General features: G+C 62.8%; 164 protein-coding genes and 2 pseudogenes. 75 read left to right on the top strand and 91 right to left on the bottom strand.

All coding sequences use genetic code 11. The annotated features are described in order from the left end of the window. Positions 1–210 precede the first annotated feature (210 nt). A complete protein-coding gene (locus CH275_RS17795; RefSeq protein WP_094679652.1) occupies positions 211–834 on the top strand; it encodes a DUF6188 family protein in 624 nt (207 codons plus the stop codon). Here CH275_RS17795 and CH275_RS17790 read toward each other — a convergent pair. Next, on the bottom strand, positions 813–1,562 hold the full coding sequence (locus CH275_RS17790; RefSeq protein ID WP_256991102.1) for a YqjF family protein: 750 nt from the start codon (positions 1,560–1,562) through the stop codon (positions 813–815). The two genes, CH275_RS17795 and CH275_RS17790, sit on opposite strands and share 22 nt — an antisense overlap. A 23-nt stretch (positions 1,563–1,585) precedes the next feature. Continuing rightward, complete coding sequence (locus tag CH275_RS17785; protein WP_094679651.1) at positions 1,586–2,254, bottom strand: SIMPL domain-containing protein; 669 nt, start codon at positions 2,252–2,254, stop codon at positions 1,586–1,588. A gap of 87 nt (positions 2,255–2,341) precedes the next feature. Between CH275_RS17785 and CH275_RS17780 the strand changes: the two genes are divergently transcribed. After that, positions 2,342–3,334, top strand: a complete 993-nt coding sequence (locus CH275_RS17780) for an isopenicillin N synthase family dioxygenase (protein ID WP_094679650.1) — start codon at positions 2,342–2,344, stop codon at positions 3,332–3,334. Here the strand turns inward: CH275_RS17780 and CH275_RS17775 are convergent. Beyond that, on the bottom strand, positions 3,328–3,756 hold the full coding sequence (locus tag CH275_RS17775; RefSeq protein WP_218828804.1) for a DoxX family protein: 429 nt from the start codon (positions 3,754–3,756) through the stop codon (positions 3,328–3,330). The genes CH275_RS17780 and CH275_RS17775 overlap by 7 nt on opposite strands. A gap of 34 nt (positions 3,757–3,790) precedes the next feature. Here CH275_RS17775 and CH275_RS17770 point away from each other — a divergent pair, with 34 nt between their 5' ends. After that, positions 3,791–4,858 (top strand): DNA polymerase IV, encoded by a 1,068-nt coding sequence (locus CH275_RS17770; RefSeq protein ID WP_094679649.1) that lies wholly within the window; start codon positions 3,791–3,793, stop codon positions 4,856–4,858. Here CH275_RS17770 and CH275_RS17765 read toward each other — a convergent pair whose 3' ends face one another. The 3 genes from CH275_RS17765 to CH275_RS17755 form a co-directional block, all read right to left on the bottom strand. Further along, positions 4,859–5,563, bottom strand: a complete 705-nt coding sequence (locus tag CH275_RS17765) for a TerD family protein (protein WP_094679648.1) — start codon at positions 5,561–5,563, stop codon at positions 4,859–4,861. Between the two features lie 267 nt (positions 5,564–5,830). Further along, positions 5,831–7,582 (bottom strand): pyruvate dehydrogenase, encoded by a 1,752-nt coding sequence (locus CH275_RS17760; RefSeq protein ID WP_094679647.1) that lies wholly within the window; start codon positions 7,580–7,582, stop codon positions 5,831–5,833. A 206-nt stretch (positions 7,583–7,788) separates the two neighbouring features. Beyond that, entirely contained in the window at positions 7,789–8,901 is a 1,113-nt protein-coding gene (locus tag CH275_RS17755) for a YbfB/YjiJ family MFS transporter (RefSeq protein ID WP_094679646.1), read from the bottom strand. Between the two features lie 127 nt (positions 8,902–9,028). Here CH275_RS17755 and CH275_RS17750 point away from each other — a divergent pair, with 127 nt between their 5' ends. The 5 genes from CH275_RS17750 to CH275_RS17730 all read left to right on the top strand — a co-directional run bounded on the left by CH275_RS17750 (position 9,029) and on the right by CH275_RS17730 (position 12,745). Then, positions 9,029–9,892 (top strand): hypothetical protein, encoded by an 864-nt coding sequence (locus tag CH275_RS17750; RefSeq protein WP_094679645.1) that lies wholly within the window; start codon positions 9,029–9,031, stop codon positions 9,890–9,892. A 102-nt stretch (positions 9,893–9,994) separates the two neighbouring features. Next, the gene (locus CH275_RS17745; RefSeq protein ID WP_094679644.1) at positions 9,995–10,294 is read left to right on the top strand and encodes a type VII secretion target; all 300 of its coding nucleotides are present in this window, start codon (positions 9,995–9,997) and stop codon (positions 10,292–10,294) included. Further along, positions 10,291–11,274 (top strand): hypothetical protein, encoded by a 984-nt coding sequence (locus tag CH275_RS17740; RefSeq protein ID WP_094679643.1) that lies wholly within the window; start codon positions 10,291–10,293, stop codon positions 11,272–11,274. Before CH275_RS17745 ends, CH275_RS17740 begins: the two co-directional genes overlap by 4 nt. Then, positions 11,271–12,218, top strand: coding sequence for a hypothetical protein (locus CH275_RS17735; RefSeq protein WP_094679642.1), 948 nt, complete (start codon positions 11,271–11,273; stop codon positions 12,216–12,218). The genes CH275_RS17740 and CH275_RS17735 overlap by 4 nt, the downstream gene beginning before the upstream one ends. Further along, positions 12,215–12,745 (top strand): LpqN/LpqT family lipoprotein, encoded by a 531-nt coding sequence (locus CH275_RS17730; RefSeq protein WP_179276209.1) that lies wholly within the window; start codon positions 12,215–12,217, stop codon positions 12,743–12,745. The genes CH275_RS17735 and CH275_RS17730 overlap by 4 nt, the downstream gene beginning before the upstream one ends. Position 12,746: 1 nt before the next feature. Here the strand turns inward: CH275_RS17730 and CH275_RS17725 are convergent, their stop codons facing one another. After that, complete coding sequence (locus tag CH275_RS17725) at positions 12,747–13,670, bottom strand: ABC transporter substrate-binding protein (RefSeq protein WP_094679640.1); 924 nt, start codon at positions 13,668–13,670, stop codon at positions 12,747–12,749. 75 nt (positions 13,671–13,745) lie between these two features. After that, on the bottom strand, positions 13,746–16,049 hold the full coding sequence (locus CH275_RS17720; protein ID WP_094679639.1) for an ATP-binding cassette domain-containing protein: 2,304 nt from the start codon (positions 16,047–16,049) through the stop codon (positions 13,746–13,748). Between the two features lie 173 nt (positions 16,050–16,222). On the opposite strand from CH275_RS17720, the gene CH275_RS30055 reads away from it, so the two are divergent. Next, positions 16,223–16,684 carry a hypothetical protein gene (locus CH275_RS30055; protein ID WP_256991101.1) on the top strand — a complete coding sequence of 154 codons (462 nt, stop codon included), beginning with the start codon at positions 16,223–16,225 and terminating at the stop codon, positions 16,682–16,684. Position 16,685: 1 nt separating this feature from the next. Here CH275_RS30055 and CH275_RS17710 read toward each other — a convergent pair whose 3' ends face one another. Further along, complete coding sequence (locus CH275_RS17710) at positions 16,686–17,222, bottom strand: DUF2231 domain-containing protein (RefSeq protein WP_094679638.1); 537 nt, start codon at positions 17,220–17,222, stop codon at positions 16,686–16,688. Between the two features lie 89 nt (positions 17,223–17,311). On the opposite strand from CH275_RS17710, the gene CH275_RS17705 reads away from it, so the two are divergent. After that, complete coding sequence (locus tag CH275_RS17705; protein ID WP_094679637.1) at positions 17,312–18,811, top strand: fatty acyl-CoA synthetase; 1,500 nt, start codon at positions 17,312–17,314, stop codon at positions 18,809–18,811. Between the two features lie 7 nt (positions 18,812–18,818). On the opposite strand, the gene CH275_RS17700 is transcribed toward CH275_RS17705, so the two are convergent. From CH275_RS17700 to CH275_RS30045, 3 genes and pseudogenes are all read right to left on the bottom strand, one after another. Further along, entirely contained in the window at positions 18,819–20,432 is a 1,614-nt protein-coding gene (locus CH275_RS17700) for an HNH endonuclease signature motif containing protein (protein WP_256991100.1), read from the bottom strand. A gap of 45 nt (positions 20,433–20,477) precedes the next feature. After that, the gene (locus tag CH275_RS30050; protein ID WP_243595553.1) at positions 20,478–20,729 is read right to left on the bottom strand and encodes a DUF3253 domain-containing protein; all 252 of its coding nucleotides are present in this window, start codon (positions 20,727–20,729) and stop codon (positions 20,478–20,480) included. Between the two features lie 15 nt (positions 20,730–20,744). Next, positions 20,745–20,873 (bottom strand): annotated as a pseudogene (locus CH275_RS30045) (DUF2256 domain-containing protein); the annotation flags it as partial. A gap of 22 nt (positions 20,874–20,895) precedes the next feature. Between CH275_RS30045 and CH275_RS17690 the strand changes: the two are divergent. Next, positions 20,896–21,462 (top strand): peptide deformylase, encoded by a 567-nt coding sequence (locus CH275_RS17690; RefSeq protein WP_094679634.1) that lies wholly within the window; start codon positions 20,896–20,898, stop codon positions 21,460–21,462. On the opposite strand, the gene CH275_RS17685 is transcribed toward CH275_RS17690, so the two are convergent. Next, entirely contained in the window at positions 21,463–21,705 is a 243-nt protein-coding gene (locus tag CH275_RS17685; RefSeq protein ID WP_094679633.1) for a hypothetical protein, read from the bottom strand. It abuts the gene before it with no gap. A 106-nt stretch (positions 21,706–21,811) separates the two neighbouring features. Here CH275_RS17685 and CH275_RS17680 point away from each other — a divergent pair, with 106 nt between their 5' ends. Further along, positions 21,812–22,225: a DUF6992 family protein gene (locus tag CH275_RS17680; RefSeq protein ID WP_094679676.1), complete on the top strand. Its 414-nt coding sequence runs from the start codon at positions 21,812–21,814 to the stop codon at positions 22,223–22,225. 142 nt (positions 22,226–22,367) lie between these two features. Then, positions 22,368–23,636 carry a DUF4185 domain-containing protein gene (locus CH275_RS17675; protein WP_094679675.1) on the top strand — a complete coding sequence of 423 codons (1,269 nt, stop codon included), beginning with the start codon at positions 22,368–22,370 and terminating at the stop codon, positions 23,634–23,636. On the opposite strand, the gene CH275_RS17670 is transcribed toward CH275_RS17675, so the two are convergent. Then, entirely contained in the window at positions 23,608–24,231 is a 624-nt protein-coding gene (locus CH275_RS17670; RefSeq protein WP_094679632.1) for a hypothetical protein, read from the bottom strand. The two genes, CH275_RS17675 and CH275_RS17670, sit on opposite strands and share 29 nt — an antisense overlap. Then, positions 24,228–25,184, bottom strand: coding sequence for a hypothetical protein (locus CH275_RS30040; protein ID WP_256991099.1), 957 nt, complete (start codon positions 25,182–25,184; stop codon positions 24,228–24,230). The genes CH275_RS17670 and CH275_RS30040 overlap by 4 nt, the downstream gene beginning before the upstream one ends. Positions 25,185–25,485: 301 nt before the next feature. On the opposite strand from CH275_RS30040, the gene CH275_RS17660 reads away from it, so the two are divergent. From CH275_RS17660 to CH275_RS17650, 3 genes are all read left to right on the top strand, one after another. Beyond that, the gene (locus CH275_RS17660; protein WP_094679631.1) at positions 25,486–26,382 is read left to right on the top strand and encodes an RCC1 domain-containing protein; all 897 of its coding nucleotides are present in this window, start codon (positions 25,486–25,488) and stop codon (positions 26,380–26,382) included. Next, positions 26,379–27,011 (top strand): class I SAM-dependent methyltransferase, encoded by a 633-nt coding sequence (locus tag CH275_RS17655; protein WP_256991098.1) that lies wholly within the window; start codon positions 26,379–26,381, stop codon positions 27,009–27,011. Before CH275_RS17660 ends, CH275_RS17655 begins: the two co-directional genes overlap by 4 nt. Before the next feature lie 81 nt (positions 27,012–27,092). Further along, positions 27,093–28,457, top strand: a complete 1,365-nt coding sequence (locus tag CH275_RS17650) for an acetamidase/formamidase family protein (RefSeq protein WP_094679630.1) — start codon at positions 27,093–27,095, stop codon at positions 28,455–28,457. Positions 28,458–28,530: 73 nt separating this feature from the next. Here the strand turns inward: CH275_RS17650 and CH275_RS17645 are convergent, their stop codons facing one another. Further along, positions 28,531–29,148, bottom strand: a complete 618-nt coding sequence (locus CH275_RS17645; protein ID WP_179276208.1) for a TetR/AcrR family transcriptional regulator — start codon at positions 29,146–29,148, stop codon at positions 28,531–28,533. 85 nt (positions 29,149–29,233) lie between these two features. On the opposite strand from CH275_RS17645, the gene CH275_RS17640 reads away from it, so the two are divergent. Beyond that, entirely contained in the window at positions 29,234–30,586 is a 1,353-nt protein-coding gene (locus tag CH275_RS17640) for a cytochrome P450 (protein ID WP_094679629.1), read from the top strand. 2 nt (positions 30,587–30,588) lie between these two features. On the opposite strand, the gene CH275_RS17635 is transcribed toward CH275_RS17640, so the two are convergent. The 3 genes from CH275_RS17635 to CH275_RS17625 form a co-directional block, all read right to left on the bottom strand. Beyond that, on the bottom strand, positions 30,589–31,452 hold the full coding sequence (locus CH275_RS17635; protein ID WP_256991097.1) for an alpha/beta fold hydrolase: 864 nt from the start codon (positions 31,450–31,452) through the stop codon (positions 30,589–30,591). A gap of 47 nt (positions 31,453–31,499) precedes the next feature. Further along, positions 31,500–31,796, bottom strand: coding sequence for an antibiotic biosynthesis monooxygenase family protein (locus CH275_RS17630; RefSeq protein ID WP_094679627.1), 297 nt, complete (start codon positions 31,794–31,796; stop codon positions 31,500–31,502). Between the two features lie 67 nt (positions 31,797–31,863). After that, positions 31,864–33,240, bottom strand: coding sequence for an NAD-dependent succinate-semialdehyde dehydrogenase (locus CH275_RS17625; protein ID WP_094679626.1), 1,377 nt, complete (start codon positions 33,238–33,240; stop codon positions 31,864–31,866). 239 nt (positions 33,241–33,479) lie between these two features. Here CH275_RS17625 and CH275_RS17620 point away from each other — a divergent pair, with 239 nt between their 5' ends. Next, a complete protein-coding gene (locus CH275_RS17620; protein ID WP_094679625.1) occupies positions 33,480–35,717 on the top strand; it encodes an NADP-dependent isocitrate dehydrogenase in 2,238 nt (745 codons plus the stop codon). Between the two features lie 163 nt (positions 35,718–35,880). On the opposite strand, the gene CH275_RS17615 is transcribed toward CH275_RS17620, so the two are convergent. Then, a complete protein-coding gene (locus tag CH275_RS17615; RefSeq protein WP_094679671.1) occupies positions 35,881–36,774 on the bottom strand; it encodes a LysR family transcriptional regulator in 894 nt (297 codons plus the stop codon). 82 nt (positions 36,775–36,856) lie between these two features. Here CH275_RS17615 and CH275_RS17610 point away from each other — a divergent pair, with 82 nt between their 5' ends. Genes CH275_RS17610 through CH275_RS17600 form a run of 3 tightly spaced genes read left to right on the top strand, consistent with a single transcriptional unit; the run spans position 36,857 to position 39,923 of the window. Then, positions 36,857–38,269 carry a CitMHS family transporter gene (locus tag CH275_RS17610; protein WP_094679624.1) on the top strand — a complete coding sequence of 471 codons (1,413 nt, stop codon included), beginning with the start codon at positions 36,857–36,859 and terminating at the stop codon, positions 38,267–38,269. Continuing rightward, entirely contained in the window at positions 38,266–39,618 is a 1,353-nt protein-coding gene (locus tag CH275_RS17605) for an acyclic terpene utilization AtuA family protein (protein ID WP_256991096.1), read from the top strand. Before CH275_RS17610 ends, CH275_RS17605 begins: the two co-directional genes overlap by 4 nt. After that, on the top strand, positions 39,615–39,923 hold the full coding sequence (locus CH275_RS17600) for an AtuA-related protein (RefSeq protein ID WP_094679623.1): 309 nt from the start codon (positions 39,615–39,617) through the stop codon (positions 39,921–39,923). The genes CH275_RS17605 and CH275_RS17600 overlap by 4 nt, the downstream gene beginning before the upstream one ends. A gap of 2 nt (positions 39,924–39,925) precedes the next feature. On the opposite strand, the gene CH275_RS17595 is transcribed toward CH275_RS17600, so the two are convergent. Both CH275_RS17595 and CH275_RS17590 read right to left on the bottom strand, forming a co-directional pair. Then, positions 39,926–40,759: an adenylate/guanylate cyclase domain-containing protein gene (locus CH275_RS17595; RefSeq protein ID WP_179276207.1), complete on the bottom strand. Its 834-nt coding sequence runs from the start codon at positions 40,757–40,759 to the stop codon at positions 39,926–39,928. Next, a complete protein-coding gene (locus tag CH275_RS17590; protein WP_094679622.1) occupies positions 40,756–41,736 on the bottom strand; it encodes a GlxA family transcriptional regulator in 981 nt (326 codons plus the stop codon). The genes CH275_RS17595 and CH275_RS17590 overlap by 4 nt, the downstream gene beginning before the upstream one ends. A 125-nt stretch (positions 41,737–41,861) precedes the next feature. On the opposite strand from CH275_RS17590, the gene CH275_RS17585 reads away from it, so the two are divergent. Genes CH275_RS17585 through CH275_RS17575 form a run of 3 tightly spaced genes read left to right on the top strand, consistent with a single transcriptional unit; the run spans position 41,862 to position 43,612 of the window. Beyond that, a complete protein-coding gene (locus CH275_RS17585) occupies positions 41,862–42,494 on the top strand; it encodes an isochorismatase family protein (RefSeq protein ID WP_094679621.1) in 633 nt (210 codons plus the stop codon). A gap of 20 nt (positions 42,495–42,514) precedes the next feature. Further along, a complete protein-coding gene (locus tag CH275_RS17580; RefSeq protein ID WP_256991095.1) occupies positions 42,515–42,931 on the top strand; it encodes an EVE domain-containing protein in 417 nt (138 codons plus the stop codon). A 24-nt stretch (positions 42,932–42,955) separates the two neighbouring features. Beyond that, positions 42,956–43,612 (top strand): nitroreductase family protein, encoded by a 657-nt coding sequence (locus CH275_RS17575; protein ID WP_094679620.1) that lies wholly within the window; start codon positions 42,956–42,958, stop codon positions 43,610–43,612. 16 nt (positions 43,613–43,628) lie between these two features. On the opposite strand, the gene CH275_RS17570 is transcribed toward CH275_RS17575, so the two are convergent. Both CH275_RS17570 and CH275_RS17565 read right to left on the bottom strand, forming a co-directional pair. Beyond that, positions 43,629–44,039 (bottom strand): DoxX family protein, encoded by a 411-nt coding sequence (locus CH275_RS17570; RefSeq protein ID WP_094679619.1) that lies wholly within the window; start codon positions 44,037–44,039, stop codon positions 43,629–43,631. 227 nt (positions 44,040–44,266) lie between these two features. After that, complete coding sequence (locus CH275_RS17565; RefSeq protein WP_094679667.1) at positions 44,267–44,557, bottom strand: DUF1330 domain-containing protein; 291 nt, start codon at positions 44,555–44,557, stop codon at positions 44,267–44,269. Positions 44,558–44,626: 69 nt separating this feature from the next. On the opposite strand from CH275_RS17565, the gene CH275_RS17560 reads away from it, so the two are divergent. Next, positions 44,627–45,475, top strand: coding sequence for a PhzF family phenazine biosynthesis protein (locus CH275_RS17560; protein ID WP_094679618.1), 849 nt, complete (start codon positions 44,627–44,629; stop codon positions 45,473–45,475). Here CH275_RS17560 and CH275_RS17555 read toward each other — a convergent pair whose 3' ends face one another. Then, complete coding sequence (locus CH275_RS17555; RefSeq protein ID WP_094679617.1) at positions 45,476–46,120, bottom strand: response regulator; 645 nt, start codon at positions 46,118–46,120, stop codon at positions 45,476–45,478. It lies immediately after the preceding gene. Then, the gene (locus CH275_RS17550; protein WP_256991094.1) at positions 46,111–47,331 is read right to left on the bottom strand and encodes a sensor histidine kinase; all 1,221 of its coding nucleotides are present in this window, start codon (positions 47,329–47,331) and stop codon (positions 46,111–46,113) included. The genes CH275_RS17555 and CH275_RS17550 overlap by 10 nt, the downstream gene beginning before the upstream one ends. A 171-nt stretch (positions 47,332–47,502) precedes the next feature. Here CH275_RS17550 and CH275_RS17545 point away from each other — a divergent pair, with 171 nt between their 5' ends. Further along, on the top strand, positions 47,503–48,159 hold the full coding sequence (locus CH275_RS17545) for a DedA family protein (RefSeq protein ID WP_094679616.1): 657 nt from the start codon (positions 47,503–47,505) through the stop codon (positions 48,157–48,159). Between the two features lie 16 nt (positions 48,160–48,175). On the opposite strand, the gene CH275_RS17540 is transcribed toward CH275_RS17545, so the two are convergent. The 3 genes from CH275_RS17540 to CH275_RS17530 all read right to left on the bottom strand — a co-directional run bounded on the left by CH275_RS17540 (position 48,176) and on the right by CH275_RS17530 (position 51,173). Continuing rightward, complete coding sequence (locus tag CH275_RS17540) at positions 48,176–49,243, bottom strand: ParB/Srx family N-terminal domain-containing protein (protein ID WP_094679615.1); 1,068 nt, start codon at positions 49,241–49,243, stop codon at positions 48,176–48,178. Between the two features lie 139 nt (positions 49,244–49,382). After that, the gene (locus CH275_RS17535; RefSeq protein ID WP_094679614.1) at positions 49,383–50,609 is read right to left on the bottom strand and encodes an MFS transporter; all 1,227 of its coding nucleotides are present in this window, start codon (positions 50,607–50,609) and stop codon (positions 49,383–49,385) included. Positions 50,610–50,642: 33 nt separating this feature from the next. Next, complete coding sequence (locus tag CH275_RS17530) at positions 50,643–51,173, bottom strand: GNAT family N-acetyltransferase (RefSeq protein WP_094679613.1); 531 nt, start codon at positions 51,171–51,173, stop codon at positions 50,643–50,645. 122 nt (positions 51,174–51,295) lie between these two features. Here CH275_RS17530 and CH275_RS17525 point away from each other — a divergent pair, with 122 nt between their 5' ends. Genes CH275_RS17525 through CH275_RS17510 form a run of 4 tightly spaced genes read left to right on the top strand, consistent with a single transcriptional unit; the run spans position 51,296 to position 55,111 of the window. Further along, positions 51,296–52,150: an ABC transporter permease gene (locus tag CH275_RS17525; protein ID WP_094679665.1), complete on the top strand. Its 855-nt coding sequence runs from the start codon at positions 51,296–51,298 to the stop codon at positions 52,148–52,150. Between the two features lie 3 nt (positions 52,151–52,153). Further along, a complete protein-coding gene (locus tag CH275_RS17520) occupies positions 52,154–52,873 on the top strand; it encodes an ABC transporter ATP-binding protein (protein ID WP_094679612.1) in 720 nt (239 codons plus the stop codon). Positions 52,874–52,926: 53 nt separating this feature from the next. Beyond that, the gene (locus tag CH275_RS17515; RefSeq protein ID WP_094679611.1) at positions 52,927–53,973 is read left to right on the top strand and encodes an ABC transporter substrate-binding protein; all 1,047 of its coding nucleotides are present in this window, start codon (positions 52,927–52,929) and stop codon (positions 53,971–53,973) included. Positions 53,974–54,001: 28 nt separating this feature from the next. After that, positions 54,002–55,111: an LLM class flavin-dependent oxidoreductase gene (locus CH275_RS17510; RefSeq protein WP_094679610.1), complete on the top strand. Its 1,110-nt coding sequence runs from the start codon at positions 54,002–54,004 to the stop codon at positions 55,109–55,111. A 3-nt stretch (positions 55,112–55,114) separates the two neighbouring features. On the opposite strand, the gene CH275_RS17505 is transcribed toward CH275_RS17510, so the two are convergent. From CH275_RS17505 to CH275_RS17495, 3 genes are read right to left on the bottom strand one after another with little or no spacing between them, the layout of a single operon-like run. Then, positions 55,115–55,753: a hypothetical protein gene (locus CH275_RS17505; protein ID WP_094679609.1), complete on the bottom strand. Its 639-nt coding sequence runs from the start codon at positions 55,751–55,753 to the stop codon at positions 55,115–55,117. Next, entirely contained in the window at positions 55,753–56,388 is a 636-nt protein-coding gene (locus CH275_RS29535; protein ID WP_179276206.1) for a hypothetical protein, read from the bottom strand. Before CH275_RS29535 ends, CH275_RS17505 begins: the two co-directional genes overlap by 1 nt. Before the next feature lie 14 nt (positions 56,389–56,402). Further along, positions 56,403–57,074, bottom strand: coding sequence for a hypothetical protein (locus tag CH275_RS17495; RefSeq protein ID WP_094679664.1), 672 nt, complete (start codon positions 57,072–57,074; stop codon positions 56,403–56,405). A 264-nt stretch (positions 57,075–57,338) separates the two neighbouring features. Here CH275_RS17495 and CH275_RS17490 point away from each other — a divergent pair, with 264 nt between their 5' ends. After that, the gene (locus tag CH275_RS17490) at positions 57,339–57,866 is read left to right on the top strand and encodes a hypothetical protein (protein ID WP_094679607.1); all 528 of its coding nucleotides are present in this window, start codon (positions 57,339–57,341) and stop codon (positions 57,864–57,866) included. Positions 57,867–57,881: 15 nt separating this feature from the next. Here the strand turns inward: CH275_RS17490 and CH275_RS17485 are convergent, their stop codons facing one another. From CH275_RS17485 to CH275_RS17460, 6 genes are all read right to left on the bottom strand, one after another. Further along, positions 57,882–58,355: an ArsR/SmtB family transcription factor gene (locus CH275_RS17485; RefSeq protein ID WP_094679606.1), complete on the bottom strand. Its 474-nt coding sequence runs from the start codon at positions 58,353–58,355 to the stop codon at positions 57,882–57,884. Further along, positions 58,352–59,458, bottom strand: coding sequence for a serine hydrolase (locus CH275_RS17480; RefSeq protein ID WP_094679605.1), 1,107 nt, complete (start codon positions 59,456–59,458; stop codon positions 58,352–58,354). The genes CH275_RS17485 and CH275_RS17480 overlap by 4 nt, the downstream gene beginning before the upstream one ends. 97 nt (positions 59,459–59,555) lie before the next feature. Further along, entirely contained in the window at positions 59,556–60,011 is a 456-nt protein-coding gene (locus CH275_RS17475) for an 8-oxoguanine DNA glycosylase OGG fold protein (protein ID WP_256991093.1), read from the bottom strand. Between the two features lie 644 nt (positions 60,012–60,655). Then, complete coding sequence (locus tag CH275_RS17470) at positions 60,656–61,690, bottom strand: DUF262 domain-containing protein (protein WP_218828803.1); 1,035 nt, start codon at positions 61,688–61,690, stop codon at positions 60,656–60,658. Between the two features lie 561 nt (positions 61,691–62,251). Continuing rightward, entirely contained in the window at positions 62,252–63,961 is a 1,710-nt protein-coding gene (locus CH275_RS17465) for an AIPR family protein (RefSeq protein WP_143546809.1), read from the bottom strand. A gap of 117 nt (positions 63,962–64,078) precedes the next feature. After that, entirely contained in the window at positions 64,079–64,429 is a 351-nt protein-coding gene (locus CH275_RS17460) for an 8-oxoguanine DNA glycosylase OGG fold protein (RefSeq protein WP_256991092.1), read from the bottom strand. Between the two features lie 42 nt (positions 64,430–64,471). Here CH275_RS17460 and CH275_RS29530 point away from each other — a divergent pair, with 42 nt between their 5' ends. Continuing rightward, positions 64,472–64,702 carry a hypothetical protein gene (locus tag CH275_RS29530; protein ID WP_179276199.1) on the top strand — a complete coding sequence of 77 codons (231 nt, stop codon included), beginning with the start codon at positions 64,472–64,474 and terminating at the stop codon, positions 64,700–64,702. 90 nt (positions 64,703–64,792) lie between these two features. On the opposite strand, the gene CH275_RS17455 is transcribed toward CH275_RS29530, so the two are convergent. Beyond that, positions 64,793–66,499, bottom strand: a complete 1,707-nt coding sequence (locus tag CH275_RS17455) for a DUF262 domain-containing protein (protein WP_094679602.1) — start codon at positions 66,497–66,499, stop codon at positions 64,793–64,795. A 394-nt stretch (positions 66,500–66,893) separates the two neighbouring features. Here CH275_RS17455 and CH275_RS17450 point away from each other — a divergent pair, with 394 nt between their 5' ends. Next, on the top strand, positions 66,894–68,087 hold the full coding sequence (locus tag CH275_RS17450; protein WP_094679601.1) for a hypothetical protein: 1,194 nt from the start codon (positions 66,894–66,896) through the stop codon (positions 68,085–68,087). A 660-nt stretch (positions 68,088–68,747) separates the two neighbouring features. On the opposite strand, the gene CH275_RS17445 is transcribed toward CH275_RS17450, so the two are convergent. The 4 genes from CH275_RS17445 to CH275_RS17430 all read right to left on the bottom strand — a co-directional run bounded on the left by CH275_RS17445 (position 68,748) and on the right by CH275_RS17430 (position 72,709). Next, a complete protein-coding gene (locus CH275_RS17445) occupies positions 68,748–69,518 on the bottom strand; it encodes a hypothetical protein (protein ID WP_143546808.1) in 771 nt (256 codons plus the stop codon). A 3-nt stretch (positions 69,519–69,521) separates the two neighbouring features. Next, a complete protein-coding gene (locus CH275_RS17440; RefSeq protein WP_094679599.1) occupies positions 69,522–70,586 on the bottom strand; it encodes a DNA cytosine methyltransferase in 1,065 nt (354 codons plus the stop codon). A gap of 754 nt (positions 70,587–71,340) precedes the next feature. After that, positions 71,341–71,562 (bottom strand): ABC transporter permease subunit, encoded by a 222-nt coding sequence (locus CH275_RS17435; protein WP_256991091.1) that lies wholly within the window; start codon positions 71,560–71,562, stop codon positions 71,341–71,343. A gap of 31 nt (positions 71,563–71,593) precedes the next feature. Next, positions 71,594–72,709, bottom strand: a complete 1,116-nt coding sequence (locus CH275_RS17430) for an HNH endonuclease (protein ID WP_094679598.1) — start codon at positions 72,707–72,709, stop codon at positions 71,594–71,596. An 18-nt stretch (positions 72,710–72,727) separates the two neighbouring features. On the opposite strand from CH275_RS17430, the gene CH275_RS17425 reads away from it, so the two are divergent. Both CH275_RS17425 and CH275_RS17420 read left to right on the top strand, forming a co-directional pair. Beyond that, entirely contained in the window at positions 72,728–73,027 is a 300-nt protein-coding gene (locus CH275_RS17425) for a nucleoside triphosphate pyrophosphohydrolase (RefSeq protein ID WP_094679597.1), read from the top strand. Between the two features lie 21 nt (positions 73,028–73,048). Continuing rightward, positions 73,049–73,312, top strand: coding sequence for a hypothetical protein (locus CH275_RS17420; RefSeq protein ID WP_094679596.1), 264 nt, complete (start codon positions 73,049–73,051; stop codon positions 73,310–73,312). Between the two features lie 63 nt (positions 73,313–73,375). On the opposite strand, the gene CH275_RS17415 is transcribed toward CH275_RS17420, so the two are convergent. Then, positions 73,376–74,068, bottom strand: a complete 693-nt coding sequence (locus CH275_RS17415; protein ID WP_256991090.1) for an SDR family NAD(P)-dependent oxidoreductase — start codon at positions 74,066–74,068, stop codon at positions 73,376–73,378. Positions 74,069–74,158: 90 nt separating this feature from the next. Here CH275_RS17415 and CH275_RS17410 point away from each other — a divergent pair, with 90 nt between their 5' ends. The 3 genes from CH275_RS17410 (at position 74,159) to CH275_RS17400 (ending at position 76,202) form a co-directional block, all read left to right on the top strand. Further along, a complete protein-coding gene (locus CH275_RS17410; RefSeq protein ID WP_094679595.1) occupies positions 74,159–74,992 on the top strand; it encodes a LysR family transcriptional regulator in 834 nt (277 codons plus the stop codon). A 340-nt stretch (positions 74,993–75,332) separates the two neighbouring features. Beyond that, entirely contained in the window at positions 75,333–75,698 is a 366-nt protein-coding gene (locus tag CH275_RS17405) for a DUF6188 family protein (protein WP_094679594.1), read from the top strand. Between the two features lie 189 nt (positions 75,699–75,887). Beyond that, the gene (locus tag CH275_RS17400) at positions 75,888–76,202 is read left to right on the top strand and encodes a hypothetical protein (protein WP_094679593.1); all 315 of its coding nucleotides are present in this window, start codon (positions 75,888–75,890) and stop codon (positions 76,200–76,202) included. 46 nt (positions 76,203–76,248) lie between these two features. Here the strand turns inward: CH275_RS17400 and CH275_RS17395 are convergent, their stop codons facing one another. Together CH275_RS17395 and CH275_RS17390 are read right to left on the bottom strand one after the other, a co-directional pair. Continuing rightward, the gene (locus CH275_RS17395; RefSeq protein ID WP_094679592.1) at positions 76,249–77,436 is read right to left on the bottom strand and encodes a Fic family protein; all 1,188 of its coding nucleotides are present in this window, start codon (positions 77,434–77,436) and stop codon (positions 76,249–76,251) included. 254 nt (positions 77,437–77,690) lie between these two features. Next, positions 77,691–78,344, bottom strand: a complete 654-nt coding sequence (locus tag CH275_RS17390) for a hypothetical protein (RefSeq protein ID WP_094679591.1) — start codon at positions 78,342–78,344, stop codon at positions 77,691–77,693. Between the two features lie 204 nt (positions 78,345–78,548). On the opposite strand from CH275_RS17390, the gene CH275_RS17385 reads away from it, so the two are divergent. The 3 genes from CH275_RS17385 to CH275_RS17375 all read left to right on the top strand — a co-directional run bounded on the left by CH275_RS17385 (position 78,549) and on the right by CH275_RS17375 (position 79,918). Next, on the top strand, positions 78,549–79,103 hold the full coding sequence (locus CH275_RS17385) for a DUF3558 domain-containing protein (protein WP_256991103.1): 555 nt from the start codon (positions 78,549–78,551) through the stop codon (positions 79,101–79,103). A 46-nt stretch (positions 79,104–79,149) separates the two neighbouring features. Further along, positions 79,150–79,518 (top strand): hypothetical protein, encoded by a 369-nt coding sequence (locus CH275_RS17380; protein WP_256991089.1) that lies wholly within the window; start codon positions 79,150–79,152, stop codon positions 79,516–79,518. A 202-nt stretch (positions 79,519–79,720) separates the two neighbouring features. After that, complete coding sequence (locus CH275_RS17375) at positions 79,721–79,918, top strand: hypothetical protein (protein WP_179276205.1); 198 nt, start codon at positions 79,721–79,723, stop codon at positions 79,916–79,918. Between the two features lie 39 nt (positions 79,919–79,957). Here CH275_RS17375 and CH275_RS17370 read toward each other — a convergent pair whose 3' ends face one another. The 5 genes from CH275_RS17370 to CH275_RS17350 form a co-directional block, all read right to left on the bottom strand. After that, entirely contained in the window at positions 79,958–80,422 is a 465-nt protein-coding gene (locus CH275_RS17370; RefSeq protein ID WP_094679588.1) for a nucleoside deaminase, read from the bottom strand. 136 nt (positions 80,423–80,558) lie between these two features. After that, complete coding sequence (locus CH275_RS17365; RefSeq protein WP_094679587.1) at positions 80,559–80,936, bottom strand: DUF6941 family protein; 378 nt, start codon at positions 80,934–80,936, stop codon at positions 80,559–80,561. Continuing rightward, entirely contained in the window at positions 80,933–81,754 is an 822-nt protein-coding gene (locus tag CH275_RS17360; RefSeq protein WP_143546807.1) for a hypothetical protein, read from the bottom strand. Before CH275_RS17360 ends, CH275_RS17365 begins: the two co-directional genes overlap by 4 nt. A 141-nt stretch (positions 81,755–81,895) precedes the next feature. Further along, complete coding sequence (locus CH275_RS17355; protein ID WP_094679585.1) at positions 81,896–83,119, bottom strand: type II toxin-antitoxin system HipA family toxin; 1,224 nt, start codon at positions 83,117–83,119, stop codon at positions 81,896–81,898. Next, a complete protein-coding gene (locus CH275_RS17350) occupies positions 83,116–83,376 on the bottom strand; it encodes a helix-turn-helix domain-containing protein (protein ID WP_094679584.1) in 261 nt (86 codons plus the stop codon). Before CH275_RS17350 ends, CH275_RS17355 begins: the two co-directional genes overlap by 4 nt. Positions 83,377–83,636: 260 nt before the next feature. Between CH275_RS17350 and CH275_RS17345 the strand changes: the two genes are divergently transcribed. Then, a complete protein-coding gene (locus tag CH275_RS17345) occupies positions 83,637–85,382 on the top strand; it encodes a TerD family protein (protein WP_094679583.1) in 1,746 nt (581 codons plus the stop codon). A 9-nt stretch (positions 85,383–85,391) separates the two neighbouring features. Here the strand turns inward: CH275_RS17345 and CH275_RS17340 are convergent, their stop codons facing one another. Then, positions 85,392–86,282 (bottom strand): TIGR03619 family F420-dependent LLM class oxidoreductase, encoded by an 891-nt coding sequence (locus CH275_RS17340; RefSeq protein ID WP_256991088.1) that lies wholly within the window; start codon positions 86,280–86,282, stop codon positions 85,392–85,394. Further along, entirely contained in the window at positions 86,279–87,178 is a 900-nt protein-coding gene (locus CH275_RS17335) for an NADP-dependent oxidoreductase (RefSeq protein WP_094679582.1), read from the bottom strand. The genes CH275_RS17340 and CH275_RS17335 overlap by 4 nt, the downstream gene beginning before the upstream one ends. Positions 87,179–87,317: 139 nt before the next feature. Between CH275_RS17335 and CH275_RS17330 the strand changes: the two genes are divergently transcribed. Both CH275_RS17330 and CH275_RS29230 read left to right on the top strand, forming a co-directional pair. Continuing rightward, positions 87,318–87,944, top strand: coding sequence for a TetR/AcrR family transcriptional regulator (locus CH275_RS17330; protein WP_094679581.1), 627 nt, complete (start codon positions 87,318–87,320; stop codon positions 87,942–87,944). Positions 87,945–88,075: 131 nt separating this feature from the next. After that, positions 88,076–88,459, top strand: coding sequence for a hypothetical protein (locus CH275_RS29230; protein ID WP_143546806.1), 384 nt, complete (start codon positions 88,076–88,078; stop codon positions 88,457–88,459). Between the two features lie 321 nt (positions 88,460–88,780). On the opposite strand, the gene CH275_RS17325 is transcribed toward CH275_RS29230, so the two are convergent. The 3 genes from CH275_RS17325 to aztA form a co-directional block, all read right to left on the bottom strand. Continuing rightward, the gene (locus CH275_RS17325) at positions 88,781–89,365 is read right to left on the bottom strand and encodes a zeta toxin family protein (RefSeq protein ID WP_256991087.1); all 585 of its coding nucleotides are present in this window, start codon (positions 89,363–89,365) and stop codon (positions 88,781–88,783) included. Between the two features lie 24 nt (positions 89,366–89,389). Beyond that, positions 89,390–89,743 carry a TA system antitoxin ParD family protein gene (locus tag CH275_RS17320; protein WP_094679580.1) on the bottom strand — a complete coding sequence of 118 codons (354 nt, stop codon included), beginning with the start codon at positions 89,741–89,743 and terminating at the stop codon, positions 89,390–89,392. 69 nt (positions 89,744–89,812) lie between these two features. After that, entirely contained in the window at positions 89,813–90,460 is a 648-nt protein-coding gene (gene aztA / locus CH275_RS17315) for a zinc ABC transporter ATP-binding protein AztA (RefSeq protein ID WP_094679579.1), read from the bottom strand. A 20-nt stretch (positions 90,461–90,480) separates the two neighbouring features. Here aztA and aztB point away from each other — a divergent pair, with 20 nt between their 5' ends. The 4 genes from aztB (at position 90,481) to aztD (ending at position 94,803) form a co-directional block, all read left to right on the top strand. Next, the gene (gene aztB / locus CH275_RS17310; protein WP_094679578.1) at positions 90,481–91,305 is read left to right on the top strand and encodes a zinc ABC transporter permease AztB; all 825 of its coding nucleotides are present in this window, start codon (positions 90,481–90,483) and stop codon (positions 91,303–91,305) included. Positions 91,306–91,367: 62 nt separating this feature from the next. Then, positions 91,368–92,591 carry a hypothetical protein gene (locus CH275_RS17305; protein WP_256991086.1) on the top strand — a complete coding sequence of 408 codons (1,224 nt, stop codon included), beginning with the start codon at positions 91,368–91,370 and terminating at the stop codon, positions 92,589–92,591. Beyond that, complete coding sequence (gene aztC / locus CH275_RS17300) at positions 92,588–93,484, top strand: zinc ABC transporter substrate-binding protein AztC (RefSeq protein ID WP_094679577.1); 897 nt, start codon at positions 92,588–92,590, stop codon at positions 93,482–93,484. The genes CH275_RS17305 and aztC overlap by 4 nt, the downstream gene beginning before the upstream one ends. An 83-nt stretch (positions 93,485–93,567) precedes the next feature. After that, positions 93,568–94,803, top strand: a complete 1,236-nt coding sequence (gene aztD, locus CH275_RS17295; protein ID WP_094679576.1) for a zinc metallochaperone AztD — start codon at positions 93,568–93,570, stop codon at positions 94,801–94,803. A 78-nt stretch (positions 94,804–94,881) separates the two neighbouring features. Here the strand turns inward: aztD and CH275_RS17290 are convergent, their stop codons facing one another. The 5 genes from CH275_RS17290 to CH275_RS17270 all read right to left on the bottom strand — a co-directional run bounded on the left by CH275_RS17290 (position 94,882) and on the right by CH275_RS17270 (position 101,068). After that, the gene (locus CH275_RS17290; protein ID WP_094679575.1) at positions 94,882–96,507 is read right to left on the bottom strand and encodes a long-chain fatty acid--CoA ligase; all 1,626 of its coding nucleotides are present in this window, start codon (positions 96,505–96,507) and stop codon (positions 94,882–94,884) included. 68 nt (positions 96,508–96,575) lie between these two features. After that, positions 96,576–97,655, bottom strand: a complete 1,080-nt coding sequence (locus CH275_RS17285; protein ID WP_094679574.1) for an alpha/beta hydrolase — start codon at positions 97,653–97,655, stop codon at positions 96,576–96,578. Positions 97,656–97,742: 87 nt separating this feature from the next. Next, complete coding sequence (locus tag CH275_RS17280) at positions 97,743–98,627, bottom strand: tagatose-bisphosphate aldolase (RefSeq protein ID WP_094679573.1); 885 nt, start codon at positions 98,625–98,627, stop codon at positions 97,743–97,745. 70 nt (positions 98,628–98,697) lie between these two features. Beyond that, the gene (locus CH275_RS17275; RefSeq protein WP_218828802.1) at positions 98,698–100,053 is read right to left on the bottom strand and encodes an FGGY-family carbohydrate kinase; all 1,356 of its coding nucleotides are present in this window, start codon (positions 100,051–100,053) and stop codon (positions 98,698–98,700) included. Positions 100,054–100,063: 10 nt separating this feature from the next. Beyond that, positions 100,064–101,068: a LacI family DNA-binding transcriptional regulator gene (locus CH275_RS17270; protein ID WP_179276204.1), complete on the bottom strand. Its 1,005-nt coding sequence runs from the start codon at positions 101,066–101,068 to the stop codon at positions 100,064–100,066. 102 nt (positions 101,069–101,170) lie between these two features. On the opposite strand from CH275_RS17270, the gene CH275_RS17265 reads away from it, so the two are divergent. Continuing rightward, a complete protein-coding gene (locus tag CH275_RS17265) occupies positions 101,171–101,725 on the top strand; it encodes an AAA family ATPase (protein ID WP_179276203.1) in 555 nt (184 codons plus the stop codon). Here CH275_RS17265 and CH275_RS17260 read toward each other — a convergent pair. Together CH275_RS17260 and CH275_RS17255 are read right to left on the bottom strand one after the other, a co-directional pair. Beyond that, positions 101,710–102,717, bottom strand: coding sequence for a LacI family DNA-binding transcriptional regulator (locus CH275_RS17260; RefSeq protein WP_094679570.1), 1,008 nt, complete (start codon positions 102,715–102,717; stop codon positions 101,710–101,712). The genes CH275_RS17265 and CH275_RS17260 overlap by 16 nt on opposite strands. Positions 102,718–102,748: 31 nt before the next feature. Further along, positions 102,749–103,474, bottom strand: a complete 726-nt coding sequence (locus CH275_RS17255) for an SDR family oxidoreductase (protein WP_094679569.1) — start codon at positions 103,472–103,474, stop codon at positions 102,749–102,751. Positions 103,475–103,879: 405 nt separating this feature from the next. Between CH275_RS17255 and CH275_RS17250 the strand changes: the two genes are divergently transcribed. The 4 genes from CH275_RS17250 to CH275_RS17235 all read left to right on the top strand — a co-directional run bounded on the left by CH275_RS17250 (position 103,880) and on the right by CH275_RS17235 (position 108,361). After that, positions 103,880–104,659 (top strand): ATP-binding cassette domain-containing protein, encoded by a 780-nt coding sequence (locus tag CH275_RS17250; protein WP_094679568.1) that lies wholly within the window; start codon positions 103,880–103,882, stop codon positions 104,657–104,659. Then, positions 104,656–105,753, top strand: coding sequence for an ABC transporter permease (locus CH275_RS17245; RefSeq protein ID WP_094679567.1), 1,098 nt, complete (start codon positions 104,656–104,658; stop codon positions 105,751–105,753). Before CH275_RS17250 ends, CH275_RS17245 begins: the two co-directional genes overlap by 4 nt. Positions 105,754–105,806: 53 nt before the next feature. Next, positions 105,807–106,778, top strand: coding sequence for an ABC transporter substrate-binding protein (locus CH275_RS17240; RefSeq protein ID WP_094679566.1), 972 nt, complete (start codon positions 105,807–105,809; stop codon positions 106,776–106,778). A gap of 107 nt (positions 106,779–106,885) precedes the next feature. Continuing rightward, positions 106,886–108,361: a mannitol dehydrogenase family protein gene (locus tag CH275_RS17235; protein ID WP_094679565.1), complete on the top strand. Its 1,476-nt coding sequence runs from the start codon at positions 106,886–106,888 to the stop codon at positions 108,359–108,361. Here the strand turns inward: CH275_RS17235 and CH275_RS17230 are convergent. After that, positions 108,349–109,140 (bottom strand): acyl-CoA thioesterase, encoded by a 792-nt coding sequence (locus CH275_RS17230; RefSeq protein WP_094679564.1) that lies wholly within the window; start codon positions 109,138–109,140, stop codon positions 108,349–108,351. The genes CH275_RS17235 and CH275_RS17230 overlap by 13 nt on opposite strands. A 79-nt stretch (positions 109,141–109,219) precedes the next feature. Then, entirely contained in the window at positions 109,220–110,269 is a 1,050-nt protein-coding gene (locus CH275_RS17225) for an SDR family oxidoreductase (protein WP_094679563.1), read from the bottom strand. Positions 110,270–110,432: 163 nt separating this feature from the next. On the opposite strand from CH275_RS17225, the gene CH275_RS17220 reads away from it, so the two are divergent. After that, positions 110,433–110,675, top strand: a complete 243-nt coding sequence (locus tag CH275_RS17220; RefSeq protein ID WP_373453721.1) for an ArsR/SmtB family transcription factor — start codon at positions 110,433–110,435, stop codon at positions 110,673–110,675. Here CH275_RS17220 and CH275_RS17215 read toward each other — a convergent pair. Next, positions 110,659–112,182 (bottom strand): SAM-dependent methyltransferase, encoded by a 1,524-nt coding sequence (locus CH275_RS17215; RefSeq protein WP_179276202.1) that lies wholly within the window; start codon positions 112,180–112,182, stop codon positions 110,659–110,661. The genes CH275_RS17220 and CH275_RS17215 overlap by 17 nt on opposite strands. Before the next feature lie 72 nt (positions 112,183–112,254). Between CH275_RS17215 and CH275_RS17210 the strand changes: the two genes are divergently transcribed. Both CH275_RS17210 and CH275_RS17205 read left to right on the top strand, forming a co-directional pair. Then, a complete protein-coding gene (locus CH275_RS17210) occupies positions 112,255–112,758 on the top strand; it encodes a hypothetical protein (RefSeq protein WP_094679561.1) in 504 nt (167 codons plus the stop codon). 15 nt (positions 112,759–112,773) lie between these two features. Continuing rightward, positions 112,774–113,553 carry a hypothetical protein gene (locus CH275_RS17205; protein WP_094679560.1) on the top strand — a complete coding sequence of 260 codons (780 nt, stop codon included), beginning with the start codon at positions 112,774–112,776 and terminating at the stop codon, positions 113,551–113,553. 150 nt (positions 113,554–113,703) lie between these two features. Here CH275_RS17205 and CH275_RS17200 read toward each other — a convergent pair whose 3' ends face one another. Further along, positions 113,704–114,357: a DedA family protein gene (locus CH275_RS17200; protein ID WP_094679559.1), complete on the bottom strand. Its 654-nt coding sequence runs from the start codon at positions 114,355–114,357 to the stop codon at positions 113,704–113,706. A gap of 87 nt (positions 114,358–114,444) precedes the next feature. Between CH275_RS17200 and CH275_RS17195 the strand changes: the two genes are divergently transcribed. After that, positions 114,445–115,464: an SMP-30/gluconolactonase/LRE family protein gene (locus tag CH275_RS17195; protein WP_094679558.1), complete on the top strand. Its 1,020-nt coding sequence runs from the start codon at positions 114,445–114,447 to the stop codon at positions 115,462–115,464. A gap of 61 nt (positions 115,465–115,525) precedes the next feature. Here the strand turns inward: CH275_RS17195 and CH275_RS17190 are convergent, their stop codons facing one another. Genes CH275_RS17190 through CH275_RS17180 form a run of 3 tightly spaced genes read right to left on the bottom strand, consistent with a single transcriptional unit; the run spans position 115,526 to position 117,019 of the window. Then, positions 115,526–115,969 carry an SRPBCC family protein gene (locus CH275_RS17190; protein WP_306436953.1) on the bottom strand — a complete coding sequence of 148 codons (444 nt, stop codon included), beginning with the start codon at positions 115,967–115,969 and terminating at the stop codon, positions 115,526–115,528. A 45-nt stretch (positions 115,970–116,014) separates the two neighbouring features. Beyond that, complete coding sequence (locus CH275_RS17185) at positions 116,015–116,341, bottom strand: ArsR/SmtB family transcription factor (RefSeq protein ID WP_256991085.1); 327 nt, start codon at positions 116,339–116,341, stop codon at positions 116,015–116,017. Positions 116,342–116,389: 48 nt separating this feature from the next. Beyond that, complete coding sequence (locus CH275_RS17180; protein WP_094679555.1) at positions 116,390–117,019, bottom strand: TetR/AcrR family transcriptional regulator; 630 nt, start codon at positions 117,017–117,019, stop codon at positions 116,390–116,392. A 98-nt stretch (positions 117,020–117,117) separates the two neighbouring features. Here CH275_RS17180 and CH275_RS17175 point away from each other — a divergent pair, with 98 nt between their 5' ends. The 4 genes from CH275_RS17175 to CH275_RS17160 all read left to right on the top strand — a co-directional run bounded on the left by CH275_RS17175 (position 117,118) and on the right by CH275_RS17160 (position 120,298). Continuing rightward, a complete protein-coding gene (locus CH275_RS17175; protein ID WP_256991084.1) occupies positions 117,118–118,452 on the top strand; it encodes an alpha/beta hydrolase family protein in 1,335 nt (444 codons plus the stop codon). 110 nt (positions 118,453–118,562) lie between these two features. Next, entirely contained in the window at positions 118,563–119,252 is a 690-nt protein-coding gene (locus CH275_RS17170) for a DUF998 domain-containing protein (protein ID WP_094679658.1), read from the top strand. A gap of 64 nt (positions 119,253–119,316) precedes the next feature. Next, positions 119,317–119,889 (top strand): DUF3558 domain-containing protein, encoded by a 573-nt coding sequence (locus CH275_RS30420; protein WP_094679553.1) that lies wholly within the window; start codon positions 119,317–119,319, stop codon positions 119,887–119,889. Between the two features lie 13 nt (positions 119,890–119,902). Then, complete coding sequence (locus CH275_RS17160; RefSeq protein WP_094679552.1) at positions 119,903–120,298, top strand: hypothetical protein; 396 nt, start codon at positions 119,903–119,905, stop codon at positions 120,296–120,298. Positions 120,299–120,358: 60 nt separating this feature from the next. On the opposite strand, the gene CH275_RS17155 is transcribed toward CH275_RS17160, so the two are convergent. Continuing rightward, entirely contained in the window at positions 120,359–121,729 is a 1,371-nt protein-coding gene (locus CH275_RS17155; protein ID WP_094679551.1) for a dicarboxylate/amino acid:cation symporter, read from the bottom strand. 315 nt (positions 121,730–122,044) lie between these two features. Here CH275_RS17155 and CH275_RS17150 point away from each other — a divergent pair, with 315 nt between their 5' ends. The 3 genes from CH275_RS17150 (at position 122,045) to CH275_RS17140 (ending at position 125,107) form a co-directional block, all read left to right on the top strand. Continuing rightward, positions 122,045–122,722 (top strand): SanA/YdcF family protein, encoded by a 678-nt coding sequence (locus CH275_RS17150; protein ID WP_094679550.1) that lies wholly within the window; start codon positions 122,045–122,047, stop codon positions 122,720–122,722. After that, entirely contained in the window at positions 122,719–123,420 is a 702-nt protein-coding gene (locus CH275_RS17145; protein ID WP_094679549.1) for an aminoglycoside 3'-phosphotransferase, read from the top strand. The genes CH275_RS17150 and CH275_RS17145 overlap by 4 nt, the downstream gene beginning before the upstream one ends. A gap of 91 nt (positions 123,421–123,511) precedes the next feature. Next, positions 123,512–125,107 (top strand): ABC-F family ATP-binding cassette domain-containing protein, encoded by a 1,596-nt coding sequence (locus CH275_RS17140; RefSeq protein WP_179276201.1) that lies wholly within the window; start codon positions 123,512–123,514, stop codon positions 125,105–125,107. A 9-nt stretch (positions 125,108–125,116) separates the two neighbouring features. Here CH275_RS17140 and CH275_RS17135 read toward each other — a convergent pair whose 3' ends face one another. The 8 genes from CH275_RS17135 to CH275_RS17100 form a co-directional block, all read right to left on the bottom strand. Further along, entirely contained in the window at positions 125,117–126,733 is a 1,617-nt protein-coding gene (locus tag CH275_RS17135; protein ID WP_094679548.1) for an AMP-binding protein, read from the bottom strand. Between the two features lie 20 nt (positions 126,734–126,753). Next, positions 126,754–128,055 carry a DUF2786 domain-containing protein gene (locus CH275_RS17130; RefSeq protein ID WP_143546805.1) on the bottom strand — a complete coding sequence of 434 codons (1,302 nt, stop codon included), beginning with the start codon at positions 128,053–128,055 and terminating at the stop codon, positions 126,754–126,756. Positions 128,056–128,144: 89 nt separating this feature from the next. Further along, on the bottom strand, positions 128,145–128,954 hold the full coding sequence (locus CH275_RS17125; RefSeq protein ID WP_094679656.1) for a hypothetical protein: 810 nt from the start codon (positions 128,952–128,954) through the stop codon (positions 128,145–128,147). A 160-nt stretch (positions 128,955–129,114) separates the two neighbouring features. After that, positions 129,115–130,713 carry an FAD-dependent oxidoreductase gene (locus CH275_RS17120; protein ID WP_094679546.1) on the bottom strand — a complete coding sequence of 533 codons (1,599 nt, stop codon included), beginning with the start codon at positions 130,711–130,713 and terminating at the stop codon, positions 129,115–129,117. A 47-nt stretch (positions 130,714–130,760) separates the two neighbouring features. Next, positions 130,761–131,780 (bottom strand): AurF N-oxygenase family protein, encoded by a 1,020-nt coding sequence (locus CH275_RS17115; protein WP_094679545.1) that lies wholly within the window; start codon positions 131,778–131,780, stop codon positions 130,761–130,763. Between the two features lie 92 nt (positions 131,781–131,872). After that, positions 131,873–133,174: a T3SS (YopN, CesT) and YbjN peptide-binding chaperone 1 gene (locus CH275_RS17110; RefSeq protein ID WP_094679544.1), complete on the bottom strand. Its 1,302-nt coding sequence runs from the start codon at positions 133,172–133,174 to the stop codon at positions 131,873–131,875. Positions 133,175–133,265: 91 nt separating this feature from the next. After that, positions 133,266–134,432 (bottom strand): hypothetical protein, encoded by a 1,167-nt coding sequence (locus CH275_RS17105; RefSeq protein WP_094679543.1) that lies wholly within the window; start codon positions 134,430–134,432, stop codon positions 133,266–133,268. A 48-nt stretch (positions 134,433–134,480) separates the two neighbouring features. After that, a complete protein-coding gene (locus CH275_RS17100; RefSeq protein WP_094679655.1) occupies positions 134,481–135,155 on the bottom strand; it encodes an NUDIX hydrolase in 675 nt (224 codons plus the stop codon). A gap of 61 nt (positions 135,156–135,216) precedes the next feature. On the opposite strand from CH275_RS17100, the gene CH275_RS17095 reads away from it, so the two are divergent. Beyond that, the gene (locus tag CH275_RS17095) at positions 135,217–136,143 is read left to right on the top strand and encodes an ADP-ribosylglycohydrolase family protein (RefSeq protein WP_094679542.1); all 927 of its coding nucleotides are present in this window, start codon (positions 135,217–135,219) and stop codon (positions 136,141–136,143) included. Next, complete coding sequence (locus CH275_RS17090; protein ID WP_094679541.1) at positions 136,140–136,649, top strand: O-acetyl-ADP-ribose deacetylase; 510 nt, start codon at positions 136,140–136,142, stop codon at positions 136,647–136,649. Before CH275_RS17095 ends, CH275_RS17090 begins: the two co-directional genes overlap by 4 nt. Before the next feature lie 6 nt (positions 136,650–136,655). Here CH275_RS17090 and CH275_RS17085 read toward each other — a convergent pair whose 3' ends face one another. Then, entirely contained in the window at positions 136,656–137,348 is a 693-nt protein-coding gene (locus CH275_RS17085) for an excalibur calcium-binding domain-containing protein (protein WP_094679540.1), read from the bottom strand. Positions 137,349–137,518: 170 nt separating this feature from the next. Then, positions 137,519–137,869, bottom strand: coding sequence for a VOC family protein (locus CH275_RS17080; RefSeq protein WP_094679539.1), 351 nt, complete (start codon positions 137,867–137,869; stop codon positions 137,519–137,521). 150 nt (positions 137,870–138,019) lie between these two features. Between CH275_RS17080 and recC the strand changes: the two genes are divergently transcribed. The 3 genes from recC to recD are packed head-to-tail and all read left to right on the top strand — an operon-like array spanning position 138,020 to position 146,525. Further along, positions 138,020–141,346, top strand: coding sequence for an exodeoxyribonuclease V subunit gamma (gene recC / locus CH275_RS17075; RefSeq protein ID WP_094679538.1), 3,327 nt, complete (start codon positions 138,020–138,022; stop codon positions 141,344–141,346). Continuing rightward, positions 141,343–144,666: a UvrD-helicase domain-containing protein gene (locus tag CH275_RS17070; protein WP_094679537.1), complete on the top strand. Its 3,324-nt coding sequence runs from the start codon at positions 141,343–141,345 to the stop codon at positions 144,664–144,666. The genes recC and CH275_RS17070 overlap by 4 nt, the downstream gene beginning before the upstream one ends. Then, positions 144,663–146,525 (top strand): exodeoxyribonuclease V subunit alpha, encoded by a 1,863-nt coding sequence (gene recD, locus CH275_RS17065; protein ID WP_094679536.1) that lies wholly within the window; start codon positions 144,663–144,665, stop codon positions 146,523–146,525. The genes CH275_RS17070 and recD overlap by 4 nt, the downstream gene beginning before the upstream one ends. Positions 146,526–146,529: 4 nt before the next feature. Here recD and CH275_RS17060 read toward each other — a convergent pair whose 3' ends face one another. The 4 genes and pseudogenes from CH275_RS17060 to CH275_RS17045 all read right to left on the bottom strand — a co-directional run bounded on the left by CH275_RS17060 (position 146,530) and on the right by CH275_RS17045 (position 151,188). Beyond that, positions 146,530–147,351 (bottom strand): TY-Chap domain-containing protein, encoded by an 822-nt coding sequence (locus CH275_RS17060; RefSeq protein WP_094679535.1) that lies wholly within the window; start codon positions 147,349–147,351, stop codon positions 146,530–146,532. Positions 147,352–147,430: 79 nt separating this feature from the next. Beyond that, positions 147,431–148,606 (bottom strand): annotated as a pseudogene (locus tag CH275_RS17055) (sulfite reductase subunit alpha); the annotation flags it as partial. A 66-nt stretch (positions 148,607–148,672) separates the two neighbouring features. Further along, entirely contained in the window at positions 148,673–150,157 is a 1,485-nt protein-coding gene (locus CH275_RS17050) for a DUF2079 domain-containing protein (protein ID WP_094679533.1), read from the bottom strand. A gap of 50 nt (positions 150,158–150,207) precedes the next feature. Continuing rightward, a complete protein-coding gene (locus CH275_RS17045) occupies positions 150,208–151,188 on the bottom strand; it encodes a GTP pyrophosphokinase (protein WP_094679654.1) in 981 nt (326 codons plus the stop codon). 91 nt (positions 151,189–151,279) lie between these two features. Between CH275_RS17045 and CH275_RS17040 the strand changes: the two genes are divergently transcribed. Next, positions 151,280–152,254 carry a sigma-70 family RNA polymerase sigma factor gene (locus tag CH275_RS17040; protein ID WP_094679653.1) on the top strand — a complete coding sequence of 325 codons (975 nt, stop codon included), beginning with the start codon at positions 151,280–151,282 and terminating at the stop codon, positions 152,252–152,254. Between the two features lie 11 nt (positions 152,255–152,265). Here CH275_RS17040 and CH275_RS17035 read toward each other — a convergent pair whose 3' ends face one another. Next, the gene (locus CH275_RS17035) at positions 152,266–152,673 is read right to left on the bottom strand and encodes a VOC family protein (RefSeq protein ID WP_094679532.1); all 408 of its coding nucleotides are present in this window, start codon (positions 152,671–152,673) and stop codon (positions 152,266–152,268) included. Positions 152,674–152,847: 174 nt separating this feature from the next. Further along, complete coding sequence (locus CH275_RS17030) at positions 152,848–153,117, bottom strand: hypothetical protein (protein WP_094679531.1); 270 nt, start codon at positions 153,115–153,117, stop codon at positions 152,848–152,850. A 267-nt stretch (positions 153,118–153,384) separates the two neighbouring features. Here CH275_RS17030 and CH275_RS17025 point away from each other — a divergent pair, with 267 nt between their 5' ends. Further along, complete coding sequence (locus CH275_RS17025; RefSeq protein WP_094679530.1) at positions 153,385–154,566, top strand: NAD(P)/FAD-dependent oxidoreductase; 1,182 nt, start codon at positions 153,385–153,387, stop codon at positions 154,564–154,566. A 73-nt stretch (positions 154,567–154,639) separates the two neighbouring features. Continuing rightward, positions 154,640–155,749 carry a hypothetical protein gene (locus CH275_RS17020; protein ID WP_094679529.1) on the top strand — a complete coding sequence of 370 codons (1,110 nt, stop codon included), beginning with the start codon at positions 154,640–154,642 and terminating at the stop codon, positions 155,747–155,749. Between the two features lie 58 nt (positions 155,750–155,807). Here CH275_RS17020 and CH275_RS17015 read toward each other — a convergent pair whose 3' ends face one another. The 4 genes from CH275_RS17015 to CH275_RS17000 are packed head-to-tail and all read right to left on the bottom strand — an operon-like array spanning position 155,808 to position 160,790. Continuing rightward, complete coding sequence (locus tag CH275_RS17015) at positions 155,808–157,247, bottom strand: GntP family permease (protein ID WP_094679528.1); 1,440 nt, start codon at positions 157,245–157,247, stop codon at positions 155,808–155,810. Next, complete coding sequence (locus CH275_RS17010; RefSeq protein ID WP_094679527.1) at positions 157,244–157,882, bottom strand: bifunctional 4-hydroxy-2-oxoglutarate aldolase/2-dehydro-3-deoxy-phosphogluconate aldolase; 639 nt, start codon at positions 157,880–157,882, stop codon at positions 157,244–157,246. Before CH275_RS17010 ends, CH275_RS17015 begins: the two co-directional genes overlap by 4 nt. Continuing rightward, the gene (locus tag CH275_RS17005) at positions 157,879–159,492 is read right to left on the bottom strand and encodes an N-acyl-D-amino-acid deacylase family protein (RefSeq protein ID WP_094679526.1); all 1,614 of its coding nucleotides are present in this window, start codon (positions 159,490–159,492) and stop codon (positions 157,879–157,881) included. Before CH275_RS17005 ends, CH275_RS17010 begins: the two co-directional genes overlap by 4 nt. A gap of 14 nt (positions 159,493–159,506) precedes the next feature. Continuing rightward, positions 159,507–160,790, bottom strand: coding sequence for an amino acid deaminase (locus CH275_RS17000; RefSeq protein WP_094679525.1), 1,284 nt, complete (start codon positions 160,788–160,790; stop codon positions 159,507–159,509). Between the two features lie 125 nt (positions 160,791–160,915). On the opposite strand from CH275_RS17000, the gene CH275_RS16995 reads away from it, so the two are divergent. From CH275_RS16995 to CH275_RS16985, 3 genes are read left to right on the top strand one after another with little or no spacing between them, the layout of a single operon-like run. Then, on the top strand, positions 160,916–161,938 hold the full coding sequence (locus CH275_RS16995) for a sugar kinase (RefSeq protein ID WP_256991082.1): 1,023 nt from the start codon (positions 160,916–160,918) through the stop codon (positions 161,936–161,938). Then, on the top strand, positions 161,935–162,732 hold the full coding sequence (locus tag CH275_RS16990; RefSeq protein ID WP_094679523.1) for an IclR family transcriptional regulator: 798 nt from the start codon (positions 161,935–161,937) through the stop codon (positions 162,730–162,732). The genes CH275_RS16995 and CH275_RS16990 overlap by 4 nt, the downstream gene beginning before the upstream one ends. After that, complete coding sequence (locus tag CH275_RS16985; protein ID WP_094679522.1) at positions 162,729–163,130, top strand: RidA family protein; 402 nt, start codon at positions 162,729–162,731, stop codon at positions 163,128–163,130. Before CH275_RS16990 ends, CH275_RS16985 begins: the two co-directional genes overlap by 4 nt. Positions 163,131–163,539 lie beyond the last annotated feature (409 nt).

Here is a 163,539-nt window from a genome sequence, read left to right as displayed (position 1 = left end):
AGCTAAGCCCTCCAGCGCCGATGGTACTGCACTCGACAGGGTGTGGGAGAGTAGGACACCGCCGAACACAACTTCAACCAGACAACCCCCGACCACCACAGTCGGGGGTTGTCTGCATTTCGAAACCATCCACAGTCACAACCACCGAACGCCACGCTCGCCCCGGATGGTTGTGTACCAGGACTGGGTTCTGTGGCACAGTCGACGACGATGAAACTCGCCGTCGAACACCACCGTGTCAGCAGAATTCTGCTCGATTTCGATCTCACCATCGAGTTCGACAACGGCGCCACTATTTCGTTCAGCGAGGTGGAAGTCGGTGATCTCACCGTCGACGAGGACAATCAGTTCGAGGGGCTTCGGTCCTTCGCGGCTCTGAACGGTCTGGTGTGCGAGAAAGCCGATTATGACGAATCCGGTGTTCTCAGAATGCTTTTCGCCGGTGATCGAACGGTGGTTGCCGGTCCCCGTGACGAAGTCGAATCCTGGGAGTACTGCGCCGCGGATGGGTCCACTGTCCTGTGCGGACCGGATGGAGCCGTCGAATCGTGGCCGGCACCCGAGCATCCTCGAGGCGAAGCACCGACCGTGGAAGGTCTGCCGTCCATCGGTGCCACCGTTGTGCGGCTGTCGACGGGAGACGATGCCGCGGTCGAGTTTTCCGATGGCATCAAGTTGCTGTTCGAGCTCCCGCTCGATTCCGGCTATCTCGTGTTGCGGGAGAGCGTCACGTCGAGCTCCGTCTCCGAAGGAGTCGGCGAAACGACCCATGGGGATTGGGTCGTCGAACTGTCCTCGGGACACGTGATCTTCTATCGACCGCGAACTCTGTAGGGCTTGCCGAATTGGGTTTCGACACCCGGTGAATACAGCACCGAGTCCGGCGCACGTGTACTGACGTCGGGCATGCCTGCCGCGGCCACGAGCTCGTCGGAGCAATGAGTGAGTTGCGCGTCGACCAGTTGCCAATGCCTGTGCACGTTCGGCACGTACAGCAGCCGCCCGGCCAGCGAAGTGTGCAATCCCCATCGCGCGGTGAGAAACACTGCGAGTGCGTCCTCGGACATATCGCGTGTTCCCCTGACGACTCCGAAATCCGTAGTAGCGCCGCGATGTGGAGGAGCGAGCCGTGTGCTGCAGTAGCCGATCGTTGTCGTGTCGTCGTCGATGTCGATCGATGCCCATCGATACGGAATGCGAGCGGCGTTGGTGCCCAACACGACTGCCAGCCTGGACGCCTCCAGCGACCGGAATACGACGCCGCGTCTGCCCTCGGCGTCGACGGAGTACAGGCGAACGTTGATTTCGCCGAACGTGCCGAAGTACGGAACGGGGTGTCGGTAACCCAGACCGGCACCGACCATGTGGAAGCCGATCAACCCGACCCAGGACGAACCGTCGAATTCGTCGGGAACACACCCTCGGGGAAGCAACGGAGCGACCACCGAGCTCGGAATCCGCCAGTGCAGAAAGACCAGCCGTTCCCATCGTTGATCCATCAGGATCGGACGAGGCAGCAGTGGTGGCCGCGGCCAGAGGCGTCGGGCATCGTCTCGATTCATGATTCGAGCGTATGCGCGCAGTGTCAGGTAGCGGTGAATCGGGCGTGCACGCTCGCAGCGATCGTGATGTTCTCGGGTTTGAGTGCGAATCCGGCCGGGGCAGACTTCGCGGCGAACATGCGCGGGGAGGCATCGGGGACGCCGTGCTCGGCGATGCCCGGCAGCAGACCTGGATCGGCTATCGCGACAGCATGCACGCTCGTTCGCCCCAGACTCGACGCGTAGGCCTCGGCTTTGGCGACAGCGTCCCGCACGGCGAGTTCTCGAACTGCAAGGGTGTGAGCAGTTCTGCTGGATTCAGTGAGGTCCCAAGCGAAGTGATCGATCGACACCCCCTCGAGGGCCGAGGCGGCATAGACGAACGCGTCGACCAGATCGAGTTGGCTGAACTGCACTTCCACCGAGGCCTCGGCCTGGTAGACGTACGGCAATTGTTCGCCGTCGTGATTGAAGGGGCGGTTCCGGGAGTGTCGAACCTGGTCCACCGACCATCGATCGATGGGGCCACCGTCGCTGTTGTAGAGCGGCTCGACGAGCCGGGTCAGTTCGCGGACGAGCTGCTGGGCGGGCTCTGAGGCGGACTCTGCTGTACGTCCGTCGGCACGCACACTCAGCGACAGGGTGCACTGTTCGGGTGGATACGTGGCTGCGCCGTGACCGACGACGGTGATGTCGAGTGCTTCAGGGCTCATGGTGTCCAGTGTGGCATTCGCACATGGATATTCACGGAACCTCAACAGTGCTGGCCGACGCGTCAGGTGGGGAGGACAATCGCGAGCATGCTTCCTGTTCTCGATCTGGCTTCGGCCGAAAACGACCCCTCCGCGTTCGAGCGGGCACTACGCGAGGCCGCCCATCGGTCGGGCTTCTTCTACCTCGTCGGGCACGGGATCGAGACCGAGCGAATGCACGACGTGCTGCGTCTGGCACGGGAGTTCTTCGCTGTGTCGGACGATGTCAAGGACGAGATCAGTCAGCTGAAAAGCCCTCACTTCCGCGGCTATTCGCGGGTGGGTGGAGAGCTGACCAACGGCCGAGTGGATTGGCGGGAGCAGATCGACATCGGACCCGAACGTCCTGCCATCGAGGGCGCAGAAGGCTACTGGAATCTCCAGGGCCCCAATCTGTGGCCCTCGCAGCCAGCAGGATTCCGGGAGACGTTCGAGCAGTGGGAGCGGACGGTCTCGAGCCTCGGCCTGCGTCTCCTCCGGCATTGGGCGCAGTCGCTCGGCGCATCCCAGAGCGTGTTCGACGAGGCATTCGCCACCGCGCCCGCCACCCTGATGAAGGTCGTGCGCTACCCGGGCACGCCTGACCACTCACAGGGCGTCGGCGCACACAAGGACTCCGGTGTGCTGACCCTGCTTCTCGTCGAACCCGAGTCGGTCGGGCTGCAGGTGGAGACGACTCCCGATACGTGGATCGATGTGCCGCCCTTGGCCGGAGCATTCATCGTCAACATCGGCGAGTTGTTGGAAGTGGCGACCGGCGGCTATCTCCGGGCCACGCGGCACCGGGTGGTCGCGCCGGGGCCCGGCATCGACCGGATATCGGTGCCACACTTCTTGAGCCCGGCGCTCGATGCCGTCGTACCGGTCATCGAACTGCCGCCCGAGTTGGCACTGCACTCACGGGGTGTCGAGAACGACCCCGACAACCCCATCTACAGCACCTACGGCGAGAACGCGTGGAAGTCCCGCACACGAGCGCACCCCGACGTGGCGCAGTTGCACCACGGCATCGTTCCTGCCGGGCAGCGGTCCGCCTACTGACTCCGGCTGCGCCCGTGTCGTGACAGTCGATACTGCGCCCATGCTCCGGTGCACCACAGCGCCCACAGGATCAACAGTGGCTGGAACAGCAATCGGATTCCTCGTGCTGTGTCGGAGTCGAGGCCGAACGCGTCGGTGTGGGTGACGAACTGCGAAATGTTGCCGGGGAAGACCGCTACGAAGAAGGCCGCGACCACCCAACCGACGAGCGGTGCACGAGCAGTCCAGAACAGCAGTGCCAGCCCGAGCACGATCTCGACGACCCCCGACGCCAGTACGACGAAGTCGGCGCTCAGCGGCACCCACCCCGGCACCTGGGCCCCGAAAGTCGTGCGCGCCCAGAACAGGTGGCTCAGACCGGCGAAGACGAGGAACGCCCCGAGTACGATCCGGCCGATGGTGCGAGATATCGATTTCGTCATTGCGTCATGAGACACCACGGGCACACTGGGCATCATGACCGGGAGCACACCGACCGACCCAGGGCGTCGTCGATGGGTTCTGCACGTCGACCTCGACCAGTTCATCGCTGCCGTCGAAGTGCTGCGCAACCCCGATCTGGCGGGTAAACCAGTGGTGGTCGGAGGTAGGGGAGATCCCACCGAGCGTGGTGTGGTCTCGACGGCCTCGTACGAGGCGAGAGCCAAGGGTGTCGGTTCCGGAATGCCGCTACGCATCGCCGCAAAGAAGATCCCCGACGCAGTGTTTCTTCCCGTCGACAAACCCGCATACGACGAGGCGTCGACGATGGTGATGGACACGCTGAGGACGTTGGGCGTCGTGGTCGAGGTGATCGGCTGGGACGAGGCGTTTCTCGGGGTGGAGACCGATGACCCGGAGCGCTTCGCGCGTACGGTGCACGACGCCGTGTTCGACGCGACGGGGCTGCACTGCTCGGTGGGTATCGGGGACAACAAGCTACGAGCCAAGATCGCCACCGACTTCGACAAGCCGCAGGGCATCTATCGCCTGACGCAGGACAATTGGTTCGACGTGATGGGCGATCGCGGTACCGACGCGTTGTGGGGAATCGGCAAGAAGATCTCCAAGAGGCTGACCGCGCTTGGCATCGCGACGGTTCGAGAACTGGCCGACGCCGACGATGCGGACCTCGCTGCGGCTTTCGGGCCGAAGATCGGTCCGTGGCTCGGAACGAAGGGGCGGGGAATCGACCTCGCGCCGGTCACGTCCGAGCCATGGGTTGCGCGTTCGCACAGTCGCGAGGTCACGTTCCAGACCAACGTCGCAGATTGGTCGGTCATTCGAGACGAGGTCGCGGCTCTGACGTCGAAGGTGTTGGCGGACATCGAAGCCGACAACCGGCCGGCCGTCCGGGCGGCATTGAAGATCCGCTATGCGCCGTTCGAGACGCACACAGTCAGCGCGCCGATCGCCGGCTCGCCGACCTTCGATCCGGCAACCCTGACTGCCGCCGCGGTTTCCCTCGTGGATCGTCTCGACCACAGTCGACAAGTCCGCTTGATCGGCGTCCGGCTGGAAATGACTCCGCCGCAACCTCTCTGACTACTTGCGGCCCGCCGCCCAGCGCAGTCCCCAACCGTACTTCTTGTCCAGGTCGGCCTGGCTGCCCTGGATGTACTCCACCTCGCGGGTGACGGTGATCCCCGCAGACGTGTTCTCCAACAACGCGATCGAGCAGATCCGTGCCGAGTTCTCGGCCGAGTCGAGTCGCACCTCCACCTGCGGGCCGCTGGTGGGGTACAGCGTCACCACTCCGTCCACGGCCGCCCAGTTGGGTGCGCCGTCGTAGATCATCGCGAAGATCAGGATTCGTGCGAACTTCTCGGGGTGGGCAAGATTGATGTGCATGTTCTCGCCGCCGCTGACCGAACCGGAACGGTCGTCACCGTCGAGTGCGATGAACGGCGCATCCTGAAGCGAACCGAAGCTGTTGCCGAGTGCCTGGACCACGCCCTTGGAGCCGTCCCGCAGTTCGTAGAGGCACCCGAGGTCGAGATCCACACCGCCGGAGCCGTACGACGCCGCAGCCAACTTGGCCAGGAAGCCCTTCTTCTTCGGCTGCGCTGCGGGTGCGCCGGACGACCAGTTGAGGTTCACCCGCATCGAGCCCTGCTTCTCGCCGGACTTGGTCAGGCTGATGGTCGGCGATGCCTTGGACAGCGTCACCTTGCTCAGACTGATCGGTGCTCCGGGTTGCCCTGCCGAGTTCTGCCCGGTCGAGGGTTTGCGGGTGTAGTCGATGGCCATGGTTGTGCCTTCCGGACGGTCGAGTCCCGGATCGCAATGTCCGGTTTGGGCGGTCCGTCGACAATAACCGCTGTTCCTACGTTCGACACCGGCCGGGAGTGGATTGTGCGCTTCGGCAATGTGAATACCGGTCGCTCGATCACCCCTTCGGCGTGTGCTGGACGCCGAAGATGGTGCGCATCGGTTCGTTGACGCTCGAGGTACCGACCCGAATATCGGCGCGACGGGTGAGTCCCGTCGCGCCGATATTCTTGGCTGCAATCCGACTTACGGACGCGGCACGTTGCGCAGATTCGACTTGGCCATCCGAACCGCTTCGCCGACGCCCCCGTTGAGGACGACCTTGCTCATCGCGAGCGCGAATCCCTTGATCTGCTCCCCGGTGATGGTCGGCGGCACCGACAGCGCGAGCGGATCGGTGATCAGCTGGACCAGTGCCGGGCCGTCGACCGCGAAAGCAGCCTCGAGCGCGCTGCGGATGTCCTCGGGCTTCTCGACGCGTTGCGCGTGAAGGCCCGCTGCGGCTGCGATGCCGGTGTAGTCGACCTGGGGCACGTCCACGCCGAAGTCGGGCAGGCCGTCGACGAGCATCTCGGCCTTGACCATGCCCAGCGTCGAATTGTCGAACAGCACGATCTTGACGGGCAGCTTGTACATCGCGACGGTCAGGAGTTCCGAGAGCAGCATCGAGAAGCCGCCGTCGCCCGAGATCGAGACCACCTGACGGCCGGGGTTGGCGAACTGTGCACCGATGGCGTGCGGCAACGCGTTGGCCATCGAGCCGTGCAGCATCGATGCTACGAAAGCTCTTCTACCGGTGGGGTTGATGTATCGCGCGGTCCACACGTTGCACATGCCGGTGTCCGTGGTGAACACGGCGTCGTCAGCGGCGAGGTCGTCGAGCACCGAGGCAGCGTACTCGGGGTGGATCGGAATGAGCTTCTCGGCGTTGCGGGTGTACGCGCCGACGGTCTTACCCATCAGGTCGTTGTGCTTGTCGACCCACTTCTCCACGTAGCGGCGGTCGATCTTGCGGGTGACCAACGGCTGCAACGCATTCAGGGTTGCCCGAACATCGCCGTGGATGGGGTACTGCACCGAGGTTCGACGCCCCAGCTTCGTGGGATCGATGTCGATCTGCGCGGTCGTGACGTCCTCGGGAAGGAACTGCTGATACGGAAAGTCGGTGCCGAGCAGGATGAGCAGATCCGCGTCGTGGATCCCGGCATGCGCAGCTCCGTAGCCGAGCAGCCCCGTCATGCCGACGTCGTACGGGTTGTCGTACTGGATGAATTCCTTGCCGCGCAACGAATGTCCGACGGGAGCACCGATGGTGTCGGCGAATGCCACCACCTCGTCGTGAGCACCCTTGACTCCGTAGCCGGCGAAGATGGCTACCTTCTCGGCGTTGTTGATGGCGTCGGCCAGTGTCTGGATGTCCGCCGCAGGCGGGGTGACGACCGGTGTCGAGGGAATGGCAATCGGGTCCATCGATCCGGCGGCCGACAATTCGGCGATGTCGCCGGGGAGCGTCAGCACCGACACTCCGCCGCCGGTGATGGCGGCATTGATCGCCGCACGGAACACGCGGGGTGCCTGCTCGGCGGTGGAGACGAATTCGTTGTAGAGCGAGCATTCTCCGAAGAGGCGATCCGGGTGCGTCTCCTGGAAGTAACCCGAGCCGATCTCACTGCTGGGAATGTGCGACGCGATCGCCAGAACCGGTGCGCCGGAACGGTGTGCGTCGAACAGGCCGTTGATCAGATGCAGGTTGCCCGGGCCGCACGAACCCGCACACACGGCCAGCGCGCCGGTGGTCTGCGCGTCGGCGGAAGCAGCGAACGCAGCGGCCTCCTCGTGGCGTACATGAATCCAGTCGATGCCGCCCTTGGCCGATCCGCCGGTGCGACGCACTGCGTCGACCACAGGATTGAGACTGTCGCCGACGATGCCGTAGATGCGTTGTACGCCGGCGTCGACGAGTCCTCGAACGAGCTGATCGGCCACTGTGGTGGGCATGTGCAATTCTCCTCGGATGTAGTGGCGCGTTCGGATCGATGTGCCTCACGTGCGCCAGTTCGACGCCTTCCCTGTGCCGAGGGCGTATCAAACATGAAAGTGCAGCGAGATCGCTATCGCAAGAGGAAAGCCCAGGTAGAGGCCCAGCGCGATCTCCGTCACGTGGCGATATTCCTGCCAGCACCCAACCGGTTTTGCGGGTGGCCCTACGCAGGCGACCGCAACACCCGAAGGGAAGCCGCGGTTCCCAGCACCAGGACTCCGGTCGCGATGGCGAAGGCGATCGAATAGGAGTCGCCGATGGCGGGTGCGACGATCAGCGGGCCGACCACCTGCCCGACGCCGTAGACCGCAGTCAGTGTTGCCGCGGTACGTCCGATGGGCAGTGTCTGGGCGGCGCTCATCGTCAGCATCGTGATGCCCATGAACGTTCCGCCGAACAGCAGAGCCGAGAACACGGCGGCGACGGTGTTCCCGGTCAGGGCGGGGAGTACTGCTGCGATCGACTGTAACGCGAACGCAGCCACCAAGGCGTTGAGCAGGGTGGTTCGGCGGGCGACTGCCTGCCACAACACCGTCGCCGGCACTGCGGCGAACCCGACGACGACCCACACCGCCGGACCCACCGACGTACTGCCGTGGCCACCGACCGCCGCCACGAGAAACGTGCCGACGATGATGTAACCGAGGCCCTCCAAGAAGTACGCGAACAGCAATGTCCGCCATACCGTTCGGGTCGTGCCGTCGATGTCGCCGGGCGCGGTCCGCGTTGCGGGCTCGGCATGCACCCGCAGCGTCCACGCCGGGGCGACGAGGACCACCGTCAGCAGCGCCGAGCACATCCACAGCGCCTCCCAGGACAGGTGCGGTCCGAGAAGCAGCGTCAGAATTCCCGACGCCGCGATGCCTGCGCCGACACCACCGAACGCGATACCGGGTGAGGCACCGTCGGCGCGATGCTTCGTAACGGTGCTCGCGCACGCGATGAAGACCGCGGCGCTCGCCAGGCCCGCCAGGAATCGCAGTGCGGAGAACGCTGCGGTGGAATGGACTGCAGCCATGGCCAACTCGCTGGCGACGAGGACCACTGTCCACAGTCGGAACGATGTCGTCGTGTTGATCGCCGGGCGCACGGACAGCACGATTGCGCCGACGAGATAGCCGGCGTAGTTCGCGGTCGCGATGACGGCACCGCTGCTCGGCGTCACCTCAGCCGCGTCGACCATGATCGGCAGCAGCGGCGTGAACACGAATCGTCCGACGCCCATCGCCGCCGCGAGTCCGGCAGCGGCGGCGAACGACAGTCGACGGCCGTTCATTGCGGTACCCCCTAGGTCGTTAGCCGGGTCAACGGTACGCGTCGTATCTTCGGCTCGCGAAACGGACATGAGGGAACCGGGCGAGCCTCCAGCGCGTCCAACTTCTGATGCCGACAGCGGGGGACACATGAGCGAGACAAAGTACACCGACGCAGAACGACCCATCTGGGTGCCGCACTGGCCGAACACATTGGGTCGACTGTGGCAGGCCATCATTGCCACCATTGCAGTGGTATCGATTTCAGTTTATCGAGGGCAGCTTGCGATCCGCGGTGACGGAGATTGGATCGACATCGGTTCGATGGCTCTGCTGGCCTTTGTGATCTGCACCTGGATCGGTCTCAACGACAACGTGATTCGGTGGGGTATCCCGATCGGATTCGTCCGGCGCGTCGAGGACGACGCGCATGGTAGCGGCGTGTCGATTCCGCCCCGGAGGGCCAAGCTCTGGTTGACCGCGCTCGCGTCGATCGCAGCGATAGGCATCGGCGTCGCTCTGTCCGAGAACGACAAGTTGGCTCCGGTAGGCATCCCGATCGCTGGAATTGCCGCCGTCGTGCTGCTGGTGACGCTCGGGTTTCGCAGCAGCGTCGAACTGCGTTTGTTCGCCGACGGGTTCGTCAGGCGCAGACGGTCGTGGATGTTCTTCTTTCCGCGTACCCGCGATATCCTCGTGCGCTGGAACGACGTGGAACAGTACGAGGCATCGACCTACCGGACCTCCGAGAAACGGGGGAGTGGATTCACCGAACCGGTCCTGTACATCCGAGCCACCGGGCTCGGCGTCGAGCGTCCCCGCGACCGACTCGACGAACCGAACCGGATGGCGATTCGGATTCACATGTTGGCAGCCGAACCGAATGCGATTCTGTCACTGATGAAGTGGTGCACCGACGGCCCGGCCAACCGGATCCGGTTGACCGGCTACGACTCACCCGACCTGCTGGTGCCACCACCGCTGCGTGAGCGACTCGATCGGTCGCGCTCCTAGCTCCGTCACTGGCCGGCATGGAACCGATCACAAGGTCGCTGCGTCAAACCCGATGACGCCGATTCACCGGGCGTCGATACGGTCCGACTCGGGGGGAACGACATGACAGTGAATGTGGATCCAGTGATCCTGCGGCAGTTCTCGAATGTGTTGTCGGGAACGGGGGAGGCGATTGCCGAGTTGGATACCCTCGCCCCGTTCCGGGAATCCGAGAATGCGTTGCAGGGTAGTGACTTTCGTGCAGCGTGTGCGGCGGCGGCAGCGGCAGCGGCCGGAGCAGTTGCAGCTCTCGCCGGGCGGGCCGAGTGCGTCGCAGACATTGCCCGCGGGGTCGCGCAGAACTACGAGATCGCCGACGACGAACTCGCCCGCCGCCTCGCTGCGATGGACCAGCCGAAGTGACCCCGACGGTGCCGCACGTCGCGGGCTGGGAGCCGGAGTCGATGCGCAAGACGATGATCGAACTGGCCGAGATTGTCGAGCGCGTCAACGGCCAGCGCACCGGGGTGTTGGAGGAGCAGGATGTGCTGGCCGAGAGCTGGACCGGCGAAGCAGCCGACGCCGCAGCCGAACGCGTGGTGACCGAATGCTCCCGGATGAGCTCGGTGTGCGGTGAGATCGATTCACTCGGTAAGGCATTCGAGACCGCAGCAGGAATGGTCGAGGCCGCGAAGGCGCACCTGCAGACGCAGGTGTCGGCGGCGACGACGAGCGGGTTCGCCGTACGGGCCGACGGTGTGGTGGACCCCGAGGGAATGATCGCGCTGATACCGGACAGCCTGGGCGAAGAGAAAGTGCGCCAGGCCGACGAACTGCGCTCTGCTGCAGCGCAGTTGACCCAGGACATTCAAGGTGCTCTGAAGCAGGCAGAGCGGGCCGCGCTCGACGCTGCGCAACAGTTGGCCGAGCCCACGAAGCTGTTGACCGAGCTTGGGCTCAGCAGCCCGACCGGAAAATTCGTGGAGAACCCGGACGGCTCGTTCTCGTGGATGCCGGACTGGCCGACGACCGTGGCATCGACGGTGATCGGCGGCATGGCCGCCGTGACGAGGCGGGCGCTGGAATTTCCCGGCGTCGATTCCGTCGACGATGTTGCCAAGAACATCGGCCGTGGGCTCGGGGTCTTCGGAGTCGCTGCGGGCGCGATTCCCGGGATCGCGGGAAAAATCGATGAGGGGATGAACCCGGCCGAAGGGGTCATCGTCGAGGCCACACCGATAGCCGCTGGAGCAGTTGCGACGTGGGCATTCGGTGCCGTGGGTGGCCTGGCGGGTTCTATTGTTCCGGGGCCGGGCACGGTGGCCGGCGCTGCTGCCGGAATCGCTGTGGGCGGATTCGTCAGCTACAGCGTGGACAAGCTGTTCGAGGCGGCAGGGAAATGAGCGAACACAGGGACAACCGGACGCCACATCGCGAGGATGTGCTGAGCAAAAGCGCGGTAGGACAGAAGTACCCACTGTGGGTGAGAACGTGGCGCAGTGTTCACCTGGGTTGGCTCATAGCGCTCGGCGTTCTGTCTGCCGTCCTTGCCGCGACAATCGTGACTGTTGGACTGCAGAGAACAATCGACGCGGACACTCTGCTCTCCATGTCGTGGCTGACGTTGGTGTCTTCCTTGCCGCTCACGCTCGCGGTGTTGTTGTCCGGCATCGGATCTGCGCGGCTTTCACGTTTCGTCCGACCGGTGAACGTCGCCGGATTCAGCCGAGGCGTGGCAGTGCCGGGGCGGGGGAATGTGTTGTACCGCAGCGGAATACTTGTATTCGCGTTGGTGGCCGGTGTGTCTTACGTCCAGTGGGGAGGAGATGAACCAGTAGGTGCCGCGCGCCACCAGCTGACGATCCTGGTCATGTCGCACTTCGGCGCTCCGATACTCCTGCTGTTCTTCGCGCTGAGTGTGCTTGTCGTCAACCGCACCAGAATCTCGCTGCACCCCGATGGCATTGTGGAAGAGATTTATCGTCGCCGCGGGTGGAAGGTCACCACAGCCGTCACGGTCGTGCCGTGGGACGGGATCGTCGAGCTGCAACCGCAGACGCATCCGAATCCGGCCCTGTCACATCCGCACTGGTACCCAACCGTCCGAGTCGCGTACCGCGCAGCCGACAGCGAATCGCATCAGGTGCTGGTACTGATGGCATGCGAGAAGAAGGTCGAACCGAATGCGTTGTATGCCCTGTTGCAGTGGTGTCGCGACAATCCCTGGGCTCGTGAGCAACTAGGCCAGGACGATGCGCGCGAATTGCTCCGTCCGCCCAGTCTGCTCGAGCGTATCCGCGCCGATCGCGCCGCATCGACCTCCGTTGGAAGGAATGCGGTCCAGTGACGGTTCGAGAGGGGGCGATCGAAAGTTTCCTCGAGCAGCAGGGGGTCGAACTCGTTCCCGTGCATCGCAACGAATGCAACAGGTTCGGTCTCGAACTGCCGACAATGCCGGGCTGGGACCTGGTTCCCGAGCACCTGTTCCCGCATGCCACCGCGGTGCTCTGTTCGCCGGCGAATGCCGTCGACGGGTTCGTGCCGAATGCGCTGGCTCTGGTCGGGAAGTTCACGCGATCAGTGGACCCGATATCGCTCCTGGAGTGCGGGTTCGGAGACTCATGGGCGTTGCCCGGTTGGGTCGAGGTCAGTCGCGACTCAGCACCGCTGCGCGGACTGCCGTCCGTCTCGATCGCCGGTCGATACGATTGGGACGGCAGGACGCTGTTCGCCCGGACCCGCTATGTCGTCGTCCACCACATCGTCGATCAGTACCTCGTACAGATGACGGTCACCCTGCCCGACCTGACCAGGGCTCGATTGGGTTGGGCAGCAGACGAGTTCGTGGACGAGGTGCGGATCGGGTACGAGTGACTCACGCCGGAATCTGCTGGACGACGGCGGCGACGGCCTCCACCTGGTCCGCGATGCGAGGTCCCCATCGACTCGAGAGATCCTCGTCCATCGGGAAGATCCGATCGTCCCGGACGGCGGGCATCGATCCCCAGCCCGGCCGAGCTGCGACGGATTCGGCTGTCACTCCGCAGCATTGGGCGTCGGCGAGAAAGATCATGTCGGGGTCCGCGGTGATCACCGTCTCGGCGGACAGCTGCGGGTAATCTCCTGCATCGGAGCCGTCGGCGATGCTCTGCAGACCGAACAGGCCGTAGATCTGGCCGACGAAGCTCTGGCTGGTCACGGTGTACAGCGTGTCGTCGAGTTCGTGGAAATACGTGAGCTGCTCTTCGCGCGTCGGCACGCTCGCGACGGCCGCATCGATCCGGTCACGCATCTGCGCGACCACTGCGTCGCCTTCGGCGTCGTGCCCGGTCGCGCCGGCCACTTGTTCGATCTGCGAGTATGCGTCGTCGAGGCTCGTCGCGGCCGGCAGCAACAACGTCGGGACACCGGCCTCGGCGAGAGTGGACGTCACGATGCCCAGGTCGGTCGAGGTGATCACCAGATCCGGGTCGTAGGCAACGATCGCCTCGAGGCTCGGCGTGAATGCTGACAGGCCGGTCTTGGGCGCGTCGGCCGGATAGTCCGACTGATCGTCGACGGCCGCAACCTGCTCGCCCGCCCCGACGGCGAACAAGGTCTCCGTGGCCGTCGGGCTGAGCGAGACGATCGTGCGGGGCATCGCGTCGATCGTGACGGTCCCGCCGTCCGAGCCCGACGCGATCGTCTTGGGAAACTCCCCGCTCGGTGCAGCGGACGAGGTGGCGGCCGGGGTATCGGTCGTCGCGCTGCCGCACCCGGCTGCAACGAGCGCGACGACCGCGAACCCTGCTGAGATCATTCGTGCCGATCGACGCTGCACTGCCGCTCCTGTGTGTCCGATGCCCGTGGAGCGCCAACACTATCGGGTCTTGGGTCAGCGTCCCAGGCTGCGCGCCAGGTACCGCCCGGTGTGGGTGTCCGAGGTGAGTAGCCCGTCCACCGTTCCGGTGAACGTGACCAGGCCGCCGTTGTGGCCGCCGTCGGGGCCGAGGTCGATGACCCAATCTGCGGCGGCGATGACGTCGAGGTTGTGCTCGATGACGATCACCGACCTGCCCTCGTCGACCATCCCGGACAGCAACGCGATCAGGTTCGACACGTCCGACGGGTGCAGACCGGTCGTCGGCTCGTCGAGTACCAACACCGGTGACGATCCGACCAGCTCGGTGGCGAGCTTGAGGCGTTGGCGCTCGCCACCGGACAACGACGAGAGGTTCTGGCCGAGCGAGAGGTAGCCGAGCCCGACGTCGCGGCATCGCCGCAGGATGTCGCGAATCTTCTTGACGTCGAAGAAGTCCTGCGCGTCCTCCACCGACATCTCGAAGATGTCCGCGATGCTGACGCCGTCGACGGTATGCCGGATGGCACCCGACCGGAACCGCCTGCCCTGGCACGTCTCGCATGTGCTGGTCACCGGGTCGGTGAAACCGAGGTCGGTGAAGATCACGCCACTGCCCTGGCAGTCGGGGCAGGCACCGTCGGAGTTGGGTGAGAACAGCGACGGGGGCCGGCCGGTCTTCTTGGCGAAGTAGGCGCGAATCGGGTCGAGGAGTCCGGTGTACGTCGCGGGAGAGGAGCGGCGCGAACCGCGGATGGGTGCCTGGTCGATGATGACGGCGTCCGGGGCCGCCTCGCGGAGGTGCCCGTGGATGAGAGAAGACTTGCCGGAACCGGCGACCCCGGTGACGGCCGTCAGGACTCCCAGCGGAACGTCGACACTGACGTCGCGCAGATTGTGGGTGGTTGCTCCGGTGATGCTCAGCCAGCCCGAAGGGGCGCGGGGAGTCCGCAATTCGATGTTCTCACGCCGCAGTGCGGCACCCGTCCGGGTGTCCGCGGTGCGCAGCTCGTCGTAGGTTCCCTCGAACACGACTGTGCCGCCGGCCTTTCCGGCCCCGGGTCCGATCTCGACGATGCGGTCGGCGATGGCCATCACCTCGGGGTCGTGCTCCACGACGAGGACGGTGTTGCCCTTGTCGCGCAGGGCGAGCAGCATGTCGTCGAGGCGGTGCACATCGCGGGGGTGCAAACCGGTGGTCGGTTCGTCGAAGACGTAGAGCATGTCGTTGAGGGTGGCTCCGAGATGCCGCACCATCTTGATGCGCTGCGATTCACCACCGGACAGCGATGACGTGGCGCGGTCCAGGCTGAGGTAGCCCAGCCCGAGATCGACGAGTCTGCGTAGTTGCGTAACGATTTCGCTCGTGAAGGTGCCAAGGCCTTTGATGTCCCAGCCGTCGATGCGGTCGGCGAGTTCGGAGACCTGCATCGCGAAGGCGTCGGGCAGGGACAACCCTTCGAGGGTGGCACCTCGGATGGTCTCGTTGTATCGAGAGCCGCCGCAGGCCTCGCAGGTGCCACGGGTCACGATGCGCTCGAACGCGAGCTTGGCTTTGCCCTTGAGCGCATCGGCGTCCTTCGCCAAGTAACTGCGCCGGAACCTGGAGACGATCCCCTCGTAGCTCTTCATCACGGCGTCGGGGTTGGTCACCTCCACTTCTCCGGGTTTGGCGTCGAAGAAGACGTGGCGCTCTCGAGCTGAGTACTGCTCGATCGGGACATCGAGGTCGAACAGGCCCGAGTCGGCGAACACTCGGTACGGCCATTTGCCGACCTCGAAGTCGGGATGCTTGAACGGCCCCTCGCGCAAGGACTTCGACTCGTCTACCAGTTCGCCGAGGTCGACGACCTTCGCTTCACCGAGCCCTTCGCATTCAGGGCACATTCCGGCGGGGTCGTTGAACGAGAAGGCGTTGGCGTACCCGATCGACGGCGTGACGCCGCGAGACCACAGCATGCGCAGCCAGTCCCCGATGTCGGTGATCGTGCCGACGGTCGAACGCGGGCCACCGAACAGTCGCTTCTGATCCACGATGACGACGGCCGAGAGATTGGCGATCAGGTCCGCGTCGGGACGGCCGTAGGACGGAAGGAACGTCTGCGCGAACGCGGTGAACGTGGAGTTGATCTGCCGCTGGGCTTCAGCGGCGATGGTGTCGAAGACGAGCGACGACTTGCCGGATCCGGAGACGCCGGCGAAGACGACGAGCGAACGCTTGGGCAAGTCGAGGTTCACGTCGCGGAGATTGTTCTCGCGTGCTCCGCGAACGATGATGGTGGACAGTTCGTCTGGAGGTGTGGATGGTTCGGTCGAGATCGTCGGCTGGGCTTGAGTCATTGCGTTCGAGTCGCCTTTCGCCGCCCCTGACGCTGGTTCGTCCGGGGCCGACGCAGTCTACCGTACGGCGTACGGAAATGCTCGGAAAGAGCCCGCCGTAACAGACTTACCGGTCTGGCGATCTCTCATGGGCACCGGTTGCATCAGGCCGTCGGTTACGTCGAAAGGTATTCATGACAAGCAATAGTCCCTTCCGCGTGGGATCGGCCATCGTGCTCGCCCTTCCTGTGTTCGTCCTCGCGGGCTGCGGATCTACGGACTCCGCCGAGGCCGAGGTCCGGACCGAAGTGCGGACAGTGACCATGGAGGTGACCACGACCCCAGCCACGACCGCGCCGACGTCGATCGAGAGGATTGTCCTTCCGGACACCACCGCGCCCGAACCGCCCGCCGCGGAGCCGGTCCTCGTGGCCATGCCTCCGGTCGTGTGTATGAATCTGCAGACTGCCCAGAATGCGATTCAGGCTGCAGGTGTCTTCTACTCGCGGAGCGTCGACGCGTCCGGTGCGAGCCGGATGCAGGTCAACGACTCGAACTGGATTGTCGTAGCGCAGGATCCGCCCGCAGGGACTCTCATCGGTGAGGGGGACGCACTGCTGTCCGCGGTGAAGATCGGTGAGCCGAACAACTGTTGATCTACCGGCTGATGCTGTGCTTGCCTGGAGCCGGTTCCTGCTCGGTCGAGCTGTAGGCAAGGTGGCCTCCGATGAGGCCGCCGACGCTCGCTGTTGCCAGACCTGCAGCAGCCAGTGCCTTGGCGATGCCATCGGTCTGCTTCCGACGCCGTAGGTAGGAGCCGAGGAAGAGGAAGACGCCGGTCGCGTTGGAGGCCGCGTGGATCATCCCGACGCGTCGCTGGCGGGTGTTCATCGTCGACCAGTCCGCCCAGCCGGTGGCGATGGCTACCGGTGCGGACGCCAGCCCGACGGAGATCACCAGTTTGCTCGCCCGGGACTGGTGATTCATCAGGTCGAGGACGACTGCGCTCGTCCAGCTGCCGATGGTGACGTTGACCAGCGCTGGGTGGATGGGGTGTCCGATCCACCGGCCGCGGAGTGCGGAACCGACGGCGGTGTCGTCGAGTGCGGGCGCGAGAACCCCGTTGATCGCGTTGCTGGCTCCGTCGAGAAAAGAGGCCGATTCGAGGCTGTCCAGTGCTTGTTTGGCTGTCATACCTTCCCGCATGCCCCACTGGTCCTGCGCGAACCGTAAGGGCAGCCAAACACGGGACGAAATGCTTGGACGTCCTATAAAGTCGAGTGATGAGCAGCAGCGGAACACGAGTGAACACCGTCGACGGCGTCCTGCGACGGTCGGCAGCGAAATTCCCCGACCGTCTCGCCGTGACGTTCGAGGGACGTAGCCACACCTACAGAGAACTCGATACCGCTGTCACCCGCGCTGCTCGACGACTGCGTGCGATGGGGTTGGACAAAGGTGACCGTGTGGCGGCGTACGGCGTCAACTCCGATGCGTATGTCGTCGCGTTCCTCGCTTGTGTGCGAGCCGGGTTGGTACATGTTCCGATCAACTACGCGCTCGTGGGCGAGGAATTGCAGTACTTGCTGGAACAGTCGGGCGCACGCGCGGTGCTGGTCGACCCAACGTTGGTGCCCATCCTCGACTCGGTTCGTGCCACCCTGAGCATCGAGCACGTGGTGTCTCTTCCCGATGTGCTGGGCACGGACGGCGACAGTTCTGACCTCGACCCCGCCGCAGAGTCGACCGACCTCGCTCAGTTGCTCTACACCTCCGGAACGACGTCGAAACCCAAGGGCGCGATGATGTCTCACGGTGCGCTGGTTGCGGAGTACGTCTCGTGTGTCATCGCCCTCGGGTTCACTCAGGACGACGATCCTCTGCTCGTGATGCCGATGTACCACTCGGCGGGGATGCACGTGTTCATGCTGCCGTACCTGTCTGTGGGTGCCACTGTGCGTTTGATGCGTAGGCCCGACGTTCCGGAAATCCTGCGCCGCATCGAAGAAGAGAAGATCAAGTCGCTGTTCCTGGCCCCGACGGTCTGGGTTCCGCTGGCCAATCACCCCGATCTGGAGACGCGCGATCTCTCATCGTTGAAGAAGGCGCAGTACGGGTCGTCGATCATGCCGGTCACAGTGCTCACCCGACTGCGAGAGCGGTATCCGGACATCGAGTTCTACAACTGTTTCGGGCAGTCCGAAATAGGGCCGTTGGCAACGGTATTGCAGCCTGCCGAGCACGAGGCGAGGCCGGCGTCGTGCGGCCGCGCGGTTTTCTTCGTCGAGACCCGCGTCGTCGACGCCGACTGCAACGATGTGCCGGACGGTGAGCCCGGCGAGATCCTTTACCGTTCCCCTCAGTTGTGTGACGGCTACTGGGACAAGCCAGAGGCGACGGCAGATGCGTTCTCGGACGGGTGGTTTCATTCCGGCGACCTGGTGACCCGCAATGCCGAGGGGTTCATCACCGTCGTCGATCGGATCAAGGACGTGATCAATACCGGCGGCATTCTCGTCGCGTCACGCGAAGTGGAGGATGCGCTCTACACCCATTCGGCGGTTGCAGAGGTCGCGGTGATCGGAACGCCTGACGACAAGTGGATCGAGGCGGTGACGGCCGTCGTCGTGCTGAAGGCCGGGCAGGAGTTGTCGGCGGAGGCGCTGATCGACCACGTCAAGGGTCGAATTGCGCCGTTCAAGGTGCCCAAGACAGTGACGTTCGTCGACGAGTTACCGCGCAACCAGAGCGGGAAGCTGCTCAAGCGAGCGTTACGCGGTTGACCTGTCCTCAGGCTGCGCGCCGTTTTCGTCGGTGGTGGCTGGGGATGGGTTGTCTTGTGGGGTCGATGGATTCGGGTGGGATGGCGTAGGGGTGTCCGTCGTCTCCCATGATCAGCTGCCAGTCGCCGTGGTGGACGAGGCGGTGGCATTCTCCGCAGACCAGCGCGAGGTTGTTCAGGTCGGTTCTGCCGCCGTGTTCCCAGAATTTCACGTGGTGGGCTTGGCACCACTGTGCGGGGCGGCCGCACATCACGCAGCAGGTGTCGCGGATGGTCAGGGCGATGCGTTGGTCGTCGGAGGCGAGTCTGGTGGTTCGCCCGAGGGCGAGGGGGACGCCGTGGTGGTCGACGATGACGGGCGTCAGGTCAGCGTCGCAGGTGACGAGCTCGGCGAGGGAACGACTGATCGGGCCGGCCCAGTCGAAGCGGAACGGCCAGTCGGCATCGCCGGGCGCGGGCATAGACCCCTGCACGGCACCATCACCACCGGCTGCTGTGTCGCCGCGAGCAGCATCGTCGCCCGGCGCGGGCGCAGACCTCTGCCCAACACCATTAACACCGGCACCGCTGTTCGGGGAGCCAGTGGCGACCGCACCGGTTCCCGTCGAATCCGTTGCAGTGCTGTCGGATTGCGTTCTACCGCCGTGGGCGAGCAAGTCCCGCAGTGAAACGATCAGGTGCACCGACGCCCGCGACCCGCCCGCCGCCCCGCGGCTGCTGCCGTGCAGGTGTCGGTCGAGGATCTGATCGAGTGCATCGGCCCGCCGCTTCGACGGACCACGCGGATCGCGTTCGCCACCGGGACCCGGCCGCGGCGCCGTCAACGGCGACAGCGCGGTGAGCAGCTTCTCCGCCAGAAGCTGGTCGACGTTGCCGCCGAACTGAAAGCGCCCGTTGGCCAGAGGATGAACATCGAACCGGTTCAGATTCGGATTCTCCGCCACCGGCACCGGCGGCGGCCCCGACGGAACAGGCTCCGGCCCAGCAGGTTCGGGCTCGCCTGCGCCACCCGAATCACCCGCGCCACCCATATCGCCCGAACCATTCGCGTCATCATCCGAACCACTCGCGTCGTCGGTGTCGCTCGACCCGGCATCGGCTCGGCTCGCCTGTTCCCGTTCGCGTCGCTGCTTCTCGGCCTGCTCGTGTCGGGCTCGGGCGTCGTCGGCCGCGGAATGCGCCAATGCCTGAGCGCGGGAGGTGACCTGCCCGGCGGTGCTCCGCAATGCGGTCTCGAGCAGTTCGGCGACCACAGCGTGGCGGCGCTGTGCGTCGAGGGTGGGGTCGGCGATGACGACGGTTGCGTACCCGTCGGCTATCGCCGACGCATGTGAGAGATGGATGTCACCACCGCCGAGGGCGTCGAGCACGCTCGGCCAGTCGGTGAGCCAGTGCCCGAGTTCCATCTGACGGGTTGCGGATCCGTCGGTGATGCGCACCGACCTCGCGTACCAGCGGGTGACGGAGGAATGACCGAGTTTCATCGCCAAACCACGTCGGTCGATCTCGGCGAGCAGCGTCAATCTGGCTGCAGCGAGCGCGTTTTCGTGGGAGGTCACGTCGGCTAGCTCGGAGACCAATTCCTGATCTCCGAGCTCGAACACATCCCCCCATGTCTTCACACCACGAAAGCTATACCCACCCACCGACAACTTCTGCGGCGCAGGTCAGCGCTTCCATCGGATGCGGATGGGCCCTTTGGCGGTCGACGGATCGACGACTGATCCCTTCTGGGTGATCTCGACTTCTCCCGCGTCGACCATGCGTCGAGCCGCGCGGCGGACCGGCTCCATCAAGTCGCGCCATCCGTCGTCGGACAGGGCCCGTGCCACGTCGGAGGGGCAGATCGTGGCGTCGCGGGATCGGGCGTCGAGCAGGGTTCGGATCTTGTCTTCGAGTTCTTTGTCGGTGGTGCTCACCTTGTGCCGCCGGCACGCGTCGCTGCAGTACTTGATGTCATCCCAGTTCTTCTCCCACTTCCTGCGCCATTCGATTCGCCGCCCGCACGATGCGCAGACCTTGTCCGCGGGGTGAGCCGTGGGGGAGCGGCGAGAATGAGCCATGCTTCGACAGTAACCTTCTCGCATGGCGATTCGACCCATCCTCATTGCCGGCGACCCGCGGCTGACAACCTGCGCCACTCCGGTCACAGAGTTCGACGCGGAACTGGCCGCGTTCGTGGACGACCTGTTCGAGACCAACACCGCCGCGCACGGGGCCGGTCTCGCCGCCAACCAGGTAGGCGACTCGCGCGCGATCTTCGTCTACGACCTGCGCGACGGCGGCGTCCGTCACCGCGGGCACGTGGTCAACCCGGTGCTCGAGACGTCGCCGATCCCGGAGACGATGCCCGACCCCGAAGACGGTGAAGGGTGTCTGTCGGTTCCGGGTGAGAGGTACCCCACCGGCCGCGCGAACTGGGCCCGCGTCACCGGTGTCGATGTGGAGAACAACCCGGTGACGGTCGAGGGCGAGGGCTACCTGGCTCGGTGCCTGCAGCACGAGTGCGATCATCTGGCCGGTCATCTGTATCTCGACCGCCTGATCGGCCGCAATCAGCGTGCAGCGAAGAAGATGATCAAAGCCAATGGATGGTTGGGGCCGGGCAACAGCTGGCTGCCCGGATCCGACTCGAATCCGTTCGGGTGGTGATCAGCACGCCCCGGTAAGTGCGCACGCCGTCGAGCGTTCCAGCTTCCACCGGCCGTCCGACACAACGAATTCGATCGTGGTGGGTTGCTCCTGTGACGTTCCCGTCGCCTCGACTCGGCCGGCAGCGATCGCAGTGACTCCGTCGAAGACCACATCCGACACGATTGCGCCGCTACCGGTGAGAGCGACCAGCGTCGTTCCGCCGATTGCCAGGGCGACTCCGGCGACAATCTTCTGCAGCATGGTGGCTCCGTCGTTTCGAGCACGAAAACTCGGTCCTCACTGGATCGATCGCAACCGACCTTGCGTCACGAAACTGCGCGGCCGCCGAACACGGCACACTGGAACCATGACCGCACTCGAAGCTCCCATCGTCGCCGAACGGCTAGGCCGTCGCCTCACGATGTGGGGTGGTGGAAGTGTGCTCGCCGGGACTGCGTTGGCCTGGCAGGGCTCATCGTCTGCTCGTCGCGCGTTCGGTCTGCAGACGGCTGGGTGGGGTGCGATCGATCTGGCGATCGCGGGTGCCGGCGCACTGAGTTCCAAGCCCCCGACGGCTGCGAGCTTGAGCCGGCTGCTCTGGATCAACGCCGGTCTCGACGTCCTCTACATCGCGACCGGTGCGCACATCGCCGTCAGGAAGCCTCGGTTCGGCCGTAGGATCACCGCCGACCAGGCGTTGGGTCACGGAACGGCAGTCGTGGTCCAAGGCCTCGCCCTGCTCGTTCTGGACACGACGCACGCCCGCATGATCAGGCGCTAATCACAACAGTGTCATTCTCGCAGTAGGCGATTTGTCAAGCACCGACACGCCTCATTTGTTGCGCGATGAGTAGATTTGCGTAACACTCGTCCCACTAGTCACATCAGTATCGTGGGTCACACGGGAAACGGTGGGTTCGTTCATGCGTGTACGTAGTCGGCAGATCGCTGTCGGGGCTGTCCTGGCACTGGCAGTGAGCGGGCTCAGCGCTCTGACCGCGCCTACCGTCTCGGCCGAACCCTGTGGTGGCCTGGGTGGGCCGGGTTCGTCGCCGCTGTTCGGTTCCTCGGGCAGCGCGGGCATGTCGGGCAAGAACCCGCAGGGCCCGCAGGGGCCTCTCCCGCGGATCACGGGCAACACTCAGAGCATCGCCTGGGTCACCGGACCTCAGAGCGTGAACGACACCTACAACGATCTGGCGATGTCGGGGACCGATCTGGGCATCACCTGGGACAACGGCTCCGGCCAGATCCTGATGGCGTTCGGTGACACGTTCGGCGATTGCTCGTCCGGCAACGCCCAGTGGCGCAGCAATGCGCTCTTCCGGTCGGACAAGGCGTCGACCGACCTCTCCCAGGGAATCAAGATCGGTCCGGCCGACCCGAACAACACCACCTCGGGCGCTGTTGTCAGAGCTGACAACCCACGCTATGCCGCCGAGATCATCTCGAGCACAAAGCTACCGAGCGTCGAAGACACGACCATCCCGACGGCGGCCATCGCGATCGGCGGCACCCAGTACATCAACTACATGTCGGTGCAGAGCTGGGGTGCACCCGGCCGCTGGGTCACGAACTACTCCGCGACAGCCAAATCGACCGACAACGGCCAGAATTGGACGACGGACCCCAAGACCATCCGCGTCAACAAGGGCGTCACGATCCCCGGCTTCACCAACGTCCACGAAAGCCAGGGCAAGTTTCAGCAGAGCGCGTACGTACTGGGTCGAGACGGCAAGTACCTCTATCAGTTCGGCACTCCCAACGGACGATTCGGCGATGCGTTCGTCGCCCGAGTCGCGCCGGCCGACATCGAGAATCTCGACGCGTACGAGTACTCGACGCAGGATCCTGATCCAGCCAAGCAATGGTCCAAGAACATCGGCGATACCGTCGCCATCGTCAAGGGCCCGGTCAGTGAGATGTCGGTTGCGTGGAACGACTACCTCGGCCGCTACGTGATGATGTACGGGGACGAGAACTCTCGCACGTTGGTCGCACGCACTGCCGACAATCCCGAGGGCCCGTGGAGTGCGCCGAAGACGATCCTCGATTCCAACCAAACAGCCGGCGGAATCTACGCGCCGTTCATTCATCCGATGTCGAGCGGAAAAGACCTGTACTTCACCGCTTCTCGGTGGTCGGACTACAACGTGCTGCTTCTCAAAACGAACCTCGATGCGCTGAAGTGATCTCCGCGGACCGTTGGACGGCTTTGTCGAGGTAGGCGTCGACGTCCAGATCGAACACCCCGGAGGCCAGCCCGCGCCGGATCGTCGCGAGATACCTGCTCGACGGTTCGCCGGGCTCCCGCACGATCGAACTGGTCAGCGTGAACGCGGGCAGTCCGTCGATGTCCGGGAGCCGCAGCAGGGCATCGTATTTTCCGCGGAAGCTCTCGCCTGTGCGATCCACTGCCAGCTGCGACCATTGTCCGATGGCAAGCGTCTCCGTCGCTCCGACATCGATGGATGCAACAACGTTCTCGACCGCGGCCAGATGAGCGAACTGAGCTCGTTCGATCAGATATCCATGCCCTACAGAACGATTCGCGGCATCGACCGTTGTCGAGACGAATGCGGATGCTCCCGTCCAGCGCCGCGAGACTCCTGCGAAATACAGCGCATGATCGACCCACAGCCATGTCTCCTCAGCAGGCAACGCCGGCGTCGGTGCAGTGGGGTGCGCACCGAATTCGGAGCTCTCGTCTGCTCCGGTCAGATAGGTGAAAAACCTCTCCCGCAACAGATTCGACCCGTAGGAGACGTACCAGAGCTGATCGCTCACTCGGTCTCGAACAGCTGTCGGTATGCCTCGGCGAGCAGATCGGCAGCGAGGTCGCGGTTGTGTGCCGCTGCACCCGTGGAGTCTCCGGACCGCATCAGCCGGGCGTTGAGGCCGTAGGCGAGGTCGTCGAAGGTGTCGTCGTCGATCCCCAGGTCGACGTCCACGTCCTCCTCCAGCAGCGCACCGAGGTCGATGGACCACGACCACACGCGTTCGTCCCGGTACGGTCCGCGTCCGGCACTGACAGTCTCGTTGGAGATCTCGAGCTGCTCGTCGGTCCGGTCGCGCGGAACGTTGGTGTTGATGCGCAGGTCCAGCTCGATCGTGTCGTCCTCGTGCATGATCTCGTCGACGCGGAGGGTCTCGAATCTACCGCACGTCAGCGTCACCAACCGCCGAGGGCCGGTTTCGGTGGCTTCGTCCGACAATGCGGCGATCTGCCACAGGTACTTCGCAGTGTTCGCCGGGTCGGGTATCGACGAGTTGATGTAATCGGCCACGATGCTGCGGATAGCGGGGTAGGCGATGTGGTCGGACAGTTCCCAGAATTGCCGACGGGCTTTGCCGACGGCTGCGTCGAGCAGGGTGGCGCGTTTGGCTCGTTCCTTCGGCAGAGCGGCTTTCGCTCCCGGTGTGTCACCCAGTGTGGCCGCCTCCGAAGGGCGTTCGCGTAGACGACTCAGTTGTGAGACGACCGACTTCAGCGGCTCCAACCGGTCTTCGGTACCCGGCGTGAAATCGAGCGCCTCGATGTCTACCCAGATGTCTCTGTCGGCGAGGAATTGAGCTGCGACGGAATCGGAGTAGCCGGCATAGGCTTCGCCGTTGACGAAGTGCAGAACGTAGAGCCCGGACCGGTGGTCCTTGGACGCGAAGATCGTGGCAATGGATCCGGCGTCGGTGACGTCGAACCGCTCGAAGGCGAACCCGTCGGGTGTGGAGGCTGTCGTCATGGTTGTGAATCTACCCAGGTGAGCGGGCAGCGCCTATTTCGAGCCGTGCCCGCATTGTCGGGTATTCGTGTCCTCCGGCAGACGAACAGGGTGAACCCTGGGAGAAGGAACGTCCAAAAACATTCTGCTACAACATCTGCCAATCTTCGAAGTGTCGGCAGCCGGTCTGTCCACGTGAACCGACGACGAATTCTCTTTTGCTGCAATCCATTCAATTTTTCTGTCACTTCGACACTGCCGGCCTTGACGTGGTCGAGGGCTGTTTTGAGATGATCGAGGGATGAGTCAAAAGCGGGAGCTTATGTGGACCCGAGCTCGGATTGCCGCAGGCCGCCGGCATTCGGCTGCTGTATCCGCCGACGGTTCCGTCCTGACCGCAGGCAGACCCAAGTCGGAGGAGCGCGACGTCGACGACTGGACCGATGTCGTGGCTGTAGCGGTCGGGAGCGTACACACCGCCTCGAACACGGGGCGTTCTCACACGGTGGGGCTGCGTACCGACGGCACGGTGCTTGCTACCGGTTGGAACGGCGACGGGCAGTGCGACGTCGAAGATTGGTCGAACGTCGTCGGTATCACCGCTGGTTGGCGGCGCACCCTGGCGGTGCGCGTCGACGGAACAGCTCTTGCGGTCGGTCGTCGTCAGCAAGGAGCCAACGAGGTCCAAGGGTGGGGTGAGCTGGTCTCCATCTCAGTGGGGGACTGGCATACCGTCGGGCTCCGAGCGGACGGTACGGCCGTAGCCGTGGGAAACAACAGGAAGGGGCAGTGCGCGGTAGATGGTTGGCGTGATGTGCGCGCCGTAGCTGCTGGCTATCTACACCCTGTCGGGCTCACCCGAGGCGGTCGTGTCATCGGAACCGGGGATCGGATGGCCGGTGTCGACGAGCTGCCGGATTGGCGAGATGTCGCTGCAGTATCGGCCGGCAGCTATCACACTGTTGCCGTTCTCCACAGTGGGCGCGTGCTTGCGGCCGGCGACAACAGTCGCGGGCAGTGTGGGGTTGCAGCGTGGCGAGACGTGGTGGCCGTGGCCGCCGGTTCTACTCACACGCTCGGGCTCCGAGCCGACGGAACTGTGCTGGCGGTCGGCAACAACGACGACGGCCAGTGCGAAGTCGATAGCTGGCAGCTGACCCCTGCCCGTTGGTGTCGGCTCCCGCTCGAACGTCCGACGGACGGTACCTTCGGTCGGTGACGACCACGACCGCTGCCTACTCTGCCCGTGCAGAGGAGTACACCGACCTCCTCGGCTCCATGTCAGCAGTGCACCCGTCGGACCGCCAGATCGTTCACTCGTGGGCCGAGCGCCTCAGCGGACGGGTTCTGGACGCCGGATGCGGGCCAGGGCACTGGACGAATTACCTGGCAGGGCTTGGACTCGACGTCCGCGGTATCGACCTCGTGCCGTCGTTCATCGCCCACGCCAAGTCCACCTACCCGGACATCCGGTTCGATCTTCAGAGCATCGATGACATCGCCGAGGCCGATGGGTCGCTGGGTGGCGTTCTGTCCTGGTTCTCGACTGTTCACCACGATCCATCGGCAATTGTTGAACCACTCGCTGAGTTCGGACGGGTGCTTCGGCCGGGAGGCCAGCTCGTTCTGGGCTACTTCAGTGGCCGAACAGTCGAGTCGTTCGATCATGCCGTCGTGAGTGCCTACCGGTGGCCGGCCGAGGAATTGCACACCCTGCTGAGTGCGGCAGGGTTCGACGTTCTGGAGACGCACGTGCGGGAAGCTCGAAACGAACGGGCCGTGGGGGCGATCGTGTGCGAACGACGTTGCGCAGAGGCCGGACCGACCCCAGCTGGGCTCTCCTGCTGAGCACTTCGTCCGACGCGCGATCGTAACGGCCGAGAAACACCCCTGATCTACGTTCGAGATTCGGACAATTCAGGAGGCATCATGGCGCGGTCGATGGCGGAGCAGGCAGCGGAGACGATCACCAAGGGAATCGGTCGTCGCGGATTCATCCAGGCGGTGGCTGCTCTGGGAGCGGGCGTCGGAATTGCCGGAACGGCAGCGTGTTCCACTTCGTCGTCGAACACTGCCGCTACGAGTTCATCGGCACCGGCTCCCACCGCTGCCGGCATCCTTCAGCCCGGAGCCGGCGACATCTCCGGCGATCACTACCTGAGCTCGGAGGTCGACAAGGTCCTGTGGGGTTACGTTCCGACGGTCGAGTCCGAATCGGTGCTGCAGATGAAGTCCGGTGAAACGGTGACCATCGACGCGCTCAGCCATGAGGGGATCCTCGAAGATCAGGGCCGCGATCCCGTCGAATTCTTTGGCGGCAAAGGTGTTTCCGAGTCCGACGTTCTTCAGGACGCGATCGACATCGCCGGCGGGTACGACCGGACGGTCCGCAACTTCGACGTCGACGGACCGCATGTGGCGACGGGCCCCGTGTTCGTCGAAGGTGCGCAGCGCGGCGACGTGCTCAAGATCGAGACGCTCGAGGCGATTCCACGCGTTCCGTACGGAGTGGTGTCGAGCAGGCACGGCAAGGGCGCTCTGGCGGTCACTGCGTCCGGTGAGGCACCCGCGGGAATCAGCCTCGACGAGGTCATGCCGCCGATCGGAAGCGACGGCAGGAAGTCGGGTGATCCGACGCAGTACGGCAACGTGTCCACGTTCACTGCAGTCGAGGACGGACAGGGTGTGATGCGGTACGGCGATGCGGCCGTGCGCTTTCCGCTGCGACCGTTCATGGGGATGATGGGCGTCGCGTTCGCCAGCGATCCGGGTCTGACGTCCCCGAACGCGAACTCGATTCCCCCGACCCTGGGCGGCGGCAACATCGACGTCGGTCTTCTCGGCGTCGGTTCGACGTTCTATCTCCCCGTGTTCGCGGAGGGCGCGTTGTTCTACGTCGGTGATCCACACATGGCGATGGGCGACGGCGAAGTGGCGCTCACCGCGATGGAGGGTTCCTTGCGCGGCACGTTCCGCCTGACGGTCTGCAAGGCGGGCAGCGGGGACGCGCCGTCCGTCGCGTATTCGTATCCCTTTGCGGAGAACGAGGATTCATGGATCCCGATCGGCCTGTCCGATCCGGACGGTGCTGTCGGCGGTCAGAGTTCGGACCTGAACGCCGCCATGCGTCGCGCTGTGGTCAATGCTCTCGACTTCTTGGAGACGGATCTCGGCATGGATCGGGCGACGGCGTACGCATACCTCTCCGCGGCCGCGAACTTCACCGTCTCGCAGGTGGTCGACAAGACGGTCGGGGTGCACGGCCAGATCTCGAAGGCGCACTTCGACCGGTAGGTGTGCACCTTCGGCGCAGTGGTGCGTTCGAGTGCCTCAGCGGGCACCTGATCACGCCACTGCCGAAGGCACCTCAGCGGTGCGCAGTCGCGATGAACTGCCGGGTTGCGGCGTCGACGATATCTGCAGGGGTGATGTCTATTTCGTCGTTCAGCCAGGCGATCACGAGTTCGGCGAGTCCGCCGATGAACAGCAGTCCGTTGATCTCGGACTGCGGTTGGGGGAAAGCCTGCTCACCGTAGAGTTCGCGTGATTGTTCGGCGACCAGATGTGCGAACGCGCGCATGGATTGTCGTCGGTATGCCCGGAGCGAGTCGACGGCCAGCGATTCGATCATCGCGACGCGGCCCTTGCGGGGGTCCTCGGTGAGCACGTCGACGAACGCGGCGATGGCGTTGTGTACCTGTTCCTCGACAGTGGGTGCGGGGGAGTGCAGTGCGTCCAGGGCCTTGGCTCGGATCTCGTCGGATATCGAATCCACCACTCGTTCGAGTAGATCGTCTCTGCTGCTGAAGTTTTCGTAGAAATAGCGTTCGGTCAGCTTGGCATGCGCGCAGATGGCGGTCATGGTCGCGCCCTTGGCCCCAGCGGCCGCGAACACCTCGAGCCCGGCATCGAGCAAACGGGCCCGACGGTCGGCAAGGCGATCGTCGGCGCTCATGCCGTTGTAGCGGCGGGTGGTGGAGGCCATGGATAGATCTTGACAGAGGAAGCAACTGTGACGCAGACTACATCTCATCTGACAGGACGCTCTGTCAGATTGATGGAGGTCGACAATGTCCCGTGCTCTCGCAGCTCCACCTGCTGATTCGACGCTACAACCGGTGTTGGGCGACGGCGGTCTGCCCGTCGTCGGCCACACCCTCGAGTACATTCGTGATCCCTTGAAACTGCTCGGGAGTCGGTGGGAGAAGTACGGCGAAGTGTCATGGCTGACGATGGCCGGGCAGAAATGGATTACCGTCCTCGGTCCCGACGCGTGCCAGCAGGTGCTGCAGAACGCGGACAAGGCGTTCGTCAACGGGGATGGGTGGTCGCTGCTGATCGGGCCCTTCTTCCACGGCGGTCTGATGTTGCTCGACTCCGAGGAGCATCTGCGGCATCGCCGAATCATGCAGCAGGCCTTCACCCGGGATCGCCTCACCAAGTCCGTCGACGCGTTGAGCCCGGTCACCGCAACAGGATTGGACGCCTGGCAGGGCGGACACGACTTCCAGGTCTACCCCGCGCTCAAAGCCCTGACGCTGGAGGTTGCGACCAGCATTTTCATGGGTGGTGCCGAGGACAGTACCGACGCCGACATCGCGGAGCTCAACGCCAGTTTCGTGGCGTGCGTTCAAGCCGCGACCTCGATCGTGCGCTTCCGGGTCCCGGGAACGCGGTGGAAGCGGGGGCTCGACGGCCGGGCTGTGCTCGACGACTTCTTCCGCCGCTACCTACCGGCCAGGCGCGCACACGAAACCGACGACCTCTTCTCGGTTCTCTGCCACATCGAAGGGGAGAACGGCGAGCGCTTCTCGGACGACGAAGTGATCGACCACATGATCTTCCTGCTCATGGCTGCGCACGACACGTCGACGATCACGCTGTCGACGATGATGCAGTACCTCGGCCAGCATCCGGAGTGGCAGGACAAGTGTCGTGTCGAGTCCGAGGCCCTCGGCACGGATACACCGACGCTCGCGCAACTCGACGAACTCCCCAGCGTCGATCTGGTCATGAAGGAATGTCTGCGTTTGGTCTCGCCCACGCCGGTGGTCGCTCGCCGTGCAGTCAAGGACACCGAGGTGCAAGGCAAGTTCGTTCCCGCAGGGACGTACGTTTCGGTTGCCCCGCACTTCACGCATCACATGGCGCAGTACTGGCCGAACCCCGAGAAGTTCGACCCCTGCCGATTCGCCGATGATCGCCGTGAGGACAAGGTGCACCGCTACGCGTGGGAGCCGTTCGGCGGCGGTGTGCACAAATGCATCGGCATGTTCTTCGCCGGCGCGGAGATCAAGACGATCATGCATCACCTGCTGCTGCGGTTCGACTGGTCGGTCGATCCTGATTACGTTGCACCGCTCAACTTCACGTCGCTGCCCTTCCCGGAGGACGGGCAGCCCGTGCAGCTGCGAAAGCGGTAGGTCTATCCGGCGCGGTCGGTGAGCCAGCCGATGATGTTCGCGGTGACCTCGTCACGGTTCGTCTCGTTGAGGATCTCGTGGCGGGCACCGGGGTAGAGGGTGACGGTGACATCGCTCATCCCGGCCTCGCGGTATCGGGATGCGAGGGTTTCGATCAACTGTCCGCCGTCTGCGAGCGGGTCGTCGGTTCCCGAGGTGATGAGCAACGGGAGGTCGGTGCGGATCTGCTCGAGGTTGTGTGGGTCGGCGAGCTTGTCTGCCTCACCGAACAAGGCGGGAACCGTCGACTCCGGGAGGTCGAAGCCGCACAGCGGGTCGGCGACGTAGGCGTCCACTTCGGCCTCGTCACGCGAGAGCCATTCGTATCCGGTGCGGTGCTCGAAGGCTGCGTTGAACACGCTCAGGTCGCCGGCGGGGGCGTCGGCCATTCCGGCCGCGAGGATGTCCAGCGTGGTCGTTCCCGACAACACCACACCCTCGTACAGATCCGATCGCTCGATCAGAACATGCTGCGCGGCAAACGAACCCATCGAATGGGCGAACAGGAACAGTGGTAGGTCCGGGTACTCGTTCAGTAGCGATTCACCGAGTTGCTCGATGTCGGCCCACAACCCGGCGAACGCGGCGGCACCGAAATCGCCCGGAGTGTCGACGATCGACTGCCCGTGGCCGCGATGATCGGACGCGACGACGTGGAATCCGGCGTCGTTCAGGGCGGCGGCGAATCGGGCGTAGCGGCTGCCGTGTTCGGCGAGGCCATGCGCGATCTGCACGACGCCGCGAGCCGGGTCGGCCGAGGTGGCCCAGGTGTAGGTGCTGATCTCGATGTCGTCCTGCTTGGATACGAACGACGAAGCGTTGGCCACGAGTGTCTCCTTGAAGCGGCGAGGGGGTCGAGAATCGAACATATCTCCTACGCCCGCAAAACCGGGTCGAAATGCTCGACGACGGGAAACGGCTCGTAGAAGTGATGCAGCAGTGCCTTCCACTCCTGGTACTCGGCGGAGCCACGAAAGCCCTCGGTGTGGTCTTCGAGTCGATCCCACTCCACCAGCAGCAGATACACATCGGGCTGCTCGATGCCGCGCGACAGTGTCAGATTCACGAACCCCGGCATCGAGGCGATGATCGACTTCGCGTCGGCGAAGGCGGTCTCGAATTCCTCGGTTCGTTGGGGAATGACATGCAGCAGGGCGTGTTCGACGATCATCGAAACAGTATGACCGCAGCATCACGAAGCTCCCCGTCAACTGCCCGGGGAGCGTCGTCTGCGGAGCCTACTTCGCGGAGACTCGCACCAGTTTCTTGTTCACGAACTCGTCCATGCCCCACGGTCCCAGCTCACGGCCGACACCGGAGCGCTTGACTCCGCCGAACGGTAGGCCGGGCAACGTGGTGCCGTGTTCGTTGACGAAGGCCATGCCGACTTCGAGTTGCTCGGCGACGTCGCGAGCCTTGTCGAGGTCGGTGCTCCACACGGATCCACTGAGGCCGTATGCCGAGGAGTTCGCCAGTTCGATTGCCTGCTGCGGGCTTTCGATCTTGTAGATCACCGCTGCCGGTCCGAAGAGCTCTTCGCTGTACGCGCGCATGTCCGGTGTGACGTCGGTGAGCAGCGTCGGCTGCACGAATGCACCCGGTCCTTCGATCTTCTTACCGCCGGTCAGCAGTGTTGCGCCCTTGGCGACGGCGTCGTCGATCTGCTCGATCAACGTGTCGGCGGCGGTCTGCGACGACAGCGGGCCGAGGGTGGTCTTCGCGTCCAACGGGTCGCCTGTCTGCACCGCCTCGAACGATGCGGTGAGCTTGGTGACGAAGTCGTCGTAGTACTCCTCGGCGACGAGGATGCGCTTGGCGGCGTTGCAGGCCTGGCCTGCGTTGGACAGCCGAGCCCGGGTCGCGGACTCGACGGTGGCGTCCATGTCGTCGGAATCGAGCATGATGAACACGTCCGAGCCGCCGAGTTCGAGCACGACCTTCTTGAGGTTGCGTCCGGCGGTCTCGGCGACGGAGGTTCCGGCCCGCTCGCTACCGGTGAGTGAGACTCCCTGCACTCGCGGGTCGGCGATCATGTCCGCGATCTGATCGTTGGTCGCGAAGATGTTGATGTACGCGTCCTGCGGTAGTCCGGCCTGCTGGAAGATCTCTTCCATCAGCAGCGCCGATTGCGGGCAATTGGGCGCATGCTTGAGCAGAATTGTGTTGCCCACCATCAGGTTCGGGCCTGCGAACCGGGCCACCTGGTAGTACGGGAAGTTCCACGGCATGACGCCGACGATTGCACCGACCGGCTTGCGCTGCAGCACAGTGTCTTCCGCGCCGGGCACGTCGAGCTTCTCGTCTTCGAGGAGCGCGGGGCCGTTGTCGGCGTAGTAGCGGTAGATGTTCGACGACAGCTCCACCTCGCCTCGGGATTCGGTGAGGGGCTTGCCCATTTCGATCGAGATCGTGCGGGCCAGTTCATCGGAACGCTCGGTGTAGAGATCGGCGACCTTGTGCAGAATTTCGGCGCGGTGCTTCGGTGAGGTCTTGCGCCACGTCTGGAAGCCGGCGTGTGCATCGGCGAGTGCACGCTCGACGCCGGCGCCGTCGAGAGTCTCGAATTCCTTGACAGTTGTGCCGTCGGCAGGATTGACAGTCTTGTAGGTCGTCATACCCCGTTCAACGGACGGGGAGGGTGCCATTGTTCCGATTCGGGCAAATCGGATGCTCCGGCGGTGGTCAGGGGCAACCCGGGGCAAGGCCGCGAAATCCTTTGAGCGCCGTACTGGTCGGTAACTTGGAACCGCTGGTGGAGTGATACCCCACAGGCACGCACAGCCGCGGGTTCGAAGATTAAAGTTGACGACGAACGCATCCAAAAGACGACGTTGAAACTGAGGCAAAGGCGAACATGACAGCGAAGAAGCCGACCATCATCTACACACTGACCGACGAGGCGCCGATGCTGGCGACTCACGCGTTTCTTCCGGTCATACGTTCTTTCGCCAGCGCGGCCGAGATCAACGTCGAGTCGAGTGACATCTCCGTTGCCAACCGCATCCTCGCCGAGTTCCCCGATTACCTGAACGAAGACCAGCGAGTGACGGACAACCTCGCCGAGCTGGGCAAGCTGACGCAGCTGCCCGAGACCAACATCATCAAGCTGCCGAACATCAGCGCTTCGGTGCCGCAGTTGCTCGCTGCCGTCAAGGAACTGCAGGACAAGGGCTACGCAATCCCGGACTTCCCCGGCAACCCGAAGACCGACGAAGAGCGCGAAATCCGCGACCGGTACACCAAGTGCCTGGGCAGCGCGGTCAATCCTGTTCTGCGTGAGGGTAACTCGGACCGCCGTGCACCCAAGGCCGTCAAGGAGTTCGCCCGCAAGCACCCGCACTCCATGACCGAATGGTCGATGGCATCACGTACCCACGTCGCCCACATGCGCGAGGGCGACTTCTACCACGGTGAGAAGTCGACGGTCGTCGACGGTGACCGTGAGATCAAGATGGAGCTGATCCCGGCCGACGGCGAGCCGATCGTGCTCAAAGAGAAGGTCTCGCTCACCGACGGTGACGTCATCGACTCGATGTTCATGAGCAAGAAGGCACTTCTCGATTTCTACGAGGCCGAGATGCAGGACGCCTACGAGACCGGCGTCATGCTCTCGCTACACGTCAAGGCCACGATGATGCGGGTCTCGCACCCGATCGTCTTTGGCCACGCCGTCCGCGTGTTCTACAAGGACGCGTTCGCCAAGCACAACGAGATCTTCGAAGAGCTCGGTGTCAACGTCAACAACGGCCTCTCGGATCTGTACACCAAGATCGAGACGCTCCCGGCGTCCAAGCGGGACGAGATCATCGAAGACCTGCACAAGTGTCACGAGACCCGCCCGGAGCTCGCGATGGTCGACTCCGCTCGCGGCATCTCGAACTTCCACTCACCCAGCGACGTCATCGTCGATGCATCGATGCCCGCGATGATTCGCGCGGGCGGCAAGATGTGGGGAGCGGACGGCCGCCCCAAGGACACCAAGGCCGTGAACCCCGAGTCGACTTTCTCCCGGATTTATCAGGAGATGGTGAACTTCTGCAAGACCAACGGCCAGTTCGATCCGACGACGATGGGCACCGTCCCCAACGTCGGGCTGATGGCGCAGAAGGCCGAGGAGTACGGCTCGCACGACAAGACGTTCGAGGCACCCAAGGCCGGCGTCGCCAACATCACCGATATCGCCACCGGCGAGGTGCTGCTCACGCAGACCGTCGAGGAGGGCGACATCTGGCGTCTGTGCATCGTCAAGGATGCTCCGATCCAGGACTGGGTCGCGCTGGCCGTGCGTCGTGCGCGCGAGTCGGGAATGCCGGTCGTCTTCTGGCTCGACCCGTACCGCCCCCATGAGAACGAGCTCATCGGGAAGGTGCGCAAGTACCTGAAGGACCACGACACCGAGGGCCTCGACATCCAGATCATGTCGCAGGTCCGCGCGATCCGGTACACGATGGAGCGTCTGGTCCGCGGACTCGACACCATCTCCGCGACGGGCAACATTCTGCGCGACTACCTCACCGACCTGTTCCCGATCCTCGAACTCGGCACCAGTGCCAAGATGCTCTCCATCGTTCCTCTGATGGCCGGCGGCGGACTGTACGAGACGGGCGCGGGCGGCTCGGCCCCCAAGCACGTCAAGCAGCTCATCGAGGAGAACCACCTGCGCTGGGATTCGCTCGGTGAATTCCTGGCTCTTGCAGTGAGTCTCGAGGACCTCGGAATCAAGACCGGCGACATCAAGGCGACCATCCTCGCCAAGGCACTCGACTCCGCCACCGGCAAGCTGCTCGAGAACAGCAAGGGCCCGTCGCGTTCGACCGGCGAACTCGACAACCGTGGCAGCCAGTTCTACCTCGCGCTGTACTGGGCGCAGGAGCTCGCCGAGCAGACCGAGGACGCCGAACTGGCCAAGCACTTCGCCGGACTGGCGAAGACGTTGTCCGACAACGAAGAGAAGATCGTCGCCGAGCTCAACGAGGTCCAGGGCAAGGCAGTCGACATCGGCGGCTACTACTACCCCGACCCCGAAGCAACCGCTGCAGTGATGCGTCCGTCCAAGACGTTCAACGAGGCACTGGAGTCGGCGAAGCAGTAGTTCTTTCTGGCTCACCCCAATACGAATGAATGGTCCATTCACGCGCTAAGACGTTGTGAATGGACCATTCATTCGTATTGGGGTGCAACAACATTCGATCCACCACCCACCCCGTTTGGGATCAATGTGACTTTCACGCGCTCAGACGTACTGAATGGACCATTCAATCCAACGGGGGCGGCACCAAGATGTCGAGGAAGGCCGAACAGCTAGCGCTCTGGCGTCGCCCCGGCAATTGGACGACGGAGATGGTCCGGTGGATTGTCGGCTCGATCGGCAGGTAGACGAGGTTGGCGAATGACATCATCGGCACCACCAGTTCCGGGATCACGGTGATGCCCAGTCCAGCGGCGGTCAGGCCCGCCACGGCGGCGACGTTGTGTGCCTGAACCGACGGTCCGACGTCGACTCCCGCGTTCTCGAGAGCCAGTCGTACATGCGACGCGATGCTGGATTCGGGACCGAAGGCGATGAACGGCTCGTCGGCGAGGTCGGTCCACCTCAGGCTCTTGCGCTGCGCCAGAGCGTGATTCGACGGTAGCGCGCAGACGAACGCATCGGCGCTGACCGTCGTACGCATCAGGTCGTTCGCTCGACCCGAAGCTGCCACCACCGCGAAATCCACGGAGCCGTCGCGGACGGAGGCCACCACGTCGTCGCGTAGCCCGTCCTTGATGTGCACCGAGACGTCGGGATGGCTGTTGCGGAAGTCCACGATGTACGGCGGGAGGAACGTCGCCGCGATCGACGGCAAGCACGCGATGGTGACGGTTCCGCGATCGCCGGAAACGAAGCGTCCGATCTGCTCCAAGCCGTCGTCGAATTCGAGCAATACCCGACGGGCATAGGCCGTCACCTCGTGTCCGTCACCGGTGAGGTCGACGCTGCGGGTAGTGCGCACGAAGAGTCGGACGCCCAGGCGACGCTCAGCCTCGGCGACGGTACGACTCAGATTGGGTTGAGAAACCATCAGCGAGGCAGCCGCTGCGGTGAAACTCGCGTGGTCGGCGAGTGCGACGACGGCGCGTAGATGGGCGATGCCCAGGTTTATGCCCACAGTGCATGAATCTATACCCAACTGATGTTGGACTGCGTAAGTGATCTGCACAACACTCGTTGTATTCGATGAAGGAGATCACATGCTGTCATTGCTCGGCTTCGGGACGATTGCCGTCATCCTGCTGCTGTTGTTCACTCAGCGTGTCGCGGCGATCGTGGCGCTCGCGGGTGTTCCGCTCGCCGCGGCGTTCCTGGCCGGCAACTCGCCGTCCGAGGTGGCAGGGTTCGTCAAGGAGGGACTCGGCGGCGTGGTGGGCGTCGCGGCGATGTTCCTGTTCGCGATCGTCTTCTTCGGGATCATGCGCGACGCGGGGCTGTTCGATCCCCTCATCGCGCGCATCGTGAAGTGGGCAGGCAGTGCTCCGCCGACCGTCGCCGTTGCTACGACGGCTCTCGCTCTGGTCGCCCATCTCGACGGCGCAGGCGCGGTGACGTTCCTCATCGCCGTTCCCGCGATGCTCCCGATCTACGAGCGCCTCGGCATGAGTCGGCTGGTGTTGGCCACCTGTGTCGGGCTCGGTGCGGGCGTGATGAACATCGTGCCTTGGGGCGGCCCGACGGCGCGGGCGGCCGCAACATTGGGCGTCGACGCCAACGAGCTCTGGGTGCCGCTGATTCCCGCGCAGATTGCCGGCGTGGTGTTCGCGTTGGCCATCGCGTACTACCTCGGACGCCGTGAGCGGACACGGTTGGCGAAGGTCGCAGCAGGTGATGTCTCGGCCGAGGTGGAGGAGTCGACAGCCCGCGTCGGGCAGCGAATCCCCGTACCCGCTGTCGGAGGAACAGACGCGCCGGCCTCAGCCGGCTCGGGCGGTGACGAGACCCCAGAAGAGCCCGACAAGCCTGACGAGCCCAGCTTGCTACGTCCGAAGCTGTTCTGGGTCAACGCCGTTCTCGTCGTCGCGACACTTGCCGCGCTGATCGCGGCCGTCGCGCCTCCGGAGACCTGCTTCATCATCGCGACCATCGTTGCGCTCCTGATCAATTACCCGGGCATGAAGGCACAGTCCGCGCGTATCGAAGCGCATGCCGTCGGCGCGATGCTGATGGTGGGCACGCTGCTCGCCGCCGGAGTTCTGCTCGGTGTGCTCGATGGCAGTGGCATGATCGAATCGATGGCCGTCAGCGCCGCCAACGTGATTCCGGACTGGATGGCACCCGCACTTCCGCTCATCGTCGGGGTGTTTGCGGTACCGATGAGTCTGATCTTCGGCCCTGACGCGTACTACTTCGGTGTGCTGCCGGTACTCATCGAGGTCGGCGACCAATTCGATATCAGCGCAATCCATCTCGCTCAGGCGTCGATCATCGGCGAGGAGACCGTCGGCTTCCCGATCAGTCCGATGACGGGCGCGTTCTACCTCCTCGTCGGTCTGGCCAAGGTCGATATAGGCAGGCACATCCGGCACACGATCGGGTGGGCGTGGCTGGTCAGCCTCGGCATGCTTGGAGTCGCCTTCGCGACGGGCGTCATCCCGGTGTGGGTATCGTGAGCGCCCGCGGAACCGTGCGATTGGGCGCGGGCGCAGGGTTTGCCGGCGACCGCATCGACCCGGCTCAGATCTTGGCCGAGCGCGGCGAGCTCGACTATCTGATCTTCGAGTGCCTCGGGGAGCGGACAGTTGCGACCGGGCAGGCACGAAAGCTGCTCGATCCCGCTGCGGGTTACGACCCACTGTTGGCCGCGCGGATGCGGGCAGTGCTGGGCGCGACCACGGAGCAGGGCATCACCGTTGTGACGAACTCGGGAGCGGCGAATCCTGTTGCGGCAGCGGCCGTTGCTGCTCGTGTTGCCGAGCGGGTGTGCGCGCGTTCGGTGCGCATCGCGGCCGTCACCGGCGACGACGTGCTCGACGCGGTACGCCGATTCGATCCGTTGGTGTGGGAGACCGGCCGGCCGCTGTCGGAGCATTCCGAGCAACTCGTGTCGGCCAACGCCTATATCGGTGCCGATGCGGTTCTGCCCGCACTCGACCTCGGTGCCGACGTGATCGTCACCGGCCGTCTCGCCGATCCAGCTCTGTATCTCGCGCCGCTGATGCACGAGTTCGGTTGGGCGGGGCAGGATTGGGAGACGCTCGGTGCCGGTACCGCCGTCGGACATCTTCTCGAATGCGCGGGCCAACTGACCGGCGGCTACTTCGCCGATCCGATCACCAAGCCTGTGCAGGGTCTTGCACATCTGGGATTTCCGTTCGGTGATGTACGCGCCGATGGCACAGCAGAATTCGGCAAAGTCGACGGCACCGGCGGGGAGTTGACGCGGCGAACGTGCGCCGAGCAGTTGCTCTACGAGGTCGGCGATCCGGCCCGGTACTTGACGCCGGACGTGACGGCCGATTTCACCGGAGTCTCGTTCGAGACCGTCGGACCCGACCGGGTGGCGGTGTCCGGGGCGACGGGCAGTACCCGGCCTGAGGAGTTGAAGGTGACCCTCGGATTTCGTGGCGGTTGGCTCGGTGAAGGGCAGATCAGCTACGCCGGGCCACGCGCACTGCAACGCGCCGAGCTTGCCGGAGAGATTGTGCGGCAACGACTGTGGGAGGTGCACGGCATTCCGGCAGAGAATGTCGGCGTCGAGTACATCGGGGCGGGTGCGGCATTCCGCGGACTTGCTGCCCCGACCGATGTCGCCGAAGTGCGACTGCGCGTCACGGCAAAGGTGCCCAACGCGGAGACAGCTTCGTTGGTGGGGTGGGAAGTCGAAAGCCTCTACACCAACGGCCCGGCCGGTGGAGGTGGCGCACGCAGCAGCAGCGCCGAGGTGCTCGCGATCAGATCGTGTCTGATTCCACGTGCACAGGTAACGACCGCTGTACACACCACGGAGGTGACGGTATGAGGACTGTCGACGATCTCGCCGACGTGCGAACTGGGGACAAGGGCGACACCCTCATCCTCGCTGTCTTCCCGCGGACCGACGAACACTACGAATTGCTGACCCGAGAACTGACTGTCGATGCCGTAGCCACGCATTTCGCGCCGCTGGTTACCGGGGACGTGCTCCGCACCCGAATGCCCCTGGTTTCCGGGTTGGTGTTCGAGCTACCCGGCGTGCTCGGCGGGGGAGTGACAGGAAGCCCCGTTCTGGACGGACACGGCAAATGTCTGAGCTACCACCTGCTGAGTATGGCTGTGGGCGAGTAGATCTAGTCGAGCTGCTTGGCCTCGGTGTTGGGCAGCACCGGCAGCGTCACCGGATACAACTGGAAACTTCCGCTCATTCCCTTGAGTTCGACGTCGCGAGGCGTTCCGAGACTCAGGTCGTGCGCCGCGCTGATGGCGTTCCGAACCGGTTCGCTGACCAGAATTTCACCGCCGTCGGCCTGTCCCGCGACGCGTGCTGCCATGGCCACGTTGAGGCCGAACAGGTCGTCGCCGCGTCGCACCGAACTGCCCACGTGCACGCCCATGCGGACGCGGATGCGGTCCCACCGATCAGGGTTTTCCAGCAGTGCTTCCTGGACTTTCACCCCGCAACGCACGGCCTGCGCTGCGTCGGAGAAGGCGATCATGTACCCGTCGCCCTGGCTCTTCACCACGTGACCGCCGTGGTCGTCGACGTGTTTGCGGATCAACTTGTTGTGCTTCTCGAGCAGCTTCACCCAGCCCCGATCGCCCAGTTCCTCGTTGCGTGCGGTGGAGCCCTCGATGTCGGAGAACATCACCACGATGTCGCCGTCGGCGGTCATGCGTGCCAGATCAGGGCGTTCCACCTTGGCCCAGCCCGCGAGGTCTTCGACGGAGTTGCGGACCGTTGCGCCGAAGCCTTTGTTGATGAGCAAGTCCGTGGTGTGGAAGGCGGTTCTGATAGCGAAGGGAACCAGGCCGCGTCGCTTCCGGCGTTGCTGCGATTCGAGAGCACGGTCGAGTGCTCGGCGCGTGTGCTTCAACCTTCGGCGCGAGACGATCAAGACCACACCGAGAGCGATGATGGCGGCGAGCTCGACTCCGGCAACTATCCACAGGATCACGTCGCTCATCCTTGCCTGTCGACCGCACCTGTGGGGGAACAACCGACGGCAAATTGCCGTCGATAGGCCGTCGGTGTCACCGCGAATGCCGAGCGGAAGTTCTGACGCAGGGTGACGGCGCTGCCGAATCCGCACAGCGCCGCAATGTTTTCGATGCTGCGATCGGTGGTCTCCAGCAGGCTCCTGGCCTCGTTCAGTCGCTTGTCGAGCACCCAGCGAGCCGGGGTGGAGCCCGTCTCGAGCTGGAACTGACGGATGAAGCTGCGTCGGCTCATGCGCGCGTGTTCGGCCAGTCGCTCGATGGGCAAGGGCTCGTCCAGACGCTCGAGCGCCCAGCTCAAGACGTCGGCGATCGCAGTGTCTCCCGATGCCTCGATGACCGGACGTTCGATGTACTGCGCCTGACCGCCGTCGCGATGCGGTGCGACCACCAGGCTGCGCGCCACCCGCGTCGCGGCAGCCGAACCGAGGTGCTTGCGGACGATGTGCAGGCAGGAATCGATCGACGACGCAGTTCCCGCGGATGTCATCACGTCTCCGTGGTCGATGTAGAGCACCGACTCGTCGACGCCGGCGTGTGCATTTCGTTCCCGCAGCTCGGTCATCTTGGTCCAGTGCGTGACGGCGGGCCGACCCGCGAGCAGCCCGGTGTCTGCGACGGCGAACGAACCGAGGCACAGACCCGCGATCTGTGCGCCTCGCGCATGTGCTCCGCGGAGTGCGTTCGAGAAGTCAGTTCCTGTGTGGGGCAACGACTCCGGCCACGACGTCACAATGACGATATCGGCCCAGTCGACGGTGCTGGGACCAGCGATCTCACCGATCGGAAACCCTTCCTCGGTGCGGATCGCGCCTGGTTGGTCGGACCACACTCGCGTCTCCCAATCCGTGGCGAGGCCGAGTCGAGTCACCTCGCCGAACACCATCAACGGCGCGGCGAGGTGAAACATCGTGATGCCGTCGAACACATAGAGCGCTATCCGCATGGCCGGCTCCGATCTCGAAAGTTGGCGCAAATCAATCGAAAGTATGCATCCGTGCCACTCGTGAACGCAAGATCAGCACCGGAGTATGGGTATCGACCGAGAACGCCACTTGAAGGAGAACGCCCATGACCGCACCGCGCAGAGCCCTCATCGTCATCGATGTCCAGCGGGAGTACTTCGAGGGTGTGCTGAAGATTCAGTACCCGCCCCGTGACGAGTCGCTGGCCAACATCGTTCGTTCCATCGAAGCTGCCGTAGCGCAGGATGTTCCGGTCGCGATCGTGCAGCACGAAATGCCCGAGGGTTCGCCCGCTTTCGTGAAGGGCACTCCGACGTACGAGCTGCACCCCGATATTCAGGCCGTCGTGCAACCCTCGTTCGAGCGGGTGGAGAAGCAGTACAGCAGCGTGTTCGCAGGAACCGGTGTCGCGAAGTGGTTGCAGGGCAACAATATCGACACCGTCACGATCGTCGGATACATGACCAACAACTGCGACCTTGCCTCCAGTGCCGATGCCGAAGCGCTGGATCTGACCGTCGAGATCCTGTCCGACGCCACCGGCGCGATCAACCTCTCCAATGAGGCGGGCACCGTCTCGGCCGAGCAACTGCACAAGGCGCTGATGGTGCTCTACCAGTCGAACTTCGCGGCGGTGGCGACGACGGATCAGTGGATCGACGCCGTCAAGAACGGAAACGGGCTCACAGCAAACAATCTGGTGGTCTCGGCAGCCCAGGGCAACGACGCGGTGGCCTGACGCTCGGTACGCTGGCTGCGGTGACGGCACGTGCGATAACCGACCAGACACTCGGCGCGTGGGTGATCAAGTGCAATCCGCACAAGACCGATCTGGGGCCGATGGTCGAAGCCGGACGTGCGCACGAGCACTGGTGCGTTGCAGACAACTATCGAACGCGTCTGATGGCACCTGGGCAACCGGTGCTGTTCTGGGTCAGTAGCCATCCGCGACGCGGGATCTGGGGTGCCGGACAGCTGGCCGGCACCCCGGTCCCCGGCCCGCAGTGGAAGATCTCGACGAACATCACGCTGTTCGATGAGCCGATCCTTGCGTCGGACATTCGCTCCATCGAGGAACTGTCGATGCTCGAGGTGTTTCGATCGCCGCAGCAGTCGAACCCGTCCTGGATCGACGCGTCCGCGTGGGAGATAGTAAGAACCCTGCTCCCGGACTGACGGCCAGTGGTGCATGATCGAGAAGTGACTTCCTTCCCGATTGTCGACCTGACTCCCGACGAGCTGCTGACCACGACGCGGACCGTCCGCAAGCGTCTGGACCTGACGCGGCCGGTGCCGATGGAGCTGATCAAGGAATGTCTCGAGATCGCTCTGCAGGCACCGTCCGGCTCGAACAAGCAGGGGTGGCAGTGGATCGTCGTCACCGATCCCGATCTTCGCGCCCGCATCGGTGCGATCTACGGCGAGTTGTTCGCGGCGTATCAGGCGTCGAAGCATTCCGCGTCGGCCTTGTTCGCCGACGATCCCGAACGCGCATCGGTGCAGAAGCGCGTCGGAGACAGTGCCGGATGGCTCGGCGAGCACATGGGCGAGGTTCCGGTGTTGCTGATTCCGTGCATCCAGTCGGGCAAGACTCTTCCGGCGGGTAATCAAGCCGGTCTGTGGGGATCTCTCCTGCCCGCGGTGTGGAACTACGCACTGGCTGCACGGGCGCGCGGTCTCGGAACGGCATGGACCACAATCCATCTCGCGAAGGAAGCCGAGATCTCCGAACTACTCGGCATCCCCGAGGATTTTCATCAGGGCGCGCTGATCCCCACGGCGTACTACACGGGGGAGACGTTCAAGGTCGCTCCGCGCGATCCGATCGAGACGGTGCTGCACGTCGATCGGTGGTGATATTCGGTCAGGGGTGTCAGCGCACGAACGGCATGACCTGGCGCACCTTCGGGTCACGCAGGTAGAGCGCACCCCACACGAGGATGCCGACGTAGACCGCGAAAAGCACCGTGCTGAACAGCGGCTTGTCCACGCGCCAGTTGGTGAGCACGGCTCCACCCAGGTAGCCCGTCAACAGAACCGCACCCAGAAACGCAGTGCGCGGAGTCAAGTACAGCGCCAGTGAGACCAACAAGACGATGCCGATCACCGGCGTCATCTCGTCACGCAAACCGAGGTCGACGGTGGCGTCTTGCACCTGCTGCACATTGAGCAGCTTGGTGACGCCGTCGAAGATCAGGAAGATCGCGATCAGTGCGGTGAGAATCCAGCCGATCCGGGCAGCGGTACGCGAAGTGGTCGCAGGAGGGGTGGTCTGGGTGGTCATGGGAATCTCCGATGGTCGACGGTAAGGATGCGTGGGTATGGACAACTGATCCGTCGGAAACTCACCGGCGGCAGCGAGTCGACCTCCGATCTGGCGCGAAATATGTGTTGCGCGGCTTTGGATATGTCGCAACTGCAGTGGCCGACGGAATGGGAGATGCCGTTGCAGACGACGTTCCACAGCAGTGGGTTCGTTCGGGCGTCACGGAGCACAAGTGGACGGCTTGTTCAGACGATCGTCTCCACGTGGATGATCTCGGTCCTCGCCACTGCACGCCGATGGACGTCGGCGAGCGCGAGGCGCTCGGGATCTTCCATGTAGTCCCGCAGCGCCGAATCGTCCGGCATGTGGATGACCTGCACCTTGAGTGGGCCGTCGCTCGTGCCGACGCGGCGAACCCTGCTCACCACTTCGCCGCCGTACTTCGGGATCAGGTCGAGCACCGTGTCCTCGTATCGAGTCAGTGCGTCGTCCTGTCCGTCCGACGCCCACAGCAGCACACACAGTTTCAGGTTCATGACGCGAGAGGGTACTTGACCGTTCGACGCGACGACCCAGACTTGCTCGGTGGCGGGTACGTTCTGCACATGCCCCAGATCGACATTCAGCGGTGGACGGCGTTCTCCAGTGAGCCGTCAGGCGGCAACCCGGCAGGAGTCGTGCTCGACGCCCGCGGCCTGGACGACAGCGACATGCTCAGGATTGCAGCGGACGTCGGCTACGCGGAGACGGCCTTTGTCACCCCCAGAGATGGCGACCGGAACCGCACTATCCGGTACTTCTCACCGGTCGCCGAGGTGCCGTTCTGCGGACACGCAACGGTCGCAACAGCCGCAGCGATCAGCGCGATCGAGGGAGTCGGCTCGATCCGCTTCTCGACACCGGTGGGCGACATCGAGATCGTGACGAGCATCAGCGCAGATGGTGCGCCGCTGGTGTCGTTCACGAGCGTGGAGCCGAGTACGGGCCCGCTGTCGAGCACGGCCCTCGCCGACGTCCTCGGTGCTCTCGGCCTGACCGCGGACCACCTGCATCCCAATTACGTTCTCGCTGAGGCGTTCGGCGGCAATTGGCACCCCCTCGTCGTTCTCGACAATCGAGACGTCTTCGACGGGTTCACCCCCGATCCCGGCCGCGCTCGTGCAGTGCTCGACGAGCACGGATGGCCGGCGACGATCATCGTCCTCTGCCCGGAAAGCGCCGAGCTGTGGCACGCACGCAATATCTTCCCGGTCGGGTCAATCACGGAGGACCCGGCGACAGGTGCGGCAGCGGCGGCGACCGGCGGGTACCTCCGCGGCTCGCATGCGGTTCGGCCACCTGCGAGCATCGTCATTCACCAGGGAAGCCATGTGGGCCGGCCCAGCACGCTCCTGGTGGACATTCCGTCGAGCGGCGGGATCATCGTGTCCGGTTCGGCTGCGCGCATTGCCTGATCACGTACGCAGGTAGGCCACCACAGCCATCACGCGGCGGCTCATACCGGTGGAGTTCGCCAATCCGAGTTTGTCGAACACGGAGTTGATGTGCTTTTCGACCGAGCTCACCGAGATGTACAGATCGGTTGCGATTCGCGCGTTGGTGAGACCTTGCGCCATCAGCTCGAGCACATCGCGTTCGCGAGGAGTGAGTCGTTCGAGGGGATTGGACCGGGTCGTGCGGGACAGCAGTGCTCGCACCACTTCCGGGTCGAACGCGGTCCCGCCGTCGGCAACTCTGTTCAATGCGTCCAAGAATTCGTCGACCTGTGCGACGCGGTCCTTGAGCAGGTAGCCGACCTTGCCGCCGGATCCGCTGATCAGCTCTGCCGCATAACGGTTTTCGACGTACTGTGAGAGTACGAGTACCGCCACCTCCGGCCATCGATCGCGAATGGTCAGTGCTGCTCGCAGTCCCTCGTCGCTGTGGCCCGGAGGCATGCGGACGTCGGTGACGACGATGTCGGGACGGTCCTGTTCCACGGCAATCAGGAGCGCGGCGGCGTCGCCCACGGACGCGATCACGTCGTGGCCTTCATCGGCGAGCAGCCGCACCAGACCCTCACGCAGCAGCGTGGAGTCCTCGGCGACGATCACCCGCACGGGACGCTCGCCGTCACGACAGTCGGGCCACCGACCGGGCTGTGCACGGTCAGGATGCCGTCCATCGCCGCGACACGACGGGACAGTCCGGACAGGCCGGAGCCGCACGGGTCGGCCCCGCCGGGCCCGTCGTCGACGATGGTTGCGAGAACGCGGTCGAACCTCTGATGGGTCACGGAAACCTCCACCAGTCGAGGCGAGGCGTGCTTGGCTGCGTTGGTCACCGCCTCCGAGATGACGAAATAGAGAACCGTCTCCACCGCGGGACGTAACGTCTCCGTCAGTTCGTACGTGAATTGAATTGGAACACTTGCCCGTTCGGCCATCGTCTCGACCGCAGCCTGCAGACCGGCCTGATCCAGCGCGATCGGGTACACCCGATTGGCGACCTCGCGCAGCTCGCTGATCGCTTCCTGGGATGCGACATGGGCATGGGTGAGGAGCTCGTGCACCTTCTCGGGCTCCTCGGCGCGGCGAGCCCGTCCGATCAGCATCCCCACCGCAACCAACTGCTGCTGGACACCGTCGTGCAGGTCGCGCTCGATGCGGCGGCGCTCGTCGTCGATGGCGTCGACCACGTGATCGCGGCTGCTCGTCAATTCGGCGACACGCTGGTGCAGCAACCGATCCGTCTGTCGGCCGAGTACTTGGACGGCGAACCAGCGGTCCAACGATCCCACCCCTGCTACCCCGGCGATCGCGACGAAGATCAAGAGGATCCCGGGCAGCGACACCAGCGCTACGAGTCCACCGTCGACTCGGTCGGAGTTCTCGATCAGGCCCCAGCGTCCGCTCAGTACCCATGCCGAGACCATCGAGCCGGCCACGACGAGACACGAAGTCAGGAAGAGGACTACGCCTGTTCCAAGCAGTCCGATCATCCACCGCCCGGCGAGATACCAGCGGCAGCGGCGAGCGGTCAGCGGGTCGGTGTGGAGCGTGCCGTGAAAGCGGGTGATCCGCCGAATCTCCCACTCGCTCAGACCAAGTGCGCCGGCATCGACTGCAGCCTTCAATGGTAGTCCCCGCCGACCGAGGATGCGCGCCAGCGCGAGGGCGAGTACTGCTGCCAGGGTGAACAGGAGGGCCGGGACCGCCGTTACGCTACCGAGCAGAACTCCGGACAGTGCCGTGAGCCAACGCCGCAGGACCGAGCTGATCGACATTCGATCCGCCAGGTCGGGTGGGGACACGCCATGGTTTGCCAGCACTCGAGCAGCGTAACCGAGCGTGGGGCCGCTGATATTGCGGAAAACCGCAAGGTTTCACGGAGGCAACCCCATTCGTGTTCGACGGTATTCCTCGATGTCCCGCAGTCAGGAAGTTCATAGCGTTTTCAGCGTCCTTCCTGACACACGACACCGACGAACAGGGGAATTGCAATGTCCGACTTATTGATTGCTGCAGCTGCCGAAACCGAGCAACTCGACGGTCTGGCCGGATGGGCGGTCGGCGTCATGGACGCCCTCGGCGGCCCCGGTGCCGCCGTCGTCGTCGGTGCCGACAATCTGTTTCCGCCAATCCCGAGCGAACTCGTTCTGCCGCTTGCCGGTTTCTCGGCCAGTCAGGGTGTCTTCTCCTTCGGCGCTGCTCTCTTCTGGACCACGCTCGGCTCGGTTCTGGGCGCGATCATCGTCTACGCGGTGGGCGCACTCATCGGACGCGAGCGCACGCGGGCACTGGTGGCGCGAATCCCGCTCATCAAAGCCACCGACTTCGACCGCTCGGAGGCATGGTTCGCCAAGCACGGCTCTAAGGCGGTGTTGCTGGGTCGGATGGTCCCGCTGTTTCGCAGCTTCATCTCCCTACCCGCCGGAATCGAGCGGATGGGAATGGTGAAGTTCCTCGTACTCACCACAATCGGCAGCCTGATCTGGAACACCATTTTCGTCACCGCGGGATATCAGCTGGGTGAGAACTGGCACCTGGTCGACGCGTATGCCGAAATCCTACAGAAGATCGTCATCGTCACGGTCGCAATCACTTTCGTCGTGTTCGTGGCGATGCGGTTGCGATCCCGACTCCAGACCAGGCTGTGACCATGCTTGAATCGAACTACCTGGGCAGCCCCATCTTGTACTGCAAGGCGTAGGCCAGCTTGCCCGGCTTGTCGTCCGAGTACGGGGCCGAGAGCTTCCCGAATTCACCCTTCGTTCTCGCCTTGCCGTCGTTCCATGCGTCCAGAGCGCCGAGTTCCGCTGCGGTGCGGCCACTGTCGATCACAGTGTCTTTCGGTGCCGCGACCTGGGCGCGGGAGACAGACTCGACGGTGCTCAGGTAGCTTGCCAGGTTGTTGCTGTCCCACCCGCTGATGTCGACTTCCGCCGAGTCGCGAACCCATGCACCCCAATAGAATTCCTGGAACGGGATGGTTCCGGGGGTGAAGCCGATGTCGCGGGCGAAGTACGTCAGGCTGCGGTACTTGTCGTTCTGGAACTTGGCGAGGCCGACTCCTGATGGAAGCTGCTCCACGGGAACCTCGTTGCCGTCGACGTCGTAGTTCCATACCCACTTCTCGGCTTTCATTCGAGCCCAGAAATCGGCGGGGCTCAGGTCACTGAGGTTCGCGACCACCCGCAGGCGGAGGTGCAGATTCGGTCCGCCGTCGGCCGTTTCGTAGAACGAGGTGAGTGTGTGGTGTCCGTCGGTCAGGTACGGCACACCGCCCGGCCCGATGACGACCGTCTTCATGGGCGCGATGGTGTCGGGCGTTTCCTGGCCGACGGGGAGGGTGCAGGTGAACGACGACGGATTGTCCAGTCGGGCATCGGGCAACGCGGAGGCGGCCTCTTCCTGGCCGTTGGCCTCGCACCAGTCGTCGAATTTCTTGTTGATCTCGTCTTTGCCGAGGGTGTACCGACCGAGCTTGTAGTACACCTCGTCGTACCCGAGCGACGGTTGCGTCGCACGCACTTCGCCGATCGGGAGGTCGAGAAGCTCACCGGCTTCGGCACATTGGTAGCCGAGGCCTGCGGACGATCCGGTCGGGATGAGGTCTGCGACCTGACACAGCGGCGACGCGGTCCGGGCCGGAGCGGCCGTGGCAACGCCGCCCATGGACGCGGAGACGACAGAGACCAGTGCGAGTGTGCCCAGTAGGGCAGCTCTACGAAGCGAGGCCATTCGTGAAACTCCTATGAGTGCGAGTGAAGTTCCCCGGAGACTGTCGCACTCCGGTCACCGGCCGATGTCGCGGAACCGAACCACAGATGGTCTGGAGGTGAACGCACCACATCGCAGACACAGCCCTGGGATGGTGGTGTCAGAACTCGGCTTCAGGGTGCCGCAGTGGCGAGAATGCCACTATGGCTGCGGCGATGGCGAATACGACGATGACGCCGATCAGGGTGGGTCGTTCACCGATCATGCTGACCAACAGGCCCGCGATCACGGCACCGACGGCGGCCATGGTGCGGTTGACGGAGCGCCTGGCGGCATTCACACGCCCGAGCAGCTCATCCGGGGTCAGCGCTTGCCAGTACCCCATCTCGTTCGCGTTCTCCGCTCCCGCCGCGAGGCCTTGCAGGCCGAGGGCTGCGAAAAGCAGAACATGGCCGACCGTTGTATCGGTTGCGAGGGCCACGAGTATCCAGGCGAGGGGATACAGAGTGCGGGCGAGGATGACTGCTGGACCCGAGCCGATTCGCTTGCCGAGCGTGTGGGCAATAGTTGCTCCGAAGAGGCTGGCCGCACCGAACGTCGTCAGCAGCAGTCCGTAGGTGTAGGCGCTGAACCCGAGCGAGCGGAGCGCGAAGAGCGACAGCACGGTCAGTGCGGCTCCGTTGGCGAGGAACCACACGTGTGTCGAGACGGCGAGCGGGTTGAGCGTGCGGTGGCGGTACGTGAATTTAAGACCGTCACGTACTTCGCCGATCAAGTTACGAGACTGAGAAGTAGGTCGAGGCTCGTCCACATCGAGGCTCGAATTGAGTGCTGCATCGACGAGATAGCTGATGGCATCGACGGCAATCACCAGGGGAGCGCCGAGCAAGCCTACGAGTCCGCCTCCGAGTGTCGGCCCCAATGTCGTTGCTGCCGCGTCGGCTTGGTCGAGTCGAGCGTTCGCCTGCACCAGTTGACCGCGTGGCACCAACCGAGGCAGCAGCGACTGCATCGCAGCGAATCCGAACACCGAGAAGGATCCGTACAAGAGCAACACGACGATCAGTACCCAGATGTGAAGTAGGCCTGCGAGCCACAGGAGTGGCACAGCGCCGAGCGTCACTGCGCGGCCGACGCTGGCCCACACCAGAATCGGCTTGCGACGCCACCGATCGACGTACACCCCCGCGACCAACCCGAGTACCGCATAAGGGATGAACTGTGCAGCGTTCACCACACCGACCTCGAAAGGTGTCGCGTCCAGAAGCTGCACCACCAAGATGGGCATCGCAACCGCTGTCACCGACGAGCCGGCCGAGCTGATCACTGCAGCCGTCAGAAACCGGCGAAACGACGAACGACTGCCTGGCGTCGAGACGTCACTCACGGGTTCTGCTCACGATGCCTCCGCACCACCGACTCAGCGATCTTCGCGCAACATCGCGTAGACGAGGGTGTCGGTCCATTCACCCTTGCACCACCAGTTCTGGCGGAAATGCGCTTCCTGCCGCATCCCGACCCGCGCCGCCAACCGGGCCGACGCGTCGTTGCGGCCGTCCAGCTGTGCGCTGATTCGGTGGATCTGAGGTAGCGAGAACACGTGCTCGACCAACGCGTTCACCGCCTCGGTGGCGTATCCGCGGCCCGCCACGTCGGGGGAGAACGTCCACCCGAGCTCGACGAGAGCCGGGGATCCGTCGATCAACCACGCCTCGACGTTGCCCACCACGGTTCCCTCGTGCTCGACGACCAGCGCGAGTGCCTGGGTGTTCAAGCCTGATCGCTTCATCCGTTTGCCCACCGCAGCAACCGCATCGGCGTGTGTCCACGCTTCGTGGAGCAGGTAGCGGCAGACCTCCGGGTCGCTGTAGTACGCGAGAATCCTGTCTGCGTCGTCGGGTTCGTACAGACGAAGGGTCAGGCGCTCGGTGTGGATGGGCTCGACAGTCATATGTCCGATTCTGCCCGACTTGTATTCACGCTGATTCGAACCCTGGTCTATGACCCGACTTGTGACGGATGGTGGTGAGTCGAACCTGCTCGCACTCAACCGGAAGGCCTGTACCCATGGTCATGACGTCGTACGCCGCTTCCGCGGGACCCGTGGACACGCGCGTCGGCGATGCCTCCGACATCGGCTCCACACCCGTCTCGCCGAAAGACTCTGCGTGGCAGCGGTACCGGTGGACCGTCGTGCGCGCCCTGTCACCGGTCGTCCTCCTCGTCCTCTGGCAGATCGCCAGTGCTGCCGGAGTTCTCTCCGAACGAGTGCTGCCCGCACCGTCACTGATCTTCGACGCGGGTCTGGAATTGCTGCGCAACGGTGAATTGGCAAACGCCCTGGCCATTTCCGGAACCCGCGTTGTTCAGGGACTCCTGCTCGGCGGGCTGATCGGGGTGGCGCTCGGAGCGCTCGTCGGGTTGTCGAAGCTCGCCGAGGCAACCGTCGACCCGCCGTTGCAGATGCTGCGCGCGTTACCGCACCTCGGCCTGATCCCGCTGTTCATCCTGTGGTTCGGGATCGGCGAGACTCCGAAGATCCTGCTGGTCGCTCTCGGAGTCGCGTTTCCGCTGTACCTCAACACGTTCTCGGCCATCCGTCAGATCGATCGTGACTTCCTCGACACGGCCGTCGTACTCGGGTTCTCGTGGCGTCAGCGGTTCACCACGATCATCCTGCCGAGCATCGCTCCACAATTGCTGGTGGGACTGAGGCAATCGTTGGCCATCGCCTGGTTGTCGTTGATCGTGGCCGAGCAGATCAACGCCGAATCCGGCCTGGGTTACATCATCAACAACGCTCGGGACTTCCTGCGGGTGGACACCATCATCTTCGGACTCGTCGTCTACGCGTTGATGGGAATCGCCACCGACGGCATCGTGCGGATACTCGAAAAGCGCGCTCTTCGTTACCGATTGGATGTCTGACTCATGACCACGACAGCCACGTCCGTCGCCACCCTCCACGGGATCGACAAGTTCTACGGCTCCAGTCACGTGTTGAAGGGTGTCGACCTGTCCATCGAGCGCGGAGAGATTGTCTCGCTGGTCGGACGATCCGGCTCCGGCAAGTCGACCATTCTGCGTGTCCTGGCCGGGCTCTCGACGGATCACACGGGGGAGCGGCACGTTGCCGGGCATCCTGCGGTGGCGTTCCAGGAACCACGGCTGTTTCCGTGGCGGTCGGTTCGTCAGAACGTTGCCTACGGTCTGAACACCGCGGGCGTCACGGGCAATGACGCGTTGACTGCTGCGGACGCGACTCTCGATGAGGTGGGACTGGCCGACAAACGGGACGCATGGCCACTCACGTTGTCCGGTGGGCAAGCTCAGCGCGCCGCGCTGGCGCGGGCGTTGGTGGGGGAGCCCGAACTGCTGCTCCTCGACGAACCGTTCGGAGCGCTCGACGCACTCACACGACTGACCATGCAGTCTCTCCTGCTCGATCTGTGGGGACGGCACGGCTTCGGAATTTTGCTGGTCACCCACGACGTCGACGAAGCGATCGCGTTGGGGGACAGGGTGGTGGTGCTCGACGGGGGTGCCGTGGCCGAGACAGTCCCCGTCGACCTGCCACGTCCCCGCGACCGGGGAACAGCCGGATTCTCTCGCATTCGCACCCATCTGCTCGGTGCCCTCGGCGTCCACTGATCTTCCAGTTCGCCGAGCGCGTCAATTTCACTGATAAGAAGGATCTTTCACGCATGTCATCACACGCTCGACACCGATCTCTGCGCGCCCTCAGCGTGCTAGCCGCCCTGTCCCTGACGGTCGTCGGACTCACCGGCTGCGTCTCCCGTGGCAGCGATACCGCTACGACCGAGGCCCCTGCACTCGTCTCCAACGACCAGCTCGCCACGGTCACCCTCGACGTCGGCGACCAGAAGGGTGGCACCGAAGCTCTGCTTCGCGCATCGGGTGAGCTCGACTCGGCTCCCTACGATGTCGCGTTCTCCACCTTCACCTCCGGCCCGCCTCAGGTGGAGGCCGCAACGGCCGGCCAGATCGACTTCGCAGTCACGGGCAACACGCCTCCGGTGTTCGGTGTGGCAGCCAACGCGCGCATCAAGGTCGTCTCCGCCTACAGCAACGATGCGAGTGGGGATCAGATTCTCGTGCCTGCAGATTCGACTCTGGCGTCGTTCGCAGACCTGCGCGGCAAGAAGATCGCAGTGGGCAAGGGAAGTTCGGCGCACGGCCATGTGCTGCTGCAGCTGCAGAAGGCCGGCTTGACCACCGACGACGTTCAGTTGGTCTTCCTTCAGCCTGCCGATGCGCTGACGGCATTCACCTCGGGTGAGGTCGATGCCTGGGCGATCTGGGATCCGTTCACCGCGATCGCGCAGGTCCAGAACGGCTCGAAGACGCTGACCACCGCCGAGGGCGTGGCCAACGGCTACGGCTTCGGTATCGCCTCGCAACAGGCGCTGGACGACCCCGCGAAGAACACTGCGCTGCAGGACTTCGTCGTTCGTCTGGCCAAGGCGTCCGCCTGGGCGGACGCCAATCCGGCCGAGTGGGCGGCGGCGTACTCCGCGGCCGTCGGGATCGACCCGGCTGCAGGTGAATTGGCGCAGGGGCGAAGCCAGCGACCCGCAATTGCTTTGGACAACACAGTGATCGAGTCCGAGCAGGCACTCTTCGATGCATTCGTGGAGAGCGGAAGCATCCCTGGAGGCAACAAGTTCGAGGACTTCGTCGACACACGGTACAGCGACGCCATCGCCGGCGCGACCGCCTCCACCAACTGATCACCCACCACGTCGTAGGAGTTCTCTCGTGACCGCACGCATCTTCTGGTTCCTTCCCACCGCAGGCGACGGCCGGTCCATCGTCGGCGCGTCCCACGCATCCGGTAACCTCCGCGAACCGGCCGGGTTTCGTCGCCCATCGTTGCGTTACCTCACCGAGGTCGCTCAAGCCGCAGACCGACTCGATTTCGAGGGTGTGTTGACCCCGACGGGAACGTGGTGCGAGGACGCATGGCTGACGACGGCCGCGTTGCTGCAGAGCACCCGACGGCTGAAGTTCCTCGTTGCTTTCCGTCCCGGCCTCACGCCGCCCACGTTGGCGGCGCAGCAGGCCGCGACGTTGCAGCGGTTCTCGGAGGGGCGGGTGTTGTTCAACATCGTCACCGGGGGCGACGATGTCGAACAGCGGCGGTTCGGGGATTGGATCGATCACGACCGGCGCTACGCCCGCACCGATGAGTTCCTCGAACTGGTGCAACGGATCTGGACCGAGCCGTCGGTGGACCACGAGGGTGAGTTCTTCAAGGTCGCCGATGCGCGGGTGTCCGAAGCGCCGGATCCGTTGCCGGAGTTCTGGTTCGGCGGTTCATCCGAGCCGGCTCTTGCCGTCGCTGCCAAGCGGGTGCAGACGTACCTGACGTGGGGCGAGCCGCCGGCCGATGCTCGCGCCAAGATCGAGAAAGTGCAGGCGCTCGCTGATGCCGAGGGCCGCAAGCTCACCTATGGCATTCGCTTGCACACCATCAGCCGTGACACGTCCGAAGAGGCCTGGGCCGTCGCCCACAAGCTCCTCGACGAGCTTCCCGAAGAGCAGGTCTCTCAGGCACACGCGCTGCACTCGTCCTCGCAGTCCGAGGGGCAGCGCCGGATGGCCGCGTTGCACGGTGGCAGCAAGGATTCGCTCGAGATCTACCCGAACCTGTGGGCCGGTGTCGGCCTGGTTCGTGGCGGCGCAGGTACGGCTCTTGTCGGTTCGCACGAGGAGGTCGCGAACCTGATCGGCGAATACCACGACGCCGGGTTCGACGAGTTCATCCTCTCGGGCTACCCGCACCTGGAGGAGGCGTACCACTTCGCCGAGGGAGTGCGGCCCATCCTCGACGCACGAGGAATCACCGTTCCTGCGCGCCGGGTGTAGTTGTCAGTTCCAGGTCGCCTGCTGCATTGACAGCACAAATCCGTGTCCGTCACCCGCGTCGCAGATCATGGCCTCGACTCGGGAGTAGCAGGTGTAACCGTTGAACGAAATCGATGTGTTGTACTTCAACGGCTGAGCGTTCTCGACTCCGAATGCGCCCTGGTTGAAGCACATCGGCGTCACTCTGCCCGGGTCCAGGAAGAACCCCTTGCTCATTTCGTCGGCCGAGAATGGTGGCTTGTCGCAGTCCGCGCCGTCGGGCACGGGAGCGTCCGTGGCCTGGCAGCCCGACGAGAACTCCGTGGACCCGAGCTTGCAATAGACGTTGCCCGACGGCGACTTCCAGCCGACTTCGTTGTTGATCGCGGCGTATCGGGTGGGATCGACCGGGGTGATCGGTGTTGTCTCGGTCGATGGTGTTGTGACAGAACCGGAGTCGGGTTCACTGCTGATCGGGGGCTGAACGCTGGAGACCGGTGGCGACGCGTCGTTCGATGCAGTCGGCGCACCCCCGACCTTAGTGGGGATGACCGACGGCATTGCATCCGTCGGTGCGTCCGAACTGCCACATCCCATCAGGGCCAACCCGGCGCATGTGATGGCCAGGGCGGAGACAACGGTGCGAATCCTGTTGCGCGTCATCAGTTCGACGTCGCTTGCTGCATCGACAACACGAATCCGTGTCCGCCGCCCGCGTCGCAGATCATCGCTTCGACACGGGAAAAGCACGTCATCCCATTGAACGTGATGGAGGTATTGTATTCCAACGTCTGCGCGTTCTCGACGCCGAATTCGCCTTGGTTGAAGCAGGTCGGTGTCACCTTCCCCGGCGACATGTAGAAGCCCTTACTGAGCTGGTCGATCGTGAACGACGGGTTGACGCAGTTCGCGCCGTCCGGTACTGGAGCATCTCCCGACTGGCAACCGGACGAGAATTCGAACGCGCCGATCTTGCAATAAATCTTGCCCGAGGGGGACTTCCACCCGACCTGGTCGCCGTACGCGGTGTAGCGGGCCGGGTCGACGGGTGTGATCGGTGCGGTGTTGTTCACGGGGTTCGCGGGGTTCTGCGCTGGATCGGTGGCCTCCGGTGCGGAGGCGGTGTCCGTGGTCTCGACCGGGGGGTTTGCAATGGTCACCTGGGGCGGCGCGGGAATCTGCGATGCGGCGCTGGGAGCTGGGGCCGGTGCGGCCGCGGGGGCGTCCTCGCCACCGCAGGCCGTCAGCACGAAGGCGAGGGCGGCAGTGGCCGCGAGCAGAGCAGTTCTTCGAAACATTCGGAGCTCCTTCATCAGAAAGCAATGTTGACGTCGCGGGAGATCATGAAGCCTCTGTCGCCGTCGTAGCAGGTGATGCCGGCTTCGGTGGACCGGCAGAAGTTGCCCGTCACTCCGATGACCTGGCCGTATTCGAGAACTCGGGGACCGGGATTTCCGCCGAAGAAGATCCCCTGGTTGGTGCAGATCTGTTCGACGGTGCCGCCTTCGCGGATCTGCACCCCGTAGGTGTTGTTCTCGGTATTGAGGCATTCCCGGCCGGTGTTGCCGGGTACCGAGTATCGAACTTGGCAGCCCACGATGGTTCCTGGTGCATTGACCGAACCGAATGCGCAGAAGACATTTCCACTGGGGGACTGGAAGAAGTACTGGCCACCGTCTACCTCGAAGTCGCGTGCGTCGACGTTGACGTCGTCACGGTTCGGGGCGGGTGGCACGGCAGCGGGTCCCGCATCGGCGGGTAGCTCCGATGCCGGAGTCGCGTTCTCCGGAGCCTCGACCGCTGGTCCGTCCGTTCCGGTGCCACCGCCCACGTCGGGGGAGTCGGCGGCTGACGGAGCGGGCGCTGCGCTGGTGACCGGCGCTGGATCGGTGCTGGTCGGCTCCTGGGAACCACACGCGGTGGTTCCCAGGGTGGTCGCGGCGACCAGGGCACACATGGCCACGATGTTTCGGACTTGCCTCATTCGTTCGTCCTCACCGGTGGCTGCGAAGTGCATCACCTCTTGGCAACTAAATCGAACGGTCCGAGTGGTCTGTTAACGTCTTTCGTGTCACGACCGCGTCACGAATCGGTATACGGCTGGACTATCGGACATTTCGCCTGCGAGGGTGAAAACGACGGAACACTCAAGAACCAGTTGATGTTTCAGCTTCAACCTGAGACGCCTGGTGTGGGACTCGTTCTTGTCTGGAATCACGTTGTGTGACATCGACGAAAGGCATGCAGTATGCGAAAGTCATTGCGGCAAGCGGTAGTAGCGACGGCACTCGCTGTTCCCTTGGTGTTCGGTATCGGAGCGGGCACGGCTGCTGCGGCCCCGCAGGTGACGAATCTGCAGGTGCCGATCGTGACCGGGTTCCAGATCGCTCCTGGAGCCGTCCCCGGTGGCTTCTTCCAGACCATTCCGATGAAAGCCACCGTGGGCGACGAGCCCGGTGTTGCCCGCTTCTCTGCGGCGAACATCGCCCCGTTCGCCGATCAGTATCCCTACCGGTATCTCAATCTGAGCTGGCGGAACTTGGCGACGGGAGCAACGGGTGCCGCCGACCTTCGGCACTGGCAGGACGATCCGACACCGTCGCCCGAGGGACCCTACGGACGGGAAGATCTTCCGCTCGAGGTGGTCGCGAACACCGGCTCGGGTCCCGTCGTGGTGACGGTGACGCATACCCGGGACTACTCGAACGGCGGTCAGTGGGGCTCCCCGTACCTCGACACCCTTCTCCCCGGTGTTGGCGTGGTGGTCGTTCCCTGACCTGTTTCGGTGACCCTAGGTTCCCAGGTCACCGGCGATATCGGCAGCAGCGAGCATCGAAACAAGCACTGGCACGACGCGTTTCGCGGCGATTCGATAGTCGCCGCGACCCTGCTGCTCGACGATGTTCGCCGAACTCAGCGTCTTGAGGTGGTGATAGATCTGACCGGAGGAGCCGACTCCCACCGCCGCGTGCAGATCCGCAGCGTTCGCCGGGCCGCGCAGCAGTGTCCGCACGATTTGCAACCGCACCGGATGTCCCAGAGCCGCAAGCACTTCTGATGCCGACGGAACGGGTAACTCCACGATGGCGTCGGGGGAGTAGCCGATGTCCCAACGGACCGTGCCGTACAGATGCACGTCGCCTTGATAGGCGATCATGCCTCCTGTTGTCTCCCTGGCCTCTGGCTGCTCGGGAGCGTCGCGTCGTTCCAACTCGGCGACGCGGGCTTCCAGCTCTGCCAGTCTCGACTCGAACTCTGCGCTCACACCACGCAGGCTATCCGGTCGAGAACCTCGGGCGAGAGCATCGCCTCCACGATGAGTTGCTGCTGTACGCCGGCTCCTGCATACGCATGCTCGAATCTGTCCGCGGGGAGGCCATCGGTGAGCCACACGGCCGTGGCGACTGTTCCGTCGTTGCGGCGCAACTCGAATCCCTGGGTCAGGACACCGGGGAGGCTGCCCCCTTTGAAGCCGATACCGCGGACGCTGTCGCCGGCGGGTTGCCATTCCAGTTGGCGCAGAATGGTGTCGGATGCGTTGCCATAAGTGCCGTCCGTGAAGGCGCGATACATACCGTTCAATTCTTCGGCCGAACCGCCACGGAAACTGCTCTCGACCCTGGATACCTGGTCCTCGTAGGTCGGCACTTGCACGGACGCCTCGGCCTGGGCCCGGAACTGCGGCTCGAATGCCCACTTCTGAGCGGTCTCCCAGGTATCTGCATCGGCGATTTCGGGATCGAAGACCGAGAGCATGTCGGCCACCATGCTCGGTAGCTCGAAGTTCTCCCAACCTCCGGTTGCTGCGGCGTCGACGAGGGCCTGATCGCCGAGTCGGTAGCGGAGGTAGTCGGGAACCGAGTTGTCGCTTTCTTGGATCATGGCCGAGACCATGTCGTCGATGCGAACCGTGGCATTGGGGTCGGTTGCGTTGGTGCCGGTGTTCGCAATTCCCAATCGGGTCAAGGCATTCGGATGTGCATTGGCGTCGGTGCGGGGTACGTACCAGCGTTCCCAATCCGAGAGGGCCACTTGCTCGTTGGGGTCGATGGTGCCGTTCGCGACTGCCTGGGCGTAGGCGGCGAGATGCACGACCTTGATCGCGGATGCGAGTACCTGCTCTTGGTCGGCCCGATGTTCGACGGTTCGGCCACGGCCGTCGTCGATGACGAGGCTGACGGTGTCGGGTGCCTGATCGATCAGTCCGATCCATCCGTCCTCGGTGGCGAGGTCGGTGGACGTGACGGGAGCGCAGTTCTCCGGCGTCGGGGTAGTGGTGGTCGCTGCAGTTGCGTCCGTGTTGGTGCCGCATCCGCCCACCAACAGCGCAGCTGCACAGGCTGCCGAGATCCAGGTCGAGCGTCGCATCGAGTTCTCCCATCCGTTATTCCGTAATTCCGGAATAACCATAGACCGGGCTGTTCGACGCCGCAAGACCTGAACGGAATTGCTCTGAACTGGCTGCTCAGAACAACGTTGGTGCGGTGTAGCGACCGTGTCGTGCTTCGTTGAGTCGGGCGCTCCAGCGCTGCACGAGCCACATTTCGACGAGCTCGGGGCTGGTGCCGAGGTCGGTCGCCCAGTGGGTGATGAGTTCGACGTAGCGGTCGTAGCGGCGACGCGTGAAGCCAGTGACGGACGGATCTTCGAGCCATCCTTCGTGGATGAGTGTCCAAACGGCGTATTGGTCGATCAGCTGCGCAGGACCGCCATAGACCGATGCCTTCACCGCCCACAGGAACGTGGCCATCAGGGACATTCCGACGCCGGGGGCATCGGGCCAGCCGGACCAGGTCGAGTTCGGATGGTCGGGCACTGCGCGGTTGCGGACGCAGCTGTCGAGGACAGCGAGAGTCTTGGCGACTGGGTTCTCGTTGGGGCGGCTGAGGTGCGGATTTATGACGTCCGGGAATCGGCGCATCGCTCTGCGGTGCCGATGGCTTTCTGCAGAAACCTAGCGAGTGGCTGCAACCGACATCGTCTCAAGGTTTCTACACCAGGACGAAAAGCGTGTATGCCCGCCAGATACGATCTGGCCACACCAGCCAGGGAGATCGGCGAGACCAGATATAGCGGCTACGGACGAACACTTGCTGAATGTGTCGCGGTTTTGGTGAGATACAAAGTTTCGTACGAGTCTAACCTCCTCAGCCTTCGAGTCGACAGACCCCAGGCTAGATGTGATCTCCGCTAGATTTGCCACCCCCAAGTTTTTCGCTATCATAATTGACTTATTGGCATTTCCCCAATATATTGTGGCCGGCTTTTTTCTTTTTATTGGTGAGCATGCCCAGGTTAGGGCGGTTTGGTAGTCGCCATGCTTTTCGACCAAAAGGCCGAAAGGTAGCTTTATTCCGGACCGAGTCGACGGCCGGCGAGCGGCCGAACAGAAAATTAGCCGTTCAATGAACTTCTCCCATTCGGAGTAAAGCGAGATGGCACAGTAGGTGGTCATCTCAACTTGGACGTAGGTGGTGAGGTCCCAATTGAAACTTATAAATCTTGCATCAATAGCTCGGCTTCTCTTTATGAAGTTGTTGCTTAGTTGACTTAGTTCCTGCATACTCAACCGAATTTTTCAATTCTATCCTGTCCGGTTATCGCCCAGTAGTAGGCACCTGCCCTGATTTGGCGGGTTGATATCCTTTGTGTAGATCCCTTTGACGCACTAACAAATCCCGCATACTTCCCGGATGTCACCCCCTCGTCGATCGCGGATGCTAATTCTCTAAGTCGATTTCGCGCGGACTCGACATCAATTCTAGATTTTTGGTCGTCGACTCGGGACATGGCTGCGAACAAAGTAAGAAACTGCGTCGACCGCCGAATTTCGGTCTCGCGAATTATAGATCCGAATTTATCCACGATCTGTTCTAAGACTCGATCGACTTTTGACCGTATTTCACCGGCATTCGGAATCTCATCATCGTATTTTTGGTATAGTGAGTCAATGCGCGAAGCGCCTCCATCTTGAAGTCCTTCAATTGCGACTCCATAAATCTCTGCCATTAACTCATCGTCCTTCATTCTCAATCGGTCTCGACCTTGAATTACTCCGAATACATCCCACAATACCCGCCATCTCACCGCAGAGCGAACTACCTCCCATTTGAATTCCCCCTGGAATTTAGCATGTCTTTTTTCTGCGGGACTCAAGGAAACTGTATATGAGTTCAACCGAGCGAATACCTCAAGAACGTCTGTATCATCGGCATTAACTAGCTGGTCTACGGCAATTGGATACGTCAAGAACGCCTCTTGTTGCTCTTCTGAAAGGTCATCATATATTAATCCGGCGAACTCTTCGGCGCGCCTAGTCAGTCTAAGATCCCCCGCAGCAAACTCGATAATGGAACGTATTCGCTGTTGGCCATCAACTATCTCTCTGAGAGACTTTTTTGTTGTGAGGTCAATTTTCGTGCGCAGATAGATCTTGGGCATCGGCATACCCCGAAGAATGGTGTCAATCAGCATGACTTTCGCGGTGGGTGCCCATATTTCTCGGCGCTGAAAATCCCGATTAATTATTAACGTCTGGTCCTCGTCCCAGCCGAGAAAGTCGTGAATTTTGTATTGTTGAAGTATTGACGTAGTGGCCACTGATACCCCTTCTATGAAAGTAATCGATGGTTTTGACTGCGAGCTAAGTTGCGCGCTCGTTGTTGGTTTGTATCCCATAATTAGGTGGGTATCTATTGATATTTGTGTCTCGAACGGCACGCCGGCCCATTTTGTCTGAGATCCAGACTGTATCCTTTCAGTTGCAAGAACCTTGTTCTAGCTATATAGAACCCTATGCGTTCGTCCGTCTTGTGCAGACTTCCTGGTCATCTCAGTCCATGACATCACCATATCCGGCCGGTCGCGAACCGAGAATTTTCTATCCGTATTACAAGGCCGATCGAAGCACTTGAAATTGGCGGGACCCTAGCTCCCTTGTTCAGGACTAGGGTGGGCGAGGTGTAGCGGCCGTGCCGTGCTCCGTCCAGTTGGGCGCTCCAGCGCTCATACTAGCCACTGTTTGTCTGGTGCCGATATCGGTGGCCAAGCTTTATGAGTTCGCCGTAATGAACACGGGAGGATCTGTTAACGGACGGGTCGTCGAACCATCCGCCGTGCATGGAGTAGGAATACTTCACAATTACCAATTCTTAATCTTCCTCAGCGAGTGGAAGTCGATAGTAGGTATTTACGCCCTCGCTCCAGTAGCGCCTTTGTCACGGCCTCGCTCTTTGCAACGCGATCGAGGAGCACCTCGCCCGAATTTCTTGAGAATTTTGTGTATTCCGACTCAATAATTCGCATAAGTGTCGAAAGTTCGCCGTGCGTGATTTCTACTGCTTCCAACTTTGCGACCTCGGATGTGCTTGGTCGGTTTCTGCGGGTAAGAGCAATCATCGCCAACATCGCGAGGTGGTAGCAGAAATCGTCAATGTCAGTTTCAGGGCCTCGTCCATGCTTGAGAAAGTCCTGGCATTTACGAATTACATTGATTGCAACCGAAAATATTGCGACCGGATGTTGCGGCGAGAAAAGCAAATCATATAAGTCTTCCTCGAAGATCTTTGAGAGGCTTCCGCGTGCCACGTGAGGCATTTGCACCAATGTGGCTAGTAAGGCTTGCCCCATCTGATCAATCGAAACCACGCTGGCGAGCGGTATTCCTCTATTTTGGTAAAAGTTTCTTCTTCTTTCGTAGTATAAATTCTGTTTCGCTAGGTATTCTTCGATCTGCCTTTGAACCTTGTCGGTTGATCTGAGGGCGCTTGGGCCCAGCGCAGTCTGGCTATTGGTTGCGCGAATGATGCGGTCTCGCACTTTCGGGTTGGTGGCTTGAATTACTTTCACCAAAAGGCTGCGTTGGTCCAGTTCTGTATCGCCACGCCTACTACGCTTGTAGATCTCGTTTGACGTCTGAAGCCCATTAACGACCTGGGGAGAATCCAGTTCGAGAAGTTTGTTTGCGGGCTGAACACGGTTTGCCACAATTGTAACCCCGTTGTTCAACCACCAGAAGTCCGTCTCGTGGTCGACCTTGTCTAGTGAGTCTTGAATGCTCCGGTTGACCGAGGTATCACCCTCATAGTCCCTCACGTTTGCCTCAAACAATGATGCATCTATCTCACCGGACTCGCTGGTTATGAAGTCCTCGTAAGCTTTTAGCTTGACTACCGCGATGTAACCACCGACTGTATCGGTCGATATTGGGTTCTCTGCTAGTGCAAGATTCCGAGTGGTTGTTGGCTTATCGCGGGCCATGTCTGCTAGATCGGCTGCATCGACAAAGTCGATGGAAGGAGCGCAACCCCGGAAGCAGTCGAATAGGGCACGTTCCAGGTCCTCGGACTTTTCTCGCGTTGACGGATGAACGTGGTCCGCTTTTAGAGAAACAAAAACTATATACACCCGGAGGCTGGGCATTTCCAATGCTCGATATACGGCGAGGAATCGGCGGGTTATCTCAATTACCTTGGGGTTAAATCCCCTACTCAGAGCCTGCTCGTCGCGTCCGAAGTCGAGCAACTGTGGAAGTGCCAGGGAAAGTTTATTTATCGCATCCTCGCCAAAACTTCTGGAATTCTTTACCTGAAATATAAAGAGATCAAGTGTCGCATTCCTCCCGAGCGGGGCTACTGGTACATCATCTGTGATAGCAAGTGCATTAACAAAAATGTAGGCCGCATCGATCCCACCATCATGCCTTCCATCGACTATTCCGGATAGTAGGTCATCGTTAGTCGGTTTATAGTGACGCAGGTACTGTTTGGCGGCGAAAAATGTTTCATGGTCGCTACGACTGGAGTCCGGCGCTAGGCGTTTTTGGTCCTGGTCGATCATTTCGTTCAGCAATATCACATCGTTCGCAGACAACTCTTGACACTACCTTTCGTCCCGGCACGAGTTGGGAATTTACTAGGTCTTGACTGGGTTGCTGTGAGCATATGCTTCCCAGCAATGGGGTGTAGGAAAACGAACCGATTGAGATGTTCAGAACAGGGTGGGTGCGGTGTAGCGACCGTGACGTGCTTCGTTGAGCCGGGCGCTCCAGCGCTGCACGAGCCACATCTCGACGAGTTCGGGGCTGGTGCCGATGTCGGTGGCCCATGTGGTGTTGAGTTCGACGTAGCGGTCGAAGCGGCGTCGAGTGAATCCGGTGACGGACGGATTTTCGAGCCATCCTTCGTGGATGAGTGTCCAAACGGCGTATTGGTCGATCAGCTGCGCAGGACCGCCATAGACCGATGCCTTCACCGCCCACAGGAACGTGGCCATCAGGGACATTCCGACGCCGGGGGCATCGGGCCAGCCGGACCAGGTCGAGTTCGGATGGTCGGGCATGACGCGGTTGCGGACACAGCTGTCGACAGACCCCTCGCAGACGTGGTGATCGACGCCATCGACGCGGACAATGACTTGCCCGACGACGTGAAGTACTACATTCTCGCAGCCCTCGAAGGGCCGATGTTGCTGCAAGAGTTGCTCGGCGGCATCTCGGACGTCGCAGGTTCCCGGTCGGCAGGCGCGTGGGCATCCGGGCAATCGGCTGGCGCGCTCCCGACCTGGGTCGACGTAGCCCTGTTCCGCAGCATCGCGCCTAATGGTGTCATTTGACGGGCATCCCGCGGTGAGTGGCGGGGTGGTTGACTTTCGGCGCGTTGACCGAGTGCACGCGGATTCGCTCTCCAAGTTTGCAGTGCCAGTTTATTTTGAACCCGGAATTATCAATTTTTTAATCGACCAAACTGTCTCATATGCATGCTTAGCCATCTCGGTGGATCGACTGTCAATTTCTGCTTTCGTCCATTGGGTAGCGTTGAGGATACTATCGTCGACATATAGCCCTTTTGCGGCAGACGCTTGCAGCATGGATAGCTTCTCGCTGAAAGTCTTGGTATCCATCTGATTGTTTAAGTCTTGGGGTACGAGCAGCAAGTTTCCAATTTTTGCAGCATCCAAAAGCCCGACCCCAGGTTGTTTGGCAGACTGAGGAGCCAGGTGTTCAATCGTCATTCTGTTGGGGTCTGCGGGTGAAGCGGATTGACTGTCATGTAGTGAATTTAGAATGTAACGAGTTAATCGAGCCTGTTTGGTAAAGACTTTGGAATTCCGTATTCGTCGAAAGTCTGCCGAGAACTGATCGAGAGAGGGTAGCCTATCGGAAGATGCCAGCTTTGCATTCATTTCTCGAATTACTTTTGCTTTTGCGTTCACGCTACGAGCTGCCGTAATCTGCCGTGCGTGAGATGCGTACATTTTAGAAACTCCTCCCGAGGAAGGCGAGTTCGTGACTGCGGTATTAATGAAATGGAACCTTTCAACCGCTTGGATTGCCGGCAGGACGTACTTTAGCCTCAGCAGGCCTTGGTCGTACTCGCGCCATAGGGCCAATACCCAGGGGAGAGGCTGTTTGACGCGAAATACTTGAAGTGCTTGCAACGATTGCCTGAGCGGGAGTTCTTCAAGTGCCCATGTAGAACGTGCTGCAGGTTCGTGAATTTCCCGGTAAAGGCGGGAATCCAGCACGAGTTCGTCAAGAAATTTTTGAGCCTGATTTCGTTTTACGGTTTTTCGTACGCTCTTTCCAAGCGCCGCCTGGGCAAGGTAGTCCCTTCGGGACAGCCAACTGTGTAACAAGAATCGGTCGACTGGCAATTCGGCGCTCGATTGGTCGAATTCGTTCAGGATTGTGTTCCAACGCTCGCGCGGTATGTCGTTCTGGGCATTGCCTGCGCGCAAATGTGACAGAAGGTGACTTTTTACTAAATCCGCGGTTTCAAGGTCGCGACCACGACTGTTAAGTGTTTGAAATATTACTGTGGCGTCTTCTTCGTTGTCAACCTCGATCGTCACGAGACGCAGTCCCAGGATCTGTTCTCGCAATTCAGTGAGCTTCTTTTGTTTCTGCGCAAGGTTCCCTTGCAATGCCCCCGACAAGTGGGTACGAATCCGAGCTGAGCCTTTTTTGATGAGACTTTCGCCATCTGCCGGCTGTGGTTCTGTGTCCGAAACCATGTCTTGCTGTAAATGCCGCAGGTAGGGGCTATCCTGGTCTTTTTGTAGCACGAAATGTCTTTGATTATCTCGAATACTTGGCCGCTCGATCAACTGTTGAAGACCAGCTGCCTCATCGGGAAGCGAATTTGCGCGAAAAGCATCCCTGAGTTCACACAAGAGAAGCGTTATAGTTGTGAGCCGCTGCTGGCCATCTACTATTCCCTGTATGCCGTGGGTGCTTTGAAAAAGGACCATCGATCCGATGAAGTAATCCGAATCGGCGTCGTTCAGATCATCCCAGAATTCGTCTATTTCGGCTGCGGTCCATTCGAATGGACGTTGAAATCGAGGTACCTTGAAGAATGCAGAACTCAGAAGATCGCCAATATTTTTATCGTCACTCTTGACTTTCATGAACCCTCATCTCTATTTTCCACTTCTGGGTATTGCCGTTCATCGGCTTGACTATCTGGGCGTTGCCCGAGCGTCAGACCAGCATTCCGCAGGATTTCGTCCCCAGCAGAGTCGTGGGATGTCTGGAGATGCCAGCGCCGGGAAGCTCTTCTCTATGGGGAACGCAGCCTCTCGCTCGTCCGCGGTATGGACGTCGAAGCCCGCTTCTTCTGCGCCCAGATTGAGCCCGCCCGCCCCGGAGAATTGCGAGGTCGCGACTCCGTCGGTACTTACCATGCCCGTAAGCTTCCCATGCCGACCAGCAGCAGTGGTTCAAGCTGCGGCGGTGTGGCGAACGTGCTTACGGCCAGTCGCTTGAAGAGGCACTACATGATGAAGTTGAGGGAGGACAGCAGTGGCCGAACCGACTGCCAACGATCTAGCCGGGCGATCCTACGCGCGCGTTTACTCGGTCTCAAGCAGAAGGAAGGATATTCACCAGCTGCTTGTCGCGGCGGTCGCGGCGGCCGGCGGAAGGGTTTTGTATGCCAGCGCGTCGAATCGAGCGCCTGTGTACCTCGGAGTCCAGGACAGACATGGTGATCGTCTTGGTTTGCTGGTCTATCCGTTCCGGATGACGCGCAAAACCACGCGCAACCGGCCAAACGATGAAGTTCGCGGGCAGGTGAGGTACGGATCGGAAGAATCGTGGAAGATCGAACACCCCCTCGGCAAGGACATCGCCGGGGTGGACATCACCCTGGTGGTTGGCGTCGATGTCGAAGCTGGCGTACTGGTAGGTCTTCAACCCTCGCTTTACGACCCGCTCCCAATGGGCATTTCGTTCTACGCCAAGGTCGCGGATATGAGCTTGGCTCTGGAGACCAGCTGGCATGTGTGGGAGAGGGAGAACAAGCCAGGCAGCAAGCGCGATGCTCCCCGCGGCGGCCCTTCCGCTCTTGAGACGATCGTCGCCTTTACCCCCGACCGACTGCTCGACTATGCACGCCTCGAGCGCCGCGCCACTGACCTTGGCCTGGACCACGCCCTGCGTTACAACGCGGCTAAGCTGGCGGCCGCAGCCGAAGGCGAGACCACCGCAGAAGGTCTTCATGCGTTGGAACAGGAGTTTGGCCTCACCAGTGCTGAGATCCTGCACATTATCGCGACACGCAATAGATTGCAGGTCGCGGTCCGCGGAGGAGTCGCCGAGCATCACCTTGAGCGCCTGCTCGAAGCCAGTCCGACGGTCGCTCGCGCGACCAGACTAGACCAGGACGCAATGCACGACTTCGATGTAACGATGGTCGACGGCACTAGCTGGAAGGTGGAGTGCAAGAACGCAAGTCCCATGATGTACGCCAATGGAGACATAAAAGTTGAAGTGCAGAAGACAAGGGCCTCGCAGAACGATCCTGCGAGCCGCTACTACCGCGTCGACCAGTTCGATGTCGTGGCTGCGTGCCTCTACTCGCCGACCGGCCGCTGGCAGTTTCGGTACCACCTGACCGAGACACTAACGAGGCACAGGGACTTCTCGGACCGACTGGCACCGATGCAACGTATTACCTCAGACTGGAAAGATAGCCTGGCAGACGCCATGCACTGATGTTCGTGCCGACCAATTCGCCGGTAACACCGAGGCCCCGCCGGGGCGGCTCGGCGCCTCGGTTGTCGCACACCGACCTCTGCAGGCTGCGGTCAACGCCGTGGTGACTACCTACGACCGCTAAAGTGGTAGCGAGTTCTCGACGACTCTTCGGTCTTTGTTCCAGCTGGAGGTTTCGTCAGGTGCTGGCGAGCGTATTGTCGATCCAACAGAGTGATGGTGTTTGTTCCATCCGGTTTCCGAGCGCACTTTTGGTCGGTTTCCTATTCTTCGGGGCACCGCTCTACAGAGCCATGGTGTGGCCGATGTGTTTTAAATCGAGCAGACACCGGCTGAGGTGCGGGTGCATTTGGCCTCTTGCTCGTCACTGCCCATAGCTCAAAAATTCTCGATGCAGTTATGCCTTTCCGCAAACGTTCTGTCTAGTCGCGTCGAGTTTCTGAAGCTGGTTGCCCCCCCGAGACCGGACGATTCGGGTACTTTGGGGAGGCGGGGCGACTACCTAGACGCAGATCAGCGATACGGCGTCGCGATGGCGACAGTGTCCCGCCGCTGGTGATCGATAGGTTCCGCGTCGTAACTCCAATAGCCCCGATTGTCTCGACCAGCGTGAATCCCTGGATCACCAGTGAGTGACGGAGGCGCAGTAGCGACGGCTGGTCACTTACCCTGTTCAGGCGATGTCGGTTTCTCAGCGCAACCCGGGTTGTGCTGCATGGACGGGGCTACTATAAACAACAGCGTATTGCGCTCTGCTTTTTTTATGCAGAGTTCTCTATTTTCGATTTCTTCTTTATCTAAGCGCGCAGAACCACCGAGTATCCACTGCACAGTCACTGACTCATCGTCGGAAGTCAGTTCATAACCAGACTTTTTCTCGCCCGACGAGAGGAAGTAATTTTCTGCTGGTATCCAATGGGTGCTGGATGCGATGAAAGACTGTAACACGGAGAACGTAATTAGGAATCCGCCAAAAATGATATTGCGTTGAAGCCCCCTTTTTCTTACCCGCCAGAAATTGTAGCCCGCGGCAAGGGTAAAGAAGATTGCAATCCCCGTCGACGCACCTATCAGTGTGACAAGGTTCATTGTAAAGGCCGCAATCAGCAGAAATATTAGCACTAGTGAGAACGTCCATCCCGGCAAGTTCTCACCGGGGACTTCTCTGGTCGCTCTCTCCATCACGACGAATGAAGAATAGAACAGAAAGATCGGCAACAGGGTTAGCGCCGTCACCATCAGAATCTGCATGACATCAAGATTGGCAACAAGCAATCTCAGCGTTACCGGATCGCCAACCGAGACGAAGAACAGGCGATAACCGACCAGAACTACTGGAAGTGCGCCGATGATCCACAGAATGTTCTCCTGGATCCATGGCCACTTTAGGAAATCCGACCAATCTCTACTGGTGTCTGCTGAGCCCGCCACCAACTATCTCAACGCCTTCTTCGCTTGTTCAAGCACACGTTGAGCCAGCAATGGTGGCACCGAGTTGCCAAGCTGCGCCTGCACACTTCCGCGTGTGCCGACGAGTTCGAACTCATCTGGGTACGTAAACAGTCGCTTTACCTCTGCAACGCGCAGCCGACGATTCTCCCAGTGGAACGGGCCGACGTTCGGGCCTGGTTGCGCTTGAATCGTGGGCGATGGCTTGTTCGGGTCGAGCTTGAGCAGGAACGACCAGTATCGACTGCGCCACTTGAACAGTGGGTCTGGGTGACCCTTTTCCTCGGTGTAGTGCAGGTAGTTTCCACCTGGCGGTATCTCGTTGATCAGACGCCCGTATTGGCCGCCCATGACCTCCTCGCGTTCAGGATCGGTGACTAGACCATCTAGCGCCTGCCCGGTCGTCACGTACGGCCTCTCGACGTTGCCGCTCGATCGACGCTCCCAGTTACCGCCATGGGACGGCTCGGGGTGATCTGGGACCTTCTTGCCCTTGGGCATGCCGATGATGAACAGGCGTGGGCGCGCTTGCGGCACGCCGTAGTCAGCCGCGTTCAACACCTTGAGCTTGTAGTCGTACCCGGCTTCGCCGATCTCCTGGATGAGACGTTCAAGCGCAGGTCGGCTTGCCTTGTTGTTGTAGGTCAGCGCGTACACGTTCTCAAGCACGAAGGCACGTGGCTGCGATTCGCGAAGCACTCGGGTGTACTCCTGCAGGAGGGTCGCGTCTGGGTCGAGGCCTGAACGCTTCCACTCAAGCCAAAACCCGCTTTTTGAGAACGGGGTGCAGGGAGGCCCTCCGATAAGGAGGTCTGGCCGCTGCCCCTTCCTGAGCCCTGCCGCGACTAAGATTTCGGCAGTCGTCGTGTCGAGGATGTCCTTCTGGATCACGGGGGACGCCAGCTTTGGGAAGTTCTTCTCCATCGTCAGCGCCGCGTCATGGTCACGCTCGACCGCGGCTCGGACGTCGAAGCCTGCGTTTTCTGCGCCCAGATCGAGCCCACCCGCGCCCGAGAACAGAGAGATTGCGACCCCTTTAGTGCTGACCATGCGTGTACGATCCCACACCGGTACGACACAGTCGCGTAGACACGCAGAATCTGCTGGTCAGAAGTCGTTTGTCCGGTTCCGCTGCCGTGATTTAACGGTCGCCTACGCAGTCCTGGATAGGCCACTTGCGCCGAAAAATGTAGAGCACCTCTGGTGCGGCGTATGATCCGATGTCCTCCACTGACCGCACCCCATGTTTTTGAGCGCATCCATGAAGTCGCGCGGCGTAAAGGCAGCGTATTCCGAGCAGCTCTCTAGGGCTGTTGAAGGCTCAGCACAACTCGTACTGGTCGACGGCACGCACAGATCAGTACCGTTCGCACAGGCCCGTCATCCACCGGGCACCCAGAGTCACGTTGGACCTTCGGCGTCCAGATACGCGGCCAAGGCGTGGAGTATCCGCGAATTGCGTGTACTGAAGCAACGCGGAGGTTTAGTTTTCGTCCCTACCCAATGGCGCAGCTAGGGACTACTAGGCCCTCTTCGTGCGCACAGGTGAGACCACATGGTGATGCACCTTGTGGAAGACCTGAGACGCAACCAGCCGTAACGCTCGGTCAACAATGAGCAGTTCCTGCGCTATCATCCAGACCGGCTATGCGGGCAATGTCGGCTAAGAGCTGACATACATAGGCTTCCCGAACGGACAGGGCGCAGAGACGTGCGCGTCTTCTTCACCGACCGCCGTACTTCGAGGTGATGCGACTCTCCAACCACTGCAGCGCAATCGTGGGTGGCAGTGCCATCACAAGGATCAACACAACCGTGCCCATGATGTTTTCATCCGTAACAGGCTGACGTTGCGCAGGAGTTCGTATCCGATGCCGCTGGACGACGAGAACATCTCGGCGAGGATCAGCCCCAGGAACGCCAAATCGAAGGTCATCCGCATAGTCGTCGCAAACGCTGGCAGCACCGCAGGGATGACGATCTGACGGACCAACCCGGGCCAGCTCACCTGCAGTGATGCCGCCATCTTCAGTGGATTCGCCGTCGTGTTGGTCGACCTACTCGGGCGCGGCGATGTTCGGCAAGTCGACGCGGTATCCGTTCAGCCAAGAAAAGTCGACTTGCATAGCTGTTATCTTATTGCGGCCCAACCAAATTGGAGAGCCCTCTGGTTGACTGGCATACAGTCCCCGTGCTGATGTGACCACTCGATCGAATTGAACCGGCCAGTCGATGCTTGCCGCCGATTCGGTGATGGGGTCGCGGCCGCGGTCGAGCGCGCGCAGGACGTGTGATCTCGCGGGCAGCAGTTGAGACTTGCTCGTGTTGCACGATGGGCATGCCAACACCAAGTTCGCGAGACCGTCGATCCCCACTCTCGACCACGGGAGCACGCGATCGACATGGGCGTCCGGCCCCACGCACGTCGAACAATAGAAGCACGTCGGACCGAAGGCTTCTATCAACGCGGCTCTGGGACGGATCAGTGCGATTCGGCTGTTGCCGAACAGATGGCCTTCGAGATCTGGCACGTCGCCGTCGAGGAAGGTATTCTTTCGCCGGACATCGTCGACCCAAGCGAGCATCAACGCGGGCTTGAGCAACGAGGACAATCGCGCCAGAGCGAAACACACCCCGGGGTACAGCGTGATCCGGTTGCCACGGGCCAGGACGGTGGTCATGCCCATCTTGGCGCTCATCCAACTGTCGTCGTACAGAAATGACTTGCCCGCGTACCCGCCCGGAACTCGCTGCAGGCGATGGAGCGGCTGTTGAACGAGAACAAGCTTCACCTTCTTGATCATCTCGCGGAACAGACCAGGGTTTCTCCGGGCCGCGGTGTCCAACGGCGTTTCTCGGCCGGCAGTTGCCGTCGCACGAGCAAACTCGCGGACAGTGTCGGGAATCGTTGCTCTCGCCTGCGTCGATTGGCGGAGATAATGACCGTCGAAGTCACGGACCTGCCGCCAGTAAAGACTTATAACGCGCTCGGCTAAGTCGTCGAGATCGACGTCGACCGCGGAACCGTGATCCTCGGGAACGTTCTCGACCGAGAACTCGAGTAGCGCGACCAGGACGGCCAGTTTATAGGTGGCGACACGCGCGCCAGAGTCGAGAACGCTGACCAGGTGCTGCCCAAGCGTCAGCGGATCAGCGGGCGAGGGAATCGACATACCTGCACACTACTGAGCATGGGAAAACTTGTTCGTGATCTGATTCCGTCGATCATCGAAGCCTTAGGTCGCGTCCTCAAATATCGAACCCTCGATCATAGTGAGTACGGAAAGGCACTTATCGACAAGCTCTTTGAGGAAGCGCGCGAATTTCATGACGCAACGCCAGAAGATAGGCCTGGGGAGTTGGCCGACGTCCTGGAGGTCGTCCGTGCACTGGCCGCACATTTGGGCTTGACCGACGCGGATCTCGACAACCTGGCTGAGGACAAACGATTGGAGCGCGGTGGGTTCGAGCAGCGGTTCTGGCTCGAGTAGCGGGAGTGGACCAATTCTGCTGTGCGGAGGTTGATTCAGCGGCAGGAGGCCGAGTACAACTGGGACTTCGTGTTCTTGGGATCGAACCTCGACGCTGTCGAGGTGGGTGCTGATCTGGGCTTCCAGCGCGGCAAGTCGATGACAGACATCTCGACGTCGGTGGGTGTGACGGCAGCCTTCGATTCGGTGGCGGACTACCAGCACCGGAAGCGATCGGCACGTGTCGATGCGTGTTCGGTTTCGGCTTTCACTCCGGAGGATCGCAGACGGGCGCGAGGGGAGTAGGAGGGGGCGGTCTACTACTTCTCCTCGACACCGCCGGCGGTGGTCGGATCGGCACCGAGAGTCTCACCAGGCCACCGATCCGGCGTCGTCGAAGAATCCGCCCCGCGGGCCGTCGTCGGGGAGGGTGGCGAGCTTGAGTGCGATGCGCGCACCTTCCTCCGGCGTGCGAGGGGATGCGAATCCGGTGAAATCCGTTGCCACATAGCCTGGACAGCATGCATTCACGATCACCGCAGTGTCCACGAGCTGCCGTGCGTACTGCACGGTCATCGCGTTCACCATGGTCTTGGATGGAGCATATGCCGCCATTATCGGGCCGGTCTGTAGCGCGAGCGAGCCCATGTTGCTCGAGACATTGACAATGCGCGGCGATGCAGATCGAAGAAGCGTCGAAAGGAGTGCGTTCGTCACTCTGATGACCCCGAATACGTTCGTATCCAACGTAGTCCGCAGTACGTCGATATCCAGCGTCATCGGATTTTGTTGGTCGCCGCCGGAAATGCCCGCGTTGTTCACCAGTATGTGCAGGTCGTGGATCGAGCCGGCTGCGGCGGCGACGCTCTCGTCCGACGTGACATCGAGGGGGACTCCGAACGCGTCGATGCCCGCAGCACGAAGCTTGTCGACCGCGTCCTGTCGTCGTGCATCGTTTCGGGCTCCGACTCCTACTCTGATTCCCTGCATTCCGAGTCCGTGTGCGATAGCAAAGCCGATCCCTTTGTTGGCGCCGGTTACCAGCGCGGTCTTCGTCGTCATGCGGTCCATGGTCGGCGTCGAGCGCGGGTGCGTCCAATACCGATTGACCAACCAGTGATACTCGACGGGTATCACAGCTACGCTGTCGTAGTGGACGATCTCGAAACACGCGAACTCCGGTACTTCATCGCCGTTGCCGAGGAGCTGCACTTCGGACGCGCAGCGCAACGGCTGGGGATCGCCCAGCCACCACTCTCGCGAGCGATCAGCAGGATGGAGCGCCGACTCGGCGTCGCGCTTCTGGATCGTAATCGTCGCGGAGTCGCACTTACTACTGCCGGTGCGGTGTTCCTGAGGGACGCTGTGACCGCGCTCGACGCCGTCGCAGCGGCAGCGCAGCGAGCACGAGCCGCCGGCACCAGAGTCAAACTGGTGACCAAAGCCGGTGCGTCCCACGAGCTCCTACGCCGCGTTCTCGAAGCGCACCCCGCTGACGTGGATGTCATGTTGTGTGAAGTCGGTGAGCAGGCCGACTATCTTCGCCGCGGTGATGCCGACGTGGCGTTGATGCATCGCCCCGTCGATGACCTCGTCGGGTTCGACTCCGAGGACCTCCTCACCGAGGAGCAGGTCGCGATCGTTCCGCGTGATCACCCCTTGGCCTCGAAAGACGAACTGAGCATGGACGATATCCGTGACGTCCCGGATCTGCCGATGGCCCGATGGCCACAGCTCGACGGGACCTATCCGAGGGGGCCCGGGCCTGAGGTGCGTACACAATCGCAGATCGCTCAACTAGTCGCGCTGGGTCAGACGCTGCTGGTGATCCCAGCATCGAGTCGCGCGTGGCAGTGGCCCGAGCATGCGGCCATACCTGTCACCGATGCGCCGATGATCACGACGGTCATCGCATGGCCGGCCGGAGTCCGATCGCCGGCAGTATCGGCATTGGTCCGCTCGGCCGTCGGGATTGCGTTCGAGTGACGAACGTCAACCTTGGGCGATGGCACGTGAATCGAATACGACGGTCTCCACGGTGTTCCCCATGCGTCAGGCCGACGGCGTATCCGATGCCTCTGGACGAAGAGAACATCTCGGCGAGAAGCAGTCTCAGGAATGTCGAGCCGAAGGCCATGCGCATCCCGCTCGTGCTCGAGCCGAGGGGTGGCATTGCGTCGAACAACGCGAGCTTGCAAGCGTTGTCTCGCTGAGGGTGGGTTGGAAACTGTCGACAGGCATCTGAACGGAACCGGGCACCCCTCTGCTGCGTCTGTTAGTTAGTAGCGGCGATGGTCGTCGACCGAGTCCAGAAGGGTGGCCACGCGTGGAGCTTCCTCTGAACGGGCACACGATCGCGTCTGTGGAGTTCGGGTATTCCCTCGCGTTGCGTACGAATCATGACTACGAAGTGCGGATTGAATCGAGTTTTCAACTCGACGACGATGGTGCCGATGGGTTCCGGGGTGCGCCTGAGTCAATGCTCACCGACAACATAGATGTGAGGCGTCTCGAGGGCAGACTGGTCGCGAGTGCGCACGCTTCCGATGACGGCGACCTTCGGATCGAGTTCGCGGACTGTGCAAGCTTGATGGTTTCCTTCGATCCTGATTTCGAGGCCTGGACGGTTGTCGCGCCCGAAGGCTTCAAGGCTGTCAGTGTGGCCGGGGGCGGACTTTCAGTCTGGAACTGATCTGGAATCGCGACTGTCGAATGTTGTGTCCATATCCAGCCGGAAGCGTCGACATGAGACGACCTTGGACCGCAGCGCCGGCTACTGCATCGGGCGACTCAGAGCCCGTCGTCATATAGCCTGTGCTGCATGTTTTGGCGAAAAGCGGAGCGACGCAGTGCTTTAACTCTTGATCAATTCGATGCGTGCGTGGCGGCGAACAACGTGGACGTAGTCCGCGTGGACCTGGTCTACCAGCAGGCACGCAATGGGCGCGGCTCCAAGGTAGTCCTGACGAACCTCAGCCGCGGCGGCGGAGGAGATGCGTGGATGTGGTTCTACTATCCCGAGGTCGGCGACCTACTTGCGGTGACAGCGAGCTCGGGGTGGGGCCCGCACAACAACCATGACGTTCTCTACGTCGGCAAGAAATCTGGTGACACTGGCGTCTTATTTCGGGTCGACGCGAAGACCCTCCGCAGGGGTATGAGGCATCGCGCACGGGCTGGTCAATTGGCCGTGTGAGCAAAGAGCCGCCCCGCGCTGTTCCGACCTCCGCCGGCGCTCGAGCTCATGGGCTCAGTGTCCGTGTGCCGATCGCGGCGCTCAGTGCGTCGAGCTCGGCCAGAACGTCGGTCGCCGCCCATATCTGGTTTCGCTTGCTCGTGGAGATCAACTCCAAGATGCCTGCCTCGGTCAGTCGACCAAGTGCGCGATACGCGCTGACATCGGTTGTTCCGGTGATCTCTGTCGCCATGTCTGCGTTGAGGATTGGCACCTCCAGCAGTCGGGCGATCAGGGCTTGGTCGGCGGAATTGGCGCGAGGTTTTGCTACGCGCTTCCACGCACCCGGCAGCTCCGACAGAGCGTGCGCCGACTCCGCTGACGCTTCGCTTGCGTGCACAGCGACCGAAGCCAGATATTGGACGAACTCGTCCGCCTGTCCACTGCGGTACCCCGTCAAGAAGGAGAAGTATCGAGTCGTGTCGGCGAGCATCGCCGAGGCCAACGGAACGGTGATTCGACGAGTCAGGCCGCGTCGACGCAATATCGCGCTGATCAATGCACGCCCGATTCGGCCATTGCCGTCGGTGAACGGGTGGATGGACTCGAACTGCGCGTGAGCGATCGCGGCCTGAGCGATGATCGGCATGTCCGTGCGGTTCGCGAACACCAGCAAGTCGTCCATCAGTTCGGGGACGAGATCCGGCGGCGGTGGAACGTACAGCGCATTGATGGGTGTGTAGTCGCTGCCACCGATCCAATTCTGCACAACACGCAGTGCGCCACGGTCTTTCGTAGTGTAGAAATCGGGAGCCATGAGAAGTCGGTGTGCGTCGAGGACGGTGTCGAGCGATATCGGTCCACGGCCCGCAGCGTCGATCATCGTGCTCAGCGCGTGTACTGCAGCGAGTTGAGATTTGGCATCGGCGCTCGCCTTGCCTCCGGCCAGTGCGCGACCGAACGCGTGCCAACCGGCGTCGACACTCTCGATTTTGGATGATGCCACGGATTCGCTTCGGAGCAAGAAATCTGCGAGTGGCTTGAGGTGCTCTCCGAATCCTGCTTCGAGACGAGCCACCGCGATGATCGCAGCTTCCTGAGCCTGAGCGGCCTCGTTGGACGGTGAAAAGACCAAGTCTTTGATGGCGGGAGGGATCGACACCTCGATTCGATCGAGTGTGCGGTCGGCCTTTGAGCCTCGGCGATCTCGAGGCTGCCATTTCTCGGTTTCAAGGGCATGTGGCGGCCACGCCATACCAACGCCTCCTTCGCAAAAATACGGCAATGACCAGCTTAATGTACTTTGGTGCACTTAAGTGTAGTTAAGGATGGCATTGTTTACGTTGACGGGAAGCGGTACTCCACCGAGCCCTCGTTCTGGGCGTCCTGTGTCGGCCGAAGGCGATACGAAGCGCGAAGCTCGCTGTGGCCCCACCGGCACTCGGGATGTGTTCACCCTTCACGTCGAGGGTGGCGGGATAGTTGCGCGCGCGACGAATACTCGAGTTCCTACCCTGTCGTACGCAGAGCCTGCGCCCGCGCGAGTGCAAAGGTCGCCACGAGTACGCACACCACCGCCACGATCACGGCGACGAAAGTGGATGCGGTCGTGGAGAATCCGAGAATCCAGGCAGTTCCCATTCCGGCGAGGGTGGCGAGGACACCTCCAATCGGGAGAAAGGCAGCCACAACCTTGGTCGTCCGGGACGACAGTGGATCGTTAAGTAGCTTGAGCAGCAACCGAACCGAGGCGACTCCGAGCACGTAGGCCAAAACTCCGGTGCCTGCGTATATCGGCAGCAAGTACTCGGTCGATACGCCTGAACTCAGACCGGAAAAGCTTGTTCCGACGAGAAACAGCACGGGCGTCATTCCCAGCGTCACTCCGATCAGACCGGCAACGGCGACCAGCCCTACCTGGCGAGAGGGATCGACGCCGAATCGAAAGCCGCACAGGTGCAGCACCAGGCCTGCGAGCAAGCCGACCACTGCGCCGGTCGAAGCAGCGACAATGGGCTGCACCCACGGCCCCAGCGTAGTGTCCGGACCATAGAACGACCCGCCGGAGACGTACGCCGAGTACCCCGCAGTTCCGGTCGCCGAGTAACCCAGAACCGCAATCACTGCGCCGAGCAAAGCAAAACCACTTCCCTGTTTGATCACGCGTCAATGATGACGGATGTCCGATCTGCGTAGAGAAATTCGGCCGGAGTGTTGCCCGGTCATCGATGGATGGTTCGTACCCTGCCGCGGATTCGCACCGATCGGGAAACGCCAGGCAACTGCGTCCAATCCCACGGAACCGATGCATCGGTAGCTGCGTCCAACATCAAGGATGGGTTCCATGGACGGAGTGCTGTGAGCAAGATGCGATTGCTGATCGGGAGTGCGGTCGGCGTGATGCTGGTGGCAACTGGATGCGGAGGGGCGACCGAAGGCATACCCGTTGCGGCACCGTCGACGACATCGGTGATGACAACCGCTCCGGCGAATGGTGCGTGGGATCCATGCACCATCCCGGACGCTGCCATCGAAGACGCGGGCTTGGCCGTGGAGACGAAGTCCTCGAACTTGGTGGGGGAGCTGCCGATTTCGGAGGACTGGATGACGTGCTTTTGGACTAATCCGCTGCCGACGCCGTGGTATCGAGTCGGTATCTTCTCATCCACTGAAAGCTTGGACTACCTGCGTGAGCGGGGGCCATTCGAGAATTTCGAGCCGATCGAGGGGTTCGACGGACTGCGGTTCCGGCGGACTATCAAGTACGACGAGGTCAACTGTGGCGTCGCTTTCGGTCATCCGGTTGGCGTCGTGTACCTGAATCTCGACGGGTTGGTGATGACACCACCCCTTGATGATCCGTGTGTCGAGGTAGAACGGTTGGCGCGTTCGATCCGGCCGTCCTTGCCGTCAGAAGAGTAGTTGGAGGTAGTCGATGGGTTCAGAGACCAACGAGCTGGCGTCGTCGATGCAGCAGTGGCAGTCGCTGTCGATGCAGGCAGAGTCCGGGCAGCTCAAGATTCCCGAAGGCGTGGCGTTCCAGTGCGACGAGGTTTGTGCTGCCTACATCAGGCACTTGAAGGATATGGTGGTGAAGACGCAAAACTTGGTCGACGTCAACGCGTTCGGCACCTTGGATTCGGCCAGGCAGCTCGGCGAAAAATTCGAGAGGATTGCCTTCAGCGGTGATCGATCGCTGCGCGTCGTGCTGACGCAACACATCGAGGTGATCGAGCTGATGCGGTCCGTGTTCAAGCGCTATTTCGATGAGGCCGAGTATGCCGATCAGCGGACATTGCAGTCCATCGGGGAGATCGCGGACGGTCTGGGCAGGTGACGTTTTATGCCGAGGTCCGAGTTGATCGGTACCGCTGGCCGGCTGAACAGATTCTGTCCGGACGCTGAATCGGTATCCGAGCTGAACCTCGACAACGATGCAAATTCGTTGAGCAGCAGACAAACACGGTCGGCAGGGTTCTACGGCCTGGATCGTCCTCGCGAAACGTGCTGAAGCAGTAGGCTTCACGCCGCAGACGTGGATGATATTTCGACAAAGTCTCGAGCCCGCGTACCTGAAGTACCGGTTTCCGTCTCATCCCGAGAACATGCCCAAGCGGCGAGGGAACGGCGGAGTCGAGACGGTGGTGGTCGATCCCGAGGACTTCTCCGAGTGGCCGTGGCTGTTCCAGGCGGGGTACCGCGCGGGCGACGCGACCTGGCACGCGCTGGCTCGTTGATTCACCTGAGCATAGAAGGGAAGGTTTCGGCGGTGCCGCTTATGCGTCCTCCCCGATGTCCTCGAACCACAGGCTCGGGCGCTCCGCGAGCATGCGTTCCATCAGCTGGACGCATTCGGCGTTGTCGACGACGTCGACCTGCACTCCGTGGTCAGCGAGCAATCGCTCCGACCTTTCGAACGACCGATTTTCACCCACGACGATACGCGGAATCTCGTACAGCAGGGCGGTTCCCGCGCACATGAAGCATGGAGACAACGTGGTGTAGAGCACCGACTTTCGGTACACCGACGCGGGGAGACGACCTGCTCGTTCGATGCAGTCGGTTTCACCGTGACGGATTGCGCTGTTCATCTGGACACGACGGTTCCGTCCCACAGCAAGAACCTCGCCGTCGTGCACGAGTGCCGCGCCGATCGGAACGCCGCCCTCTTCCCAGCCGATCTGTGCCTGTTCGATTGCCAGTCCGAGAAAGTATTGGTCTCCGCGCAATGGACTGTTCACATGCTCTCCTCGGTGTCCTGAAACAGCGTATGCAATTCTCGTCCTCGAATGGACCTGGGCACCTCCTATAGCAAGCGGTACCGAGAATGCGATCGAGATCGGGTGACGGCGCGGCCATGAGCATCGCGTCCCGACGTCAGTCGAAGGCGATGCGAAGCCCGACGCTCGCCGTTGCCCCACCGGCGCTGAGGATGAAGTTGTGCCGTCCTTCGTCGCGGAACACCATCTGCATCGGTAGGAACCAGAACCGATTCTCCCCGGTGAACCCGTCACCGGGGATCCGAAGGCCACGCTGATTTACGATGTGTTCGCCGTTCGCGTCGAGCACTTCGAGCGTCGCGGGAAAGTCCTTACCGATGTCGTCGGGTCCAGTTTGCAACAGCGCGACCAGTCGGCATTCGAGCATGCGGGTGTCGCGTGGAACCGTGCAGGTATCCCAGACCCCGCCGAGGATATCGAGCATGTCTTCGCTGACCCGTGCGTACTCCGCGAAAAACAACCCGGTGATGATCATCGGCTGGCGTCATCCGTTTGGTAGTAGGGAAGAGATTTCATCGCATCCAGAACGGCCGGGTGAAAAGGTTGCGGCACTGTGTATTTGCCGTCGCAGACCAACCACCCGTCGGCGATGAACTGCTCGAGCATGCCGCGGAGTATCAACGCCTCGATGTGTTCGTACAGATCCCCGGCACCGGCCGGGCCGACTGCAGGGAGCCGCGTCCGCGGAGTGCTCGTCATCGCGGCGAGAACGATCTGTCCGGCGACGACATTGACGGCCGGGGACGGACGGAGGGGATCCGTGCTGAAAAAGTAACGACGAATGACGTGCGATAGCGCCGTTCGGTGAGCGGCCAGGGAACCGGGAAGTGAGTGTGCGAACTCGTGGGCATGCGCACCGGGAACGGCTGTGGTGGAGGTCAGCACGATCAATCCGGCCGCCTTCGCCGCATCCCACAGTGTCATCAAGCCGGGAATCTCGAGCATCGATCTCGACCTCGATGCACGCCCATCCAACTCCACGCCGACGGCTTTCGCGAGCTCGCGAACCGACCCTGGCCGCGGAACACCCGTGCCGGTGATCGGTCGTGACGTACCGAGCCAGACGAGAAGCGAGCGAAGCTGCGCTATCGGCTTCGACGCGGTCAGCGCTGCCAACTCTTCGTCGGCGTCTGGCGTTGCGGGCTCGATGCCGTGGGGCGTCACCCGTTCGATCGGGGACTCGACCGCTGGCTCGACGTCGTCGGCCAAGTCCGCCGTGGTGGTACGAGATCCCCGGCGACCGAACAGTGGAATCACTTCGGCGAGGTCGCGATCTGTGCGGTGCGGAGTCACACGCACATCTTAAGGAAGACGCTGGGGCTCGCGCCTTCTCGACTCTTTCCCGGAAGAACAGCGAGCTGGTGCGATGAGCGTGCGTCGAGTTGGAGACGTGTTGGGTGTATGAGGAACACGTCGGTGTTCTAGGCGTCAGGGTCAGGACAGCTCGGTGCAGCGCTGATCGAGTAGCTGCTGCAACTGACGAGTTTCCTTGTCCTCGAATCCGATCGCATCGATGTCATCGATTCCGTTTCGAACGCCAGCGCAGATGTCATCGAGGATTCGTCGAGTCGCTCGCTCGGGCATACCCAACCGACCGGCGGACTCGACGAAATGCGCACGTGTCCAACGGTTCGCGCGCCCGTAGAAGTTCAATGCCATCGGGTCGCTCCAAGACGCGTAGGGCTGCGTGCACAGAAGGTCGTATGCGGGTGTGACCGACCAGATTCCCCGAGTGTTCTTGTGTATCGAATAATTCTTGCCGTGTAGATCGCCGTTTCCGATCGCATACGAATACGCCGTCAAGCGAAGAAGTTCGGCGGTGGCCTGGCGCGCAGAACCTCCTCCCTGCTCGACAGTGTCGGCGAGCAGCGCAATCACCGCTTCGGTCTTCATTCTGTACTTGGACGCGGGATAGAGCCCGGAGACCTGGCACGCATCCTCTTGGGGAAGTCGTTGTTCACCGATCCGGTCGAATCGCGCCACCAGCAGACCGCTGATCCCCTTGTTGTCCTCGATCACGCGGTGTTCCGGCACCGAAAGCCCGCATTTACGTGCCAGATTCATGAAGAAGCTCTCGTTCTGGACCAATCGCGGCAGTCGCGCCGGCGGGGCGAGTTTCAAAATGGCAGGCCCGGCCGTCGTCGACACCGGGGTCGAGTACATCTGCGCGGACACTTTGCCCTGAACGCCCGGCAGAGCGGACGGATCCTGGCTCACCGACTCACCCGTGGACAGGGAATCGAAAAGGCGACGAAGATCGGGAACAGGGTGCCTCGAATCGAATGCCCTGCCTGCCAACGACATCTCTTGACCGCGTGGCAGCACACGAACGTCCCCGATGGTGTCCGATCCGACCGCCAGCAGCAGTGTGAAGTGATCGTCCTCGGACGTCTTGGTAGCTGTTACCACTCCGGTGAGACGAACGCCTTCAGGCAGCAGGCCCGCGAAAAAGGCAGGGACGCTACCGCCCGATGCCCGCGTCTCGGGTGATGACTTCGGAATCGACCACGCGAGATCCGGCGCGGAAGCTCGGTCGAGGTAATCGCTGTCGTACCGAAACACAACGTCGTTCCCCACGCGCGTCAGTGAGCCTGCGAGAAGATCGCCCTTGTAGACATCGGCTGCATCGACATCCCGCAGCTCGGACACTGGGATCATTTCGCGTCCAGTGGCGGCACAGGCGATCCGGCGCGCGTGAGCAATGTGATCTCACAGCCCAGCGCTTCCGCGACAGCAACCGCGCCGTCGAGCTGCACCGTGTCTTTTCCCCCCTCGAGCGCCTGGACTGTCGAGCGCCCCACGCCGGCAAGCAGCGCTAGCTCGGCTTGAGTCATGCGCAACTGATGCCGACGCGCAACGAAGGCTCCCGCCAGCTCGCCGGAGTGCTTCCGGGCTCGTCGTCGTGGTTCGGCCATGATTGCTCCTTGTGCTTGCGCAGACATGCATATCGAAGCCTATATCGCGAAGCATCCGGTGAACAGTCTCTATGCCTGTCTAAATAGGCATAAGCGCGCAGAGTGTGGTGTCGGACTGTCTCTTGGCTTTAAGGCATGTGTTCTAAAGCTTAAGCCTCCACTAGGCGCAATCCTGTAGTGCCCGCACGATTCGACTCTTGATCAGCAGCTCGTACGGCATAGTGACCTCCAGTGTCCGACGCGTCGAAGGTGGAAGCTCTGTGAGGAACGCACTCAGAAGCGGCAGCGACAAGTGGGTCGTCGTCGATGTCGAGACTTCGGGTCTGAAGGCGTCCCGTGATCGGGTGCTCAGCGTCGCCGCTCTGACGGTCGACGAGGACGGACGCGTCGGACGCGAACTGTCGACTCTGGTCAACCCGGGCTGCGATCCCGGTCCGGTCCATGTCCACGGACTGACACCCGAACGACTTGCCGGTGCACCGACGTTCGACATGATCGCACCGCAACTCATGGATCTGCTGGACGGTCGAACCATGGTCGCGCACAACGCAAGTTTCGACCACGGCTTCCTGAAGCTCGAATCGATGCGTGCGGGCATCGACATGCCGACTAAGCAACGGTTGTGCACCGTGGCATTGTCGAGGCGACTACAACTCGATACTCCCAACCACAAGCTATCCACCCTCGCCGCGCACTGGAAAGTGTTGCAGTCCAATGCACACGACGCCTACGACGATGCCCGCGTGCTGGCGCAGGTGTTCACCCACAGTGCTCGACTGGCCAGGTCGCTCGAACTTCCCCTTCCCGTCGTCACGTGCACCGAGCGCCTGACTCTGTATCCGGATACCGTTCCTCGCACACATTGCACTTGGGAGAACCCCGGTCCTCTTGCTGAGGACGGCGGTCTGATTCAGGGCATGCGAGTCGTGATCAGCGGTGACACGCGCATTCCGCGATTGCGTTTGGCCGCGCAGCTCACCGAAGCGGGCCTGGACGTGATGAACTCCGTCAGCCGGTTCACCAGCGTGGTGGTGTGTTCGGATCCCACAACGGAAAGCCGAAAGGTCGAACGGGCTCGCGCCCATGGCCTTCGGATCATCTCGGAGTCGGAGTTGCTCGACTTACTCCGGGATGTGCAGCCAGGAACGCCGAAAGGTACTCGGCCGCAGACCCAGCTGAAGCCACCCGTGCAGCAGCCCTCTCCCGTCGATAAGCCCTGGCAGGCAAGGAGGGTCCTGGTCATGGGTGGTTCGCATGCCGAGTCTGTGCTGATGCGTTCTCGCCTGATCCAACTCGGAGCCACACCCGCTGTGAATCTCAGCGCAGGCGTCACCGACATCCTGATCCTGGACGGCGGCGACGGAGATCCCCGGATGCCGAAGGTCAAAGAACGGGACCTCACGCTTCTGACGCCCGCATCGATAGACCGCGAGCTGAAGATCGAGGCACCTGCTCCGCTTCCGGCGCGGCGGTCCCGAATTGCCCCGCTGGTGCCACGTGGTGGTGTCGTCGATCTGGATCCGAGCGTCACCATGCTGACGTTGAACAGTTCGTGGCGAGCCGACGAGTCCGATCGCGTCGACGTCGATGTCGTCGCATTTCTGGTCAATGACGACGAAATGGTCGTCATTGACGAGGATTTCGTGTTCTACAACGCTCCGGCAACCTCGGACGGTGCCGTCTCGATGTCGATCGACGGTGACAGCGAGCAGGGCGTACGTATCGACCTGGCACTCGTCCCCGAGGACTGCGCCCGCATCGTCATCGCAGCAGCCATCGACGGTGACAAGACGTTCGGTGACGTCGGTGCGGTGTCGGTGTCCCTCGATGGAGTCGATTCGACCGTCGCCACGGCCGTACTCGACGCGGCTACGACGGAACAATCGATGCTGTTGGCAGAGATCTACCGCCGGGGGAGCGGCTGGCGCTTTCGACCCATAGGCCAAGGCTACGACGATGGGCTCGCGGAACTGGCCGTGCGTTATGGCGTCGAGGTCGACGAGTAGCGGGATGAGTCACATGCCCAACACCTCACCCGCGTATCGAACGAGTTCGAGATCGTGTTCGGTGGACCGCCGAAGTCGCTGATCTCCAGGATCGGTGTCGAGAACGATTGTCTCTGTGCCCAACTCGGCAAGGAATTCGATGTCCTCGAGGATCTGTTCGATGGACCCGTAGCCGAGGGGGCGGTTCGGCGAATCCACAGGACCGTCCACCGGCAGGAAGTAAATACGGGGAACGAATTCTTTGCCCTCATCCAACGCGGTGGAGCCGGCGATGCACAGTTGCCGCGATGGATGCAGCGGATGCCAACCAGTGCCCAACGCATTGGTCCGGTCGAGTGCGGCTCGGCCGTTGCCGCCGATCCACAGCGGTGGGTGCGGCTTCCGCAGCGGGAGGGGTCCAGCGTGTACCCGGCGGGGCGTTCCGCTCTCTCCTACGAACTCGTATGTCTCGGACGACCATGCGGCACGAAGAGTGTCGAGCATGGCGTCGGTCATTCGCCCTCGCTGGCGGAACGGGACTCCGAGGACGTCGAACGCTTGCTCTGTCCACCCGACGCCGACTCCGACGATGAGTCGTCCCCCGCTGAGCCGGTCGATCGTCGCGGTCGCGTGTGCCAGATGAGCCGGATGACGATGGCTTCCGATCAAGACTCCGCTACCGAGACGGATGGACTCGGTCTGACCCGCGAGCCATGACAGCGTCGCCAGGCACTCGTAGAACGGTGCCGGGGAGCGGCCGTGAGCGTCCTCGGTCAGCACGACGTGATCGGAGAGCAGAACGTTGTCGAAACCGGCGGATTCGGCAGTCCGTGCCCACGCGAGAATCCCTTTCGGATCGATCTGCGGCCCGAAATTCGGGAGATTGATTCCGTATTTCACAGGCGCACCGGTCATGGTCATGGAATCAGTAGTACCTTTCCTCGTGTTCCACCTGCGGCGAGCAGCGAATGAGCCTGCGGTGCTTCGGCGAATCCGAACTCTCGCGCAATAGGAATGCTGAGCGCGCCTGCGGAGACGAGCGCAGCGATCTGCTCGAGACCGGGCCCGTCCTCGTTCACGTAGCTCTTCCCTGGCGTGATGCCGCGCTGGGGCTCGGGTTGATCGCCGTCTTCGATCGAGACGTACGCACCGTCGTCGTGCACGCTGTCGATGGTGTCGACCACGCCTGCCGTATCGACCACGGCGTCGTACACGCCCGCCTGCAGGTCGGCAGGCTCGGTGAACACCCGTCGCGAACCGAGTGCGAGCAGATCATCGACGTCTGACTCCCGCGCGAGTGCGTCGACTCGGTGACCGCGGATCAACAGAAGAGCTGACGCTGTTCGGCCCACCGCGCCGGCCGCGCCCGTCACCAGGACGGTGGATTGCGCTGGGAGAGTGATCTTGTCGAGAAGCTGAACGGCGGTGAGGGCGGCGAGTGGGATTGCTGCTGCGTGCACGAGGCTGGTGCCTGTGGGTGCGTGCGCAAAGAGTGATTCGTCGGCGACGACACGTTCGGCATAGGTACCGAAACGGTGGGCCGGCTGCGCGATCATGCCGATCACGTTGTCGCCCGGCGCAAATCGGGTGACCGATGCTCCGACGGCGACGACAGTGCCCGACACATCCCAACCGAGGACCGCGGGGTACGTCAGTTCGATCGGTAGGAATCCTGAGCGGGTTTTGAGGTCGACCGGATTGACGGCCGCGGCGGCCACCGCCACCGTGATGTCGCCTGGCCCGGAATCGGGTTCGTCCATGTCGGTGACGGTCAGTACATCGGGCCCGCCCTTGGCGGTGACGACGACGGCTCTCATTCGATCTCCTCTTGTGCGTGCCACTTCTTCTCGATGCGAACCTGCAGTGCGGTTCGAGGCTAGACCATTCGTGTATCGATCGCTATGCGAGTAGTCTGAACTGCAGTTGCTGGAGCAAAGCGCAGAATCGGGAGGGCCCATGGCCGGTGTACGAGGGCAGGGGCGGAAATTCGACGTCGACGCTGCGCTGGACAAGGCGATGTTCGCCTTCTGGGAACACGGATACGAAGGCACTTCGGTCTCGGTGCTCACCAGCGCGATGGGCATCAACCCACCGAGTCTGTACAGCGCATTCGGAGGCAAGGAAAAGCTGTTCTTCGCCACGATCGATCGATACCTCGCCACTCGCGGCGACTTCATGGACCGAGCGTTCGCCGAGGAGCCCCAGGCAGCCGAGCTCATCTCGAGACTGCTGTACGAGGCGGCGTCGCACTACACCGACGAGTCATGTCCGGGCGGCTGCCTGATCACCAGCTCGGCCGTCGGGGTCACCGACGCAAATCGAAGCATCGCAGAACGATTGCGCGACATGCGTAATGCCAACGTGTTATTGCTGTCGGAACGCATTTCGGAAAACGTTGCCGACGGCATCCTGCCCTCGTCCTGGGACCCCGTCGACACCTCGGAGTTCATCGGCGTTGTCATCCAAGGCATGTCGCAACGCGCTCGAGACGGGTCAACTCGAAATGAACTAGAACGTGTTGCGGACATGGCTCTCACTGCGTTGGGGCCGGTTTCGAATTCAATCACCAATCAGCTGAACTGAGATGGCGAGCCCACTTCTGTCTGTCTCAACGCTTCGGAGTTCTCCCTCTGTCGACTGAACGCATGATGGTTGGTGAAGTGTTGAATGTGTTGAGATTGTCGTGCTTCTTCGGACGATGAGAGTGGGAAAGAATGAAAATGGGGCGTACTTCACTTCGGGCGGTTGCTATCAGCATCCTGGCCGTGGTCAGCCTGGTATTGCCAGGTTTGAACTCGGTGGCGAACGCTGGCCCGAACGACACCTGGATATACCTGGTTGTGAACAACTCTGCTTGCGGAACAGCAACTCCGCGTGGGATTCTCGGGAATGTGCAGCCGACAGGTTGGACGACCAACTCCTGGGACAATGGTGATTCCGTCATCTATCCACTGGTGCGAAAGAATGTACGAAACAACGTGAGCCTGCAGGTTAGATGCGAAATCAAGCGCGGCTTGGTTTGGGTGCCGGCCGGTTATCGAACGATCAGTCAGAGTATCTACCCCACCACCTTCCAGCAGACTATCCGGGTCGGTTGAAAATCCGGTTCAGCGAGATGAATTAGTCGGAAGGGCCGGCTACCAGCCATCGAGGTGGTAGCCGGGCTCCTGCTGTTGGCTTATGGTGATGATCCGATCTGCAGTTCGATATCAGTTTTCGGGGGGCATGGCGAGATTTATGTACCTGCTCGATGTGGAGCGGAATTAGTTGTCGGTCAAAACACTGTGCTTCGAAACTTGCAGAGCTGATACCCATCACTTGGTTCGAGCAGATGCACGCGCTTGTCGTCGACTCCGGAAGGTATCGGCGGTGAATTCGGACGAGCCCGTGCGCCGTGTCGATCGACGTGGACCGGACCGTTACGAACACAGGGCCGAAGGCAGCCATGTGGGCCAGTCTGCCTGCCCTAAAAGGTGGCCGCGATCGAACCGGGCTATCGTGCGGAACGGGCGCCGCGCCGATGAATTGTCGTACACCTGAGCGCGATCCACCATCTCGATCGCGGAGCGAAGTAGAGGCCACAACCGGTCGTACCGTTCGCGAATTTTAGCCTCTGGGACCGAATGACCGCCTTGATCGACACGGTTTCGTACTCGGGCCACAGCCGTTTCGACGGGAATTGCGATGACGTGCAGCGTCACCAAATAGCCTGCACTGACAGCAGACTGGACCAGCTCGACCTTGGACTCGTGTGAGAAGACGGTCTCGGTGACGAATGACGATCTTGCCGAAAGGAATTCCGCGCGCAGCCCGGCAGCAACTTTTGACGCATCGTAGGCGTGCACAGACTCGGTGCCGGGCCATCGAGCGTGTGCGATCTCGTCGGCATTGACGAACGGAAGATGTGTGACGGGTGACAGTACGCGCGCATTGAACGTGCTCTTGCCGGCACCATTGGGTCCGGCGAGTAGGTGGAGTACCGGATCCGAGATCGGTGTTGTCACGATGGGTTGTCTCGGGGGCGCGCTCTACCGATCTTTGCTCCACTCCACGTTGCCGTGCTCGTCGGACTCGACGTAAGAGCGACCTTCTGCCGTGAACTCACTTTCGAAGTCGAGCGAGTCCGTCGCCAATTCGATCTGTTCGGTCCACTCCGCGCGCGCGACGGCCTGCCTGTGCGGCGTCAGGTCGTCATAGCGTGCCTTACCTGCGAGAACATCGGCAATATCGCGTGCCGAGACGCGATGTGAAAGCTCCATCTCTCGGCCGATCAGCGCCCAGTGTGCAATCTGTTGCGCGGCACTTCGGCTGGCAGCAGATCCGGCCACTTTTGCAGCGTCGTAGAGGTCGTCGTCGATACGTAGAGACGAGGTGGTGCCCATGATGGTGTCCTATCGCCGAAGCAGTACCGCCAGTGTAGCAATCTGCCACAGCAATCTGCTGGGTCTCTTCTATCGAGTGACCGACAGAATTTCGCCACGCCCCAAGGTGATGGTTGTATCGGCGCGTCCCGCACTGTCGGCGTCGTGTGTCGCGACCACCACGACCGCACCACGACCGACCTCCTCGTCGATCACACCGTCGATGATCCGTCGCGCCTCGGCATCGAGGCCGGTGGTGGGCTCGTCGAGCAGGACGAGTTCACCGCTCTCGACGAGCGCTTGAGCGAGTAACGCGCGTTGACGTTGCCCGCCGGACAGTGCCGAGAGTCGTCGTGAGCGCAGCGCGGTCAGTCGGAGGCGTTCAAGCGCACGCTCCACGGCTCGGCGATCATCGGCGGACGCGCGCCCGAGAAGGCCGCGCCGAGGCCAGGTGCCCATGGCGACGACCTCGCCGACGCTGAGAGCCATCCGGTCGTCGACCTCGCTGCGCTGGGGTACGAACGTGACGCGTCGACTCCCGGTATGCACCGAACCTGTCGATGGTTCGACGATCCCGGCAAGAACTTGCAGCAGCGTCGACTTTCCCGAGCCGTTGTGTCCGACAAGAGTTGTGAGAGAACCGGGTTCGAAATGGGCGCTCACGTTGTGCAGAGCGGTCGTGTTTCGGTACCGAACGGAGAGGGACTGCACGGTTACTGATTCGCTCACGATAATCATTATCGCATAGGGTCGGTCTCGTGGATTGGCTACTGGACCCCTTCGCTGTCTCGTTCGTGCAGCGCGCCCTTGTTGCGGGCATGATTGTCTCGATACTGTGCGCCCTCGTCGGAACCTGGGTTGTGTTGCGAGGCATGGCGTTTCTCAGCGAGGCGGTATCGCACGGCATGCTCCCCGGCGTTGCCGTCGCGTATCTTCTCAGTGCCAACCTCCTGGTCGGAGCCGCCATCAGCGCGGTCGCGATGATCGGGGGAGTGGCCTGGGTGACGCGCAATTCGCGATTGTCCGAGGACACCGGAATCGGTTTGCTGTTCGTCGGAATGTTGGCCCTCGGGGTAGTGATCGTCTCGCGGGCGCGGTCGTTCGCCACCGATCTGACGTCGTTCCTGTTCGGTGATGTGCTGTCGGCGACCTACGCCGACCTTGCCTTCCTGATCGTGGCAACGGCGGTCGCGCTTGTGGCCTCGGTGCTCGCGTACCGACCGTTCGTTGCTCTGGTGTTCGACGAGCGCAAAGCTCACACGTTCGGATTCCGGCCTCGCCTCGCGCACGTCGTGCTGCTGGCCCTGGTGGTGTTGGCCATTGTTGCCTCCTTCCGCATCGTGGGAACGCTGCTGGTGTTCGGGTTGCTGGTGGCCCCGTCTGCCACTGCATATCTGTTCGGCCGGTCCATTGCCGTGTCGATGATCATCGCGACGCTCCTCGGATGGTCGGCCACGGTGTTCGGCCTCCTCGTGTCCTGGAACGCCGACACCGCGGCCGGTGCGACGATCGCCGGCCTTGCGGTGATGCAGTTCTTCGTCGTGGCCGCTGCTCGATCGGCTCGGGAGTCGATTCGGGCATAGGCCGAAGAATGGTCTAACGTAAACGACAATCGTTATCAATAGATTGTTTGGAGTGGGTGCGCGTGCGTAGAAGTGTTCTGACCCTCGGAGTCCTCGGACTGGTCGTCGCCGGTTGCGGCAGTACCGACACCGCCGAGGACCCACCCGTCGAGTCGACTGGTTCCGCTCAGCCGGGCAGCGACCTGGCGGCCGAGGCCGGGTCCACCGAAGTGCAAGGTCCCGTGCCGAGGCTCGTTGTGGCCGATGCGGATTCCGGCAAGATCGATGTGCTCGATCTCGCCACCGAAGCGACCGTGCATTCGTTCGACGTCGAGAATGCATCGCGCGTGACGACGATCAACGGCCGCTACATCGTCGCGACCGATGACGACCGAGCACGTTTTCTCGACCCGGGCTCGTGGACCATCGAGCACGGCGACCACTCGCACTCGTACACCAAGCATCCCGTCGATCTCGGTGCACTCGAGGGAGAAAGCCCCGCCCACGTCATCGCGGGAGATCGTAAGGTTGCAGTCTTCTTCGACGGTGCAGGTACGGCAGATGTCGTCGAATTCGATTCCCTCGGTGCAGGTGACACGACCGTCGCAGCAACGGTCGATACCAATCCCCACCATGGCATCGCCGTCCCGTTGTCCGATCACGTCGTCGTCTCGACCGGCGGCACCGAGGACGATCTGCCCACCGGACTCGAGCTACGCGACTCCGCGGGCAATCCTGTTCGAGCGCTGGATGCTTCGTGCCCCGAGATGCACGGCGAGGCGGTGTTCTCGAGCTATTTCGTGGTGGCCTGCGCCGACGGCGTGGTCAAGGTGGACGCGACGAATGACGAGTTCTCCACCACGAAGTTCGCGTATCCGAACCCGGACGCTCGCGCGTTCACCTTCGCCGAAGGAACACGCGGCTCGTTGGTCGCGGCCCCGACCGAGACCGGTGTGCTTGTGCTCGACACCAGAACCGGCGAGTGGGTTCAGGCGCGCACCGAGGGTGAGTCACTCTCGACCGGGGTGTCGAGCGACGGCAAGACCATTCTCTCTCTGCAGGCCGACGGCACATTTCGGGTGTTCGACGCCGTGACCGGGGCCGAAATCTCCTCGACGCCGGTGCTGTCGGCACCGTACGACGAGGCCGCCCCCAAGCCGTCGCTTCACGTGGCGGGCACTCGCGCCTACGTCGCAGACCCGGCTGGGAACGCCGTGATCGAAATCGACTATCGAGACAGCGGCCGCGTCGCGCGCACCTTCGACTTCGATTTCGTTCCCGCCTCGATCGGTGTGGTCGGATCGTGAAAAGAGTTCTGCTGCTGATACTGTCCGCGCTTCTACTGCTGAGTGCGTGCGCCGATTCCGGGAGCTCTGGGGCACCGACGATCGTGGTGACGACCAATATTCTGGGAGACATAACCTCGAACATCGTCGGAGATCAGGCCGAGGTGATGGTGCTCATGCCGCCGAACTCCGACCCACATTCGTTCGACATCTCGGCCTCGGACGCCGCCCGCGTCTCGCGAGCCGATCTGGTGATAGCAAACGGGCTGGGGTTGGAGGAGGGCATCGTGTCGACTGTCGATGCGGCCCGCGCGGAGGGGATCCCGATTGTCGAGGCCGGCCCGGCCGCCGACCCGATTCCGTACGTGAGCGGGCAATCGTCGGGCGCGCAGGACCCACACATCTGGACCGACCCGCAGCGGATGCGCGACGTGGTCGCCCTGATCCGAGACGCGATCACGAACAACATCGACGGCGTTGATGTCGATTCTGCTGCTACTGAATATGATTCGCGACTGGTCGAACTCGACGCCCGAATGGCCGAGCAGTTCGATGTGATTGCTCCCGAGAAACGCAAGCTCGTGACCAATCATCACGTGTTCGGCTACCTGGCGGAGCGCTACGACTTCGAGGTGGTGGGGGCTGTGATTCCCAGTGGGACCACTCTGGCGTCTCCCAGTGCGTCCGACCTGTCGGAGCTCGCCGACACAGTAAGGGAGGCAGGCGTTCGGACGATCTTCGTCGACACCTCGCAACCGGATCGACTCGCGCAGGTGATGGCGTCGGAGGCCGGGATCCGGATCGACGTCGTCTCGCTGTACACCGAATCGCTCGGAGACGAGAATTCCGAGGCTCCGACATACCTCGACATGATGGATTTCAATACTGCGGCTATCGCCATCGGTCTGTCCTAGAGTCGAAAGATGTTGTGACACATGCAATCGTGCGCATCAAGCTCTTTGACAATCGTTTGCAAAAACCTGTACCTCTTTGAGTCATGAAGAACTATCGCACTCAACGAACTGTCGGCGCAGTCATTGCCCTGGGCACCTCGGTGGCCCTACTTGCGGCCTGCTCGTCGGACTCGGCCACCGAAGCTGAGTCCACCACCACCGCTGAAACCGCAGCCGCGCAGCGCGTCTCGGACGCGACGCCGCGTATTGCCACCAGCTACGACGGCGGCGTACTGGTTCTCGACGCCCAGACCCTGGAGACCGTCGAGGACATCAGCGGTATCGAGGGATTCACTCGTCTCAACCCGGCTGGAGACGGCCGCCATGTGTTCATCAGCGGCTCAGGCGCATTCACGGCGCTCGATGCCGGCACCTGGACCGAAGGCTCGACGCATTACACCTCGACCCCCGCCATGACCGACATCGCGTTCGATGCCACAACTCCGGGACACGTCGTTCGTCACGACGGAAAGACCGTCCTGTTCGACGACGGCACCGGCAAGGTCGAGGTGTTCGATTCCGCGGCACTGCTCACGGGTAGCAAGCCCGAGACCCAGGTTTACACCACGCCCGAGGCGCATCACGGTGTGGCCGTGGAGCTCTCGGACGGATCGCTGTTGACGACAGTGGGCAACGAGGACGAGCGCACCGGCATTGTCGTGCTCGACGCCGACCGCAAGGAGATCGCTCGCAACGAAGAATGCCCAGGCGTGCACGGCGAAGCCGTGGCCGCCGACGAGACCGTCGTCGTCGGCTGCGAGGACGGATTGCTTATCTACCGCAACGGTGCCATCACCAAGGTACAGAGCCCGGATGTCTACGGCCGCATCGGCAACCAGGCCGGCGACGAGAAGTCACCCATCCTCCTCGGCGACTACAAGGTCGATCCCGATGCGGAACTCGAGCGTCCCACCCGCGTGTCGCTGACGAACACGGTCACCGGCGAATTGTCACTCGTAGACCTCGGCACCAGCTACACGTTCCGCTCCCTCGGGCGTGGCCCGGCCGGTGAGGCCATCGTCCTCGGTACCGACGGTGCGCTGCACGTCATCGACGTGAACACCAAGGCCGTCACACGGACTATTCCGGTGGTCGACGCGTGGGAAGAGCCCACCGAATGGCAGGAGCCGCGGCCGGCTCTGTTCGTCCAGGACGGCACCGCCTACGTGTCCGAGCCTGCCGACAACTCAGTCCATGCTGTGGACCTGGCTACCGGAACGGTCACGGCTACCGGCGAACTCGCTCACACGCCCAACGAACTGACCGGAGTGACCGGATAGTTCTCGGCACAGTACAAGCCCGGTCGCTGCTGACGATGCGCAGCGACCGGGCTTGTCGCACAAGAGTGGAGTGAGTGGCTACACCAACTCGATGACCTCCAACGCCCCGTCGGCATGGGAACTCCGCAGCCTCTTCTTGTCGTATTTGCCGACACTGGTTTTCGGGACCTCGTCGATGAAGGTCCAGCGCTCCGGCAACTGCCAATGCGCGACGCGACTGTCGAGGAACTCCTTCAACTCCTCGGCTGTCACCGACGCGCCCTCGCGCACAACGACAGCCACCAGGGGCCGTTCGTCCCACTTGGCGTCGGGCACACCGATGACGGCGGCTTCGCGCACGGCCGGATGGCCCATCACCTGGTTCTCGAGCTCCACCGACGAGATCCACTCTCCGCCGGACTTGATGATGTCCTTGGAACGGTCGGTCAGCCGTAGGTAACCGCCCTCGGAGATGGTGCCCACGTCCCCGGTCCGCAGCCAACCGTCGTCGAACTTGTCGTCTGCATCTGCGCGGTAGTAGCTACCGGTGATCCACGGGCCACGCACCTCGAGTTCGCCGACGGCCTGGCCGTCCCACGGCAACACCTCACCGGCGTCGCCGACGAGGCGTGCTCGCACTCCGGCCACGAATCTGCCTTGTGTGCAGCGCAAGTCGAACTCGTCCTCGGGGGACAGTCCCGCGTCGGGCTTACCGGAAGTGCCCAGTGGCGAGGTCTCGGTCATGCCCCACGCCTGGGAGATGTGCACGCCGTACTTCTCGTGGAATGCCCGCATCAAACTCGGCGGGCACGCGCTGCCGCCGACCACCACGTCGCGCAGACTCGACAGATCCGCCGGGTGCTCCTCCAAATGCACGAGCAGGGCCTGCCAGATCGTCGGGACCGCCGCAGCGGCCGTCGGCCGCAGCGTCGACATCATCTCGGCCAACGGAGCCGGCTGCAGAAATCTGTCCGGCATGATCAGGGACGCACCGACCATCAGCGCCGAATAGGGAAGTCCCCACGACATCGCGTGGAACATCGGCACGATGGCCAACACCTTGTCGGACTGCGCGACTGCCATCGCGTCGGTCATACAGCCCTGCATCGAGTGCAGATAGATCGAGCGATGCGAGTACACGACCCCCTTGGGGTCACCGGTGGTGCCCGAGGTGTAACACATTGCGGCAGCGGACCGTTCGTCGAGCTCGGGCCAGCCGAACTCCTCCGGCTGGCCGGCCAGCAAGTCCTCGTAGCCCAGCACCTCGATGCCGTCGGGTGCAGTGACCTGCGCAGGGTCGACGCCGACGACGATGAGATGGCGCACGGTCTCGAACGTCGGCAGCAGGGGCGTCAACAGGGGGAGCAGGCTCGCGTCGGCGATGATCACCTGATCCTCGGCATGGTTGACGATGTAGGTGAGCTGCTCGGGAAAGAGCCGAATGTTCAGCGTGTGCAGCACCGCGCCCATGGCGGGAATCGCCATGTACGCCTCCATGTGCGGGGCGTTGTTCCACATGAACGTCGCGACGCGCTGATCGTCGTCGATGCCGATCGACCGCAGACCGTGCGCCAGTTGCGCTGCCCGCCTGCCCAACTCGCCGAACGTCATAGTGGTGGGGCCGCTGTCGGTCCAGGTGGTGATCTCGGCCGAGGAGTGAATGGACGTCCCGAATCGAACCAGCTGGCCGATGGACAGTGGGGTGTCCTGCATGGTGCTCTTCATCGATCTCGCTCCTGAAGTCTCGGCATACACGTCGTTGTGCTGCGCGTCACACCATGCACGATACGGACTTACTCGGACGCGTGGTCTCGGGTACCTCGGATTCGGGCGTCGACCTCGCGAACGGTGTCCCGATAGATGTCCGACGCGGGATCGATGACGGCGAAATGGCCGCCCGGGCCCTCGATCGAGGCGACCGAATCGGAACCGGCCGACGCCGCGGCGTAGTACGCCCGACTGATCTCGAGCAGGTTGGGGTCGTCGTCCAGTGCACTCACCACAAGATGCGGGACGCCGAGCGGAAGCCTCGAAATCGGCGACGACGCCTCGTAGGTCTCCTGGGCACCGGCGCATCGTGCACCGATCGCAGCGGACACTGCGCCCTCGCCGAGCCACCGCTCGTCCCCGACCCGCAGATCGAGTACCCCGGCCAGACTCACTGCGAGAGCGGGTGACACCGGCTTTCCTGCCGAGTCGGCCGCAAGTCGCAGCGCAAGTTGACCGCCGGCCGAGTGGCCGAACAGAACTGTTCGAGACAGATCCAGATCACCGGGCGCGGTGTTCAGCGCAGCGAGGGCAGCGGACACGTCCCCGGTCATCGTGTCCCACCCGTGTTCGTCGGGGCGACGGTATTCGACGTTCCACGTCGCGAAGCCGCGCTCCGTCAGATCGACGGCCATCGCGTCCATCAGATCGAACTCCCAGCGCGCACGCCAATACCCACCGTGAACGAGCACGGCAACGGGAAAGGGGCCATCACCGACCGGCACGCGCAGTTCGGCGCGCTGCTCCGGGTGATCCCCGTACGACACGATCATGCCGGGGTGGAAGCGGTGGAAATACACGCTGTCGATCGCGAAGCGCAGCCCGTCGAGTCCGCGGCCGCGAATGTGAGTGCGGATGCCTGGAGATCTGTCCGGTGTGCACTGACCCAGATCGACCCGAACGACACTGGTGTACGGCGACATGTCGATCGGGATTCCGTCACCTGGAACGACGATCACCTCATCGGAACCGGTTGCGGTATCGACGATTCCACCGGTCAGACCACGAGCAGCAAGAGTCTGGCTCACCAGTTCCTGCGCCGTCGCGAGATCGGCGAAGACGCCGGGGGCAACGACGATCTGGATGTGCCTCGAAATGTCCGTCATGGGTTCACGCTACCCAGAACGGCGTCGACCGAGCCCGGGACGGTGCGTCCGGACTCGGTCGAAGAACGTGGAGTCGAAGAACGTGGATCAGGCGTCGACGGCCTCGTTCAGCTCACGCAGCCGAGGCAGTGCGCGGTTGGTGAGCAGATCCTCGCGGGTCTCGGCGGACACCGCCATGCTGTCCTTCCAAAGTGAACGGCCTGCCATTGCTCCGCGGGCACCGTTGGCGACGGCGATGCGGACCTGCTCGATGAACGTCTCGTGATCGACACCAGCCGAGAGCACGGCCCACGGAACACCCTGTGCCGCTTCGGTAACGGCTGCGCAGGCCTCGGCGGAGCCGGGGTAGGGGAGCTTGAGCACCTTGGCACCGCACTCGACCGAGATGCGGGTGGAGTCGGCGATGATCTTGCCGAAGCCGGCCTTGTAGTCCTCGTCCGACTCGTCCTCGAGCTGGTAGGTCAGGATCTCGACGATGAGCAGCAGACCCTCGGCAGAGCAGGCCTTGACGAGATCGCGGATCTCCTCGGCCACGCGGGAGTCGACGCCCTGCTGCTCGGGGCGCATGTAGAACAGCATCTTGGCGACGTCGCCGCCGAGATCACGCACGACGCGAGGGGTGACGCCGTCCACGAAGCGGGTGTAGCGCAGGCCGTCGGTCTCCTCGAAGCCCGATGCATCCATGCCGACCACCAAAGCGGTGTTGCGCGAGAGCACACCGTCGTCGACGATCTTCGGCAGTGCCACCTCCGGGTCCAGCAGGATCGCCGGTGCGTGATTGCCGAGGTGGCGAACCAGATCGGCCTTGGCCTCGGCGAGTTGCTCGACGGTGATCGAGCCCGGTCCGTCGGTGGCGTCCTTCATGACGGCCTTCATGCCGTTGCGCTGATCTCCGGCGACGATGAGCATGTTGCCGGCCGCGGTGGAGATGGCAGCCATTCCGCGACGTTCGAGGGTGGTGAGTTCGTTCATCTTCTTCTCCTGGTGGGTGTTGGGGTCGAGCGCAGTCGAGACAACGTTGTCTCACTGCAGAAATGTGGGCTCAGATTTCTATGAGCGTCAGTAGTCGCGCAGCGAAAAGTGCTGCACCGTAGGCGGTGTCCTGGGACCTGGTCGAGACCGAGACGCCGGGCAACACCTGGGCTCGTGCGTGTCGCACGCTGGCCATCCCGGCCCAACCGCCGGTGAGCAATGTCGTTCTGGCAGGCGGGACCTCGGCATCGAGTGCCTCGATGAGTTGAGCCACTTCGTCGTTGCCGTGCAACAGAATCGAACGGAACAGCTCGGCCGAATCGATTCCGTCGGTGCGGACCGTGATGGACAGAACGCCGTCGTCGTTGCGGGCACCCGCGATGTCGATACCGCCGTCGGTGAACGGACCACCCGCAGGCAAGGCGCACACTCGCTGATCCAGTAGATCGCGTCCGGCTCGATCGGTGATGTCGCAGAGCTGCAACGCCCGTCGCATCAGCAAACCGGTCTTCACTCCCGCAACGAGGACGTGTTGGCCCGGCACCACGTGGCGCACCGAATTGATGAGATGCTCGGCCAGCCTGCTCCGTGCGTCGGTGGTCAACGGGGTGTCGAGCACCCGAAGCAGAACCTCGGCGGTACCCATCGACACGTGGTACCGGTCGTGGGGGATCGCTCCGCCGGATACTGCGGAGACGAGATGATCGTGTCCGGCCACGGTCAATCGAGCGCCGGCAATGGTCTCGTGGAGTGTTGGTGCGTCGGCAGTTCCGAGATCTGTTCCGGCGTCGACCAGCGGCGGCATGAAGTCGGGACCGACGCCCAAGTGCGCCAACATCTCTGCCCACGGCTCACCCGTGTCCTGATCGAGGAGTCCGGTGCGCGAACTCAGTGAGAAATCGGCCACCGCACGCCCGCCGAGGGACAGTACGACGAACTCCGGCAGGTTGAACCAGCGAAGCCCGTTCAGGCTCAGTCCGTTGTCGCGCAGATGCGCGATTTTGACGACGGAGACCTGCACGCCGACGGGAAGTCCCGTCTTGCCGGCGAATCGATCGCGCAACTCGGCCGGCAGGGCGTCGACCTGCTCCTGACCGCGCGGATCGAACCAGGCGAAGGCCGGTGCGCGGACAACGTTGTCTTCATCGAGAAGGAAGCCGGTCTCGCCCATCCCGGACACTGCAATGGCGTCGATGCGGGCCGTGGGATCGCCTGCCGCCTCTGGTAGTCGAACAGCGACGGCGTCGAGCAACTGCCCGATGGTGGCCAGCAGGTCCTCGGCGGCGAGGTCGGTGGTTCCGCCCGGGCCGTGCCGCCACGGTGTCGGACTCTGCTCGATGAGCAGTTCGGTTCCGGCATCGTCGGTGACGAGTACTTTGACGCCGGTGCTCCCGAGGTCCAGTCCCGCAACAAGTCTGGGGTTCACGGAGTTGGTCTCATTTCTGTACGGGTAGGGGGAGGGCATGCGAGAGTCTTTCCACCAGCGTGGTGGGCGCTACCTGTTGCTCGGGTTCGAGGTAGGGATCGTCGAAACGCTGCACCAGGCGACCGAACGCCAGTGTGCCGATTCGGTACGGGTCCTGGTCGATACACGTCACCGATGGGCTGACCGCGTCGGCGAGCGAGAAGTTGCCGAACGAGACCATCGCCACATCGGTGCGGTCGATTTCGTGCAGCACCGACACGACAGCCGTGGCATGCCGTGCATTGGCGACGAAGAAGGCCGTTGGCGGGTTACGCAGTGCCAGCAGCTTTTTGACCACCGGCCGCACCGAATCCGCGGCATGGGACACCGGGGGAGCAAGTGCCGCGTCCGGCTTCTGGCCGAGGTCCGCGAGAACATCGAAGTACGCCTCACGGCGCAACTGTGCCGTCTGCAGCCGATCGTCGAAGCCGAGCAACGCAATTCGGGTGTGGCCGCCCTCGACCAATTTCTCGACGGCCCGTTTGGCGGCACCGTAGTCGTCGACGATGACCGAATCGAATCCCGCGATCGAACGGTCGATGGTGACCGTCGGAAGTGTTCGACGACGCGGCACGAGGAAATCGCTGTGGTCGCCGACCGGCGCGAGGATGATGCCGCGGACGTGCTGGCCGGCCAACAATGCGAGTTGGTCACGTTCGCGTTGGGCATCGAACCCGGTGCTGCCGACGATCACCGCGAGTCCGTGTTCGAGGGCTCGATCTTCGACGGCACTGACCAGGGAAGCGAAGAACACGTCGTCGATGGAGTCGACGACGATGCCGATGGTGTTGCCCGATCCCGACTTGAGTGACCGTGCGGCCGAATTGGGGACGTAGTTCAGTGTCTGCACCGCGGCTTCGACGCGTTCGCGGAGCTCGGGCAAGACCGTGTCCACGCCGTTGACGACGCGGGAGACGGTCTTGAAGCTGACGCCTGCCAATGCGGCGACGTCTTTGATGCTTGCGCGCTCGGTCACGTGAACTCTCGATCGAAGGAAGTGTGTCTGCGGTAGTGAAGGTGCGAGACAACGTTGTCTTGTATGATTCCCGCTATGCCTCATGTCTGTCAAGACGTTTCCGTGATCGATCGCGAACGGCTGCCGGTTCTGGTCGTGGCCGGTGCTGCGGGAAGTGGCAAGACGACACTCGGTAGAGAGCTGGCAAGACGGTTCAGAACCGCTCTACTCGACTTGGATACTCTCACCAATCCGCTTCTCGACGAGCTGGATTCGGTGTTGGACGGGCCGCATTGGAACAGTGCGGGGCCGCACTCGGATCGCATCCGGGCCGGCCGATACGCCGTATTGCTCGCTGCTGCAAGGGACCTCGTGGAGATCGGTCAGCGGCCGGTCTTGGTCGCACCCTTCACCCGTGAATTGACGGCGGGTGCGGAGTGGGAACGATTGGTCTCGCACCTGGCCCCGGCCGAGACATTGGTAGTGCATGTCGACGGCTCACCCGAGCTGCTGGCGCGTCGACGCGCCGCGCGCGGAGCGGAGCGTGATGCACATCGGGCGGTGGACGCCCCGGCCGAGAAGCCGCTCGTTCCCCATCTACGTGTCGATGCCGAGCTCCCGACCCCACTGCAGGTCGATCTGGTCGCGCACGCGCTCGAGGATCAGTCGCAGCGGTGATCGGTTCCGGGCGTGCAGGATCGACGCTCGATCAGCTCGACGCCGAGGATGTTTCGGCGCTTGTAGCGCTTGCTCGGATTCTCGATCCGTCCCAGTATTCGCTCGATGGCCAACCGACCGAGTCGAGCAGGATTCTGGTCGATCACCGTCACCGGTGGCATCACCGCATCGGCGAGAGGGAAGTCGCCGAATCCGACGAACGCCAGATGGAGCAGGTCCATCTGCTGCAGTACGGGCACGCACGCCATCGCCACTCGCGCATTGGACAGAAACAGCGCAGTCGGTGGATCGTCGAGTGCCGTCAGTGCGGTCAACGCAGAGCGAGCATCGTCACGGCCCAGCACTCCGAGTGCCACGAGAGCGTCGTCGAAGTCGATCCCTCGTTCCTGCAACGACTCTCGGTATCCCGCCAGACGATTGCGGCTGGTGGGAATGCCTGCGCTGTCGCCGATCACGGCGATACGGGTATGGCCCAGATCGAGAAGATGATCGGTGGCCAACACCGCCCCGCCGTGGTCGTCGTCGACGAAGCTGTCGGCTTTGAGGCCGTCGGGTGACCGGTCGACGAACACTGTCGGTGTCTTGTCGATCCAGCGCTCCAGATATGAGTGGTCCGCACCCGTCGGTGCGATGATCAAGCCGCTCAACTGCCTCCGCAGCAGCGACTCCACCAGGGCCCGCTCGTGCTCACCGTCGTGGCCGAGACTGGTGACCAGAACGGCCATGTCGTCCTCGCGGGCGCGTTCCTCGATTGCTCGAGCGATCGAGGAGAAGAACGGATCGTCGATATCGGGTACGGCGACACCGATAGCTGCAGCCTGGCCGTTGCGAAAGGATGTCGCCATCGAATTGGGCACGTAATTCAGTGACTCGAGTGCATCGGTGACGCGAGCGCGCGTGTCGGGGTCTACGTGCGGGTCGTTGTTGTACACCCGTGAGACGGTCTTGGCACTGACTCTGGCCAGTGCCGCGACATCCTGCATGGTGGTCATGTTCTACCCCCGTCTGCTCGTCGTCCGCTCGTCATCGACTGGTGTAGCCGCCGTCCACCGGCAACGACACCCCGGTCACCATGGAAGCATCATCGCTCAACAGGAACGCAATCGGCGCGGCGATCTCGTCCTCGGTGGCCCAGCGTCCCAGCGGCATCTGCGCCAGGAACGGCTCCTCGATCTCCGGTCGGCCCCAATAGAACGCGGACATCTCGGTCATCACCACGGTGGGATTGACTCCGTTGACCCGGATACCGTGGCGGCCCAGTTCGAGGGCGGAGACGCGAGTGATGTTGTCCAGGGCCGCTTTCGACGAACCGTAGGAGATGTGACCCGTGAGAGCGACGAGGCTGGCCTGGCTCGAGACGTTGACGATCGATCCGACACCGGCGGCGATCATCGCGGGCACCGTGTACTTGATCACCAGCAGTGCGCCACGTGCGTTGATCGCGATGACCTTGTCGAAGATCGAGATGTCGGTGTCCTGAGGCGTTGCGATCTCGCCGCCGAAGCCGGCGCAGTTCACCACCCCGTAGAGCTCGAGGCCTGCAACGGCATCGCGCACGCTGTCCTCTGAGGTCAGGTCGAACGCCAGCGGCTGAGCACCGGTCTCGTCGGCCAGCTTGTCCAATGCATCGACCGACTGGCCGGCTGCGACCACATCGGCGCCATCGGCTACCAGCCGTCGCACCGTGGCAGAGCCGATGCCGCCGCTGGCACCTGTCACCAATATTCTCCGGCCGTCGAACTTCGCCATGGGGGTCTGCCTTTGCTGTTCCGAGTGGTCATGTCATCGATGTCATCTGCTGCGCGTCGGCGCGGTATGTCATCGGTGTCATGGACGGTACCGCAGAGCGCTTCTGTCGGGTCGAAAATCGACCAGATCGCAAATATCTGCAGTTCAGAGACGGTACCATCCGGTCCGATAGCGGTTCGACACTGCGGCGCAATCCTTGTGCAGCGTTTGTGTCATGTCACCGGTGACATGAATTTTCGCGAAACACGTGACAACGCGGGTTGCGTGGGTCACACTCGTTTACACAACGAGCCCCGCAGGGAGCTCGAGCTGCCTCGCAGATCACGTTCACCGACCGTGCTGTACGGCGTCGGTGAGGGTGTCCATCCCCCATCTGAAGGTTTTCGATTCGACCAAGGAGTACCCATGGCCACCGTTGCACCTGCTGCGACACCGATCCTCGAAGCGAGGGGATTGTCGAGGAGCTTCGGAAACGTGCGCGCCCTCGACGATGCCGACTTCGACATCTACCCGGGTGAGGTCGTCGCCCTCATCGGCGACAACGGCGCAGGCAAGTCGACCTTGGTCAAAGCCCTCTCGGGCAGCCTGGCCGTCGACACCGGCGAGATCCTGTTCGACGGCACCGCGGTCGATCTCGACAGCCCGACGGTGGCAGCAGAACTCGGCATCGAGACGGTGTTCCAGGATCTCGCGCTCGCGCCGCACCTGAACGCTCAGCAGAACATGTTCCTGGGCCGTGAGTTGCCGGCGAAAGGTCCGCTGGGCCGGCTGGGTTTCCTCGATGTCTCCACGATGCGCAAGCAATCACAGGCCGCTCTCGACGAACTCGGAGCCACCGTTCGCAGCCTGACCGTCCCGGTCGGTTCGATGTCCGGTGGACAGCAGCAGGCCATCGCCATCGCCCGTGCCGTCGCCTGGGCCAAGGGCGTCGTGTTTCTCGACGAACCGACCGCTGCGCTCGGCGTAGTGCAGACCCGCAACGTACTCGACACCATTCGTCGGGTGGCAGACCGAGGAGTGGCGGTGGTCTTCATCAGTCACTCGATGCCACACGTCATCGAGGTCGCCGACCGCGTGCAAGTGCTGCGGATGGGCAGACGCGTCGCCACTCTCGACGCCAAGAACACGACCATGGAAGAACTCGTCGGTGCGATGACCGGCGCAACCACCGGAGCCACACGATGAGCAATCAGATCATCACCCCATCCATCGAACCGTTGCCGCCGAGCGAGAAGCCGTCGAAGCACACGTTCGACCTCGTCGAATCGCTTCGTAACCTCGCTCGCGTCCAGGTCTTCCAGATCGTCCTGGTGTTGGCCGCCATCTGCATCGTGTTCTCGATCATGGCTCCCGGTAGCTTCCCCGAGTGGGGCAACATTCGGCAGATCATTCAGAACGTCTCCATCCTGGCCGTCCTCGGAATAGGTATGACGTTCGTGATCGTCACCAGCGGCATCGATCTGTCCGTCGGATCGGTTCTCGTCTTCTCCGGTGTCGTCTCGGCCAAGACGATGGCGGCCGTCGGTGGCGACGGATGGGGAGTCGCTGCGATCGGAATCGTGGTGGCCCTGGGATGCGGCCTGTGCTGGGGATTGCTCAACGGGTTCCTGATCGGCAAGGCCAACGTGCCTCCGCTGATCGTCACGCTCGGCACCCTGGGCGGCGCTCTCGGGCTGTCGCAGGTCATCACCGGCGGAGTCGACATCCGTGACGTGCCACCGGTACTGGTCGACACGATCGGTTACGGAAATCTACCGGCCACCACCATTCCACTGATCTCGAGCATCGCCCTGGTGCTCGTGGTGATTTTCGGAATCGTGCTGCATCGCACCAAGTTCGGCCTCTACACGTTCGCCGTCGGCTCGAAGGAACAGTCCGCTCGTCGAGTCGGCATCAAGGTGGACATGCATCTGGTCAAGATCTACGCACTCTCGGGTACCCTCGCCGGACTCGCAGGCATTCTGTCGCTCTCGCAGTACGGCACCACCGCCATCGCGGGTCAGTCGCAGACCAACCTCAATGTCATTGCGGCCGTTGTCATCGGTGGAACAAGCCTCTTCGGCGGTATCGGCACGATGTTCGGCACCGTCGTCGGACTCTTCATTCCCGCTGTGTTGCAGAACGGATTCGTCATCGTCGGAGTGCAGCCGTTCTGGCAGCAGGTCGCCGTCGGTGCCGTCCTGATCGCAGCCGTGTACTTCGATCAGCGTCGTCGCGACGCAGCGAGCCGAGGTCAATCGCCAAGCTCGCTCAAGAAACTCTGGTCCCGAAGTCCATAGCGCGGATCAGTCCTCCTCTCCCTCCTTCACAACCCTTTGAAAGAAAGTCGACCATGATCACATCACGCACCGCCGCCGTTGCACTGAGTGTCGCTTCGGTCTCCGCCATGTTCCTGGCGGGTTGTTCGTCCGACTCCGGAAGCGGTGGCGGCAGCGGCAAGATCGCCTTCATCCAGGGCGTGAGCGGCGACGAGTTCTACATCAGCATGCAGTGCGGAATCGAAGCTGCGGCCAAGGAGGCGGGCGTCACCGTCGACACCCAGGGCCCGGTGAAGTTCGATCCCACCCTGCAGAAGCCGATCGTGGATTCCGTTGTCGCATCGCGGCCGTCGGCCATTCTGATCGCTCCGACCGACGTCGCAGCCATGCAGGCACCGTTGGCTGCCGCCGCGAAGGCCGGCATCAAGGTCGTCCTCGTCGACACCACCCTGGAAGACCCGTCCATCGCGGTGTCCTCGATTTCCTCCGACAACAAGGGCGGCGGAGCGGAAGCGTTCAACGCCATCGAAGGGCTCAATCCCTCCGGCGGCAAGGTTCTGGTCATCTCCACCGACCCCGGTATCTCCACCGCCGACGCCCGAGTGGCCGGCTTCGAGGAAGCCGTCGGAGCCAACCCGGCGTTCGACTACCTCGGAGTGCAGTACAGCCACAACGACCCGGCCGAAGCCGCTCGTCTGGTCTCTGCCGCCCTGGCCAAGGACCCCGACATCGTCGGCATCTTCGCCGCCAACACGTTCGCAGCCGAGGGCACCGCGACGGGCGTCCGGCAGGCAGGCAAGCAGGACCAGGTCAAGATCGTCGGATTCGATGCCGGTCCCGCTCAGGTCAAGCAGCTGCGTGAGGGAACCGTGCAGGCTCTGATCGCCCAGCAGCCCGACACGATCGGCACCGACGGGGTGGAGCAGGCCATGGCCGCGATCGACGGCAAGCCCGTCACAGCAGACATCTCCACCGGCTTCCATGTCATCACCGCCGAGAACATCGACAGCGACGGTGCGCAGTACGTCTACAAGTCTTCCTGCTGACCTGTCGACTCCATGAACTGCGGTGGTGCTCCTGGTGGCCGAACATGCCCGGGAGCGCCACCGCTCACCAACTCCGTCTCACCTCCAGCCGACCCGAGGACCCTGTCATGACCGAGCTTCGCCGCACCACCTTGGAGCACCTGCCCGCGAGCGTCGCGAAGCCCGCGTACGATCTCGACGAGTTGCACTGTGGCGTCGTTCATTTCGGTGTCGGTGCGTTTCATCGCGCTCATCAGGCGGTGTACTTCGACCGCCTTCTCGGGGCCGGGCACCTCGACTGGGCGCTGTGCGGCGTGGGAGTCATGCCGGGGGACAGGGAGATCGGGAATGTGCTCGACGCCCAAGACCACCTGTACACGGTGGTGACCGTCGATCCGAACGGTCGGCAGGATGCACGCGTCATCGGTTCGGTGGCAGATTTCGTCTTCGCGCCCGACGATCCGCAGGGTGTACTCGACATTCTCGGCTCGCCGTCGACGATGATCGTGTCGCTGACGATCACCGAGTCCGGTTACGGCGTCGACGACGCCACAGGAGAATTCGCGCCCACCGACCGTGCGGTTCTCCGCGACCTCAAGGATCTGTCGGTGCCGACCAGCGTGTTCGGCTTCCTGACCGTTGCGCTCGCCACCCGCAGACACCACGGGATCCCGCCCTTCACTGTGATGTCGTGCGACAACATCGTCCACAACGGGTCCGTCACCCGAACGGCATTGACCTCGTTCGCCCGCCATCACGACGCCGACCTCGCCGACTGGATCGATGCCACCGTCGCCTTTCCCAACTCGATGGTCGACCGCATCACTCCAGCAACCACTCCGGCGGTCGTCGACGACGTCCGCGTCGAGTTCGGTATCGATGATCGATGGCCGGTGCGATCGGAATCGTTCTCGCAGTGGGTGGTCGAAGACACCTTCTCGTTCGGGCGGCCACCGTTCGACGACGTGGGCGTGCAACTCGTCGCCGACGTCGCGCCGTACGAACACATGAAACTGCGGCTGCTCAACGGGTCCCATCAGGCCATGAGCTACCTCGGCATACTCGCCGGGTACACCCACGTGCACGAGGTGATGGCCAGTCCCGACCTGCACGAGTTCGTGGCGTCGTACATGCGCAGCGAGGCGGCACCCACGCTCGCCCCTGTCCCGGGAATCGACATCGATGCCTACATGGACCAACTGCTGCAACGCTTTTCCAGCCTCGCCGTTCGCGACACGCTCGAGCGCCAGATCGTCGACGCGTCCGCCCGCATTCCGAAGTTCGTACTGCCGGTGATCCGCGATCTGCTGGCCCAGGATCGATGCGTCGACCACTGCGCGTTGATACTCGCAGCGTGGTGCGGTGTCTACGAGCGCGGGGACGTGCCGATGATCGACGCGTATGCCGAACAGCTGCAGCGGCTGTCCTGGGAAGACCACGACAACCCTGGCGCATTCTTGACCAATACCGCTGTGTTCGGTGATCTGTCGACCAGCCCGCGTCTACGCGGCGCGTATCAGAAGGCCAAGCGCTCGCTTCAGGACAGCGGAGCTCGCGGAGCCGTGCGGCGGGTTCTGGAACAGTCGGTCGGTCAGGCCTTGTAGTAGACCACCTGGTGACTCGTCGCCAGCAATGTCCCGCCCTCGGTCCACAGTTCGGCCGTCTGGTCGAAGTAACCCCGGTGGAAGCGGCGCGCTCGGGCAGTGCCGAGGACGTACCCGTCGGAGTGGCGTTCGAGGTCTTCGGGCGTCGCGAAGAAGTGGGTCGTCAGCGAGATGGTGCCCGCCGGAACGTAGCGACCGAGACGCTGAAAGATCCTGGGGTAGAACACATCACTGAGTGACGTCAGCGCCGGAAAGTCCAACGGACGCGTCGGTGCATCTCGAATCCACAGGGTCTCGGTCGAGTCTGCGGATTCCTGGTCGTTCAGAGAGCCTGCCACGAAACGCATCTCGTAGTTCTGCGCCCAGGCGATGGCGTCGGGAAAGTCGCCTCGAGGAGTGTCGGCGGGGGAGGGGACGGTCGGTGCCGTCGCCTCGATGGTGTCCCAGGTGTCGCGCCGAGTGCCGAAGACTGCGGTTGCTGTGGTGGCGACCTCACCACCCTGAGTCAGTTCGAGATACCAGTGTTGATTGCTTCGGTTGGTCCGCACGGCACGCGCCGAGATATCGAATTCGCCCTCGGCCACGGGACCGGCGAAGTTCACCGTCAGCGAGACGGGTGAACCGAGGCTTTCGGGATGCAGCTCGATGGCGCGGATGAATGTTGCGGCGGTGAGGCCCCCGAACGGGCCGACCATGTTGTTGTACGGTGCCGACGTCCTACCGCGGTACGTGCCGTCGGTGACGGTCTCGAGTGCCACTGCTGTGTCGAACGGATGCATTGTTCTCCCGTAGGTCTCGATCGGCGTTGGTGCCGATTCAAACTATCCGGCTCACGGACACGGCATGCAGGGTGGCTCCTCACGGAATGATTCGCTGCCTGCGCAGCTCGGCGAAGATCCCGGCGAACATCTCTTCGGTGTCGACGAAACGATGAAATCCCATGCGGCGGGCCTTGGACCCGTCGGCGATGACGTCGTAGTCCCAGGAGAACACGAAATCACCGAATGCCCAGCACGATACGTCGGAATAATGAATCGTCTGTAGTCCGTGCTCGGCGACGATGGAATCCCACAGCGTCTCCTTGTCTGCCATGACATCTGCGAGGGACATCGGCAACGGGGTTGCGGTGTCGAGATCGAAGAGACCTGCGATGCGTGGCCACATCCCGCTCCAGCGAAACATGTCGCCGTTGGTGATGTTGAAGGCCTGATTCGCGCAGTTCGGCGTCGTGGCCGCCCATACTGTCGCCTCGGCCAGAAGCGTTGCATCGGTCATTTCGAGCAACGAGCCGAAGGCACCGGGCTTGCCAGGAAACCGCATCGGCACACTCAGTTTCTTGCACATGGTGGCGTACACGGCGATCACCGTGGCCAGGTTCATCGGGTTACCGAGCGCGATGCCGCACACCACCGACGGCCGAATGGCCGACCACGTCCACCGCTTGCCGACCTGCTGCTCCTCGAGAAACTGCTGCTGATCGACGTTGAACTCGGGCGGCATGTGGGGTGGATCGGATTCCCGTGCAGGCGTTGTGAAGGGGCCGAGGTGCGCGCCGTACACCTTGTATCCCTGCATCAGGCTCACGTGCTCGAGGTCCGGTGAGTTCTTCTCGATGGCCGTGACCACGTTGACGAGCATCGCGAGATTGGGGGCGACGAGTTCGGCCCAGGTCGGTCTCTCTTGGTAGGCGGCGTAGAAGATGTGCGTGACGTCGGTCAGCTCCGCCAGTCGGCGGTGAGTCTCGTCGGCGTCGAGCAGATCCACCGCGATGTGCCGGACGCGACCGCGATCGGTTCCGCCGCGCCGCGAGAGCCCGACGATGTCCCACTCGCCGGTTCGCTGAAGGTGGTCGACCAAGTTGCCGCCGATCACTCCTTTTGCTCCGACCACTACTGCTACCCGTGACATGACCTTCTCCTATCTGGATATCGCGATATTGCGATGTCGCTAGTAGACCACAGATCGGGATATCGCGATATGGGAGTAGGCTTCGGGGGTGGCTGACGAACTGGACCCCGCTGAGCTCGCGGCAGTGTTCGGTGCGCTCAGCAATCCTGCGCGATTGGCGATCATGCAGTGGCTCAAGGATCCGAGCGACTTCCCGCCCCAACTCGAACCCGCCGAGGACGTGGGCGTGTGCCTCAAGCACATTCAATCGCGGGCGGGGGTCTCGCAGTCCACGGCGTCGCAATACATGGCCGTGCTGCAACGCGCCCAGCTGGTGACGAGCACCAAAATCGGTCCCTGGGTGCACTACAAACGCAACGCCGACTACCTCGAGCGACTGGCCGAAACGATCAGGTCCGATCTCTGAAGAAGTCGATGGCCTGATCGATAGAGTCGGCGATCGGATGCGCCGACAGAGCTCGATGCCGCACTGATTCCCGGTCGGTCTCGCGGGCGATCGCTCGTAAGTCGATGCGTTGCAGGAGCTTCTTGGTCACCGGTCGCTTGCTGTCCCAGAATGCCAGTGCAGCAACAAGATCGTTTGCCTCCTCGCTCGTCAGCAACGCATATGCGACGGCACAGGTTGCTGGGTCCTCGAACGGCAACAGGTATGTGGCGTCGTCGAAGACCGCAGGTTTGCCGTCGTAGGGGCCGACCATCCTGAACCGAGGAATCTTGTGGAAGCCGGAGATCGCAATCTTGTAGGGCGAGAACGTATACGGACCGACGCCGAAGATGCAGAACCGGGCGCGGTTTCGGTAGATGGACGACTTGCGGCTGTCGAGCGCAGCTGCGTTGTCGTTCAGGTACTTCCACAATTTCGGCGCGCTGTTCGCCAATTGTGCGGTGTCGTCACCGGTGTGCGATTGTGGCACGATCATCCAGCGGGACACGTCGTTGAGCTTGTCACGGTAGACATCGGTGCACTTGAACAGGGGAAACAGGAAGTCCTGCTCTACGTCCACCGCGTTGCCGAGTTTGGTTCGCGGGCCACCGTTCTCGGCCAGTTCCATCACCGATGACGCGTCGTGCTTGATTCCCTGACGCCACATCAGCGGACTGACTCCGTCGAACTGCTTGCTGCGCTCGTAGGCGTCGATGTCCGCGACGAGTTGCCCGTCGACCACGCCGATTCTTGTGGTCGGGTGCGGTGATTCGATGGTCGGGTACGTCTGTGCGGTGTAGTCGGGCATCCCGGGTCCGAGCTCGACGACGAACCAGCAGGCGTCCACTCCGGCGTCGAACCACTTCTTGGCATCGATCGACCGCAGACTCGAGCCGGTGACGGGAAGGTTGCGCCTGGCGCTGTGCAACAGAACATTGCGCGCCACCTGGGTCTTGCAGATCATCGCGATGGTGGTGGGCCTGTCGGCGAACTCGGTCAACAGTTTGATCCAGATGTACTCTGCGATATCGAAATTGGAGCTTCCGGTGATCGCATCGATTCCACGGGCGTTGGCGGTGTTCACGCGAGCAGGTCTGTTGGCGGAATCGAGTACGGACAGCTGGGAGTTGGTGACCCATGGTGGGTTTCCGACGACGAGAGTCGGGCCCGGCGCCGATGTCCATTCGATGTCTCGTGCCAGATCGAAATCGAAAATCGATGCAGTGATCACTCTGCCGAATGTCGATGCGGCCGCGGCGTACTCGGGCTGCACTTCGATTCCGACGCGTTCTGCGTCGGAGTGGTGCTCGCCGATGACCGACATGAAATTTCCGACACCACAGGTGGGTTCGAGGACGCGAGTCCACTGTCGCCGAGGCAGAGTGCTCACCAATGCGCGCGCCAACTCGATCGGGGTCTGGAAGTCCCCGAACTCGTTGTTGGGCATCGGTGCCTCCGGCAGTGGTGCGGTGTGTGCCTTCCGTGGCACGGGAGCAGAGTCTACGGAGCGATCCAGAGGTACAGCGTCACGCCACTGCCGCAGGCACTAAAGTGGACCGGGATGAAGCTGTCGCGAGGAGTCTTGCTGCTGTCCACTCTTGTGTTCGTCGGGGCGCTGATCTGGGTGGGGACAACGGCAGACGACCAGGTGCCGGCACACTTCACCGGCTGGGGACAGATCGACCGGATGGAATCGAAATCATCGTTCCTATTGACGACCGGCGGCATCGGAATGCTCTTGATCGGCTTCTTTGCGAGCGTCGCTTGGTGGTTGCCCAAGGTCCCTGCCCGGATGGTGAACATGCCGAGTAGGCGAATGCATGAATACTGGACAACTGCCGAGCATCGACCCGAACTGAATCGAAAGATGGCCGAGGACTTCGACTGGATCGGCTCGGCAACTGCGTTGCTGCTTGCCTGGATGGTTGTCGTGTCGGGTTCGACCACGGGAGACTCCGTCAACGGCTGGATTCTTGTGGCACCGACGGCCTCCTTCCTCGTGGCCGTCCTGGGGTACGTCGCGTATCTGATCAAAGGCAACCGATACCGCATACCGAGTGATTGAGTCAGGAGAGTTCGGATGGCATGGAATCCGTTCGATCGTCGGTCGAAGGACCAGCGTGCGATCGACGACGCAGTGGTCGATCTCGGCAAGCCGGCGTGGGGTGGTGCGCACGGCCACTTCGTCCGAGATGCACTCACCTCCTGGCGTCTTGCCGCCACCTCGACTCTGCATGACCCCCCGACTGCAACCCGGCTCGACAGAGTGCGGAAGGTCGTGGATCGGCAGCCGGCAAGTCGAGGACAGGCAGACGTCGCAGAGCTCGAGAGCCTCCGCAAGACGGTGACGGGCAGTGTCGTCTACGTCGTCGCTGCTCTGGCCACCGCTATCGAGGGTCTGGCGGCGTGGACGGCGGACGACGTAGCGCACCGGATCGTGCGCATCGACCTGTCTGCGGAAGTTGCCTCGGTTGCGCGCAGCGCAGGACTGCTTCAGGCCGCCCTCGATCGTCTCGGCGGCCCACCGTCGGGCCACCTCGCCAAAGATGCCGAGGTGCAAGCGATGTACGCCCGGCGGACCGAAGCACTCGCCGATCGTCAACGCACCCTGATCTTGCGATTGACTGCATTGCGCTCGTATCTGGACGGACTGATGGACATCGAGAAGGAACTCGAGAAGATGCGGTGGATCGAGCATCACGGGTCTCCCGACTTCGCCGAGCTCGAGGAGCGCGAGAGCGACGAGCTGGCGTCCTTGAATCTCAGCGCAGCGCGAGATCTGTTCGACGAGGCAACCGATCGCATCGGAGTGCAATTGCGTGAGGCGGCAGAAAAGCTCGGGGATTCCGGTCAGCGCTGACGTGCACATTCGATCCACCGATGGTGGACGATCCTGACGTGTCGGCTTGGCCGGCGGTCGAGTACGAGGATCGGCCGTGGGGTGTGTCTGACACCTACAACCGGCGGGTCCGGTGATACCGGGCGTGGCCACCCCGACGAGCCCTGAACGTCACTGCACCTCGACGCGCCTGGACTTCACTTTCTTCACCACGAAATAGGCGATCAGCGCAACAACGATGCCGATGACGATGTACTGGAACACCGAGGCGTAGTTCTCCACGTAGTGCCAGTTCTCACCGAGAAAGTAACCGGCGAGCACGAAGATCGAGTTCCAGATCAGGCTGCCCAGAGTCGTGTACAGGGTGAACTGCAGGATCGGCATCCGTGAGACTCCGGCGGGAATGGAAATGCCCGAGCGAACCACCGGAATCATGCGGCCGAAGAACACCGCCGAACGTCCGTGACGGGTGAACCAATCCTCCGCTTTCGTCAGATCCTCGGTTCCGACGAACGGCATCTTCTCGACGATGGCGTACATCCGGTCGCGACCGAGCTTGATGCCCAGCCAGTACAGAACCAACGCACCCAAGACCGAGCCGGCTGTCGTCCAGAACAGCGCACCGAAGAGAGTCATCCCGCCCTGCGATGCGGTGAATCCTGCCAACGGCAGGATGATCTCGCTGGGTAGCGGCGGGAAAAAGTTCTCGGCGGCCACCGCGATTCCGGCGCCGGGGCCACCGATGGCCTCCATCAAGCTGACCGCCCAACCGGCGATTCCGCCGAGTTCGGTGCTGGTCGCGGCAAGGGTGGAGAGGTCACTCATGACAACGACTGTACGAAAGGTGTCGACTGAAAATCTGCTCACCAGGACAAATGCCCGAAAATTGAGACATATGGAACACTCGATCGTGTGAACCGAGTCTCTCGAGTAGTCCCTGCTGTTGCCGTTGCCACACTGCTGCTGAGTGCCTGCGGGTCCTCGGATTCGGCCGAGCCGGCGCCGAGCACCCCGAGCAATTCCTCCTCCTCGGCGGCAACGTCGTCGAAATCGAGCACTGCAACGGTCTACAACCTGCCCGGTAGTGGAGTGTTCCCCGAAGGCATCACCGCCGCAGACGACACCTTCTACGTGACGTCGACGTCCGACGGCGCGGTGTTCCGCGGAACCGTCGGATCCCCCGATGTGTCGGTGTTCCTACCCGGCGGCGCGGACGGACGCACCGGTGCTGCCGGGATCGATGTGACCGATGACGACGATCGCGCCGACCACCTGGTGATCGCCGGAGGAGCCACCGGCAAGGTGTGGGTGTACGACGTCGATTCCGGTGATCTGGTGGCCACGTTCACCAACGGTCTCGGTGCCGACGCGACATTCCTCAACGACGTCGCCATTGCCGACAACGGCGACGCCTACGTCACGGACTCCCGCAGCCCGGCGTTGTATCGCATTCCCGTCGAGCAGATGACGGCCGGAACGCAGGACGGCCCGTTGGAGACGTTCGTGAGCTTCGACGGCACTCCGTTCGCGTACGGGGAGGGCTTCAACGCGAACGGCATCGTCGAGAACGACAATGAAACAGCGTTGATCGTCGTGCAGTCGAGCACCGGCTACCTGTATCGCATCGACAAGACCTCCAAGGAGGTCACACAGGTCGATCTCGGCGGAGCGACCCTCGTGAACGGCGACGGGATGGAGATGGACGACGACACGCTGTACGTCGTCCGTAATCGCGACGGGCTCATCGCCAAGGTGGATCTCGACGACGACGGAAGAACCGGTGCGGTCACCGGTGAGATCACCGACCCATCGTTCGCCTACCCGACAACCGTTGCCGCACTGGATGATCGGCTGTACGTGGTGAACAGTCAATTCGACAAGCGTGGGGGAGAGCCCGTCGAACCCTTCACTGTCAGCGCAGTTCCGGAGTAGAGCGGCTGCGCCGCACGTGCACGAAAGTTCGTAGCAGAGACCGAGTTTCCGTGCACGACAGTCAGTCGGCGAGGATGGCGTCGATCTGGCCGAGGGCGAGTCCCATGCCCTCTTCCATACCCATTGCGACGAGCTCCTCCAGCTGCGCCAGGCTGTCGAACCGCGAGCGGATGGTCATGCGCGTTCTGCCGTCGACGTCCTCGAGGCTCGCTACGGCGTGCGTGACAGGCATCGTCGACGACGGATTGCCCGAGTCGTCGGCGAACCCGTCGTCGAAGGACAGGGTGGTAGGTGCCGAAATGTCGGTGAAAATCCACCAACCGGCGGCCTTTTCGCCGTCCGGACCGGACATGTAGTACGACGCCTTACCGCCTGGAACGAAGTCGTGGGACACGAATGTCGCGGGCCATGTGGGCGGACCCCACCACCGTTCGAGCTGGCGCGGATCCGCCCAAATCTGCCAAACGCGTTCGACTTTCGCGTCGAACTCCGCAACCATGGTCATGGTCAAGTTCTCTGCATCTTTGTGTGAGCTGATGAACGGCACGATTCAGCCTTTCTCGTCTTCGGACAGAAGGTCGTCGATCCGGTCCACCCGTTGTCGCCAGATCTCCTCGTAGCTGTCGAGCAGTGCACGCGCCCTCGCGATCGTGTCCAACCGGACTTGCACGATTTGCTCCCTGCCACGCTTGTGTTTCGTGATCAGGTCGGCGCGTTCGAGCACCGCGACGTGTTTCTGTACTGCGGCAAAACTCATGGCGTAGTGAGATGCCAACTCCGAGACCGACTGTTCGCCGACGGTGACCTTCGCGACGATGTCACGACGCGTCGTGTCGGCGAAGGCCTGGAACAGGCGATCGACCTCGGCGTCACTCATCTCACCTACAACCATTTGGTTGTAGGTTATGTCGAGGTTCGGATTTCGTCAAGAGTGTTCGGCGTCGGTCGTCTGCATGCTCGTCAGTGAGCCGATCGCGGCGGCGACGACAGTGTCGATGAAGGCCGCGTCACACGGAAGGCGGGTGAGGAGATGTCTGAAATGGATAGGAGCGATGAGTAGTTCTATTGCAGTGCGTGCGTTCGCGTCGGCCCCGGCGGGGATCTCACCGCGTGCGATTGCATGCCTGATCATCACTTGGTTCGCCTCGAAACGCTTCTGCCAGAATGTGTTCCGTGCCTGTTCGATCTCGGCGGAGTCGGTGACGAAGGCGAGCGCTCGAACCAGGCCATGGCCGAGGGGTGAGTTCAGATAGGTGCTCAAACTGGTGGCGAGCGCCGTCAGATCCTCGCGCAGCGAACCGGTATCGGGCCCTGGGAGGGTGTGCTCGCTGGCAGCGAGCATCGCGTCGAGCACGAGATTTTCTCGAGTGGCCCACCGTCGGTAGACGGTGCTGTCGCGGACGCCGGCGCGGCGGGCAATGTCGGGTATGCCGACGTTGTCGACGCCGCCCTCGATCACGGCGTCCAGCACGGCTTGGTGTACCGCAGCTCTGACCTGAGCCGTCCGCCCCCCAGGCCGTCGACGTGGTGCAACGTGCTCGGTGTCGTCATCCATTCGTGAATGCTATTGCAGCGTTACTTGCATTAGTCGATCGAGCCACCTACCGTGCCTTAACGCAGAACTTTCTGCTTTGAGTGGCGGGGGAACAGCCGGTGACATCGTTGATGGATTGGGGACGACGGATAGCGGTCAGCGTGAGGGCACTGACCCACAGCACCGAAAGTGCAGCGCACAGGCAAGGTGTCGCGCCGTATCTGCCGCGGCTGTTCGTCGACCGCTTCACGCACCTCGGCGGAATCTCGGATGCCGAATTCCGGCGTCAGTTGTCGGAATGTCGTTCGTTCGACGATGATCGGTGGGCTCCCTATTGGTCGACTTTCGCCGACCGATACCTCGCGCGCGCAGACGATGCCTTGTCCCGATTGGGTGCCCCCGCGAGTGCCCTGTTGCTCGACGCCACCGACCCCTCGGCGCTGACGGCTCTGGGTGAGGCACTGGCACCAGCGGCGACGATTCTGGCCGATCGTGGCACGGTTGCAGATCCGGAGGCACCGACACGGTTCGTCGCAGAGCATCCGTCGGCATCCGACGCGGTTGTTGCGATGGACGGTTTGATCAAAGCAGTGGTGTACGACTTCGTTGCCGCGTGGCCTGGCGGGAGTCCACAACGCCAGCGCGCCTATCGTCGCTCGTCGGACTTGTCGGAAACGTTGTTGCGAGCCATGGCACCGACGATGGGGTACGACGTCGAAGTGCTCGACATCTTCCTGCCCGGCACCACCGATCGAGTACACGGCGTTCTCGCGTTACCGATCGGTGCGACGAACATGCCGACGGTTCTGGTGACGAACGGTTTGGAAGGCACCATCGCCGAGACCCTCTTTCCTCTCCTGGCTCAGCGCGACTCCGGTCTCGCCACCTTCGTCATGGAGATGCCCGGCACGTATTCGTACAGCGACCCCATGACGGCGGCGGCCGAGAACGTGTACAGCGCGGTGATCGACTTTCTCGCTGCCGATGAGCGCATCGACGCCGAGCGGCTCGGCATCATGGGTTTCAGTTTCGGCGGTTACTGGGCGGCGCGCATGGCCGCTGTGGACCCTCGTTTGAAAGCGGCGGTGTCCAATGGGCCGCTCACGCATCGCAGTTTCGGTGTCATCAATTCGATCGGCATGCCGGAGGTGATGCTGTCGACGCTGAGCCGGACGCTCGGTGCGACCAGTACTGCCGGCCTGTTGCGTAAGGTGTCGAAACTCTCTCTGCGACAACTCTATCGAGAGATCGGCATCCCACTGTTGGTGATCAACGGGGCCCGGGACACGCTGGCCAGTACCCGCGACTCGATCGACCTCGCAGTCGCTGCACCGAACGCCCAGCTGGTGCTCTATGCCGACGACGACCACTGTGCGATGGGCAATGCCGAGCACTGGTCGTTGCTGTCGACTCGCTTCCTCTGTGAGCATCTTCTGGCCCCGTCGACGAAATAGGTTTGCCTGCCACCGACTGCCGGTGTCCGGGCGACGTCACCGAGCAAGGGCGATCGTTCAGGCACCATGGAGCGTGGGCAGCCGACCGTGCCGTCCCAGAGGAGAGCGACGTGGAGATTCGACCGGCCAGGATCGGCACTCTGCTGATCGCGTTGGGGGCGCTGGTGGTGCTGGTTCTCGATCTCCACACCGCGTGGCAGACGCCATCGCATCTGCGTCGCACGATCAGTGAATACGGACTCGGTGCTCAGCAGTGGGTGTTCTCGATAGGCGTCGTTCTGCTCGCATTCGGTTCGGCGCTCACCCTCGCGTCCGCGATTCGACATCGCCTCACTCGGCCCGGTGCGGCCGCCTCTGTTTTCCTGACACTGTGGACTCTGGGACTCGTCGCCGTCGTCGCTGTGCCGAAGCAGGATTGGTCGAACGATGCTTCACTGAGCATCGGCGGGACGATCCATCGACTCGGAGCCGCCGTGGCGTTCGTCAGCATTCCGGTCGCGGTGTTCGCGTTCTCGCGCCCCTGGCTTCGCGACACCGTGTGGGCAGTGCGCGCTCGCGTGACCATGGGACTCAGCGCGCTCTCAGTAGTGACCTTGATGCCCATCGCGTATGCGCTTGCCGTCGGTGCCACCGGATCACGACCCTGGTATCGCGTGGTCACACTCGGCTACGTGGAGCGGGTGCTCGTCGTGGCCGAAGTGATCGCGTTGATCTCGCTGGCCTTGTGGGTGTGGGCAGCTGAACGTAGGAATGCTGCTTCCGCCGAGTCACAAGAGATCAGGGCCTCGCAGCCCGTCTAGGGAACCGATCGGGCCGGCGTCGCGTCCAACCATCGAGTGACGTCGGTGGCGAGAGGGCGAACGTATGCGGTCAACGGGTAGGCATCCGCTTGCGGCAGCCTGCGCTTCGGCGCTGTTGCTGACGGGTTGCGCCGCCTCGACGCAGGGGAGTCCGGTCGCGAGTGGGGACGCCTCGACAGAATCGATGACCGTGGCATCGGGCCCGAGGGAGCCATTCGATCCGTGCACCATTCCGAAATCTGCGGTGACGGCAAGTGGATTGGACGTGAGTACGGAGCGGCCGGACTTCGCGGGAATCACGACGTACCCCGGTTGGCAGAATTGTGCGTGGGATGGGCCGACCGAAACTCCGTGGTACTTCCTCATTGTCCAGTCATCGATCAACTCGCTCGATCAATTCTTGCGCAGTCCGCAGAATGTAAATCAGGTTCCAGTCCACATAGGCCCCCGCGCTGCAGTTCAGTACAACCTCTCCGAGGACGGTGACCCGCCAGAGGGCTGCAGGATTGCGCTCGAAGCGGGCGGCAACCTCTTGATCTTCATCCTTCACAAAATTGGGTCGAAAGACTTGTCGGGTGACCCCTGCGCCGAAGTCAATAAGCACGCCGAGGACCTTCAGTCCCACTTGCCGAAGTGAAAGGCACGCCCCTGTGACCGACAAGACGCTAGGTCTGGCCGACAACCTTGCCTATTGGAGATCGTTGCGCGATCAGGCAGATGCCGGCGAACTCCACATCGAGGCTGATGTTGCGGTGGCCTGCGACAAGGCGTGTTCTGACTACCTTGAAAAACTGGACAAAATGTTCGAGATGACCGTCGGCCTGTCGTCGCCTGAATCGTTCGGCGACTTGCCGTCAGCCCAGATGCTCGGTGCTAAATTTCATCGCCTTGCTGTTGGTGAAGAAGGCTCCGCTCGCTTCGCGATCAAGCAGCAGATCGAGATCATCAAGACGATGCGGGAGTTCTTTCGACACTATTTCGCCAGCGTTGAGGCCACGGATGTCGATACCGCCGCTGCGGTCGAAGCGCTGTCGCCGCCGCAATAGACGAAAAATCCCGACGACCCAGTTGCTCGGCCGTCGGGATAATTCACTCGAACCACCCTGCTATCGGGCCAGTTCCACGTCCGCGTCCTCGTCCACGAAAGGATCACCGTTGCGCGGAGCGTTGTAGCGCTCGAGGTCGAGGATTCCCTCGCGCTTGGCGACGATGGTCGGCACCAGCGCCTGGCCGGTCACGTTGACTGCGGTGCGGCCCATGTCGACAATCGGCTCCACCGCGAGCAGCAGACCGACACCGGCGAGAGGCAGGCCGAGCGTCGACAGCGTGAGGGTGAGCATGACTGTCGCCCCGGTTGTTCCTGCCGTTGCGGCAGAACCGATCACGGAGACCACGATGATCAGCAGGTAGTCGGTGATGGTGAGGTCGATGCCGTAGAACTGAGCCACGAAGAGGGCCGCGATCGCGGGATAGATTGCCGCGCAACCGTCCATCTTCGTTGTCGCCCCGAGTGGTACCGCAAACGACGCATACTCACGCGGCACTCCGAGGTTGCGTTCGGTCACACGCTCGGTGAGCGGCAGAGTTCCGATCGACGAGCGCGACACGAAGCCCAGCTGCGTGGCCGGCCACACTCCCGAATAGAAATTGCGCACCGAAAGCCCGTGGGCGCGAATGATCAACGGGTACACGACGAAGAACACCACAGCCAGGCCGATGTAGATCGACACGGTGAAGACCCCGAGCGAACCGATCGCGTCCCAGCCATAGGTTGCGACTGCGTTGCCAATGAGGGCGGCGGTGCCGATCGGTGCCAGGCGAATGATCCACCACAGCACCTTCTGCACGATGGCCAACAGCGATGCGTTGAAGACGAGGAACGGCTCGGCCTTCTTGCCGACCTTGAGTGCGGCGATGCCGATGGCCGCAGCAATGACCAGCAACTGCAGGATGTTGAAGCTCAATGACGTGGTCGCTGCACCGTCGGTGACAGTGGTTTTCGCGCCGAGCGCGAAGAAGTTGTTCGGCACCAATCCGGTGAGGAACGACCACCACGACCCGACACTGGAAGGATCCTTTGCAGAATCCATACCGGCGCTGGTGCGCGAGCCGGGCTGCGCGACCAATCCGATCACGATGCCGATGATGACGGCGATGAAGGCCGTGATGGCGAACCACCACAGCGTCTGAATTGCCAGGCGGGCTGCATTTGCAACCTCGCGCAGGTTGGCGATGGAACTGACTATGGCGGTGAACACCAGCGGGATCACCGCGACGGTGAGGAGCTTGACGTAGCTCGAACCGATGGTCGCGAGGGTCCCGACCAACCAGTTCTCGTTGCCATCGGCGGCGGTAGACATCGATCGAGCGATGAGCCCGAGAACGACACCGAGGACGAGTCCGGCAACGATCTGTGGTCCGAACGCGGTTGCCCAGGTGGGGACACGGCGCGTTCGGGTAGCGCTGGGCGCAGACATGGATATGCCTTTCGAAAGAGAGAGGTGTCGCCAGAGGTGGACGACAGAAATGCTCGTCGGCCGATGGGCCGAACTTCAGGGGTTGCGGTCTAGAGACCCGTCAACAGGTAGCGCTGGCTTGCAGACGCAAGTCGACATAGCGTCGAGAGGTCAGCAGCGGATTCACTGGCCAAACGGTACTCCGCCGTGGAACTGCGTAGCCGGGCAGGGCGGTCTGAGAGTTCACTGTGGGATCGGTATGGGACCTCTGCGGCGTCGATCGGACTTCTCTTTCGTGGGTTAGTTTGAGGTTCCTGTCGTCGACGAAACGAGATCATGAGTACGAAAGCAAAACCCCGAGGACTGGTCCGACGACTCCTGCAAGCAGTGTCCGCACTCGCTGCAGCACTGGTGGCGGTCGTTCTGGCGTCGGCCGGTTGGGTTGCGTATTCGACGGCGGGGAAGGTGTACGACGTCGACGATGCGCCGGACGCGCCAGTGGCCATCGTTCTCGGCGCGCAGGTGCGCGACGGCAAGCCGATGCGGTTCCTCGCCGGACGTCTCGACACTGCGATTGCACTGATGGCTGCGGGGAAGATCAAAGCGATACTGGTCTCCGGTGACGCGGACGGCAACTCCGGCAACGAGATTCAAGCGATGACCGACTATCTGATCGAGCACGGAATCGATCCCGCCGTGATCATCGGCGACGATCACGGCATCGACACCTACGACACGTGCGCTCGCGCGAAGGAGACGTTCGGTGTCGAACGGGGACTGATCATCAGCCAGCCCCTCCATGTGTCGCGAGCAGTGGCGTTGTGTGAGGACATGGACCTCGACGTCGACGGAGTCACAGCAGAGTGCATCGACTGCAATACCCTTGCGGTGGTGCGCAACTACGCACGAGAGTTGTTGGCGCGTCCCAAGGCGGTACTGGATCTGTGGTCGGGTCGCGATCCCGTGGTGGTCTCCCCGCCCGTCGATTCGCTCGCGGCCATCATCGACCGATGAGTGTGCCCGACGGCGACATCGCAGTCCCGATCGTGGTTCGCGAGTTGGCCGGACCCGACGACATCGAGGCGGTGTGGTCGAATGAGTTGGGCGGGTTGACCTTTCGTCTCGGCACAGCACGCTACGTCAAGTGGACGCCGGCCGCGGCCTCGATCGATCTGGAGGAGGAGAGGCGTCGTCTGCAGTGGGTGATCCAGTACACCCCAGTGCCCAAGGTTCTCGAGAGCGGTTCCGACGATTCGGGTTCCTGGATGGTGACCGAGGCACTGCCCTGGGAGAGCGCGGTAGCAGATCGCTGGTTCGCAGATCCGGCACGTGCAGTTCGCGCGGCGGCGACCGGCCTTCGGGCGTTTCACGATGCAGTCTCCATCGCTCACTGCCCGTTCGACTGGTCGGTTCTTACCCGTATAGGCGATCGTGAGTTACCGGTGGAATCGCCCGCGATAGACAGGCTCGTCGTCTGCCACGGCGACGCGTGCATGCCCAACACCCTCATCGCCGACGACGGATCCTGGGCAGCACATGTCGACATGGGCACCATGGGCGTCGCCGATCGATGGGCAGACCTGGCACCGGCAATCTGGAGCACCGAGTACAACTTCGGACGCGACTACTGCGCGGCCTTCTTGGACGCGTACGGCGTCGACCTCGACCGTGAGCGCCTCGATTACTACCTGTGGTTGTGGGAATCCACGTGAGCGGCAGAATTGGACGGTGCCGCACGCGGCTAGAGTGAGCGAGCCCGGTTCGACGACTCAGCGGACCCGTGTTTGGAGGAGAAGTGGACGCTTGAGCTGGATTCGCTTGAACGACGTCGCCAAGGGATACGACCAGAAGGTGATGCTGCGCGAGGTGTTCTTTCGCCTCGCCGACGGCGATCGCATCGGTCTGATCGGCCGCAACGGAACGGGCAAGACCACCCTGCTGCAGCTCCTTCTCGGGCGTGAGACACCCGATTCGGGAACCGTCGACGTCACCGAGGGCGCGCGCATCGGGTACTTCTCGCAGTTCTCCGAACTCGATGGCGACAGCAGCATTCAATCCGAACTCGAATCGCTGTTCGGGGCTGTCCACGAGATCGAGGTCGAATTGGCCGAGGTCGAGGCCGCGCTCGGTGGTGATCTCGACGAGAAGCAGATGTACAAGCTCGTCGATCGCCAAGCAGAACTGCTCGACGCCATGGAGAACAGCGGTGGATGGACCTACCACCAGCAGATCGACACAGTGCTCTCGATGCTCGGCTTCAACGCCGAGCGCCGTGAACTTCCTGTCGATCGCCTCTCCGGCGGCTGGCGCAACCGTGCCGCGCTGGCCAAGATTCTCATCGAGGCACCGGACGTCCTGCTGCTCGACGAGCCGACGAACTTTCTCGACGTTGCAGGAATCGCGTGGCTCGAGCGCTGGTTGCGCGACTTCCGCGGTGCACTTCTGGTCGTCTCGCACGACCGCGCGTTCCTCGAACAGGTGGTCACCAGCATCGTCGAAATCGAGAACCATCACTTGCAGACGTACGACGGTAGCTACTCGGAATACGTTCAGCAGAAACAGTTTCGACTCAAGAACCTCGAGCGCGAGTTCAGCAACGAGCAACAGCTGCTGGCGTACGAGCAGGAAGCGATCAGCGATCGCAAGGAAGCAGTGAAGAACCCGAGCGGGGTGCTCAAGCGTCGGCTCGCGAACATCAAGAAGAGCAAGAGTCCGCGTCCGGTCGACACTGTGGTCACCGCGATCTACGGCGGTTTGCACGTACACGACAACCTGGCGGAGATCACCGGTATCTCCAAAAGCTATGGCGAGCAACGACTCTTCGATAACATCTCGTTCACCGTGCACCGCGGTGACCGCATCGCCATCACCGGACCGAACGGATGTGGAAAGACCACTCTGGTCGACATTCTCGTCGGTGCCGAGCAACCGGACAGCGGCAAGATCAAATGGAAGACCAAGGCCCCGTCGTTCATCTACTACAACCAGGTGCTCGCCGATCTCGATCTCGATGACACGGTGTCGCACTCGGTGAACGCAATGCCAGGCAGTCTTGCACTCACGGCGACGAAGAAGGAAGTCCACCGCTTCCTGACGCTGCTGCAGTTCTCCGAGATGGATCTCAAATCGAAGATCGGCGTGCTGTCCGGTGGACAGAAGGCGCGAGTGGCTCTGGCTCAGTGCCTACTGTTCGGCGCAGGAGTCATCGTGCTCGACGAGCCGACCAACCACCTCGACCTGCAGAGCACCCAGGTTCTCGAACGTGCCCTGATGGCGTTCCCGGGCGCGGTGATCCTGGTGAGCCACGACAGGTTCTTCGTCGAAAAAGTCGCGTTCAGGCAGCTGTCGTTCGACGGCAAGGGCGGCGTCACCGAAATCGCCGGTGTGCAGATGGCGTGACCTTGAGGGCTATCCTTTGATCTTCGATGTGGAGGTGCCCCACTCGGCGTCGCGCAGCTCTTTCTTCCTGATCTTGCCGGTCGATGTCTTCGGTAACTCGACGATGAATTCGACGTTGCGCGGGGCCTTGTACGATGCGATGGCAGATTTCACGTGCGCCACGAGATCGGCCTCGGAGGCGTCCGCGCCCGGTGCCAGCACCACGAATGCCTTCGGTCGCTCGCCCCACTTGTCGTCCGGCACTCCGATCACCGCCACATCGGCGACGGCCGGATGGCTCGCCAGTGCCTGTTCGACCTCGATCGTCGAGATGTTCTCGCCACCGGAAATGACGACATCCTTGGCTCGGTCGAGTAGCTGAACGTAGCCGTCGGGATGCATCACCCCGAGGTCGCCGGAATGGAACCAGCCGCCCGCGAAAGCCTTTGTCGTGCCATCGGTGTCGTTGTAGTACCCCTTCATGACGTTGTTGCCGCGCATGACGATCTCGCCCATCTCCACGCCGTCGGGTTCGACGTCCACCAGCGCTCCGCCGGCCTCCGGCTTGTCGCGCACCACGCGCAAACGGTCGGCGGTGAGCATGCCGACTCCCTGTCGAGCCAACCGCTTCGCCTGGTCGTCAGCGTCCAGTTCGAGCCATTCCTGCTTTGCCTCGCACACCGAGTACGGACCGTAGGTTTCGGTGAGTCCGTAGACGTGTACGAGCGTTGCGCCCAATGCTCTGATCTTGGTGATGATCGTCGGGCTCGGAGGAGCTCCCGCTGTGACGATGGTCAGCGGTCGATCGAGCGAATGTGCCTCTGCAGCAGTGGCAAGAGTGGTCAGCACGGTCGGCGCACCGGCAAGGTGATCGACGCCGTTGTCGATGGCAGACCAGATCGCATCGCCGCGCACTCCGCGAAGACAGACGTGTGTGCCCGACGCGGCCGTGACCGCCCACGTGGTGCACCATCCGTTGCAGTGGAACATCGGCAGCGTCCATAAGTAGCGGGTGTCGATGTCGAACCCTTGGTGGTGCAGTTCTCCGAGCGAATTGAGGTAGGCGCCGCGGTGGGTGTACATCACGCCCTTGGGTCGACCGGTGGTGCCCGAGGTGTAGTTGATCGTGATGGTCGACGTCTCGTCGTCGACCTCCCACTCCAACGGATCGTCCGTGCCGCGCTCGACGAAGGCATCGTAGCGAGTGGTGTGGGGCAGCTTCGCGTACGTGCCGTCGACGGCAGGTGTTTCGACGATCTCACGGACGGAATCGGCGATCGGATCCGTTCCGAGTCCGGCCAGCAGTGCCGAATCACCCACCAGTAGAACCGAACCGGAGTGATCGCAGATATAACGGACCTCGTCCGGTGAAAGTCGCGTGTTGATCGCGACCAGGACGCCACCGGCCAGTGGTACTGCGTAATGCGCGAACAGTAGCTCCGCCGAGTTCGACGCGATGTACGCCACCCGATCTCCGTGGCCGACACCCGACGCGCGCAGTGCGTGCGCGAGTCGGGTGACGGCGGCGGCGAATTTCTCATAGGTGAAGGTGCGCGGACCATCCTCCACGGCGATCTTGTGGGGATGGACCTCCGCAGCACGTTCGAGGAAGCGAAGTGGCGTCAGCGGAGTATCCAGACCGGTCATGTCAGCCAATGTAGCGCGCGCTACGAGGCCAGATCGGATTTGTCGAGACGTTCGCGCCCACCGGTCAGGTCGGCGCGTTCGGCGGCGGCGCGACCGGCAAGCCAACCCTGCGCATTGTCGCTGCCGAAGGTGATCGTTTTCGTCGACGGGTACCGGGCAGCGTACGCACGGTCCACGGCATCGGATCGCTTCGCCATGATCGGCACCAGAGCCGATCCGTGTTGTTGTGTTGCCGCCGCAGTGGCTCGCGTGCGTGCGTCGTGCAATCGTTCGCCGATTCGGTGGGCGTAGGCGATCAAGAATGCATGACGAAAGCTGCGAGTCCGCGAGGTCGGTGACTCGCCGACTTCGTCGAGTGCGCGTGCCGATTGGACCAACAACGAGGTGTACAGAAGCTCGCATAGATCGAGGTCGACGGGCATACCAATGACGGTGGCCAGCAGGTACTTCTTTTTCCACACTGTTCTGGCACCGTTGGCCTTGCACACGCTGTGCAGCAGAAGCAGTTTGGCTTTGCAGTACGGATTGCTCACCATGATGCGTCGCGTGATGACATCGTCGATCACGCCGCAACGGTTCCCCGCATCGAGAAGCGCGCTGTCGATCGCATAGCGCGTCATCAGGTCCTGGGCCTTGGCCGAAAATGCCTCGGCTTCAGCGGGGAATTGCGTCGACTCGGCCTTGGCCAGCAGCCCTCGTATCCTGCCGAGGATCTTGGAGTCTGCCACCCGCCGGGGACCGGAAGGCGTGGTGCGCGAGGTCCATTCAGCAGGAGGGGGCAGAAGGCTTTCGATGGGCAACAGCCATGTCGCGCAGCCGAGTACGAGCAACAGGGTGTACCACGACTGCACCGACGATCGCCGGTTGTTCGAACGCCACCGTCGAAGACGGTCGGCCGAGGTGCCGCCTGCAGATTCGACGTTCAGCTCGGACAACTGATCTCGCCAGGAATCCGGAGCAAGGCTGTCGGCGGAACTTCGTGCCGCATGAGCGCCGATCGCCTCGATCATGACCACCGCGCCGTCGCCTCCGGCGCTCTGACGCGTTACGTGTACCAGTTCGGCAGGCTGCCAGCCGTTCTCGAATGCCGTGTCGACAGCGTCGTCGAGTACTTTCGCCGCGCGATCGTGCACCGAACAGGCTCGGTTGGCTTCGTCCGCAGCGGACAGGCGTTCCGCGATCAGCTGGGTCATGTCTTTTGCCGACGACCCCAACTGGGCGAAACCGATTCCACTGTCCAGCAATTCGTTCGGATCAGCACTGTCTCGCAGATTGTTTGCGCGTGAATACTTGAAAAAACTGTCCAGATCGATACGACTCATCGTCGTCCCCTCCACGTCCCCCGGTGTGGTCCCCGAACTTTTCGGTGAATCGCAGAGTAGGGGAGTGGTCCGACAAGTATTAGAACGTGTCAGCGAGGAGCGAGCATCTGCAGCAATTCTTCGACCGACGGCAGGCCGGGAATTACGGGCAGGTCCACCACAGGAACGGCGGCGGGCGGTGCCGTCAGTTCGACGCCGCCGAGAGCTGCCAACACGTCGTCGGTGTTGGACCTGGTCGGTCCGTATGTATTGGATGCGATGACGAATTCATCGCCGATCGACGCCGATGCGACCACACTCGATCGGTCGTCGGCCCATCCCCACTTGGTCCCGATCACGCCGGGCAACTGCTCAGTGCCCCAGTCCTGAACCATTCCATCGCGTGCCACGGGAGCCGCCGTGGTCATCCAGGCCAGTACCGGGCTGGCGGGATCGGTTCGCTTCTTTGCGGCCAGGAAGCGAACGGTGTCTGCGGTGCTGGTATACGAATCGCCCCAGAACGAACCCCGCGAGGTCGAGGTGAGTCCGAACTCGGCGGCAGTTGCCGAGATGGACTGGGGATACTTCGAGTCCAGCACGGATGCGGCACCGTCGTCGCTGACCTGGATCATCCGCGCAGCGAGGTCGCGATCCCTCGGCGAACCGTCACCGAAGCGTACGACGTAATCGGCCATGTAGAGCTTGACCGTCGACAGTCCCGGGCGCGCCGAGTTGTCCTCCGCGCTGCCCACGTAGGTCCCCGTCGATAAGTGTTCGTACGACAACGACGTTCGGGCCGGAACATCCGAGAGGTCGCCGGGCGTGGGCAAAGCCTGGGCCGGTGCCGCGCACACCAATGCCACAGCGATACCGACAATTGGGACAGCAGTCCTGGTGAAGATGCGTCGCAGGACCGTCATCTCGGTCTCCTCGAGGTGGTGGCCCGCCGCGAATCGGTGGCCGATGACTGTAGCTACCCCGATAGTCGACGCTTCAACCTCACGCCCGTCCGGATGAATGCGACCTTGTTGCACTCTGAGCGACTGAAACCCACATCGATCCCAGCCGGGGGTGGGGTCGTCAGGAGCGGCGCAGCGCCAGCAGCTTGTCCTTCGAGCGTTGCAGCGTGCCCCGGTTCGCCCCGGTCGGCCAGGCGTTGGGCAGCTCGATCGGATCGGTCAGGCGGCCGGCGTTGAAGTCGTCGACCAGATGGCCGACGGTTTCTTGGGCGCAGGATTTGTTGGTGCCGATGAATCCAGAGGGGCCGCGCTTGATCCAACCGGTGACATAGCTGCCCACCGAAGTCTGCCCACCGGATTCGTGAAGTACACGACCGCCGGTGTTGGGAATGATGCCGGCTCGGTCGTCGAACGGAACTCCGGGGAGCGCAACGCCGCGGTAGCCGATGGAGGTGAGGACGAGCCCGGCCTCGATGCTGTCCACGTCACCGGTAGGGGTGCTGCGCACCACGTCGTCAGTGTCCGCGGAAAGGCCCATTCGGTCGAACTCGATTCCCGTGACGCGATCGGTGCCCAGGATCCTGGTGGGGGAGAGAAGGTAGCGCAGAGTGATTCGCTTGCGGCCGTCGCTGTGCTCGGGGGATTCGTCGACGTGGCGAAGCAATTGCAGCTTCTGCGCCACGGCGTGGGGTAGGTCGTCGGTCGCGGCGAGACGGACGGTGACCGGATCGAGCGCGAGTTCGCTACGGTCGATGGCCAGGTCGATATCGGGGACGGTCAACAATCCGGCGAACTCGGGCACGGTGAAGGCAGACTGTGCCACACCGCGTCGGCCGACGATGACGACTTCACGAACGGCGCTGTGGCGCAGAGCGTCCAACGCGTACGGTGCGATGTCGGTCTGGGCGAGCGCCTCCGGATTCATCGTCAGAATGCGGGCTACGTCGAGTGCGACGTTGCCGTTACCGACGACGACGGCGCGTTCGTGCGAGAGGTCGAACGTGCGATGCGCGTGATCGGGGTGGCCGTTGTACCAGGCGACGAAATCGGTTGCCGAAGTGCGCCCCGGCAATTCGGCTCCTGGAATGCGAAGTTCGCGATCCGATGATGCCCCGACCGCGTAGATCACGGCGTGGTGGGTGTCCATCAACTCGTCGTGGGTGATGTCTCTACCGACCTCGACACCGAGGTGGTAGGTGAATCCCTCTTGCGCGGAGATCGTTTCGAACAAGCGGGACACCTGACGCGTCTTCTGATGATCGGGTGCGACGCCCAGTCGAGCGAGACCGTGCGGTTGCGGAAGTCGGTCGTAGACATCGACTCTCACGCCCGGTTGGGTGAGCAGCTCGTCTGCGGCGTACATGGCCGACGGACCCGATCCGACGATCGCAACTCGAAGCGGCTGGCGATCCCTCGATACCGATGCTGCCGGGGTCACCGGTGCCAGGATCGGCCGAGGGGGACGCTCCTGCTTGTAGAAATCCGCGTTGATCGTCAAGAACGGCAGTTGCGCCTCGGTCAATTTCGCCTGCGGCACAATGGCATCGACGGGACAGGCCGAAACGCACGCGCCGCAGTCGACACACGATTGCGGGTCGATGTGCAACATTTCCGCCGTCAGGAAGTCCGGCTCGTCGGGGGTGGGATGAATGCAGTTGACGGGACACGCGTAGACGCACGATGCGTCGCTGCAACATGATTGGGTGACGACGTGGGGCATGAGGGGTTCCTGACGGCGGAGGCAAGAATGGCTGAGCGGCGAGAGGGCTATGCGGCGAACTGGCTCGAGCTACGGTCGGGTTCGCTGCGGAAACGCGACGCTTTGCCGTCGATTCCGCACAGCTTCCACATCAGGCGAGCGGCGCGATTCATCATGCCGGTGTCGGTGGCCAGCATGCGCACATCTCCGAAGTAATCCTGGAGCGCGTGCTGGGATTCCTCGGTGCCCCAGAACAGGTCCTTCTTCACCTGCTTGGGGATGTCGAACTTCGTCCAGAACTTCTTCGGCGGAATGACGATGACGTCGCACAGGATGCGCATCGTGATCGGGAAGGCCAACGAGAGCAGGAACCGTCCGGCCTTGGACATCTTGGGAACGCGCCGACGCAGCAACTGGTGGGCGAACGAGATGTGCCGCGCTTCCTCCGCGACGTGAATCGCCATGACGCTCTGCATGATCGGGTGGATTTCTTCACCGGACCGCAGGACGGACTTCTGAATGTGGTCGATGGGCTCCTCGCCGGCGAGAACGCCGACGAAGAACAGCTCGGGTAGCAGCGTGGCAAACAGAGGGATGAACGGCGAGAGCATCTTCATGGGCCGGCTCATGCCGGGGGCGTCGGAATCGACGCGGTTGACCATCTCCTGGAACATCAGGGTGTGGTTGCACTCTTCGATGGATTCGTGGGTGCAGTAGCGTGCCTCGGCCGAGCCGTTGGGCAGCGAGAACACGTACTGCATCATGCCGCGGATCAGGATGTTCTCGAACTGAAGGCCGACCTTGGCGACGTTGGCCTGGCGCCACATGCCGATCTCGATCTGCTTCTCCAGGGGAAGCGCGCGGTACCAGGCGTGGCCACCGATCGGATCCGTCTTGACCGGAAGGACCCAGCGAGGATCGTTCGCGGGCACCGCGAACTTCTCGGACTCCCAGTCGATGTCGACATACGGATCGAAGTGCTTGTGCACAGAACCCTCGGACAGCAGGGTGAGTGTCTCGTTGTACTGCTGTTCGTCCGTGGCGTCGGTATCGACCGAAACGGACGTAGTGCCTGTCGTCAGTGTCATGGCTTCTCCAAACGAGGTGCGAACATAGAGTTAATGTAACCCCAGTTAACACGAAAGGGAAGCGTGCGAGAGAAATCCTGTTCGGCTGCCGCCTACTGTTCGTCCGAAAGCTCGTCGGAAATCTCTGCGACCTCGTCGGTCTCGAACAGCTGCAGCTGGATCGCCGATGGATCGACTACCGGTGTGACCTGCTCGGGAGTGCTGCGCAGCACCTCGCGCAGTGCCGCGACCGCCCCGGCCCAGTTGCCCGCCTCTCGATCGGCCTCGTCGACGTCGCAATGCTCGTCGCCCAGATCGGCGGCAATTGCCATCCCACGCCACGACGCCTCCTGTTCTGCACTGATGCGCAGGTACGAGACGACGACGTCGCGGTCGGACGAGCAACAGGCGAGAACCGCATCTGGGTCGAGCGGCTCGTCGGACTCGGCAACCAGGTCGACCAACTCCAGCAGACCGTCCGGAAAGTCGACTGCATCGACCGCGGGCGGCGTCGGCTCCCCGAGTGCTCCACCGAAGTCCTCGGCGAACTTCTCGTCGACCTGCTCCCACACATGGCTCAGCATCCGGACAGCCCACAGCAGGTGATCGGCGACGAAGGGCGAGCCGCTGACCCGAACCTGAGCGACGATGCAGTCCTGAACCAGGTGCAACATCACGTCGGGGAGTTGCAAATTGAGGTCGACCAGCAGCTCGGCGGCGCGAGTGCGGCCGGATACCGCGTGTACCAGCGTCGAATTGATCTCGACCACCGGCTCGGTGGGCTTGACCGACACGTACGCGGTGCCGCCCGCGAACCGCAGGGGAATGTCCCCGTCGAGATCGTGATCCGGCGGGAACCCGAACCACGGCTCGAGCGCCCGATCGACCAACTGCTGCAGATGTTCTTTTCCCTTGGGCTGCACGCACAGCGGAACGACGGTGATACCGGGTTCTGGAGTGTCGACGTCGAAACTCGGCACGTCGTATCGGCCGGTGGCGCGTGAGCTCAGGAACGACGGGTGCGGCAGACCCCAGATGTCACGGAATACCGCAACGGTCTTCTTCGCCAGATCGTCGGACCACGATCGATTTCGGTCCACATGCGGTGCCGTCGGCTCCGTGTCGACGGACATGTGAAACCCCAACGCGCCGAGAGCTTCTCGCTGCTCGGCGTTGATTGCCCGGCTGCTGTGCAGGTGCTCGTTCGCTGGAATTTCGCAGCGGACCATATCGAGATCCCAGGCATAGAACTGCACGCAGGCGGCGGTATCGGGAACACCGTCGGTGCTGTCGTATCGCGACTCGACCACCAATGCGTCACCGTCACGCATCGCGTTGACGTAGTCGCCGAGTCTGCGCTGGAACTGCATCCAGGCAGCGTCGACGTCGAAGTCGAACTCGAGTGAATCGCTCATGTCGGCTCCTTACCCAGATCGCGCTGACGTAACGCGCACTCGATCACGCTAGCGGCGACCACCGACACGGTCTCGGCGCTCGCGAGAGCGGTCACGACGACGCCGAATCCTCGACCGAGCTGCGGAGCGGGTCGTCGAGAGACTCGTCGTCGATCACGCCGAATGGCTGCGCTTCGGCCACACCGTCCAGAACTGCCGGACGCAATGCGTGCGGAACGGCGAGTACTTCCTCGATCCGGACGAGGATGCCCTGCTCGATGAGAGATCGAACGCGGTGGTCGATCAACTGAGCCGTACGCAGATCCTCACCTTCCAGGTCGGCGTAGTCCTCGCCCTGGTTGTCGAGCGGGAGCTCTTCGGTCATCGCGGCGAGCAACGTCTGCACCGCGAACGTGTTCGCCAGCGATCGCGACACATCGGGGTCGTCGGCATCTCCCGACAGCTGCACGCGCACGTGCTCGGCAACCAACTCGTGGACTGTCTCGGCACCCCGACCGGCCAAAGAATGGGCGTTGTCGCCCGGCTTCGCGGTGTCACCGTCGATCCGAATCAATCCGGTGGCAATCGCCGTCGACCAATAATCGACCGTAGCTTCCTTGTCGAGCTGGGCTGGATCGAGGGGCATCGAGCCGATTGCGCGTTGTAGGTCGGCGTCGTCGGCCACGGCCAGGCCGTCGGAAACGCGCAGGACGATGTCGTCCAGGGCAGGCAGAAGTGGCAGCGCCGAGATCGCGGAGAGTTCCTGCGCCAGGGAGACGTCGGGTAGATCGATGTCGTCGGCGTCGAGCATGTCGGGTTCGTCGCCCTCGAGGAAGTCCGACAGGTCGTCCATGCAGTGCGCGTAATCCTCGGGCGTGCCGTCCCAGAGGTCGGTCTCGTCGAGGAAGGTCAGATACTGCAGAGACGTGAGTACGAGATTGATTGCCGTGTCCTCGGCCGTGTCGGACTCGTCCTGCAGAATGCGTTCGGCGGCGTCCACCAGCAGGTGCGCGTCGGCCGGCAGCCAGGCACTGGGGGAGAAGCCGGGGCGTGCTCCGGACAGCTGAGTCAGCGTCGACGACACGAGCCGTGAGATCGCCTCCGACTGTTCCGACATCTCGCTTTCGTCCAGCCACTCGACGAATCCGTCGATCAGATCGGCGATCCGTTCGCTGTCGGCACCGGTCGGTGCCGGTCGGGATTGCTGGTGACGCCGTTGCCGGGCCTTGGTCTTTTCTGCGCGTTTCTGTCCGCGGTTGGCAGGCCGCTTCGATCCCATGCCTGCCAGCTTATCTGCTGGGATGTCCGGTTTCGTCGATCCATGTCCTCAGCCGAGCAGGAACGAGCCGGCCGACGCAGGAAGAGCCGAATTCGAGGCACGGCGATACAGCTCTGCGGGGCGGCCGCCGCCTGCGGTCGAGGTTGCGCCTGTCCCTTGCAGTGAGCCGATGACGTGGCGTCGGAATGTGTCCTTCGGTAGAGGGCGATCGAACACGATCTCGTACAGCTCGCGTAGCTCGAGAAGGGTGAACTCCTCGTCCAGTAGTCGTGCTGGATCCACGTCGCGCGCATAGTGGTCACGGAGGTCGAAGACTGCCGCCGCCACCATGTCGTCGTGGTCGAAGGCCAGCGACGTCGTCGGTCTCGAATTTTCGACGAGCACGAATTCTGTTGATGCAGGCAATGATCGAGTCGAGACCGCCGCGCTGTGCGCCATCGACAGAACCCATCCGCGATCGTCGCGGTCCGGGTTGTCGAACATTCTCAGTTGATGGAACGTGAGATCGACCAAGCCGGCCTTGGTCCGTAATGCGCGACCTGCGGCCTCGGCGAGATTCTCCTTCGGGTGCAGGAACGTGCCCGGGAGCGCACGGCCTCGTTCCGATGGCACCACGACGACGTGCAATTGCCGTTCGCGGACGGTCAGTACCGCCACGTCGACCGCCACGGAGGGGCGGGGGTAGTCGGTCAGAGCGTTGCCGTGTCGGTCTCGCCAGGTCATGTCTTGCATCTTAGCGCGCATGTGATCTATGGTTAGCGCAACTTCGATCTAAGGGGTTCGCATGCAGTTGACGGATATTCAGCGCGACAGAGCGAGGGGAGTGCTTCTCGGAACCGCTGTGGGTGACGCTCTTGGCGCCGGCTACGAATTCGGGTACCCCACGCCCGAGACGACGATCGGCATGATCGGGGGCGGTGCATTCGATTGGGCACCGGGCGAATGGACCGACGACACCTCGATGGCGCTCTGCGTCGCGCGTGCCCTCGAAACCGGCGGAGACGTCGACGACATCGCCGCGAACTTTCGCGCGTGGTTCGCCCAGAACCCGCCCGACGTGGGAAATCAAACTCGCGCCGTGTTGTCGCAAACCACACACGGTGGCGCCGACATGACTCGCGCCGCAGCATCGTTGTCGGGTAGAACCGGTGGCAACGGATCGCTCATGCGCACTGCGCCGGTCGCCTTGGCCTACCTCGACGACGCGGCGGGATGTCGAGCTGCTGCGGCGCGGATCAGTGCCTTGACGCATTCCGACCCCCGGGCCGGTGAGGCGTGTCAATTATGGAGTCACGCAATCAGATACGCGGTTCGCTGCGGCACGTACGACGGCGTGACCGAGTTTCTCGACACGGCCGACGACGGGGTTCGCGCCTTCTGGCAGCCATTGATCCGTCAGGCCCACGAGGGGCAGCCGTCCGACTTTCCGAACAACGGCTGGGTGGTCCACGCTCTGCAGACCGCATGGTGGGCAATCCAGGGATCTGCCGACGCTGACCGGCCCTTGCCCGCCGCCCTCGAACTGTGTGTCCGCGCGGGCGGCGACACCGACACCACGGCGGCCATCGCCGGAGGACTCCTCGGAGCCAGGTGGGGCGCATCTGCGGTACCGAGCGAATGGCGCGACATCGTCCACGGCTACCCAGGGTTGCGCGCCGACGATCTCGACCGAATCACCTCGAACATCACTGCAGTGAAGGAACTTTCATGACAATCATCGACGTCGTCCAGGGCGACATCACGGATGTGGCCGCGGGTGCCATCGTCAACGCCGCCAACACGCGCCTGCTCGGCGGCGGCGGAGTGGACGGTGCCGTACACCGAGCCGGTGGGCCGGAGATACTCGCGGAATGCAAGGCGCTGCGGGCCACCACCCTGCCGCACGGCCTCGACATCGGTGCAGCCGTCGCGACCACTGCGGGTCGGCTACGAGCCGCCTGTGTCATCCACACCGTCGGCCCACGGTATTCCCGGCACGAGGACAGATCGGAGCTGCTGCGGCTGTGCTACGCACGGAGTCTGGCTCTCGCTGCATCGATGAATCTGAAGTCCATCGCATTTCCCCTGATATCCGGCGGATCCTTCGGATGGCCGATGCAAGATGCGGTTACCCAACAGGTCGTGGCGGTCAAGGCAGCCCGGCCCTCGGTCGACCTCGTCATGCTGGTCGCCTACACCCGCGAAAGCGCGGACCTGACGCGGCAGTTGGTGGGTTAGCAGCGGTCAGGTGTCACAGCCGATCCCGTCCTTGTCGCGGTCGAGTTTCAGGCTGTAGCCCGGCTCACCGGCGTAGATCGGAGCTGCCCCCGCCGCCCGGACCGCGTCGCAATTGGCGTACGAGACAACGGGAGGCACTGCGGCCAACGGCGCAGGAGCGGTGTAGACGGGCTCGGGTGTGTACACCGGCTCGGGGACGTACACGGGCTCGGGATCCGGCAGGGGGACGTACTCCGTTGTCGTCGGCACCTCGACGACCTCGGCGACGGCTTCGGTCGTCGGGGCTGCGGTGGTGGTCGTGGCCGGTGCCGGTGTCGTGGTGGAAGGCGTCGTTGAGACGGTCGTCGTGACGGTCGGCAACGCAGGCACGGCAGCGACCGGTGCGACGGCGGTCGGGGTCTCGGACTCGGTCGTTGTGGTCAGTCCCATCACGAACAGGGCGGGGAGGATGGCGATGGCCGGTACCGCCCAGACCTTTCGACCCCGCACGGGTGACGTGCGCAGGTACGTTACTCCGGTGCCGACCAGCAACGCGCCGACGAGTGCCGCACCGAACTCGAACGAGATTATTGCGCCGATCAGAAAGAACGCCCCGAAAACAATTGCGGCCCAAGCGAAAAACTTCCCGAAGAGCGGGCGACGCGGTGTCTGCGGTTCGGGCGCTGGGCGTCGAAAGGGTGGCGGGTAGGCACTGGTCATGTCGAGTCCGTTCGGGTCGCGAGAGGTGGCGATGTCGCGGCCGAGATGTCACCCGCGAGACCGGAAGCAACCGCCTCGTCCTGATCGAACCGGTCGGTCGCATTTCCGCTCACCATGTCGCACCGACTCGGTTCGTCGTTACATCCCGTAAGAGAACGCCAACCGCCCGATCAATAGAGCTCGCGAAAGCCGCCGATCGCCGTGATGGAGTTGCCGTCGGGATCGGAGACCGTCGACAGTCTGACTCCTTTGTTCGCGTCCACGATGTTGCCGAAGTCGATGCCGCGGGAGCGAGCGGCATCGACGAACGCCTCGATGTCTTCGACGGCAACATTGAACTGCGACGAGCCCGCTCTGTCGGGATCGACCGTCACCTGCACCCATGCAGCGGGGGAGGCCTGCCACTCCACCAAACTCGGCATCGGATTGTTGTCTGCCGGCTGATCGAACAGCTTCTCGTACCAATCTCGTGCCGAGTCGATATCGCGCACTGCGACCACAGCCAACACGTGTGTGAACATTCCGTTCTCCTTCGTTTCGTAGCGGGCTCACAGATACAGACCGAGCTCGGCGGCCCGACTCATCGCGCAGAACGTGTCGCCAGGCTCGAGTAGGGTCGTCACGAGTCCGAAATCGGTCTCTCCGTCACGAGCAGGCAGGGGAACGCAACGGTGTTGACGCTCCACCGCGCCGAACGCGCAGGAACACTCGCGGCCGCGCTCGCCGATGTCCTGTCCGTGCCGTTGAACGACTGCTTCGCGGCCGAGATCGTTTCTGTCCCGGCGAAGGGCGTCGAGCGATGGCTCACCCAACGACTGTCGAGCACCCTGGGCGGTGCGGAAGGCGACGGCATCGCCGCGAACATCGACTTTCCCAGTCCGGCGAGGCTGGTCTCGCGTGCCATCGGCTCGGTCGACGATGTCGACCCGGACGACGATCCCTGGGCGCCGGGCCGAGTGCTCTGGACTGCACTGAATGCCATCGACGACTGCCGTACCGAACCGTGGGCCGCGGTGCTGTTCAAACACCTGGGTGCAGGTTCCGAGGATCATCGTGTGGGACGTCGCTGGTCGACGGCATCGCATGTGGCGGAGTTGTTCCGCGCGTACGGATCTCAACGTCCACAGATGGTTCGGGATTGGTACGCGGGTCGATTCACCGACGGTCACGGCACCGACCTCGACAGCGACTTGCTGTGGCAACCACGACTGTGGAACATGATGCGCGAGCGGATCGGCAGCCCGAGCCCGGCGGAACGGCTGCCCGAAGCGTGCGCCCGACTCCGGGATGCGCCGGAATCGGTCGACCTACCGGATCGGTTGTCGGTGTTCGGTGCCACCCGTCTGACAACCGATCAGCTCGACGTACTGGGTGCGCTCTCCGAGCACCGCGACGTGCACATCTGGGTTCCGCATCCCAGCCCGGTGATGTGGAACGCACTCGCGAACATTCCCGCAGTGACGCGGCGGCGGGACGACGCGACGGCTCTGGCCGTCGAACACCCACTGTTGGCGAGCCTGTCGCGTGACGTGCGGGAACTACAGGCCACGATGGGGGCGGTCGCGACGCACTCCGTCCACCACGAAGCCCCTCGGATCGCGAACACCCTGCTCGGCCGAATTCAATCGGACATCGCCGATGACGTATCACCCAGCGCCGCAGAGGAATCCGAAGTAGGTGTGACGAGTGCGGACGGTACCGCTGCAGATGACACCGTTGTAGATGACATAGTTGCAGATGGCACAGTGCAGATTCACGCATGTCATGGACCTGCCAGGCAGGTCGAAGTTCTGCGGGAGGCGCTGCTGCACCTGTTTGCGGGCGATCCGACGCTCGAACCACGGGACGTACTGGTGATGTGCCCGGACGTCGAGACCTACGCGCCGCTGATTCGCGCCAACTTCGGGCAGGCTGCGCTGGTGCATCCGGGACACCGCCTGCGTGTGCGACTCGCCGATCGCGGTTTGCGCCGCACCAACCCCGTGCTGGACGTCATCGCGACTGTTCTGGATTTCTCCGAGGGTCGGGTGACGGCGAGCGAGCTGCTGGACTTCGCTGCAAGTGGCCCGGTCCGTGAGAAGTTCTCGTTCACCGACGACGAACTCGAGCGGCTCCGTGAGTGGGTGACGACCTCCGGTGCGCGCTGGGGGCTGACGGTTCGGCAACGAGAAGCATTCGGTCTGAACAACTTTCGCCAGAACACCTTCAAGTCGGCACTCGACCGCATCCTCCTCGGGGTGGCAGCGGACGAGACCCGGAACGAGTTCCTCGATCTCGCGCTTCCTCTCGATGATGTCGACAGCAACGACATCACGCTCGCCGGTCGTCTCGCCGAGCTCGTCGATCGGCTCGCCTCGGTGCTGCGGGCCTTGGCCGGCCCGGCAACGGTGACCGAGTGGACGCGGCAACTGGGACGCGCGCTCGACCTGCTCGCCGATGTGCCCACCGCTGACGAATGGCAACTTGCACAAGCGCATCGCGAGATCGCAGACGCCACCGAACACGGTGGGTCTGCCGAGCTGAGACTGGCAGACGTTCGTGCCATGCTGGCCGGGAGGCTGGCAGGACGACCCACGCGAGCGAACTTCCGAACCGGTGATCTGACCGTGTGCACCATGGTCCCGATGCGATCGGTACCGCACCGAGTGGTGGTGCTCCTCGGGCTCGACGACGAGGTGTTCCCGCGCGTGGGAAGTATCGACGGAGACGACATCCTCGCCCGCGATCCGGCCCTCGGCGAGCGAGACATTCGCAGCGAGGATCGGCAACTGCTGCTCGACGCGGTGATGTCGGCCGAGGAGAAGCTCCTGCTGTTCTACACCGGAGCCGACCCCGTCGACGGTTCGGTCAAGCCACCGGCAATCCCACTGCGCGAACTGATGGACGTGCTCGAGGTGACCGCGCGCAGAAGCGTCGAACATCGGCATCCACTGCAGCCGTTCGACCCTCGGAACTTCGAGGCCGAACAACCGTTCAGCTTCGACACCGTGGCGCTGGCCGGAGCGGTATCGCAGCAACGGGTGCCTCAGGCCGCGCCTCCGTTCCTGCCCGATGCGCTCCCTCCGGCGGATCGAGGGGACGTGGAACTCGCCGATGTGATCGCTTTCGTCGAGAATCCGGTGCAGGCCTTTCTGCGTCAGCGGCTGGGCTTTCGCGTTCCTGAGCTAGAGGACGATGTGGCCGACAGTCTCGACATCGAGCTGGACCCGTTGTCTCGGTGGAACATCGGCGATCGGATGCTCGCCGCCGTACTCGCGGGCGGAGACATCGGAGAATTCGCCGATGCCGAGTGGAGGCGTGGCACGCTCCCGCCGTTCCATCAGGGCCGTCGCGAGATGTCCGACATTCGACAGATCGTCGGGATCATCGCCGACGCGGCCGCGCCGTTCCACGAGGGACCGGCCGAGACCACCGATGTGTCGGTCGATCTCGGCGACGGACGACGTCTGACCGGTACCGTCACCGGAATTCACGGCCGAACTCTGGCGCGTTCGTCCTATTCTCGTCTCGCACCAAAGCATCGACTGGCGGCATGGGTCCGGTTGTTGGCGGTGGCCGCATCCCAGCCGGGGGAGTGGAGCGCTGTCACGATCGGGCGCGCGAGCGGCATGCGCCCACCTCGTCGATCTCGACTGACGGTGCCTCGCGATCCGGTGGCGACCCTGCGGCAATTGGTGGATCTCCGTGATCGTGGGTTGGCGTCGCCGTTGCCGATATCGACCGGCACTGCATCGGCCTACGCGGAGAAGCGGTTCGGAGGCGGATCCATCGAGGACGGTTACGAGTCCGCCGGCTGGGCGTGGCGAGGAGACTTCGGCGACGGAAACGATCGCTCGTTGCGGTACGTACACGGCCCGACCCTGTCGTTCCAGACATTGATCGTCGCGCCCCCGCTGTCCGACGAAACCGAACCGTCCAACGAGACGAGCCGCTTCGGGATTCTCGCCCGAACACTGTGGGACCCGCTGCTGTCCGCCGAGAACAGGGGGAATGCATGAGCGCCGCCCGCGGATTCGATCTGCTCGGTCCGATGCCGACCGGTACCACCGTGCTCGAGGCCAGCGCCGGTACCGGCAAGACGTACGCGATCGTCGGATTGGCCGCGCGGTACGTCGCGGAGGGCATCGCCGAGATCTCCGACCTGCTTCTGGTGACGTTCAGCCGGGCTGCAACCCAGGAACTCCGCGATCGCACCCGCAGCAGATTCGCGTCGATCGCCCGGCACCTCGCAGATCCGGAAGCTGCTCGCGCAGAACGAGATCCATTGGTGGTATTTCTGGCATCGGCCGATGACGCCGAGGTGGATCGACGTCGGAGGAGATTGCGGAAGGCGCTGTCGGACTTCGACTCAGGCACCATCGTCACCACTCACAGCTTCTGTCAGCGCATGCTCGACGGGCTGGGCATCGCGGGTGAGCGTGAACCCGAATCGACGTTCGTCGAATCGGTGTCGGACCTACTCGAACAGGTCGTGGACGATCTGTATCTGCAGATGTTCAGCGGCGACGACGAAGCGCCGGCATTCAGCCGACCGGATGCGTTGCAGTTGGCCCTGGCCGCTGTGGGCGATCAACAGTCGATTCTGTACCCCGATACCGAGGACATCGACGGTGACGAGGGCAATCGCGAGTCTGCACTGCGGGTGCGGTTCGCCCGAGAAGCGCGACGGGAAGTCGAACGTCGCAAACGCCTGCTCGGGGTGCGTGACTACAACGATCTGCTCGGACTGTTGCATTCGGTGTTGTCCGACCCTGTGCACGGCGACGCCGCCTGTGCGCGAGTGCGAGATCGATTCCGCGTGGTGCTGATCGACGAGTTCCAGGACACGGACCCGATGCAGTGGGACATTCTCCGGCGGGCGTTCCACGGATCGACGACGCTCATTCTCGTCGGCGATCCCAAGCAGGCCATCTACGCGTTCCGCGGAGCCGAAGTACTCAGCTACCTCGACGCAGTGGAATCGGCAGACCATCTGTACGAGCTCACTGCCAATTGGCGCAGCGATTCCGGGCTACTCGACGCGCTGCACCACCTGTACGGCGATGCAGCGCTCGGGCACGACGACATCGTGGTCCACCGAGTCGAGGCCCGAAACCCGCCCTCTCGGATGGTCGGACATGCACCGCTACGGCTGCGCTACCTTCCGCGAACGGGCGCAGGCCCTCTGCGACAGGGATTTCCGGCAGTCGATCGACTTCGATCGAGAGTCGCTGCCGACGTCGCGGCGGACATCGTGGCGCTGCTGTCGGGACAATCCGTGATCGATCGGCCCGACGGGCCCCGCGTTGTCGAACCGCGAGACATCGCCGTGCTGACCCGAACGACCAAGCAGGTAGCGCTGATTCGCGACGCGCTGGACGCCGTGGGCGTCCCCTCGGTCGTGTCGAGCAGCACCAGCGTGTTCGGCACCGAGAGCGCCCGACACTGGTTGTGGCTGCTGCAGGCGATCGAACAACCGCATCGCACCGACCGCGTTCGTCTTGCCGCCCTGACCCCCTTGCTCGGGTGGACTGCTGCTCAGCTCGACTCCGGGGCCGAGGACGCCCTGTCTCAGGTCAGCAGCCGACTACGTGAGTACTCGATGCTGTTCGACGAGGCCGGGTTCGCGGCAGTCTTCGAGCGGGTGTCGGCCCAGTCCGGCCTCGACGCCCGTTTGCTGGCGGTCGAGGCAGGCGAGCGGACCATGACCGATCTGCGGCACATCGCCCAATTACTCAATCGCGCAGCGGTATCCGAGTCCTTCGGAATCACCGCCCTCACCCGCTGGTTGACCGACCGCATCAAGGAACCGGCAGCAGGCGGATCGACCGACCGCAGCCGTCGACTGGACAGTGATTCCGCAGCAGTGCAGATCATGACGACACACGGCAGCAAGGGGCTCGAATTTCCCGTCGTCTATCTGCCGTACGCGTGGGACGCGTTGTACTTCAGCAAGCCCTCGACTCTGCTGTTGCACGAGAACGGCAACCGCATCCGGGACGTCGGCGGACCCTCCGGACTGGGTTACGCGGCCAGGAAGATCGTCAACGATCAGGAGGAGGCCGGCGAGGAACTGCGACTGTTGTACGTCGGACTCACCCGTGCCGAGAGTCAGATCGTGCTGTGGTGGGCACCGGGGCGAAACACGGCGACGTCCTCGCTGCACCGCATGCTGTTCGGTCGCATTCCCGGAATTCCTCAGCCGGAGCCGTCGTACAAGGTTCTCGACGATGCAACCACCGCGAACCGTCTCCAATCCTGGGTCGGGTCGGCTGCCGATCTCGTGTCGGTGGAACCGGTGGGGCCCAGTGCGCCCTCCACCGAACACTGGAACCGGCCCGAAGATGAACTGCTCGACGTTGCGGCCGCGCGGTTCGACCGAACGCTTGACCTGCTGTGGCGTCGAACGTCGTACTCTGCGTTGACAGCTCACGCCCATGACGGCGCGCCCGTCCAGCCGGAGGTGGGAGTGACCAGCGAGACCGAACACCCCGAGAAGACGGACGAGCCTGCCGAACCGGCGGTGGGTGTTGACGAACAGCCGGAGGGGATCGCGTCCCCGATGAACGGTATGCCCGCCGGTGCGGCGTTCGGAACGCTCGTGCACGAGGCGCTCGAACACGTCGACACCTCTGCCCCCGATCTGCTCGCCGAACTCCAGCTGCGCTGCACCGCTGCGGTCGCACGTCGCATGGCAGAGGTCGATCCGGTGGAATTGGCCGCCGCCCTTCTGCCGGTGATGCGGACGCCGTTGGGTTTCGGGACGCTTGCCGACGTCGCACCGTCCGACCATCTGGCGGAACTGGATTTCGAGTTACCTCTGGCCGGAGGGGACGATCCGGTGGCGACGACGGTAACCCTGAAATCCGTTGCGCGCCTTATGCGTCGCCACCTCGACGCGGACGACGTGCTCGCGGCCTATCCCGACCTGCTCGACGGCATCGAGACGACACCGTTGCGCGGTTTTCTCACCGGCAGTATCGACTCCGTTCTGCGCGTGCCCGGACCGCGCTACGTCGTGGTGGACTACAAGACCAACCGGCTTGCCCGGGGTGATCTGACCACCGGCAATTTCACCCGCGAGAAGATGGCTCAGGAAATGATGCGCTCGCACTATCCATTGCAGGCGATCCTGTATGCCGTTGCGCTGCATCGATATCTGCGATGGCGTCAGCCGGATTACGACCCGCAGGTACATCTCGGTGGAGTCCGGTACCTGTTCGTGCGAGGCATGGTGGGACCGCAGACCCCCGCCGGGTGCGGGGTATTCGATTGGAATCCGCCCGCAGCGCTGGTGGTCGACCTCTCGGACCTGCTCGCCGGAAAGGTGTCTCGATGACGAGCGTGGGGACAGCGCTGCGCGGCAGCGGAATTCTGCGCACGTTCAACGACGCCGGTGTGTTGTCGGCGGCCGACGTGCACGTGGCGCTGCGTCTGGGCGCGCTTGCTGGGGAGTCGTCCGAGCACATCATGCTGGCCACTGCGTTGACGGTGCGCGCCGTCCGATCCGGATCGGTATGCCTCGATCTTCGACGGCTGCGCGATGTGATGGTCGACGAGGATTCCGACGTCGATCCGAGTGAACTTCCGTGGCCCGATCTCGACGAGGTCCTCGGCGCGCTCGAAGCCAGCCCGCTGGTGGTCGGTAGTGCGAACGGACCGTTGACACCCTTGAAGCTCGTCCACACCGATGAGGGTGAGCTGCTGTATCTGGACCGATACCACCTGCAGGAGAGCACGGTTCGAGATGTTCTCGCGCAGCGGTCGCAGTCCCACCCGGCCGCCGATGCTGACCGGATCGGCAACGCTCTGGCCGAGTTGTTCGTGGACGAATCCGGTGCACCGACGGCCGCACCCGATCGTCAGCGGATAGCGGCAGCGTTGGCGGCCACACAGTGGACCACAGTGATCGCCGGCGGGCCGGGAACCGGTAAGACCCACACGGTGGCTCGAATTCTCGCACTGCTCGTCCGCGAACACGGCAGCGATCTGCGCATCGGGTTGGCGGCACCCACCGGCAAGGCCGCCGCTCGATTGCAAGAATCGGTGTCCGAGCAGGCCGTACCGCTCGGACTTCCGGCAGACCTCAAAGCGATGACCTTGCACCGGCTTCTGGGCTGGAAGCCCGGCAGCAAGACGAGATTTCGGCACGACGCCGAGAACCGCCTGCCCTACGACGTCATCGTCGTGGACGAGACCTCGATGGTGTCTCTGACGATGATGTGCCGCCTGCTCGAAGCCGTCCGCCCCGAATCACGACTGATTCTCGTGGGTGACCCGGATCAGTTGACGTCCGTCGATGCGGGCGCGGTGTTGGCCGATCTCGTGGCACGCCCGGTCACCGGCACCGAGAACCCGGTGTTGACACAGCTCGTCGAGCAGGACTTCGCCGCCGCCGAGGATCCATCGGAAGCCTCCCTGAGCCCGTTCGAGCGAGACCGACTGCGCGGCGGCGTCGTTCGCCTCAGCCGCGGCAGACGATTCGGCGGAGCGATCGCCAGGTTGGCGGTGGCCGTGCGCGATGGTCGGGACGACGAGGTGATGGCGCTGCTCCGATCCGGCGACGAGCAGATTTCCTTCCACGGCCCGGAGGACGTGGACGCGCTGCGCTCCGACGTGGTCGAGACGTCAGCCGAGGTCACCGCCGCAGCAGCAGCCGGAGATGCTGCCGCAGCTCTGCTCGGGCTGGAGAAGCACCGATTGCTGTGCGCGCACAGGGAGGGCCGGTGGGGCGTCTCGAGATGGGATCGACAGGCGATGGAGTGGGTCGGGGAGGGGAGTGGTACGTTTCCCGATCCCTCGCTCTGGTACCCCGGTCAGCCGCTGTTGGTGACGGCGAACGATCACGAAGCACGAATTTACAACGGCGACACCGGCGTTGTGGTGTTGGGAGACAACGGAACTCCGATGGCGGCGTTCGCCCGAGGACACGGCCACGTGTTGATCCACCCGAACGTGCTCTCGTCGGTGCACACGGTGTACGCGATGACGATCCACCGAAGCCAGGGCAGTCAGTACGACACTGTCTCGGTTCTTCTCCCGGCCGAGGCGTCGACATTGCTGACTCGAGAGTTGCTCTACACCGCGATCACCCGCGCGCGATCGCATGTGCGGGTTATCGGTACCGAGGATGCCATCCGCGCGGGCGTCGAGCGTCAGGTGTTGCGGGCAAGCGGTCTTCGACGAAAAATCCTGTAGCTCGTCAACTGCACGCGTGCCGGTCCGCCGTCGTGGCAGCCTCGATGCTGCGTGCGACCGAAAGCCACGTGCGAGCCAGATCGGTCCACACCACCACCGAGCCGTCTCGACCGGCGAGGGCGGTGCGGCGGGCCCGCTCGGCTGCCGACCGATGCAGCGTCACGGCACGATCTCTCAGATCGTCGAGGTCACCGTCGATGCACACGGACCGTACGGTGTGAGCGTCGACCCGGCGACCGATCAACTGGCACAACGCTTGCAGCGACTGCAGCTCGGCGGGAACGTCGGAGTGTGTGTCCGAAGGATCCTCCTCCGAGTCGGTGGCAACCGTGCGGCCGACGAATCCTCGCTGCAGGTCCACAGGACCCGACGACGCGCCGTCTGCCGCGACGCCCCAGACACTGAGGAACGAGGGGTGGGGAACGTTCCAGATCTCGCGGAACGCAAGCGTGATCATCTCGGCCACGAGCGCAGCATCGGCTCGCGAGTCGGTTCGCGTGAGATCGATGACCGACCCGTCCGCAACCGGCTTGCCGCGGTTCAGCCACCCGAACTCGACCAACTGCACATCCATGCCGACCGCATCCTGGGCGTCCGGGTACAGCAGAGACGGGATTGCTGCGACCGTGATCAGGACGCCGGTATCCGTCGCAGCCACATCGATGTACGGCCGTAACCCACGCTCGCCCGGGCTGGCCTGGGCGGCGGTGACCGTGATGTAATCCTGCCTCGGCAGGGACCGAAGACATGCGTGCAGATTCTCGGTGAACGTGGCCCACGCGAGCGCAGTCGTGGAGTCGAAACGGCCGTTCTGCAGTACGTTCACGGTGCAAACCCTCTTCTCGGACGAGAACTGATGCCTGTGGTTCAGACGGTAGCGAGGGGGTCCGACAAGAACGCGGGTGTCAGTACACGTCCCGAAGGTAGCGCTTGGATCTCTTGAGCTCGTTGACGTAGTCCTCGGCGGCATCGGGAGAGCGGCCGCCGTGCTCGGCGACTATCTCGTGTAGGGCCTCGTCGACGCCTTTGGCCATGCGGGCCGCGTCACCGCAGACGTAGAGATGCGCGCCGGCTTCGAGCCAGCCGTACAGCTGGCGGCCCGCGTCACTCATGCGGTGTTGCACGTAGATCTTCTCGTGCTGGTCGCGGGAGAAGGCCAGATCGAGTCGAGTCAGCAGGCCGTCACGCTCGAATTCGGTGAGCTCGTCCTCGTAGAGAAAATCGCTCGACCGGTGCTGGTCTCCGAAGAACAGCCAATTGTCTCCTGTCGCCCCACGCGCGCGACGCTCGTGGAGGAACGCTCGAAACGGTGCGACTCCGGTTCCTGGCCCGATCATGATGATCGGGGTGTCGTCGGACGGGAGTCGGAAGGACTTGTTGGCCGACAGAAACACACCCGCTTCCTGGCCGTCGCCGATTCGGTCGGCGAGGTACGTCGAGCAGACTCCACCGCGATCACGCTCGGCCGATCGGTATCTGACGGTGGACACCGTCAGATGCACAGTGCCTTCGTGGGCGATCGGTGACGACGAGATCGAGTAGACACGATGTTGCAATGGACGCAGCAAGCCGAGAAATTCGGCGGGATCGAAGGCAGGTGACCGGTCGAGGTCGAGAACGTCCACGACATCACGTCCCCACGTCCAGGCGTCGAACGATGCTCGGTCGCCGTTCTGCAATACGTGATCGAGTTCTGCGTCACCGGCGTGTTCGGCCACGGCCTCGATCAGATCCATGGACGGGATGCCGATTTCGTACTCCGTCGTCAGCGCCTGTGCGAGCGTGATCTCACCGGACTTGGTGTGCACGGCGGTGTCGGCGGGCACCCCGAGCCGGTCGACGACGGCCGAGACCAGCGCCGCGTCGTTGACTGGTTTGACTCCGAAGCCATCGCCGGCCTGGTAGTCGATACCGCTGTCGCCGAGCGCGATCGCGAAGTGCCGAACTTCCTTGGCCGACGTGGGACCGGACAGACGTCGGTTGCTCACGATCCGAGCGCGATAGGGATTCTTCCGATTCCACGGAGAACGCTTCGGTGCGGTCTTGGTGGTGCCGGGATCGCCGGTTGCAGCGTCGATGTCCTGTACCTGCCTTGCCATTGCCGTCGTCACGGTCTGTGTCGGGTGAAGGGTAGAACCCTGTGAACCCTAGTGGGCACCGCCGGTGCCGCGGTGGAGGACCTCGATACCGTCCACGGAGTAGACGACGTCGTATCCGCTGGACAACGCCCGGTCGATCGCCTGCCGATCGCCTGCCTCGTCCGTCGGCCACCCGGCGGGCCGTTCGCGGTTGACGACGATCCAGTTCGGGACCGTCGAATCGGTGGCACGCTGTGGAAAGACCGATATGTCGTGATCGGCGACGAGTTGAGCCACGAGATTGTTCGACGCCGCAACCCGATCACCCTTGGGAATCCACTGCGAGATGTCCCGGGCTGTCGCTGCCTGCGGATCGATCGTCCACTCCTGTGCATGCACCATGCGCGCCATCGGTAGGAACGGCAACGCCACGACTGCGAAGACGGCTACGAACGCGACGATGTAGTGGCGGCCTCGTCGGCTGAGCTGACCGTGCCGGTGGCTGCGCGCGAACGCGTCGAGCAAGGCGACGAACACGATCACCATCAGGATCGCGTTGTAGTGGTAGATGGGCTTCCAGAAATTGGTGTTGTCACTGACAAACCGCCATGCGACCGTCGGGACAGCGATCAGGAGGAGCGGCGAGCGCAGGGCGAAGAATCCGGTGACCGCGAGCAGCAGAAAGGCTGTCGCCGCCCGAGAATCGCCTGCCACCAAGCCGTGTGCGGTGTCCGCGATGCCTTCACCCAGCGGGGGCAGCTTCGACCCCTGGTCGTACGAGTTGTCGGAGCTGAGCATCGGGATGATCACCTTGACGGCGAGGATCACCCAGGCCAAGCCCCAGACGGCCGTGAGTATGCCCAGGACGCGGGTTCGTCCGCTCGCCCACAGTGCCACCAGCGCGCCGATCACGACGACTGTCAGACCCATGTCCTCTTTGACGAAGACCAGAGGCAGAGCCCAGGCCAGGGCAGGTAGCCAACGCTGACGAACGAGGGCAACCATCGACATCGCCAGCAGAGGCATCGCGAACGCCACTTCGTGGAAGTCGAAATTCAGCGCCGCTTGAATACCCCAGGACAGCCCGAACGCCGCAGCGATCACGACCCCGACGATAGTGCCGAACTTCTGTACAGCCAGCCTGCTGATGGGGATCACTGCAGACGCGAACAACACGGCCTGCGCGATCAGCAAGGTCTCGGCGTACGGGAACACCCGGTAGACGGGACCCAGCAACGCCGTGATGGGCGAGAAATGATCGCCGAGCGTGTTGTAGCCGGTACCCAGCAGGTCCGAGGTCGGTGCGCGAAACTGCGAATACGACGCAACCTGCTGGACGAATATCCCCAGATCGAATCCGGATGTGCGGAGTTGCCGATGTCCCAGCACGGACATCGTCGCGTACAGGCTCGCCAGAACCGCGAAGGAGATGGCGGGCACCACCGTCTCGGCAGTGCGGAATCTCGCGTACCGGTCGGCGGACCCACTTTCGTCGGCAGCAGTGTCGACAGTGTCGGCATCGGTGACGACCGTGGATTTCTCGGTAGTGGTCACGAGAACCGATGTCTACAGCATGGACGTGAGATGTTCCTGAGAAGTGCAGGTCAGCGCTTGCGCTTCGCTGCGGGCTTGCGTCGCGGCGGCTGTGAGGTGAGGTGGTAGTACAGCGCGTCCTCGGAGTCCTCGACCACGACGTCGATGTAGTCGCCCACCTCGAGGTAGTCGTTGACGGCGATGCGGTCGGTGGAGCCGATGACGGCCTTCACCGATCGTGCGGGCACGAGCCCCCGTCGACCGTCCGGCCCGACCGCGAGCGCGTACCGCGGACCGGTGCGAGTGACCCGGGCGCGAATGAAATCGGGATCCTTCGGGATCGGGTCGGCAGCGAGCACGCCCCCGTCCTTCGACGCGGCCGTCAGAGAATCCAGCTGGGCGGCGAGGTCGTCGGCCATCGCGTCCACCTGATCGAGCAGGTGGGCCATGTGCGCGGCGTAGTCGGTGTGCTTCTTGGTCGGCTTGAGGGCCTCACCGGGCTTGTACATGTCCTCGTGTGTCAGCTCGCCCCACGCGTCCTGCAGGCGTGTCTTGACCTGCACTTCTACTTTCACGTCGAGATCGCCCTGGTGTGTGGCCACTCGGACGACCAGCACTGCGTGATACGCGCGGTAGCCACTGGGTTTGGGAAAGGCGACGTAATCGGTGGGTGGTTGCGCGAACCGTACGGAACATTCCGGGTCGTTGCACGCGCGCTCGAGTGCTGCGACGAACGTCAGTTGATCGCGCGGGGTCTTGCACAGCACCTTGACGCCGACCAGATCGGGAAGGGCTTCGGCAACGGCGTCCGCATCGGTCGGTTCGGTGATGCGGCCTTCGGAGACGTAGCGGCGCAATTTGTCGGCGGACCGGCCCGGATCCTTGATGCGCGCGGTCTGCGCGTTCAGTCGGTCTCGATCGACGTCCTCGAGGATTTCGTCGGCGATGGTTTCGAGGAAGTTCTGCGCGGTGACGAGTGCGGCTTCCCACGCCCGCCGGCGCTGCAGATACAGCTCCTCGACCAAGTCGTCGATGCTCGTTGCCGATGTCACGATGCCGAGGTTAACCCACATGTGCGGGCAAACCTTTCCGTGGCGCGCGTTCGACCTGTGGCGCGTCTGCCTCAGGTTTAAGCTCTACCGCATGACCGTGGCCTCCGTGCAGCAGGACGACTTCCTCGCGCAGTTCGATCCGTTTCGCCGAGAGCTGCTGGCGCACTGCTATCGCATGACCGGATCGATCCACGATGCCGAGGATCTGTTGCAGGAAACGTACATTCGCGCGTGGCGGGGGTACGCGAAATACGAGGGGCGCTCGTCGTTGCGCACCTGGTTGTATCGAATTGCGACAAATACCTGTCTCACTGCTCTGGACGGTCGGGCCAAGCGTCCGCTGCCGACCGGCTTGGGAGCACCGAGTTCCGGTCCTACCGACGAATTGGTTCAGAACAACGAAATTTCATGGCTCGAACCCATCGCCGATTCCGATCTGGCGGACTCGACCGACCCGGCCTCCATTGTGGTGACGAGGGAATCGGTGCGCCTCGCCTTCGTCGCTTCGCTGCAACATCTGTCGTCTCGGCAGCGTGTGGTCCTGTTGATGCGCGAGGTGCTGCAGTGGAAGGCCTCGGAGGTGGCCGAGGTGCTCGCCACGACCACGACGGCGGTCAACAGCTTGCTGCAGCGAGCCAGGGAGCGCCTCGACGAGATCGCGCCCGAACTCGACGATGTGGAGCCCATCGAAACCGCGGAGTTGCAGCAGCTCCTTGCCCAGTACGTGGAGTGTTTCGAGAGCTACGACATCGACCGGTTGGTCACCTTGTTCACCTCGGACGCGGTGTGGGAGATGCCGCCGTTCGTCGGGTGGTACCAGGGGGCCGAGACGATCGGGTCACTCATCCGAAACAATTGCCCGGCCAACGGTGCGGGCGATATGCGGATGATGCCTACCCGTGCCAACGGCCAACCCGCGTACGGGCTGTACATGCTGGGTGAGGACGGTGTGCACCGGCCGTTCCAGCTGCACGTTCTCGACGTCGACGCCAGAGGGGTCGGGCACGTGGCCTGCTTCTTCGATCTGTCCCTGTTCGATCGATTCGGCCTTCCCGACCGCCTCTGAGCATCTGCTGTTCAGCTCTCCGGAATTGCAGACGGGTCCATCCACATCACTTCCCAAACGTGGTTGTCGAGATCCCGGAACGCTCGGCCGTACATGAACCCATGATCCTGGGGCTCCATCCACTTGGACCCGCCTGCAGCGATCGCTGCGTCGGTGAGCGAATCCACTTCGTCGCGGCTTTCGGCGGAGATGCACATCAGGACCTCGCGAGCCGAGCTCGTGTCGCAGATCGAGTCGGAGATGAAGTCCTCGAAACGCGACGTCGCCAGAAACATCACCGTCGCCTGGTCGCTGACGATCATGGAGGCGGTGTTCTCGTCGCTGAAGACGTCGTTGAAAGCGAACCCGAGCCCTTCGAAGAACGAACGGGTGGCGACGACGTCGCGAACGGGCATGTTGGCGAACAGCATACGGGACATGGGGGCACCTTCTCAGTGAGAAACAACTGCGTGGAACCGTCGGACGACGGTCTTGCTTCTACTGACAGCGGTCGGCCCCGAAAGTCACCGGCACACCTGCCGACACGACGCGACCCCGCCGAGCGGTGCTCGACGGGGTCGCGGACTGCGAAGCAGAAAGGGGGAGTGGTGGCGCTACCGGGTCATCTGTGCAAGACGGGACAGCATCCGCGAGAAAGCGTGACCGTCGTTCCCGAGATCACCGTAGACATCAGCGGCGTGATCCGATGCCGTTGCGTCGGATGTTGCAGCAGCAAGAGTGCGCGCCATACGCGTGCGACGCTCGATGGCATCGAGGATGGTGGCGTCCAGCGTTGAAACTTCGTCGAAGAGCTGGTCGACGTCGGCTGCAGCAGTATCGGCGGTATCGGTGCCGATTGCCAGCGAATCGATCTGAACAGTCACATCGTCTCCTTTTGTTCGCGTCCTGAGGTGTGAGTCGTTCGGCCGGTCGGAACCGTTACAGCTCGACTCGAGTTAAAACGATGTTTCGTCGCCCTCACCAACATGCCCACTCGACCGGCCTGGGCCAACCCTCTCGGGGTGTGATGCTCGATACAGTCCGGTCGGTTCCTCCACCTGCTGGTTCACGGCGCGAAGGCGTGACTGATTGTTCTCGCGTCGTTCCGGGTAGCCCGGAGAGCGAACCACGTCGACTTCGAGGAGTGAACGATGCAGTACGAATACCTGATCATCGGCGGGGGAATGGTTGCCGACAGCGCTGCTCGCGGAATTCGCGAGCGAGACACCTCGGGCTCCATCGGAATTCTCGGCGCAGATTCCGACGAGCCGTACACGCGGCCGGCTCTGTCGAAGAAGCTGTGGACGGACTCCGATTTCGGGCGCGATCAGGTCCCGCTCGACACGGCGTCGGATACCGGAGCGCAGGTGCACACCGCAACTCGGGTGGCGTCGGTCGACCGATCGAGCTCGTCCGTGACGACGGAATCCGGAGAACGCCACGAGTACGGAACGCTGCTCCTCGCCACAGGTGCCGAGCCGACGCGAATCGATCTTGCGCCCAGCCCGCGAGTGGTCTATTTCCGCACGTTCGCCGACTACCGGGCGTTGCGAGAACTGACGAAAACCGCGGACCACATCGCCGTGGTCGGCGGCGGATACATCGGTACGGAAATCGCATCGGCCTTGTCTCTGCAGGGTGTGAAAGTGACTCTCGTCACCTCCGACGCTGTACTCGGCGGGCACATGTTCCCGCCGAGCCTGGCCGCCGGCTTCGACAAAGGATTCGCCGATCACGGTGTCACCGTGCGCCGGGGAACGAAGGTCACCTCGGGCGCAGAGGCGTCGGCGCGCGTACAGCTGCAACTCGACGACGGTTCGGCTCTGGAGGCGGACGGCGTCGTGTTCGGTCTCGGCGTGCGGCCCAGCACGGAGCTGGCCGACGCCGCCGGACTGGCCGTCGACAACGGCATCGTCGTCGACGAGTTTCTGCGGACCGAGGACGCACACGTGTTTGCGGCCGGTGATGTGGCGAACTATCCCGACGCGATTCTCGGCCGCCGACGCGTCGAGCACGTGGACAACGCCACGGAGATGGGGAAGGCGGCCGGACGCAACATGGCGGGCGCAGCCGAGCCGTACACCTACACGCCGTACTTCTACTCCGACGTCTACGACGACGGCTATCAGGCGATCGGCACGTTGTCCACGACGATGAGCACCGTCGAGGACTGGAAGTGGGTCGGTAAGGAGGGCGTCGTGTATTACCTCGATGACGAGTCCGTCGTTCGCGGTGTGCTGATGTGGAACGTCTGGGAAGGTCTCGACGTGGCACGCACACTCCTCGCCGAGAAGAAGCCGCACACCGAGCAATCGCTCCGCGGGCTGATCTGACGTTCTGGAACACTCGAATGCGAGCGATCCGTCGACGAGACGAGCGGCGGTTCGGCGTTACCTAGGAGAGACGATGTCCGAGTTCGATGGCAGTGGGTCGGCCGAGCAGCGCGCACGACTCGACGACGAGGTTCACAGCCGCTGCGCCGACTGCCGGTTGCCCGGACATTCCGAGCCGCTGTCCGACGCGGCCGCCCTCGCTGTCGCGGCCGGGCAGGTGGACGAACCTACGCGTGTAGTACTGATCAACCGATGGCACGCGGGACGCTCGCTGCCGTCGATCGGGGGATTCGGCACGCTGCGAAACCTGGTGGACGAGCGCGATCGGTGGCTCGCGAAAGACACGACGAGCAAGCCCGGATCGGCACTCGTGTATCGAGTGCGAGTAGCCGAACTGACCAAACGCATCGATCACCAGCGCACCACCGTGGTGATGTCGAACCGGCACTACGCCACCGGGGTGCGCGCGGCACGAAAAGAGCGCCGAGAAGGTCTGCATCTCGATCTCGACCAACGTGATGCAGTATTCGACGCACTGATGCGGACGCCTGCCCCGCGCAAGTTCGGTCCTGTCGCGGAGCGCGGGCTGTCGTTGGTGGATGCGGCTACGGAGCGGGTGAGCACGCTTGCGCGTCGAACTCCGGTGGGTGACCGGGTCGAGTGGGCAACCGGTGTGGTCGATCAGTTCGTCGATCGCAAGGACGATCGCTTCGTCGATCGGTACGACACCCTGTTGTTTCTTGCGGGAACGTCGTTCGATCGGGTTCGTCGTTCGCCCGCATGGCAGTCGACCTACTTCGAGATCCAGCGCAACCAACTCGACCTGTTCGTCGAGCTGGTCGAAATCGCGGTCGACGCCACATCGCTTCGTACAGTGGCGATCGAGCTGAACCGTATCGGTGAGACGATGGTGGACGAAGAGACGGCTGCGCAGGTCGAATCACGCCGTGGCGCACTGGAAGTGGTGTGGACTCAGCTGACCGGTCGAGTGGCCGCATTGGTTCGCCTCGCGAATCTGGTCGAGTCCTCCGAAGGCGAGGCGCGCACTTCCGACGCCATGGCCCGAGCGCACAGTCTGGACGACCGGATCGACGACCTCGTCGGCCGATCGGGTAGCCGTGAGATGTCCGCAGAGAACACGCATTTCGTCGGTGATCAGATGCGGACACAGTGGCGCGAGTAGGTGCCGGCGCAATGGCGCGATCGAGTGCCGCCCGGGGCACTCGACCGCGCCACTGGCTCTAGGCGATGATTGCGAACAGAATGCCCGCGACGGCGAAGCTGACCACGGACAGGATCGTCTCCAGTACGGTCCACGTCTGTAGCGTCTGCTTGACGGTCAGGTTGAAGAATTTCGAGATGATCCAGAATCCGCCGTCGTTGACGTGGCTGGCGATGATCGAACCTGCCGCGATGGACATGGCGATCAGCGCGACGGCCGGAGCCGAGTAGTCCTGGGCTGCAACCAGAGGTCCGACGATGCCGCCGGTGGTCACGATGGCCACGGTGGCCGAACCCTGGGCGACCCTGAGAGCGCAGCTGATGATGTAGGCCAACACGATGATCGGCAGACCCGCGGCCGCCATGGTGTCGGCCAGTGCTGTGCCGATCCCCGTGGCGGAGATGACCTTTCCGAAGAACGCGCCTGCTCCGACGACTAGTAGCAGCATGCCGACCGGACGCAAAGACTCTCCGGTCAGCTTGCTCAGTTCCTGAACAGTGGAGCCACGTCGAATACCCAGCACATAGAACGCGATCAGCACTGCGATCAGCAGTGCGACAGCCGGTGTACCGAAGAACGTCAGCACTTCGAGGAGATTGCCTGGATCGAGCAGAATGCTGCCGAATGTGGCACCGAGGATCAGTACCAGGGGAACTGCAATGATTGCTCCGATTGTTCCCACCGACGGCGGCGTCGTGATCACCGGACGCTTGGTTGCTACCGTGCCGGCACCACCGCCCTCGGCGGTCGTGTCGTCTCCGTCGTTGATGAAGTCCTCGGGCACGTCGACGATGATGCGCTTGCCGATCCAATTACCCCACACCAGTCCCGCGGCGATGAAACCCGGTATTCCGCAGATGAAGCCAAACAGAATGAGCCATCCGAGGTTCACTTCGAGCAGGCCGCCCAGGGCAACCGGCCCGGGATGCGGCGGCAGAAATGCGTGCGTCATGGACAGACCCGCCAGCATGGGCAGCGCGTAGAGGACCAGTGACTTTCCGCCCTGGCGTGCCGCCACGTACACCAGCGGTGCCAAGACGAAGATGCCGATGTCGAAGAACACCGGAATACCGAAGATCAAGCCCAGCAGGCCCATCGCTATGGGTGCACCGCGTTCTCCGAACACACCCAGGAGCTTTGCGGTCAATGCCTGTGCGCCACCCGACTTTTCGAGGATCGCGCCGAGCACGGTTCCCAATCCGATGATGACCGCAATGTGCCCGAGGATGCCACCGAAGCCGGTTTCGAGCAAAGACTCGTTGCTCTTGATCGCCGTGCCGACGATCTCGTTGACCGGAAGGCCCGCAGCGAGGGCCAACCCGAGCCCGACGATGAGCAGCGCGATGAATGGCTCCAGCTTGACCTTGATGATGACTACCAGCAGTACGGCAATCGCGATGCCGCACAATACGAGTAGACCTGGCGTGGATGTCCTGAGCCAGTCGACGACAGAATTCATGACGAGCCTTCCTTGATGTCTGCACTGATAGCTGCCACGAACGCCTGCGCTCGTGTGGTGATGTCGTCCCACTGGGCGGCGGCGACCGACGCCGGTGGAACCACATCGGTGCCCGCAGTCACTGCCACGGCACCGGCTGCGAGAAATTGAGCGGCGTTTCCCGCGTTGACACCGCCCGACGGAACGAGTTGTGCGTCGGGAAAGGGGCCGAGCAAATCCTTGAAATACGCCGGCCCGACGGTCCGCGCCGGAAATATCTTGACCGCGTCTGCCCCGAGATCGAGGGCGGTCATCACTTCGGACGGTGTGAGCGCGCCCATCATCAGCGGGATTCCGGCATCGGTGACCACTGCAGCGACGTCGGGTCGCAGCCCGGGTGTGACGACGAACCGCGCACCGGCGTCCACCGCAGACCGCGCTTGATCCGCGGTGAGGACGGTGCCTGCCCCGACGACGGCACGTGCATCCGACGCGGCCTGGATCAACTCCAGGACACCCGGGGTGGTGAATGTCAGCTCCAGTGCGCGAATACCCCCGCGCGCGAGCGCATCTGCCAGCGCCGCGGGATCGGAGATATGCGGGGCTCGGACGACCGACAGTGCGCGGTCCTCGAGAATTGTCGACAGTGCGTTCATGACGTCTGCTTTCGGGTGGAATCCATGCGCAGGGCGTGGCCTGCCAGTGAGTGGGTGGAACGGTGATCGTCGATGGCGAATGCGCCGTTCACCATGACGTGGCTTATGCCCTCGGCTTGTTGTTTCGGGTGCTCGAAGGTGGCGGTATCGCGCACGGTTGCCGGGTCGAACAGCACGAGATCGGCTGCATGTCCCTCGGCAATCGTGCCGCGTCCGTGCAGTCTCAGCCGTGCGGCCGGACGTCCGGTCAGGTGATTGATGCAGTCCTCCAGTGTCAGGAGTTGCTCGTCACGCACGTAATGTCCGAGGTAGCGCGGGAAGGTTCCCCAGGCACGGGGGTGCGGCTTCTCGCCCACGAGAATCGCGTCACTGCCGCCCATGTGGTGCGGATGCGCCATGATCGCGCGCACGTTCTCCTCGTGCCCGACGTGCTGCAGAATGGTGGTGGCCAAGGCGTCGCGTCGTAGGAAGTCGAAGAACACGTTCACCGGTGAGCGTCCCTCGTCGGCTGCGATGTCGGACATCGTGCGGCCGACGTACCGATCGAGTTCGGGATTGGCTACACCGCTGAGCTGGATCGTGTCCCACTCGACCGTGACTCCATGGCAGCCGTCGGACCCGTCGACGTCGACATCCTGCGTGATGCGCCGCCGCATCTCCGGATCGTCGAGTCTTTCCAGGGCTCGGTCCGGGCCGCCCGACATCGCCCAACTCGGCAGCAGCGCAGACAGAGTGGTGGCTCCGGGCAGGTACGGATACGTGTCGAGGGTGACATCGCATCCGTCGGCGATCGCGGAGTCGACGCGGTCGAGAAACTCGCGTGCCCTTCCACGATTCACTCCGAAGTTCATCGTGGCGTGCGTCAGATGAAGTGCGCATCCCGTATCGCGGGAGAGGTCGAGCATTTCCTGGTACGCGTCGAGTGCTCCCGCGCCGTACGACCGGGTATGTGGCGCGTAGAACCCACCGAACTCGGCGACGACCTCGCACAGTGCACGCAATTCGCTGGTGTCCGCATACATTCCGGGCGTGTAGGTCAACCCGCTGGACATCCCGACGGCACCTTCTCGTAAGCCCTGAGCCAACAACTCCTGCATGTGGACGATCTCGGACGGTGTCGCAGGGCGCTGATCCGCACCCACCGCGAGGTAGCGCAATGTGCCTTGAGGGACGAGATACGCAGCGTTCGGGGTGATGCCCTGGTCCAGCCGAGCGAGGTACTCGGAGACCGACCGCCACGAGAAGTCGAGGTCGACGGGGTTGCCGTTCCATCCGGCAATCTGACGTCGCACCACGTCCAGTGTCGCGTCGTCGATCGGGGCGTAGGCGATACCGTCCTGACCTATGACCTCGGTGGTGACGCCTTGACTGATCTTCGGGAAGTGATCGGGGTCGGTCAGTAGCCGCAGATCGGAATGAGCGTGCATGTCGATGAATCCGGGAGAGAGGATCTGACCGGGCGAGGCGTCGACGATTCTGTCGGCCCCGGGCACGGTTCCGGGTTCGCCGATCGATGCGATGATTCCGTCGCGAACGAGAACATCGCGACGCAGGCGTGGCGATCCGGTGCCGTCGATGACGTCGGCACCTCGAAAGAGAGTGCTGGGCATAAGATTTTGTCTCTCTAGAAGAATGTGTGGACGAGATCGACCACCTGGGGGTCGCCGCTGTCCGCGTCGTCGATCACGGGAACGAGACGCCACTTGTCGAATGCGGTGCAGGGATGTGACAGACCCAGTCGAACCACCGAGCCCACCGGCAGTGCTGCCGCTTCCCCGGCCGGTAGCCGAAGGAAGGCGTGTTGGTCGTTCAGTGCGGTCACCTCGGCCCCAGGGTCGAGGATCTCGGTCCCTCGAATGAGCTGCGGGACGGGCATTCCCTCGTCGAAAGGGAAGTCCCGTTTACCTGCGTCGAGCAATGCGAGTCCTGGTTCGGGGCGGGAGACCGAACGGGCCCATCCGTGCATCGCCGATGTCAGGGGCGCGTCCGTTCTGGTGGGAGTGAGCGGCGAAATCTGTGAATAGAATCCATCGTCGTGCACCACGTAGGCACCCGAGCGAAGCACCACGTCGGTACGTACGCCGTCTGCAGTGGTGAGGGAATGCAGTCGCTCGACAACGAGATCCTGATAAGCGCTGCCGCCCGCGGTCACCAGTGCATGCTCGCCGTACAACCCCTCCGCGTCGAGTGAGCGATGCAGACCGGCGACGTTGTCGAGGTAGGTGCGAACCGTTTCGAGACCGGTGTCGGAACGGTCGTGGCTGAGCGCGCCCTCATAGCCGCCGACGCCGGCCAAGGTCAGGCGGGACGATGTCGCGATTGCTCGGGCTACAGCGGTCGCTTCCTCGATCGAGCGCGCACCGGTCCGACCGTGTGGGCCACCGAGTTCGACGATGACCGCGATCGGGCGATGTCCCCGAGCCGAGAGAATTCGGTCCATTTCGTGCACGGTCGCGACGCTGTCTGCCCAGCAGTAGAACTCGAAGGTCGGGTGTGAATCCAGTTCGGCCGCAATCCACGTCAACGCGACGGGGTCGATCTGGGCATTGGCGAGGATGACCCGCTCCACATCGAAGGCGCGCGCCACCTGAACCTGCCATCCGGTCGCCAGGGTGATTGCCCAGCTTCCGGCATCGAGCTGTTGTTTCCACAGTTGCGGAGACATCGACGTCTTGCCGTGAGGTGCGAGTAGTACGCCCGCACGTGCCGTCCACTCGGCCATGACCGAGATGTTGGACGCGATCCGCGCGCGATCGAGGGTGAGTACCGGGGTCGTGAATTCGGACAGTCGCGGAGTCGTGGCGAGAAAGCTCTCGACGGTGTGGCCCCACGACCGAGGGGGTAGTGCTTTGTGCTCCGGTCCGAGGGTTCGCTGGTTCAGGCCCTCGACGGCAACGGCGTCGATCACGTTCGTCTCCTTCGTGTGAAGAGCTCAATGCGTTGCGTATTTTGCAACGCTGGTTGCGCAATATGTTTATGGTTTGTAGTCTGCAACGACAGCCAGGGTTCCCGCAAGAGTTCGAGGAGATCGACGTGAAAACACCACGAGCGGTGTGTGTAGGTGAAGGCCTCGTCGTTCTGGTTGCGGAACCGGGTCCACTGGAGAATTCGGAGACGTTTCACCGCACGTCCGGTGGTGCCGAGGCGAACGTAGCCAGGGTTCTCGCTCAGTTGGGTGTCGACGCCGCGTGGATCTCGCGTGTCGGCGACGACGGATTCGGGCGGTATCTGGTGCGACAGTTGGCGGACGCAGGTGTCGATACGTCGGGCGTCACGATCGACGACGAGCGCCCCACCGGTATGTATCTCAAGGAACGGGGATCGGGCTCCGGTGGCGGATACGATCTCGCGCACGGGGCCAGTGCGATGACCTACTTCCGCGCTGGATCCGCCGCGAGTGCGTTGTCGCGCAATGGAATCGGCGAGGAAGCTTCGGGTCTGGTGTCCCGCGCCGACCTTATTCACTTCACCGGAATAACCGTGGCCATATCGGACTCGGCCGCCGATTTGACGAGAGCGTTGATGGACCGATCCACCACCGTCGGATTCGATCTGAACTATCGACCGGCACTGTGGAAGTCTCGTGAACACGCAGCCGCGGACGTACTCGGCGAACATGTCCGTGGAAGCAACGTGGTCTTCATGGGGGCCGACGAAGCATCGTTGGTGTTCGGAACGTCGGATCCGGCGGAATTGCGCGCGTTGTTTCCGCAACCGCAGCACTTGGTGATCAAGAACGATGCCCACACCGTCACGGCCTTCGAGGGCACCACTCGAGTCGATGTGCCGGCGCTGAAGCTCGAGGTGGTCGAAAGAATCGGTGCCGGAGACGCTTTCGCGGGCGGATACCTGACGGGGTTGCTGTTGGGCAGGAGTGCCGTCGAGAGCGTTCGGTTCGGCCATCTGTGTGCGGCTGGTGCCCTGACCGGGCACGGCGACATAGCGTCCGTTCTCCCTCTCGACGTGTTGTTGCAGCTTGCCGAACTCAGCGACGAACAGTGGGCGACGCTGGACTATGCGGCCACATCCACACGGTGTTCGGAAGTGCCGCAATGAGTCAAAGTCTGTCGCGAGCGTTGACGATCCTCGGACTGCTCGGCGACGGATCGAGAACTCTGGACGAGTTGGCAACTGTTCTCGGCGTGCACAAGACCACCGTGTTGCGACTGCTACGCACCATGGAAGGCGACCGGTTCGTCCAGCACGGGGCCGATCACAGGTATCAACTCGGATCGCGACTGTTCGAACTGGCCAACCACGCACTCGAACAGCGAGACATACGAAGCATTGCCCGGCCACACCTGGCCGAGCTCAACACGATCACCGGTCAGACCATCCACCTGGCAACCTACGAAGCGGGGGAGGTGATCTACATCGACAAGTTCGACGCCAAACAGAGCGTGCGGATGTATTCGCGGGTCGGAAAGCCTGCGCCGTTGCACTGCACAGCCGTCGGCAAGATCTTGATCGCTGCACGCCCAGAGGTAGAGCGTGAGCAGATTGCGCATCGCATCACCTACACACAGTTCACCGACCGAACCATTTCGACGTCGGAGCAATACTTGCGTGAGCTGGACCTGGTGCTCGAGCAGGGATTCGCGGAGGACCGCGAGGAGCACGAGTCGTTCGTCAACTGCGTCGGTGCCGCGGTGCGAAATGGCACGGGTGACGTCGTGGCCGCCGTATCGATGTCGGTGCCCGACATGCTGCTCGACCACGAACAGGTGCTGGCTGCGCTGCCCGAAGTGCAACGGACGGCTGCAGCGATCTCCGAGGGGCTGGGCTGGCGGCCGCAGGAACTCCATGACCGTATGACAACCGACAAGAGCCCGATGGAAGGAAAAAAATGAGCGAGAAGATCGAAATCCGCACCACAGGAGCCCCGGCACCCGCCCACACATTCTCTCAGGGAGTACGGAAGGGCCCGTTCGTGCAGGTATCCGGACAGGGTCCGGTGGATCCCGCTACCAGCGAGTACCTGTACCCAGGCGATGTCGCTGCGCAGACCACTCGCACTCTCGAAAACGTCAAAGCCATCGTCGAGGCCGGCGGTGCGACGTTCGACGACGTCGTGATGCTGCGCGTGTATCTGACCAAGCGTGAGGACTTCTCGATCATGAACGACGCTTACGGCGCTTTTGTCTCCGCACACACCTCCGGCGACGTACTGCCGAGCCGCACCACGGTGTTCACAGGACTGCCGAGGGACGAGATGTTGGTCGAGATCGATGCCGTTGCGATCGTCTGACGGACCTCTTACCGGGTCGCCTGGTCAGATGTTCACACAGAAATTACATCTGACCAGGCGATTTGCGTATGTGTTGGTCTTCGCGTAACTTTTGTCGAGTCAGAGCGACACGGACACCGACCTGGTCTTCACGGACCGGGGCAACGAGGTCGTACGGAGTGTGCACTGAACAACCCAGGCAAGGCTCGAAAGTAATGAGTCATGTCTGGGGTTCGAGCGTGTAAGCCCCGAAGTTACCGCGAAGGCGGTGATGACGGTGTGTGCGTGTTCTTTGAGAACTCAACAGTGTGTCGATGAATGTCAGTGCCGAAATGTTTTTGGCGCTCAAGCCTTTTGGGGTTTGGGTGTGACATCTTCTTGCTTCATTCTTCCCGTCTGAGGTGAGAGGGTTTTATTTTTTGCTAGTTGA

The sequence above is a fragment of the Rhodococcus sp. 06-235-1A genome (assembly GCF_002258785.1).
GTDB lineage: Bacteria > Actinomycetota > Actinomycetes > Mycobacteriales > Mycobacteriaceae > Rhodococcoides.
This window is presented reverse-complemented; position numbering and strand designations above follow the sequence as displayed.

What these genes read in the sequence shown, in the direction of transcription:
- CH275_RS17155 (WP_094679551.1), bottom strand. Translation starts at nt 121,729, where the DNA reads ATGTCTGCGCCCAGCGCTACCCGAACGCGCCGTGTCCCCACCTGGGCA.
- CH275_RS17530 (WP_094679613.1), bottom strand. Translation starts at nt 51,173, where the DNA reads ATGACTGTCGAGCCCATCCACACCGAGCGCCTGACCCTTCGTCTGTAC.
- CH275_RS17290 (WP_094679575.1), bottom strand. Translation starts at nt 96,507, where the DNA reads ATGAAGAGCACCATGCAGGACACCCCACTGTCCATCGGCCAGCTGGTT.
- CH275_RS17595 (WP_179276207.1), bottom strand. Translation starts at nt 40,759, where the DNA reads ATGAGCGACGTGATCCTGTGGATAGTTGCCGGAGTCGAGCTCGCCGCC.
- CH275_RS17790 (WP_256991102.1), bottom strand. Translation starts at nt 1,562, where the DNA reads ATGAATCGAGACGATGCCCGACGCCTCTGGCCGCGGCCACCACTGCTG.
- CH275_RS17090 (WP_094679541.1), top strand. Translation starts at nt 136,140, where the DNA reads ATGACAATCATCGACGTCGTCCAGGGCGACATCACGGATGTGGCCGCG.
- CH275_RS17180 (WP_094679555.1), bottom strand. Translation starts at nt 117,019, where the DNA reads ATGGATGACGACACCGAGCACGTTGCACCACGTCGACGGCCTGGGGGG.
- CH275_RS17235 (WP_094679565.1), top strand. Translation starts at nt 106,886, where the DNA reads ATGACCGAGCTTCGCCGCACCACCTTGGAGCACCTGCCCGCGAGCGTC.
- CH275_RS17285 (WP_094679574.1), bottom strand. Translation starts at nt 97,655, where the DNA reads ATGACGGACATTTCGAGGCACATCCAGATCGTCGTTGCCCCCGGCGTC.
- CH275_RS17395 (WP_094679592.1), bottom strand. Translation starts at nt 77,436, where the DNA reads ATGGCGTGGCCGCCACATGCCCTTGAAACCGAGAAATGGCAGCCTCGA.
- CH275_RS17685 (WP_094679633.1), bottom strand. Translation starts at nt 21,705, where the DNA reads ATGCTGCAGAAGATTGTCGCCGGAGTCGCCCTGGCAATCGGCGGAACG.
- CH275_RS17200 (WP_094679559.1), bottom strand. Translation starts at nt 114,357, where the DNA reads ATGAGTGACCTCTCCACCCTTGCCGCGACCAGCACCGAACTCGGCGGA.
- CH275_RS17760 (WP_094679647.1), bottom strand. Translation starts at nt 7,582, where the DNA reads ATGCCCACCACAGTGGCCGATCAGCTCGTTCGAGGACTCGTCGACGCC.
- CH275_RS17780 (WP_094679650.1), top strand. Translation starts at nt 2,342, where the DNA reads ATGCTTCCTGTTCTCGATCTGGCTTCGGCCGAAAACGACCCCTCCGCG.
- CH275_RS17640 (WP_094679629.1), top strand. Translation starts at nt 29,234, where the DNA reads ATGTCCCGTGCTCTCGCAGCTCCACCTGCTGATTCGACGCTACAACCG.
- CH275_RS17745 (WP_094679644.1), top strand. Translation starts at nt 9,995, where the DNA reads ATGACAGTGAATGTGGATCCAGTGATCCTGCGGCAGTTCTCGAATGTG.
- CH275_RS17765 (WP_094679648.1), bottom strand. Translation starts at nt 5,563, where the DNA reads ATGGCCATCGACTACACCCGCAAACCCTCGACCGGGCAGAACTCGGCA.
- CH275_RS17070 (WP_094679537.1), top strand. Translation starts at nt 141,343, where the DNA reads ATGAGCGCCGCCCGCGGATTCGATCTGCTCGGTCCGATGCCGACCGGT.
- CH275_RS17585 (WP_094679621.1), top strand. Translation starts at nt 41,862, where the DNA reads ATGACCGCACCGCGCAGAGCCCTCATCGTCATCGATGTCCAGCGGGAG.
- CH275_RS17095 (WP_094679542.1), top strand. Translation starts at nt 135,217, where the DNA reads ATGCAGTTGACGGATATTCAGCGCGACAGAGCGAGGGGAGTGCTTCTC.
- CH275_RS17120 (WP_094679546.1), bottom strand. Translation starts at nt 130,713, where the DNA reads ATGCCCCACGTCGTCACCCAATCATGTTGCAGCGACGCATCGTGCGTC.
- CH275_RS17710 (WP_094679638.1), bottom strand. Translation starts at nt 17,222, where the DNA reads ATGACAGCCAAACAAGCACTGGACAGCCTCGAATCGGCCTCTTTTCTC.
- CH275_RS17520 (WP_094679612.1), top strand. Translation starts at nt 52,154, where the DNA reads ATGACCACGACAGCCACGTCCGTCGCCACCCTCCACGGGATCGACAAG.
- CH275_RS17350 (WP_094679584.1), bottom strand. Translation starts at nt 83,376, where the DNA reads ATGGCCGAACCACGACGACGAGCCCGGAAGCACTCCGGCGAGCTGGCG.
- CH275_RS17355 (WP_094679585.1), bottom strand. Translation starts at nt 83,119, where the DNA reads ATGATCCCAGTGTCCGAGCTGCGGGATGTCGATGCAGCCGATGTCTAC.
- CH275_RS17080 (WP_094679539.1), bottom strand. Translation starts at nt 137,869, where the DNA reads ATGTTCACACACGTGTTGGCTGTGGTCGCAGTGCGCGATATCGACTCG.
- CH275_RS17260 (WP_094679570.1), bottom strand. Translation starts at nt 102,717, where the DNA reads ATGACCACCATGCAGGATGTCGCGGCACTGGCCAGAGTCAGTGCCAAG.
- CH275_RS17620 (WP_094679625.1), top strand. Translation starts at nt 33,480, where the DNA reads ATGACAGCGAAGAAGCCGACCATCATCTACACACTGACCGACGAGGCG.
- CH275_RS17705 (WP_094679637.1), top strand. Translation starts at nt 17,312, where the DNA reads ATGAGCAGCAGCGGAACACGAGTGAACACCGTCGACGGCGTCCTGCGA.
- CH275_RS17435 (WP_256991091.1), bottom strand. Translation starts at nt 71,562, where the DNA reads ATGGCGGCATCACTGCAGGTGAGCTGGCCCGGGTTGGTCCGTCAGATC.
- CH275_RS17115 (WP_094679545.1), bottom strand. Translation starts at nt 131,780, where the DNA reads ATGACACTGACGACAGGCACTACGTCCGTTTCGGTCGATACCGACGCC.
- CH275_RS17750 (WP_094679645.1), top strand. Translation starts at nt 9,029, where the DNA reads ATGAGCGAGACAAAGTACACCGACGCAGAACGACCCATCTGGGTGCCG.
- CH275_RS17600 (WP_094679623.1), top strand. Translation starts at nt 39,615, where the DNA reads ATGAGGACTGTCGACGATCTCGCCGACGTGCGAACTGGGGACAAGGGC.
- CH275_RS17010 (WP_094679527.1), bottom strand. Translation starts at nt 157,882, where the DNA reads ATGAACGCACTGTCGACAATTCTCGAGGACCGCGCACTGTCGGTCGTC.
- CH275_RS17565 (WP_094679667.1), bottom strand. Translation starts at nt 44,557, where the DNA reads ATGAACCTGAAACTGTGTGTGCTGCTGTGGGCGTCGGACGGACAGGAC.
- CH275_RS17205 (WP_094679560.1), top strand. Translation starts at nt 112,774, where the DNA reads ATGGCATGGAATCCGTTCGATCGTCGGTCGAAGGACCAGCGTGCGATC.
- CH275_RS17735 (WP_094679642.1), top strand. Translation starts at nt 11,271, where the DNA reads ATGAGCGAACACAGGGACAACCGGACGCCACATCGCGAGGATGTGCTG.
- CH275_RS17365 (WP_094679587.1), bottom strand. Translation starts at nt 80,936, where the DNA reads ATGATCATCACCGGGTTGTTTTTCGCGGAGTACGCACGGGTCAGCGAA.
- CH275_RS17020 (WP_094679529.1), top strand. Translation starts at nt 154,640, where the DNA reads ATGTCCGAGTTCGATGGCAGTGGGTCGGCCGAGCAGCGCGCACGACTC.
- CH275_RS30420 (WP_094679553.1), top strand. Translation starts at nt 119,317, where the DNA reads ATGCGGTCAACGGGTAGGCATCCGCTTGCGGCAGCCTGCGCTTCGGCG.
- CH275_RS17560 (WP_094679618.1), top strand. Translation starts at nt 44,627, where the DNA reads ATGCCCCAGATCGACATTCAGCGGTGGACGGCGTTCTCCAGTGAGCCG.
- CH275_RS17645 (WP_179276208.1), bottom strand. Translation starts at nt 29,148, where the DNA reads ATGGCCTCCACCACCCGCCGCTACAACGGCATGAGCGCCGACGATCGC.
- CH275_RS17380 (WP_256991089.1), top strand. Translation starts at nt 79,150, where the DNA reads ATGCAGCAGTGGCAGTCGCTGTCGATGCAGGCAGAGTCCGGGCAGCTC.
- CH275_RS30040 (WP_256991099.1), bottom strand. Translation starts at nt 25,184, where the DNA reads ATGACGACAGCCTCCACACCCGACGGGTTCGCCTTCGAGCGGTTCGAC.
- CH275_RS17340 (WP_256991088.1), bottom strand. Translation starts at nt 86,282, where the DNA reads ATGACCATGACCGGTGCGCCTGTGAAATACGGAATCAATCTCCCGAAT.
- CH275_RS17525 (WP_094679665.1), top strand. Translation starts at nt 51,296, where the DNA reads ATGACGTCGTACGCCGCTTCCGCGGGACCCGTGGACACGCGCGTCGGC.
- CH275_RS17085 (WP_094679540.1), bottom strand. Translation starts at nt 137,348, where the DNA reads ATGACCAGTGCCTACCCGCCACCCTTTCGACGCCCAGCGCCCGAACCG.
- CH275_RS17440 (WP_094679599.1), bottom strand. Translation starts at nt 70,586, where the DNA reads ATGGTCAGCACTAAAGGGGTCGCAATCTCTCTGTTCTCGGGCGCGGGT.
- CH275_RS17475 (WP_256991093.1), bottom strand. Translation starts at nt 60,011, where the DNA reads ATGCGCCGATTCCCGGACGTCATAAATCCGCACCTCAGCCGCCCCAAC.
- CH275_RS17490 (WP_094679607.1), top strand. Translation starts at nt 57,339, where the DNA reads ATGCGAAAGTCATTGCGGCAAGCGGTAGTAGCGACGGCACTCGCTGTT.
- CH275_RS16985 (WP_094679522.1), top strand. Translation starts at nt 162,729, where the DNA reads ATGAGCGAGAAGATCGAAATCCGCACCACAGGAGCCCCGGCACCCGCC.
- CH275_RS17035 (WP_094679532.1), bottom strand. Translation starts at nt 152,673, where the DNA reads ATGTCCCGTATGCTGTTCGCCAACATGCCCGTTCGCGACGTCGTCGCC.
- CH275_RS17770 (WP_094679649.1), top strand. Translation starts at nt 3,791, where the DNA reads ATGACCGGGAGCACACCGACCGACCCAGGGCGTCGTCGATGGGTTCTG.
- CH275_RS17545 (WP_094679616.1), top strand. Translation starts at nt 47,503, where the DNA reads ATGTCCGACTTATTGATTGCTGCAGCTGCCGAAACCGAGCAACTCGAC.
- CH275_RS17245 (WP_094679567.1), top strand. Translation starts at nt 104,656, where the DNA reads ATGAGCAATCAGATCATCACCCCATCCATCGAACCGTTGCCGCCGAGC.
- CH275_RS17425 (WP_094679597.1), top strand. Translation starts at nt 72,728, where the DNA reads ATGGGAAAACTTGTTCGTGATCTGATTCCGTCGATCATCGAAGCCTTA.
- CH275_RS17515 (WP_094679611.1), top strand. Translation starts at nt 52,927, where the DNA reads ATGTCATCACACGCTCGACACCGATCTCTGCGCGCCCTCAGCGTGCTA.
- CH275_RS17720 (WP_094679639.1), bottom strand. Translation starts at nt 16,049, where the DNA reads ATGACTCAAGCCCAGCCGACGATCTCGACCGAACCATCCACACCTCCA.
- CH275_RS16990 (WP_094679523.1), top strand. Translation starts at nt 161,935, where the DNA reads ATGAGTCAAAGTCTGTCGCGAGCGTTGACGATCCTCGGACTGCTCGGC.
- CH275_RS17335 (WP_094679582.1), bottom strand. Translation starts at nt 87,178, where the DNA reads ATGAGAGCCGTCGTCGTCACCGCCAAGGGCGGGCCCGATGTACTGACC.
- CH275_RS17480 (WP_094679605.1), bottom strand. Translation starts at nt 59,458, where the DNA reads ATGCGACGCTCGACCTGGATCTCGGCAGCCTGTGCAGCTGCGCTGTTG.
- CH275_RS17225 (WP_094679563.1), bottom strand. Translation starts at nt 110,269, where the DNA reads ATGTCACGGGTAGCAGTAGTGGTCGGAGCAAAAGGAGTGATCGGCGGC.
- CH275_RS17105 (WP_094679543.1), bottom strand. Translation starts at nt 134,432, where the DNA reads ATGGGATCGAAGCGGCCTGCCAACCGCGGACAGAAACGCGCAGAAAAG.
- CH275_RS29230 (WP_143546806.1), top strand. Translation starts at nt 88,076, where the DNA reads ATGAAAATGGGGCGTACTTCACTTCGGGCGGTTGCTATCAGCATCCTG.
- CH275_RS17220 (WP_373453721.1), top strand. Translation starts at nt 110,433, where the DNA reads ATGCAGTGGCTCAAGGATCCGAGCGACTTCCCGCCCCAACTCGAACCC.
- aztD (WP_094679576.1), top strand. Translation starts at nt 93,568, where the DNA reads ATGAAGAACTATCGCACTCAACGAACTGTCGGCGCAGTCATTGCCCTG.
- CH275_RS17190 (WP_306436953.1), bottom strand. Translation starts at nt 115,969, where the DNA reads ATGACCATGGTTGCGGAGTTCGACGCGAAAGTCGAACGCGTTTGGCAG.
- CH275_RS17185 (WP_256991085.1), bottom strand. Translation starts at nt 116,341, where the DNA reads ATGAGTGACGCCGAGGTCGATCGCCTGTTCCAGGCCTTCGCCGACACG.
- CH275_RS17240 (WP_094679566.1), top strand. Translation starts at nt 105,807, where the DNA reads ATGATCACATCACGCACCGCCGCCGTTGCACTGAGTGTCGCTTCGGTC.
- CH275_RS17630 (WP_094679627.1), bottom strand. Translation starts at nt 31,796, where the DNA reads ATGATCGTCGAACACGCCCTGCTGCATGTCATTCCCCAACGAACCGAG.
- CH275_RS17455 (WP_094679602.1), bottom strand. Translation starts at nt 66,499, where the DNA reads ATGAAAGTCAAGAGTGACGATAAAAATATTGGCGATCTTCTGAGTTCT.
- aztA (WP_094679579.1), bottom strand. Translation starts at nt 90,460, where the DNA reads ATGATTATCGTGAGCGAATCAGTAACCGTGCAGTCCCTCTCCGTTCGG.
- CH275_RS17690 (WP_094679634.1), top strand. Translation starts at nt 20,896, where the DNA reads ATGGCGATTCGACCCATCCTCATTGCCGGCGACCCGCGGCTGACAACC.
- CH275_RS17145 (WP_094679549.1), top strand. Translation starts at nt 122,719, where the DNA reads ATGAGTGTGCCCGACGGCGACATCGCAGTCCCGATCGTGGTTCGCGAG.
- CH275_RS17330 (WP_094679581.1), top strand. Translation starts at nt 87,318, where the DNA reads ATGGCCGGTGTACGAGGGCAGGGGCGGAAATTCGACGTCGACGCTGCG.
- CH275_RS17785 (WP_094679651.1), bottom strand. Translation starts at nt 2,254, where the DNA reads ATGAGCCCTGAAGCACTCGACATCACCGTCGTCGGTCACGGCGCAGCC.
- CH275_RS17540 (WP_094679615.1), bottom strand. Translation starts at nt 49,243, where the DNA reads ATGGCCTCGCTTCGTAGAGCTGCCCTACTGGGCACACTCGCACTGGTC.
- CH275_RS17280 (WP_094679573.1), bottom strand. Translation starts at nt 98,627, where the DNA reads ATGAACGAACTCACCACCCTCGAACGTCGCGGAATGGCTGCCATCTCC.
- CH275_RS17460 (WP_256991092.1), bottom strand. Translation starts at nt 64,429, where the DNA reads ATGCCCGACCATCCGAACTCGACCTGGTCCGGCTGGCCCGATGCCCCC.
- CH275_RS17755 (WP_094679646.1), bottom strand. Translation starts at nt 8,901, where the DNA reads ATGAACGGCCGTCGACTGTCGTTCGCCGCCGCTGCCGGACTCGCGGCG.
- CH275_RS17025 (WP_094679530.1), top strand. Translation starts at nt 153,385, where the DNA reads ATGCAGTACGAATACCTGATCATCGGCGGGGGAATGGTTGCCGACAGC.
- CH275_RS17015 (WP_094679528.1), bottom strand. Translation starts at nt 157,247, where the DNA reads ATGAATTCTGTCGTCGACTGGCTCAGGACATCCACGCCAGGTCTACTC.
- CH275_RS17590 (WP_094679622.1), bottom strand. Translation starts at nt 41,736, where the DNA reads ATGCGGATAGCGCTCTATGTGTTCGACGGCATCACGATGTTTCACCTC.
- CH275_RS17610 (WP_094679624.1), top strand. Translation starts at nt 36,857, where the DNA reads ATGCTGTCATTGCTCGGCTTCGGGACGATTGCCGTCATCCTGCTGCTG.
- CH275_RS17495 (WP_094679664.1), bottom strand. Translation starts at nt 57,074, where the DNA reads ATGAGGCAAGTCCGAAACATCGTGGCCATGTGTGCCCTGGTCGCCGCG.
- CH275_RS17230 (WP_094679564.1), bottom strand. Translation starts at nt 109,140, where the DNA reads ATGCATCCGTTCGACACAGCAGTGGCACTCGAGACCGTCACCGACGGC.
- CH275_RS17100 (WP_094679655.1), bottom strand. Translation starts at nt 135,155, where the DNA reads ATGACCTGGCGAGACCGACACGGCAACGCTCTGACCGACTACCCCCGC.
- CH275_RS30055 (WP_256991101.1), top strand. Translation starts at nt 16,223, where the DNA reads ATGACAAGCAATAGTCCCTTCCGCGTGGGATCGGCCATCGTGCTCGCC.
- CH275_RS17625 (WP_094679626.1), bottom strand. Translation starts at nt 33,240, where the DNA reads ATGACGACCTACAAGACTGTCAATCCTGCCGACGGCACAACTGTCAAG.
- CH275_RS17725 (WP_094679640.1), bottom strand. Translation starts at nt 13,670, where the DNA reads ATGATCTCAGCAGGGTTCGCGGTCGTCGCGCTCGTTGCAGCCGGGTGC.
- CH275_RS17415 (WP_256991090.1), bottom strand. Translation starts at nt 74,068, where the DNA reads ATGACGACGAAGACCGCGCTGGTAACCGGCGCCAACAAAGGGATCGGC.
- CH275_RS17660 (WP_094679631.1), top strand. Translation starts at nt 25,486, where the DNA reads ATGTGGACCCGAGCTCGGATTGCCGCAGGCCGCCGGCATTCGGCTGCT.
- CH275_RS17775 (WP_218828804.1), bottom strand. Translation starts at nt 3,756, where the DNA reads ATGACGAAATCGATATCTCGCACCATCGGCCGGATCGTACTCGGGGCG.
- CH275_RS17375 (WP_179276205.1), top strand. Translation starts at nt 79,721, where the DNA reads ATGATATTTCGACAAAGTCTCGAGCCCGCGTACCTGAAGTACCGGTTT.
- CH275_RS17430 (WP_094679598.1), bottom strand. Translation starts at nt 72,709, where the DNA reads ATGTCGATTCCCTCGCCCGCTGATCCGCTGACGCTTGGGCAGCACCTG.
- CH275_RS17680 (WP_094679676.1), top strand. Translation starts at nt 21,812, where the DNA reads ATGACCGCACTCGAAGCTCCCATCGTCGCCGAACGGCTAGGCCGTCGC.
- CH275_RS17135 (WP_094679548.1), bottom strand. Translation starts at nt 126,733, where the DNA reads ATGACCGGTCTGGATACTCCGCTGACGCCACTTCGCTTCCTCGAACGT.
- CH275_RS17250 (WP_094679568.1), top strand. Translation starts at nt 103,880, where the DNA reads ATGGCCACCGTTGCACCTGCTGCGACACCGATCCTCGAAGCGAGGGGA.
- CH275_RS17320 (WP_094679580.1), bottom strand. Translation starts at nt 89,743, where the DNA reads ATGGGCACCACCTCGTCTCTACGTATCGACGACGACCTCTACGACGCT.
- CH275_RS29535 (WP_179276206.1), bottom strand. Translation starts at nt 56,388, where the DNA reads ATGTTTCGAAGAACTGCTCTGCTCGCGGCCACTGCCGCCCTCGCCTTC.
- CH275_RS17570 (WP_094679619.1), bottom strand. Translation starts at nt 44,039, where the DNA reads ATGACCACCCAGACCACCCCTCCTGCGACCACTTCGCGTACCGCTGCC.
- CH275_RS17675 (WP_094679675.1), top strand. Translation starts at nt 22,368, where the DNA reads ATGCGTGTACGTAGTCGGCAGATCGCTGTCGGGGCTGTCCTGGCACTG.
- CH275_RS17150 (WP_094679550.1), top strand. Translation starts at nt 122,045, where the DNA reads ATGAGTACGAAAGCAAAACCCCGAGGACTGGTCCGACGACTCCTGCAA.
- recD (WP_094679536.1), top strand. Translation starts at nt 144,663, where the DNA reads ATGACGAGCGTGGGGACAGCGCTGCGCGGCAGCGGAATTCTGCGCACG.
- CH275_RS17505 (WP_094679609.1), bottom strand. Translation starts at nt 55,753, where the DNA reads ATGACGCGCAACAGGATTCGCACCGTTGTCTCCGCCCTGGCCATCACA.
- CH275_RS17255 (WP_094679569.1), bottom strand. Translation starts at nt 103,474, where the DNA reads ATGGCGAAGTTCGACGGCCGGAGAATATTGGTGACAGGTGCCAGCGGC.
- CH275_RS17210 (WP_094679561.1), top strand. Translation starts at nt 112,255, where the DNA reads ATGAAGCTGTCGCGAGGAGTCTTGCTGCTGTCCACTCTTGTGTTCGTC.
- CH275_RS17795 (WP_094679652.1), top strand. Translation starts at nt 211, where the DNA reads ATGAAACTCGCCGTCGAACACCACCGTGTCAGCAGAATTCTGCTCGAT.
- CH275_RS17125 (WP_094679656.1), bottom strand. Translation starts at nt 128,954, where the DNA reads ATGACGGTCCTGCGACGCATCTTCACCAGGACTGCTGTCCCAATTGTC.
- CH275_RS17130 (WP_143546805.1), bottom strand. Translation starts at nt 128,055, where the DNA reads ATGAGTCGTATCGATCTGGACAGTTTTTTCAAGTATTCACGCGCAAAC.
- CH275_RS17040 (WP_094679653.1), top strand. Translation starts at nt 151,280, where the DNA reads ATGACCGTGGCCTCCGTGCAGCAGGACGACTTCCTCGCGCAGTTCGAT.
- CH275_RS17005 (WP_094679526.1), bottom strand. Translation starts at nt 159,492, where the DNA reads ATGCCCAGCACTCTCTTTCGAGGTGCCGACGTCATCGACGGCACCGGA.
- CH275_RS17650 (WP_094679630.1), top strand. Translation starts at nt 27,093, where the DNA reads ATGGCGCGGTCGATGGCGGAGCAGGCAGCGGAGACGATCACCAAGGGA.
- CH275_RS17110 (WP_094679544.1), bottom strand. Translation starts at nt 133,174, where the DNA reads ATGAGCGATTCACTCGAGTTCGACTTCGACGTCGACGCTGCCTGGATG.
- CH275_RS17385 (WP_256991103.1), top strand. Translation starts at nt 78,549, where the DNA reads ATGCGATTGCTGATCGGGAGTGCGGTCGGCGTGATGCTGGTGGCAACT.